Raw genomic sequence first — 230,686 nt, 5'->3', positions numbered from 1 at the left:
TCCATATACGGCCCGTGGCAGGGCGCTTCCACGCGCTGACCGCCCAAAGCAGACAAGAAGGCCTCCACACTGCCCTCGCCGCCGTCGGCCACGGGGATGCTGACCACTTGGGCGTCCGGGATGCAGGAGAGAATCTCCTCCTCCACCAGACGGCAGATTCGGCTGGAGGAGAGGGAGCCCTTAAAGGAATCGGGAACCAGAAGAAAGTGTTTCATGGCGTCTCCTTTCAGGAAGAGTCCTGCCTTGATTGTAGCGGCGGGGGAAAGGGCTGTCAAGCCGGTTGCGGGGCGGGTGCGGGCGGGCACAGAGTGGAGTTATCTATGGGTCTCCATCATGGAAGGCTTCGTCATCCTGGCCGGACGTCCTAATTTTAGGCGGCAAAAAAGCACCCGCGTATGGCGCGGGTGCTTTCCGTTTTATAAAAACTCTCAAGCCAAAAAGCCCTTCAGGATGCAGTCCTCCGCCTCTTCCTCCGTGAGGCCGAGGGTTTCCAGCTTCAAAAGCTGATCGCCGGCGATCTTGCCGATGGCCGCCTCGTGAATCAGCTGGGCCTCGGTGCAGTTGGCGGTGATGGCCGGGATGGAGCGGATTTTGGCGTTCCCCATGATGATGGAGTCACACTGGACGTGGCCGAAGCACTGGGCATTGCCCACCATCCGGGGATAGAAGACCTGGCTGGAGCGGTCCTGGGCTACGGAGCGGGAGATCACCCGGCCCTTGGCGTCCTCACCGTCCAGGACAATCTCCATGTCCGACTCAGCCACCTGGTCGCCGTGGGTCAGCAGCCGTTCGGTGATGACGGCCTCGGCGCCCTTGCCGCAGACGATCTTGGTGTCCCGCTTGGTGGAGTCGATGCCCCGGATCTGGGTGGTGTCCATCCGGATGGAGGCACCCTCCTCCAGGTAGACCACAGTCTGGGGATTCATGATGCGCCCGCCGGCGCCGTCCCCGTCACCGTAGTGCTTCTCCGTATAGTGTACCCTGGAGTTCCTGCCCACATAGAAGGTGTGGATCCCGTCGTGGCGGGAGGTCTCCGCGCCGCAGTTGTGAATCCCGCAGCCGGCCACGATCTCCACATCGCAGTTTTCCCCAATGTAGAAGTCATTGTACACCATCTCCTCAATGCCGGGCTTGGTGATGATGACGGGAATATGGCAGGTCTCGCCCACGGTGCCGGCCTTGATGCGGATATCGATGCCGGGCTTGTCCTCCTTGCCGGTGATCTGGATGTGCTCGGTGCTCTGCCGGCCGTCGCAGCCGGAATCCTTACGGATGTTGAACGCACCCACCGGCTTGCCGATCAGATCCGCGATCTTCTCCAGCAAGCTGCGGTCCACTTGGCTCTCCATCATCAGCGCGCACCTTCTTTCGTCAACACCGGGCAGGACCCGATGGTACTGGTCAAAATCTTGGGCAGGATATCCTGGGCGCTGCCCCTGTGGGAGATGGTACCGTCACCCACCACGATGACCTCGTCTGCCAGGGAGATGATCCGCTCCTGGTGGGAGATGATGACCATGGTGGCGGTTCCGGCGCTGTGAATCTGCTCAAAGGTCTCCGTCAGGCGGGAGAAGCTCCAAAGGTCAATGCCCGCCTCCGGCTCGTCAAAGATCATCAGCTCCGCGCCCCGGGCCAGAATGGTGGCAATTTCAATGCGCTTGACCTCTCCGCCGGAGAGGGACACATCCACCTCACGGTCCAGATAGTCGTTGGCGCACAGGCCCACCTTGGTCAGAAACTGGCAGCAGAGCTCCTTGGGCAGCTTCTCGTTGCCGGAGGCCAGGGTCAGCAGTTTGCGGACTGTCAGCCCCTTGAACCGGGGCGGCTGCTGAAAGCCGTAGCTGATGCCAAGGCGTGCCCGCTCGGTGATGCCTAAGGCTGTGATGTCCTTCCCGTTCCAGAGAATCTGGCCGGAGGTGGGCTGCACCAGGCCCATGATGACTTTGGCCAGGGTGGTCTTCCCACCGCCGTTGGGCCCGGTGAACACCACCAGGCGGTGATCCTCAATGGTCAGGGAGATGTCTTTTAAAATCCCAAGCTCTCCATCCTGATCGTGGACGGAGTAACAGATGTGGTTCAGTTCCAGCATACGCTGACCTCCTTTGTCAGAAACAGGCAAAACCCGCCAGAATCATATTATTCTACCAGATTTGGCTGGGAAATGCAATTGGCTGCGCCGCATTCACAGGGTATCTATACAGTATTCTACCAAAAAATCAAAATTAAACTGGTTGCAGATGCAACAGGAACCAAAATTCACCCTGCTGCATACAATGGCGGGAAAAGGAGGCGGAATCCATGGATCAATATGATTACCGGCAATACGACCGCATCTGGGAACGGGTGGCCCCCACCCTGAATCCCTATCCTGCCGCCCGGACGCAGAACAGCGCCGCCGCGGCGCCCATGACCGTGCAGGAGGAGGAGAACCTGCCCGGGGCCGAGCAAAACCCCTGCTGCATGGGCTCGCAGGCGGCGGAGTCGCTGGAGGTGCTCAAGGGGTTCATCGAGGAGGAGCTGGCGGACCGGCGGTACTACCTTGCCTTTGCGCGTCAGGCGCCCAACGCATCGGCTGGGCGTACGCTGCGGGAGATCGCCGCGGATGAGGCAGGTCACGCCAAACGGCTGTTGGCTGTGTACTACCTGATTACCGGCGAATGCTTCCGGCCTGCGTTCAGCAGCGAGCGGATCAGCATCGGCCCCTGGTGCGCCGCACTGCGGGGACGGTACCATGAGGAGGCCTGCGGAGGCTTCAATTACATACGGGCGGCAGAGGGAACCACCGATCCCTGCCTGAGTAGGCTGCTGACGCAGCTTTCCGAGGATGAGTACCGCCACGCTGACAGGATGCTCGCTCTGTTGGAACGGGCCCTGTAGCACTTTTGACCGAGTCTGTGCCGCTCAGCGGCACAGACTCTGCTCTTTTAGACAAATAAGCGGAACAGAATGTGGGACTTCTTAGAAAAAACGTACATTTACACAGAAGGCCGGCCGTGCTAAAATTACTTTAACACTTAAAAGCGTAACGGCGCAAAGTAAAAAAGAAGTGGGAGTTTGAAGAGAGAAGGAATCAAATCATGAGCCAGATCAAGTTTATGAGTGGGGAAAACATCCCCCTGGAAATGCATAAAGTCCGGATTGTCCAGAAGCTGTGCCTGCCCACTGTGGAGCAGCGCCAGAAAAATATGGAGGCGGCGGGCAACAACACCTTTTTGCTGCAAAATAAAGATGTGTTCATCGACATGCTCACCGACAGCGGTGTCAACGCCATGAGCGACAACCAGCAGGCGGCCATGCTCCAGGCCGACGACGCCTATGCCGGCTCCGCCACCTTTACCCGTCTGGAGGGTAAGCTCCGCGAGCTTTTCGGCATGGACTATTATCTGCCCACCCACCAGGGCCGTGCGGCGGAAAACATTCTGGCGGAGACCTATGTGAAGCCCGGCACCGTGATTCCCATGAACTACCACTTCACCACCACCAAGGCCCACATCACCCGCCTGGGCGGCAGAGTGGAGGAGCTGATCTGCGACGAGGGGCTGGAGTCCTTCAACGACTACCCCTTCAAGGGCAACTTCAATGTGGACAAGCTCCGTGCGCTCATCGAGTCCGAGGGCGTGGAGAAAACCCCATTTGTCCGCCTCGAGGCGGGCACCAACCTCATCGGAGGCCAGCCCTTGTCCCTCCGGAACATCAAGGACGTGTGCGCCGTGTGCCGGGAGTATGGGATCCTCACGGTGCTGGATGCAAGCCTCCTCCAGGACAACCTCTATTTCATCAAGCAGCGGGAGGAAGCCTGCAAAGACATGACCATCCGCCAGATCACCCGGGAGATTGCGGATCAGATGGACATTCTCTATTTTTCCGCCCGGAAGTTGGGCTTTGCCCGGGGTGGCGGCATCTGTATCCGCAGCGAGGCGGAGTGCCTGAAGATGAAAGAGCTGATCCCTGTGTACGAGGGGTTTTTGACTTACGGCGGCATGTCCGTCCGGGAGATGGAGGCCGTCACCGTGGGCCTGGAGGAGACCATGGACGAGGACGTCATCTCCCAGGGCCCCCAGTTCATCCGGTATATGGTGGATGAGCTGCATGCGGCGGGCGTGCCGGTCATCACCCCGGCCGGCGGCCTTGGCTGCCACATCGACGTCAAGCAGTTCCTGCCCCATGTGCCCCAGGAGCAGTACTCCGCCGGAGCCCTGGCGGCGGCGCTGTACATTGCCGGTGGCATCCGCGGCATGGAGCGCGGCACCATGTCCGAGCAGCGGGAGCCGGACGGCTCCGAGCATCTGGCGGCCATGGAGCTGGTGCGGCTGGCGGTCCCCCGCCGTGTATACACCCTCTCCCAGGTGAAGTATGTCATCGACCGTGTGAAGTGGCTGTATGAAAACCGGGAGATCGTAGGCGGGCTGAAGTTCATCGAGGAGCCTGCGGTGCTGCGGTTCTTCTTTGGCCGGCTGGCCCCCGTGTCCGACTGGCAGGAGAAACTGGTGGCAAAATTCCGGGCCGATTTCGGAGAAAGCCTGTAAAATTAAGACCCCCCTGCTGAGGCAACTCATCAGGGGGTATCTTATGTATGGTATGATCCTTTTCATTTGAAGATCAAGCGGTATTCTTTGATTCCCTGCCTCTTCAGCAGGAAACGGAGAAAATTTACAGATCGGAACCTGCTTCGGATATCAGACCTTTTTCATGGAAAGAGGAAGCTGCCCAGATGGGGAGCGGTTTGATCAGAAGGGCAAAAAAGGAAAAGAACTTGCACATTGGGAAAAAAGCGGCTATACTGACAAAAAATCCATTCAAAGGAGAATCCTCTCATCATGAAAGAATGCATTTCAAGGGAAGCGGCCCTTGCGCTGCTGAGAAAGTATAACGCCGAGCCCTTCCACATCCAGCACGCGCTGACGGTGGAGGGCGTGATGCGCTGGTACGCCGGGGACCTGGGCTTCGGCGGGGACGCGGAGTTTTGGGCCACGGTGGGCCTGCTGCACGACGTGGATTTTGAGAAGTGGCCGGAGGAGCACTGCGTGAAGGCACCGGAACTGCTGAAGGAAGCGGGCTGCTCCGAGGAGTTCATCCATGCGGTGTGCAGCCACGGCTACGGCCTTTGCAGCGAGGTCCGGCCGGAGGCGGAGATGGAGAAGGTGCTCTTTGCCTCCGACGAGCTGACCGGGCTCATCGGAGCCGCGGCCCGGATGCGGCCCTCCAAGAGCTGCCAGGACATGGAGCTTGCCAGTTTGAAGAAGAAATTCAAGGACAAGAAATTTGCCGCGGGCTGCTCCCGGGATGTGATCCGCCAGGGGGCGGAGATGCTGGGCTGGGAGCTGGACACGCTGCTGGAAAAGACCCTGGAGGCCATGCGCTCCTGCGAGGAGTCCATCAGCCGGGAAATGGAGTCTTTGGGACTGTAAAAAAGCCGCCGGAACAGGCGGCAAAAAAGCGCGGCGCTATTAAGCGCCGCGCTTTTTCATGTTATTCCATCGAGATGATGTAATAATAGACAGGCTGGCCGCCGGAGAGGACGGAGACCTCCGCCTCGGGGCAGGCCTTCTGGAAGATATCCGCAGCCACGCTGGCGTCCTCCTCGCTGACATCCTCGCCGAAGAAGAGTGAGATAAAGGAGGCATCCCGGCTGGCGGCGTCCTCCGCCAACTTGCCCAATAAGGCAGTGATGTCCTTGTCGGTGCCGAAGAGCTTGCCCTCCTCCAGGGCAAGGTAGTCGCCCTCGCTGATGGCGAAGCCGTCGAAATCAGAGTTCCGGGCGGCATAGGTGATCTGGGCGGTGGTGACCGCGCCGATGGCGCCGGCCATGGCATCGGTGATCTCCTGGGCATCCCCGGCGTCAAAATCCACGTTCATCATGGCGGTGATGCCCTGGGGCACGGTCTTGGTGGGGATGACCACTACCTCTTTGGAGGTGAGGCCGACGCACTGCTGGGCGGCCATGATGATGTTCCCGTTATTGGGCAGGACAAACACGGTCTTGGCGTTGATGCGCTCGATCTCCTTGAGGATGCTCTCCGTGGAGGGGTTCATGGTCTGCCCACCGGAGACCACCCCGTCCGCACCCAGGTCCTTGAAGAGCGCAGCCAGGCCGTCCCCGGCGCACACGGCCAAAAAGCCGAAGTCCTTGGGGGGGTCGGCGGGGGCGGACTGCTTCTCCGCCTCCAGATCATCCACGCTCTGGGTCTTCCGGCCCGCGGCCATGTCTTCGTACTGGGTGCGCATGTTCTCGATTTTGGCCAGTTCCAGCGTGCCGTATTTCTGGGACTCGGTGAGGGCGGCGCCGGGGATGTCGGTGTGGACGTGGACCTTGAAGGCGTCGTCGTCCTCACCGATGACCAGGCTGTCGCCGATGCTGCCCAAATAGGCACGCAGCGGCTCAATGGACTTGCCGGGGATCCTGCGGACGATGAACACCGTGTCGAAGGTGAAGGTGATCTCCTCATCCGAAAGAGCGGCAAAGTCGGCCTTTTCCTGGGGATGGGACTCCTCGTTTATCTCCGGCAGGGGTTCACCGCGCATGGCGGCCAGCATTCCTTCCAGCACGATCAGATAGCCCTTTCCGCCGGCGTCCACAACACCGGCCTTCTTCAGTACCGGGTTCATCTCAATGGTCTGGTCCAGGGTGGCATAGCCCTCGGCGATGGCCTCTTCCAGAACCTTTTCGATGTCCCGGGTCTCGGCGGCCGCCTCGCAGGCCCGCTTTGCGGCCAGGCGGGAAACGGTGAGCACAGTGCCCTCGGCGGGCTTCATCACCGCATTGTAGGCGGAGGCCACGCCCTCCTGCATGGCGTTTGCAAAGGCGGCACTGTCAGCGGTCTCCATGCCCTTGAGGGACTTGGACAATCCCCGGAAGAGGAGGGACAAAATGACGCCGGAGTTGCCCCGGGCGCCCCGCAGCAGCGCGGAGGCGGTGATGGCGGCGGCCTGCTCCAGGCTCTGGGGATCGGACTTCTTCAGCTCCGCCACAGCGGTGTTGATGGTCATGCTCATGTTGGTGCCCGTGTCTCCGTCAGGCACGGGGAAGACGTTTAAGTCGTTGATGGCTTGTTTCTGGTTGGTGATGGCCGCGGCCCCATGCAGCACCATCTGCTTGAAAAGCGCGCCGGTAAGCTGTTCGTTCATGTTTTTAAGCTGCCTCCTCACATGGTCATGGAATCGACGCAGACATCCACTGAGCGCACGGTGACGCCGGTGTTGTGGTTGACTACGTACCGCACCTCGCTCATGATCGAGCGGCATACGGCTGTCAGATTCACGCCGTTTTCCACGATGATGTGGAGTTCAATATCAATGGAGTCGTCCTCGTTATAGGTGACCTTGACGCCCTTGCTCATGGCCTCCCGGCGCAGCAGGTGGACAAGCCCGTCGGTCATGGAACGGAACGCCATGCCCTTTACGCCGAAGCAGTTGGTGGCAGCCACGCCGGCCATGTTGGAAAACACTGCGCTGCTGACAGAAACTTCGCCGCGTTCAGACTGAAATTTTATCATAAAAAGCGTCCTTTCTTTCCGGATAGTCAGGGAGAATTCCTGATGTCCCGGCGCTTTGCAGGGTATGCCTTTGAGCCGGGGCACAGTTTCGGTAGCTTATTATATACGATTTTTCCAGGAAGTACAAGCAAAAAAAGAGTTGACGCTGTTTTTGACATCCAATATTGAAATCTTTCCGGATCTGACTTAAAATAGAACAGTATATGACGCAAGAGCCGCAGGGAACTGGCCGGGTTGGGGAGTGATACGATGAAAAAGGGTCTGCTTTGCGTGTTGGCCTGTTATGTGATCTGGGGCCTGCTTCCCGGTTACTGGAAGCTGATGTCCTCGCTGGACTCCTTTTATATCCTGGCCACCCGGATTCTCTGGAGCCTGATTTTTGTAGGGCTGATCCTGCTCGTCTCCAAGCGGATGGACCGCGTCCGCGCGGCCTTTTGCGACCGCAGGGAGCTTTTGCGCCTCAGCCTGGCCGGGGTGCTGATCTGCATCAACTGGGGCGCGTTCATCTGGGCGGTGAACAGCGGTCATATCCTGGACTCCAGCCTGGCATACTATATGAACCCCATCCTCACCATTTTAATCGGGACCTTTGTGTTTCATGAAAAGCTGACCAGACTCCAGTGGGTGGCGGTGGGGATCACCCTCATGGGGATCGTGGCGGCGGTGGTGCGTTTTGGCCAAATCCCCTGGCTGGCCCTGGTCATAGGCGGGGCATTCGCCCTATACGGCGCGGTGAAAAAGGGCTGCCGCGTGGACGCGGGCACGTCACTCTTCCTGGAGACGCTGGTGCTGGCTCCCGCCTCGCTGGCCTTTGTGCTCTGGTCGGAGTGGAACGGGACCGGCGCCGTGGGGAATGTGGGGCCGGGGGGCTTTGCCCTGCTGGCCTCCACGGGCATTGCCACCAGTGTGCCGCTGCTCTTTTACGCCAAGGGCATCGTGCTGACGCCCTACACCACGGCCGGGATTTTGATGTATGTCAATCCCACGCTGCAATTCATCGTGGGCGCCCTTTTTTTCCACGAGCAATTCACTACCACCTACGCCATTCTCTTCGGCTTCGTCTGGACGGGGCTGGTCTTTTACGTGGCCAGCGACCTGCTGGCCCACCGCGCGCAGCGGAAGAATCAACAGTTGGAGGAACAATAAATGCGAGTGATTACAGGCTCCGCCCGGGGCCGGCGGCTGAAGGAGCTGGAGGGGCAGGACACCCGCCCCACCACCGACCGGGTCAAAGAAGGCATGTTCAGTATTTTGCAGTTTGACCTGGAGGGGCGGCGGGTGCTGGACCTGTTCGCCGGCACGGGCCAGCTGGGCATCGAGGCCCTCTCCCGGGGAGCGGCCTTTGCCGTATTTGTGGATCACCGGTCCGACGCGGTGAAGCTGATCCGGGAAAACCTGAAGGTGACGGATCTGGCGGATCGGGCCAAAGTGGTGTCCGGGGACTCTATGGAATATCTTTCCGGCGTGCGGGAAAAGTTTGACATCATCCTTCTGGACCCGCCTTATGAGGCGGAGCTGCTGGAGCCGGCGCTGGCCCATATTGCACGATTTGACATTCTTTCCCCCCATGGTATAATTGTGGCGGAAAGCCCTGCGGGACGTGCTCTGCCCGCCCTTGCGCCGCCCTATGGGATCTACCGCACCTACCGGTACGGCAAGATCGGACTGACGGTGTATCATAGAGACGGAAACGAGGGGGAGTCCAATGACAACGGCGATCTGTTCGGGCAGCTTTGATCCCATCACCCTGGGACATTTGAATATCATCCAGCGGGCGGCGGGGTGCTTTGACCGGGTCTATGTGTGCGTGGTCCCCAACGCGGAAAAGCGGGGGCAGATGTTCACCCCGGAGCAGAAGCTTGCCCTGGTGCAAAAGGCTGTGGAGGGGCTGCCCAACGTGGAGGCGGAGCTGTGGCCGGGTCTGCTGGCGGAGTTTGCACAAAAGCACGGCGCGAAGGTGATTGTCCGGGGCGTGCGCAATGGGAGCGATTTTGACCAGGAGTATCAGATGGCCCGCATCAACGGCGGGCTGTGCCCGGGGCTGGAGACGGTGCTGCTGCCGGCCGCGGCGGAGTACGAGCACTTCAGCTCCACCATGGCCCGGGAGATGATCCGCTACGGCCAGCCGCTGGAGCGGTACCTGCCGGCGGCCATTGTCCCGGATATCAAACAGTGGATCAACGGGCGGTAAGGCGCGCGGGATCGGATAGACAGAAAGGAATGGAAACGTATGGCAAATGATGTAAATCATCTGATCGACATGCTCTACGGGATGATCGACGAGGCCAAGGGCACCGCCTTTGGCCAGGGCAAATGCAGCATCAACCGGGACGAGGCGCTGGACCTGCTGGATGAAATCCGGGCACAGATGCCTGTGGAACTCAAACGGGCTCAGGAGCTCCTGCGGGCACGGGAGGAGTATGTGGAGTCCGCCAAGCGGGATGTGGAGCGCATGATGCGCCAGGCGGAGCTGGACGCCAAGACCAAGGTGTCCGAGAGCGAGGTCACGGCTGCGGCCCGTGATAAGGCCCGCGCCATTGTGCAGCGGGCGGAGGACCGGACCCGGGAGATGTACCGCGTCACCAACGAGTACACCGAAGACGCCCTGCGCCGCACCGAGGAGGCCATTAACATGGCCCTGGAGGAGATCCGCCAGTCCCGCGCCAATTTCCGCGCCGCCTCCGCCGAAAAGATGCAGCAGCAGCGCCAGCAGCTTCAGGAGCGGGACAAGGAGCAGCGGGACGAGGAGAACAGCTGACGAAATTTGTCGGTGTTTTTTGTACACAATGACGGACGAGGGAATTGCTGGAAATTTTTTCGCTGCGTAAATAAAATCAGTCGTTATGTAAAGCTGGTAAAAAGGAGTCTCACCACAACATCTTGTGGTGAGACTCCTTTTTGTGCACAAGAGTACATACGAACATTTGTTTTATTGATAAAAAAGTTAAGAAATTTTGGTTAAAACAGGAGAAAACATGGGAAATCCATCAAAAATTTTTTCTTGCAATTGGATATCGTTTCGCTTATACTCAAAACATGTGGTGGGGAAAAGTGGTGTCAAGTAGAGAAAAGTGGCGCTGAAACCCCACAGAGGGGAGCGGGCGGCAGACATGACAGGCCAGTATCAGCACAATATCGACGCCAAGGGCCGCCTGTTCATTCCTGCCAAGCTGCGGGAGGAATTGGGGGAGACGTTTTATGTCACCATGGGAACTGACCGGTGCCTCTCCGTCTACTCCGACGCCAGCTGGGCGAAATTCACAGAGAAATTTGAAAGCCTGCCCTACACCAAGACAAAGGCCATGCGGCCGCTATTTGCCAACGCCGCCAAATGCGAGCCCGACGCCCAGGGGCGTATCTTGATTCCCCAGAAGCTGCGCACCTATGCGGACCTGCACAAGGACGTGGTGGTGATCGGCGTTTCCAACCGTGCGGAGATCTGGAACGCAGACGCATGGCATGCGGTGGAGGAAGAGGAGCTGAATCCGGAGAACCTGGCCGCCGTTATGGAGGAGCTGGGATTCTAAGCGGACCGGGACGGACAAGCCGGTCCGGGGCGCTGGGAGGCCGGAGATGGAATACACACATAAGCCCGTGCTGTTGCACGAATGCATAGAGGCGCTTCAAATCCGGCCGGACGGGATTTACCTGGACGGCACGTTGGGCCGGGCGGGCCACTCCCTGGAGATTGCCCGCCGCCTGACCACGGGCCGGCTGATCTGCATCGACCGGGACATGGCCGCCATCGACGCGGCCCGCTTGCGCCTGGCGGAGTACATGGACCGCGTCACTTTGGTACACAGCAATTTTTCCGAGCTGGCCTCGATCCTTGCGGAGCTGAACCTTGCGGGGGTGGACGGCATGCTCTTTGACCTTGGAGTTTCCTCACCCCAGCTGGACGACGCGTCCCGGGGCTTTTCCTACATGCACGACGCACCGCTGGACATGCGTATGGATGAGTCCGCCCCGCTGAGCGCTTGGGAAGTGGTGAACCGGTGGAGCTATGAGGAGCTGCGCCGGATTCTCTATGAATACGGGGAAGAGCGCTACGCGCCAGCCATTGCCCGCGCCATCTGCCGGCGCAGGGAGGACAGGCCCATCGACACCACGTTTGAGCTGGTGGAGGTCATCCGTAGGGCCATGCCGCCCCAGGCGCTGCGGGAAAAGCAGCATCCCGCCAAACGGAGCTTCCAGGCCATCCGCATTGCGGTGAACGACGAGCTGGGAGCGCTTTCGCCCATGCTGGAAGCGGCGGCGGACGGATTGAACCCCGGCGGCCGCCTGGCGGTGATCTCCTTCCACTCCCTGGAGGACCGCATTGTCAAAAAGACGCTGCAGGAGCTGGCCAAAGGCTGTATCTGCCCACCGGAATTTCCGGTGTGCATCTGCGGCCGGAAACCAAAATTGGAACTGATAAGCCGCAAGCCGGTGGTTGCCGGCGAGGCTGAACTGGAGGAAAACCCACGGGCCCGGAGCGCAAAGCTGCGGGTGGCCCAACGGTGCGAAACGTAAACCGATGTTACGGAAGAAAGGATGAGCGGAGTGTCAACAGCAGTGGCCAGAGATTCGCGCTACAGAAACCTTACATACGGAGATCTGGCTTACGATCTGGATCGTGACAGCCGCGAGACCATGCTCCGCCATGCCGGTGAACCCCGCCGGGAGGAAGTGGCCAAAGTCCGTTCCGTGCCCCACGTGCGCGCCCGGGAGCGGCAGAAGGTCTCCGCCGTTGCCGTGGTGGGATTTGCCGCCGTTGCGGCCATGACCATTCTGCTGCTGATGAGCTATGTAAAGCTGACGGTGATCTCAGACGCAGTGGTGGAGCTCCAGGGGCAGTTAGGGGAGCTGGAAACGGAGAATGTGGCCCTGACCGCCCAGTATCAGCAGACCTTTGACCTCTCGGCGGTCAAGGAGGCCGCCATGGCGGCGGGCATGAGCAAGCCCAGCAGCAGCCAGATCTACTACATCGATCTCTCCGGTGAGGACAGCGTGGTGGTGTATCAGAAAACGGAAGGAAGCCTCTTCAGCCGCCTGCTCGCCTCGCTGAACCAGGGGATCTACGCCGTGGTGGAATATTTTGAATGAGGATTGCATCATATAAGAAGGCGGGGAGTAAGAAGGAGGACTTCTTACTCCTTGCTTGGTATTCGCGGCTTTGATAGGAAAACAGTTGGATAAAATGGAGGAACTGTTGTGGCAGATTCATCAAGAAGAAAAAGCGACGCGGCACGTAAAGCAAACCGGGTAATCCGGAGCAGGACACTGCTGCTGATGGGTATCTTCGGCATTGTGACCTTCACCATGCTCTTCGTCCGGCTTTACACGCTTCAGATCGGGCGGCATGAGGAGCTCCAGCAGCTGGCGGTGAAGCAGCAGACCAGAAGCACGGTGGTCACCGCCTCACGGGGCACCATATATGATAAAAACGGCAATGTGCTGGCCATTTCTGCCACCGCTGAAACGGTGTTCGTCTCCCCGGCGGAGATTGCGGAAAGCGAACAGGATACGGCCTATATCGCAAGAGGCCTCTCCCGCATCCTGGATGTGGCGGAGGAGACCATCCTGAAGAAGATGGAGAAGACCTCCTCCCAGTACGAGGTGGTGAAGCTCCGGGCGGATCAGGAGCTGGCCGACCAGGTGCGGCTGTTCGTCAACGGACAGATCGACGACCAGGGCAACGAGGTGCCCAAGGACAATCAGCAGCGGCTCCACGGCGTCTATCTGGTGACGGACTCCAAACGCTATTACCCCTACAGCACCCTGGCCGCCCAGGTCATCGGCTTTGTGGGCACGGATAACACGGGCCTCTACGGCCTGGAGAGCAAGTACGACGATGAGCTCACCGGAACCTCCGGCATGGTTGTCACGGCCAAAAACGCCGCGGGCACCGACGTACTCTATCAGTATGAGCAGTACTATGACGCGGAAAACGGCAACAGTTTGGTGCTGACCCTGGATACCACCGTGCAGTATTTCCTGGAAAAGGGCATTGAGAGCATGGTGGCAAAGTTTGACGCCAAAAACGGCGCCACCGGCATCGTGATGGATGTGAACACGGGCGGAATCCTGGCCATGGCCTCCTTCCCCACCTATGACCTGAATAATCCCAGCAGCGTCTACGACGCGGACCTTCAGGCCACGCTGGAGGGGCTGGAGGGGGATGCCTATCTGGAGGCACTGGGCGCGGCCCAGAAGAAGCAGTGGCGCAACAAGGCCATCAACGACACCTACGAGCCCGGCTCCACCTTCAAGATCCTGACGCTGTCCACTGCGCTGCAGGAGGGCATCGTCAACAAGAACACCACCTTTAACTGCACCGGTTCCATCCGCGTGCAGGGCTGGAATAAACCCATCAACTGCTCCAAAAAGGCGGGCCACGGAACCCAGTCCCTGATGCAGGCCACGGGAAATTCCTGCAACCCCGCTTTCATCACCATGGGCCTCAGGATCGGAAACACCACTTTTTATAAGTACCTAAAATCCTTTGGCCTGATGGAAAAAACAGGCTTGGACAACATCGGCGAAACCACCGGCATCTTTGCCGATGAGAAGTCCTTCAACAGCAACGTGGTCTCCCTGGCCTCCTATGCCTTCGGCCAGACCTTCAACGTCACGCCCATCGCCCTGATCACCGCCCAGGCGGCCTGCGTCAACGGCGGATACCTCCGCACCCCCTATTTTGTGGAGCAGGTGCTGGACAGCGAAGGAAACGTGCTTTATAACCACGACTCCACCCCCGTGCGCCAGGTCATCAGCGAGGAGACCTCCGCCACGGTGTGCGAGATGCTGGAGTACGTGGTGGCCGAGGGGACCGGAAAGAACGGCCAGGTGGCCGGCTACCGCATCGGCGGCAAGACCGGCACCGCCGATAAGACCGGCGACAAGAACAAGGACGTGGTGGTTTCCTTTGTGTGCTTTGCCCCTGCTGACGACCCCCAGGTGATGATGCTCATTACCATGGACAGTCCCAGCCGAACCACCGGCACCTACGTGTCCGGCGGCCAGATGGTGGCGCCAACCTCCAGTTCCATCATGTCCGAAATCCTGCCCTGGCTTGGCATCAATCCGGATTACTCCGCCGAGGAGATGGTGGGCTCCGATACCACGGTGCCCAATGTGGTTGGCTCCACCCTGGATCAGGCCAAGGAAAAACTGGCCGGATTCCACATCAAGACCGTGGGCAATGGGGAGACCGTCACAGACCAGACGCCTGTGGGCGGCGCCATTGTCCCGGGCAACGCCACCGTGATTTTGTACCTGGGGGCGGAGAAGCCCACCGATCAATCCACGGTGCCCAGCGTGGTGGGCAAGACCGCCGAGCAGGCCAACGCGGCCCTTGCCAACGCGGGCCTCATCGTGAAGGTGACGGGCGCCACCTCCAGCAGCTCCGGCAATGTGTTCGCCATCTCCCAATCCGTTGCCGCGGGCACGGAGGTGGAGGCCGGGACCGTGGTCACCGTGCAGCTGGGCGACAACTCCGTTTTGGACTGACCCTCTCAAAAGGCATCTTTTGCATGGTTTTCGGCACCTTATCCGATATGAACGGAAAAATCGTGCGGATATACTAAGCAGGAGCAACCGGCCGAACCACTGTGACTACAAGAGAGGAGTTTGAAGATGAAACTCAAAGAACTGCTGCGGGACATCATCGTGCTTGATACCAACGCGGACGGTGACCTGGAGATTACCGGCGTCAGCTACGATTCCCGGAAGACGCGCCCGGGCGATCTGTTTGTCGCCATGCCCGGCTATTCCATGGACGGCCACGCATTCATCGGGAAAGCGGCGGCGGCGGGAGCGGCCTGCGTGCTGTGCGAGCGGCCGCCTGAGGAGGAAATCCCCTATGTGCAGGTGGCCAATTCCCGCCACGGCCTGGCGCTGGTGGGGGCCAACTGGTTTGGCCGCCCGGCGGAGAAGATGAGCGTGGTGGCGGTCACGGGTACCAATGGGAAAACCACCACCACCTACCTGCTCAAAGCCATTTTGGAGCAGGCCAGGGGGGCCAAGGTGGGCCTGATCGGCACCAACCAGAATATGATCGGCCAGGAGGCGGTCCCCACGGAGCGGACCACGCCGGAGTCCTTTGAGGTGCAAAAGCTCTTCCGAGCCATGCTGGATCAAGGCTGCAGCTATGTGGTGATGGAGACCTCCTCCCACGCGCTGTACGAAGGACGGGTCTATGGAATCCCCTTTTCCGTGGGAATTTTCACCAACCTGACCCAGGATCACCTGGATTTCCATAAGACCATGGAGAACTACTGCGACGCCAAGGCCATCTTGTTCCGCAGCTGCGCCGTGGGCGTCTACAACGCCGACGACCCCTGGTCGAATCGGCTGATGGAGGGCGCCACCTGCAGGGCTTTTTCCTACGCCCGGGACGCGGACGCGGATCTGCGGGCGGAGCACATCGACCTGGGCGCAGACCACATCTCCTTCGATGCGGTGACGGCCGATGAGCGGGTGAAAATAAAAGTTGGCATTCCCGGCGGTTTTATGGTATATAATACGCTGGATGTTTTAGGGGCGGCACTCCAGCTGGGCATCTCGCTGGAGGAGAGCGCCCGGGTCCTTGCCAGGGTGCCCCATGTGAAGGGCCGGGTGGAGGTAGTCCCCACCCCAGGAAAAGACTACACCATCCTCATCGACTACGCCCACAGCCCGGATGGGCTGGAGAATGTGCTCTCCTCCGTCAGGGGCTTTGCCAAGGGCCGCACGGTGGCCGTCTTTGGCTGCGGCGGCGACCGGGACCGGACCAAGCGGCCGAAGATGGGGCGCATCGCGGCCCAGCTGGCGGACTTCGTGGTGGTGACCTCCGACAATCCCCGGACGGAGGACCCCATGGCCATCATCCGGGAGATATTGCCGGGGATGGAGGGGACGCAGACGCCCTATGTGGTGGTGGAAAACCGGATCGAGGCCATCCATTACGCCATGGACCACGCCCGGAAGGACGATGTGATCGTGCTGTGCGGCAAGGGCCACGAGACCTATCAGGTGGTGGGCACGGAAAAGCACCACCTGGATGAGCGGGAGGTTGTGGCGGACCACCTGAAGGAACAACAATAACGAAAGAGGCCGCGGCCGACGCGGCTTGTGTGAGGGAAGAAGAAATGGAAAGTATGATTGCCTGCGTGCTGAGTTTTGTGGTCACCGCGCTGGTGGGGAAGTGGCTGGTGCCTGAGCTGCGCAAGCTGAAGGCCGGCCAGAGCATCCGGACCGACGGGCCCAAATGGCATATGGCCAAGGAGGGGACGCCGACCATGGGCGGGCTGATGTTCATCGCCGGGGTGGGCGTAACCATCCTGGTCTGCTGCTGGAAGCCCATGCTCCAGGGAAATTTTTCCCACCTCTATGTGTTTCTCTTTGCCTTGGTGTACGGCGCCATCGGCTATGTGGACGACTACAGGAAGGTGCGCATGCATCAGAACTTAGGGCTCACTGCGCTGCAGAAGTTCCTGATGCAGCTGGCCGCGGCTGTGGCCTTTTTGTGCCTGATGCGCTTTGAGGGGCTGCTGACACCCAACCTGTATCTCCCCTTTTTCAACACCTACCTGGTGATGAACTGGGTGGTTTACCTGATTTTTGCCGCCTTTGTCATCGTGGGCACTGTGAACGCGGTGAACCTGACCGACGGCATCGACGGCCTGGCGGCCAGCGTCACAGTGCCGGTGGCGCTGTTTTTCGCCATCGCCGCCGCCTGGTGGGGCTATCGGGAGCTTGGGGTGTTCGCCGGTGCGCTGTGCGGTGCCCTGATCGGCTTTTTGATCTACAACTTCCACCCGGCCAAGGTGTTTATGGGCGACACGGGGTCGCTCTTTTTGGGCGGCGCCGTGGCGGCCATGGCCTTTGCCTTCGACATGCCGCTGATCCTGATCCCCGTGGGGATCATCTACATCGCCGAGACGCTCTCGGACATCATCCAGGTGGGGTATTTCAAGCTGACCCACGGCAAGCGCTTTTTCCGCATGGCCCCGCTGCACCACCATCTGGAGCTGTGCGGCTGGAGTGAAAAGAAGCTGGTATTCGTATTCTCCGGGATCACGGTGCTCTTTTGCGCCCTGGCCCTGTGGGGCGTGTCCGGCCGGTTCGCAATGTAAAAAACGGCGATCATCGCAAGGAAAGGAGGGGGCTTTAAGTGGCACAGCAGCGCAGAAGCCGGGAAGAGCTGGCCGCTATGGCGCAGCGGAAAGAACATGCAAAAGAGATGGAACGGCTCAGCCGGGAGGCGGCAAAGGGCCCGGTGGACGTTCCCTTCCTGCTGCTGGTGCTGCTGCTGACCGCTATCGGGCTGATCATGCTGCTCTCCGCCAGCTTTCCCTCCGCCTACTATGAAGAGGGGAATCCTATCAAGTATTTTGTACGCCAGGGCGTCTTCGCGGCCATGGGCATTGCGGGCATGCTCATCGTCTCCCGCATCAACTACCAGCGGTTCCGTGGAGTTGCAAAACTGGCACTGTTCGGCTCCATCTTGCTGTTGATCCTGGTCATCATCCCCGGCGTGGGCGTCACCCGCAACCACGCTACCCGCTGGCTGGGCGTGGGCGCGCTTCAGTTCCAGCCCTCGGAGCTTGCCAAGTTGGGCGTGGTCCTCTATTTCTCCGACAGCATCTCCAAGAAAAAAGACAAGATGCAGACGCTGCGCTACGGCATCGCCCCCTATGTGGTGATTTTGCTTGCCATTGCCGCGCTGATGATGCTGGAGCCCCACCTGTCCGGCACAGTGCTGATCTTGGGCACCGGCGCCGCGCTGATGCTGGTGGGCGGCATCGAGTGGAAATGGGTGGGCGGCGTGCTGGCCGCGGCTGCGGCGGGCGCGTATCTGCTCATCGGCGTGGTGGGCTACGGCTCCTCCCGCATCGCCATGTGGAAGGACCCCTGGCTGGATTCCCTGGGCGACGGGTATCAGATGGTGCAGAGCTACCTTGCCATCGGTTCCGGCGGCCTCTTCGGCGTGGGCCTTGGCAAAAGCCGCCAGAAGTACCTGTACCTGCCGGAGGAGCACAACGACTTCATCTTCTCCGTGGTCTGCGAGGAGCTGGGCCTCATCGGCGCCACCATCATCATGGTGCTCTTCGCGCTGCTGATCCTGCGGGGCTACTGGATTGCCCTCCAGGCCCGGGACCGGTTCGGCAGCCTTCTGGTGGTGGGCGTCACCACGCTTTTGGCCATGCAGACCTTTTTGAACATCGCCGTGGTCTCTGGCCTGGTGCCGGCCACCGGCATCTCCCTGCCGTTTTTCAGCTACGGCGGCACGGCGCTGCTGATCCAGTTGGTGGAGATGGGGATTGTGCTCTCTGTCTCCCGGCAGATGAAGCCATCCAAGGCCGGATAGGGGAGATAAGATATGCGTATTCTATTTACCTGCGGCGGCACGGCGGGCCACGTGAACCCGGCCCTGGCCCTGGCGGGATACTTTCAGAGCAAGCACCCGGGCTGTGAAATCCTCTTTGTGGGAGCGGAGCGGGGACTGGAAAAGGATTTGATCCCCAAAGCCGGCTATCCCTTCCGCACGGTCCACATCTCCAGCTTCCACCGGTCCGTAAAACCGTCGGAACTGAAGCACAACTTGATCTCTGTCTGCAACCTGATCCGCGCCCCCCGCGAGGCCAACGCCATTTTAAAGGAGTTTCAGCCCGACTATGTGGTGGGCACCGGCGGCTATGCCAGCTTCCCCCTGGTGAAAGCGGCTGCACGGCACGGAATCCCCACGGCCGTCCATGAGTCCAATATGGTGCCCGGCCTCACCACAAAGATGCTGGAGCCCTATGCGGACCGGGTGATGGTGGGCTTTGAGGCCTGCCGCCAGCACTACCAGCACCCGGAGAAGGTGGTGGTCACCGGCACGCCGGTCCGCGGCGATTTCTTTGCCCTGAGCCATCTTGAGGCCCGGGAGAAGTTAGGCCTGACCGGGGAGCGCAAGCTGATCGTCTCCTTCTGGGGCTCTTTGGGCGCCGGGGAGATGAACCGCCAGATGGTGGATTTCCTGGCCATTGAGGCATCCCGGGAGCCCTTTTACCACATCCACGGCGCCGGTAAATCCGGCTATCCCCGGATGCAGGAGCTGCTGCGCCAAAGGGGCGTGGACCTAAAGCAGCATCCCGCGCTCCAGCTGAAAGAGTACATCTATGACATGTCTGTGGTGATGCGGGCGGCGGACCTGGTGATCTGCCGCTCCGGCGCCTCCACCATCAGTGAGCTGACGGCTCTTGGCGTGCCGGCCATCATGGTGCCGTCCCCCAACGTGACCAACAACCATCAGGAAAAAAATGCCCGGGTCCTGGAAGAGCACGGCGGCGCCCGTGTGGTGCTGGAGAAGGATTCCAGCGGCCAGGTGCTGTTTCAGGAGGCGGCGGCCATTCTCCACGACGAGCAAAAGAGGCTGTCCATGGCCCGTTCCATGGGGGAACTGGGGATTTTGGACGCCACGGAGCGGATTTATCAGACGATCCTTGCAATTGACCAGTAACCCCTGAGACCGCCTGACGCATACTATGGCTTAGTTTGGTATGCGGAGGGTAAAGGATATGGGAATACTATTGGTGGATGGCGGGCGGACGCTCCAGGGGCAGGTGGAGGTGCAGGGTGCCAAAAACAGCGTCCTGCCCATCCTGGCGGCCACAATCCTGGCCTGCGGCCAGTGCGTGATCGAGCACTGCCCCCGGCTGCGGGACGTGGACGCCTCCATTCAGATCCTCAGGCACTTGGGCTGCTCGGCCCAATGGGAAAGCGGCGCACTGGTGGTGGATACGGCGCGGATGAATGGCTGCTCCATCCCCGACGAGCTGATGCGGGAGATGCGCTCCTCGGTGATTTTCTTAGGGGCCGTTTTGGCCCGCTGTGGACAGGCGGAGCTCTCCTACCCCGGAGGCTGCGAGTTGGGCCCCAGGCCCATCGACCTGCACCTGACGGCCCTGCGGGCCCTGGGGGCGGACATCGAGGACCGGGGCGGAACACTGCGCTGCCGGGCGGAGAAGCTCTGCGGCGCGGAATTGGTACTAAGCCTGCCCAGCGTGGGGGCCACGGAGAACGCCATCCTGGCCGCCTGCGGCGCGGAGGGCACCACGGTGATCTGCAACGCCGCCCGGGAGCCGGAGATCATGGACCTGCAGGAGTTTTTGGTAAAATGCGGCGCCCGCATCCACGGCGCGGGCAGCTCCACCGTTACGGTGGAGGGCGGCCGGAAACTGCACGGCTGCGTGCATCGCTGCATTGCCGACCGGATCGCGGCGGCCACCTTGCTCTCGGCCGTGGCGGCTGCCGGCGGGGAAGCAGTACTTACCGGCGTGGACTACCGCCAGCTCTCCACGGTGACGGCGGCCCTTTCGGAGGCGGGCTGCCGCATCCGCAGTCAAAAGAGCACCATTTCCATTGTGCGGCGGGACCGGCTGCACTGCATCCGGCCGGTGCGCACCGCGCCCTATCCCGGGTTCCCCACGGACGCTCAGGCCGTGCTGATGGCCGCGCTGCTGCGTAGCGAGGGAGCCACGGTATTTGTGGAGAACATTTTTGAAAACCGATACCGCCATGTGGATGAGCTGGCCCGGATGGGGGCAGATATCCGAGTGGAGGGCCGGGTGGCGGTGGTGTGCGGTGTGGAGACCCTCCACGGTGCCGCGCTGCGCTCCACGGACCTGCGGGGCGGAGCGGCGCTGTGTGTGGCGGCCCTCGCGGCCCAGGGGTGCAGCAGGATCGGCGAGCTGCAGCACATAGACAGAGGATACGAAGATATCGCGCGGGACCTCAGGGCGCTGGGCGCCTCGGTCCTGCGGGTGGAAAGCGAGGAACCCCATGGCGAGGAGAACAAACCGGAGGCGCAGGCGAAGAGGGAGATACGGCTTCCTGTATAAACTGCTGTCTGTCTTGGTGATCTGCGCCGCCATTGTGGCGGCACTGACGCTCTTTTTCAAAGTGAATACCATCGTCGTGTCCGGGGAGTCCCACTACACCGAGCAGGCGGTGTTGGACGCCGCCCAGGTTCAGTACGGCGACAACATGTATCTTCTCAATAAGCACACCGTGGCAAACCGCATCATGCAGCAGTGCCCCTATGTGGAGAACGCGCGCATCAACCGCAAGCTGCCGGACACGCTGCTCATTGAAATCACGGAGACCACCGCCGCCGGCGTCATCGTCCAGGATGGCGTCGGATGGCTCATCAGCCCCAAGGGAAAGGTCCTGGAAAAACTGGCGGCCGGTCAGGCCGGGGACTACGCCGTCATCGACGGCTGTACGCTGCTGGCCCCCGCCGTCAGCTCTTTCCTCTCCTTTGGGGAAGAGGAATCCTACAAGCAGGAACAGCTCCTGGCCCTGCTGGGAGCGCTGCGGGAGGCGGAGGCGCTGGATCAGGTGGAGGCGGTGCACCTGGGGGATGCGTCGGTGCTGACCATGGAGTACGGCGGGCGCTTCACGGTGAAGCTGGCCTGGGGCGCCAACTTTACTTATCAAATCCAAAATTTGGAATATGTCATCAGCTGCCTGGAGATCAACGAGACTGGAACGATTGATCTGACGCGGGAGGGCGTGGCGAATTTCATTCCGTAAGGCGAAAATTTATCCCGGAGAAAAGCGTCTGACTATTGACCTTGGGGACAAAGCGTAATACAATATGATAAATACATTATCTTGGGTACGAGTCTGCATAAATTGCACTTCAGATACGAATTGTAGTAGGAGGAAGCAGTATGGCTTTTGGTTTGGAGACCGGTCCCGACACTGTGGTGAACATCAAGGTCATCGGTGTCGGCGGCGGCGGCAACAACGTGGTGAACCGCATGGTCAAATCCGGCACCCGCGGTGTCGATTTTGTTGCAGTCAATACGGACAAGCAGGCGCTGAATGTATCCAGCGCAACCTATAAAATTCAGATTGGTGAGAAACTGACCCACGGTCAGGGCGCCGGTTCCGATCCCGAGGTGGGCCGCAAGAGCGCGGAGGAGAGCCGCAGCCAGATCGCCAAGGCGCTGGAGAACACGGACATGGTCTTCATCACCGCCGGCATGGGCGGCGGAACCGGCACCGGCGGCGCGCCCATCGTGGCGGAGATCGCCCACGAGATGGACATCCTCACCGTTGCCGTGGTGACCAAGCCCTTCGGCTTTGAGGGCCGCCGCCGCATGGTCCAGGCCGAGCAGGGCATCGAGGAGCTCAAGGGAAAGGTGGACTCCCTGGTCATCATCCCAAACGAGCGGCTCAAGCATGCCACAGACCAGAAGATCACCTTCGCCAACGCGTTTGAAATTGCCGATGATGTGCTGCGCCAGGCGGTGCAGTCCATCTCCGACCTGATCCGCGACACGGGCTTCATCAACCTGGACTTTGCGGACGTCACCGCGATTATGAAAGACGCGGGCCTGGCCCACATGGGCGTGGGCCGTGCCGCCGGCAAGGGCAAGGCGGAGGAGGCGGCCAAGATGGCCGTGTCCAGCCCCCTGCTGGAGACCTCTATCGACGGCGCCAAGGGCGTGCTCATCAATGTAACCGGTTCCATGGACATCGGTTTGGAAGAGGTGGAGCAGGCGGCCTCCCTGGTGCAGCAGGCGGTCCATCCCGACGCGCTCACCATCTTCGGCGCCACATTCGACGAGACGCTGGACGACGAAATCCGCGTCACCGTCATCGCCACCGGCTTTGAGGACACTACGCCCGGGATCACCGTTGGCAAGAAAAAGCCGGAGGGTGGTTCCGCGTCTGCCGGCACGGAGCAGCAGCCCAAGGTTCCCACGCCCCTGGATCCGGAGGAGGCGGAGGATGACGACGATCCCTTTGCCGATATTTTTAAAATTTTCAATAAGCGCGACTGATTCCACTTTTTGAGCGAACCCCGCAGATTTTTCTGCGGGGTTTGTTTTTTTGCCCGAAAGTCGGCGGCAGGGAAGTGCGGCCATGGAACAATCCCCGCTTTTTAGAAATGCTATTGGGCTGGATTCCGCAAACAGTAAATGAGGCCGGTCGGAAGACCGGTGTGAAAGGAGTGATCCAATGCATGAACCACAAAAAAATCAAAGAAAGCGGTTGCGGGGCGGCGCGGCGGCTTTTCTCAGCCTGCTGCTGTTTGTATCCCCTCTGGTGGTAACTGCCCAGGCCGCCGACGTTGTGAAAACATTGGTCCCCGTAGGGCACACCATCGGAGTAAAGTTGTTTTCACGAGGTGTACTGGTGGTGGAACTGTCTGACGGCCCCTGTCCCGCCCGATCCTGCGGTCTGAAAACAGGAGACCTGATTACCAAATGCAACGGCACCCAGATCCAGTCCACAGAGCACATGCAGGCCCTGCTCCAGCAAAACCAGGACCAGGAGCTGAAGCTGCAGGTGCAGCGGGGCAACCAGATTCTTCAGATGAAGACCAACGCGGTGCAAAGCGAAGAGGGAAACTGGCTGTTGGGCGCCTGGATCCGGGATTCCATGGCCGGGATCGGCACAATGACCTTCTATGACCCCGAAAGCGGCACCTTCGGCGCCCTGGGACACGGCGTGACCGATATGGACACCGCGCAGCTGATGAGCCTCTCCTCGGGCTCTGTAATGGCCTCCACGGTGAAGGCGGTCAAGCGGGGCGAAATCGGAGAGGCCGGTGAGCTTCGGGGCAACTTTGACCTGACGGAGGATTTGGGCCCCTTGTATGCAAATACCGACTGCGGCGTGTTCGGCACCATTGACGGCTGCACGTTTGCCACCCATGAGGCCATGCCCGCGGCGAAAAACAGCGAGGTCCACACCGGGCAGGCCACGATTTTGGCCAACGTCTCCGGAGACACGGTAGAGGAGTATGAGGTGCAGATCACCAAGATATTTGATAACTCCGGGGATACCCGGAACATGCTGGTTGAGGTGACTGACCCGGCCCTTCTTGCTGTGACCGGCGGCATCGTCCAGGGCATGAGCGGAAGCCCGATCCTGCAAGATGGCAAGATCGTGGGAGCAGTCACCCATGTCCTCTTAAATGACCCCACCCGGGGCTATGGTATATTTATTCAAAATATGATGCAACAGGCATACGGGGAATCCACGGAGGAAGTCTCGTAATTTGCGGTTATTGTAAAAGATAGACACAATATACTGTATTTTGGGTAGTTTTTGCAAAAAACGTCGAAATATCATGGAAATTGTTTACAATTTTAGGTTGAAAATTCTGTCCGATTATGATAATTTATAGACAAGGCCGCATGAAGCTTCATGAATCCGTCGCAAAGCAGAGTCCAATGTCAAATTCAAGGGACTGAAAAATGAATGGAAGAGGACAGGATTAAATAATGGAGAAAAAGGTTGTGTTGGCAGATGCCAGCGAAGAGTACCGTGCATTGATGCAGAGCGCTATTGAAAATTCAGGAGAGTTTTCTGTAGTGGGTTCCACCGGGGACGGTTTGGAAGCACTCAATTTGATAGAGGAAAAGAAGCCGCAACTTGTTTTGGTAGATGTGGTGTTGCCCGGCCTGGATGGGTTCGGGCTGGTGAAGCGGATCAACACCCTTCCCGAGGCGCCGAAGACAATTTTGGTATCCGCGTTTTTCAATGAGCGCACAGTTGCAGAGGCTGCCGAGTTAGGTGTTGCTTATTTCCTGCCAAAGCCCTGTGAAATAGAATCCCTGCTGGACAGAATGCGCGGTGCCTGCGATGAGCAGACTTTGGAGGAGGACACCCACGCCCCGGGTCTGGAGGACAAGGTGACCGCCATCATTCACGAAATCGGCGTTCCTGCGCACATCAAAGGTTATCAGTATCTGCGCGAGGCCATCATGATTGCGGTGGACGATATGGATGTCATCAACGCCGTGACCAAGGTTTTATATCCCGAGGTAGCAAGACGCTACAGCACTACGCCGTCCAGGGTGGAAAGAGCCATCCGCCATGCCATTGAAGTGGCCTGGGACCGAGGCGATTTGGAGACGCTGCAAAAATTCTTCGGATACACTGTCTCCAACACAAAGGGAAAGCCAACCAACAGCGAATTCATTGCCATGATTGCCGACCGCCTTGTGCTGCAGCGCAAGAGCAGAAAGGCTTAATAACGGAGGGCTTTTGCCCTCCGTTTTCTATTGCCTATTGTATACAGCCTTTTTTTGTGGTATTCTTTCCCTGCTGAGTACAGAAAAAAGGAAGGTTCTGCAATATGGTATATACGTATCGGCCCAGCGGTGTGTGCTCACAGCTGATGAAGGTGGAGTTAGAGGACGGGATCATCCGTAATGTGGAGGTTTTGGGCGGCTGCAACGGAAACCTCCAGGGAATCAGCCGTTTGGTCACCGGCATGAGCGCCCGGGAAGCCGTGGATCGGCTCAAAGGAATTCGCTGCGGCTTTAAAACAACCTCCTGCCCGGATCAGTTGAGCAGGGCGCTGGAGGAGGCTTTGGAAAAAGAAGGAAAATAAGGTATAAAAAAGGTCTCACCCTTCCGGGTGGGACCTTTTGCTTGTTCAATGGGTGTGGCTGTTGTGGATGGCTTCCATGTCCTGAGAGGTGATCTCCAAGTGGCTGCGCATCTCCTGCACCGCCTGGGCGGAGTTTTTGGTTTGAAAGCAAAGAAGAATCCGCTCATGAGGCTCCACCGCGTTGACATACACATCCTTGTTGGTGAAGGAGTCGCCCCGGTAGATCCGGAAGCACTCCAGCAGCTGCTTGTTGATGTTGATGAGCAGCTGGTTGCGGGTAAAGCTGATAATTTTGGTGTGGAACAGCTCATCCAGCATGATCAGCCGTACCAGGTCCTTGGATTCATTGGCCTCCAGAAAGGACTGATGGATCTCCTCCAATTCATGGACCTGCCTGAGAGAGGCCCGCTCCACACTCAGACGGACGGACAGGGTCTCAATGGCCATGCGCACTTCCATAAAATCGTAAAACTTGGCGTCCTCCACATCGTACCAGTTGTCCGTATGGGGGGCGGCGTTGTAGTTGGCTACAAAGGCGCCCTTGCCGGGCTTCAAGTCCACATAGCCCAGGGCCTGCAGCACCCGGATGGCCTCCCGCACGCTGGTGCGGCTGACTTTCAGCATGTCACACAGGCTGGTCTCAGTGGGCAGCTTTTCCCCAATGGCATATTCGCCGGATTCGATGATCTCCTTAATACTGTCAACCACCGCATCCGTGATGGAAATTCTATGGATTTCTTTCATGGAAAGCCTCCTTAGCGGGACATCAGACAAGCTGGCATCTGAACTCTTGTATTAAAATAACATAATATACAAAATAAGTAAATGATTTTTAGAATGTTCAGCAAACCAACAAAATCAGAAGGTAAAAAATAGTGGGTTTTGTCAATAAAACGGCGGCACCGTCGAGTCTGACTCGGGAAAAGGGGCCGAAAACCGGCGGAAAGCTCCTCAAAATTGGAGAAAATTTTCAAATGGTATTTACGGGCCGGCAAACATCTGTTATAGTGTATGATATCATACGATTTAAGGGCGGATGAAAAAACGCGGCCTGCCGAGCGGAACCAGAGGCGGAAAGCAAAGTTGTGGAGGCGTCCTATGAAGGAGATTCGCAGAATATCGATCACCGACGAGGTGGTTGGACACATGAAAGAGATGATTACCTCCGGCCAGTGCCAGACAGGGGAGAAGCTGCCTACCGAGGCCAGGCTGTGCGAGATGTTCCAGGTCAGCCGCACCAGCGTACGGGAGGCCATCCGGGTGCTGCAGGCCCTGGGCTATGTGGATTTAAGGCCGGGCAAGGGCGCCTTTGTGGCCCGCAGCGAGGAGCGGCCCCCGGACGTCAAATCCTGGTACGATGTGGAGGACGCCAAGTTTTACGATTTTATGGAAGTGCGCATGGCCATTGAGACCCTGGCGGTGCGGCTGAGCGTGGAGCGGGCCTCCTCCAAGCAGGTCCGGGAGCTGGCCCAGGTGCAGGAGTCCTTTGACGAGGCTGTGAGAAGCCAGGACTTGGTGCGTATGATTATGCTGGATGAACTGTTCCACACCAAGATCATCGGCTTTACCCGCAACCAACTGCTCATCAACATCAACAAGCAGCTTCTGGAGTCCTTCCGGATTTACCGGGGCGACTCCTTCACCAACAAGGATGTCTACGTCAACGCGGTGGAGCCTCATGAGCGGATTCTCTTCTGCTTCCAGACCAAGAATGCCGTTCAGGCGGTAGAGGAGATGCAGAAGCACTTGGAGATCACCTCCAAGGATATGGAGCTCATCCATGAGAAGGGGCAGAAACCAGCGGTCAATCTGTAATTTTGTCCAAAAATTTTTTGCGTTTTTGGAGGATCGAACGGATTTATCGAAAAGGCTCCGGATACAGCCGTTTTTTGGCAGAAAGGTATTGACGGCGGCCGGGATTGGGTGTATAAACGAATCAGACAGTCACACATCATACAATCTGACTGGAATTGTCTGATGACGGTTGGACTTGAAGGAGGAAAAAAACGTGGTTAAAAAATTTGAGGGATGCATCCCTCCGATTGTTACTCCCTTTGACGAGAACGGAGAGATCAACGAGAGCATTCTGCGCCGCGAGATGGAGTACTGCATGAAGGCTGGGTCCCATGGCCTGAGCGTGGGCGGCAGCACCGGCGAGGGCCCCACGCTGCGGGACGAGGAGCTGGAACGGATGCTGAAGATCGGCCGGGAGTATGTCGGTCCGGATCAGACGCTGGTCTGCGGCGTCATGCGGATGTGCACAAGGGACGCCGTGCGCACGGGACTGGTTGCAAAAGCCGCCGGAGCCGACGCCATCATGGTGACCCCCACCGCCTACAATGTCCTGGTCCCCAATGCGGAGGGCATGTTTGACTTCTACAGCACCATTTCCAAAGAGGTGCAGCTGCCCATCATCATCTACAACGTCATCCCTCAGAACACCATTTATCCGGACCTGTTCCACCGCCTGCTCAATGAGACGGATCATGTCATGGGCATCAAGCAGAGCGTGGGCGGCATCGCCGCGCTGTATGCCGATCTGATGGAAGTCGGCACCCAGGGCCGGGTGTACGCCGCCACGGACGATATGATCTACTCCTGCTTCAACTTCGGCGCCGCCGGCGCCATCAGCGCCATCCTGGCCGTATTCCCCAAGGAGTGCGTGGAGATGTGGGAATGCGCGCAGAACGGCGACCACGCCAAGGGCCTGGCCATTCAGGCGTCCCTCTATAAGAAGTGGCAGGTACTGGGCGGAAATCAGTTCCCCATCCGCCTGAAGTATGCCCTGAAGGTGCTGGGCCGCGACTGCGGATACTGCAGAAGCCCCATTACATACCTGCCTGAGGAAGAGAAGAAGGCCATCCGCGAGGCATTTGAAAACTAAGGTCAATATTAAATTTGGAGGATAGATTACATGAACAAGTTTGTAGCAAAGTACGGGCAGATACTGCTGCCGCTGATCACGCCGTATGACGCCAACGAGGACGTGGATTACGGCAAGTACGCTGAGCTGATCGAGTACCTGATCGAGAAGGACCTGTGCGATTCGCTGATCGTGACGGGCACCACGGGTGAGGCCAGCCTCCTGACCTTTGATGAGCGCGTGAAGCTGATGGAAACAGCGGTGAAGGCCGCCGCCGGCCGCAAGCCGGTCATCGCCGGCACGGGCTGCGCCTCCACCAAGGAGACGGTAGCGCTGACCAACAAGGCGGTGGAGCTTGGCATTGAGACCTGCCTGGTGGTGTGCCCGTTCTACAACAAGCCCACCCAGGAGGGGCTCTATAACCACTTCAAGACCCTGGCCGAGAGCACCAAGGCCAACATCATGCTCTACAACATCCCCATCTTTGTGGGCGTGAACCTGGAGGCGGAGACGGTGCGGCGCCTGGCGTCCATCCCCAACATCATCGGCATCAAGGACGAGGCGGGGATCAACCCCACCCAGGTGACGGATTTCTTCCTGGCCACGGCGGACGTGGATCCCGACTTTGCCATCTACAACGGCGACGACGTGATGCTGCTGCCCACCATCGTGCAGGGCGCCATGGGCCTGGTGTCCGGCGGAGCCCACATCTTCGGCCATGAGATCCGCGCGATCTTCAAGGCCTTTGCGGAGGGGGACAACGAGAAGGCCAAGGAGCTGTTCGTGCCCATCTACCGCTTCTGCAAGTCCACTGGCCAGAACGGCCGCATCCTGCCCAACTCCATCCTGCGCCCGGCCATTGAGGCCGTGACCGGCATCAAGCTTGGGCCGGCACGCAGCCCCCTGGCTCCCGCCACCGAGGAGGAGATGAAGGTCACCCTCGGCATCCTCAAGGAGATCGGCAAGCTCAACTAAATTCAATCAAAGTTTCCTCCTTACGGCCGGCGGTTGATACCGCCGGCCGTAAGGTTTTTGCAGTCTTCAAAAAGCATTTTACAGCGCTGGCGGCCTGTAGTATACTTAAGGAAAAAGAGAGGAGTGCAGCAAAGATGGACAAGACCATTCTCATCCGCAATGCCTTGGCAATTGTGACATGCGATGCGGAGGACCATGTATATGGCCATGGGGACCTGCTGGTGCGGGGGCCGCAGATTGTGAAGATCGGCCAGAACATCGAGGAGCCCTCTGACGAGGTCATTGACGCCACGGACTGCTTTGTCTACCCGGGACTCATCAACACCCACCACCATTTTTTCCAAACCTTTGTCCGGAACCTGAGGACCATCGACTATCCCAATATGACGGTGCCCGACTGGATCGACCAAATCTACCGCATTTTCCAGGTCATCGACGATGAGGTGATCTATTACTCCTCCCTGACCGCCATGGCGGACTTGGTGAAGCACGGCTGCACCTGCGCCTTTGACCATCAGTATTGCTACACAAAGGCCACTGGGAAACGGCCTGTGGACCGCCAGATGGAGGCGGCGAAGCTCCTTGGCATCCGCTATCATGCGGGCCGGGGCACTGATACGCTGCCCCGGGACAAGGGCGGCTCCATCCCCGAACGTATGCTGGAGACCACGGACGAGTTCCTGGAGGACTGCGACCGCCTGGCCAAGTTCTACCACGACCCCCGCCCCTTCTCCATGTCCCAGATTGTCATGGCCCCCTGCCAGCCCATCAACTGCTATCAGGAGACTTTTTCCGAGACTGTGGACTTTGCCCGCAAACGGGGGCTCCGGATGCACACCCACCTGGGCGAGGGGGAAAACGAGATCATGGTGGAGCGCTATGGAAAGCGCACGCTGGACTGGTGCCGGGACATCGGGTTCGTGGGCGAGGACGTGTGGCTGGCCCACGCCTGGGAATTGACGGAGGAGGAGTACGCCTATCTGGGCAGGGCCGGAATGGCCATCTCCCACTGCCCCACGCCCGCCGTCCTGGGCGGCTTCCCCATCCTGCCCCTGCAAAAGCTGCAGGAGCTGAATGTCTGTGTCAGCCTGGGCTGCGACGGCAGCGCCACCAACGACGGCTCCAGCCTCCTGGACGCCATGCGCTTGGCCTGGATGATGCAGGCCTTCCACAGCAAGGAGCGCCACGGCTGCATCACCCCTTATGAAATGCTGAAGATCGCCACGGTCAACGGCGCCAGGACACTGGGCCGCAGCGACCTGGGCTCTTTGGAGGCGGGAAAGGCGGCGGACTTGTTCCTGATCGACGCGGGCACGCTGGATCTGGCCGGCACTCTTCACGACCCCAGGAATCTGCTGCCCCGCGCGGGCGTCACCGGATATACCAAGCTGACCATGGTCAACGGCAGGGTGGTTTGGAAAGACGGAGCGCTCACCGGCGTGGACGAGCGGGCGCTGGCACGGGAGGGGGAGGCGGTCTGTACCCGGGTGCTCCGGGAGCCCTGTCCGGCCTTCCACCATTTGAACGGATGAAATCGTGAAAAGAATGACAGAGATATTGCATTTGTAATTTTTCTGTCATTCTTTCTGAAAAGCAGCAATCTGCACGAAAATCCCCCTAAATTTTCTCACAAAAGTGAGTATGATTTGCTTGCTAATCTGTAAATACATTGCTATAATGAATTTGTTCCTGCAAAATAGAAAAAAACAGCGGATTTTGCAAGATGATTTTCAAGCGGAATGCGGCCAACAGAAAAATTTTTATTACAATTTCAAATTGTAGGGGGAACGATTTATGAGCAAGTTTAAGGTATACTATACCAACCATTTGAGCCAAGTGGCAACGGATATTTTTGAGAGCAATGATTTTGAGGTGAAAACCGCCTCTGAGATCAGCGAAGAGGTCTATGTGAAGGAGCTGGAGGAGTTCCAGCCCGACGTGATCATGTGCCGCACGGAGCCTGTCACCAAGGCGATGATGGACACTTGCCGCAACCTCAAGGGCATTGGCAAGCAGGGTGCCGGCCTGGACAACATCGACATGGAGTATGCCACCGAGAAGAAGATCCAGGTGGTGTTCTTCCCCGCGGGCAACGCCAACGCTGTGGCTGAGCACGCCATCATGCTGATGCTGATGACCGCCCGCCGCTTCAACTATGTGGACCGCGAGTTCCACAAGGGCAACTTCTGGGTCCGCATGGGCCTGCAGAACACCTTTGAGATTCAGGGCAAGACCCTGGGCCTGATCGGCTGCGGCCGCATCTCCCGCCTGGTGGCCACCAAGGCCATCGGCATGGGCATGAAGGTCATCGGCTACGATCCTTACATCACCCAGGAGCAGTTGGGCGATCTGGCCATTGAGCTGAAGGACAACGCCGAGGAAATTTACAAAAATGGTGATTTCATCAGCGTGCACCTGCCCCTGATGCCTGCCACCGAGAAGACCATCGGCATGGAGCAGTTCAAGCTGATGAAGCCCCGCGCCATCTTCATCAACGTGGCCCGCGGCGGCCTGATCAAGGAAGAGGAGCTGGTGAAGGCGCTTCAGGACGGCACGCTGTATGCCGCCGGCCTGGACGTCTACGAGCCCGAGCCCCTGTGCGAGTCCAGCATGCCGCTGCTGACCCTGGAGAACGTGGTTCTGACTCCTCACACCGCAGCCACCACCGAGGAGTCCGTCATCAACTGCTGCACCAACGTGGCAAATGACCTGGTGCGCGTCTGCAACGGCGAAAAGCCCACCTGCCCCGCAAACAAGATCTGATTCTCCCATACATAGGGAGCCGGAGGAAACTCCGGCTCCTTTTTTGTTGACTTTACCTGAGGCGGCCGATATAGTGAGAGAAGAAAAAGGAGGCGCATCATATGAAACTTGTGGTACTGGACGGCTATACGGAGAACCCGGGCGATTTGAGCTGGGGAGAGCTGGAGCGGCTGGGCGATCTGACGGTCTATGACCGCACCTCCCTGACGGATGAGGAGGAGGCCATCCGCCGCATCGGCGGTGCGGAGATTGTACTGACCAACAAAACCCCCATCACCAGGCGGGTTTTGGACTGCTGTCCGGGAATCCGGATGATCGGCGTGCTGGCCACGGGCTATAACGTGGTGGACTGCGCCTACGCGGCCCGGAAGGGCATCCCGGTCTCCAACGTGCCCGCCTACGGCACCGCCGCCGTAGGACAGTTCGCCATTGCGCTGCTGTTGGAGATCTGCCACCACATCGGAGCCCACAGCGACTCCGTCCACGCCGGTGGGTGGAGCCGCAGCGCCGACTGGTGCTACTGGGACTACCCGCTCATCGAGTTGGAGGGGAAGACCATGGGCATCATCGGCTTTGGCCGCATCGGCCGCCGCACGGGCCGGATTGCAAAGGCTATGGGCATGGAGGTACTGGCTGCCGGCTCCCGCCCCACGGAGGAGGGGAAGCAAATCGCGGAGTACGTGGAGTTAGAGGAGCTGCTCCGGCGTTCCGACGTGATTTCCCTCCACTGCCCGCTGTTCGCGGAGACTGAGGGGCTCATCAACCGGGAGACCATTGAGAAAATGAAGGACGGTGTGATTTTGCTGAACAACAGCCGCGGCCAGCTGGTGGTGGAGCAGGACCTGGCAGACGCGCTCAATTCCGGAAAGGTGGCGGCTGCCGGGCTGGATGTGGCCTCTACAGAGCCGATCCGTGGGGATAACCCTTTGCTCAGTGCAAAAAACTGCATCATTACGCCCCACATCGCCTGGGCACCGAAGGAGAGCCGCCAGCGGATCATGGACTGCGCGGTGGAGACGGTGAAGGCATATCTTGCGGGCCGGCCCATCCATGTGGTCAACGGTGTGTGATGCGAACCGTTTGATGGTAAGGGAATCGGATGAGGTGGCGGAACAAATGGATGTGAGTGGCGGGGCCGGGCCGTTGGGGACCGCCATCTCTCCCAGAGATCTGAATGGAGCCATTTCGTAGGGGCATGGATTTTTGGCCGGCGCGTTTGCAGACAGATGGCGCCTTACCTGTTCGTGCTCTTCGGCAGCGGCCCTCAGGCGGCGGAGTAAAGAAGGAAGGCAGCCCTGAATGGGGCTGCCTGATTTTGCTTAGATAGCCCCAAACGCCCAACTTCGTTCTTTTCAAACAAAGGGGAAACTGGTATAATAGCCACGAATAGATTGTGATGAAGCGGCAGCCGCGATGGATGCGGCAGTCAGCCGCCGCGTAAAGATGCGAAAGAGGGGGAAGCATTGTGATTCTTGACCAGAGTCTGAGCCAGACTTACCGGCTCACGCTGACCCAGAAGATGCGCCAGTCGCTCCAGATTCTCCAGCTCCCGGCCATTTCACTGCGGGACTTTCTCCAGGAGGCGTCCATGTCCAACCCGGTTTTGGAAGTGGAGGACCCGCCGTTGGGGGAGGAGATGGTGGAGCTGCAAAAAGCCGCCGTGGCACGGGAGGAGCTGCGGGATCTGCCCATTGAGCGCCGGGAGCAGATCATTTGGGAAAACGGGGGCGGCGAGGACCGGAATTTTTCCAATTTTGCCTCTCAGCCGGAATCCTTTTCCGACTATCTCAACAGCCAGCTGGGCCAGATGACCGGGCTGGACAACGCCATGCAGGCCATGTGCCAGTACTTAGTGGGCTGCCTGAACTCCGCCGGATATCTGGACTGCCCCTTGAACGAGTTGGCGGAGGACTTGGGCTGCGACCACTTTGAGCTGGAGCAGGCCCTTTATGTGGTGCAGAGCCTGGATCCACCGGGCGTGGGCGCCAGGAGCCTATCGGAGTGCCTTTTGCTCCAACTGGTACAGGGGGAGCATTTCAACGCGGTGAATATCCATCTGGTGCGGGACGGGCTGCCGCTGCTGGCCAAAAACGACCTGGACGGCCTCTCCAGGCTGTTGGGTGTCAGCAAGGCGGACGTGAAGCGGGCGGCCGCCGACATCCGCAGCCTGAACCCCATTCCCTCCAGCGGGTTTTACACCGGTTCCCGCACCGTCTACACCATTCCCGAGGCCACGGTCCGCCGCGGTGCCCAGGGCGGCATGGTCATTGAGATGAACAGCACGGTGCTGCCCCAGGTCTCTATCAGCCGGGAAAACTGCGCACTCTTGGAGAGCACCGACTCCAAGGAGGCCCATCTCTACCTGAAGGAGAAGCTGGCGGAGGCCAACACGCTGATCTCCAGTTTGGAGGAGCGGCAGAACACCATGTTCCGGCTTTTGGACGTGATTGTCCGGCTGCAGGAGGGATTTTTTACCCGGGATGAGGACCTGCGGCCCATGACCATGGCCCAGGTGGCAGAGACGTTGGGGGTGAACACCTCCACCGTGAGCCGGGCAGTGAAGGACAAGTATATCCAGGTGGGCAGCCGCATCGTCAGCCTCCGCAGCCTCTTCACCACCTCCCTCCAGTCTGAGGAGGGATCGGGGGTCTCCTCCGCCAGCGCCAAGCTGCAGATCAAGAAGCTGATCGCCGCCGAGCCGCCGGAGAAGCCGCTGTCCGACGAGGTGCTCAGCTCTGCCCTGGCCGGCATGAACATCCATCTGTCCCGCCGCACAGTGGCCAAATACCGGGGCGAACTTGGAATCCCCCCGGCCTGCCGGCGAAAGAAATAAATGCCCTGCCCCGCCGCACCAAGTGCGGCGGGGACTTTTTGAATCATCATTTGACAAAGAATTTTGTACCAAGTACAATGAAAGGGAACACTCATATGGAAAGAAGGAGGACGCGTATGGCATATTTGGGAGAAGAAATGCCGAAGCTTGGATTTGGCATGATGCGGCTGCCCATGCTCAGTGACGGCAGCGTGGATTTGGAGCAGACGGCTCAGATGGCAGACCTGATGCTGGAGAACGGATTTACATACTTTGACACCGCTTACGGGTATTTGGACGGACGATCGGAGGAGGCCGTCAAGGCCGTGCTGGTGGACCGCCATCCCCGCGGGAGCTTCCTTTTGGCCACCAAACTTCCGGCCTGGGCCGGGGCAAAGAGTGCGCAGGAGGCCCAGGAGATGTTCTGGACCTCCCTCAGGCGCACGGGGGCCGGATATTTTGACTTCTATCTGCTGCATAACCTGGGCGGCGGCCGCACACACTATTTTGACGACTATGGAATCTGGGAGTTTCTGGCCCAGCGCAAGGCGGAGGGGCTGATCCGCCACCTGGGCTTTTCCTTCCACGACAAGGCCGATGTGCTGGAGGGCCTGTTGGAGCATCACCCGGAGGTGGAGTTTGTCCAGCTTCAGATCAACTACGCCGACTGGGAGAGCGAGAGCGTCCAGTCCCGCAGGTGTTATGAGGTGGCCCGGGCCCACGGAAAGCCTGTGATCATCATGGAGCCTGTGAAGGGCGGCTCCCTGGCGGGACTGCCTGAGGAGGTGACCGGGCCCTTCCGGAGGCTGCACCCCGACTGGTCCACCGCCTCCTGGGGCATCCGCTTTGCCGCCTCGCTGCCCGGGCTTGTCACCGTGCTCTCCGGCATGTCCAACTTGGATCAGGTGCGGGACAACCTCTCGGTCATGAAAGGGTTCACGCCCCTGGGCGATGAAGAGCAGCAGGCGGTGGCGGAGGTCCGAGCCGCGCTGGATCAGATCCCAAGGGTGCCCTGCACGGAGTGCCAGTACTGCGTCAAAGGCTGTCCCCAGGGCGTGGATATTCCAGGCATCTTCAAGGCCATGAACAACTACCTGGTCTATCAGAACCTTACGGGGGCCAGGGGGAATTACTCCTTCGCCACCCGGGAAGGCGTCAGGGCCTCGGACTGCATCGGCTGCGGCCAGTGTGAAGCCGCCTGTCCCCAGCACATCCGCATCATCGATGAGCTGCAGCGCTCCGCCAGGCTGTTTGACAAGTGAGCAAACCTGCGGCTCCCGCCTCAGCGGGAGCCGTTTCCCTGCCTCTATGAAGCGAAAACCGGCCGCATCGCGTTGGCTCAAAATTTGCCGGAAACGTTTACATTGGCCGGATTTTGTGCTATGGTGACCTCAGGAAGCTTCAATCCGCTGCCTCTGCCCTACTCCACAAAATAGGGCAAGGGAGAACAAAAGGAGGAACAGTCAACCCGCTGAGCTTGCGGTGCGGCAGTGTGGAGACCTGCCGTAATGCGGCGCGGCCCAGGGCCGGCCGTGAGTCTGCCGTGCGGAGGCATTGCAGTCAAAGCTGTGAAGATGGCAGAAGTGATTCTCAAACACATCAAAAAGGTCTACCCCAACACGGATTCCGGGAAAAAGAGGAAGGGTGAGCAGAAAAAGAGCGCCCTTGCCGTCACGGAGGAGGGGGTCCTGGCGGTCCAGGACTTCAACCTGGAGGTCAAGGACCGGGAGTTCATCGTGCTGGTGGGCCCTTCCGGCTGCGGAAAGTCCACCACGCTGCGGATGATTGCCGGGCTGGAGGAGATTTCCGGCGGTGAGCTGTGGATCGACGGCAAGCTGATGAACGATGTGGCGCCCAAGGACCGGGACATCGCCATGGTGTTCCAGAACTACGCCCTCTATCCCCACATGACCGTCTATGAGAATATGGCCTTTTCCCTGAAGCTGAAAAAGGCGCCCAGGGAGGAGATCGACCGGAAGGTGCGCCAGGCGGCGGAAATTTTAGACATCACCCAGTACCTGGACCGCAAGCCCAAGGCCCTCTCCGGCGGCCAGCGCCAGCGTGTGGCCATCGGCCGCGCCATTGTCCGGGATCCCAAGGTGTTTTTGATGGATGAGCCGCTGAGCAACCTGGATGCCAAGCTGCGCAACCAGATGCGCTCGGAGATCATCAAGCTGAGAAGCCGCATCGACACCACCTTCATCTATGTGACCCACGACCAGACCGAGGCCATGACGTTGGGCGACCGGATCGTCATCATGAAGGACGGGTTGGTGCAGCAGATCGGCACGCCCCAGGAGGTCTTTGACCACCCGGCCAATGTGTTCGTGGCGGGCTTTATCGGCATGCCCAGGATGAATTTCTATGAGGCGGAGCTGTGCAGGGACGGCAAGTACACAGTGGAGTTAGAAGGCGTCAGCGTGACGCTCAGCGAGGAAAAGCAGCGGCGGCTGGAACAAAACGGCGTGGAGCCTCAGAGCGTCACTCTTGGCGTGCGGCCGGAGCACATCGCCCTTTTGGGCGAGCGCAACGCCATCCACGGTACGGTGGACGTCAGCGAGATGATGGGCAGCGCCGTGCACCTGCACGTCAGCGCCTGCGGCGCCGACACCATCATCATCGTGCCCACCATGGACATGGAGGGAAATCAGCGGGAGACTTTTTCCATCGGTCAGGAAGTGGCCTTTTCCTTTGGCGGAAATGTGGCCCATGTGTTCAGCAGGGAGACCGGAAAGAACCTGGAGTTTTGATGAGCCTTCCCGCAGTTTGAAAGCAGCCCCGGATAGAAAGAATCCGGGGCTGCTTTTTCGCAAATTCTGTATAAGTTTCCTCTTGTTTTCCGCACGGAGATTCGTATAATAAAGTGTCAAACCAATGGAGGAGAACAAAGATGGGGACAACGGGCGCGCCGCTGAACCGGCGCAGAAAAGAAAACGACATCCTGGCCCTCAGTGGGCCGATTTTTGTGGAGCTGCTGCTGCAGCTGCTGGTGGGCAACGTGGATCAGATCATGGTGGGCTGGCACGACCCCAACGGCGTGGGGGCCATCGGCAATGCCAACCAGGTGACAAGCCTTTTGCTGCTGGTCTTCTCCGTGGTGTCCACGGCGTCCATGATCCTGGTGTCCCAGTACATCGGCGCAAGGGACACCAAGCGGGTGGGGGAGACCTACGCGGCCTCCCTGGCCATGAACTTCGTGTTCGGCATTGCGGTAAGCCTGGTTCTGATCGCGGGCTGCGGGCCGATCCTGCGGCTGATGGGCGTCCATGAGGAGATTTTCCACAAGGCCTGCGTCTATATGCAGATCGTGGGGGCGGGCATGGTGTTCCAGTCCCTGTACCTGACCTTTACCGCTTTTTTCCGCTCCAGCCAGCTGATGCGGGATACCATGGCCGTATCCGTTGTGATGAACGGGATCAACATTTTGGGCAACGCCCTGCTCATCGGCGGGCCCTATGGGCTGCCGGCTTTCGGCGTGGCTGGGGCCGCGCTGTCCAGCACCATCTCCCGTTTGATCGGCCTTTTGATCATCGGTGCCCTGTTTGCAAAAAAGTTTGGGTTCGCCCAGGTGCGCAGCAGCCTTTTGCCCTTTCCCTGGATGCAGCTGAAAAAGCTGCTGCGCATCGGCCTGCCCGCCGGCGGCGAGTCGGTCTCCTACAACCTGTCCCAGGTGTGCATCCAGACCATCTGCAACCGTTTCGCGGCCTTTGTGGTGAATACCCGGGTCTATGCCACCATGTTTGCCAACGTGACGTACCTGTGCGCCTGCGCCATGGCACAGGCCTGCCAGGTGGTGGCCGCCCGGCTGATGGGCGCAGGGGACACGGAGGGCACGGAGCGCAGCGTCCGCAGGACACTGGCTCTGTCGGCGGCGGCCTCCGGCGCCGTGTCGATCCTCCTGTACCTCTTCTGTGAACCGGTGTATGGCCTCTTCACCAAGGACCCCCAGGTCATTGCCCTGGCGAAAACCATCATGCTGCTGGAAATCCCGCTGGAGCTGGGCCGTGCTGTGAACATGACCATGTGCCGTGTGCTCCAGGCCTGCGGCGACATCCAATTTCCCATTACGCTGTGCGTGATTTTTGCGTGGCTCTTCGGCGTGGGCGGCGGCTATGTGCTGAGCGTGGCCTGTGGATGGGGCCTATCGGGCCTCTGGGCTGCCATGGCGGCGGACGAGGTGACCAGGGCGGCACTGTTTTTGTGGCGCTGGAAGAAGGGCGTCTGGAAGGAGAAGTGCCTCCTGGGCGGAGAGCGAAGCGAACAGGAGGCGTAAGGCGAACCGGATATAAAAAGAGCCTGCCCCGAAACGGGACAGGCTCTTTTTTCGTACTTTGACCCGGTTGGCTGCGCCGCGGCCGAGGGATTGAAAGCTTCAGCGCCCACGGCCGGTAAATACGCAGGCTGCGTTCGCGCTGTTTTTATTTCTCCTTGACCGCGCATGCACGGACCGGCTGCCTGCGCTGCTTGGGCTTTTTGGGTGCTTTTGCCTTTGCACCGCCCTCCATCAGGGCGCGGTTGGCCTGCAGCAGCTGCTCTGAAACCAGGTCCAACTGCTCGGTCTCGCTGTATTTGTCCACCAGGTTGCTCTCCTGAAGGGAGACCTCGGTCTGGTTGCGGAAAAGCACCTTGAGCATCACAGGCGTCAGGATGGAGCAGCAGATGACCGTGATGATCACAGGCCCCATGAACATGCTGTTCAGCACGCCCATGGAAAGGCCCTTGTTGGCCACAATCAGGGCCACCTCGCCGCGGCAGGCCATGCCGGTTCCGATCTGGACGCACTCCTGGCTGTCGAAATGGCAGATCTTTGCGCCAAGGCCGCAGCCCACCAGCTTGGAGAACACGGCCACCGCAAGGAGCAGCACGGAGAAGAGGAGCATCTTGCCGCTGGCCGCCGGGAGCTGGGCGCTGATGCCGATGCTGGCAAAGAAAATGGGCGTCAGCAGCAGCGACGAGATGGGCTCAAACTTGGATTCAATGAATTTCGCTTTGGAGGTGGAGGCCACTGCCAAACCGGCTCCAAAGGCACCGATGATATCCGCCACACCGAAGTAGACCTCCGCGCAGTAGGACATCACCAGGCACAGGACAAAGGCCATCAGCGGGAAGCGGTGCAGGTCGCGGCCGCTGCTACGCTCCGTCATCCAATCGAAAAAGCGGACGGCCAGCAGCCCAAGGACAAGGGCGAATACGAAGAACAGGGCAATCTTGACCAGTACAAGATAGATGTTGGCACCGTCGCCGGCAAAGCTGGAGACCAGGGTCAGGACGATCAGGCCCAGGACGTCGTCGATCAGGGCAGCGGCCAGGATGGTGTTGCCCACGGCGGTATTCAGCTTGCCCATCTCTTTAAGGGTCTCCACCGTGATGCTGACGGAGGTGGCGGTGAGGATGGTGCCCACAAAGAGGTCGGAAAGGAATCCGCCGATGTCGATGAGCCCCGCCTGGCCGCCGAAGTAGGCGAGGCCGGCGCCCATGACCAGCGGCACCAGCACGCCGCACAATGCCACCAGGAAGCCGGATTTCCCGGCTTTTTTCAGCTCCTTGATGTCGGTGCCGAGGCCGGCGGTGAACATCAGCACAATGACGCCCAACTCACTCATCTCGGAGAGGAACTGGGTCTCCGTCAGCACATTGAGGATCGAGGGCCCTAAAATCAATCCGGCCATCAGCGAACCCACCACCTGGGGCATATGTATTTTCAGGGTGGCCATGCTGAGCAGCTTGGTGCTGAGCAGGATCAATGCAAGATCCATCAAAAACTGATACGAAACCACAACGATATCTCCTTTTCCAATACAAACAAAACGCGCGGAGGACTTCCATCCACCGCAGGAATGGCTGCCATTCGGCAGCTGCCGGAATGCCAGCAGTTTGTATTGTAGCCCCTTTTCTGGGATTTGCAAGATATTTTGCATAAATATTTCGTAAAGAAATAATTTCATGGAAAGGATGAAAGTTTTGCATCAAAAATAGAGAAGCGCCGGAAATCTTGCGATCTCCAGCGCTTCTCTGGATGGCAATGGATTACGGAGTCAAACTTTGTCTCACGCGATCCCCTGTTCGGCGAACTCGGCAATGGCGGAGGCACCGGTGTACTTCCGCGCCTGGGCCCCGTCTGAGACCAGCAGCGTGGGGGCGGAGATAACCTTGTACTTTCGCGCAAGCTCGGGCTGCTCCTCCGCGTCGATGACAGTATAGAGGATGCCGGAACGGGAGAGGGCGTCCTTGGCCAGCTGGCAGTTGGGGCAGGTTTTTGTGGTGAAGAGGAAGGCCCCGGCATGATCAGCGGAAAGCAGTTCCTCCTGCCGCCGGGGGGGCCGGCCCTCCTGCTTCAGGCGGGAGGTGGAGATGTTGTAGAGCTTGCGCTCTTTGAACTCCTCGGCCTTGCCGTCATTCCAGTTCTGGACCGGGCGGTAGTACCCCGTGATGCGGGAATAGACCTCCGCCGGCTCGCCGCATTCCGGGCAGACGAACTGTTCACCGGCCAGGTAGCCGTGGTTCTTGCACACGGAATAAGTGGGGGACAGGGTGTAATAGGGCAGCTTGTAGTTTTCGGCGATCTTGCGCACCAGTGCCGCCGCGGCCTGCCAGGAGGGCAACTTCTCGCCCAAAAAGGCATGGAAGACGGTGCCGCTGGTGTAGAGGGTCTGGAGCTCGTCCTGGATGTCCAGGGCCTCGAACACATCGTCGGTGAAGCCCACAGGCAGATGGGAGGAGTTGGTGTAATAGGGGGTCTTTCCGTGCTCGGAGGCGGTGATGATGTCCGGGTATTTCTCCACATCGTGCTTGGCCAGGCGGTAGGTGGTGGATTCGGCGGGGGTGGCCTCCAGGTTATAGAGGTCGCCGTATTCCTCCTGGTAATCGCTGAGCCGTTCGCGCATGTGGTTCAGGACCTCTTTGGTAAACTGCTGGGCCTGGGCGTGGGTCAGGTCTTCACCCAGCCAGCGGGCGTTGAGGCAGGCCTCGTTCATGCCGATCAGGCCGATGGTGGAGAAGTGGTTGTCAAAGGTGCCCAGGTAATGCTTGGTATAGGGATACAGGCCCTCATCCAGCAGCTTGGTGATGATGGTGCGCTTGACCTTCAGGCTGCGGGCGCTGATGTCCATCATCTTGTCCAGGCGCTGATAGAATTCCTCCGGCGTTTTGGACAAATACGCGATGCGGGGCATGTTGATGGTGACGACTCCCACGGAGCCGGTGGATTCGCCGGAGCCGAAGTAGCCGCCGGACTTTTTGCGCAGCTCCCGCAGGTCCAGCCGCAGCCGGCAGCACATGCTGCGCACGTCGGAGGGCTCCATGTCGGAGTTGATGTAGTTGGAGAAGTAAGGGGTGCCGTACTTGGCGGTCATCTCAAAGAGAAGCTTGTTGTTCTCTGTCTCGCTCCAGTCAAAGTCGCGGGTGATGGAGTAGGTGGGAATGGGATACTGGAAGCCGCGGCCGTTGGCGTCGCCCTCAATCATGATTTCAATGAAGGCCTTGTTCACCATATCCATTTCCTGCTTGCACTCGCCATAGGTGAAACCCATCTCCTTGCCGCCCACAATGGCCGGCAGGTGTTCCAGGTCCTTGGGCACGGTCCAGTCCAGGGTGATGTTGGTGAAGGGTGCCTGAGTGCCCCAGCGGGAGGGCGTGTTGACGCCGTAGACAAAAGACTGGATGCATTGCTTCACCTCTTTCTGGGAGAGGTTGTCCGCCTTGACGAAGGGGGCGAGGTAGGTGTCAAAGCTGGAGAACGCCTGGGCGCCGGCCCACTCGTTCTGCATGATGCCCAGGAAGTTGACCATCTGGTTGCACAATGTGCTCAGGTGACTGGCAGGGGAGGAGGTGATCTTGCCCCGGATGCCGCCCAATCCCTCCTGGATCAGCTGCTTGAGGCTCCATCCGGCGCAATAGCCGGTGAGCATGGAGAGGTCGTGGATGTGGATGTCGCCGCTGCGGTGGGCATTGGAGATCTCATCGTCATAGATCTCGGAGAGCCAGTAGTTGGCGGTGATGGCGCCGCTGTTGGACAGGATCAGTCCGCCCACCGAGTAGGTGACGGTGGAGTTTTCCTTGACCCGCCAGTCGTTGATCTTAACATAGTTGTCCACCACCTCTTTATAGTCCAGGATGGTGCTCTTCATATTGCGGATCTTTTCCCGCTGCTTGCGGTAGAGGATGTAGCACTTGGCCACGTCGGTGTATCCGGCTTTTTGAAGGACGGACTCCACACTGTCCTGAATGTCCTCCACGCTGATCCTGCCGTCTTTGACCTTGGGCTCATAATCGGCGGTCACCCGCAGGGCCAGCATGTCGATGATGTCGGGGTTGTACTGCCTGTTCTGGGCGTCAAAGGCCTTGGTGATGGCGGCGCCGATCTTGGAAAGATCAAAGGATACAATTTTGCCGTCGCGCTTGATAACGTCGTACATGAAATCTCCCACCTGTCTTGAGTAGTATCATATGTTGGAGCCGGCAGCGCACAACTGCCGCCGCTTATTCTTATCATAGCACACTCCCTGAGACAGGTCAATGCGAAAAATACCATATCTTGTTTAAATAATCAAATAGTGGCACAAGATATTGTAGTACAAATGGTATTCGGAAGCCCTGTTCACTTTACATAAAACAAGGGAAATGGGTGGGCCCTTCTAAAACCAATACAAAAAGTATTCGCATTGAAAAAACTATACAAAAACACCCTGCAAGATTTGGTATCCTACAGGGTGGTGGAGCTACAAGATGCTATATCCCCCGGAGCTCCACATGGGCCATCCGTCCGGAGAGCAGGCGGAGGAATCCCTCCATCTCCTGGCGGGAAAAGCCCTCACAGGGGGAGATCAGATCGCCGCTGTCCACAAAGTTCTGGAGAAAGTAGCGTTTGGCGCCGCCGATCCAGTCGGCGATGGCGGAAAAGCTTTCATCATCGTGGAGGCCGCGGACCACGGTGGTGCGGAACTCATAGTCCACGGTCCCGCGGAGCAGCAGGCTTACGCTCTCCTCCACGGCCGAGCAGTCAAAGCCGGGGACGCCGACGGTCTGCCCATACCGCTCCCGGCTGTTCTTGACATCCATGGCCACATAATCCACCAGTCCCTCCCGGATGAGGCGGCCCAGCAGGGCGGGATTGGTGCCGTTGGTATCCAGCTTCACGGCAAAGCCCAGGGCTTGGACGCGGCCCAAAAAGTCACTTAGGTCCGGCTGGAGCAGGGGCTCTCCGCCGCTGACGCAGACTCCGTCCAATACGCCCCGGCGCTTTTTCAAAAAACCAAGGACCTCCTCCGGCGGGAAGTCTTCCCCGCCGGGCTGCAAGACCAGAGAGGCATTGTGGCAGAAGGGGCAGCGCAGATTGCACCCTGGTGTGAACACGGTGGCCGCCACCTTACCGGGGTAATCCAGCAGCGTCACCTTTTGCAGTCCCGAAATTTTCATAACATGCCTCCTGAAATCCGATCTGTCCCGCCCCTTGGAGCGGCGCCGCGCCATGCCAAAGTCCGCCGCGGAGATGAGACAAGTATACGCCCCGCGCCGGGGAAAGGCAACCCTGCGGACGATTCCGGTTCACCGGAGAACGGACGCCTGAACGAGGCGCCAAACCCTGGAGCCCATGGAAAAAAAGCAGAAAAAATAATACACAAAAATCCAGAGGGCCTGCCGCGGATTTTCTGCACGGCAGAGGCTTTCCGGGGCGGATTGTTTACAAAATATGTGTATTTTTCAGGTTCGTTTTATGTTAAAGTGGTAACCTCTTGATGGCTTCAATTAGATGGAAACATGAAATAAAGACGCAAGAAAGGAATCCCTGACATGGAAAACGAAGTGTGCAGTCAAACTGAGGAGGCCCTGTCCGCTCCCGCCGGGCAGGAGGAGAAGAAAAAGCGGCCCGGAGGGCATCCCTTCAAAGGCGGCAAAAGGAAGAAGTGGCTGGTGATTGCCCTGGCGGCGGCGGTGCTGGCGGTGGTGGTGCTGCGCGGATGCGGCGGCAAGCCCGCCGCGGCACAGACTACATACACCGAAGAGCAGGCCGCATACCGTGCCATTTCTCAGATTCTCTCAGGCAGCGGAACGCTGGCCCCGGCCAACTCCTACACAGTGACCACGTTGCTCCAGGGGGAAATCCTGACGGCGGGCTTTGAAGAAGGCGATACTGTGGAGAAGGACACGGTGCTCTATGAGATCGACTCCTCGGATTCCTCCACCAATGTGGAGAAGGCCGAGCTCTCGCTGAACCAGGCCCGGAGAAGCTATGAGTCGGCGCTGGAGAGCAAATATTTGACGGCTAAGACCTCGGGAACGGTGTCCGGCCTCCAGGTTTCCGTAGGAGACCAGGTCAGCGCCGGCCAGACCCTGGCCACCATCAGGGACAGCAGCACACTGTCCCTGAAGGTCCACTTCCCCTCGGACGACGCAGCCAGCTTCTATGTGGGACAGGGGGCTGCCGTGACGTTGGACGGCTCCTTTGAGACCCTCTCCGGTTCCATCAGCGCCATCTCCGGCAGCGACGAGGTGCTCACCGGCAACCGCATTGTCCGCCAGGTGACGATCCAGGTGGCCAACGGCGGCGCCCTGACCAGCACCCAGTCCGCAACGGCATCGGTGAATGGCGTGGGCAGCAGCGACAGCGGCACCCTCCAGTATAAATCGGAGAGCGTGCTCACCGCGCCGGCTTCCGGTGAGGTGGCGGCCATCAACGTGAGCGAGGGCGGCTATGCCTCCAAGGGCCAGACGGTGCTGACCTTAGGCGGCGACACCATTGACAATCAGGTGCAAAGCGCCTCCGAAAACGTGCGCAACGCGGAGATTTCCCTGGAAAACACCCAGGATCAGATGGACGACTACACCATCACCTCACCCATCGCAGGCACCATTGTGGATAAGCAGTACAAGGCCGGCGACAAGGTGGAGTCCGGAAAGACGCTCTGCACCATCTACGACCTGAGCTATCTGGAGATGACGCTGAACATCGACGAACTGGACATTAGCCTTGTGGAAGTGGGGCAGAAGGTACAGATCACCGCCGACGCAGTGGAGGGCAAGAGCTACGAGGGCGTCATCACCAAGGTCTCCGTGGCGGGCACCACCACCGGAGGAACCACCAGCTATCCCGTCACCATCCGCATCGACGAGACCGACGGGCTGCTGCCGGGTATGAACGTGGACGCGGAGATCATCGTGGCGGCGGCCGACAACGCCCTGGCCATCCCCGGCGGCGCCGTGGAGCGGGGCAACAAGGTGCTGATCACCTCCGCCTCCCCCAGCGCGGCCAACGCCCTTGAGGACGCGGCTCCGGAGGGATATGTCTACGTCCAGGTGGAGACGGGCATCAGCGATGATGATTACATTGAGATTCTCAGCGGCCTCCAGGAGGGCGACACGGTGGCCTATATCAAGGCCGAGGCCCAGTACAGCGACATCTACAGCATGATGATGGGCGGGCCGGTCTATACCGAGGGCGAGGCCGGCGGGCCGCCTGACGGGGGAGGACCCGAGGGAGGGCCCCAGGGATGAGCGCGCTGATTGAGTTCCAGGACGTCTGTAAAACCTACCACATGGGTGATACGGACGTCCGGGCGGCTGACCACATCTCCATGCAGATCCGGCGGGGAGAGTTTGTGGCCATTGTGGGCCAGTCCGGTTCCGGCAAGTCGACCTGCATGAATATCATTGGCTGCCTGGACGTGCCCACCTCCGGCACCTATCTGCTGGATGGGCGGAACGTGGGCCAGATGAACAAGAACGAGCTGGCGGAAATCCGCAACAAGCTCCTGGGCTTTATCTTCCAGCAGTACAACCTGCTGCCCAAGCTGAACCTGCTGGAGAATGTGGAAATGCCTCTCATGTACGCCGGCGTGCCCCGCGCCGAGCGGAGGGAGCGGGCGAAGCTGGCGCTGGAGCTGGTGGGGCTGGGGGACAAGGTCAAAAACAAGCCCAATCAGCTCTCCGGCGGCCAGCAGCAGCGTGTCTCCATCGCCAGGGCCCTGGTAGGAGAACCGGCGGTGATTTTAGCCGACGAGCCCACCGGCGCGCTGGACTCCCGGACGGGCCGGGAGGTGCTCTCCCTGCTCCAGCAGCTGCACGACGCGGGCAACACCGTGGTGCTCATCACCCACGACAACTCCATCGCCATTCAGGCCCAGCGGATCATCCGCCTGGAGGACGGGCGGGTGGTATACGACGGCGACGCCCATGCCCCGGAGGCGGTGGTGACGCCGTCTCTTGCCGGAAGGGGGGGTCGCCCATGAAGCTGACGGAATCCTTTACCCTTGCGCTGAAAAACATCGCTTCCAGCAAGATGCGGACCTTTTTGACCATGCTGGGAATCATCATCGGCATCACGGCGGTGATCGTCATAGTGGGATTGGGCAACGGCATGCAGAAGTACATGGAGGACAGCTTTGCGGAGCTTGGCACCAATACGCTTTCCGTGATGGTCAGCGGCCGGGGCAGTTCTTCCCGCAGCGTGTCGGTGGACGACATGTACGAGATCGTGGACGAGAACCCCGAGTACCTGGACCAGCTCTCTCCCAACGTGACCATGTCCGGCACGGTAAAGGTGGGGACCGAGACCTACAGCGCCACCACCGTGTCCGGCGTCAGTGAGGACTATTTCAATATGAAGGGCTATACGGTGGCCCAGGGCCGGGGCATCCAGTATGTGGATGTCTCCGCCCGCAAGCATATCTGCGTGGTGGGAAGCTATGTGGCCGACACCTATTATGGCGGCAGCGCGGTGGGCCAGACCATCAAAGTGGGAGCCAATAAGCTCACCATTGTGGGCGTGCTGGCCCAGCAGGCGGACGAGGCGGACGAGGGCGGCACCGACGATGCGGTGTACGTCCCTTACTCCACGGCCGCCCGGCTTTCCGGCATCGGCACCATCAACAGCTATACCATCACCGTGGTCAATGAGGATCAGTCCGCCGCGGCGAAAAAAGTGGTGGAAAACGCGCTCTTCGACGTCTTCGACGATTCCGACGCTTACGCGGTGATCAGCATGTCGGAGATTTTGGACATGATGAACAGCATGATCGATGTGATGATCACCATCCTCACCGTGATCGCCGCCATCTCCCTGGTGGTGGGCGGCATCGGCATCATGAACATCATGCTGGTGTCTGTCACGGAGCGCACTCGGGAGATCGGCATCCGCAAGGCCCTGGGCGCCAAGGAGCGCTACATCATGCAGCAGTTCGTCATCGAGGCGGCCACCACCAGTTCCCTGGGCGGCGTTGTGGGCATTATTTTGGGGTATGCCATGTCGTCGGTGGCCAGCGTGCTGATCGTACAGCTCACCGGCGAGGCCATGACGGTGGTGCCCACGGTGGATTCCATCCTGGTGGCGGTGGGCGTGTCCATGGCCATCGGCATCGCCTTCGGCTATTTGCCGGCAAAGAAAGCGGCGCGCCTGAATCCCATCGACGCGCTGCACTATGAATGATTTGGGAGGAGAAAGCATGAATAAGAAAATCCTTGCCCTGATTGTGGCGGTGTGCACGGTGTTCACCATGATGAGCGTACCGGCCTCCGCCTTGGACGAGGGCTCCGGCGTGGTGCAGACGGTCCGCGCCATGGGGATCCTGGTGGGCGACACCAGCGGCAACCTGAACCTGGGCCGGAACGTGACCCGGGCGGAGTTCGCAAAGATGATCGTGGCCGCGTCTTCGTATAAGGACAGCATCGGCGACGGCACCGGCAGTTCCCTTTTTAAAGATGTGAAGAGCAGCTACTGGGCCAGCGCCTATATCAAGATCGCTGTGGAGCAGGGCTGGATGGTGGGCTACACCGACGGCACCTTCCGCCCCACCCGGACCATCTCCGTGGAGGAGGCCTGCACCACCGTGCTGCGTGTGCTGGGCTATGGGGCCTCCGACCTGGCCGGCTCCTATCCCACGGCCCAGATGACCAAGGCCTCCGCCCTGGGGCTGCGGGATGACATTTCCCTGAGCCAGGGCGGGATCATGACACGGGGCAACTGCGCCCAGCTCTTCTACAACATGATGACCGCCCAGACCAAGGCGGGACAGGTGTACGGCGTCACCTTAGGATACAGCCTGAACGCCAGCGGCGAGGTGGACTACGCCGCAGTGGTGAACGCAACCATGTCCGGTCCCTATGTGGCTGGGGAAGGCGGAGCCGCCGCGCTGCCCTTCACGGCCTCAGCGGTTTACCGCAACGGAGCCGCCTCCACACTGAACGCCATCACCCAGTACGACGTCTACTACTACAATCAGAACCTGCGCACGGTCTGGGTCTACACCGACCGGGCGGCGGGCACCATCACCGGCATCACCCCCAGCGGTGCCTCGCCCACCACGGTGACGGTGGCCGGCACCGCCTATGCCATCGGCACCTCCACAGCGGCCTATAAGCTCTCCTCCATGGGCAGCTTCGCAGTGGGCGACACGGCCACGCTGCTTTTAGGCATGGACGGCACGGTGGTGGATGTGCTGGACATTGCCCTGAGCAACCAGATTTACTACGGCATGGTCCTGGCCTCCAGCCGGACCACCACCGTCAGCGGCAGCGCAGCGGTGGAAAAGGCAGTCCAGGTGGTCTGTACCGACGGCTCCGTGCGCACCTTCACCGTGGATAAGGATAAGACTTACTCCAAGGGCAACCTGGTTTCCGTCACCGTCACGGAAAACGGGACGGTGATCTCCAACCTGGCCGCCCGCAGCGCCACCGGCACGGTGAACAGCAACGGCACAAAGATCGGCAGCCTGAAGGTCGCCGGGGACGTCCAGATCCTGGATACCACCAGCGACGGCGCCTATGCGGTGATCTCCGCTGCCCGGCTGGCCGGCACCACCCTCCAGAGCGGCGCGGTGCGCTACTACGCCCTCAACGAAAGCGGCGAGATCAGCCACATGCTGCTCAACAACGCCACCGGCGATGTGTGGAACTACTGCTTCCTGGTGGAGCTGACCAAGCAGGACGGCAGCAGCGTATCGCCGCTGACCGGCTACTACGCCTGCATGGAGGACGGCAAGAGCATCACGCTGACCACCACGGGCAAGGTGTACGGCATGGAGGATGAGACCGCCATCGCCTACCGCTACGATGCGGACGGCGCCATTGCGGACATGAAAAAGCTCACCTCCTTCCCCATCACGGAGCTGACCACCCTCTACGCCGTCAGCGACGGCACAAAACGCCAGCTCTCCGATGACGTGCAGGTCTATCTTAAAAACGGCAGTAGCTATTATGCGACCACGCTCTCCGCGGTGGACGGCGCATCCTATCAACTTACCGGCTGGTATGACAGCTTTGGCGCTGCCGCCGGCGGACGGGTTCGGGTGATCATCGCCGAGGCCCGGTAAACGCTTCCAAACAGGGCAGGTTCCTTCGGGGCCTGCCCTGTTTGTGCAACTGTGCCAGATTTTTGTAAAATGTATGTAAAAGACCGGGGAACCGGGCGGCGGTTTTCACAATCCTGCTCCGGCGGTGCAGGTTTTCGTTGCCGGTGATGAAAAAAAGCGTATAATAGAACGTGAAACAGGAAGAATCCAGAACATTGCATGATGGAGGAAGATTATGCATAAAACGAAAATCGTCTGTACGCTGGGCCCCGCCACGGACCGGGAGGATGTCCTCCGGGGGATGATGGAGTCCGGCATGAACGTGGCCCGCTTCAACTTTTCCCACGGCAGCCACGAAGAGCATAAGGCCCGGCTGGAGATGGTGAAAAAGCTGCGTCAGGAGATGGCTTTGCCCGTTGCCGCCATGCTGGACACCAAGGGGCCGGAGATCCGTCTGAAGACCTTTGCCAAAGGTGTGGCGGAGCTTGAGGCAGGGCAGGAGTTTACCCTGACCACCCGGGATGTGGAGGGGGACGAGCACATCTGTGCCGTGACCTACCGTGACCTGCCCGGGGACGTGGCGGCAGGCGGAACCATTCTGCTGGATGACGGCCTGATCCGCCTGACAGTCCAGGAGGTAACGGGCCAGGACATCCTGTGCCGGGTGGAGAACAGCGGGCGCATCAAAAACCGCAAGGGCGTGAACGTGCCTGGAGTCAGGCTGTCCATCCCCTATATGAGCGCCCAGGACCGGGAGGACATCCTCTTCGGAATCGAGGAGGGATTCGACTTTGTGGCGGCAAGCTTTACCCGTTCCGCCGCCGATGTCCTGGAGATCCGCCGCCTGATCGAGAGCAAGGGTTCCACCATGCGGATCATCGCCAAAATTGAGAACCAGGAAGGGGTCAACAACCTCAGCGAAATCCTCTCCGTTGCCGACGGCATCATGGTGGCCCGGGGCGACATGGGCGTGGAGATCGACTTCACAGAAATTCCCATCATCCAAAAGGACATCATCGCCCAGTGCGCATCCTGCGGCAAGCCGGTGATCACCGCCACCCAGATGCTGGACTCCATGATGGAGAATCCCCGCCCCACCCGGGCGGAGATCACCGACGTGGCAAACGCGATCTATGACGGCACCTCCGCCATCATGCTCTCCGGCGAGACGGCTGCGGGCAAATACCCGTTGGAGGCGGTGCGCACCATGGCCGCCATCGCCCAGCGCACGGAGTCGGACATCAACTACGCCAAGCGGATGCGGAACATGGCCGCGGAGAGCCATCTGAGCATTGCCGCCGCCACGGCCCACGCCGCCTGCACCACGGCCATGGACGTGGGCGCCGACGCCATCATCACAGTCAGCAAGAGCGGGGAGACCGCCCGGCTGGTCAGCCGCTTCCGTCCGGGGACGCCCATCATCGCCTGCCTATTGGACGAGCGGGTCCAGCGGCACCTGGCCCTCTCCTGGGGCGTGATGCCGCTGATGATGCCCTATGCCAACAACACCGACGAGCTGATTGACCTGGCGGTGGAGGCTGCCCGGAAGGCCGGCCTGGTCGCCGACGGGGACCTGGTGGTCCTGACGGCCGGACTGCCCGCGGGGGTGCCGGGCACCACGAACATGATCAAGGTGCACCTGGTGGGCGACAGCCTGATGACCGGCGTGGGCATCGGCACCAGCAATGCCCGGGGCCGATTGTGTGTGTGCGCCAGCCCCGAGGAAATCCGCGCCAAGTTCCATCCCGGCGATGTGCTGGTGGTGCCCTACACCACCAATGAGATGCTGGATGTGATGCGCCAGGCCTCCGCCGTCATCAGCGAGGAGTCGGGCATCAACAGCCACGCCGCCACGGTGGGGCTGACGCTGAATAAAGCCGTCATTGTGGGGGCCTTTGGCGCCACCCACACCCTGAAGGACGGCACCATGGTCAGTGTGGACTGCGCCCGGGGCGTGATCCACGGACTGCCGCTTTAAAAAGCACCCGGCCGCAGTTTTGGCGGCCGGGCGTTTTTTTGGATCCGGCGTAGGTTCCGGCAGCGGATGGATCATGGGTTTTAAGCGATTTTCATAAAAAATGAGTAGTATAATTGTTTTTATTTACAAATTTTGCTTCCGTTTTTTTCGACTTTTGACCTTTCCTTTCCAGAAGTTTTGTGCTATATTAACCAACGAAGAGAAGAACGCGGGGTGAGGATGTGGCAGACGGGACACGGGTCAAGCGATCGGAACAGGCCGCCAACTGGCTGTATGAAAAGATTGTCTATGAGCGGGAGTTTGAACCGGGCCGCAAGCTGCCCAATGAGAATGACCTGTCCGCTGAGCTGCATGTCAGCCGGACCACGCTGCGGGAGGCCATCTCCTGCCTGGTGGCCCAGGGGATTTTGGAAATCCGCCGGGGCAAGGGCACTTTTGTGTCTGACAGCCTGCCTCAGGATGCGGTGGACTTCAGCTCCTTCCAGCGGCTGCGCTCCCGGGTCCGGGCCAAAGACCTCTTTGAAATGCGCCTGATTTTCGAGCCCGAGACGGCGGCCCTGGCCTGCCAGCGGGCAACGGATGCGGAGATCGAGCAGATCTGCCGTAAGGCGGAAAAGATGGAGGAGGCCTCGCACTCCCACGGAGATTGGGCCGGTGCGGACCAGGAGTTCCACATGGCCATCGCCAGGGCCTCTCACAATGAATACATGCGCACGCTGTATCCCATCATCAACAACGCAGTCAACGAGATCATGCAGATCACCGCCAGCCAGGAGCAGATGCAGCGTATCGCCCTGTCGGACAACAAGATGATCCTTGCGTTTTTGACGCAGCGGGACGCGGAGGGTGCAAAACTTGCCATGCGCATGCACATGCGCCACCTGTTGGAGACCCTTCAGGCCTGACCGGCCTTGAAAAGGTGGCTCCGTGGTACTGGAAACGTTTCCAATAATGGTTTATCAGGTAGGCGGACATTCCGGCCGCATTTCTATGGTGCCATCGGCCAGCACGCAGATGAGGGCGGGAAAACGGATTAACAAATATGTCTAAATTGTGAAATGTGAAATTGCACAGAATTTAAAAGCGGATTTTAAATGATATTATGAAATGATTTGAAACAACTTGACAGTTTCCGGATGGAGGCATAAGATGGCATCAATAGGACAATGATGTCTGACAACGCGGCGGGAAATGCGTTTTTCCGACAGCGTTTTGATACGGAAAACGGAAAGGGCGGAGCTATGGAGCAAAGCAAAGAAGCGCTGCTGCAGAAGGTGCTGCGGGGGTACTCCGGCTACTTTAATGTGAAAGAGAACATCGTGCTCAATGGGCTGCCGGTGGCGGCGGAGGCAGAGTACCACTCCCGGGACGAGAAGTACGTCTTGGTCAAATCCGCCCAGATCTGGGCGGCGGAGAACAACGAATACGCGTTTTTCGTGCTGCTGGACCATCTGACCGAGGAAACCCTGAAGTCCTACTATGACGCGGTTTTGAAAGAGGGCATGTCCCGGGTGAAGCCCGAGGGCGACCACATGTGCTCCTATGTGACGCTGATCGTGTTTGCCGACCAGGTGGACCCGGAGGCGGCCAGGGCCATGAAGAAGCTGAAGTACACCAAGAACTTCTGCTTTACACTGAAGGGCTGGGCCCAGTTCCGCGGCGCCGCGCTGGAGGTATCCAGTGGAAAATGGTGCGCCAACCACATGGGCCGGGACATTGAAAAGTCCGTCCTGCGTATGATCTGAGCGGTTATAAGACGCATGCAGATGCGTTTTATAAATATGAGCCGGCACGACAAGGAGTGCCGGAAAAGAGAAAGGAAGTATTCGCATGAATGCACTTGTCATCCTGCTGATCGGTGTTGCATGCCTTGTGGTCGGCTACCTGTTTTATGGTCGCTGGCTGGCTAAGACATGGGGCGTCGACGACAGCAAATCCACCCCGGCTCACGAGCTGGAGGACGGCCAGGACTACTGCCCCGCAAAGGCGCCTGTCCTGATGGGCCATCACTTCTCCTCCATCGCCGGCGCCGGCCCCATCAACGGCCCCATCCAGGCCGCTGTGTTCGGCTGGCTCCCCGTGCTGCTTTGGGTCGTCATCGGCGGCATCTTCTTCGGCGCCGTCCATGATTTCGGCGCCCTGTTTGCCTCCATCCGCAACAAGGGCCAGTCCATCGGCGAGGTCATCGACGTCAGCATCGGCACCCGCGCCAAGAAGCTGTTCACCGTGTTCGGCTATCTGGTCCTCGTGCTGGTCGTGGCGGCCTTCGCCTCCATTGTCGCCTCCACCTTCAACGGCTTCAACCCGGAGGGCCAGCAGATCGTGGCCAACGGCCAGACTGCCACCATCTCCCTGCTGTTTATCGTGCTGGCGATCATCTTCGGCTTTTTGGTCTACCGCCGCAACGCACCTCTGGGCATCTCCACCCTCATCGGCATTGTGGGCATCGTCGCCGTTGTGATCATCGGCCTGAAGTGCCCCATCTTTGTGGCCGGAAATGTCTGGATGATCGTCCTTGGCATCTACATCCTCGTTGCCTCTGTCACGCCTGTGTGGATCCTGCTGCAGCCCCGTGACTATCTGAGCTCCTTCCTTCTGTACTTCATGATGATCGTGGCCTTTGTGGGCGTTGTCGGCGCCCATCCCACCATCGACATCCCCATGTTCACCGGCTGGGTGGACACGGTTGCCCCCACCGGGACCTCCCTGGGCTCCATGTTCCCCGCCCTGTTCGTGACCATTGCCTGCGGTGCTGTGTCCGGCTTCCACTCCCTGGTTGCCTCCGGCACCACCGCCAAGCAGCTGAACAAGGAGAGTGACGCGCTGCCCATCGCTTACGGCGGCATGCTGATCGAGTCCGCCCTGGCCATCGTCTCCCTGATTGCTGTGGGCTACATCTGGTCCTCCTACTCCTCCGGCGAGGTCACCACGCCCACCCAGGTGTTCGCCTCCGGCATTTCCAAGATGGTTGCCACCATCCCCGGCCTGGCCGGCGCGGAGACCACCCTGTACTCCCTGCTGGTTCTGGCTGTGTCCGTGTTCTGCCTGACCTCCCTGGACACCGCCACCCGTCTGGCCCGCTACATGTTCCAGGAGTTCTGGCTGGGGAAGGGCGAGACCATCAAGGATGCCAAGGGCTATAAGGCTGTCCTGTGCAACCCCTATGTGGCCACCATCATCACCGTGGTGTTGGGCGTCGGCCTGGGCATGACCGGCTATGCCAAGATCTGGCCCCTGTTCGGCGCCGCCAACCAGCTGCTGGCCGCTCTGGCTCTGCTGGCCGTGTGCTGCTGGCTGGGCAACATCGGCAAGAACAACAAGATGTTCTACATCCCCATGTTCTTCATGCTGATCGTCACGCTGTGCTCCTTGTTCATGACCATCAAGAACAAGGTCGGCCTGATCATGGCCGGCAGCGGCGACGCTGCCGCCTATGCTCAGGGCATCCTGGGCGCGGCCCTGTTCATCCTGGCCATCATCCTGACTGTGGAAGGCGTCAACGCGCTGTCCAAGCAGGGCAAGGCCAAGGCTGCCAAGTAAACTGCTGCGCAAAAGGCGCGGGGACTTTCGTCCCCGCGCTTTTTTTGCTGCGTGCGCCGCACGGGCTATGGCAAAGCCTTGGCAAGAAGGGTGACTTTTTCCACAAAAAAGTGCTGTAAAAATTAAACAAAACCGCAATTGACATCTGACGATGAAAGCAGTATCATGACATCAGACAACGTGAATGGTGATCGTACAAGATGTGCCGATTTCAGAAGAGGAAGTGAACCCAATGGAGCTGGTGAGGACCCTGGCCGGGAAGCGGCGCATTATTATCACAGGACACTATGGCAGCGGGAAGACGGAGTTTGCCGTGAATCTTGCTCTGGCCCTGGCCGGCATAGGCTGTAAGACGGCCCTGGCGGATTTGGACATCGTCAACCCCTACTTTCGGTCCAGGGAGCGGCGGGACATGCTGGAGCGGAGGAACGTCCGGCTGATCGCCACCTCACAGGCCTGTACGGACGCGGATGTGCCTGCGCTGCCGGCGGACATTTTCACTACCTTTGAAGACCCGGACCTGGTGAGCGTGTACGATGTGGGCGGCGACCCGGCGGGGGCCAGGGTCCTGGCCCGGTTTGCACCACAGATCAACGCGCTGGATCACGAGATGCTGTGCGTGGTCAACGCCAACCGCCCCCAGACCGCCACGGCCCAGGCGGCATCTGCATACCTGCGCGCCATCGAGACTGTCAGCGGCGTGGCTGTCACCGCCCTGGTGGACAACACGCACCTGTGCGGGGAGACCGGTGAGCGGGACCTGCAAAAGGGAAGGGAGCTGATCCGGCAGGTGTCGGAGCTGACCGGGCTGCCGGTCCTCTGCCATGCGGTGGAACGGAGGATGGCCGACGGGTCGGCGGATCAGTTTCCCATGGATATCTATATGAAAAAACCCTGGGAGTAAATCAGGCAACAGAAAGGGAGGCTCAACCATGAGTGCGAAAGTGACATTTGACCAGGAGCGCTGCAAGGGCTGCGAGCTGTGCACCTCCGTCTGCCCCAAGCACATTGTGGCCATCGACCAGACGGTGATCAACCGGAAGGGTTACCATCCGGCCACAGTGACGGACATTGCCCAGTGCATCGCCTGCGCCAGCTGCGCCAGGATCTGTCCAGACTCTGTGATTACGGTGGAGAAGGTTTGAAGAGGGAGGGGAGTTTTATGGAAAAAGAGCTTTGGAAGGGAAATGAAGCCATTGCGGAGGCTGCGATCCGCGCCGGCTGCGACTGCTTTTTCGGATATCCCATCACGCCCCAGAGCGAGGTGCCGGAGTACATGTCCTTACATATGCCGGAGCATGGCCGCATTTTTGTGCAGTCAGAGTCCGAGGTGGCGGCCATCAACATGGTCTACGGCGCCGCGGGAGCGGGTATGAGGGCCATGACGTCTTCTTCCTCCCCCGGCATCAGCCTGAAGCAGGAGGGCATCACCTACCTGGCCGGTGCGGAGCTGCCGGCGGTCATCGTCAACTGCATGCGCGGCGGCCCGGGCCTGGGCACCATCCAGCCCGCCCAGGGCGACTATTTCCAGGCAACCCGGGGCGGCGGCAACGGCGACTACCGGACGGTGGTGCTGGCGCCGTCCAATATCCAGGAGGCGGTGGACTTCACGCAGGAGGCCTTTGACATCGCCGACCAGTACTGCAACCCGGTGATGATCCTGGCCGACGGGCTGATCGGCCAGATGATGGAGCCCATTGTCTGGCACGATGTGCCCAGGCGGAAGCTGCCGCCCAAGGATTGGGCCGCCGGTGGAAGACACGGCCGGGCCCACCACAACATCATCAACTCCCTGTTCATCGACCCCAACGAGTGCGACCGGCACAACGACCACCTGCTGGCGAAGTACCGGGAGATGGAGAAAAACGAGGTGCGCTGGGAGGAGAGGGAGTGCGAGGATGCGGAGCTGGTCATCACCGCCTACGGCACCCCGGCCCGCATCACGCTGACTGCGCTGGAGGCGCTCCGGGAGGCGGGCATCAAGGCGGGCCTCTTCCGTCCCATCACGCTGTGGCCCTTCCCGGAAAAGGCACTCCACGACCTGGCGGGACAGGACCATGTGAAGGTAATCCTGGACGTGGAGCTCAGCGCCGGCGGACAGATGCTGGACGACGTCCGCATGGCGGTGGAGGGGCAAAAGCCCGTCCGCTATCTGGGCCGTGCCGGCGGTGCTCTGCCCACGGTGGAGGAGATCGTGGAAACGGCCCGGGCGGCATTGAAGGAGGTCAAGTGAGATGGCGATTGTATATCAGAAGTCCAAGGGGCTGACGGATGCGGAGCTGCACTATTGCCCCGGCTGCAACCACGGCATCATCCACAAGCTCATCGCCGAGGTGATGGAGGAGATGGGACTCATCGACCAGGCCATTGGTGTCTGCCCGGTGGGGTGCTCCGTCTTTGCCTATAATTATTTCAGCTGCGATATGATGGAGGCGGCCCATGGCCGCGCCCCCGCCGTGGCCACCGGCATCAAGCGCACCCACCCCACGGCTCCGGTGTTCACCTACCAGGGAGACGGCGACCTGGCCTCCATCGGCGCGGCGGAGATCGTCCACGCTGCCATGCGGGGCGAAAAGTTTACCACCATCTTTGTCAACAACGCCATCTACGGCATGACCGGCGGCCAGATGGCGCCCACCACCCTCATCGGCCAGAAGGCCACCACCTGCCCCTTGGGCCGGACGGTGGAGCAGGCCGGCAAGCCCATCCGTATGGCGGAGATGCTCTCCACATTGGACGGCTGCGTCTATGCCGAGCGGGTCTGCGTCACGGATATCCCCCACCTGAACAAGGCCAAGAAGGCCATCCGCAAGGCATTTGAAAAGCAGATGGCAGGGGAGGGGTTCACCTTCGTGGAGGTGCTCTCCACCTGCCCCACCAACTGGGGCATGACACCGCTGAAGGCAAAGGAGTGGCTGGAGACCAACATGGCGGCCTATTATCCCCTGGGAGTCGTCAAGGAAACCGGCGCGGAGGTGAAGTGATATGAAAAAGGAAATCATCATTTCCGGGTTCGGCGGCCAGGGCGTCATGTCCATCGGCAAGTCCCTGGTGGAGGCCGGCGTCAGCGAGGGCCTGGAGGTCACCTGGGCTCCCTCCTACGGGCCCGAGATGCGCGGCGGCACGGCCAACTGCTCCGTAGTCCTCTCCGACAAGCCGGTGGGTTCGCCCCTGTTCACCCACCCCACGGAGCTGATTGCCATGAACCTGCCCTCCCTTGAGAAGTTTGAGCCCCTGGTGGTGGAGCACGGCCTGATTTTTGTCAACAGCTCCGTCGTCAGTGAGCGGGTGGCCCGGCAGGATGTAAGGGCCATCTATGTGCCCTGCTCCAAGATCGCCGATGAGGTGGGCAACGGGAAGGTGGCCAACATGGTCATGTTGGGCGCCTACATCGCCGCCACCGGCGCGCTCAGGGAGGAGACCATCAGGCAGATGATCGAGTCCATGTTCACCGGACCAAAGGCAAAGCTGGTGCCGCTGAACATGGAGGCACTGAAGCGGGGCATGGCCTGCGCCCAGTAAACAAGCAGCGGACAGCGGAGGAAGCGTGCTTCTTCCGCTGTTTCATGAAATGAGGAGCGTATGAAAACAGTATTGGAACAGTACCGGGAGAAAAAGCGGACCGCGGAGGAGATCGCCGCGTCCATTCCAGACGGCAGTGTCCTGATCAGCGATGCAGCCCTGGCCCAGCCCATCGGGCTTTTGGAATCAATCGGCGCCAACGCCTCCGCCAACCGATACCGGAACCTGACCCAGCACATCCTGTTGGACAGTTATCCCATGCCCTTCTATACCGGCGGGGGCGGCTACCACGCGGTCAGTTGGTTCTCCAGCGCCGGGGCCAGGAAGGCGGTGAACGAAGGGCTGGCCGACGTCATGCCCTGCTACTACCGGGACATGCCCCGGCTGGTCCGGCAGCAGCCCCGGATCGACGCCTTCTGCGCGGCCGTAGGCCCGATGGACCGCCACGGCTACTTCAGCCTCTGCACCGTGGGCTCTTACTCCGAGGCGGCCCTAAATAAGGCGGAACACATCTATTTAGAGGTCAACGACCAAATGCCGCGGGTGCTCAGCGCGCCCATTGTCCATATCTCTCAGGTGGATGCCTTTTGTGAGGTGTCCCGGCCCATGGTGGAATCCCAGCCGCCGGTGATCGACGAGGTGAGCCGCACCATCGGCGGACTCATCGCCGAGGAGATTCCCAACGGCGCCACGCTGCAGCTTGGCATCGGGGCGGTGCCGGAATCCGTGGGCATGTTCCTCAAGAATAAGCATCACCTGGGCATCCACACGGAGCTCTTTGCCGACAGCCTGGTGGAGCTTTTGGAGTGCGGCGCGGCGGACAACAGCTTAAAGCCCATCCACCGGGGCCGGACGGTGATGACCTTTGCCTTCGGCACCCGGCGGGTCTACGACTATATCGACGACAACCCGGCAGTGGAGGTGCTGGGGGTGGACTATGTCAATGATCCGGCGGTGATCGCCCGGCATCCCAACTTCATCTCCGTCAATGCCGCCCTGGAGGTGGACTTTTTCGGTCAGGTCTGCGCCGAGTCCATCGGCACCCGCCATATCTCCGGCACCGGCGGCCAGGTGGACTACGTCCGGGGCGCCACGGAGTCGGAGGGAGGCAAAAGCTTTATCGCCTTCCCCTCCACAGCCAAAGGCGGGGAGGTGAGCCGCATCAAAGCCACCCTGACCCCCGGCGCCATCGTCACCACCAGCAAAAACGACGTGGACTACATCGTGACGGAGTACGGCGTGGCCAAGCTCCGGGGCAAATCCCTGAGCCAGCGGGCCAGGGCGCTGATCTCCATTGCCCACCCGAGGTTCCGGGAGGAACTGGAGCACCAGGCGAAGGCGGAGCATATCCTCATCTGACTGTCAGCGAAAAGCGCCGGAATGGCGTATTTCGGCGCTTTTCGCAAAAAAACCGAAATGGAATGGGATGAAAAGTTAGATTTATGTAAGAAATACCAATTGACTTTGGTTCTGCAAGAGCGTATAAGTTTTACTATATAAAAAGATACCGCGCGAAAATGCAATGACCAGGAAAGGGAAGGGTTACGTCCCAAAGAGAGCTGCCGTATGGTGGGAGGCAGCGGACACGGGCCCTTCCGAGTCACCTGCGAGCAGTCCGCAGAAAGGGCGCCGGCCCCGTATACGGCACCGGGTTCTCCCGTTACAGAGAAGCGCGACCCCGTAAAACCGGGTGCGCGGACAAGCGGCCGCATCTGCGGCAATGAGAGTGGTACCACGGAAGCCTGAGCTTTCGCCTCTCCTGTTTTCAGGCAGGACTGCGCGGAGGCTTTTTATTTTAAATTTTGCATTCGTGCAATATGGGAGGAAAGAAACATGATGAACATCCGCTTTGAACAGGCCGCCGCGTTGAAACCCAAGCCGGACATCGATACTGTAAAGTTCGGCTCCACCTATTCCGACTACATGTTTGTAATGGACTACAATGTGGACAAGGGCTGGTATGATCCCCGCATTGTCCCCTTCCAGAACATCAGCCTGAACCCCGCCTCCATTGTGCTCAACTATGCGCTGGAGATTTTTGAAGGCCTGAAGGCCTACCGCACCGACGACGGCAGGATCCAGATGTTCCGGGTGGATGAAAACGGCAAGCGTATGCAGAACTCCGCCGCCCGCATGGCACTGCCCGATCTGCCCTATGAGACCTTTGTGGAGGCCGTGGAGGCCCTGGCCAGGGTGGAAAAGGACTGGGTGCCCAGCAAGCCCAACACCTCCCTCTACTTCCGCCCGGTGATGATGGCCACCAACGCAGACCTCTCCCTCCACGGCTGCACCGACTGCATGTTCTACATCTTCTGCTCCCCTGTGGGCAGCTACTACCCCGGCGGGCTCAAGTGCAACTCCATCCTGGTGGAGGACGAGGACGTCCGCGCCGTCCGGGGCGGCACCGGCTTTGCCAAGTGCGGCGGCAATTACGCCTGCGCCCAGCGGGCCGCCAACCGGGCCAATGCCAAGAACTACAACGACGTTTTGTGGCTGGACGGTGTGGAGCGCCGCTATGTGGAAGAAGTGGGCGGCATGAACATCATGTTCAAGGTGGGCAACACCGTGATGACGCCGGCTCTCCTGGGCAGCGTGCTGCCCGGCATCACCCGCAAGTCCATTTTGGAGCTTTTGAAGGAAGACGGCTACACGGTGGAGGAGAAAAAGATCGACATCAACGATGTGGCCAAGCTCCTGGAGGAGGGCAAGGTCGACGAGGTCTGGGGCTGCGGCACCGCTGCCGTCATCTCCCCCGTGGGCAAGCTGTGCATCCACGGCAAGGACTATGTCATCCACAACAACGAGGTGGGCCCCCTGTCCCGTCACCTGTACGACACGCTGACCGGCATCCAGTGGGGCCGCGTGAACGACACCCACGGCTGGGTGTTCCCCATCGACTGATTGATGTTCCAGGAGAGGATGCGTCATAGGCGCATCCTCTTTTCCTTAGAGAAAACATCCGTGAGAAAACCGGGAGACAGGCTTTTTGCGGACTGGATATAATTGAAGGGAAAAATCCGGGAGAGCGGCACAATAGGAGCCAGAATCGGCCGGCCTGTTTTGCACAGGGTTCGGCGCTTCACGAGGCGGCCTCGCGGAGGCCCGGGAGCAGGCCCGGTGAGCGAGCACGGAAATGGGAAAACAATTGGCAATTGATACTTGCGCTTTGCGATTGGATGCGCTATAATCCAAGTAAACGATTAACAGCCCGTTTTGAGGCGTAGTGAAAGGAAAAAGGAACGTATGTTGAGAAAACCGAAGATTTTGGTGGTCGGCAGTTTTGTCATGGACCTGATTGCCTCCACGGAAAAAGCGCCCAATTCGGGCGAAACGGTCATCGGCAAGTCCTTTCGGACCGCTCCCGGCGGAAAAGGCGCCAACCAGGCGGTGCAGTGCGCCCGCCTGGGCGCCCAGGTGACCATGGTGGGCCAGGTGGGAGGAGATTCCTTTGGCCAGGAGATGCTGGACACGGCCCGGGCTGCCGGTGTGGACATCTCCCATGTGCTGGTGGACAAAGAGGTCTCCTCCGGCGTGGGCCACATCCTGCTGGAAGTCACGGAGCACGGCGCCCAGAACCGGATCACGGTGATTCCCGGCGCAAATCACACGCTCAAGGTCGCGGATGTGGCGTGGCTGAAGGACGAGATCGGCCGGTACGACCTGCTGATGATGCAGCTGGAGCTGCCCATGGACGTGACCTGCGCCGTGGCCTCCTATGCCAAGGCCGCCGGCGTGCCGCTGATGCTGAACCCGGCCCCTGCTGCGCCGCTGCCAGAGGAGCTGCTCTCCTGCGTTACATACCTCTCCCCCAACGAGCATGAGGCCGCCGCCATCACCGGCCTGCCCCTCCGCGCCGATGAGACCGGCGTCAACGAAGGGGACATGAAGCAGGTGGCGGCAGCGCTGCGGGAAAAGGGCGTGGAAAACGTCATCATCACCCTGGGAGGCAACGGCTCCGCCGTGGCCGGGGCGGACGGCGTCCACTATACCGCCTGTGTGAAGATGGACCATGTGGCCGATCCCACGGCCGCCGGCGACTCCTTTGTGGCGGCTTTCTGCACCGGCCTCACCGCCGGGCTCAGCCAGGACCAGGCGCTGAATTTTGCCAGCCACACCGCTGCCATCACCGTCTCCCGCATGGGCGCCATGCCCAGCCTGCCCACCCTTGATGAGGTGCGCTCACTGATGCGCCAGCGTGGCTACCAGGGCTTTGACCTGAGCGAGTTAGACGCGCTGAACTAAACCTGCCTCATGGCGATTATCCAATAGAAAGGAACGAATTGCATGCTTAAACAAGAAAGCGCCCAGGCGGTGAACCGCTTCGTGGCCTCCGCCCAAAAGGAGTTTGCCGCGTTTGCCTCCACCCTCAGCGGCGAGACCTATGAAAAGGCGGCCCAGATCATTCTGGCGGCCCAGAAAAACGGAGGCCGCCTCCATATCACCGGAATCGGGAAGCCGGGCCACGTTTCCGCCTACATGGCGTCGCTGTTCTCCTCCACCGGCAACCCCTGCTATTTCCTCCACGGCACCGAAGCCGTACACGGCTCCTGCGGCCAGCTGGCGGCGGGCGATGTGGTCATCGCCATCTCCAACTCCGGCGAGACCGGCGAGCTGAAGGCCACGGTCCTGGCTGTGAAAAACAACGGCTGCAAGGTCATCGGCGTCACGGGCCACATGGATTCCTGGCTGGCCCGGGAGAGCGACGCCTGCCTCTTTGCCGGCGTGAGCGAGGAGGGAGGCCCCCTGAACCGGGCGCCCCGCAACTCCATCCTGGCCGAGACACTGACGCTTCAGGCGCTGAGTGTGGCGCTCCAGGTGGAGCAGGACTGGGACCCTGTCAAATATGTCCGCTGCCATCCCGGCGGGAAGCTGGGCCAGCTGCGGGAAAATGAGAAATAAGGAGGATTGAGAGCATGCTGACCGGTCAATGCATTCACCCCGAACTCATGCGGCTGCTGTCCCTGTGCGGGCACGGCGACAAAATCCTCATCGCCGACGGCAACTATCCGCTGGCCTCCAAGACGGGCAGCGCGGAAAAGGTCTACCTGGGGCTGACGCCCGGCCTTCCCACGGTGACTGACGTGCTGGCGGCGCTGCAGAGCGTGGCCAACTTTGAAAAGGCGGAGGTGATGGACCCCGCCAACGGGACCACCCCCGAGATTTTCGGCGAGTTCCAACAGATGTTGGGCGGCATGGAGCTTCAGAAGTTAGGCCGCTATGAGTTCTACGACGCCTGCTGCGTGGACGGCGTGCGCATGGTGATCTCCACCGGGGAAAAGCGCACCTTCGCCAATCTGCTGCTGACGGTGGGCTGCGCGTAAGCGTCCAACTGCTTTTTACATTGTGTATGAACCGGGCGGCCTGCAAAGTGCAGGCCGCCCGCGCCTATTATGCGAAAAGGGGAATTGCGGGATCCTTCTCCACGGAATGAAAGACAGGAAATTCAATTGATGGGACTGGGGAAAAGCGATTATTGCAGGAACATTGACCGTGGAAGATAAAATGCAGGGCAGCAGAATTTTCTGGCAGAAATAGATTGCAATTTACCGATTTAAAGTGTATAATGTTGCCAATTTGGAAAAGGAGGATTCGCTTATGGCTAATCTGCAACTGTGGGACCAGATAAAGGAATGGAAGAGCACAAAATACAAATGGGTGGATCTGACCCATGAACTGAGTCCTGAGACGCCCCACTGGTTTGGGTTCCAGCCCCTCCAGGCCGAACTTCTCTTCGACTATGCCGAGGGGACGCCGGAGGACAAGGCCGCGCCCATGCGCTGCTTCCAGTACAGCGTGGCCAGCCAGTACGGGACCCATGTGGATGTGCCCCGCCACTTCTGGGGCGACGGCAGGGCCATGAACGAGATCGCGGTTCAGGAGATGGTCTATCCCCTGGTGGTGGTGGACAAGTCCGCCGAATGCGCGGCCAACGCGGACTTTATGCTGACGGTGGAGGATTTGAAGGCGTGGGAGGCGGTCTATGGCCGGATTCCGGAGAACGCCTTTGTGGCCTTCCGCTCCGACTGGTACAAAAAGCCCAATCTGGACAATCCGGATGAAAACGGAGTGCCCCACTACCCCGGCTGGGACAAGGCGGCCATCCAGTGGCTGGTGGAAGAGCGCCACATCGGAGCCATCGGCCATGAGCCGGCGGACACGGACCCCGGCTTTGTCACCACAAGGGAGGACGCCTACCCCTATCCCGGTGAGCAGTACATCCTGGAGGCAAACCGCATCCAGATCGAGGTCATGCGCAATTTGGACCAGCTGACGCCGGTGGGCGGGCTGATTGTCTGCGCATTCCCCAAGCTCAAAGACGGCACCGGTTTCCCGGCCAGATGCTTTGCCATCTGCCCCGCGGATTGATCCATATGCACGGAGCGCGGCAGGAATTTCCTGCCGCGCCTGATTGCCCCTTTACACCCGGCATCCCACGTGCTACCATTTTATCAGCGGACAGTGGTCCGCCGACCTTCCCGGCGATTGGAATTGCCGGGAAGAGAATGAAAAGGAGGATTTTATTATGGCGTTGGAATTTGATGAACAGCTGTCCCGCCTGCAAAAGCCCAACCGGGACGAGATGACCAACAAGGAGTATGAGGTCTTCAACCAGAATGTGGAGGCCATGGAGAAGAACTGGGGCTTCATCAACAACCTCTTCAAGGTGCTGCCCCTCAATGCCTCTCAGTACATCGGCTTTTTGAATTTCAAGGGCTCACTCTTCAACCCCGAGACCTGCTACCTCACCAATGCCGACAAGGAGATGATCGGCGTGGTGGTGTCCTCCATCAACTGCTGCTCCTACTGCCTGACCACCCATGGCGACGCACTGCGTGGCTACACCAAGAACCCCGTTTTGGTGGATAAGCTGAGCTATAACTTCCGCTCCGCCAGGGATATGCTGAGCGAAAAGCAGTATGCTCTTTGTGAATATGCCTGGTATGTGACCAAGCACGCCGATGAGATCGGGGAAGAGCAGATCGAAAAGCTGCGCCAGGCGGGGTTCAACGACCATGAGATTTTGGAGGCCGCGTTTGTGGCCGGCTTCTTCAACTATACCAACCGCTGGGTCAGCACCATCGCCCCGGTGGCCAACCCCGGCCACTTCAGCCACAACCGGAATTTTGAGAAGTAAACCCATGGCGTACGAAAGATTATTTGAAAAGGGCCGCATCGGGCCTCTGGTCCTGAAGAACCGGGCGGTCATGATGCCGATGGGCACTGATTTTGCCGACCGCTTCGGCTGCGCCACCGAGCAGTTGATCCGCTACTATGAGGAACGGGCCAAAGGCGGCATCGGCCTTATCATCAACGAATTCACCGGCGTGGACGATGTGGACTCCATCCCGGACATCCACAACTTCCGCATCGCTCAGGACTATCATATCGCTGAGTGTGAAAAGCTGACCGACGCGGTGCACCAGTACGGCTGCAAGATTTTTGCCCAGCTGCACCACGGCGGCGCCACCTCCAACCCGGCGCTGACCGGGCGGCAGAACATTGCCCCCAGCGACGTGCCCATCGCGCCGGGAAAGCCGGCCCCACGGCCCATGACCGAGGAGGACATCCTCCGGGTGGAGCAGAAGTTCATTGACGCCGCGGTACGCTGCAAGAAAGCGGGCTACGACGGTGTGGAGCTCCATGGCGCCCACTCCTACCTGCTGGCGGAGTTTTTCAGCAAGTACTACAACCGCCGGACAGACCGGTACGGCGGCAGCCTGGAAAACCGCTGCCGCATCATCCGGGAGATCATCGAGGGCATCCGGGCAAAGTTGGGCAGCTATCCCATCTCCGTGCGCATCTGCGGCGACGAGATGACGGATGTGGAGGGATTTTTGACCCTGGAGGACGGGCTGGAGATCGGAAAGTACCTGGAGCAGTGCGGCATCGACTGCATCAACATCTCCAACGGCTCGTCTCTCAACGGAAACGCCAACTGCGATCCCTTCTCCTACACCCCGGGCTGGAAAAAGCATGTGGCCAAGGCGTTTAAGGCAGCACTGCACATTCCGGTCATTGCCACCAACACCATTAAGACCCCGGACTTTGCCGAGTCGCTGCTGGAGGAGGGCGTGTGCGATTTCGTGGGGCTGGGCCGCAGCCAGTTTGCTGACCCGGAGTTCATGAACAAGGCCCGCTCCGGCCGGGCGGATGAGATCCGCAGCTGCATCGGCTGCATGTACTGCCGGGAGCGGCTGCTGGGAAATGGCATGAGCGTCCAGTGCACAGTGAATCCCCGCCTGGGCAGAGAGTACGACCACCGGGGCTTCCGCACCGATGGAGCGGACCGCATCGTGGCCGTGATCGGCGGAGGCCCCGCGGGCATGGAAGCGGCGCTGACCCTGGCCCGCAGGGAGTTCCGGGTGGTGCTCTTTGAGAAGGAGGGGAGCCTGGGCGGAACGCTGAATGTGGCCGACAAGCCTCCTTTTAAGGACAACCTGGAGGGGCTGATCCGCACCATGGAGACCCAACTGCGCCGCGCGGGCGTGGAAATCCGGCTGAACTGCGCGCCCACGGTGGAGCAGGTGAAGGAGCTGGACCCGGTGGGCGTGTTTGTGGCCGCGGGTGCCGACCCCATAGTGCCCAAGCTGCCCGGTGCGGACGGGAAGCGGGTGTTTTTGGCTGAGGATGTGATCTTGGGCAAAGTCACGCCCCGCGGTAAGGTGGCCATCATCGGCACCGGCATGACCGGCCTGGAAACGGCGGAAATCCTCTCCGGCCGGGGAATGGACCTGACGCTGGTGGAGATGATGGACGCGGTGGGCCCCGGGATTTACAACGTGGTGCTCAACGACACCATGAGCCGCATCAAAGACCCCAAGATATTTACGGGACATCGGCTGGAGTCCATTGCTCCCGGCCAGATCACCATGACCCGTCTCAGGGATGGGCAGACGGTGCGCGCGGAGGCGGACACCGTGGTGCTGGCCCTGGGCGTCCGTCCCCGGAGCGCACTTGTGGAGGAATTTGAAAGGGCGTTCCCCAACACGGTGGCGGTGGGAGACGCTGCCCGGGGCGGCCGTATCCGGGACGCTATCCGGACCGGGTTTGACAGTGCCTTTGTGTTCCGGGCGTAAAGGGATAGATGCGCAGGGGATGTTTTTCACCTCCCGCGTCAAGGGAGCCCGCCCTTTGCGGCCTCTGGTATCATAGACAAAAAAAGCGGGGAGCCGGACAGGCTCCCCGCTTTCAGTCATATTCAGCAGCCGGTCAGGGGATTGACGTCGCCCTCAGGCGGGACGATGCAAAGACCCATCAGCTCTCCCTCGCCGGTGTTGCCGAAGTTGTGGCGCACGCCGGAGGGCACGTGGATCCATGTGCCGAACTCCAGGGGAATGCGCTCACCGTCCACCATGAAATACCCCTCGCCTTTGATGCACATGAACCAGTGGCACCAGGCATGGGCGTGTATGCTGCTCTCCGCGCCGCTCTCCAGGGTGAACAGCCGCATGACATAGTCGTCCCAAAACCGGCCGTCCGGCCCGAATACGATCTTTTTTGTGGAATTTTCAATAAAGTGTCCGCCTGTCACCACAGGCAGGTCCCGGATGTTGCCGCCATATTCGCTCATAAATACCCCTCCTCAGTATAGATGAGACCAGTATAATGCAGCGGCCGGGGAAATGCAAGGCGCAGCGCCGGGCGACGCTTTCTTCTTCCTTTTTCCCTTTTGCTGTGATATACTGCGTAGAACCGACATTTTACGAAAGGGGGCGTCGCATGAAAGACCATCCGCTGCCGGGCAACAAATTGGGCAGAGGCATCTACCTGATGGTGCGGCGCTATTATCAGCACGGAGTGGCACGGGATTCCGCCGCGCTGGCCTACTACCTGCTCTTTATGCTCTTCCCGTTTCTGATCTTCATCAGCTCCCTCATCGGCCTGCTTCACCTGGATGTGGCGGCCATCACCACCGGGCTTCAGAACCTGATCCCCAAAGAGGTGGTGGACTTTCTGGAGCTGTACCTCAGCTATGTCTCCCAGACCTCCAGCAGCCGCATGATGTGGTTCGGGCTGGTGTTTTCCATTTACTTTCCCATGCGGGCCACCAATTCCCTGATCTTGTCCGTACGCACGGCCTATCACTTGGGCCCGCCCTCCAAGGTGCTGCTCCACCAGCTGAAGACGCTGATCTACACCGTGTTTTTGATCCTCACCATCGGCCTTTCCCTGGCGCTGGTCACGGTGGGCAACCGGATGCTGGATCTGCTGGTGACCAATTTCCATCTGCCTAAAATATTCGCCTCCTGGTGGGCCAGTCTCCGCTTTCCGGCCCTGGGGCTGATCCTGGCCTTTGCCCTCGGCTCGCTGTACGCCCTGGCCCAGGACCGGCGCCAGCCCCTGAGAAACATCCTGCCGGGCATTTTGTTTTCGCTGGTGATGTGGATGACCCTTTCCATGCTCTTTTCCTTTTATGTGGAGAATTTTGCCAATTATACAGTGATCTACGGCTCCATCGGCGCGGTGATCGTGCTGATGATTTGGCTCTATCTCAGCGCCACCACGCTGGTGATGGGGGCGGAGTTCAACGGGATGCTCATGTCCATGCGCAAGGATTGGCGGCGCGTGGATAAAGAGGAGGAAAAGTGAGGGAAAACTTTTCCAGACTGCCGCTTTACTTGGCGGGGGAATCGCAGTAAAATGGATCAGGACGACATATAATAGGTGCCAGTGCTTATAATATGGAAATCAACTGGTAAGGAGCAAATGGAACATGAACGATAAACTGCAGGAGTATGCAAAGCTGCTGATCCGCGTGGGCCTCAATATTCAAAAGGGGCAGACCCTGGTGATCTCCGCGCCGGTGGAGTGCGCCTACTTTGCCAGAATGTGCGCGGAGAAAGGCTATGAGGCCGGCTGCCGGGAAGTGGTGATGAACTGGAACGACGATACGCTGAGCCGGATGAAGTACCTCCACGCCCAGGAGGAGGTCTTTGACCATGTGCCGCTGTGGCGCCGCCACTTTTTCAACGACTACGCCCTGGAAGGCGCGGCCTACCTTGCCATTTCCGCTACGGACCCGGAGTGCCTCAAGGGGGTGGAGTCCGGCCGCATTGTCCGGGCTCAGCAGGCCAGCGGAAAGGCGCTCCGGGAATTCAACCGGCTCCAGATGTGCAACGGGTTTCCCTGGTGCATTGCATCCATCCCCATCCCCAGCTGGGCCAAGACTGTCTTCCCGGAGGATGGGGAAGAGCAGGCCATGGAAAAGCTGTGGAAGGCCATCTTCTCCGCCGTGCGCATCAGCGGCGACGGGACGTCCGTGGAGAAGTGGGAACAGCACATCGCAACGCTGGCGGAGCGGAAGGAGAAGCTCAACGCCCTGCGCTTCCGGTCGCTGCACTACACCAACTCCCTGGGGACGGACCTGACGGTGGAACTGCCTGAGGGCCATGTATGGGAGGCCGGCGACGACAGAACCCTCTCCGGCCAGGATTTCATCGCCAATATGCCCACCGAGGAGCTTTTTACCTCGCCGCTGCGCACCGGCGTCAACGGCGTGGTCTATTCCGCCCTGCCGCTGGTCCACGACGGAAACATCATCGACAAGTTCCACTTTGTGGTGAAAGAGGGCAAAATCGTGGAGGCCCACGCGGAGCAGGGCGAGGAGACTTTAAAGGCCGCCATCTCCGTGGACGAGGGAGCCTCCTATTTCGGAGAGGTGGCCCTGGTGCCCTACGACAGCCCCATCTCCAATCAGAAGATTCTGTTCTACAACACCCTGTTCGACGAAAACGCCGCCTGCCACATCGCCTTCGGCGAGGCATACCCCTGCCTGGAGGGGGGCCAGCAGATGAGCAAGGAGGAGCTGAAGAAGCGGGGACTCAACGACTCCATCACCCATGTGGACTTCATGGTGGGGACACCGGATTTGTCCATTGTGGGTACTACCCACGACGGGCGGGAGGTCCCTGTGTTTGAAAACGGCAACTTTGCGCAGGGAATCTGAGGTGAGTGCGGTGGAGATTCATGCGAAAGGGAAAAAGACCGACGAGTCGGTCTGGATCGCACAGAACGCCGCCGTCACCGGTGATGTGACCTTCGGTGAGAAGTGTTCCGTCTGGTATGGCGCCTCGGTGCGGGGCGACAACGGCAAAGTGGTGATTGGGGCGCGGACCAACATCCAGGACTGCGCCGTGGTCCACAACCGGACCACCATTGGCAGCGGCTGCACCATCGGACACGGCGCCGTGGTCCACGGCTGCACCGTGGGGGACAACACGCTCATCGGCATGGGCGCCGTGGTACTGGACGGCGCCCGGGTGGGCAGCGACTGCGTGGTGGGGGCCGGCGCCCTGGTGACTGGGCGCACAGTGATCCCGGACGGCTCGCTGGCCATGGGCAGCCCGGCAAAAGTCATCCGTCCCCTGACGGAGCGGGAGATCGGTGAAAACCAGTATTCCGCCGAGGGGTATATTTGCCTGATGGAGGCCCACCGGGCCCAGCAGGAGAACTGAATCAAGAAGGGAGAGGGCGTAGATGCAGGAGTTGGATAAGCTGCGGCTGGAGCTGGACGTCATCGATGAGCAGATCGTCACGCTGTTTGAGCAGCGGATGGCCATATCCACCCGGATGGGCGTGCTGAAGAACGAGGGAGGCATCCAGGTGTGGAATGAGGCCCGGGAGGCCGCCAAGGTGCGCAACCGTGAAAAGATGCTCCGGGACCGCAGCCTCACCGCATATGTGGACAAGCTGTTTGAGACGATTTTGGAGCTCTCCCGCCAGCGGCAGGAAGAGCAGCAGGACAGGTGAGAAGATGACACTGACACTGCCCATGGTCCTCATCGCCGTGGTGGGCGTATTCCTGGCCTCCTTCGTGGACGCCATCGCGGGCGGGGGCGGGATCGTGTCCCTGCCTACATATCTTTTGGCGGGGCTTCCCATGCACATGGCCTTAGGCACCAACAAGGTTTCCGCCTCCCTGGGCAGCATCGCCTCCACCGGGCGTTTTATCAAAAACGGATACGTGACATGGTCCCTGGCGCTGCCCGCGGTGGTGCTGGCCCTGACCGGCTCCGCCCTGGGCACCCGGCTCCAGCTGCTGATCGACGAGAAATACCTTCAGCTCCTGCTGCTGATCGTGCTGCCGGTGGTGGCCTTTGTGGTACTGCGCCAGCGCTCCTTCCCCGAGGAACCGGGGGAGATCTCTCCCAAAAAACAGGCGGCTGTCGTTTTGGCCGCGGCGCTGCTCATCGGCTCCTACGACGGGTTCTACGGGCCTGGCACAGGGACGTTCCTGCTGCTGATCTTTACCCGGTGGGGCAAGATGGATGTGCGCACCGCCGGAGGGAACGTGAAGGTGGTCAACTTGGCTTCAGGCCTGTCCAGCATGGTCACCGCCATGCTCCACGGCCAGGTCTTCTGGCAGCTTGGCCTGATTGCAACGGTAGCCTCCTTCGCGGGCCACTTTGTGGGCGCGGGATTGGCCATTAAAAACGGTTCGCGGATCGTCCGGCCCGTGGTACTGGTGGTTCTGGTGCTGCTGGCGGTAAAGGTGCTTTCCGGACTGCTTTAAAAATGATCTGCCCCATTGGGGCAGATCATTTTTATGCAGTTTGAACATAAAGCTTTGCCTTTTAAAGAGCTGGATTACAGGAAATTACCAAATGACGGTTGCAATTTGTGAGAAAGAGGAGTAAAATATTTCCATAGAGGGCCGCCTGCACTGGCTGGGGGAGAGACCGTCCGGCCTGCCTCAGGCGGCAGAAAATTGTGCAGAGAAAGGTGAGGGAATATGAACCAGAAAAAACGTCTTTCCCTTCCGGCGTGGATCGGCATTGCAATGATTGCCGGCATTCTACTGGGAGGAATCCTCTGGGCCGCCATGGGTGCGGAGGCGGCGGACAGCTTCACCACCAGCTATATCAAGCCCTTCGGTACCATTTTCATCAACCTGCTGAAATTCGTGGTGGTTCCCGTGGTGGTGCTGTCCATCATCGACGGCATCGTCTCCATGAAAGATATTAAGAAGGTGGGAGCCATCGGCTGGAAGACCGTGGTCTACTTCCTGGTGACCACCGCCATTGCCTGCGTCATTGGACTGGTGATTGCAAACATTTTCAAGCCCGCCTTCCCGGTGCTGCAAATGGCCGAGGACCAGGCCTATGAGGCGGCCACCAGCAATCTGATGGACACCATCGTCAACATCTTCCCCAGCAACCTCTGGGAGTCACTGCGCACCGCCTCCATGCTCCAGGTCATCGTCATTGCTTTATTTTTCGGCGCCGGTATCCTGCTGGCCGGCGAGGCTGGAAAGGCCGCGGCGGACATTGTCAGCTCTTTCTACGCGGTGATGATGAAGGTGATGATGTTCATCATCAATGTATCGCCCATCGGCGTGTTCTGCCTGATGACCTGGGTGGTGGCCAGCCAGGGGCCGAAGATCCTCACCAGCCTTGCCATCGTCTTGGGTGCCGCGTATCTCGGCTACATCCTCCACGGACTGCTGGTCTACTCCGCATCGGTGAAGGTCTTTGCGGGCATGAGCCCTCTTCAGTTTTTCAAGGGCATTTTCCCGGCCATGATCTTCGCCTTTTCCTCCACTTCCTCCATCGCCACGCTGCCCATCTCCAAGGAGTGCTGCGATAAGATGGGCTGCGACTCGGAGGTGTCTTCTTTCGTGCTGCCCTTAGGCGCCACCATCAACATGGATGGAACCGCCATCTACCAGTGCGTGGCCGCCATCTTCATCGCCTGCTGCATGGGCATCCATCTGACCATGGGGCAGATGGTGATGATCGTCGTTACCGCGACGCTGGCCTCCATCGGCACGGCGGGAACCTCCGGCGCCGGCATGATCATGCTGGCCATGGTGCTCCAGGCGGTGAACATCGATCCCATTTACATCGGCCTGATTTATGGCATTGACCGGCTCTTCGACATGGGCCGCACCACGCTGAACGTCATCGGAGACGCTTCCTGCGCCATCTGCGTGGATCGTTGGCAGGCCAAGGAAAAGGGGAAAAAGGCCGCCGTTTCCAAGTAAACGTATATAAGAGGCCCCAGAGACGGGGCCTCTTTTTTCTTGTTACGGCGCTATCCCCGACGGGGATGGGAGAAGGGGCCGTCCTCGCCGTATGGCAGGCAGAAGACAGGGATGCCCTCCATGGGCGGGGCCAGGACAAACATCTGATAGAATATGCAGAGCCCCTCGCTGCTTAGATAGAAGTTTTCCCGGTTGAACCCGCGCCGCAGCGCCCGGCGCCAATCCTCCCGGTATACGGACGTCTGAGCGGCCAGCTGCGTTTCAATGCAGCCGGCCGCATGGTCCTGCACCCGCTTGCGGTAGTTGCACCGCGGCGGGAAGCAGTCGGCCAGGGAGACGGGGAGGAATGTGTTCAAGTCCCAGGTGTCGCCCCGCCGCACCCGAAGCGGCCGGGTACCGCAGGACTCGCAGGAGTCGGTGAACAGGCTCAAGACCCCGTCCCCGTTCCAGGTGATGCGGTGTGTGAGGGAAGCGGTGCAGGCGGGCAGGGGCGCGCTGGCGGAGAGCGCGTCCCGATAGGCCTCCGCCGCCTGGGGGAAGAGAAAGCGTTCGCAGTAGCGCAGATAAGAGCGGCCAAACTGTTCATAATAGCGGCAGAGCCTCCGAAAGCCTCTGCCTTCCCCCACCGGCTGGGGAAGGTTCAGTTCCGCCGTCAGCACGGGGATGCCGTCCACGGTCCACTCCCGCTGTGCCGTCCGCTGGGCAATCTCCAGACTCTCCATAAGACCCCACCTTTCTTTTCCCCAATCTATGCCGGGCGGGAAACGGAGGTGAGAAAGAAACGCTTTACTTTTACGCTTCACAATGCTAAAATCAGGTGAACAGTCTCATGAAAGGGGAGGATCCGTATGGTCAGAATCGGAAAAAAGGAAAAGAACGGGGCGCTCTATAAGGCGATCCTGACGCTGAAGACAGAGGAGGAGTGCTATGCGTTCTTCCAGGACCTTTGCACGGTATCTGAGCTGCGTGCCATGGAGCAGCGTTTTGAGGTGGCGGAGCTGCTGAGCCAGGGGATGATCTACAACGATATTTTAGAGCGCACCGGTGCCTCCAGCGCCACCATCAGCCGGGTCAACCGCTCTTTGAGCTATGGCGCCGGCGGCTACGAAATCGCGTTTGAGCGGACAAAGGAACAATGAGCAGCTATGAGTCCCTGGCCCGCTTTTACGACGCGCTGACAACTGACGTGGGGTATGAGCGCCGGGCGGATTACCTGGAGAAGCTGTTCAAAGAGAGCCGCATCCCGGTCCGCACCGTGCTGGACCTGGCCTGTGGGACAGGCACCCTCACGTGTTTGCTTGCCCGGCGGGGTTATGAGATGATCGGGGTGGACGGGTCTGAGGATATGCTGGCCCAAGCCCAGCAGAAGTCCTGGGAACTGGAGGGGGAGCGCCCTCTTTTCCTGCACCAGTCCATGACGGAATTGGACCTGTACGGCACGGTGGAGGCCGCCGTATGCGCCCTGGACAGCATCAATTATCTGACAAGCAGCAGAGACCTGCGCGCTACATTGGAGCGACTGCGGTTGTTTATCGCGCCAGGGGGCATACTGATCTTTGACGTCAACTCCGAGGAGAAGCTCCGCCGGCTGGATGGACAGGTGTTTTTAGACGAGACGGAGGATGTGTACTGCGTGTGGCGCTCGGAATATTCCCGCCGCATTGTGACTTATTGGATGGATCTCTTCAGCCGCCGCGGAGACGGCAGCTGGAGCCGCAGCGCCGAACTGCACCGGGAGCGGGCCTACAGCGTCGAGGAGCTGCGTCAAGCCCTGGAGGCGGCTGGCTTTACCCGCATCCACGTCTACGGCGACCTCCGCAAAAGCCCTCCCCGAGAGGGAGAGCAGCGCATCGTATTTACAGCCATCAGAAAGTAAGGGAAATGGAAACTATGGGCGATCAGTTAATAAGAGCAATTTCAAAGGACGGTTTTGTAAAGGCCTCGGCGGTTTCCACCAGGGAGCTGACCGAACGGGCCCGTCAAATCCACACACTGCTGCCGGTGGCGACCGCGGCCCTGGGCCGCACGCTGGCGGCGGCTTCCATGATGGGCAACGCCCTGAAGGTGGAAGGCGGCAGCGTCACGGTACAGATCAAGGGCGGCGGCCCCCTTGGCACCATCCTGGCCGTTTCCGACGATCTGGGCAATGTCCGCGGCTACGTTCAGGATCCTCACGTTGACCTGCCGCTGCGGCCGGACGGGAAGCTGGACGTGGGGACCGCGGTGGGAATGGGCGGCACCATCACGGTCATCAAGGACCTTCGGATGAAAGACCCCTACGTGGGAAGCGTGGCACTCCTGGGCGGTGAGATCGCCGAGGATGTGGCCCAGTACTTTGTGGAGTCGGAACAGATTCCCACCGCCTGCGGCCTTGGCGTGCTGGTGGAACGGGATCAGAGCGTCCGTGCGGCGGGCGGTTATTTGATCCAGCTGCTGCCCGGGGCGCCTGAGGATGTCATTGCCAAAGTGGAAGGCGGTATTCTGGCCGCCGGGCCTGTCACCGGGCTTTTGGATGGGGAAGGGGATCCCGAATCCATGCTGCGCGCGGTGATGGGAGATTTTGAGATTGAGGTGCTGGAGCGCAGCCCCATCGAGTACCGCTGCTACTGCAGCCGGGACCGGATGGAGCGGGCGCTGATCAGCTTGGGAGCCGATGAATTGAGCGGCATGCTGAAAGAACAGGGCGGCGTGGAGATGACCTGCCAATTCTGCGATCAGGTGCAGCGTTTCAGCGCCGCTGAGCTTCAGACGCTGATCGACAGCATCGGGGCCAGAAAAAAATAATGGAAAAAAACGAAAAAAGTTTGTTTCAAAGGTTGACAGGAGAACGCCCTTTTAGTATAATAACCCTTGCCGCTCGAAAGTGTCGGCAAGGTTCGGGAGCATAGCTCAGCTGGTTAGAGCACCTGCCTTACAAGCAGGGGGTCACTGGTTCGAGTCCAGTTGTTCCCACCACTCAATCTCTTTTGGTTGAGGGTGTATGAGGGAAGCAATTTGGATATCTGACTGGTGGTTGGAGCATTGTCTTCCCGCAATAACGCAGCAAATGGCCAAGTAGTTCAGTTGGTTAGAACGCCAGCCTGTCACGCTGGAGGTCGTGGGTTCGAGCCCCATCTTGGTCGCCATTTGCCTCTGTAGCTCAGTTGGTAGAGCAGAGGACTGAAAATCCTCGTGTCGTTGGTTCGATTCCGACCGGAGGCACCATTTGCGGGCGTAGCTCATCTGGTAGAGCGCCACCTTGCCAAGGTGGAGGTAGCGAGTTCGAGCCTCGTCGCCCGCTCCATCTGGAATAGTCACAAAATTTTGTGACTATTCCAGATGGATTTCGCATACAATATGGCAGTTGAAGAGATGGCGACATAGCCAAGTGGTAAGGCATGGGTCTGCAAAACCCTGATTCCCCAGTTCGAATCTGGGTGTCGCCTCCAAAAAGACACGACAAGTTCGTGTCTTTTTTTACTTCGGCAGAAAAGGAACCTGCAATTGTTTTAGAAATAGGAGGAAGGGGCTTTCCATGCACGGCCTGCCCGTTGCAGGTGGCTGGTTTACAGTCGGGTACAATAGCCTTCCGGGATTCCATTCGACCACTTACTTGCATTTGAAGTAAGGCTGACCTGTACTTGCAAATCGGCTGGTAGCCGCATTGCGGAAAAGCAAAGCGCAGATCGACGGAATTCGACAAAAACCACCAAGTGGATTGGCAGAAACAGGAACTTGTCTCAAAAGGAGATTGTTGTTAAACTGCATAGATAAAAAAGCTCCTTTTTGTCATGTTTTCTGAAATAATGCAGGGAAGTAGACGTTCTGCACAAAATGTTGGATTAGAATCTGAGTGGATTGTATGAAAAGACAACTGCTCTCTTGACAGGTATTGTTTCGATGATATAATGAAACCGTAAAGTGATGGTAAATCCGATTGGCAACTGCGAGGCAATGAGTATGGAGCATCGTGAGACGGTGTATGTGACTGGAGAGTCCAGAACCAATATCGACAATGCAATTACCAAGGTCTACGGCGCCTTTTTTATCGCTTTGGAAGTGGAGCTTGGAAGTGGGGAAATCCTGAATATGGACTGTACCCATACGCTGGATCTGACAGAGAAGTTTCTCAGAAAGATCTGTGTGGGCCGCTCTTTGGAACGGGATTATGACCTGTTGGAAGAGGAGGTTACCCGCCGGTATTACGGTTCCTCCACCCGCGCGGTGATTGCGGCACTGAAGGATGCCAACAAGCGGTACATCATGGTAAAAGAAAAACTGAACTGAATCAATGCTGCTTCATTTTGTGTGATATATTTCCCAATATATCAATGAACATGATGAAACCCAGCAAAGGCCGGGACCCTATCTGCCTGGCCTTTGCTGGGTATTTTGTTTTTTTGGAAGGAATAGGGAGGGTCAAGAATGGAACTGCGGGATGCGGTGACGCAACAGCAGGAAGAGCTGCTCAAAAGCCTACAGGAAAGTGTCCGGATTCGCAGCGTGGAGGAGCATGACGACAGCGGCTTCCCTTACGGGGAAGGTGTGCAGCGAAGCCTGGAACACGCCTTGGCCACGGCGCGGCGGTGCGGCTTTGAAACCAGCGACATGGATCACCAGGTGGGTTGGTGCGAATATGGAAGCGGTGAGGAAATGATCGCCGTCTTAGGCCATCTGGATGTGGTTCCCGAGGGGGACGGCTGGTCGGTGGATCCCTTTGGCGGGGAAATCCGGGACGGAAAAATCTGGGGACGGGGAACGATGGACGACAAGGGCCCGGTCTTTGCCGCCCTCTATGCCATGAAAGCGCTGAAGGAATCCGGACTTCCCCTGCGGCGCCGGATCCGGCTGATGTTCGGCACCAATGAGGAGACGGGCAGCGCCGATATGAAATACTACCTGGGCCACGGCGGCGAGCTGCCGCTGATGGGCTTTACCCCGGATGGCGAGTATCCGGTCATCAACGGGGAAAAGGGCATTGTCAATGTAGCTTTCCGCAAGCAGTACACCCAGAGTGGGCCGGTGCGCCTGATGCGGCTCAGCGGGGGTTCGGCGCCCAATGTGGTGCCCGCGGCGGCTTCGGCAGAGCTGCGCTGTCCCCGTGAGATGGCGGAAGAGCTGCGGCGCACCGCACCGGAAAAGGTTGCCTGCACCCTCACAAAAGAAGGCGTGCGGATCGAAGCGGCGGGCGTGGGCGCCCACGGCAGCACGCCCGAGCAGGGGGAAAACGCCATCGGCCGGCTGATGCAGACGCTCAGAAAGCTCCCGTTGGAAGGCGGTCTGAAGGAGGCGGTGGAATTCCTGGCCGTGAAAGTGGGTATGGAAACCGACGGAGCCTCTTTGGGAATCGCTCTCTACGACGAGGTCTCCGGAGGGCTGACTTTGAACTTAGGCACCATCGAGGGCGGGGAAGAGGAGCTGAACCTCCGGATCAACTACCGCTATCCCGTGACAAAACGGCTGGAGGACTGCGATCCGGTGCTCCGCAGGGCCTTTGAGGAGGCCGGCTTCCAGTTGACGGGTCAAAGCCATAAAAAGAGCCTCTATGTGCCCGAGGACAGTGAGCTCATCCAGGCGCTGCTGAAGGTCTATACCCGGGAAACGGGCCTGGAGGCCAGGCCCAAGAGCATCGGCGGCGGTACATACGCCAAGGCCATCCCCAACATCGTGGCCTTTGGCCCCATCTTCCCCGGTGACGAGGTGCGCGAGCACAAGCCCGACGAGTTCATCGAGGTGGAGAAGCTGATGAAGAACGCGCAGATTATCGCACAGGCACTGTACGAGTTGGCAAAATAAAGGGAAAGAGGAGGAATCGCAATGAAAATTACAGAAATCCGTTTGGGCATGATCTCCGTACCCCTGCGTGTGCCGTTTAAGACGGCACTGCGCTCCGTTTCGAGTGTGGAGGACGTGATCGTGGAGATCCACATCGACACCAGCGCCGTGGGCTACGGCGAGGCGCCCCCCACGGGAGCGATTACCGGCGACACCACCGGCGGAATCATCGGCGCCCTTCAGGACCACATCATCAAAACCCTGGTGGGCCGGGATGTGGACGATTTTGAGGACGTGATGAGGGCTCTCAACAAATGCATCGTGAAAAATACCAGCGCCAAGGCGGCGGCGGACATGGCCTTGTGGGACCTGTACGGCCAGCTGTACCATGTGCCGGTTTACAAGCTTTTGGGCGGCAGCCGCAATAAGATCGTCACCGATATCACCATCAGCGTCAACGATCCTGAGGAGATGGCCAGGGACGCCATCAACGCCATCGAGCGGGGGTATGACTGCCTGAAGATCAAGGTGGGCGTCAGCCCCGAGCTGGACGTGGCCCGGCTGATGGCGGTCCGCAAGGCCATCGGGGACAAAGCATGCATCCGCATCGACGCCAACACTGCCTGGACGCCAAAGCAGGCGGTCAAGCTCCTCAACCAGATGCAGGAGAAGGGCCTGGACATTGAGTTCGTGGAGCAGCCAGTCAAGGCCCACGACTTTGAAGGCCTCAAATATGTGACGGAGCGCTCCTATGTGCCGGTCATGGCCGACGAGAGCGTGTTCTCCCCGGAGGACGCGGTGAAGATCATGCAGATGGGCGCCGCAGACTTGGTGAACATCAAGCTGATGAAGTGCGGCGGACTCTACAACGCGCTGAAGATCGCCTCCGCCGCCGAAGTCTACGGCGTGGAGTGCATGGTCGGATGCATGCTGGAGGCAAAGGTCAGCGTCAACGCGGCCGTACATCTGGCCTGTGCCAAGCAGGTCATCACCAAGATCGACCTGGACGGCCCGGTGCTGTGCAGCGAGGACCCGGTCCAGGGCGGCGCGGTGTTCAACGAAAAGGAGATCACCGTCTCCAGCGAGCCCGGCCTGGGCATCCAGGGCATTGAGGGCATCCGGTATCTGGACTGAGTTTTGTGAACCTGGGCAAGCGCCCATCAATCAACTGAATTCGGGGAAAAGGAGGGAGAGCCAATGGGATGAGAACGCCACCCCAAGGGGATGGCGTTGACACAGGGCGTTTACAGAGAGAATGAAGAGTGGCAGAAAAAACGCCTGCAACAAAAAACATGTGAAAGGGAGAGAAATATGATTACAAGCGGCTTTACTTACATTGCGGTATTGATGTTCCTGGCCGGCGGCCTGCTTGCCCTGGAGAAATACGCTAAATGGAAGGTATTTAATGTAGTTCCTCCTCTGGTTTGGATTTACGTCATCAACATGATCCTCTGCACTGTTGGCATGTTCGACTCCGAGGAGTGCTCCGCAGCCTATGGAGCGCTGAAGAATAACCTGCTGTACGCCATGATTTTCGTCATGCTGCTGCGCTGCGATTTCCGCAAGCTGGCCAAGTTGTCCGGGCGGATGATCTCCATCTTCCTGGGCTGCTCCGTGACCATCGGCATCGGCTTCATCATCGGCTATCCCATCTTTAAGGGCATGTTGGGCGCCGACACCTGGGGCGCCACCGCTGCCCTGTATGCTTCCTGGGTCGGCGGCAGTGCCAACATGGCCGCCATGCAGGACGCCCTGCCCGTGGACCCCGGCGCCTACGGCTGCGCCCTTGCCCTGGATACGGTCTGCTATTCCGTCTGGATCGCGCTGCTGCTGTTAGCTGTCCGCTACTCCAAGAAGTGGGACGGCGCTGTGAAGGCCGACACCTCCAAGCTCCAGGCCGTGGCTGACGCGGCCAACGCTGAGGTCGCCAAGGAAAAGCAGCACGCCAAGGCTGCCGACTGGATTTTCCTGATCGGCCTGTCCCTGCTGGTCTCCGCCGCCTCCCAGTGGATCGGCGCCGCCATGAAGACCGGCCTGACCAACATTGGCCTGGGCATGTTCGACAAGGGCACCTGCACCACCGTGTTCGTCACCGTTTTGGGCCTGATCTGCGCGATGACCCCGCTGGGCAAGCTGCCCGCAGTGGAAGAGCTGTCCAGTGTCTACCTGTACGCTGTCGTCTCCCTGCTGGCCTCCATGGCAACCCTGGCCGACCTGGTCTCCGCTCCCATGTGGATCGTCTACGGCATGTTCATCCTGTTGATCCATGTGGTGCTGATGTTCCTGCTGTCCAAGGTGTTCCATTGGGATCTGTGCATGGTGTCCACCGCGTCTGTTGCAAACATCGGCGGCAGCGCCTCGGCGCCGATCATTGCGGTTGCATATCATGAGTCCTATGCCGGCATCGGCGTCCTGATGGGCGTGTTAGGCGCGGCTGTGGGCAACTTCCTTGGCCTCGGCATGGGTGCAATCCTACATATGCTGGCATAGCTGCCGCAGTTTGAAGCCTATGAGTATCCCTCACCTGCCCAAAACGGGTGGGGGATACTTCTACCCAAATTCGACAAGTAAGGAGCAATTATGAGCATAAACGACAATTTTCGATACCTGCATATCGGCCTTCCGGACGATGTGCTGCGCCGCAAGCTCCACGGCGATTTTGAGGGCGCCATCAGCGCCATCGACCGCCATCTGGAGGCGGAAAATACACCGGAGGCGCTGAAAAAATGCCTGACAGTGCAGCGGGAGATCATCCGCCGCCTGCCCAGCGACTATCCCTATACCAAGGCGGAGGCGCTGTCACTGGTACGGGAGCACATCCCGGAGTTCACCGAAGAGGAGTTTGACGCCCTGGAGGACGCTTGGAAGATCGACTGGATCTATGACCACGGCGTGCCCCGCTATTTCAACCGCTTTTTTGAGACGCTGTGCAAGACGGACGCCGCCTTTGCCAAGCGCGCCAATGTGGTGGTGGCCGGCGCCGACGGACAGGACGGCGGCGAAGGGCGGCTGGACCGGGCAGCCCGGCTGATGCGGGAAAACGGCCGGATGTCGGCCCGTATCCGCTGCCGGGCCAGCGTGCGGATGAAGGACGAATGCTTCCGGAAGGGAGAGCGGGTCCGGGCATACCTTCCGCTGCCCTGTGCGTGTGATTCCCAGAGTGAAATCCAGATCGAGCAGGTCTTTCCGCGGCCCACCCACATCTCCCCGGAGACGGCACCTCAGCGGGTGGTCTTCTGGGAGGAGGTCATGGACGAAAATCACGAATTTTCCGTGGAGTTCTCCTATGTGCAGACTGCCCGGTATGTGGATATCTCCCAGCCGGTCAGCGCGCCGGAGCAGCCGAAGTTTGACACAGAGGAGATTCCGCCTCACGTCATGTTCACCCCCTACATCAAGGAGCTGGTGCGGACGCTGACCGACGGGGTAGAGGAGCCGCTGGAAAAGGCCAGACGCTTCTACGACTTTATTACGCTGAATGTGAAGTACTCCTTTATGAGGGCCTATTTTGGGCTGGAGAACATCCCGGAGATGTGTGCCCGCAACCGCATCGGTGACTGCGGCGTACAGGCGCTGCTGTTCATCACGCTGTGCCGCTGCGCGGGGATTCCCGCCCGCTGGCAGAGCGGATGGAAGGCGGAGCCGGGCTTCTGCGGCGCTCACGACTGGGCCCAGTTTTACGTGGCGCCTTACGGGTGGCTGTATGCCGACCCTTCTTTCGGAGGCGGCGCCGTCCGGGAGGGCAACGAGGAGCGGAGGAAGTACTATTTCGGCCACCTGGACCCCTACCGCATGGTGGCCAATACCCAGTTCGAGGGGGATTTTGACGTGCCGAAGGACCATTGGCGCGCCGACCCCTACGACAACCAACTGGGTGAAATGGAGACCGGGGACCGGGGGCTGCGCTACGACGAGTTCGAGCGCACCAAAGAGGTTCTGGAGTATGTGGAGCTTTAAGTGTCAGGCTCGGCAGTAGCTGACGGAAAACCGGATATTAAAAAATCAAATTAGGGGCCCCTAATTTGTGCTCTATTGGAAATAGAGCACAAAGACCTCTGTAATACCGGTGGATGGAATTGCATGAGTACCTGCAATATTGAGGGAAGCCCTGCGACAGTAGTTATCTTGATGAAAGAGTTGAAATGGAATAATTGAAAAGAAAGGGACGTAATATGAAAAAAAGGACCTGCGCGCTGTTCCTCGCACTGTGCCTTCTGTGTTCCTTCATTGTTCCTGCATCCGCTGAAGAAACCGGGCCGGTTTCAGAGGAAGCGGTTTATCTGGGCGTTGAAAGCTACGGCACTGTTACAAGCGCCGATAAGGCAACGTTCGACCACAACTTCAGCGTAAACGGCGAGACCAAGACGTACAAAGTTGCCAACGACGGCAGCACCTATGCCATCGAGAATACCCTCCAGGAGGGCTACATCTACGACATCACCGTGGAAGACGGTAAAGTCACCGCCGCAACGATGCTGGATAAGGACAGCGCCAACGTGGTGATGGGGACGGTGAATGCCGTGGATGAAAGCTCCATCACGGTGGGCGAAACCGCGCTGACCATGGACGGTTCCACCAAGACCTGGAAGATCACCAGCCAGGCCGGCGGCTCTGAGGTTGCGCCCGATACGGTCGCAGTGGGCGATTCCGTGAAGGTCGTCAAGGACGGCGACGTGGCCAAGAGCATCTACATCACCTTCGTGGCGGAAGACTATACCGCTCCCGTCAGCGGTGAGCCTGGCGTGAAGACGCTGAAGAACTTCCTGGCGACGGCCATGGAGCCCGTGGGCACAGCCCTCTATGTCTACGGCGGCACCTGGGATTGGCAGGATGTGAATTCCTCCAACCAGGCCATGACCATCGGCCTGTCCCAGTCCTGGGTGGATTTCTTCCAGTCCCAGGATGCAAACTACAGCTACAAGAACAATGCCGACCACGCCCACAGCTACTATCCCCATGAAGCCTGGAACCAGTACTACTATGCCGGCATCGACTGCTCCGGCTATGTGGGCTGGGCGGTGTACAATGTGATGAACACCGAGAGCGCCACCGTGTCTGAGAGTGACGGCTATGTCCAGGGTGCCACCGGTATGGCCGGAGCCTTTAAAGACAAAGGCTGGGGCACTATGGATATGGGTAAGGTGCTGCTGAACCCCGATGGGACTGAATGGAAAGACGACGATGGAGATGGCCGGCGCGTCTTTGATGACAGCGAGTTTAAGGTAGGCGACATCTTCTCCATGAACGGGCATGTGTGGATCTGCCTGGGCACCTGTGATGACGGATCCATTGTGTTCCTGCACTCCACCCCCTCCGACAGCAAGGCCGGCAAGAGCGGAGGCGGCGTGCAGATTAGCGCCATCGGACCGAATGAGAACTGCGAGGCATACCAACTGGCCAGCTTCTATATGAAGGCATTCTATCCCAAGTGGAGCGAGCGGTATGACGCAGTGCTCAAGAGTTTTGATGGATATACCAGAGTATACTATAACACAGCCGGCAAGTTCAGCTGGGACCTGGAGAATGTGCTCTCCGACCCCGAGGGCTATGCCGATATGACCCCCGCTGAGATTCTGGAAGACCTCTTCGGCAGTGCTATGCCAACCACAGAGGAAGCGGTTTATCTGGGCGTTGAAAGCTACGGCACTGTTACAAGCGCCGATAAGGCAACGTTCGACCACAACTTCAGTGTAAACGGCGAGACGAAGACGTACAAAGTTGCCAACGACGGCAGCACCTATGCCATCGAGAACACCCTCCAGGAGGGCTACATCTACGACATCACCGTGGAAGACGGTAAAGTCACCGCCGCAACGATGCTGGATCGCGGAAATGACTCTGTGGTGATGGGTACGGTGAATGCCGTGGATGGAAGCTCCATCACGGTGGGCGAAACCGTACTGACCACGAACGGTTCCACCAAGACCTGGAAGATCACCAGCCAGGCCGGCGGCTCTGAGGTTGCGCCCGATACGGTCGCAGTGGGCGATTCCGTAAAGGTCGTCAAGGACGGCGGCGCGGCCAAGAGCATCTACATCACCTTTGTGGCGGAAGACTACACGGCTCCTGTCAGAGGCGTCCCCGGACGGAAGACGCTGAAAAACTTCCTGGCCACGGCTATGGAGCCTGTGGGCACGGCCCTCTATGTCTACGGCGGCACCTGGGATTGGCAGGACGACACGTCTTCCAACCAGGCCATGACCATCGGCCTGCCCCAGTCCTGGGTGGACTTCTTCCAGTCCCAGGATGCAAACTACAGCTACAAGAACAGTGCCGACCACGCCCACAGCTACTATCCCCATGAAGCTTGGAACCAGTACTACTATGCCGGTCCCGACTGCTCCGGCTATGTGGGCTGGGCGGTATACAACCTGATGCATACCGAGAGCAGCGTCAAGGGCGAGAGCGACGGTTATGTGATGAGTTCCACCAAGATGGCGAAAACCTTTGATGAAACCTATCACTATGGCACTTGGGAAAGAAGCACGGCCGATGGATTCAAGGTGGGCGACATCTTCTCCATGAGCGGGCATGTGTGGATCTGCCTGGGCGTTTGTGACGACGGCTCCATCGTATTCCTGCACTCCACCCCTTCCGACAGCAAGGCCGGCGAGAGCGGCGGCGGTGTGCAGATCAGCGCCCTGAACCCCAGCGACACGGGAAAGAACTGCGAGGCCTATGAGCTGGCCAGTTACTACATGACCACCTATTATCCTGAGTGGAGTGAGCGCTATGACGCGATTTTGCGCGATTACAGCAACTACACGGCCATTGCCTCCAGTGCCAGCGCCGGCAAGTTCAGCTGGGACCTGGAGAATGTGCTCTCCGACCCCGAGGGCTATGCCGATATGACCCCCGCTGAGATTCTGGAAGATATCTTCGGCGGTACTGAGTCAACCACAGAGGAAGCGGTTTATCTGGGCGTTAAAGGCTACGGTACTGTTACAAAAACCGATAAGGCAACGTTCGACCACAACTTCAGCGTAAACGGCGAGACCAAGACGTACAAAGTTGCCAACGACGGCAGCACCTATGCCATCGAGAATACCCTCCAGGAGGGCTACATCTACGACATCACCGTGGAAGACGGCAAAGTCACCGCCGCAACGATGCTGGATAAGGACAGCGCCAACGTGGTGATGGGTACGGTGAATACCGTGGATGAAAGCTCCATCACGGTGGGCGAAACCGTACTGACCACGAACGGTTCCACCAAGACCTGGAAGATCACCAGCCAGGCCGGCGGCTCTGAGGTTGCGCCCGATACGGTCGCAGTGGGCGATTCCGTGAAGGTCGTCAAGGACGGCGACGTGGCCAAGAGCATCTACATCACCTTTGTGGCGGAAGACTACACGGCTCCTGTCAGAGGCGTCCCCGGACGGAAGACGCTGAAAAACTTCCTGGCCACGGCTATGGAGCCTGTGGGCACGGCCCTCTATGTCTACGGCGGCACCTGGGATTGGCAGGATGTGAATTCCTCCAACCAGGCCATGACCATCGGTCTGTCCCAGTCCTGGGTGGATTTCTTCCAGGCCCAGGATGCAAACTACAGCTTCAAGAATAGTGCCGATCACGCCCACAGCTACTATCCCCATGAAGCCTGGAACCAGTACTACTATGCCGGCATCGACTGCTCCGGCTATGTGGGCTGGGCGGTGTACAATGTGATGAACACCGAGAGCGCCACCGTGTCTGAGAGCGACGGCTATGTCCAGGGTGCCACCGGTATGGCCGGAGCCTTTAAAGACAAAGGCTGGGGCACTATGGATATGGGTAAGGTGCTGCTGAACCCCGATGGGAGTGAATGGAAAGACGACGATGGAGATGGCCGGCGCGTCTTTGATGACAGCGAGTTTAAGGTAGGCGACATCTTCTCCATGAACGGGCATGTGTGGATCTGCCTGGGCACCTGTGATGACGGCTCCATCGTGTTCCTGCACTCCACCCCCTCCGACAGCAAGGCCGGCGAGAGCGGAGGCGGCGTGCAGATTAGCGCCATCGGACCGAATGAGAACTGCGAGGCATACCAACTGGCCAGCTTCTATATGAAGGCATTCTATCCCAAGTGGAGCGAGCGGTATGACGCAGTGCTCAAGAGTTTTAATGGATATACCAGAGTATACTATAACACAGCCGGCAAGTTCAGCTGGGATCTGACCGGTGCAGGACTGACCGATCCCGAGGGATACGCATCCAAGAAGCCCGCTGAGATTCTCAAAGACCTCTTCGGCGGCAATGCGGTCCGGTTTGAGAGCAACGGCGGCAGCGCGGTGGAGACTCAGAGCGTTACCGGCGGCGCCACTGCCGCCAAGCCCGCCAATCCCACCCGTTCCAATTACCGCTTTGACGGCTGGTATGCGGACTCCACGCTGAAGACTCCCTATGATTTCACCAAGCCTGTGACTGAAAATATCACGCTTTATGCCAAATGGACGTACATTTCCTCCGGAGGCGGTGGCGGTGGATCTACTGCTGCCACCACTTACACCGTCACCGCTTCCGCTGGTAATGGAGGCACCATCAGCCCCAGCGGCAAGGTCAGTGTAAACCGCGGCAATTCCAAGACCTTCACCATCACCGCCAACGAGGGCTATCGCATCGCGGATGTGCTGGTGAACGGCAAGAGTGTGGGCGCTGTGGGCTCCTACACCATCAAGAACATCACCGCCAACCAGACCATTACTGCCTCCTTTGCCAAACAGGACGGCTCCGTGCCCTTCACCGATGTGCCGGAGAACGCCTGGTATCTGGATGGTGTGGAGTATGCCTATGAAAACGGCCTGCTCAAGGGCACCACGGACACCACCTTCAGTCCCAATGCCACGCTGACCCGCGGCATGCTGGTGACGGTCCTCTACCGTATGGCGGGCTCTCCCGCCGTGACGGGTCAGTGCCCCTTCACCGATGTGGCCAAGGGCAGCTACTGCGAGGATGCCGTGACCTGGGCGGTTGCAAACGGTGTAGTCAATGGCTTTACCGCCACCACCTTTGCGCCCAATCAGAACGTGACCCGCGAGCAGATGGCGGCCATTTTGTACCGCTACGCCGATCTGAAGGGCTACGACGTCAGCGCAACTGCTGACCTGTCCGCCTTTACCGATGCCGGTTCCATTGCCGCTTACGCGGTGCCGGCAGTGAAGTGGGCCAACGCCGCGGGACTGGTGCAGGGCACCACCGCGACCACCATCAATCCCAAGGGCAACGCCACCCGTGCGCAGGTCTCTATGATCCTGATGCGCTTTGCGGAAAACGTGGCAAAGTAATCGTCCATCCTTTCTCTTAAAATAGGCAGAGGGCCGCAGGATGTTCCTGCGGCCCTCTGCCGTAAGCAAATTGTAAAGACTCAGCGGCCCAACTCCACAAAGGTGCGGATGGGGGCCTCACCGCGCAGCGCCTCGCCGCACTCCCGGATCAGGCGCTCACGGTCCCGGTTCAGCGTCCCTGCCAGCACCAGGTAGTTGCTGGCATGGTTGGAGCGGAAGACGGCGCCGGGGCAGTCCAGGTGCTCCAACAGCAGTTTGGACTCCCGGATCAGCTCCATGGGGGAGGGAACGCTCAGGCTTCCCTCCTCCACCCACTGGGCCATGGGGGTTCCGGTGTAGATGCGCAGGGTCAGCAGGGCAATGAAGTCCGGGCACATGGCGTTCAGCGCCTTTGCCGTATCCACCGCATGGTCTTCCCAGCCCACCGTGCCGGAAAGCCCGTTGATGGCAGTGACGGACAGCGTAATGCCGGCCGCCTTCAGCTTTTGCCCGGCCTCTACCTGCTGGGCCACAGTGACACCTTTGTTAATCTTTTTCAAAAGGGCCTCATTGCCGGTCTCCAGCCCCAGATAGGCAATGCCCAGGCCTGCCTCATGAAGGGTGCGCAGCTCCTCAGGCGTCTTTTTCAAAACGCTCTTTGGGCTGGCGTATACCGCCACCCGCTGGCACTCCGGGTAGTGCTCCCGAATATAGTGAAGGATGCGCAGCAGATGCTCCGTGGGCAGGATCAGGGCGTCGCCATCAGCCAGAAAAACGCGCTCAATGCGGGGATAGGCATTCCTGGCCCAAGAAAGATCCTCCATCACCTGGTCGATGGGGCAGATGCTGAAGGGTTTGTCTTTATACATGTTGCAAAATGCACATTTGTTGTGGCTGCAGCCCAAGGTCACCTGGACGATCAAGCTGTAGGCCTCGCTGGGGGGACGGTAAACACTGCCGGAATAATGCATGGCGGAACTCCTTTGAACAGAATTTCATTTCACTGGAGGTATTGTATCACATTTCCTTACAAAGACACAAGAAAAAAGATAGTTTGCGTCGATTTTGTGAAATCTTTTGAAAAGGGCTGTACTTTTCAAAACCGGTGTAGTATACTGGCCCCAGACTGGCCGGAGAGGCTAAATTTTATCAAAGCGAGGGAAGCTATGAAGCGTGAGAGCCATCGTATCCTGGGTAACTATCTGATGGAGCAGATGAAGGGTCTGCCTGCCTACCGCTATCAAAAGGCTTTTTTGTTCGGCTGCACCCAACCGGACAGCAATCCGTTTACATATCTGAAGGGCTCCCGGAGAGCCCAAAGGCTTCGGGGACACAATTACCGGAATGCAGAGCGCTGTATGAGCCGTATGGCGCGGCTGCTGGAGGCGCGGGAGCAGTGGAGGATGCTGGACTACTACCGTCTGGGCAAGCTGATCCACTACACCTCCGACGCCTTTACCTATGCGCACAATGAGACCTTCGACAAGAGTATCCATGAACACCGGCTCTATGAGATGCAGCTCCAGCGCATCTTCAAGATCACCCTGGCCCTCTCCCGCCGGGCGGAGAATGAGATGAACCGGGAGGAAGAGAGCGCCATGGAGGCCATTCGCGCGGCTCATGAGCGCTACATGGAGGGAATGCGCAGCCTTCAGACGGATGTGCAGTATATCCTTGGGATGACCCATCAGGTGTTTTCCACCTTGATCCCTGAGGCGGCGTGAGAAAAAGAGAGGACGCGGTATGCATCGGCATACCGCGTCCTTTTTCCATTTCAAGCAGCTTGGGAGCGCAAATGCCGGACCACGGCCGAATCAGGCGTGGCGGTATCGCGGTTCTCCTGTGAAGTAGAGCGCTATTGCCGCTGAGCTTCCGCGTCCGGCGCCGACAGGAGCCGTTCCTTTTGTGCATGGGTCAGCTGCTTGACGGCGGCCTCCCGCCGCAGGGCGGAGGAGCGGTCGGCGCAGCGTTCCCGGTAGACCACGCTCACCGGGCGGCGGCTCCTGGTGTATTTGGCGCCCCGGCCGCTGTTGTGTACGGCAACGCGCCGGTCCACGTCGTTGGTATAGCCGGTGTAAAGTGAGCCGTCGGCACAGCGGAGCATGTAAACCCAGTACTCCACGGCGCTACATGTGGAACCGGCGCCGGGCTTCCTCCCGCAGGGAGGGGACCCGCCGGACAATGCGCAGCGGCACGATCAGCGCGATGCAGGCCACCGCCACCACCAGCGACCAGGTGGGATGCCACAGGCTGTGGAGATAGCGGTCGATGCAGAATTCCAGGCCCAGCACAAAAAGCCCGATGGCGGCAATGGTGAGCGCCATGCTGGAGAGCATGGAGCGGCGATGGCCCTGGAGGAGAAAGCTGAGTAAAAATACGTCGGCGCAGAGGATCCCCAGGATGGGCAGCGCCAGGTGGAAAAACCACTCCTGACCATCGGTGCCAAGGGAGATGAGATAGACATAGACGCCAACCGCCGCCACATCGGCGCTGAGGCGGAAGAAGATGGGCAGGCGCCGGGACAAAAGCGGCAAGACAAACCAGACCCACAGCATGAGCGCGGCGCCGATGACATACAGCGACCAGGGGTGCCCCGGCTTCAAAACGAGGTTTAAAAGGCCGCAGCACAGGCTGACGGAGCCCAGCATGGAGCTGAGCAGCGCCGCCAAGGCCCGCTTGGAAGCGGGAGTGACCTGAGCGGGGGTCGTGGGGAAGTAGGACGGTTCATCCTGCTCCGGATGCCAGGCCGGAGTCTGACAGAGGGGACAGGCCTGGGCGCCGGGATTCATCTCCACACCGCAGTTGACACAATAGGGCATAGATGAACTCCTTTCAACGGTTGCTCTCCACCCGCACATGCAGCCCCTCGCGGACCAGGAAGCGGAAAAAGTCCCGCTCCGTGTCCGTCTCCACCTGGGTGCCGGCGAAGGTAATCTCCATGGTGTTGCCATAGCTGATGGAGGCGCAGTGGCAGCGTGGGACGGTGGCCTGGCCCAGGATGACCTCCATACAGCGGATGTGGGGGGCCATGGAGTCCGGCACCCGGAACGCCCCGGGATTGGTAAAGGTGGCGGAATAGGGCCGCACGCCGATCAGCCGGTAGTTCAGGGCCATGATGGGGTTTTTCAGGAAAACGGGAATGATCTGGAGAAACGGGTTTTGGGTGAAGCGCACATTGGCCGTGAACGCGGAGCGCAGTTCCTGGCGGTTGATGTGCAGCTTCATATAGTGGCGGACCTGGGAGACGATCTCAGGAAACGTATAATCCCCGTATCCGGGGTCGATGAAGGGGCGGATGGTGGTGATGAAGTTCCTTAGCGTCCGGGTGGGGAAGTAGGAGCGCAGGTCGATGGGGATGGCCAGGGCCACCGGCTTTTCCCGATAGGGGTGTTCCCGGCGCTGCTTTTCCAGAAGCACAGAGATCAGCACCGCGGCCAGATACTCCGTCACCGAGGCCCCATACTGCCTGGCCTTTTCCTTCAGCGCGTCCAGGGGGACAAAGCCCATGGTGACATGGAAGGTGTAGAAGGGCTCCGCGGTCCCGGTGGCACCATAGGCCTTGGGGAGCAGGCGCAGCCCGTTGGCCCGGGGCCCGGCATAGCGGGCATAGGCATCCTCCAGCTCCCCGGCGTCGGGGGGCGCATTCAGGTCCAGCACGCCATCGCCGCAGGGAATCCGGTGCCCCAGCTGCCGCAGGTATTCCGCCAGCAGGGTGCGGAAGAACACCAGAGCGCCGGATCCGTCGGACAGGGCATGGAATACCTCGATGGAGATGCGGCTGCGGTAGTAGTAAAAGCGCACCAGCCAGCCGTTGTCCTCCCGGAAGCGGACAGGCTGGCAGGGATCGGACACATCCTCCTTCAAAAAGGGGCCCGGAGCGCTGTTGGGCTCCAGATAGTACCAGAAAAGCCCACGGCGGATGCGCACGGCAAAGGTGGGGAAGCGGGGCATCACGGCGTCGATGGCCCGCTGGAGCGCGTCCGGGTCCACCGGGGCGGTCATCACGGCGGAAAAGCGGTAGATGGCGGAGTATTCCTCCCGCTGGAGGGCTGAGTAGAGGATTCCGGCGCTGTCCAGCCGGTACCATTTTTTTGCCTGTCCCGCCATGGCGCGCTCTCCTCCTTGTATCCGCCGTCCCTGCGGCGCTTACTCACTGTTCGGTTATTTTAGCACAATGCCCATGTGCCTGCAAGAAAAAGCCGCTTCCTTTTTTCACCCATCCATGCTATCATACCCTAAATGGACAAGGGGGGATCTGATTTGGCCCCCAAAAAGATGATCCGTTCCCGGAGTAATCACAATGAACGACAACAAAGGAGGCCCCATGGAGAAAAAGAAATCCTCTCAGGCGGAGCGAAAGCGGCTGGACCCGCTGATGCTGGCCCTCAAGGCCCTGCACAGCGCCGGAGCGCCGGAGACCATGGACCCGGAGGAGCTGGAGCGCCAGCGGCGCAATCAGGAGATTCTGGGACGGCTGGCCGCGCCCATGGTGGGAATGGACTGGGAGGAGTTTTCCCTGGATGGGATGAACGCCGCCTGGACCCGGCTCAAGTGCCCCCACGGTGACCGGCATGTGATCCTCTACTGCCACGGCGGCGGTTACACCAGCGGAAACTTAGGTTATTCGCGGGTGCTGTCGGCAAAGCTGGCCAATGTCACGGGGTACGATGTGCTGAGCTTTGAATACCGCCTGGCACCGGAGCATCCGTATCCGGCGGCGGTGGAGGATGCCCTGCGGGCATGGGACCACCTGATGCTCATGGGCTATGGGGCCAGGGACGTGGTGGTGGCCGGAGACTCCGCGGGGGGCAATCTGGGATTGGTGCTGTGTCACTGGCTGCGGTCCGTTGGACGGCGGACGCCCGGTGCCCTGGTGCTGATGTCGCCCTGGACGGACATGACCATGAGCGGGGAATCCTACCGGGAGCGGGCGGAGATCGATCCGATGCTGACCGTGGAGTATATTGAGGCAGTCTGCACCGCCTACGCCCGGGGAAAGGACCTGCGTTCCCCCTATCTCTCCCCGCTGTTCGGACAGTTTGAGGGATTCCCGCCCACGCTGATCCAGGTGGGCGGCCACGAAATCCTGTATTCCGATTCCCTGCGGCTCCGGGACGCCATGGAGCAGGCCCACGTAAGGTGCCGGCTGGAGGTCTATGAGGACATGTGGCACGTGTTCCAGATGTTCCCCATGAAGCGGGCCGGGGCGGCTATGGAGAGCGTGAGCCGCTTCCTCTTGGAGCGCTGAGTATTTCATATGAAAAAAGCGGAACCGTACGGTTCCGCTTTTTGCTATTCTGAGGGTTCTTCCCCAGTCCCAATCTCTTCGGCCACGCGGCGCATGGTGCGTTTCATAAAGTAGGAGCTGAGGGTCAGGGAGGCCAGTTCGGCAATGAGGAAGGAGAACCAAACCAGCTCCAGCCGTCCCGTCTGGGCCAGCAGCCAGGCAACCGGCAGAAGCACCAAAAGCTGGCGGCACACGGAGTTGATGAGGCTGTGAAAGGGGTTGCCGATGGCTTGGAACACGGAGCCGGCGATGATGCAGAAGCCGGCCACGGGAAAGTGGATGCTGATGATCCGCAGGGCCACCGTGCCGATGGCGTACATTTCATCCGAGGCGCTGAAAAAGGAGAGAAGTGTCCGGGGCATCAGCTGGAAAACGGCGAACCCGGTGGTCATCACGCAGATTGCAGTGATGATGGTGAGCTTGATGGTCTTTTTCACCCGGTCCAGCCGGGCGGCGCCATAGTTGTAGGAGATGATGGGCACCATGCCGTTGTTGAGGCCGAAGACCGGCATAAAGATAAAGCTCTGCAGCTTGAAGTAGGCGCCGAACACGGCTGTGGCGGCCTCCGTAAAGGAGACCAGGATTTTATTCAGGCCGAAAGTCATGATAGAGCCAATGGACTGCATGACGATGGAGGGCAGGCCCACCCGGTAGATTTCCCCCGCGATGCGGCGGTCCCACCGGATTTCCCGGAGGCGGATGTGGATGTCGGGGTTGCACTTGAGGTTCAGGATAATGGCCGCGATGGCCGCCACGATTTGGCCCGCCACCGTTGCTACGGCCGCGCCGGCCACCTCCATCCGAGGTGCGCCGAAAAGGCCAAAAATCAAGATGGGGTCCAGGGCAAGGTTGATCACGGCGCCGATCAGCTGCGTGGTCATGGCCAGGGTGGTGCGGCCGGTGGACTGGAGCAGCCGCTCGAAACAGAACTGGCTGAACAGTCCTATGGACAGCCCCAGGCAGATGGTGGCATAGCTGGTGCCGTACTCCACCACCACCGGATTTTTAATTTGAGCCAGGAAGAAGGGCCGGGAGAGGGTCAGGCCGATAATGGCGAACACCACAAAGCTGCAAAACGCCAGGAAAATGCCCGTGTTGGCGGCCTTGTCCGCCATATCCTGCCGTTTTTCCCCCAGGGAGCGGGACAGCAGGGCATTGATGCCCACGGCGGTGCCGCCGCCCATGGCGATCATCAGGTTTTGCAGGGGAAAGGCCAGGGACACGGCGTTCAGGGCGTCCTGGCTGATCTTGGCCACGAATACGCTGTCCACCACATTGTAGAGGGCTTGTACCAACATGGAGATCATCATGGGGACGGCCATGGAAAAGAGCAGTTTGCCCACCGGCAGAACGCCCATTTTATTTTCAGAGTTTTGCTGCATGAATTCGCCTTTCTTTCTTGTTCCGATTTGCCGTAGGTGGACCGCCGGTCCCGGCATGGTTGAAAAACAGCGGAGCCGCCGAACCGGAAAGGATCGGCGAACTCCAACAGTACCTTATTATATAGAACCTGTATTTTAATGTCAATCCCTGTATGTTTCAGTCCGTTCCCCAGAGATGCGCAGGGGAGACTCCGGAGGTTCCACGAAAACGGGATGACTATGAACGGGTCAGGGCGTTTTATGAGTAACGGATCGAAGGAGGGCGGGGTTCCTCACGCGTGAATAGCGGGCGTGCGTCTATCCAACCTGGGAGTTTTTGAAAGGTTTCGGCCCTGGCTCCCATAGCCACAGGAGGTTCAGTACTGCTGATTTGTATGATTTTATAGGAAATGGAACCTGTATCCGCTATTTTTTGTGAGATGGTGCATTGCATTTTACGTAAAAAACTTGTATGATTTAGCGTGTTAGTGTGGTAGCGGTTAAAAGAGACCGCTGCAAAATGAAAGAGGAGGAATCTAAATGAAGTCAAAGCGGACCTGCCGGTGGATCTACATTCTAATCTGGCTCCTGGCCTTTGCCATGGTGAATTACCCCATTGGGGCGTGGGCCTCCAACAAGCTGACCCCGTTTATCCTGGGGTTTCCCTTCAGTGTGTTCTATTTTTGGGCGGCGTATTCCCTGCTGATCTTGGCGGGCGTGCTGCTGGCCTGGAAAGTGATGCGGGACTGAGGAGGGATTACTATGGAAAATTGGCAGATTATTTTACTGATTGTGGCGCTGTACTGTGCCCTGGTCATCTGTGTGGGCGTGTTTACCCGGACAAAGGGCCAGAATACGCTCCAGGACTATTTTGTGGGCAACCGCTCGTTAGGCGCCTTTGTGGCCTTTTTCACCTATGTGGCCACGTTCCACAGCAGCTTTGCCTTCATCGGGGCGGCCGGGCAGATGTACTCCGGCGGTATTAAGTTCTTTGCCACCTTTACCTCCTGTGTGGTCAGCCCGCTGATGATTTACATCATTGGCCGGCCCACCTGGTATCTGGGGCAGAAGTACAACTACATGACCCAGGGAGAGCTGGTTGGAGACTACTATGAAAGCAAGGCCCTGCGTTATCTGGTGGCGGTTGTGAGCCTGGTTTTCCTGATCCCCTACCTCCAGTCCCAGATCGCGGCGGGCGGCATCATTTTTGAGACCATCACGGAGGGCCGCGTCTCCTATCTGGTGGGCTGCGTGATTCTCTATGCGGTGATCATCAGCTACATCCTGTTGGGCGGATTCAAGGCGGTTGCGTGGACGGACACGATCCAGGGCGTTTTGATGATCGTCATGGTCTGGATTGCGGGCGGCGTCATTTTGATCCGGACCAGCGGCACACTCAGCTGGGGAGGGCTGATGCAGACCATGGCAACCCAGTTCCCGGAGAAGGTCATGGTGCCCATGGAATACTGGCCAACCTATATGACCTCGTTCATCTCCCTGTTCGGCATCTCCATCTATCCTCCGTCCTTCCAGCGGTTCTTTGCGGTCAAGAACCCGAAGACGCTGAAGTGGCTCTCCGTCACCACGCCGATCTACCTCATCTTCTTCTACGTCCCCATTATGATGATCGCATTTTCCGGCGTGGTCTGCATGCCCAACCTGGAGCGGGCGGACCAGGTGGTCCCCATGATGCTCACCCAGTATGCGTCCCCTGTCCTGGTGGGCCTGGTGATGGCCGGCGCGCTGGCCGCCACCATGTCCTCTACCGATTCCCAGCTCCACTCGGCCTCCTCCATCTTCACCATCGACCTCTATAAGGGGATGAAGCCTGAGGTCAGTGACAAGCAGGCGCTGTTTGCGGGCAAGGCCTTCATCGTGGTCATCAGCGCGGCGGCGCTGCTGCTCAGCCAGTTTACAAGCGCCCTGATTACCACCATCGTGACCATTGCCCTGGGTGGCTGCCTCCAGGTCCTGCCCTCCCTCATCGGCGCGCTGTACTGGAAGGGCGCCTCCCGGCAGGGCGCGCTCAGCGGACTGGTTGTGGGCGTAAGCGTAGTGGCGCTCACCCAATATGTCCCGGCCATCCGCACGCCTCTGGGGCTCTCCAGCGGTTTTTGGGGGCTGGTGTGCAACCTGATCGTGTTCTTTGTGGTGAGCAGCTGCACGACGAAGCCCTCGGACGCTTCAATCCGGAAGTTCCACGGCTATTTGGAGGAAGTCAACCGGAAATACGATGAAAAGGAACCTGTCTGATGAACGGCTGCATTGATCTGCACTTCCACATAGGCCCGGAGGCCATCCCAAGAAAATTTGATGCCATCCAGGCCGGGGAAGACCTCAACGCAAGCGGCATGGCCGGCGCGGTGCTGAAGAGCCATTACTTCTCCACCGTGCCCTTTGTCCAGATGGCGCGAAGCCGGGGCCTGGAAACGGTGTGGGGCTCGGTGGTGCTGAACCACTATGTGGGCGGGCTGAATCCCTTTGCACTGCGGGGCTCGCTGGGGATGCGGGCCAATGGGCAGGAGCTGTTGAAAGTCGTGTGGATGCCCACGGTCCACGCGGCCGCTCATCTCGCGATCCGGCGCTCCGACGGCGAGGCCTACGACGTGCCGCCGGAGTGGACGGGAGGGATTGTCTCCGGCACGCCGGTGGAAAAGGTCCCGCCGATCTCCGTGATGGAGCGGGGCGTACAGGAGGCCCTGAGGGAGATTCTGAGGATCATTGCGGACAATGACCTCATCCTGGCCACCGGGCATCTTTCAAAAGAGGAGGTGTTCCACCTGGTTCCCCTGGCTAAGAGCCTGGGTGTCCGGAAGGTCATCCTGACCCATCCGGCCTATGAGACCACCCGGCTGACTGTGGAGGAAATCCGGCAGCTGGTGGCGTTGGGCGGCGTCTATGCGGAGCAGAGCTATGCCCTAATGCCCATCGACCACCTGACGCCGGCGGACGTGGCCGCCTATATCCGGGGCGTCGGCGCGGAGCATACGGTGATGTCCTCCGATCTTGGCCAAAAGAGCCGCATGTCCTCCGGGGAGGGGATGCATCTCTTCTGTGAACTGATGAGCAAAGAGGGCATTGGGGAGGATGCGCTGCGCACCATGGCGGCGGAGAATCCGGCCCGGCTTCTTGGGTTGATTTGAGAATCAGGGGCGCTGCGGCCATCGGCCGCAGCGCCTTTCACGCTGGACGTCAAAAAGGGACGGCCCATGCCGCGCGGTGAATCTCAAATACCACTGGAATTCGCGGCCGGGGCATGATATACTGAAATCTACATGAAAAAAGTAGGAGTTGAGTGCATTGTCACTGTTTTCATCGTTTTTGTTGGGGCTGATCCAGGGAATTGCAGAGTTCCTTCCCATCTCCAGTTCCGGCCACCTGTCCATTGCCCAGAATCTTTTGGGCATCCAGGCAGTGGGCGAGGAACATGTGTTTTTTGACGTGCTGCTGCATCTGGGCACCCTGGCAGCGGTGTTTGTGGCGTATTGGAGTGACATTGTGGATATGGTGCGGGAGTTTTTCTCCGCCATTGGGGATCTGATCCACCACCGCACCACGCCCCACACGCCGCCTGCCCGGCGGATGATTCTGCTGATCGTTGTGGGCACGCTGCCGCTGTTTGCCATTCTGCCCATCAAAGACCTGGTGGAGGGGCTTTATTACAACACGGCGTTCATCGGCTGCGCCCTTCTGGTCACCGGCGTGCTGCTCTTTTTGAGCGACCGAGTGAAGAAGGGACGCAAGACAGAGAAGACCGCCACCATGTTAGACGCCGTCCTGGTGGGCGTTGGCCAGGCCATTGCCACCTGCCCCGGAATTTCCCGCTCCGGAATGACCATCTGCACCGGCACCTTTTTGGGCTTTGACCGGCGGTTTGCCGTCCGCTTTTCCTTCCTGCTTTCCATTCCCGCCGTATTGGGTGCCAATATCCTGGATATGGCGGACGCAGTGCAGGCGGGGATCGACTGGAGCCAGGTTCCGGTCTATCTGGTGGGCATTGCAGCTGCCGCGGTTTCGGGATATCTCTGCATCCGGCTGATCCGCATGATCGCGGACAAGGGCCGGTTCGGATTTTTTGCATATTACTGCTGGGCGGCAGGCGCGATTACCCTGCTGCTGACCATTCTGCACTGATCCATAGGCGCACGCGCCGCTTCAATTATACACAGGGGGGACGATCCAGTGGCAACACCCGCAAAGAAAACCAAATCCAATTCATCCAAAAGGAAAAAGCAGCCGGAAAAGCGCCCCATCCGCCGGGAGGTGGGAGGAGGCGTCTGCCTGCTGCTGTGCCTGTGCGTGCTGGTCAGTTACTTCAACGTGCAGGCCATTGTGCTTGACTGGATGGCAAAGCTGATCCGGGGCCTCTTTGGCTACGGCTATTATCTGGCCGCGCCTGCGCTGGGGCTGGCCGGAGTGGTGCTGCTGAGCCACCGCGGCCGCCCGGTGCGGCTGCGCACCGCCTGCACGCTGCTACTGCCGCTGGCGGCCGGTGCGCTGGGCCACATGTTCTTTTGCCGCACCGCCTATCAGCTCTCCGCCTCCGGGCTTTTGAAGGGGCTGTGGAGTTCCGGCATCGCGCTCAAGAGCGGCGGAGCCGTCTCCGGCATGCTGGCGGTGCTTTCCATCACCGCGTTCAGCAAAATCGTCTCCATTGTTTTATTCCTGGTGGTGCTTGTGCTGCTGCTTCTGGCCGCGTTCCATCTGAGCGTTGGGGCGGTCATTGAAAAGGCCCGCAGCCGTCAGCGCCTCGAATATGAACTGGAGGAGGAACTGCCGCCCCGCCCGGCCGGAGAGGAGCGTCCCAGGCGGATCGGGCGGCCCAGCATCGACATCCCCCTGGATGAAGAGCAGGAGAAAAAGCCCTCATCCTTCTCCGGCTTTTTCCGCCACAAGAGCGATCAGATCAAGACCCCGGACCAGGTGCTGCAAAAGGACGAGGGGCTGTCTCCGGAGCCGCCGATGAAGCAGCCTGCTCCGCCGCTTCCGGAACCGGCGGACCTGGGAGCGGCGGCGGAGCCGGCACCGGAGCCCGCAGCCCCGCCGCCCAAGGCGGAGAGCAAGAAACTGACCTCGGAGGAGGTGGCCGCCGCCACCCAGGAGGTCTCTCAGGAGATTGCCAGCCAGATGGCGGAGGAGAAGAGCGACTACCAATACCCGCCCATCACGCTGCTGCATCAAAACCACGAGGAGAACTTCACGGAGGTGGGCGCCGAGCTGCGCAACAACTCCCGCCGCCTGGCGGAGACGCTCAGCAGCTTCGGCGTGGTGGCAAAGGCCGGGGATGTGGTGCACGGCCCGTCTGTGACCCGGTATGAGTTCGTTTTGGACCAGGGTGTCAAGCTCTCCAAGCTCACCGGCCTGGCCGATGACATTGCCCTGGCCCTGGGGGCCAGCGGCGTCCGCATCGCCCCCATCCCGGACAAGATTTCCGTGGTGGGCATCGAAGTGCCCAACAAGCAGGTGTCCAGCGTGCTCATCCGGGACGTGATCGAGTCGGCGGAGTTTGTGGGACACAAGTCCAACGTGGCCTTTGCGGTGGGCAAGGACATCGGCGGCAACAACATTGTGGGCAACATCGCCAAGCTGCCCCACGTCCTGATCGCCGGCACCACGGGCTCCGGCAAGTCCGTGTGCACTAACTCCCTGATCGTGAGCCTGCTCTATAAGTCCACGCCCGACGAGGTCCGCTTCATCATGGTGGATCCCAAGATGGTGGAGCTGGCACCCTACAACGGCATCCCCCACCTGCTGATCCCGGTGGTGACGGACCCCAAAAAGGCTGCCGGAGCGCTGCAGTGGGCGGTGTTCGAGATGATGAAGCGCTATAAGCTCTTTTCAGAGAATGGCATCAAGGACTTGGCCGGCTACAATGCCCTGGCCAGGAAGAGCGAGGACCTGCACACCCTGCCCACGGTGGTGGTGGTGATCGATGAGCTGGCCGACTTGATGCTGGTGGCGGCCAAGGAGGTGGAGGAATCCATCTGCCGGGTGGCCCAGATGGGCCGCGCCGCCGGAATGCACCTGGTCATCGCCACCCAGCGGCCCTCCGCCGACGTGATCACCGGATTGATGAAGGCCAACATCCCCTCCCGGATCGCCTTTGCCGTGGCGTCCTCCCTGGAGTCCCGGATCATCCTGGACACCCAGGGCGCGGAGAAGCTGGTGGGCCGGGGCGACATGCTCTATGCGCCCCTGGGCGCAGGAAAGCCCCAGCGCATCCAGGGCTGCTTCATCTCCCCGGAGGAGATCGAGCAGGTGGTGGAGTTTGTCAAGCAGAGCGGCGACGCCGACTACGACCAGGACGTGATCCGCAAGATCGAGGAATCCATGCAGGAGCGGGAGAAGGGCGGCAAAGGCTCCGCCTCCGCCCAGGGTTCCGCCGGAGGCGAGGAGGAGGGCGACGAGCTGCTGCCAGCCGCTGTGGACGTGGTGCTGGAAACGGGACAGGCTTCAGTCTCCATGCTCCAGCGCCGGCTGAAGTTAGGTTATTCCCGGGCCGCCCGGCTGGTGGACCAAATGGAGGAGCGGGGAATCGTGGGGCCGTTCGAAGGCTCCAAGCCCCGGCAGCTGCTGATTACCAAGGACCAGTGGCAGGAGATGCAGATGCGTTCCAGCGGCGAACTGCCGGAGTGCGGGGAAGAAGAAGACTAAAAAAACGGGCGTGCCCTTTCCCGGGGCGCGCCCGTTTGGCCTCTCATCCAGCACTTGTCATTTGAGGTGGAATTTAGTCTACATAAAGCCAAATTCAGTTGACAAGGGAAAAGAGTGTGTTACAATGAAAAAGGTGGCAAGCAGAATAGATTAGGAGGTTTTTCCATGAAGTTTTCAAGCAAAATCCTAAAATGCGGACTCTCCCCCATGCGCAAGTTTCACCCCTACGCGGTAGCGGCGGAGAAAAAGGGCCGCAAAATCTATCATCTGAACATCGGCCAGCCTGACATTGAGACGCCCAAGGCGTTTTTTGACGCTGTGAAACACTTTGAACAGCCTGTTCTGGCCTATGCCGCCTCCCCCGGCGTACCGGAGTATATCGACGCGGTGCGGGAGTACTATGGAAAACTGAACATTCCCCTGGAAAATGGTGATATTTTGGCCACCACCGGCGGCAGCGAGGCGCTGGAGATGGTGCTGGCCTGCATTTTGGACGATGGGGATGAGATTCTGATCCCCGAGCCCTTCTATCCCAATTACAATACGTTTGTCAAGGTGACCGGCGCCTCCATCCGGCCCATTCCCACCACGGCGGAAGAGGGATACCATTACGCCGACCGGGAAAAGATCGAGCCCCTCATCAATGAGCACACCCGGGCCATCATGGTGACGAACCCCGGCAACCCCACCGGCGTGGTGCTCAGCCGTGACGAGATGCGCATGATCGTGGACGTGGCCAAGGCCCACAACCTCTTTGTCATCGGCGACGAGGTGTACCGTGAGTTCGTCTACGCCGGCCAGCCCCTGGCCAGTTTGGCGGAGTTTGACGATGCGGCGGAAAATGTGGTGGTGGTGGACTCCGTGTCCAAGCGGTTCTCTGCCTGCGGCGCCCGGATCGGTGTGTTGGTGTCCCGCAACAAGGACCTGATGGCCCAGGCGATGAAGTGGTGCCAGGGGCGCCTTTGCTCCGCCACGCTGGACCAGGTGGGCGCGGCCGCGCTCTACTCTGTGGGCCCGGACTACTTCGCCAAGGTCCGTGAGGAGTACAAGCTGCGCCGGGACACGGTGATGCGCAAGCTGGCGGACATTCCCGGCGTGGTGTGCAAATGCCCGGAGGGTGCCTTCTATATCATGGCCAAACTGCCGGTGGACGATGCAGAGACCTTCCAGACCTGGCTGCTGGAGGAGTTTGAGGACCATGGGGACACGGTGATGTTCGCCCCCGGCGAGGGCTTTTACAGCACGCCGGGCAAGGGCAGGGATGAAATCCGTATCGCCTATGTGCTCAAGCAGGCCGACCTGGAGCGGGCCATGGACCTGCTGGCTCTGGGCATTCAGGCATATAACGCCCGCAAGTAATCAAAGCAGGACGCCGCGGGATTCCCGCGGCGTCCTTTTTCACAAGGAGGATGAAAGATGATTCGGCATATTGTGATGTGGAAATTCCGTCCCGGGACGCAGGCAGAGCAGGCCCAATTCCTGGAGGGGCTGAGGGGCTTGCAGGGAGTGATCCCGCAGCTCAAAAAGAGCGAGGTTGCCGTCAATGTGGGGGAGGGCAACTACGATGCCGTGCTGGTGTCGGAGTTTGAGAGCCTGGAGGACCTGGCGGTCTACAAGAAGGACCCCCGCCATGTGGCGGTTTCCAGCCTCTGCAAGTCCATCCGGGAAGACCGGGTGGCGGTGGACTATGAGATGTGACTGAGAAAAGAACGGCAGCACTGGAATCTTCCGGTGCTGCCGTTCTTTTCTCACGCATCTACTAAAAGAGGGGCTGCCAAAGATGAAGGGAGAGGTCTACGCAGCCCTCCGGCGTAAAGGCCACGCCCTCCGCTTCCAGGAGGGCCCGCTGGGTGCCGGGGCCAAACGTGTCGAACGCCGCGGTGGTGCCGCCGAAGCGGTTCACCACCCGGTGGCAGGGCACACCGGCGCTGGAAGGGCAGGCGCTCATGGCATAGCCCACCAGCCGGGCGCCCCGGGGCCGGCCGATGAGGTGGGCCAGCTGGCCGTAGGTGGCAACCTTCCCCGGCGGAATTTGGCGTACAAGGGCATAGACCTGTTCAAATACACCGCTCATACTTCTTTGATCTCGTAGAGGTCTGTCCGACGGGCAGAGAGGATGGGCAGCTGGCGGCGCACGGAGTCCGCGCGGCTCAAATCCAAATCCACGTACTGGATGCAGGGTTCGCCACCGCAGCGGGTGAGGACCGTGCCCCAGGGGTCCACGGCCATGGAGTTGCCGTAGGCCACATAGGAGGCGGATTCGTTCCGGGCAGGGGAGACGCCCACGGTGAAGCACTGGTTGTCCACGGAGCGCTGACGGAACATCAGCTCCCAATGGGCCGGGCCGGTGGTCATGTTGAAGGCCGCAGGGACAAACAGCACCTTTGCGCCCCGCAGGGCCATCAGCCGGGCCAGTTCCTCGAACCGGAAATCAAAGCAGATACAAAGCCCCATGGTGCCGAACTCCGTCTCAAAGGTGGTGATTTGGCTGCCGGGGCTCAACGTGTCCGACTCCATAAACCGCTGGCCCCCCTCCACGTCGATGTCGAAGAGGTGGACCTTCCGGTGCCTGGCCAGCTGGACTCCATCCCGGCCGTAGACATAAGAGGTGTTGTAGATCCGATCCCCCTCCAACTCCGGCACGGAGCCGCCCACAATATAGAGCCCCAGCTCCCTGGAGAGGGAGGACAGGGCCGCCTGGGCCTCGCCGCCCTCCGCCTCGCCATAGGAGCGGAAGGCGGAAGTTTCATAGGGGCAGCAGAACATCTCCGGCAGTACGGCAATGTCCGCCCCCTGGGCGGAAGCCTCCCGGATTTTTTCACAGGCCAGGGCAATATCGGCTTTTTTATCGCCGCTGCCTCCGGCCAGCTGAATCAACGCAACGCGCATACCATCAACTCCTTTTCTCCATTGTAAATCAGGCAGGGAAAAGATGCAAGATAAGGCTTGACAAAAGAGGTCTATTGTTATAGACTCAGCATAGGTCGATAGTTATAGACCAAGGAGGAGCCTATGGAGAAGCTATGTGACAGTGAATACCGGTTTATGCAGGTGGTGTGGGACAATGCCCCGGTGGGCTCAGGCCGCCTGGTGGAGCTTTGCCGCGAGGAGTTGGGATGGAAGAAGTCCACCACCTACACGACGCTGAAAAAGCTTTGCGAAAAGGGGTTGGTGCGCAATGAAGAGGCCATCGTCACCGTGCTGATCCCCAGGGAGCAGGTGCAGGCCGTGGAATCCGACGCCTTTGTGGAGCGCGCCTTCGGCGGTTCCCTGCCCTCCTTTTTCAGCGCTTTTATGAGCGGAAAGACGCTCAGCGCCCAGGAGGCGGAGGAGCTCAAGCGCCTCATTGACGCCCATAAGGAGGGAGAGATATGAGCATTTTAACTGCCGTGTTCGGTGAGCTCATCCAGATGAGCCTGACGGCGGTGCCGGTGATCCTGATCGTGGCAGCGCTGCGGCTGGCGCTTTGCCGGGCGCCGAAGAGGTACAGTTATGCGCTGTGGCTGGCGGTGGGGTTCCGGCTGGTGTGCCCCGTGGCCCTCACCGGTGTGCTTGGCACCGAGGCCGGCGTGACGGCCCTGCTGCCCCAGGCTCTTCCGGCGACTACGGAGCGGGTGGCCGCCGGTGTGTCCAGGGTGGACTACGGGATAGTCCCGGTGATGACTGGAGGCGCCCAAACCCTGAAAGAAGCGGCTTCTTCCGCTGCCGATGTCCCGGACTGGAGCGCGTGGCTGGCCCTGGTGTGGGCCGCGGGGGTCTGCATGCTGTTGGCGCGCAGCCTGATCGTCTATGTGAGGCTCAAAAGGCGCATGGCCACGGCGGTGCACCTGGAGGGCAATGTTTATGAGAGCGACGTTTTGGCCACGCCATTTGTCATGGGGCTGATCCGGCCCAGAATCTACATCCCCTTCCGCCTGGAGGGAGAGGAGCGGAGCTATGTGCTTGACCACGAGCGCTGCCACATCCGGCGTGCCGACCATCTGGTGCGGCTGATCGCCTACTTGCTGGCGTCCGTGTATTGGATGAACCCATTGGTGTGGGCGTGCTACTATCTGATGAACCGGGACATGGAGATGAGCTGCGACGAATCGGTGCTGGGACGGCTGGGCGTCGGGATCAAAAAGGGGTACAGCATGTCGCTTGTCTCCTTTGCCACGACCCGCCGCATCCCGGCCGCCGGCCTGCTGGCCTTTGGGGAGGGAGACGCCAGGAAGCGGGTCAAGAATGTGCTCCGATGGAAGCGGGAGACGCCAAGAGTGGCATTTTTGGCGATTATAGTATGTATTTTTGCTATTATAGTGTGCCTTGGCAATGGAAGCGCGGGGACGGGCTGGGTTCGCGGCGGAGAAACAGAGACCAACGATGGGTTTGACATGACTAAATTCTCCTACTCTGTGAGCCGGGATGTGCGGTCTATGTTTCTCTATGAGGAGGTCTATGACAATGGACAGCTGATCTCCGGAAGAGTACTTGCAGCAACGGACTTCATCACCGGGCAACGGCCCGATCAAGGGACTTTAGAGATTGGATACGAGATGGAAGGCTGGACGCAGCCGCACTGGCTGCAAAAGGATGGCTCCGCGGTGGCCTCCATGCCCTCCGGCATTCCTGAGCGGGACTATCGCGCTATGCTGTCCAAGGCCCTGAATTTAAGGTCCGGGAGGGTGGAATTGCCGGCGGACGGCAGCTGCACGATTTATCTGATCAGCCTGACGGAGGACGCCACGAAGGGCCTCAGGCCCTTCGGACCAGAGGACCTGGACGCAGGCGGTCCGGAGGGGCTGAAGGACAACGGTGTTGTGGCAGCGCTGCGGCTGATCACCTCCACCAAGCCGATGGACGACGCCCTGGAGCAGCTTGGCGCGTCCGCCTGGGCCTATCGGCTGTTCGACACCGCAACCCCCTATGTGGGGGATGCGCCGGGCTGTGTGGACGTGCTGTTTGCTCTGAGGGTTGGAGATAAATTGGGGAATTTCTCCATTGAGTTGGGGACCGGGGAGCGGCCCTATGGGCTGCAGCTCAATTTCCGGCAGTCACCGGAGGACCCCCAGGTTCTGGACAGAGAAATGAACCGCTATGCGCCGGTGCTGATCGCGTTGATTGGAAACCTGGATCAGGTGAGCTGGACCTATCCGGCGGAGGACGGCTCCCTCCGCCAGGCGGAGTGCACCTATGACGAGGAGGGAGTGCTTGGCCAGGTGCGGGAGGCCACCGGAAGAGCCTATGGCTCCCTGAAGGAGATGGGTACTTCTCCCCAGGGGGTGCAGGACCTGTTGCAGGGCATGGGCCTCAAATAAGGGAAAAAGACGGCGGAATTTCCGCCGTCTTTTTTTACTTGGCTATAAATGCCAAATGAAAAAAAGAGATAGGGAACAATCTTGTGCAAAAAATAGATTGGTGGTATACTATCGTAGTCTTTGCCGCAGAAGAGAATCAAAAAAGGGAGAAAGAGAGATATGGAGTTACAAAAGCGATACGGGCTGCCCACGGCAATCTGCATGGTGGTGGGAATTGTCATTGGCTCCGGCGTATTCTTCAAAGCCGAGGCGGTGCTGAACGCCACGGGAGGGAATATGCCGCTGGGCATTGCCGCATGGCTGATCGTCGGCGCCATCATGATGATCTGTTCCTATGTCTTTGCCACCCTGGCCACCCGCTATGAGCGTGTGAGCGGCCTGGTGGATTATGCGGAGGTCACCATGGGCCAGGGCTATGCTTACGCCATGGGGTGGTTTGCAGCGTCCGTGTACGTCCCGGGGCTGGTGTCCGTTCTGGCCTGGGTCTCCGCCCGGTATCTGTGCGTGCTGCTGGGATGGGACATCACGGGCGGCTCCTGTATGGTCATCGCATGCTTTTTCCTCTGCGCCGATTATGCGGTCAACGCCCTGTCGCCCCGGATAGCGGGCAAATTCCAGGTGACCACCACCGTGGCCAAGATGGTGCCCCTGGTGCTGATGGCGGTGGTGGGAACGGTGATGGGCCTTGCCAACGGACAGCTGCACGAAAACTTTACCGCCGCTGCCTCCTCCGCTGTGGATACGGGCACCGGTCTGATGGCCTCCGTGGTGGCGGTGGCCTTTGCCTATGAGGGCTGGATCCTGGCCACCTCCATCAATGCTGAACTGAAAGACGCTAAGCGCAACCTGCCCCGGGCGCTGGTGATCGGCGCCTGCATCGTGGTGGCCACCTATCTCTTTTACTATATCGGCCTGGGCGGAGCCGTCACCACGGAGGAGCTGATGGCCAGCGGAGAAGCCGCTGCCAAGATGGCCTTCCAGCGCACCTTCGGCCCTGTGGCGGGGACGCTGGTCTTTGTGCTGATCGTGATTTCCTGCCTGGGCACGCTGAACGGCCTGATGCTGGCCTGCTGCCGGGCCAGCTATGCCCTGGGCGCACGGAACTGGGGGCCCCGGCCCGATGTGTTCGAACAAGTGGACCCGGCCACCAACATGCCCGCCAACTCCGCCACCATGGCGCTGCTGTACTCCGCCTTCTGGCTGTTGTTTTTCTACGGCGCCAATTTGGCGGAGCCAAGGTGGTTTGGCGCGTTTGGCTTTGACTCCGCGGAGCTGCCCATTGTCACGCTTTATGCCATGTATATCCCCATTTTTGTCCAGATGATGCGGAAGGAAAAGGAGCTGAACGCCTTCAAGCGCTTCCTCATGCCGGCCCTGGGCGTGCTCAGCTGTTTGTTCATGGTGTACGCGGCCTTTGCCGCCCATGGAGTACGGGTGCTTTACTATCTGCTGATGTTCGCTGTCTTTATGATTGTGGGCTTACTCTTCCGCGGGCGGAGGCAGTGAGAGGATTGGCGAGGCGGGGCGGCGGGCCGGGAAGGCGCCGCCCCTTTTTGCGTCTGTCTTGACTTTACCCGGCCGGCGCCTTAGAATAAGTTGTCACAAAAAGGAGGTGGAGAGATGTCGACCGAACGCAGGATGCTGCTTCAGGGCAGTATTTTGGCTTTTGCGGGAATCCTGACCAAGCTCATTGGCTTTGCCTATCGAATCCCCATGGCAAACCTGCTGGGGAATGTGGGCAACGGCATCTACTCCGTGGCCTTCGGCATCTACAACATCGCCCTGACCCTTTCCTCGCTGAGCATGCCTTTGGCGGTCTCCAAGCTGGTCTCTTCCCGCCTTGCAAAAAACGAGGCAAAAAACGCCCGCAGGGCCTTTTGGGATACGCTGCTCTTTGCCGCCGCCGCAGGCGGCGTGGCGGCGCTGGTGCTGTGGTTCGGCGCGGACGCCCTGGAGGGCGTCTACAAGGAGCCGGGGCTTGCCAAGCCGCTGCGGATTCTTTCACCCACCACCTTTGTGGTGGCCTTCCTGGGCACCTTCCGGGGCTGGTTCCAGGGCCACGGAAACATGGTGCCCACCGCTGTTTCCCAGGTTTTAGAGCAGATCGTCAACGCCGTGGTCAGCGTGCTGGCGGCGTGGCAGCTGACCCGGGTCTTTGCCGCAGACGTCGCGGTGGACGCCTACGGCGCCGCCGGCGGCACCATTGGTACCTTGGCCGGAGCCGCAGTGGGCCTGGCCTTTGTGGTGACGCTGTTTTTCCGGAGCCGGGAGCCGGAAGGGCTCCAGGAGGCCCCGGCGGAGGATCACGCCCTCATCTACCGCGCCCTGATCCTGACGGTGATCCCCGTGGTCTTGAGCCAGACCATTTATCAGATCGGCTATACCTTGGACGACCTCATCTTTGCCAACGTGATGGCGTCGAAAGGGTTTTTGAAGGAGGAGTACCAGGCGCTGCAGGGGGTGTTCAACACCCAGTACAACCAGCTGGTGAACCTGCCGGTGTCCATCGCCAGTGCCATGGCGGCCTCCACCGTGCCCGGCATTGTCAGCGCCTCGGTGCGCCGGGACCGGCGGGAGTCCCACCGGAAGATCACGGCGGTGCTGAAGCTGAACATGGCCGTTGCCATCCCCTCCGCGGTGGGGCTGGCTGTGCTGGCCAGGCCCATCATGGACCTGCTGTTCACCAGCTTGGGGGAAAAGGAGGCCCTGGCGGCCCACCTGCTCCAGGCTGGCTCCTCCGCGGCAGTATTTTATGCCCTTTCCACCATTACCACCGCCATCCTCCAGGCCAGCGACTACATGGGGCTGCCGGTGCGTCACTGCGCCGTCTCGCTGGCGATTCACGCGGCGCTGGTCTATCTGCTGCTGCGCTTTACCAACTGGGGCGTTTACGCGCTGATCGTGGGAAACGTCACCTTTCCCCTGCTGGTGTCGCTCCTTAACTGCCGGGCCCTGAGCCGGGAGCTGCGCTACCGCTTCAAGCCAGGCCGCACCTTTGCCGTGCCCCTTGTGTCGGCGCTGGCCATGGGCGTGGTCACCTGGTGCAGCAGTGCCCTGCTGCACCTGATTGGGTGCCCGAGGGTCCTGACGCTGATAGCGGCCATTGTGCTGTCCGTGGCCGCCTACGGTTATCTCCTGCTGCGGCTGCACTGCTTTGCCGACCGACAGCTGCTGGAGCTGCCCATGGGCGGGAAGCTGCTGAGGCTCTCCAAGCGGCTGGAACGGTAGTAGATCATGAAAGAGATGGCGTACAGTTTTATGGGCGCGAATGCGATTCGCCGTTGCCTCCATTTGATTTTTTAAACCCGGTCCAATCAAAAAGCTCCGTGTTCTTTTGAACACGGAGCTTTTTGATTATTCCCGCACAGGGACGAACGTGCCGCCGTTGTGGGCGCTCTGCGCGATGCAGCTGCAGATCAGGGTGTTGACGGCGCCGTCCCGGAAGGTGGCCAGCCTGGGGTCCCGCAGGCCGGTTTCCACCGCGCAATAGAAGGCGCGGAAGCAGTCGGTGAATGTGTCGGTAAAGCCGCCGCCAAAGGCGCTGGTCCGGCAGGTGAGCCCCTTTGCCTTCTCGCCGGTGACCACCTGATAAGGTGATTCGCTGCACCAGGAGACGGACCGGGAGGCGGAGAGAATTTCCAGGGACAGATCGTTGCTGCGGCCCGGGGAGATTTCGGAGAACACCGCGCTGGCCACGGCCCCGCCGCTCAGGCGGAAGGTGACCACGGCCGTATCCTCGTTGGAGACGGTGACCGCCTCTCCCTCCCCGTCGGGGTAGAGGAGGCCGTCCCGGACCCGGCCCTCAGGCTGGAGGGTCTGGAACACGGCGCTGACAGCCTCCACCTCCAGGCCGGTGAGATAGCGCATCAGGTCGATGAAATGGGAGCCGATCTCCGAGGTGGCCCGGGTGGCCTCCCGGTAGCGCCAGGAGTAGGGGCAGGGGAGGATGTTGAACTCCTGCTGGTAGTGGCCGTGGATCAGGACCGGATCGCCCATCTCCGCCACCAGGCCGCGGACCTGGGTACAGGTGGGATAAAACCGGTTGTTGAAGTCCACCGCTGCCACCACACCCTTGGCCTCAGCCAGGGCTGAGAGCTCTTTGGCGTCCTCATAGCGCAGGGACAGGGGCTTTTCGCACAGCACGTGCTTGCCCGATTCAAGGCACAGCTTCACCAGTTCGTAGTGACGCTCCGGCGGGGCGCAGACGTGGACGCAGTCCACCTTTTTGAGCTGCTCCTCCGTCAGCGTGTCGGTAAAGCATTCGCAGCCGTATTCACCGGCAAACCGCTGGGCGGAGGGAAGGGTGTGGCCCACCACCAGGGAGGCTGAATGGCCCAGGGAACGGATGGACTGCGCGTGGGTGTGGGCGATGCCGCCGGTGCCGATGATGGCTGCTCGCATAAATGCCTCCTTACCGCTTGCCCTTGTCGTAGACCTCGCCTGCTGCCTTGGGCGGGTGGTTCTTCTTGGAGAAGAAGGTCAGCAGGATCAGTGTCAGGATGTAGGGCAGCATCATGAACAGGTCGGAATAGTTGCTGGAGAGGCCCATGCTCAGGCACAGCTGGTATCCGCCGGACTTGGCCAGGCCGAAGAACAGACAGACTGCGGCTGTGGGCAGGATGTTCCAGTTGCCGAAGATCATGGCCGCGATGGCAAGGTAGCCGTAGCCCATATAGATGTTGGGGGAGAAGTTGGCGGAAATGGAGTAGGCGTAGCAGATGCCGCCCACGCCGGAGAGGGCGCCGGAGATCATCACCGCGAGAAAGCGGGTGCGGCCCACGTTGCCGCCTGCGGCGTCAACGGCCTGAGGGTTCTCACCGCAGGCCCTGAGATGCATGCCGAAGCGGGTCTCGTACATCAGGTACCAGGCCAGGATGGCCAGGCCCAGGATAACAAACTCAAAGGGATACATGTTCTGGAACAGGGCGCCAAGGACGGGGATGTCGCTGAGCACGGGGATGGTGAAGCGGTCGGACACGCCAAGGATGAACTTGTTGGAGGACTGTCCGCCGGTGAGGGCCTTGTTCACTGTGCTGGTGAGGAAGGTGGTCAGGGCCACGGCCAGGATGTTGACCACCACGCCGCTGATGACCTGATTGGCCCGGAACTTGATGCACAGCAATGCGTGGATGCAGGCATAGAGCCCGCCGCCAATGAAGGCGGCCAGCATGGCGATGTAGATCACACCCTGGGAGCCGTCGCCGAGGATGGGCATGAGGAGAACGGCGATCAGCGCGCCCACAAAGGCGCCGAAGCCCTGGAAGCCCTCAACGGCCAGGTTGGTGATGCCGCTTTTTTCCGAGTAGATGCCGCCCATGGCCATGACGAACAGGGGAGCGGCAAAGGAGAGGCCGTCAATAAATACTTTATCCATTCCTGCTTGCCTCCTTTCCGGGATACTCCGAATCCCCGCCCGGCGGATTCTCCCCGGGCGCTGCGGATCCGTCGGAAGCGGGGGCCTGCTCCTCCTGAAGCTGGGCGGCCTTGGCGGCAATGGCGGCCTCGTCCACCGCCCGCTCCAGGCGGCGATGGGCCATAAAGCGGAAGTACCCGCCGCAGGCGGAGAAGAGCAGCAAAATTCCGGTGATCATGGAGGCGACTTCCTTGGCCACGCCTAAGGTGGAGCTCATGTAGTTGCTTCCGTTTTGGAAAATGGTGATCAGGATGGCCGCGAAGATGGAGCCGATGGGGCTGGAGTTGCCCAACAGCGCCACGGCGATGGCATCGTAACCCATGCTGGCCAGGGTTTTGGGCACGATGGTGTTGTAATAGCCGCAGTAGTAGGTCACGCCAGCAAGGCCCGCCAGCATGCCGGAGAGCATCAGGGAGATGACGATGCGCCGTCCCACCTTGATACCGGCGTACCGGGCGCATCTGGCGTTGATGCCTACGGCCTTCAGCTCAAAGCCGAACACGGTCTTGTCAAAAATAAACTTGACCAGAAAGGCCGCGGCGATGGCCAGCACGATGCCCAGGGGCACGTTGCACTTGACGCCGCCGATCTGGACGTTCATCCAGGTGAGACGGGAGGCATCGGAGCAGATCCGCATGGAACGGGTCAGCATATCCGCATAGTACCCGTTGATAAAAAAGCCGGTGAGATAGCTGATGATATAGTTCAGCATCACGGTGGAGACCACCTCGTGGATGTTGAACTTGTACTTCAAAAAGCCCACGAACGCGCCCAGCGCGCCGCCGGCCACAATGCCCACCAGGATCACCAGGGGCTTGGCCAGGTAGGCGTCCAGGCCGCTGTAGCCGATGAGAGCGGTGGCCAGGAAGCCAGAGGCCAGCATCTGTCCGGCGATTCCGATGTTGAACAGCCCCGCCTTGAAGCCCACGATGAAGCCCAGGGAGGCCAGCAACATGGGAGCCAGGATGTTCAGGAAGGTGAAGAGGTCGGTCAGCATGCCGCTGCCGCCGCCGTAGCTTAACTTGGGCAGGAAGCCGGAGCCCTGGAGAAAGCTGAGAAAGGCCACCAGGGGATTTTTGCCCATCACCAGAAGGATGACGCTGGCGCAGATCAGGCTCAGGAGAATGCTGAGGATGGGGACGCTGATGGAGGACCATTTTTCGCTGTCCAGGATGGACGCGAGCCGGTTTTTCTTTTTCATGCTTCCTTCACCCCCATCATGTATTTGCCCACGTCGTGAGAGGTCAATGTAGAGGCGTCGGCGATTTTCAGAAGTTGGCCGTTGTAGATGACACCGATGGTGTCGGCAAGCTCCATGATCTCGTCCAACTCCAGGGAGATGAGCAAAATGGCGGTGCCCTTGTCCCGCTCCTCTAAAATCTGACGGTGGATGTTTTCAATGGCGCCGATGTCCAGTCCGCGGGTGGGCTGGACAAAGATGATGAGCTTGGCGTGCTCCTCAATCTCACGGGCGATAATCGCCTTTTGCTGATTGCCGCCGCTCATGGAGCGCAGGGAGGTCTTGCGTCCCTGGCCGCAGCGGATGTCGTAGCGGTCGATCAGTTCGTTGGCGTTCTTCTCAAATTCATTGAACTGTAAAATGCCGTTTTTGGAAAAGGGTGCTTTGTAGTACTTCCGAAGGGCCAGGTTGTCCCCCAGGTTGAAGTCCAGGAACACGCCCACGCCCTGCCGGTCCTCAGGGATGTAGGAGATGCCGGCCTCCGTCCGCTGGCGGATGGAGAGTGCGGTGATGTCCTTGCCTCCAAGGGTGATGGAGCCGCTGTGGGCCTTTGTCAGCCCGGCGATGGCATCGGCCACCTCCACCTGCCCGTTGCCGGAGACGCCTGCAATGGCAAAGACCTCGCCGGCGCGGATCTGGAAGGAAACATCCTTCACCACGTCAAACTTGTTGGCGTTGCGGACAGTGAGGTTTTTGACCTCCAGCACGGTGCCCCGGTAGTCGGCAGGCTTCTTGGCAGGGTTGAAGTCCACTTGGCGGCCCACCATCATGTTGGCCATATCCTGGGAAGAGGTGCTCTTCACGTCCAGCACGTTCACCAATTTGCCGCGGTACAAGATGGCGCAGCGGTCCGCAATCTTTTTGATCTCCTCGATCTTATGGGTGATGAGGATGATGGTTTTGCCGCCCTTGCGCAGTTCGTCGATGATTTTCAGAAGAAATTCGATCTCCTGAGGGGTCAGGACGGCGGTGGGCTCGTCGAAAATCAGGATTTCCGCCTTGCGGTAGAGCATCTTCAGGATTTCCACACGCTGGCGGACGGAGACGGGGATGTCCTCGATCTTGTCGGTGGGGTTGACCTCCAGGCCGAACTTTTTGGACAGTTCCGCAATCTCACGGTTGGCGGTCTTGATGTCCACGCAGGGGAGGACGCCAAACAACTTTTTCATGGGTTCCACACCCAGGACGATGTTCTCGGCCACGGTATAGTTATCCACCAGTTTGAAGTGCTGATGCACCATGCCGATGTTGTGGGCGGTGGCGTCGTTGGAGGAGCGGAATTTGACCTTCTCCCCCTGAATGTAAATCTCCCCGATGTCCGGCTCATACATGCCGAACAGCATGCTCATCAGCGTGGATTTGCCGGCGCCGTTTTCTCCCAAGAGCGCGTAGACCTCGCCGCGCTTGACCTGGATCGTTACGTCGTCGTTGGCGACAATGCCCGGAAAGCGCTTTGTGATGTGGCGCATTTCCACAATGTAATCTTCCATGTTACCTCCCCTTGCTTCTCATATGGGATTTGACGCTGCCCCTTCCGTCAGGTTCGGCGGGAGGGGCAGCATAAGAGGTTTATTCGACGCTCTGCCAGGCCGCCTCCAGAGCAACCTCCATCATCTCGTGGAAGGACTCCTGCCGGTCCTCTGCAGACAGGGCTTCCCCGGTGAAGAGGTGGTCGGAAATGGTCAGAATGCTCAGCGCCTTCTTGTGGCAGCCCACTGCGGTCCAGTAGAGGCCGGCGGTCTCCATCTCCACTGCCAGATGGCCCAGGTCCCGCAGCTGCTGGTTGATCTCCGGGCGGGGATAGTAGAAATGGTCGGAGGTGTAGACCGTGCCCACCACGGCGTTGACGTTCAGCTTCTTGGCCGCTTCCACGCTGTGGGCCAGCATATCATAGCTGGCGGCGGGAGCCAGGTAGCCGGGCATGTTGTAGGCCGCGCCATAGTTGGAGTTGGTGGAAGCCGCCATGGCCACGACCACGTCCCGCAGCTTGACCTGGTCGGACAGGCCGCCGGCGGAGCCGATGCGGATGATGGCGTCCACGTCAAACTGGGTGTAGAGTTCGGTGGCATAGAGACCCATGGAGGGAATGCCCATGCCGCTGCCCATGACGGAAATCTTCTTGCCGCGGTAGGTGCCGGTGTAACCCAGCATGTTGCGCACGGTGTTGAAGCAAACGGGGTTTTCCAGATAGTGCTCCGCCACATGCTTGGCGCGCAGCGGATCGCCGGGCATCAGAACGACCTTGGCAATCTCCGCATCCGTAACGGAGATGCTGGCGGAAATGGAGGATTTTGTCATAGCCTTTCCTTTCTTACGCCTTACTTGAGGCCGGGGAAATCGGTGGGAGTATAGCCGTTGAAGTTGGAGGCGGGAACGATGGTGCCGTCCTTGACCAGCTCATAGCACTCGGCCATCTTCGCAAGGGCGTCGTCGCTCAGCTGCTGGCGGCCCTCTTCGGAGACATAGCTGGAGGAGTCGGTATCGGCGCCCAGGAAGGCGTCCTCGGCGACGAAGGTACCGTCATAGATGGCTTCCAGCTGCTTCTGGACGTTGACGTCCATGACCTTCAGGGTGGAGGTCAGGATGATGTTGCGGTCGCCGGCGGCACCGTCGTCAAACTGATCCACGTCGCAGCCGATGACATACACATCGGAGGCTTCCTTGATGGCGGTGAAGGTACCGTTGGCGGCGGCGCCGGCAGCGGTAAACAGGACGTCGCAGCCTTCATTGATCAGGGCCTCGCCCACCACCTTGCCGGTGGCCTCGTCGGCAAAGTCGCCGATGTAGTTGCCGCCAACGTTGTTGCCGTTGACATCCACGCCGGCGTAGGAGGGCAGCTCCACATACTCGGCGGTGGTGCCGTAGTGGGCGTTGGCGTAATTCACGCCGGACATGAAGCCGAACTGATAGTTGACGTTGGAGGGATACGCCATGGCGTTGACCACGGCCACCTTGTTGCTCTTGGTAGTCAGGGCGGCGGCCAGGCCGGCGAAGAAGCCACCCTCTTGCTCGGAGAAGGTCATGGTGTACACATTGCCCAGGTCAGCGGCATTCAGGGCAGTACCCTGGCTGTCGGTGATGGTGGAGTCCACCACGATGAAGTACTTGTCGGGGTTGGCGGCCGCAATGTCGCCGATGGCGGTGAAGTTGAAGCCGGGCAGGACGAAGACGTCATAGTCGCCGGCCACGCGGTCCACGGTGGGAACCAGCTCGTTGTAATCGCTCTCCTTGATGTCGGTGACCGTGCAGTCGGAGTGCTCGGCGACAAAGGCCTGGATGCCCTCGTAGCAGTTCTGATTGAAGGAACCGTCGTCGATACCGGAGGAGGTGATGATGCAGATCTTCAGGCCAGTGGCCTCGGCGCTGCCACTGCCACTGCCGCTGCCGCTTGCGGAACCGGAGCCGGATGCGCTGCCGCCGTTGCCGCCGCAGGCGCTCAAAGACGCGACGATGGCCACCAGAGACAAGATTGCCAGAAATACCTTGAACTTCTTTTTCATTGGGATACTCCTTTCATAGTCCAATGCTTCTTTATTTTTACAGTCTTTCGACTATAAAACCAAAGGAAATCAATCAAAGAGCTTCTTCAGGCTCTCGGTGAAGGGGGGATAGCAGATGCCCTTTTCCGTGATGATGCCGGTGACCAGGGTGTGGTCGGTGACGTCGAAAGCGGGGTTGTAGCACTTAACTTCCTTGAGGGCCATGGGCTCGACGTAGAACTTCTCTTTGATCTCCTCAGGATCCCGCAGCTCGATCTTGATATCGTCGCCGGTGGGGCAGTTCATGTCGATGGTGGAGGTGGGCCCCAGGGTGTAGAAGGGGATGCCGTAGTGCTTGGCCAGGATGGCCACTCCGGAGGTGCCGATCTTATTGGCAAAGTCGCCGTTGGCGGCGATGCGGTCGCAGCCAACGAAGCAGGCATTGACCCACCCGTTTTTCATGACAATGCTGGCCATGTTGTCGCAGATGAGCGTTACATCCACGCCAGCCTTCTGGAGTTCAAAAGAGGTGAGCCGGGCGCCCTGGAGCAGAGGCCGGGTCTCGTCGGAGAAGACGTGGAAGTTCATGCCCTGCTCCTTGCCTAACAGCATGGGGCCAATGGCGGTGCCGTAGCGGGAGGTGGCCAGGGGGCCGGCGTTGCAGTGGGTCAGGATGCCGTCTCCCTCGTGGAGCAGGGAGAGGCCGTATTCGGAGATCTTGCGGCACATGGCAATGTCTTCTTCGTGGATCTTGACGCACTCGCGGCCCAGCAGTTCCACGATCTCCCCCACGCCGGAGGAGGCGTTGCCGGCCACGACCTTCTCCATGCGGTTCAGTGCCCAGCTCAGGTTCACGGCGGTGGGCCGGGAGGAATTGAGGTACTCCTTCTGCCGGTGGAACTCCGCGGCAAAGGCGTCGTAGGGCTTGTCCGCATACTGCTGGCTCAGCACATACATGGCGTAGCCGGCAAAAATGCCGATGGCCGGAGCGCCCCGGACCCTCAGCTTCAAAATGGCCTCATAGCAGTCCTCCAACTGGTTCAATGTCAGATAGACCATGCGGTTGGGCAGCTGAGTCTGGTCAATGATGACAACGCTCTTTTTGTCATCAGACAGCTTCACATTGTCGATATGGGTAACCTGCTTGATTTCTTCCATGGTATTCCTCCTCTTATACTTGGGTGCCGTAGATGACGCGGACGCCGCTTTGCTCAAAGTTTCGCAGGCAGTCCGCCTGCCGTTGGCTGGCATTGGGCCAGCGGTCCGTGACCAGGGCGTAAATCTGCTCATAGGTGCAGTCCACATAGGGGGCGGAAGCGCCCAACTTGGTGTGGTCCGCCAGCACAAAAAGTTTGTCCGTCCGCTTTAAAAGCTCCCGCTTGGATTCCGATTCCTCGTAGTTCAGCTCCATCATGCCCTTTTCAAAGGAGAGGGCCGTGGCGGAGAAAAAGCACTTGCTGATGTTGATGTGCTGCAGCAGTTCCTGATCCCGCAGGCCGCTCAGGGACAAGGAGGACTTGCGCAGCAGCCCGCCCACCACCATGACGCTGACCGTCTCTGAATCGGAAAACTGGAGCGCCACATTCAAGCCATTTGTCACCACGGTGATGCGCTTTTCGTGGAGCAGGGGGCACATCTGCAAGGCGGAGGTGCTGGCGTCCAGGCCAATGATCTCCCCGTCCTCCACATAGGCCGCGGCCGCCCGGGCAATGGCTTTTTTCTCCTCCTGGCAGACGCGGAACCGCTCCTCCAAAGTGAGATCAGCGGAGGGGGCGGGAGCGTCCGAGGCGCTCCGGACAGAATCGCTGACCACGGCGCCGCCGTAAATCCGGGACACCATCCCCTCGTCCTCCAGCTCCTTCAGGTCCCGGTGAATGGTCATATAGGAGACGTTGAATTTCTGGGACAACTGGTTGATGTCAAGAAAATCATTGCGCTTGAGCATCTCCAATATTTCTTTTTTCCTGGTGTATGGCAGAGGCTTCATAGCGTTTGCTCCGATCACGCTTTGTCCTGTCCGTAGTGGTGTTCCACAAAGTCCTTCATGTACGCGACCTGCGCATCGGAAATGACGTGGGGGGTGCCCACCGCCAGAGACATCTGGTAGATCTGGGCGGTCATCTCCAGCACCGTGCACACCTTGAACGCCTGATCCATATCCTTTCCGACGCAGACGGCGCCGTGGTTGGCGATGAGGCATGCCGTCCCAGCATCCCCCAGGGCAGCGACCACGTTCCGGGCCAGCTCTTCGCTGCCGGGCAGGGCGTACTGCGTGGGGTAGACCGTTCCGCCCAAAGCCTGGGCCGCCTCGTCGATGATGGGCGGAATGGGCTGATGCAGGCAGGCAAAAACCTGGGAGTACAAGGGGTGGGTGTGGATGACGGCGTTGACCTCCGGCCGGGCGTTGAGAATTCCCAGGTGCATCCCCACCTCGATGGTGGGCTTTCTACGGCCCTCCGCCACAGTGCCGTCCAGCCGCATGACCACGATATCCTCATCGGTCAGCGTGTCGTAGGGCATGGCCGAGGGCGTTAAGTACACAAGACCGGTTTCGGGGTCACGGACACTGATGTTGCCCCACGTCTCCACCGTAAGGCCCTTGTGGAGCATCCGTTTTCCGGACTCCACCAAATGTGCTTTGTAGTTCATTTCAATCCTCCAGACAACAAAAAAGCCTGCCGCCAAGCCTCCATTTATAGCATTTCTTCTCTACAAACTTCAAACCTGTCCGGCAAGCCCGCCTATTGACCTTTTCAACAGTTGCATTTTATCACCACTTTCCCGCACTGTCAACATTTCTTATCACATTTTAACAAATACCTGGGATAAGCGACCCTAATATAATAGAGCATTCAACAAAAGTTAACAAAAGAGGGAGCGGAATTTTGCATGATCTGACAGTGAAAATTGGGAAAAGCGGTTGCTAAAGAACGGGAACTGGGCTATGATAAAAAAACCAAACGAATGGAAGGGAGGGGGAAGGAATGCAGAAAGACCGCGGCTTGAACAAAATCATCAAGAAGGCGGAGGGGAAACCGCTGCTGGAGGGGCTGGCGGAGCTGTCCCAATCCGAGTGGAGCAGTCTGCAGCTGGCGCTGGACCACCTCCGTGCGGAACGGCTCACAGCGCCGGATGTGCTCAGGCGATATGAGCAGAGCCGGTTTGTCCGGCCCAGCCCTCTGAACGCCCTGAAGTTTCACCGCCTGGAGGCTGCGCTTTTGGCCCTGGCGGAGAAGCAGGGCTTTGAAAGTGTTCTGCTCTCGCCGGTATCGCCCTTTGGAAGCTGCTCCGTGTTCGGGTGTGTGGATCAGAACAATGTGGTCGGCGCGGGGCGAGGACTGGAGGTACTGGCGGACCCAACCAATGCTCTGGCCCTGGAGCTTGGAGCAAGGATCAAAGGAGGCGCCGGTTCTGAAGAACTCCACCTCTGTACCACCGCACGGGTGGTCAGAGGGCAGAATTTTTCCGGCAAGGGGATGCTGCCGCACTTCGGCATTTTCTGCATGGTCTCGCGGGGCCGGGATTCCGCCGGCGGATATAGCTGCGAAAAGGCGCTGCTGCGCCGCCAGCTCCGGTGCTGTCAGGCACTGTACGGTACGCAGATGTCGCTGACACTGCGCCGCCGGGCAGGCTACAGCGACCCCGACGGATTTTTGGAGGCCATGAAAGCCTTTGTCCAGGAGGAACTGCCGGAACTTCCGGTGCAGATAGAGGAGCAGGAGGAGAACGCCTACTACAAGGGTCTGAACTTCAAGATTTACCGGACCGCCCACGGCGAGACCTTTGAGGTGGGGGACGGGGGCTTTGTGGACTGGATGGAACAGCTTGTGGGAAACCGGAAGGAGCGCTGCCTCATCAGCGGCCTCGGCATGGATCGGATGCTGCTCTTTGACGAGGTGGATACCTTATTATAATATATAGGACACGCAGCCGGCCGGACCGGCGGGAGGGATATCAATGCGGAATACCACACTGGGATATATTGAACGCACGGTTGAGGGGCGCAGACAGTACCTGATGCTGCACCGTGTCAAAAAGAAGAACGATCTCAACCACGACAAGTGGATTGGGATCGGCGGGAAATTTGAGGACAAGGAGAGCCCGGAGGACTGCATGCTCCGGGAGGCCAAGGAGGAGACGGGCCTGACGCTGAAGCGCATGAGATACCGGGGCCTGGTCACCTTTGTCTCCAACCTCTATGAGACGGAGTACATGCACCTGTTTACCGCCGACGACTTCACCGGGGAGCTGATCGAGTGCGATGAGGGAGACTTGGAGTGGATTGACCGGGATCGGCTGATGGCCCTGCCCCAGTGGGAGGGCGATAGGATTTTTCACTCCCTGTTGGAGCAGGAGGTGCCTTTTTTCTCCTTAAAACTCCAGTATGAAGGGGATACATTGGTGCTGGCGGTGCTCAATGGGGAGCGGATCCGATGACGGGCCCGGTTTTGGTGAGTGCCTGCCTACTGGGCAGGTGCTGCCGGTATGATGGGACTGGGAAAGCGCTTCCTGAGCTCATACGCCTGGGGGAGCGCCGCCGCCTGGTGCCGGTCTGCCCGGAGTGTTTGGGCGGCCTGCCCACGCCCCGGCCGCCTGCGGAGCGGCAGGGGGAACGGGTGGTCAACCAGGAGGGGGACGATGTGACGGAGGCCTATTGCCGGGGAGCGGAGCAGGCGCTGCGTATTGCCCGGGAGCAGGGCTGCACAGTGGCGGTGCTCAAGGAGCGCAGCCCGTCCTGCGGCGCCGGGCAGATTTACGACGGAACCTTCCGGCATATCCTGACAGCAGGGGACGGCGTGACGGCGGAGCTTTTGCGCAAAAACGGCATCACGGTGGTGGGGGAATCGCAGATTCACACGCTGCTGTGATCGAAGAGGGAGAGAGGACGATGGAGAAAAGAGATCAGTTTACGGGGAAGTGGGGCTTTATTGTGGCCTGCATCGGCTCCGCGGTGGGGATGGGCAATATCTGGCTGTTTCCCGCCCGGGTGTCCCAATACGGCGGCGCAGCTTTCCTGATCCCCTATTTTATCTGTGTGGTGGTCATCGGCTACACCGGGGTCATCGGGGAGATGGCCTTTGGCCGGGCCATGGAGGCGGGGCCCCTTGTGGCCTTTGGAAAAGCCACGGAGCGCTCCGGAAGGGGCAGGCGCCTGGGAGAGGCGCTGGCGCTGATTCCGGTGCTGGGCAGTTTGGCGCTTGCCATCGGTTATTCCGTTGTGGTGGGGTGGATTTTGAAATACGCCGCCGGGGCCATCACCGGCTCTGCCCTGGTGCCCGCGTCTGTGGGAGGGTTCGAAGCTGCCTTCGGCGCGACGGCCTCCGCGTTTGGCAGTGTGGGCTGGCAACTGGCGGGCCTTGGTGTGGTGTTTGCCATCATGGTGTTTGGCATTTCCTCCGGGATTGAGCGGGCCAACCGGATCATGATGCCCCTCTTTTTCCTCCTGTTCATCGGTGTGGCGGTCTATGTGGCCACCTTGGGCGGTGCCGGCGCCGGCTACCGCTACCTCTTTGTACCGGAGTCCTGGGGCGCCCTGCTCAACCCCAAGACCTGGCTCTATGCATTGGGACAGGCATTTTTCTCCCTGTCGCTGGCCGGCTCCGGCACGCTGGTCTACGGCTCTTACTTGAAAAAGGACGCGGACATCCCCTTCTGCGCCAGGAATGTGGCGCTGTTCGACACACTGGCCGCGCTGATCGCCGCGCTGGCCATCATCCCCGCCATGACCATCGCCGGCGTGGACGCCACGCAAAGCGGACCGGGACTGATGTTCATCTATCTGCCGGGCGTTTTTAAGCAGATGCCCGGCGGTAGGATCGTGATGATTGTCTTCTTCGTAGCCGTGCTGTTTGCAGGGCTGAGTTCGCTCATCAACCTCTTTGAGTCCCCCATCGAAGCGCTGCAAACCCGGTTTGGCTTCTCCCGGCGCAAGGCGGTTGCGGCCGTGGGCGCGGTGGGCGCCGTGGTGGGCGTGTGTGTGGAGGGCATTGTGTCCGGCTGGATGGACGTGTGTTCCATTTACCTCTGCCCCATTGGGGCGCTGTTAGCGGGCGTCCTGTTTTTCTGGGTGTGCGGAAAGAACTTTGTCCGCTCCCAGATCGACCAGGGGGCGGCCCGGCCTTTGGGAAAGGCATTTGAGCCCATGAGCAAGTACGGGTTTTGCGGCCTTACGCTCCTGGTTCTGGTGTTAGGCAGCGTATTTGGCGGAATCGGATAAAAGGAAGGAGCGGCGCAGTAAGCGCCGCTCCTTTTGTCCTCCTCTTTTGATGACCGCAGTCAGGCGGGAAAAGGCCTGGGATTTGGCAGCCAATTGAACCCATGAAGTGAAATTGCTGTTTTACATGAGCCGTAAAAAAGGCTGTGCTTTTCAGGCACAGCCTTTTTTGCCTTTAGTTGTTGGCCGTGGCAGGTTCAGAGGCCTTTTTGGGAGCTCCTCTGCCATGAACAGAGCGGATGACCATCAGCGCCAAAACCATCAGCACTACGGAGATGGGCAGCACCACCAGGGCATTGGGGATTAGGCCGGCAATGAGGTAGCTGACAAAGCTGACCGCTGCCACAGTGACGGCATAGGGCAGCTGAGTGGACACGTGGCTCACATGATCGCACTGGGCACCGGCGGAGGCCATGATGGTGGTGTCGGAGATAGGGGAGCAGTGGTCGCCGCAGACAGCGCCGGCCATGCAGGCGGACACGCACACGATGGACAGGGGATTGCCGCTGTCCAGGGGGAACACGAACAGCACGATGGGAATCAGGATGCCGAAGGTGCCCCAGGAGGTGCCGGTGGCAAAGGCCAGCAGGCAGCCGATGACGAACACGATGGCGGGCAGGAACATCATGAAGTTCTCCGCAGAGGCCTTGACCACGGCGGCCACGAATTCACGGGCGCCCAGGGAATCGGTCATGGCCTTCAGGCTCCAGGCGAAGGTCAGGATCATGATGGCGGGCACCATGGCCTTGAAACCCTCGGGGATGCTGGACATGATCTCCTTGAAGCTCATGGAGCGGCGGATGAGGTAGAACGCCATGGTGAAGACCAGGCCGAAGAAGGAACCCAGCATAAGGCCCACCGACGCATCGGAACCGGAGAAGGCGTCCACAAAGCTTGCGCCGGAGAAAAAGCCGCCGGAGTAGATCATGCCCACGATGCAGCAGGCCACCAGCACCAGGATGGGCAGCACCAGGTCGATGACCCGGCCCTTGTTTTCAGGTACATCGTCATCCATGCCGGCATAGGGGTTGGCGCCGGAGAAGAGGTCGCCTGCCAGCGCGTTGGACTCGTTGGCCGCCATGGGGCCGTAATCCATTTTGAATCCCACCAGGCAGACCATGGTCACGATGGTCAAAAGCGCATAGAAGTTAAAGGGGATGGCGCGGATGAAGAGGGCCAGGCCGGAGCCGTCGTCCACAAAGCCGGAGACGGCGGCGGCCCAGGAGGAGATGGGCGCGATGATGCAGATGGGCGCGGCGGTGGAGTCGATGAGATAGGCCAGCTTTGCACGGGAGACATTGTGCTTGTCAGTGACCGGGCGCATCACAGAGCCCACGGTCAGGCAGTTGAAGTAGTCGTCGATGAAAATAAGGCAGCCCAAGACAATGGTGGCCAGCTGGGCGCCCGCCCGGCTCTTGATGTTCTTTGCCGCCCAGCGGCCGAACGCGGCGCTGCCGCCGGCCTTGTTCATCAGACACACCATGGCACCCAAAACCACCAGGAAGATGAGGATGCCCACGTTGTAGCCGTCGGAGAGCACGGAGACGATTCCGTCCTGGAACACATGGAGCACGGTGCCCTCAAAGCTGAAGTTGGAGTAGAGCATGCCGCCCACCAAAATGCCGATGAACAACGAGGAGTAGACCTCCTTGGTGATCAGCGCCAGGCCGATTGCGATGACCGGGGGGACCAGGGCCCAGGCGGACTCATAGTAGTTGCTGGAAGCGGCCACCTGGCCTGCGCCGCCGCAGGTGGCGCAGACATTGGACCCGCCGCAGCTTTCGCAGGCAGCGTCGGTGCCATAGCAGCTCATGCAGATGCCGTAGCCCTGGCAGTCAGGGCAGTCCACCATCTTTTGAGAGGCGTCGGCCGCCAGGGCGGATACGGTGACCAGCAGCACCAGTGCTGCGGCCAGGATGATGCGGGATACGATTCTTCTTCGGTTTGTGCTGTGCATGAAAAAACCCTCCTGTAAAAAAATTTGAAGCCATGATTTCTATCATGACTTCATACAGGTGGGCGCAATGGTGCCAATAGTCGTATGCGATCATGATAGCACTCCATCGCCCGTTACCGGCGCGATGACAGTCCGCAGGATGTTCTCCCACGGCCCGGAATCCCCCCGCCAGGCAGCTGTCAGGGGAAACCTCGGCGGCAGCCCCTTTCCGTTCCCGATGCCTGTCGTTTAATGGAACGTACTCCTGGATGCCGCGCCTCTATCACAAGTCTTCAATTGTGCTTTATTATACGGAAAGAATGGAGCTTGTCAACCGCTTGTCAATAAAAATGCAATTTTTCTTGCACAGATGACAAAGGAGCGCCAAAATTTGGCGCTCCTTTTTGTGATATTCACAAGCGATCAATACCGTCCCAGGTCGGCGGAGGCGTCAGAGTTGGCGGTTTTGCCGAACTGATAGTCGTTGCCGGGCAGCACTGCGTTGAGCGCAATGCCCACCAGGGCGGCGGTGGCGATGCCGGAGAGCTTGATGGTGATGGAGCCCAGGGCGAACACGATGGCCTCGTCGCTGCCGGTGCCGTATTTGATTCCCACGGCCAGCACCAGGATCAGGGCGGCGATGATGACGTTGCGGCTCTTGGTGAAGTCCACTTGGTTTTCCACCACATTCCGCACACCCACGGCGGAGATCATGCCGTAGAGGATCAGGGACACGCCGCCCAGGGTGGCCTGGGGCATGGCTTCGATGACGGCGGCAAACTTGGGGCTGAAGGAGAGGATAATGGCAAACACGGCGGCCAGGCGGATGACACGGGGATCGTAGACCCGGGTCAGGTTCAAAACGCCGGTGTTTTCACCGTAGGTGGTGTTGGCCGGGGCGCCGAACAAAGACGCGGCGATGGTGGCCAGGCCGTCGCCCAACAGGGAGCGGTGCAGGCCGGGATCCTCGATGAAGTTGTCGCCCACAGTGGAGGAGATGGCGGACATGTCGCCGATGTGCTCCATGATGGTGGCAATGGAGATGGGGACAATGGTGATGGCCGCGGTGATCAGCAGTGAGACGTCGGGGTTCTGGAAAATGGAGAACACCGTATTGCTCCACTGGAAGGGCAGGCCGAACCAGGCCGCCTCCTGAACGGCGGTGAAGTCCACATTGTTGGTGACGGCCGCCACCCCATAGGAGGCGATGATGCCCAACAGGATGGGGATGATCTTCACCATGCCTCTGCCCCAGATGTTGCAGACGATGACCACCACAATGGCCACCAGCGCGATGCCCCAGTTCTGGGCACAGCAGGAGAGCGCCCAGCCGGACAGGCACAGTCCGATGGCGATGATAATGGGACCTGTGACAATGGGGGGGAAGAAGCGCATGACCTTATTGGCGCCAAAGGCCTTGAACAGGGCGGAGATCACCAGGTACAAGAGGCCCGCACAGGCCACGCCGAAGCAGGCGTAGGGCAGAAGCTCCGGCTCACCGCCCGGGGCGATGGTGGTATAGGCCGCCAGGAAGGCAAAGGAGGAGCCTAAGAAGGCGGGCACCTTACGCTTGGTCAGAAGGTGGAACAGCAGTGTGCCCAAGCCGGCAAAGAGCAGCGTGGCGGAGACACTGAGGCCGGTGATGGCCGGCACCAGCACAGTGGCGCCGAACATGGCGAACATATGCTGGAGGCCCAACACCAGCATTTTGGGAGTGCCCAGGGTACGGGCGTCAAGGACAGGTTTCATCTCGGTTTCTTTCATGACGTTTCTCCTCTCACAATTTGGGGCCCGGATAAAATTTTCCCACATCCGGGCAAAAAAAATACCGGCAGAAAGCCGGTCAAAAAGGGAACAGGAGAAAAGGAACAGACTGTTTCACACACTTCAACATCGCAGTTCCCTCCTCCATTTGATTGAAAATTATTATACGGAAGGGGAGAAAAAAATGCAAGCCCTTTCTTCGATAAGATGTGACGGAAATTTCCCCAAAAGCTTGTCGAATCTGACAAAGAAAGAGAGAAGGCGAAAGCCTTCTCTCCTGGCTTAACATGTGGGGTCCAGTGGCTGCACACTGTAGCGCAGCAGGGCTGGGGAGTGGGGGTACTGGCGTCCAAACTGCCTGACGATGCGCTCCATGACCCTGCAGCTGTTTTCATAGTTGGCCCGGGGCAGCAGGATGATAAACTGGGAGACGCTGCACCGGGACGCGACGTCACCCCTCCGCAGGCTCAGCCGGACCAATTCGCACAGATTCTCCATGCAGCGGTCCAAACTGCGCTTAGCAAGCTTGGAGCCCTTCATGCTTGTGACGCTCAAAAGGGCGATGTGGGCGGCGTCGCCGCTGCGGGCCACGCTGCGGGCCTCTGCCCGGTAGATGGCCTTGAAAAAGTCATAGTCGCACACCAGGGCGCCGGGAGCAGACGAGGGCTCCTTCAACTGATCCCGCACGGCACTGATGTCCACCTCGTGCTCATTGGTGGAACGGATGGCCTCGCGGTACAGCGCCTTGATTTCATCGGAGGGCATGACGCCGAACCGGTCGAACAGCATGTCGCTCATGCTCTCAAATACGGTGGCCGCCGCCTGCTGGTTGCCCATGTCCAGCAGCTGGCGCATAAGATGGTAGTAAAGGAACTCGTCGCAGGCTTCGATCTCAATGGCCTTGCGGCATACGGCTGCGGCTTCGTCCAGCCTGCCCAGTTCCTCCAGCAGAGGAATCACCTCGTGGACGGTCTGGGTATACAGGTTGTGGAAGTATGTATTGACCGGCACCACCCAGGGTTCGGTGGCCAGCTTGGGAAGGAAATCACCACTGTAGATCTCCAGCGCCTGAAGATAGGAGACAAGGCGCTGCTCCGGCTCCTTCTGGGCCTTGCCCGCCTTGCAGAAGGACTCGAACTGGTCCACATCATAGGTAAACGTCAGGTCGGGATTCCACGCGTAGTCACCCTGGCGGCGGACGATCAGCTCGTGGCCCACGCTGCCTCCCAACTGATTGAGCATGGTACGCACCCGATGGAACATGGTTTTCAGGGCGTTGGCCGGATTGGAACTGCTCTCCTCCTCTCCCCACAGAAGATCGATCAGCTCCTCCTGCGAAATGCTGCGGTGCCGGAAATAGATCATATAGGCCAGCAGCAGCCACACCTTCCGGGAGCGGTTGTCGCTGTCATTGATCGCATCTGCACCGTTGCTGATGGAGAACTCCCCTAACATGCAAACACGCAAATCATCCATATAAACACACCTGCCTTTCAAGTTGGGGGAGACCGCCCCAGCTTTTCAAGTATCCATACTAAGTTATATTATCATAAAAAAATCAGCCGTGCAATGAAAACTCGGCTGAGTTACATGGAAAAAGCACAGATGAAAAAATTTCCCAAAATGTACTTCCATTTTAAACTGGATGTGCTATAATACTTCATAAGGTATGGATTACTGTGGAAAGGAAGCAGGCAGGATGAACAGAAACCGCTTGGCCGCCCTGTTGACGGCGGCGATGCTATTTTGTACCGGCTGTGCAAGCAGCGAGGTTCCCGACGGCAGCGACGTGCCCATGGGCGCCGCCGTCACAAAGGCATTTTCACAGTCCGTGGAAGTAAAAGACGCCGATCCCACTGCGGAGCTGGCCGTGTTGGCCACCGATCCCGCGGTGATCAACGGCTTGATGCCCGTTGCCTCCGGCACCCAGGTCAAGGAGAACGCCAGTGCGGTGATCGACTACTCCAACACCGCCGACGGCTATGTGATGGTCAAGTACACCGCCTCCACATCCAAGAAACTGAAGGCCCAGGTCAAAGGGCCCAGCGGTGTCACGTACACCTATAACCTGACCGCCGGAGCGGACTATGCCACCTTCCCCCTTTCCGACGGCAATGGAAGCTATCAGGTCAGCATCTTTGAGAATATCTCCGGCACCAGCTACTCCACGGTGCTCTCCGTCTCTTTCACCGCATCTCTGAAGGATGAATTTGCGCCGTTCCTGCTGCCCAACCAGTATGTAAACTACACGCCTGAGAGCAAGACTGTGGCGAAGGCGGCGGAGCTGACCTCCGGTGTGTCGGATACGCTGAAAAAAGTGCAGAAGGTCTACGAGTTTGTGGTGGACAACATTTCCTACGACTACGAGAAAGCGGCGTCTGTGAAGAGCGGATACCTGCCTGTGCTGGACACGGTGCTGGCGCAGAAGAAGGGGATTTGCTTTGACTACGCGGCGCTGATGACAGCCATGCTCCGCAGCCAGGATGTCCCCACCAAACTTGTGGTGGGCTACAGCGGGGATATCTACCATGCATGGATCAACGTCTACTCCCCGGAGTCCGGCTGGGTGGAGAATGTGGTCTATTTCGACGGCACCACCTGGAAACTGATGGACCCCACCTTTGCCTCCACCGGGAACCAGAGCAAGGAAATCATGAAATACATTGGCGACGGCAAGAACTACAGCGCCAAATATATTTATTGAGAGCCGTTCGGAAAGTCTTTACTTATAAGTGGATATTATGTAAAATGGACTTGCCTGTGCAAGTCCATTTTTTATCGAATCATGGAGAATGATATGAAAAAGAGATATTTGTCGTCAGGATACCTGTCCGCCTTCTGCCTGGAGCTCTCCGTCATGCTCCACGCCGGCATCGGCGTGGGGGACGGCCTGCATTTGCTGGCGGAGGACGGGGATCAGGAGTCGGAGCTGCTCAGGGAGCTGGCCGGGGCGGTGGACGGAGGGGAGCCCCTCTCCGCGGCCATGGCCGCCACGCAGGCGTTTCCCGACTATGCGGTGTATCTGGCCGGGGCTGGGGAACAAACCGGCCGGCAGGAGGAAGCCTTCCGGGCCCTTGCCGCCTACTATGACACGATAGAGCGGATGGGAAACCGCATCCGCGGCGCCCTGACCTATCCGGCGATTTTGCTGCTGATGATGCTGGCGGTGATCGTGGTGCTGCTGGCAAAGGTACTGCCGGTCTTTGAGTCGGTATTTGCCCGGCTGGGCGGACAAATGACCGGCCTTGCCGGCGGGCTGCTGGCCCTGGGCGGTGTGCTGAACCGCATGCTGCCGGTGCTTTGTGTGGTACTGGCCTTGGTGCTGGCCCTGGTCGCGGCCTTTTCCGTGAGCCTGCCCTTCCGGAACTGGGCGGGACGGTTTTGGCAGCGCCGCCGGGGAGACCGGGGCATTGCCGGAAAGGTGGGAGCGGCCCAGTTTGCCGCGGCGCTGTCCATGGGGATGGCCAGCGGCCTGCCGGTGGAGGAAGCGCTGGCCATGGCCACCTCGCTCCACAGCGAGAACGCCGCCATGGAGCGGCGTTACAATGACTGCCGTTCCCGTCTGGACGAGGGGGCGGGCCTTGCGGAGGCGCTGCGCCAGAGCGGCCTGCTGCCTCCTGCTTTTTGCCGGATGCTGTCCCTTGGTATCCGCAGCGGCAGCGGCGACACGGTGATGGCAGAGATTTCGCGGCGGCTTCAGACGGACGCGGAGCGCAGCGTGGAGGAGACAGTGAGCCGGGTGGAGCCGGGCATTGTGATCGTCTCTTCCCTTTTGGTGGGCGGCATTTTGCTGTCCGTGATGCTGCCTCTGGTGCGGATCATGTCCGCCATCGGGTGAGCGTATGAAAAAGGGAAGAACGCGATGGACTGCCTGGCTTCTCCTGCCGGTGACCGCCGCCTTGGCTCTGACGCTTTTGATGGGGGCCCTGGCCCATGTGGATGCGTCCCAGAGCGAGGAGGGGCGCAAACAGCTGGAGGAGAGCATACGCCGGGCGGCCGTCAGCAGCTACGCCTCAGAGGGGGTTTACCCCGCCACGCTGGAGGAGCTGGAACAAGGCTACGGCATCCAGGTGGATGAGACGCGCTACGCAGTGTTTTATGAGATTTTTGCCGACAACATCATGCCGGAGATCACAGTCCTTGCACGCTGAGGAGGGGAAAGATGAAGCGACATTCCATCGGGGGCATATTCGTCCTGCTGACTTTCGGCGTGCTGTCTTCAGCAATCCTGCTGGTGCTCCTGCTTGGCGCGGACAGCTACCGCCAGCTGAGCGAGCGGGGCGGTGCGAGCTATGAAAAGCGGATATGCGTCCAATATATTGCATCAAAGGTGCGGCACAATGATGTTCCGGGCGGCGTTTTTGTGGATGGCTTCTCCTCGGATGAGGAGGGCATCCCCACGCTGTACCTGGCCCGCGAGGTGGAGGGGGAGCCCTACTACACCCGGATTTACTACTATGATGGATCGGTGCGGGAGCTGTTTGCTTCGGCGCTGGAGGAGTTTTCGCCGGAGGACGGCAACGAGGTCATGGCCGCGGGCGCTCTGAATTTTTGGGAGGGCGACGGGGAGCTGACGGTGGAGGCCACGGACACAAAGGGCGAGGTCACTGCATTGACGCTGGCGCTTCGAAGCGGGGAGGCGGACGCATGAACCAGAACCGATCGGCACTTGTGCTGATGGAGCAGGTGGTGATGATCCTTGTGTTCGCCATTGCCGCGGCCCTGTGCGTGCAGGCGTTTGCCCTCTCCAACCAAAAGTCCCGGGAGAGCGCTGCCCTGGATCAGGCGGTCCTCCTGGCCCAGAATGCCGCGGAGCTGATGAAGCACGCGGGGGAGGACCCGGCCCATGCCATGGAGGCTGCCCGGGAGGGCATGGGGGGCCAGATTTCCCAGGGAATGTGGTATGTGCTCTACGATGGCGGCTGGAACGCGGTTTCCGAGGGGGCGTCCTACCGGCTGGAGGTATTCCCGGGGGCGCTGGGCGGCCTGGAACCCCAGGAGGGGCTGGTGCAGGCCTTGGTCCGGGTATCCCATGAGGATGGCCAGGAAATTTTCTCCCTGCCCATCGCATGGCAGGAGGTGAGCGGCCGTGGATGAGAACCGTTCCAGCCCGCCCGCTGTGGGCGGAAGCTCACTTTTGGTGATGTTCGCGGTGCTCTGCCTGGTGATATTCGCGCTGCTGAGCCTCTCCACCATGACGGCGGACGTCTCGCTGTCCCAGCGCAGCGCACAGGCGGTGGCGGAGTACTATGCGGCGGACTGGGAGGCGGAGCGCATTTTGGCGCTGCTGCGCCAGGGCCAGGTGTTGGAGTCGGTGGAGGAGTCGGCGGCGGAGGACGGCACCGTTTCCTACCGCTATGCCGTGGAAATCTCCGGCTCTCAGGAACTGCGTGTCCAGGTGGACTTCGATAAAGATCGGATACATTATGATATAGCACAATGGCAGCAGGTCTCCACCGGCGATTGGCAGCCGGAGGAGGAGCTTCCGGTTTATACAGGCTGAAAAAGGAGCGGAGACATGTCTGATTTGATCGATTATCTGCGCCGGGCCGTGGAGGACGGGGCATCCGATATCTTCATTGTGGCCGGCGGCATGGTGAGTTATAAGCGGGACGGGCGGATCCTGCCCATCAGTGACACCAAAGTGTTTCCCCCGGAAACGGAGCGGCTGATCGGGGAGATCTACCGCATGGCTGGCCGGGAGCAGGACCGCTACCTAAAGACCGGGGACGACGACTTTTCCTTTGCCCAGCCCGGCCTGGCCCGCTTCCGGGTCAGCACTTACCGCCAGCGCGGCTCCATGGCCGCGGTGATCCGTGTGGTGTCCTTTGAGATTCCGGACCACAGGGCCCTGGGCATCCCCGACTCCGTGATGGAGGTGGCGGACGTGAGCCACGGCATGGTGGTGATTTCCGGCACGGCGGGCAGCGGGAAATCCACCACCCAGGCCTGCCTCATCGACCGGATCAACCGAACCCGCAGCGCCCACGTCATTACCCTGGAGGACCCCATCGAGTTCCTCTATCGGGATGAAAAGAGCATCATCAGCCAGCGGGAGATCGCCATTGACACGGCGGATTACCTCTCCGCGCTGCGCTCCTGCCTGCGCCAGGCGCCGGACGTGATCCTGCTGGGAGAGATGCGGGACTATGAGACCATCCGCACCGCCATGACCGCCGCAGAGACAGGGCATCTGGTCATCACTACTCTGCATACCCAGGGGGCGGTGAGCACCATCGACCGGATCATCGACATTTTCCCGCCGGCCCAGCAGGCCCAGGTCCGCACGCAGCTTTCCATGGTGCTGCACTCGGTGATCTCCCAGCAGCTGCTCCCGGGGAGTAAGGGCGGCCGGGTACCGGCCATGGAGGTCATGCGGGTCAACGGCGCCATCCGCAACATGATCCGTGACAGCAAGAACTACCAGATCGACAACGTGATACAGACTTCCTCCGCGGAGGGGATGATCTCCATGGATCAGGCGATCTGGAAGCTCTGCCAGGAGGGGGCCATCGGCGCAGAGACGGCGGCGGACTACGCCGTGAACCCGGAGCAGATGCGCCGCCGGCTGGCTCAGGGGAACTGAATAGAAAAAGCGGAGTCCCAATCCGGCTTTGCGTTTCCAGCAAAATAATCATGCAAAAGCACCCAATTCTGGGTGCTTTTGCCCTTTTGTATCAACATAAGGACGAGCAATCAAGCTTCCAAAAGGTGGTATATGACATGGGAGGAAACCTTGCAAAATACTAAGAAATACTGTATAATTAGAAAAAATTGACAGGAAAGAAAACCGAGCGGGTGTCGCTCGGTCCTTTGGTATGTACCAAAGGACAATACGCTCTGAATAGATACAACATAAAAGGAGACAAACCTATGGAAAAGTCAAGGAGATACTTATCAATTTTGCTGGCTGCAATCATTTGCATCGGCCTTTTTCCCGTGACAGGCCAGGCCTATGACATTGGAGTGCCAGGGCTTCCATCTATTGGTGTCGATGGTGAAGAGCTGGCAGCGGGCATCTACTATTTCTATCAAAACAAAACGTTGGTGACCGAAGGGGCAGACAATTCGAACTATCATATTTATTACGATGAGGAAGCCTCTAAGCTGACCCTGAACAATGTGACCATTGATGGGCATGTCCTCGTCCCCGGGGGGACTACGATCGAAATCATCGGCACGGTCTCCATTGATGGAGGCACTGGGATTCAATCTACTTCCGACGGTGACGTCACCGTGACCGGAGAGGATTCCGCAATCCTTACCGTCACTACCCAAACTGAGGGTATCCTGATTCCTGACGAATTTTCTGGAACGATCGAATTATCGGGCGGCATCACTGTGACGATGAATTGCGGTGCTTATGCAATCAACAATTGCAAAGAGAAAGATGGCGGCGTAAAGGTTGGGGGATCCGTTAACCTGACATCCACCGGTTCCCAGCCGGCGATTGGCACGGACGCCGGGGACATTATGATTTGTGACCAGGCACAAATCGCGGCAAATAGCCAGATTAGCACATCTAAGGGGAATATTTACATTCAGGACAATGCTGTTGTAACTGTTGACACAGCGGGAATCGCGATTTCCGCCGGCTATGGGGATAAGATTGAGATCACAGATGCTGCGCGGGTCACGGCAAAGGGCAGCACAGGCATCAATGCATTTTCCGGAAGCCTGTTGGTGGATAAGAAGGCCACATTGTGTGCAACTGCTACTGGAAAGGACACTGCCGCGATAAGCATAGGTCTGCCGGGCGACACGATCCCGCAAACGGTCCAGATCAATGGGACTGTGGATGCGACGGGTTTTGTGGGGATCGGGGTAAATAATAAAGACAGCGGGATTGTCATAGACGGTGGGACTGCTGCCATCAACTCCAAGCTCGCCGGCCTTTATCTTAGAGATCAGACTGGCACCGCCTCAATCACCAATGGGGCAGATGTTTCAATTACATCTGAGCAGTTTGGGGTTTTCATGGCTGAAGGCGCTGCGAGTCCAGAAATTGAAAACAGCACGATAACAATATCCTCAGGGGAAAAGGCGTTCCTGAGAACTGTTCCCACATTTGGCTATGATGTGTGCCAAAGAAACTGGGCCGGTGACAGCGAGGATACTGCAACTGCTGTAGCGACAAAAGACCTGACGAATGGATTTGCTGCAAGCAAATACCTCAAGGTCATGCCCGCTGCACATACCGGCGGGACAGCGACCCACACGGACCGTGCAATTTGTGAAAACTGCGGGCAAGCTTATGGCGAATTGGCCCATGAGTTCAGCAGCGCCTGGACATCGGATGCAAGCGGGCATTGGCACGCATGCACTTGCGGAGCAAAAGCGGATGCAGCTGCCCATACCCCTGGCGCCGCAGCGACAGGAACTACCCCGCAGACCTGTACGGTATGTGGATATGTCATAGCTCCGGCAACTGGCGGGCACCAGGGCGGAGGCTCCGGTGGAGGGGGCAATCATGTTGTCATATCCTTTGACACAAACGGCGGCGATGACATCAAGAACATAAATAAGAATTTTGGCTCAAGCCTCGATTTAAGTGACTACACCCCTATGCGGGATGGATACATTTTCCAGGGGTGGTATTTGGATCAGGAGATGACTAAACCGGCTGATGATGTGAAGCTGACGAACGATACCAAGATTTATGCCAAGTGGGAATGGGATAACCCCTTTGGCGATATCAGCAAGGAGGAGTGGTTCTACAGCACTGTGGAGTTCGTTTACACGAGCGACCTGATGAAGGGGACTGATATTGGCCAGTTCAGCCCCAACAGCTCGACAACTCGTGGGCAGATAGCGGCCATCCTCTGGAGGCTGGCGGGCAGCCCCGATGCGTCCGGAGGCGATTTTGCGGATGTGGCGAGCGAAACATATTATGCCGAGGCCGTCCGCTGGGCAGACAGTGAGGGGATTGTGAACGGCTATGGAAATGACCTTTTCGGCCCGGACGACCCCATCACCCGTGAGCAGTTCGCCGTAATGCTTTACAACTACGCCGGGAAACCGGCTGCCCCCAATGAGGACTTGGCCTTCAGGGACTGGGAGCAGGGCAGCGACTACGCGCAGGACGCCCTGCGCTGGGCTGTGAGCGAGGGTATTATCTCCGGCAAGCCTGGCAACATCCTTGATCCCCGGGGACAAGCCACCCGTGCCCAGGTGGCAGTTATGCTTCAGCGGTTCCTTGAAAAGTAACGGGCCGGGCACCATCTGCTGTAAATTGAAAAAAGACTCGGATAGAGCGGGCGGACAGAACTGTTTGCCCGCTCTATCCATAGTTTGGCTGCAGTTCCATCAGAGGAGGCTGATGGCTCTGGTTATGCGGAAAAGATCGGAGAATGTACCCATTTTTGTAACGGTGATCAGATAGAATAGGCAAAACAACCGGCAGAGCGGGCTGCCCCATAAGCCCCTCAGCCCGGTAACGGAAAAACTTGTTTCTGGAAAGAGAAAATGTAAAAATAATTTCAAAATGTATCCAGATGTGTAACCGACGGCGTGTAGACTGGGTACACAAGAGCAGAAAGGAGGCGGCATATGCACAGGGTACTGGCAAACGAATACCATACTACTGTCGTATGCATCGACTCTTATCAGGACAGGATCCTGCGGGGGCGGCTGTATAACCTGATGCTGGATGGGTCGGTTCCCTTCCATGGGTTCATTGAATTCCTCATGGCCATGGAGACGATCCTGGATCAGATGAACTTCCCACAGCCATTTACCGCAGAGCGCTCCTTCCGGCCAGTGGACAAAACGCTCCCCCAGGTGCGGACGGAAAATATGGAGCAGCGGGGCCAGGCGGCTACCTTCTCCATCAAAGTGATTTTCCGTCAAAACGCCAGCTGGCAGGGAACCGTTGCATGGCTGGAGGAAGGGCGGGAAGAGAGCTTTCGCAGCGTATTGGAGCTCAGTATGCTGCTCAACAGCGCCCTGACTGATGCGGGACAAAGCGATGAATACGAACTGAGAAAGACATCCCCACCTGTTTGACCTGGCATGGACAGCACGCAGGTCATTGAGAAAAATGTGTCAGCAACAGAAATATCTGAAACGGCAAACCGCCCGAAAGAGCGGGACGCAAAGTTTGGAGGCTAAAGCCCGCCATCCGGGGGCCATGCCTGTCCGGCCGCCACATATTTCGATCTCAATAAGAAATGAAGGGAGAACGAAATTATGGCAACAACAAGGAAGCGGCTTTTGTCGCTGGTGATGGCAGTGATTATGGCGTTCAGCCTGCTGCCCATCAGTGTGCTGGCCGCAAATGAGAGCGATGTCAAAAAACAGACTACGGAGCAGATCGTCAACAAGGGAGGAACCTCCTATTACATGGCGAACGGCTCCGACGGCAGCGCATCCAACTACGATGTGTCCGTCACCAAGGAATTGACGGCCACCGGAGTGGAAAATGAGTTCAACGTGAAGGTGAACGTCACCTATAAGAACGCAACCACCACCACCCAGAGCGCCGACGCGGCGACCACGCTGATCATCGATACCTCCGGCTCGATGGACTACTGCGCCGAGTGCGGACAAAACAGCATGGAAGAGCACACAGAGTGGCACCAATACTGCCCCGACGGCAGCGGTAAGGAGTATGTCCGGGGAGAGTGGGTTTCTACCAGCAAATACAATGGTTATTATGCCTGTGCCAACTGCGGCAAAAGAGAACGCAATCACAATTCGGAGTTAGTTACCACCTATGAATGCAGCGACTGCGGCAGCACCCAGTCCCGGATCATGGCGGCCCAGGCGGCGGCCTGCGCCTTCCTGGACAGCTATGCCTCCGGCGCACAGGCGGGCACCCACCGCTATGTGTCTCTGGTGACCTTTGCACAGAGTGCAAATTCCCGGGATCTGGACACGCAGACCAGCGGCAAACAGTATTGGGTGGACGTTACCGACGCCACCGCACTGCAGCGGGCCAAGGACGTGATCAACGGCCTGAGCGCCAGTGGCGGCACCAACACCAGCGGCGGCGTGATGCTGGCCAACAACCTGTTCACCCAGAAAAGCGTGAACAGCCAGGTCGCGGGCATTGACAACAAGTTTGCCGTGCTGCTGACCGACGGCCAGCCTACTTACCGCAGAGACGCCAGCAGCAATGATGTGGATTCAATTTCTAAAGACGGCGGAAATGGCTCTGAAACAAGCAGCTCCAACAGCCGGGCGGTAGAGAATACCTGCAAAACTCTGGTGAACTCCACCGGCGTGGACCTGTTCGCCATCTCTTATGGTTTGAGCGGCAACATTGTCAATGGCAGCGGCACGACCAAGACCATCACCAGCTGGCTGCAGGACGACTGTTATGTGGGGAAGCGTCCGGCCGACGATCCCACAAACCCCAATCGGAGCGACGTGTTCATGGCCGGCAATTCGGCGGCTCTGAACAGCGCCTTTTCCTCCATTCTCAACAGTATCGAGCAAAGCGGTTCCACCGGTGAGGCGGCGGGCGATATCGTCTCCGGCGGAGCCGTGGAAACCAAGGATAAGTGCATCGGCTTTGTCCAGTTCACCAGCGCCAACGGCGCCACGCAGGCCGATGGTGAGATTGTCTGGAACCTGGCCGGAGCCGCCAAGGATACCACCGGCGTGCCCGAGGGCTACACCTCCTACACCATGACCTACAAGGTGCGCCTGGACAACACCCAGGACGGCTTTGTGGAGGGAGAGGAGTACTCCGCCGGCGCGGCCTCCTTCACCTATCAGGACGCCAGTACCGGTAACGAGTACACCAAGACTTCCCCCGCCCCCATCGTGAAGGGCTATTTGGGCAGCCTGGTCTTCAACAAGGTGTCTCATCACACCGTGAACGGCAAGCAGCTGCTTCTGCCTGGTGCAAAGTTCACCCTGACCAGCACCAGCACCAATCCGTCCATCGTCCGTGAAGCCACCTCCTCCGCGGAGGAGGGCCACAAGGGCGAGGTGCTGTTCGATGAGACCATCCCCTCCGGCTATACCTATACCATGAAAGAGTTCCCGGCTCCCGAGGGTTATGTGGCCAACGACAGTGAGTGGGCCGTGACCGTCAACTACGGCGAGGTCACCATCACCTCGGTGAAGGGCGACGCCCTGAGCGATGGCGGCAGCGTGGTCAACAAGCTGGCGCAGACCTACAAGGACCTCACCCTCACCAAGAGCTGGTATATGCCCGCCAATCCCCAGGGCGGCGAGTCTACCACGGCCATCTACGTCAACGTGTATCAGGACGGCGGCAGCGAGGCGTTTGCCACGCTGTACCTGAACGGTTCCACGGCTACGGTAAATAACTGCGCCGACAGCAATGTCCGCGTCGCGGCCACCCAGAACACCACGACCAAATACTGGGAGTACACCCTCACCGTACCCGACAACAATCCGGAAAACGGCGGCAGCCATACCTACACCATCTCTGAACCTACGCTGACCGGCTTTGATCAGAGCGGCAGCGGTTTGGCCCTGATCAACACCGCCACCGGCAAGACCTCGATCTATGTGGAGAAGGAGTGGATCCTGCCCGAGGGCGTGGAGCTCACCCTGCCCCGCACGGTCCAGGTGGAAGTGCTGCGCAACGGCGAGAGCTTCGGCGACGGCGGCCACACCTACCTGGATGTGGACAGCAGCAAGGCCACAGGAAACACGGCTGCCTCCCTTGAGCTGGATCTCTATGATAGCAACGGCGAATACTATACCTATACCGTAAGCGAAGTCACTGCCTCCACCTATCAGCTGGTGTCCATCACCGGTGAAGGCAGCCAGGCCGAGCCTTTCGTGATTACCAACACCGTGGCCAATGAGACAGTGCCCGTAACGGTCAGCAAGACCTGGCAGGATGCAGGCGACGGCTCCAAGCGGCCCGCGTCCATCAACGTCCAGCTGCTCCAGGACGGCGCAGCCTATGGCAGCGCTGTGGAGCTGCGGGGCGAGAGCTGGAGCCACGAGTTCGGCAATTTGCCCAAGTACAGCTTCCTGGATCAGAACGGCAAAGAGACCACGGACCTGAGCAAGGTCGTCTCCGTGAAGGCCCACACTTATACGGTGCAGGAGCTGGGCAATTTTGACGGCTACACCTCCTCCGCCGAGGGCCTGACCCTCACCAACACCCGTCAGGAAACCGGTTCCATCACCGTCACCAAGTACTGGGAAGACGGCATTACCGGCGGCCACACCGGCTCGGTTGTGGTGCGGCTGAACGACGGCACCGTGTATGAAGACAAGACCCTGAACGAGGGCAACGACTGGACCGCCTCCTGGGAGAATGTGCCTCTGTTCGACGCCACCGGCAACAAGATTACCTACACGGTTTCCGAGGTCAGCGGACCTGAAAACTACGTCCCCGTCATCTCCTATGGCGACAATGACGAGACCTCCGCGGTGTTTGTGAACGGCGCGGCCTCCGTGGCCATCACCAATACCCCTGATGGCAGCGGGGAGACCACCTCCGTCACCGTGAACAAGACCTGGAACCACCCCTCCGGCTACACCGCTCCCGGCGCCACCTTTACCCTCTATCAGGAAAAGGAGGACGGCAGCGAAAAGACAGCCTATGTCTATCCCGCGGACGCCGGATGCACTAACCCCGCGGAGAACGTGACCAATACGTACACCTTCACCAACCTGCCCAAGTACTATTTTGAGCAGGATGAGGAAACCGGCGAGTCCATTGCGGTTCCCTATCGCTACACCGTGGTGGAGTCCTCCGTCACCAACGCCAATGGCGATGCTTACACCAGCAGCGTCACCACCGAAACCGGCGCGGACGGCAATGTGATTTACAACTTTGTCAACACCATCACCGGCAGCGTCTCCGTCCAGGTCAGCAAGGAGTGGATCGACCTGCTGGCAGGCAGCGACAGCAGCCGCAAAGCCCAGGCTGAACTCCAGCTGGAGCGCAGCACCGACAACGTCAACTGGGAGGCCATGACCGGCAAGACGGTGTCCACCAATGTGGATAAGACCTTTACGCCCTGGTCCGGCCTGGAAAAGTACGATGCAAGCGGCCGGCTGTACAGCTACAGAGTGACTGAGAAGGCCATCATGGGCTATGAGACTCCCGTGATCTCCGACGATCTGGACAGCTCCGCCAACTTTGAGTTCAAAGTGACCAACAAGCTGGCCCAGAGCACTACCGGCGCCTTCACCGTCACCAAGAACTGGGTGGACGGCAGCGCCGCCAACGCGGATCGTCCGGCCATCACCCTGAAACTGAAGCAGGGCACCAGCGTGTATGGCACCGTCACCGTGGCGGGCAACGGCACTGTCACTTTGGCCGACGGCAGCAAGCTGGCCGCCGATCAGGTGAGCGCCAATGTGAACACCACCAACAACAGCTGGACCGTCTACTTCAACGGACTGCCCCTCTACAACATCGGAGCTTCCTCCGTCACGGCCTATGTGTATTCCATCGAAGAGGCCAGTGTGGAGGGCTACCAGAGCTCGACCGTCAACCATGAAAACAGCAATTCCGCCCTCATCACCAACACCCTGACCCAGGGCGTGAAGGATGCGACTGTCACCAAGCTCTGGGTGGATCCCACCAACGAACATCCCGACGTGACCTTCTCTCTGAACGCCAGGCTGGCAAGCGGCGCTCCCGTGACCACCGTCGACGGGGCGGCCCTGCCCACCACCATCGTCCTGACGCAGGATGAGGAAAAGGCCAATGCGGATGACAGCGACAACATCTACCTGGCTGTGGGTGCCGGCACCAACGAGTGGAGCTACACCATTTCCGGCCTGCCCAAGTACAACGACAACCGCAGCGAGATCTTCTACACCTTTGATGAGCCCACCGCGCCCGAAGGGTATACCAAGAAGGCCCTGGAGGTGGAGGGCAAGGTTGTCCCCAACGCCTTCGTCAACACCATTGAGCAGGCCACGGTTTCCGTTGCCGGCACCAAGGCCTGGGACCGCACCGTTGAAGGCGACTACTACGTTCCCGGCACGGTTGAGGGCATCTATGTGGCCCTGTACCGCGACAACAACCAGCTGGTTCCCGAGAGTGAGCTGGCCGAGGGCGTCACCAACCCCCTGTATGTGACCAAGGGCGACGGCGACACCGATGCGCTGTGGAGCTTCTCCTTCGGTAATCTGAACAAGTATGCTGTGGACGGCGACGGCCACGAGTACTCCTACAGCGTCAGCGAGGTCTACTACGAGACCGTTGAGGGCCAGCAGGTCCTGCGCAAGGTGGAGAACAACGGCTCCATCGTCTTCGGAAACGACACCTATGACGTCACCTATGGCGAGAACAACAGCATCAGCAATACCTACAATCAGCCTCAGAAGTACTGGTACCGCGTGGACACCAGCTACACCACCGTCCAGTCCGGCACTACCATCTTCTCCTACAGCTCCGCCGGCACGGTGCAGGAGTTTGCGGGCCCCGGCACGCTGAGTGTCGATCCTGCGGACTATGCAGCGCTGAAGGGCATTCCCTTCGAGTATGTCTCTGACAACACCCGCGCCTTCATCGACGTGAAGGATGGGGAGGACACTCCGCTGGAGTTCACCGGTGATGTGTCCGTCACTGTGGATCAGATCAACCAGGTGTACGTGATCCATCTGGAGTATGTCCGTACCCTCTATAAGCTGACCACCAATTACCAGTATCTCACTCCCCAGACCATCAACGGCGAGGTCACCAGCGAGGTTTATCCCTCTACCACCGATCCTGTTCAGCAGACCGGCGAGACCACTGATGTCGAAAAGTATGTGGATCCCGGCAAGTACACCGCGACCCAGGCCTTTACCACCGAACGCAAGAGCGCTCCCGCGGGCTATGAGATCGTGAAGGTCACCCTGCGCAACGGAACCGGCGAGGTCCAGACCGTGGAAGTGAAGGACGGAAGCATCACCTTCCCCGACAGAGGAAACTTCAACAGCGCAGATGTGACCGTGACCTACTACTACGAAAAGATCACCGCGGAGCATCAGACCATCGGCGACCAGGTCACCTTCACCAAGAAGGGCGACGGCGGCGAGATTGTTAGCAGCAGCAACAACAATCAGATCACCACCAACGCGGTGTTCGGTCTGTTCAGTGACGCCAGCTGCGCCAAGGAGTCCTTCATCAAGGAGCTTTCCATCGGCACGGACGGCAAGCTGACCATTACGGCCGGCAAGGGCCAGACCACCGACCTGGGCGCGGGCACCTATTACCTGAAGGAGACTGCGGCGCCCACCGGATATGTGATCGGTGCGGAAACGGTCTATAAAATCGTCGTTGCATCCAATGACACCTCCCACTGGTCCGGCAACGTCTGGTATCCTGAGACCACCTGGACCATCACCGTGGACGGCAAGACCGTCAGCAATACCGATGTGGTCAACAACATGCTGAAGGATACCTACAGTGTGGAGTACTACTTTGAGACCGGCGTCAACAGCAATGCCTATACCCAGAAGAGCGAATACCCCAACAAGACCGATTTGGTCATCACCTATTTCGATACCATCTCTTCCTCCGCCTACGAGCTGGGCAAGGATGGCATGGGCCTGGTGCCTGAGGGCTACAGCCTGAATGCGGCCAAGACCGGCTCCAAGACGCTGACCTATGCAATGGTCACCGGCAATCCGGCCCAGAATGTCATCAAGCTGTACTACGATCTGGATATGACCCAGAGAGAGGACCTCTCCGTCACCAAGAGCTGGATCGGCCAGGCAAAGACCGCCACCGTGGGCCTCTTTGAGACCGTGGACGGCGTGGAGACCCTTTCCACCCGTTCCGATGCGGTGAAGACCATCACCAGCAACGCCACCTGGTCCAACCTGGATGAGTACACCGACGGCGGCAAGGCCATCACCTACGCGGCCTACGAGGTCGTGGACAACGGCAACGGCACCTACACCAAGCTGACAAGCGGAGACACCGTCACCATCGACGGCGTCAAGTACCTGGTGAGCTATGCGGACAACAGCATCACCAACCGTGAGCTGCGGAGCGTGACGGTTACCAAGGCCTGGAGCGGCACGTCTGACGCTGAGAAGGCTGAGGTCAGCCTGAAACTCTACGCCGGCCAGACCCAGGTCAAGGCCAACGCGCTGAACGTGGCCGTGGGTGACGAAAACGGCATCATCACCCTGAATACCGACAAGGGCTACAGCGTGACCTATTCCGACCTGTATGCCACCGATGAGCAGGGCAACCGCCTGGCCTACTCCGTCCAGGAGCTGGATGCTTCCGGCAATGCAGTGGCGGCAGGCAAGCGCATCACGCTGAACGGTGTGAACTTCACCGTCGGCTACAGCGGAACCACCGTAACCAACACCAAAGAACTGGGTTCCATTTTCGTCACCAAGTCCTTTGAGGGAATCGACGCCCTGGGCGGCGACTTCCTGATCACAGTGAAAAACGGCACCGGCGACAGCGCCGAGACCGTGGCCCTGCTTAGTGTGGACGGCAGAACTGTGAACGGCCAGCAGACCATGAAGCCCAGCAGCGGCGACGGCAAGACCACCGCTTACAGCTGGCAGATCACGGGCCTGCCCACCGCCAACACCTACTATGCGGCGGAGTCCGGCGAGGAGGTCGCCAACTACACCCTGCAGGCTGACACGGTCAGAAGCGGCAGCACCACGGTGGATGCAAACAAGGCAATTGCCCTGAAGAATGTCTACCTGCGCGACAACGGCAAGATCACCGTGGGCAAGACCTCCAACCATAACGGCACCTACAGCATCGGCGTTTACTCCTATGACGCAGAGACCGGGTACACCCTGGAGGGTACCGCCGCCAGCCTGACGGTCGGTGCTGAGAACCAGAAGCCCACCGCGGACTTTACAAATCTGCCCACCGGTACCTACTACGTGAAGGAATTCAATGCAGGCAAGGCGCATTACAGCCTGGAGACCACCTACACCGTGAACGGTAAGGCTGCCACGGCCAATGCAGCCGGCTATGTGGAAGTGAAGCTGGAGAAGGATGCCCAGATCGAAGTGATCTGCGACAACCAGTACACCTACGTCCCCAGCCCCACCACCCTCTCCATCGACAAGGTCTGGAACGACGGCGAGAACCGCGACGGCAACCGTCCCGACAGCATTACCGTCAGCATCACCGATAAGAACGGGAACAATGTGGTGAAGGAACTGATCGTCACCAAGGACGCCGAGGGCAAGTACACCGCCAGCCACACGTTCGACGCCAACGGTTACACCGCTCCTTACACTGTGACAGAGCTGGGCTACACCAGAGGCGAGACCTACACCGCAGCTTCTGCGGAGGGCTTTGAGTACACCATCGCCTATCTGAGCGGCGAGGGCGACGCGGCCAAGACCGACGGCACTGTGGTGAACGGCAAGATCACCATCACCAACAGCTATGAGCCTGAGACCCTGGCGATCCCCGTGGTCAAGAGCTGGAGCGGCGATTACGCAAGCCGGAACATCAAGAGTGTCACCCTGGAGCTGTATGCCAACGGCGAACCCACCGGACTGGTGGTTGAGCTGACCGGCGACAACGCGGTGGAAGGGGTCAAGGGCAAGTGGTTCGGCCTCTTTGAGTCCAACTACGACGCCGAGACCGAGACCGGCTACACCATTTACCGCAACAGCGAAGGCAAGGCCATCACCTATAGCGTGAAGGAGATCAAGCTGGGCGACCACACCATGACCGGCAGCAGCTGGGGCTACTGGACGGTTACCACCGGCACCTCCACTGCCTCCACGGCTCTGCCCGAAGGGTGGAATCCGGATCTGGAGCTGGCGGAAGACGCACTGGTCCTGACGGTGAACAACCGCTATCACGTGCCTTCCGATCCCTACGATCCTGAGGATCCTCCCAAGGATCCCGAGGAGCCCCCTGTTGAGATCCCCGACGAGCCCACTCCCGGCGGCGACAAGCCTGTGATTCCCGATGAGCCCGGCGACGAGCCCACTGAGATCGAGGATGAGCCCACTCCCACCGGCCCGGCGCCCAAGACTGGCGACGTCTCCGGTATCTGGGTGGCACTGGCCTCCATCTCCGCCTGCGGCATCGCGGCGCTGAGCATCTTTGGCAAGCGCAAGAAGGAAGAGGAGCAGTAAGAGCCCTCTGTCCGAAGCAAACAATAGCGAAAGGGGCCTGGACGCAAGTCCAGGCCCCTTTTTTCAAAGGCAGCGGGAAATTGCGGCTTTACAAACCAAAGGGGAGCAGATAAAATAAACAAGACGGAATGAAATCGCAACTGCGCAATGCAGAACGGTTTTCCGCAGGAATAGCGCCTGCGGTCGTACGGAAAGAGGGGAAGCGCTTGAATCGGAACATACGGGTTGTGCTGATCGTCCTGCTCAGCCTCGTCTTTGTGGGCAGCGGAGCCATGATCCTCCGTCAGTTGACTGCCTATCAGGAGGGGGAGGAGCTCTACAACGAGGCGGCCGAGATTGTGGAGCTGCCGGACTTCTCCCTGCTGGAGCAGGAGGAGGTCCTGCCGGCCCAGCCCTCCGGCCCGGAGGGCCCGGCATCGGAGAAGCCCCAGGCCGTCTATGTGGACCCCTATGCGGACCTTTTGAAAAACATGGATTTTTCCGCGCTTCAGGAGATCAACAGCGATGTGCGGGGCTGGATTGTGATTCCCGGCACCGTCATCTCCTATCCGCTGCTCCAGGGATCGGACAACGATTACTACCTGAATCACACCTACAAAAAAACGCTCAGCGTGGTGGGCGCCATTTTCCTGGACAGCCGCTGCAGCGCTGAATTGACGGATTTCAACACCATCATCTACGGCCACAGGATGAACAACGGTTCCATGTTCGCGGGGCTGAAGCACTACAAGAAGCAAAACTATTGGCAAAACCATTCCAAGGTCTACGTGACCACGGATGAGGGGACTTTTACATACCGGATTTTCTCCGCTTACGAAGGCAGCGCCAGCGGCGAGAGCTATCGGCTGTCCTTTTCCAGCGACGAGAAAAAGCAGGAGTTTTTGGATACGGTCTGTGCCTCCTCCGTCATTGAAACCGGCATCACGCCGACGGTCAATGACTATGTGCTGACCCTCTCCACCTGCACGGGGAACGGCCATGCCAACCGCTGGATTGTCCATGCCATGCGGGAAGGACCCAAGGAGGAGACGCCTCAGAACGCCGCCGAGCAGCCCGACATCGAGGGCGCCGCGGCGCAGGAGCCTGAGTCTGGCAGTCCGGAAGCTGTCCCGGCGCCCGATGCAAATCAGCCGGAACCCGGTGCAAATCAGGATGTTCCTGCCTCCACGGATGGGCCCCTGCCGGAGGGGGCTTCCTCTGCGGCGGGCGGCCCGCCGGAAGAAGGGAGCGGGGAAGTCGGAGAACAGGACGGGACGCCTGCTCCCGACGGCTCAAGTCCGGGTCCAGGCGGCGGGGCCGCAGAGTAAGAATAGGGAGCCGTCTGAAGCATTCGGACGGCTCCCTATTTTGGTTTTGGAAAGCGTTTACAACCCGGGGGGAACGTGGTAGACTAAGGCGTGAACTGCAAGGAGGGGCGAAGTATGAGCAAAAAACAGGTGCTTGCGCTATTGAAAGAACATCAGGGGGCCTACGTCTCCGGAGAGGGGATCAGCGAGCAGTTGGGCATCACCCGCACCGCCATTTGGAAGGCGGTGGACGCCCTGCGCAGGGATGGCTATACGGTGGAGGCGAAGACGGGCCTGGGCTACCGGCTGACTGAAACGCCGGACGCCTTAACGGAGGCGGAGATCCGGAGCTTTCTTGGCACCACCCAGGTGGTTGGCCGTCATCTGCTCTGCTTGCAGGAGGTGGACTCCACCAATACCTATGCAAAGCGCATTGCACTGGAGGGCGCGGCGGACGGCACCGTGGTGGTGTCGGACTGCCAGACCGGCGGCCGGGGCCGCATGGGGCGCAGCTTCCAGTCCCCGGCGGGAAAGGGCGTCTTCCTGAGCGTGCTGCTGCGGCCGGATATGGCTCCGGCCAGCTTGATCTCGGTCACGGCATTGACGGCTGTGGCCATCTGCGACGCGGTAGAGGACGCCTGCGGCGTCAGGCCGCAGATCAAGTGGACCAACGACCTGGTGCTGGGCGGGAAAAAGCTCTGCGGCATCCTGACGGAGATGTCCCTTGAAGGGGAGAGCGGGCAGCTGCAGTACCTGGTCATCGGCGCGGGGGTGAACGTGGGCCAGGAGGCTGATGACTTTGACAGCGGCGTTAGAGAGATCGCCACATCGCTGAAGATTGCCCTGGGCCGTGAAATCTCCCGGCCGCATCTGGCCGCCGCCATGATCCGATCGCTGGACCAGCTCTATAACGCGCTGCGCAGCGGCCGCCAGGAGGAGTACTTGAAGACCTACCGGCGGGACTGCGTGACACTGGGAAAGACGGTGCAGCTGATCGACGCGGCCGGGAACCGGGAGCAGGTGGCTGCGCTGGATGTGGATGAGCAGTTTGGCCTTGTGGTCCGCTGCGGTGACGGGTCGATGCGGGTGGTGCGCTCCGGTGAGGTATCGGTGCGCGGCATGTACGGATATGTGGAATAATTGAGGTGAACTGATTGAAGGAACTTTGGGACTTGTTTCTCACCTTTGCCAAGGTGGGGGGGATGACCTTTGGCGGCGGGGCGGCCATGCTGCCCATTCTCCAGCGTGAGGTCGTGGATAATCGGCATTGGGCCACAGAGGAGGAGCTGGTGGATTATTACGCCATCGGCCAGTGTACGCCGGGCATCATCGCGGTCAATACGGCCACGTTCGTGGGGCAAAAGCGCCGGGGCGTTGTCGGAGGCATTGCGGCCAGCCTGGGGATGGTGTTCCCCTCGCTGGTCATCATCTCCGTCCTGGCGGGTGTGATCACCAACTTCTCCCACCTGCAATGGGTGCAGAGCGCGTTTGCAGGCATTCGGGTCTGCGTGTGCGTGCTGATTTTCAACGCCACGTTGAAGCTTCTGAAAAAGTCGGTGGTGGACAAGCGGACCTTTGTGATCTTTCTGCTGGTGCTGGTGGGCGGCGTATGCCTAAATGTGTCGCCGGCGCTCTTTGTGGTGCTGGCCGCTGCCGCCGGCATTGTCCTGAAAGGATTGGAGGCGCGGAAGGCATGATCTACCTCCAGCTTTTTTGGGAATTTTTCAAAACCGGGCTCTTTGCCGTGGGCGGAGGCATGGCCACGCTGCCCTTTCTCAGCGATATTGCGGAGTCCACCGGCTGGTATACCCAGGCCCAGCTGATGGATATGCTGGCAGTCTCTGAATCCACACCGGGGCCCATTGGGATCAACATGGCCACCTATGTGGGATTTACGGTGGCTGGAATCCCAGGCGCGCTGATCGCCACGCTGGGCGAGATCACGCCCTGCGTGGGTGTCATCCTGATCGTGGCGATGGTGCTGAAAAACTTCCGGCACAACCGCTATGTGGAGTCGGCGTTCTACGGCCTGCGCCCTGCTTCCAGCGGCCTGATTGCCGCGGCCGGCATCGGAGTGGTGACCGAGGTGCTGATCCACCCAGCGATGCTGACGGCCGGCAATCTGTCTGCCGCCTTTGACTGGCCGGGAATCGTATTGGCCGCCGTGCTTTTGGTGCTGACCAATTGGGTCAAGCCCACGCAAAAGCTGCATCCCATTGTGTTCATCGCCGCCTCTGCGGTGATCGGCGTGGCCCTGGGGTTTGGCGGATGAGGGACGACGCCATCCGGGAGATCACAGAGGATAAGAAGCGGTATCTCCCCCTTTTGCTGCTGGCCGATGAGCAGGAGAGCATGATAGACCGGTATCTGGATCGGGGCCGCATGTTTGTTCTGGAGGAGGACGGTGTGAAAGCGGTCTGTGTGGTAACGGACGAGGGGGACGGGATACTGGAGATCAAGAACCTTGCCGTGGAGCCGCCCCTACAGGGCAGAGGGTACGGACGGCGGCTGATCGAGTATACGGCGCAGCAATTTGGAGGGGCATTTTCCATCCTTCAGGTGGGCACGGGGGACAGTCCGCTCACCGTTCCCTTTTACGAAGCCTGCGGCTTTGCCCGATCCCATCTGGTCAGGAATTTCTTCACCGATCACTACGACCGCCCGATCTTTGAGGGCGGGAAACAGTTGACCGATATGGTGTACCTCAGACGCGAACTGCATTCCGGTGCATGTGATGGCCGTCGCTAAATCTGAAGAGAGCCGCCCCGGGCGGCCCTCTTTTTTACAATGCGGGAACGTGCGTGCAATGAATGTTCGGAACCTTCTGTATAAGCGTGTACCTGTACCCGTTGGGGAGTGTTCCCGGAGCCGGTTGCGCCGGTTGCACAAACATGTCTTTGAGGGAACTCCTTTCTTTTAATTTCGTCTATGGTATGAGAGGCTGAGCAAAAGCAAGAAAAACCGGGAAAAGCAGAAATTCCGGTTGACGCGCCATAGAAAAGCAGATATTATGTAAATGTGATGAACGCGGGGAAAAGAGGAGGAAATTCCCATGAGTATGCAGAAGTGCCCCAAATGCGGAGAGCTTTTTTCCGATACCTACCGGACCTGCCCTTTCTGCGAAGAGGAGGAGGCCATCGCCGAAGGGCGCCACATCAAGCGGCGCAGCGGCGGCCGCCGGATGGCGCAGAAGGACCCAAGCCCAGTGGGACCGGTTTTGATTATTATTTTGATCTTAGTGGCCTGTGTGCTGGTGTATTTCTTCTTTGGGGATTCCATCCGGGAAAAGATGGGCTTTGGCAGTTCCTCCACACCGGAGAGCTCACAGGTAGATGACGTGACGCCGCAGCCCCCGGACATCCCGGAACCGGACGGCAGCGGAGCCGGTTCCAGCAGCTCCGGCAGTTCCAGCGGCACTGTGACGATGCCGGAAGGCGGCGGTTCCAGCAGCGCGGCGGGGGGAGGGGGACAGACCCCCATGCCCTCCGGTACGGCGATCACCCTTTCTTCGGAGGACTTCAGCTTCAACGCCGGAGAGTCGGTTAAACTGACCGCCACAGGCGGCACCGGAAAGTATACCTGGAGCAGCGATGACGACGGCATTGCCTCGGTCAATGCCAGCGGCATTGTTACCGCCATCTCGGCCGGAAACTGTACCATCACCGTCACCGACGGAACCTCCACGGCCACCTGTGTTGCCCGTGTGCGCAAGACGCCTTCCTCCGGCGGCACCACCGCGCCTGCCCAGTCCCTCTCCCTGAGTTCCACGGATTTTACTACCAGCGTGGGGGAGAAGGTCACGCTGAAGGTCAACGGCACCAGCGACGCCGTGTCCTGGGCCAGCAAGAACTCTGGGATTGCCACGGTCTCCGGAGGAGTGGTGACGGCCGTTTCCAGCGGCACCACTACAGTTACGGCCACTGTGGGCGGGCAGACTTTGGAGTGCATTGTCCGCGTCAAATAGGCATAGAACAAGAGCGGGACGCTTCAGCGTCCCGCTCTCTATATTTGCAGCGCCGAGGAATCGTCCCGGCGGGCGATATACCGGCAAAACTCCCTCAGAAGGGGGTCCTTGTCCGAGACCGGGCCGCTCTGCTCATCCACAGACCACTCCATGACAATGCCCCGGTTCATGGCCACGGCGGCCTGGAGGATGTGCTCATTGGACATGGCCGGGTTGATCTGATTCCGGGCCCGGGCCTCCTCCAGCAGCGACTCCAGGATGCGGAAGTAATTGCGGTTGTGGATGCCCAAAATGTCCATTTCCCGGATGGTGTAGGCGTTGTAGGCCCGGGAAAAGTCCTTTCCCGGTGCAGCCATGATCTGGTTGACATCCACCAGGAAGCGGTAGATTTTCTCCATGGGGTCCAGCTGGCTGTACGCCGGGTCTTTCATCCGGCTCTCGTGGTACTTGAAGTAGTCGTCCTCCATGGTCTGAAGGTATTCCCCCAACAGATTGTCCTTATTTTTAAAATACGTATAAAAGCTGCCGTGCGCCACGCCGCTCTCCCGTACGATGTCCTTGACGGACACATTGGAGTAGCCGTGCTGGCGGAAGAGGGACATGGCGGCTGAGACGATCCGCTGCCGGGTGGCGGCGGATTTTTCATATGTTTTACCCATCTGGTTCCTCCTCAGCGGGATCTCAAAAAGCGGATCATCTCATCGATGGAAGGGATGTATTCCTCCACGCAGACATGGCCGGAACTGGAGCACCATTCAATGGTGACGGAGCGGAACAGGTAGACAATTAAATCAATCACAAACTCCTTACTCAGGTCTTTGCGAATGGACCCATCTGAAACCGCCTGGTCAATCAGCTCCGACAGTACGATGAAAAAGTGACGGCTGCGGTCCGCCAGTTGATTGGAGTTGCAGGACAGGTAGGCGTAATACACCCGCAGCAGGTCCTTATACCTGGAATGATTGGTCAGCAGTTGAAGGGAAAAGTGCATATACTGCCGGACTTTCTCCATGCTGTCGGGAAAAGGGGAGGTGCAGAGCACATCTTGATAGTATTGCTGGTAGTGGCTGTCGGTGGCGCTCAGATACTCTGCCAGCAATGCTTCCTTGTTGTCGAAATACTCGTAAAAGCAGCCCACGGAAATCTCCGCTTTCTCTGCAATATCCCCGATGGTGGTCTGATAGAAGCCCCGCTCATTGATGAGCTCAATTGCAACGTCGAAAATCCGCTTTCGGGTTGCCAGGGCCTGTGTTTCTCGCCGTGTGATGGTGATTCACTCCTGTCGCCGCCCGTTTTCCCGTCAGAGCCTGCCTTAATCTGGGACAGAGCGGAAGTAGTTTCGTTCCTATCATAAAGCACAGGTGGGGGTTTGTCCAGTTTGTGGAAGGAAATTTATTACGCAACAAAGAGAAAAATCAAACTTGCAATGTTCGAATTTCGTCAAAGCCTGACAAAATCAACCAAGAAATTTTGCATTTTATACAAAAAACAATGGAATCTTACGGTTGCTATTGACTAATTTTGAAAGGGGTGGTAGTTTAATATTAAAAAATGACATGATTCAGTGAATTGAGTCATACAGGAGTGAGCGAATATGCTGGTATTCAAAAATGCGGTGGTCGTCAATGGAGATGGAAAAACGCTTCAGACGGGCGCCAATGTGCTGGTGGAGAATGACCGGATTGTGGATGTGACCCATTCCGTGGAAGGGCTGAACGAAAAGAACGCCCGAATTATAGACTGTACCGGCAAGGCGGTGCTGCCGGGGCTCATCAACCACCACACTCACAGTGTGGTCATGGGCCCGTTTCTCTCCAGTGGTGCGGCGGCACGCACAAGGGAACAGGTTCTCACCCAGCTGGACCGTGACCTTTTGAACGGCCACACCACGGTGATGGGGGTGGACGGATTTGTTACCATGGATGAGGTCAAGGCCACCCAGGAGCTGCACCCAGTGCGGATCAAGACGGCCGCCGTGCAACTGCCCAAGAGCTTTCTTGCCGCCAACTGTGCCGACGGCGCCGGACTGGATGCGTCCCACCGCGCCATGACCCTTGAGAAGATGTTGGCCGACGGGGCCATCGCCATCGGCGAGGTGGGCTCCGGACAGACCACGGGCGGAGGCGACTATGTCTACATTCCCCGGATGGTAAAAGAGCGCAAGGGCGTCACCATTACTGCGGATCAGTCCTATGCCATGTTTTTGTCGGTGCTGGGCACCTGGGCGGACCGGACTTACTACCGGAGGGACCGGGTGTTGGAGGCGCTGAAGGAGTGTGGGCTGGAGCAGGTATTAACGCCGGAAGAGTGCCGGGATATTGTGTATGAGACTACCTTCCGGGTGTATGACAAGGCTCTGAATGCCTATGAGGAGGCGGTGGAGGCCGGGATTCGCTATGATGTGCCGGTGATTCTCCACCACACGCCTTCCACCACGCTGGAGGTTCAGCGGTTGGCCAGGCGCGGGCTGCGCCGCTTCATCCCATCCCACTCCAACTGCCTCTTTACCGTGGACGAAGCCTTGGACGCCGGGCGGAAGCTCCGAGCGGAATACGGCGTGTGGATTGACGGTGCGGTATTCGATTCCTTTTCCCGCCGGCTGGTGGGCCCCCACCCCGATGTGCTGACCACCATGTTCCGGGAGGGGCTGATCGACCTCCTCTCCACCGACTTTTCCGGCGGACAGTCCGACTCCATGCTGAAGGGTATTGAGTACATCGCGGCGCAGGGGGCGGCCACGCTGCCGGCCGCAGTGGCTGCCGCCACCTCCAACGTGGCAATGGCCATCCCCGGGATTGCTCCGGGGCTGGGAATGGTGAAAAAAGGCTATACTGCGGACCTGTTGGTGGTGGACTACCCTGAAGTTTCACAGTTGAGGCAGGTCTATATTGGCGGCAGGCTGGTGGCGGAGAATGGAGAAACCCGGTATGAAAGGTGAGAAGATGGAAAACAACGAGCTGCTGTACCTGTCTGAAGAGGATACTATTCGGGCGGGCCTTTTAGACATCCGGTTTTGTGTGGACAACGCCGAGGAGGTATTCCGTACTGTTACCCGGGGAGAGTATCTGATGGGTGGGCCAAGCGAAAATGAGCATGGAATCCGCATCTGCTTTCCCAAAGAAAAACGGTTCCCCGGAATGCCGGTGGCCGCGCCGGGCTACAGCTTTATGGCGATGCCGGCCTATGTGGGCGGCCCCTTTGGAGCGGTGGGTGAAAAGTGGTACGGCGCATCTCTTCAAAACCTGAAAAAGAATCTGCCCAGGGCCTACCACATGGTGATGCTCAACGACCTGGAGACGGGGCGGCCTCTGGCACTCTTGACGGCTCCCCTGCTCAGCGCGGCCCGGAGCGGAGCAGCGCCCGGGGTGGCCATGCGCTACCTCTGCCATGACGGATGCAAAAAGGCGGCGCTGGTGGGCGCGGGGCTGATGAATCGGTTTGTGATCCTGGCACTCTTTTCCGAGTGTCCCGGGATTGAGTCGGTTCAGGTCTATGACATCGACGGGGAAAAGTGCAAGGCCTACTGCCGGGAGATGTCGGAGTTCACCGGCCGTGAGGTGTCGGCGGCGGGCTCCATGGAGGAGGCACTGCGGGATGCGGACATCGTCCACACCGGCCAGTCCAACAGCTTTGTGCTGAAAAAGGCGTGGCTGAAGGAGGGCGCGGTGCTGCTGATCTCCTCCGATGTGGAGATTGAGCAGGACATCCTCTGTGATGCGCAGCTTGTGTTCGATCACAAGGCGGCCCACGACATTTGGATTCAAAACGACCCCCAGATGGGCCTTCCCACCTTTGACGCGCTGCGGCTGATGGAAGCGGGCGCAATCCCGGCGGACCGTGTCTGCGACCTGGGGGATGTGATCGAAGGCAGGAGGCTCCCAGAGGGCGTTGGCCATCGCATCTTCTATTGGATGGGAATGCCTGTTTCCGACATTGCCCTGGCCGCAGCACTCTATCAAAATGCGCTGGATAAGAAAATAGGCACCAAGTTGCGCCTTTGGGACAAGCCCCTGTGGAAATGACGTACCTGACTTCTTGCAAAGAAGCTAATTTTAATTTAGGAGGAGATCGTAATGAAAAAAGGCTTATCACTTGCCCTGGCACTGACTCTGGTACTTACCCTATTGGGATCCTGCGGAACTTCCGGGTCCGGGAGTGCATCCGGTGATTCCGGCTCTTCCCAAGGCAGCGGCGGCGCCGCAAGTAAGGTGACGCTGAAATTAGGCACCAAGATGTCCGAGGATTCCTTTGAGGGAAAGTGCTACCAGTACTTTGCCGATCTGGTCAACGAGCGGACCGGGGGAGAAGTGGAAGTTGTAGTGTATCCCTCCGAGCAGTTGGGCGATGCCCAGACCCAGGTCTCCAATCTGCAGCTGGGCACTCAGGAGCTCTACGGTGAGGGCGGAAACTATTTCACCGGCTACAGCAATATGTTTGAAATTACCAATATTCCCTTCCTGTTCAGCAGCAACGAGCAGTTCATTGATTTGGTACAGGGAGATTTTGGTAAAGAGCAGCAGAAAGTTATGGAAGAGAATGGCTTCCACATTGTCAACACCAACCGGGACTGGCTGCGGGGCCCCTATCGTGTGGTCTGTTCCGTCAAGCCCCTCCAGACTCTGGAGGATTTCAAAGGCCTGCGCTTCCGCACCCATGAGAGCGACATGTATATGAAGTGCTGGAGCACCTTGGGCACCAACCCCATCGTCATCAACTGGGGCGAGGCGTATCTGGCTATTCAGCAGGGCACGGCCGAGGCAGTTGCCTCCCCTGTGTCCCAGATCGAGGACATGGGCTTTTATGAAGTGGCGCCCTATATCACCGAAATCGATGAGTATCCCCAGGAAATCCTGATTGTGGCGAACCTGGACGTGTGGAACAAGTTAACGGAAGAGCAGCAGATTCTCACCGACGCAGCCAATGAGACCGCCGCCTACTCCAACGGACTGCTCCAGGAAGAAGTGGACGCATCGATTGCCCGAATGGAAGAGGCGGGCGCCACCTTCTACAAGTTAGACACCAAGCCCTGCACCGAGGCGCTGATGGACGTGTATCAGGACATGGTCAGCGCTGGCACGCTGCCTGAGGGTATTCTGGAGCAGCTGGGCTATTAAAACCTTGTATACAAGACGGCGCGGCAGCGGATTGCCGCCGCGCCGTCTGCCGTTTCGCCGTAAGGCTCGGAAATTTTATGCCAGGGGGAGTATTCATGCTGAAAAAAGTGGACCGGATCTGGTTGGGGTTTCTCAAGGCTCTCTGCCACGCTGAATTGGGTATTTCACTGCTGTGCCTGGTTGGTATTGTTGGTCTAAACAGCTTTGAAATTTTCAGAAGGCAGCTGTTTGGCATCTCCATCATCTGGGTGCAGGAGGTCACGATCTTCCTGATGGTGTGGTTTACATTTATGGGATTTTGCTACGTCTCATACTCGAAAAAGGACATCTATATTACATTCCTCCGGGAAAAGCTCCCCCCGACCGGTCAATTTGTGGTTCGGCTGATCGTCATTGCCGGCATCCTGATATACCTGGTGCCTTTCACCGAATACACCTGGAAACTGATTTTCTCCCAATTAGGAAGCTTCTCCTCTGTTGCACGGTACCCCCTGTGGTGGAAATCGGCGGCGGCTCTGGTAGGCGGTGTGTCACTGATCCTGGTCTTTGTGGATGAATTGAAGGATCTGTTTCTTAACGTGGCTGAACACCTGAAAAGAAAGGAGAAGGCGTAATGTCGGGACTTTGCCTGTTTGTTGTCTTTATGGCCATGCTGCTGCTTGGAGCGCCCATCTCTTTCTCTCTGGGCCTGGGCACCATGGCGGCATGCACGGTGGGCGGTTACTCCCTCTCCTCGCTGCCCCTTTTAATCACCAACGGCGCCAGCAGCTACACGCTGGTGGCCATCCCCTATTTTGTCCTCTTGGGGAACCTGATGAACACGGCTGGCATCACAGACCGCATCTTTGACTGGGCGGAGGCCGCGGTGGGCCACATCAAGGGCGGTCTGGCCCATGCCAATGTATTGGCCAGCGTGGTATTCGCCGGCGTATCCGGAACTTCCACCGCCGACGCGGCGGGGCTGGGCATGGTGGAGATCAACGCCATGACCAAAAAGGGATACCCTGTGGACTTCACCACAGCCATCACCATGGCTTCGGCGGTCCTGGGCCCCATCATCCCGCCCAGCGTCACGCTGCTCATCTACGCCACGCTATCCTCCACCTCGGTTGCAAAGCTGTTTATGGCCGGTATGGTACCCGGGCTTTTGGTGGCGCTGATCCTCTGCGTTACAAGCTACATCCTCTATGTTACAGGCAAAGTTAAGATGCCTGCTCCGGTCAGGTTTTCACTGCAGCGGTTCGTCAAGGCCACCAAGCGGGGCGTTTTTGCCCTGCTGTGCCCCCTGATCCTGCTCTACTTTATGTCCAGCGGAATCGTCACCCCCACAGAGGCCGGCATCATCGGCGTGGTTTACTCTCTGGCCATTGGCCTGTGCTACCGGAGCCTCAGCTGGAAGGTGCTGTTGGACGCGCTGAAAATGACGGTGGAAAGCTGCACACTGATCATGTTCCTCATCGGCATGGGCTCCACCACCAGCTGGTTCCTGACCGCCGAACGAATCCCGTCCCTGATTACGGATATTCTCTTGGGCTTGACAGAAAACAAGTACCTGATCTTGTTGCTGATCAATGTAATTTTACTGGTTCTTGGTATGTTTATGGACGGCACCTCCATCCAGTTGATTATGGTGCCCATCCTGCTGCCCATCATCGATCTTCTGGGGGTCAGCCGGATCACCTTCGGCGTGATGGTGACCATCAACATCCTCATTGGGACCATCACACCGCCCTTTGGAGTCAGCCTGTTTATCATGACCAATATTGCAAAAATCCCCTTTGAACGGGTTGTGAAAAGCTCAGTCCCATTCTACATCCCGTTGATTCTTGCGCTTCTGGCCATTACCTATATCCCCGCCTTTACCCTGTGGCTGCCCAATCTGCTGTATTAGCAAGCGAGTATAAAGTGCACCAAGGGCCGGTGCGGCATTTGCCGCACCGGCCCTTGGCTTCTTGAGTTTATCATGTAATCAAAGCCATGGAGTTTTCCGCAAAAACGGCCTGTCAATCTCCCTGGAAGGATACAGCCTATCTCTTGCGCAATGAAAGGAAGGATGCTATACTAAAACTGTATCACTATCATTGTCTTGCGCAAGGAGAGAGGAAATGACCACCCGGGATTTTCAGAAAAAGAGCACCTTTCAGATTTTCTTATCGTATTTTAAGCCACACAGGAAGCTGTTTTTCCTGGATATGTTCTGCGCCCTGATGATTGCCCTGACCGACCTGGCCTTCCCCTATGTGTCCCGCATGGCCATGTACGACCTGCTGCCGGGCAAGGAGTACAAGACCTTCTTTACGGTGATGGTCATTGTGTTCCTGGCGTTTACACTGCGGGCGGTGTTCAGCTATGTTGTCTGTTACTGGGGCCATACCTTCGGCATCTTAGTGGAGGCGGATATCCGGGAGGATTTGTTCCGGCATATGCAGGAGCTCTCCTTCGGCTATTTTGACCGCAACCGGACGGGGCAGCTGATGAGCCGGCTCACAGGAGACCTCTTTGAGATTACGGAGCTGGCTCACCACGGGCCGGAGGACCTGTTCATCTCCCTTGTCACCATCGTGGGCGCACTGGTGGTCCTCTTTACCATCGAGTGGCGGCTGGCGTTGGTGGTGGCCATCCTGATCCCCGTCTTTCTTGTGGTGGTCTGGCAGCGGCGGCGGGGCATGTCCTCCGCCTCCCGCGCGGTCAAGCAGAAGACCGCGGTCATCAACGCGGACATCGAGTCCGGGCTCTCCGGCATGCGTACCGCCAAGGCCTTTGCCAATGAGGACGCGGAGCTGGAGAAGTTCGAACGCTCCAACGAATCCTTCAAGTCCTCCAAGAAGCAGTTTCACAAGGAGATGGGCCTTTTCAACGCGGTGATGGAGTTCTTCCTCTGCATCCTCTCCGCCGCGGTGATTGCAGTGGGCGGCTGGCTCATTATGAAGGATCAGATGAATTACGTGGACCTCATCACCTTCAGCCTGTATATCACCACCTTCATTACGCCCATCCGCAAGCTTTCCAGCTTTGCGGAGATGTTCGCCAACGGCTTTGCCGGATTGCAGCGCTTCGCGGACCTGATGCGCACGGAGCCGGATCTCCGGGACGCGCCGGACGCAAGGGACCTGGGCCGTGTGGCGGGCCGTGTGGACGTGGAGCATGTGAGCTTTGCCTACCGGGAGGGCGTGGCAGTGCTCCACGATGTGGATCTCCATGTAAAGGCCGGCGAGACCATCGCCGTGGTGGGGCCCTCCGGTGGGGGAAAGAGCACCCTCTGCCAGCTGATCCCCCGCTTTTACGACGTGACCTCCGGTGCCATCCGCATCGACGGGCAGGATGTGCGGGAGGTAACCCAGGAGTCGCTGCACCGCAACATCGGCGTGGTGCAGCAGGATGTATTCCTCTTTGCGGACAGCGTATTTGAGAACATCCGCTACGGCCGTCCCGACGCCACGGAGGAAGAGGTGATTTCCGCGGCCAAGCAGGCGGAAATCTACGACGATATCATGGAGATGCCCGACGGCTTTGACAGCTATGTGGGGGAGCGGGGGACCATGCTCTCCGGCGGCCAGAAGCAGCGCATCTCCATTGCCCGTATCTTTTTGAAGAATCCGCCGGTGCTGATTTTGGATGAGGCCACCTCGGCCCTGGACAGCGTCACCGAGGCAAAGATTCAGGAGACCTTTGACCAACTGGCCAAGGGCCGCACCACCTTCATCATCGCCCACCGCCTCTCCACGGTTCGGAACGCGGACCGCATCCTGGTGATTCGGGACGGCGAGATCGAGGAGCAGGGGAGCCACGAGGAGCTGATGGGCAGGGACGGCGCCTATGCCGCGCTGTACCGCACGCAGAATTTGAGCAATGGATAAGAAGATGATTTTGGACCGGATGGCAAGAAGCGGCGAGGAGCGGCTCTTGCTGGCCCGGGTTTTGGACAAGATGGAACAGGCCGAGCGGAGAAACGTGCCGGCCCATACTGCCTTTTTGAGCCCCCAGGAGCAGTCCGCCGTGCAGGAGGTACTGAAGCTTGCCGGGGGGAGAGGCGTGTTCTCCGGTGGATACGAGGGCGCGGAGCGGAAGGTGCTGGCCTGCCTCCCGGACTGGATGGAGCAGTATGGCGGCGATGACCTGCGGTTTCTCCGCTGTTCGTTCCGCAAAGAGGACAAGCTGACCCACCGGGACTTTTTGGGAAGCCTTATGGGGATGGGTGTGGCACGGGAAACCGTGGGGGATATCCTGGTAGAGGAGGGCTCCTGTGACCTGGTGGTATTGGACACGGTGGCGGACTTCCTGATCCAGAGCTGGGCCAGCGCGGGTAGGACGGCGCTGCGGGTGCGGGAGATCGCAGCCGCGGAGCTGATTGTGCCCCAGGTCAAGGTTCAGGAGATCCGGGACACGGTGATGACGCTGCGGCTGGACGCTGTGGCGGCCTCGGGGTTTTCCATGAGCCGCGGCAAGGCCGCGGAACTGATCGCCTCCGGGCGAGTGCAGCTGAACTGGCAGGAGTGCACCAAGGGCGACCGGACGGTGAAGGCCGGGGATGTGATCACAGCCCGGGGATTTGGCAAATTTGAGATCGCAGAGGTGGGGGGCATGAGCCGCAAAGGGCGCACGGCCATCCTGCTGAGGCGATATGTGTGAGGGATTGGATGGAACAGAAGAAAATAGACCGCATCAACGAACTCAGCCGTAAGGCACGGACGCCGGAGGGGCTGACCCCGGCCGAGATGGAGGAGCGGCAGCTCCTGCGAGAGGAGTATGTCCGCGCCGTGGTGGGAAATTTGGATGCGCAGCTCTCCCACACGGTGATTGTGGATGAGAAGACCGGCGCTCGGCGGAAGCTGCGGAAGAGGGACGGGGAATGAGCGGGAATCAATACAACTATGGAAGCGGCGGAACCGGGAAAAAGGACGGCGACTGGCTCTCCTGGGCGCTGATTGTCTTTTTGTTCGCAACAGGCATTTGGCCCATTGCGCTGATCGTGCTGTTCCTGAAGCTTTCCGACAACGATTCCGGCAAGAAGAGGAGGCAGCAGTCACCGCCGCCTCTGGCCACTGAGGCGTCATCGCCCCGGGCCGCAGTGGCGCCGCCCCGGGCCCGGCAGGAGGGCGCCAGAAGGACGCAGTCCGCGGCCCGGAAGGTGACCCGGACCCCGGCCATGAAGTCCTCCAATGCCCGGTGGATGAAGGTCGTGGGCGTGATCGCAGCTGCCATCGGCATCTTTGCCGCTGCCGAAACGCTGGATACCATCTTCTGGCTGGGGGTGGACCGCTATGAGCTGTGGGAGCTATTGCAGAATCTGGCGTGGCTTCTGGCCGGCGGCGGGCTGTTCTTTGCCGGCCGGACCATGGACCGCCGGGCCGCCCGGTACCAGAAATATTTGGCGGTGATCGGAGAGTTCGAGGCCATGTCCATCGAGGACATCTCCAAAAAGTTGGGCATCGGCCGGAAGACCGTGGAAAAGGACCTGGCCCGGATGATCGACAAGGGCGTGTTCGGCACCAGCGCCTACCTGGATGTGGCGCTGGGGTATTTCTTCCGCAGCGGCCAGGCGGACGCGGAACTGCGCAGAAGCCAGCAGGCCGCAAAAGAAGAAAAAGGTCCGCCCCCCAAGGAGGCGGAGGAGGGATATTCTGGTATCCTGCGCAACATCCGCCGGGCCAACGACCAGATCGCGGACCCGGTGCTGACGGCAAAGATCGACCATCTGGAGTCGATCACAGCCCGGATTTTCCGGGCCGTGGAGGAGGACCCCAAAAAGAAAGACCGGATTTCCACCTTCCTCAACTACTACCTGCCCACTACCCAAAAGCTTCTGGACTCCTACGCGGAGTTTGAATCCGCGGGCATTGAGGGCGAGAACCTGCGCCAGGCGAAGCAGCGGATCGAGGACACCATGGACTCCATCATCAAGGGCTTTGAGCGCCAGTTGGATGAGCTGTATGCGGCGGATTACATGGATGTGGACAGCGATATCCGGGTGATGGAGACCATGCTGAACCGGGACGGCGCCAGCGTGGAGCGTGACTTTGGACTGGGGAAGAAGGACGTGGACCTGGGCGGTACCGCCGCGCAAAGCAAGGAATCCGATTGAACCAAAAGGCAGCAAAAAAGGAAGTGGTGGAGTTTCCCGCTGTCCCACATGGACAGCTTCCTCTCCAAAATGGCGGCAAAAAGTGCCTATTTCGTAATCGGGTTGTTTGAAACACACATTACAATAAGAAAGAGACTCTCTTACTTAAGAGAGTCTCTTTCTTCGCCTTTTTGTTGTTACTCCGAAAATCAGCTGTTTCTTTCACCGGTCAATATCCATTTCTCAGGATAGCCGAACTCAATGGCGATCAGCTTGGCAAGCGATGGCGAAATGTTTTTGCCCGTGGGGCTGCCTTTTCTGCTGTTGCCGGTGAGGATATAGACATAATTGCGGGAGATGCCGAGCCTGCGGGCGAACTCGCTCTTGGAGATGCCCTGCTCCCGAATAATTTGATTTAATCTATCCGCAAGCGTCATATCGGTTTTATCCCTTCTTGCTTCATGAGTGCGGCGTACAGCAGCAGTTCTTTGCGGGAGGATACGCCCAGCTTGTCATAAATATTTTTGTTGTGGAACTTCAATGCATTGGGGGAGAAGTCCAGAATCACAACAATTTCCTTTGCGGTCTTCCCCGCCAGATACAAATCAAAGACCTCTCGCTCCTTTGGCGTCAGCTTAACGAGGTTTTGGCGGAACAGCTGGTATGCGTCCGGGTCAACCTCTTTGCGCTTGCGGTCCACCACGCGGGATAGCTCCAGCTGTGCGCTGTCGGCAATGGCCGCGGCATCCTGTTTCTCTTGTTCCAACGCCTCCCGCTGTGCCTCATGCGCCTGATCCTTTTCTGCAAGGAAATCAAAAAGGTCGGAAATCTCCAGATACTCGCTGCCTCCCTGAACGTAGGTGTTGCTGCGGATGGAGTCCAGTGCGTGGTTCACCGGCTGCAAATAGCGTTGGCTGATGACCACGGAGATCCCCAGGCTCAACAGCAGCAGGAAAAGGATGATGATAATGAGATACAGGGAATTGCCCCGAACTGCCGCATCCAGCAGGAAGTCCGGCATGGCAACCGCCACCGCCCATGTTTCCTCTGCGTAAGGGGAGCCGGAGGGGTACAGCCGCAGGCAGGCCATTCCTCCGCTGTAAACGCCGTCTTTTCCCGCCAGCTGCGTCAGCCCGTTTTTGACGTCGGTGCAGGTGAGATCCTCCGCAATGCGGTTGCTGGTCAAATAGTAGTTGCCGGCGATCATACCCTTGGCGGCACATAGGAGGTTTCCGTCCGCGGGTGCGGCGATGGTAAAGACATTCTCATAGGTGCTGTCGCTGGGACAGTACAGCTGCTTGAACATTCGGTCACTGACCTCGATGCCGCATACGCCGAACACTGTCCCGTCCCGGCTGCGCAGGGGTACGCACAGCAGAAATCCCGCCTCGCTGTTATCCTTGAGCGTGACACGATCCGTCCAGTAATAGAGTCGGGACAGGGACAAATCTTTGTTTTGCCGGGCGGTATCCATGACGTCGCGGAAGAAATCCTCCTCCGAAATGTCAAACTCCATGCTCCATTGGCCCAGCAATTCCACCCCATGGTCCCGCGCCGCCTGCGCCGGTCCCCGCAGATAATGGTTTTTGACGCCCACAGACTGCGTGGAGGTAGGCTGCGTCTTTTTCAGAAAGATGCCCGCTCGGGAGTTTTCCGCATTCTCCGCGTCCGGGCGCACGGTGGCATCTAAGAGAAGGAACACGCCGCCGCAGGAGCGGCTGTTCATGCTTGCCAGCAGCGTCTGCATCTGGCCGGAGAGCAGCGGCTCAATCAGGTCGGGGTTGGCGGGCAGCTCTTCCGCGGTAATCCCGTACCCGACAAAGAAACTGTCACAGGAAGCTGCCAGCGTTTCCGCCATGCTGATCCCGTCAACCGAGAGCCGCCCGGAATCGTCATAGACTGCGCCTGAGATATGAGTCAGCTCATTGTCGAAATAGGTGCGCAGGGCTTTCTCATCCTTTCCGTTGATGCCAAACAGCATCAGCAGCAGAGCGAAGGCGAAAATCAGAAAGGCCGCAAGGCTGATAAAAAAGAGGATCAGCCGGTGCTGCAGGATCGTGCCCTTGTGGTGCCGTTCGCTTTTCCACAGGGTAAATGCCTGTTTCAGCATTTGCATGGCTGCTCCTCCCTCCTTTGCCGAATGTCGAGTGCTTTTTATTTCCGTATCAGAGTCAGGGCATCCTGCACAGATAATGCCTCCGCTCCCAGCTGGCGCTGCTCGGTCAGCAGCGCCTTAAAATCCTCTTCATACGACTTGCTTATTGCGTCAAAGGTGCTGAAGCTGGGTGCGGTAAACAAGTCATAATTTTCGTACATGGACAGCACCGCCGTCAGCATTTTCCGGATGCGGGCATCATCCAGGGACTCCATATGTCCTGCCATGTCCTGCTCAAATGCCTGCTTTGTCACCGGCAGGTAGCCGGTGCTGGAGATGAACAGCATATTCTGCTCCGAGGCTGTCAGCCATTTGAGAAATACCGACGCAGCGCATTCCGTCTTTTCGTCGGACTTTGCCACCATCAATCCGCCGCCCCGCTGAAGGGCGGTCGTCTGCCCGCCTTCAAACACCGGATACGGCAGGATGCTGTACTCCACGTCCTCTACCGTTCCGTCCGAATAAGTGATGGTATCGCCGTAGAACAGGATGCCGGCAGATGAGCCGGTGGAGCAGACCAAGTCCCCAGTCTTGGACAAGTCGGAGGAATAACCGTCGTAAACGGCGAAGCCGCCCTCAACTGAAGGACAATAGATCGTTTCAAAAATATGGGCATAAGCGTCGCTGTTCAGCGAGAGCATGCCGGCATCGTCAAAAAGACTCTCGCCCAGCTGTACCATGCCAACTTCCGCCACATTGAACCAGGAGTCGGCGGAATAGAACTGCTTACCGCCGGACCAGCCGTAGTAGAGCCGGGACAGCTCCGCAAGCCCTTCAAATGTGGACAGCTGTTCCACTTTTGCGCCCGTCTCGGCGGCGAAACGGTCAAACAGCGTCTGGTTCAGATAGAGAATCTCTGTGGATTTCGCCAGTGGGAATACATACAGCCCTCCGTCCGAGAGCCGTCCCTCTTCCACGAAGGCGTCCACATAGGCGGAGAGTTCTTCGGCGGTAAAGTAGTTGTCCAGATTCACCAGCATCCCCTTCTCCTGAAACAGCACCGCGATCTTGGGGTATCCGGTGAAGATGTCCGGCATCTCCGGCGCACCGGGATCGCCATTGGCAATCATATTCAGGCTCTCGTTGAGTTCAGAGCTGGACGAGATGGCCGTCACGTTGATGACGATGCCCTGTTCCTTGCCAACGGTGGAGTTGAACTTGTCGATGAGGTAGTCCATGGACTCCTGCATATCCCCGCCGTAATTGTGCCACATGGTGACTGTGACCGGGTTCTTCGGATCAAGTTTTTGCGTACTGCCGCACCCAGTGAGGCAGAGAATCAGCAGCAAGGATGCAAGAAATTGTTTCATATGGGTTTTCCTCCTTTGGTGGTTGTCCTGCCCAAATTTTGAGGCCAAGGCCGAAAAAATCAGGCTTTTTCAAAAAATATTTTCGGTTTCCCTACCCTTTTTGGCATTTGGGGTAGGGACAAATTGTGGAAAATCCGTAAGATGAAGGGTAATCAGGGCGCGCCTAAAAGAAAACCTGCCAAAGGTCAGCCAAAGTAGCAAAGGGGAAACGCGAAAGGGCCTCACATCTACTTGAACTGTGGAACGGAGGTTTCCCAATCCCTTTCCCAATATAATACGGGATGTTGACAGAATCAACATAAAATTCCTTTTGACAGCGATCTGGAATACGAGCAAAGGAGGTGTACAATTGGAGAAGTCTGAACACAAGACAGCCCGGTACAAAGTCATCTCGGATACGGGGGGAAACCGCTATCGCTTTTTCTGTGAGCAATCTGGCATGGCGATGGCCACCACGGAGATCATGCATGCCGATACAACCGAGGAAGAACTGCTCCTTGCATGGGAAGCCGAGGGCAGACGGTATTTCAACCGCTGTGGGAAATGTGGCAAGTGGGTATCCGACGCGATGTTCAACCCGGAAGCGGCGGAATGTGTAATTTGCACGCCCTGGGAGGAATCTCCCGTCTACTGCCCGCGCTGCGGTGTCCAAACTCAGGCTTCCGATGGCTTTTGCCGAGAATGCGGAGCAAAACTCCGACGAGAAAGGAGCGGCAAATGAACTGCGGTGATGTATTTAAGTTGGATTACCTGACCTATTATGGGTTCGGCCCGGAGGTCATGAAACGGCTCAAGGTCTGTCCACGGTGCGGAGTAGGAGCGAGCGCGGCGCAGCATTTCTGCAAGGAGTGCGGCGCAGAGCTGCCGACTGACACATTGTACGACGCCTATCGGCTGAGCCACCGGATATGCCCCGCCTGCGACGCGGTGGCCGCACAGGGCTCGGAGTATTGCCCATGCTGCGGTATGCGGCTGGAGCAGGCCAGGTGACAGGAACTAACACACACTCATAACGAAACAAAAGTGGGAGGAAAATAGCATGGCATTTTTTGATAAGCTGAACGATTTGGCGAAAAACATCGGGGATAAAACCAACGACGCCATTGAAACCACGAAGCTCAACTCCAAGATCAGCACCGAGCGGTCCGCTGCAGGTGAGGATCTGAAGAAGATCGGCGAGTTCTACTACGCGAAATATGCCGAAACCGGCGAGGCGGCACCCGAGATTTTGGAGTTCTGCCATTCGGCAAAGGCGCATTATGACGCCATGGCGGAGGCCCAGGTGGAGATTGACCGCATCAAAGCGGAAAACGAAGCAGAAAAAGCTGCCCCCGCCGTACCTGTCCACACCGCATCCGGTATTGCGTGCGCGGCCTGTGGAAAGGTCAATTCTCCCGGCACCAAGTTCTGCTGTGAGTGCGGCGGCAAGCTGGAAGCGCCGGCAGCGCCTCAGACGAAAACCTGCCCGGAGTGCGGAGCTGCGGTTGCCGGGGGGCTGAGATTCTGCGGTGAATGCGGTGCGAGGCTGGAGGGATGAACAGGATGGAGAAACCCGGCCTGCACTTTGAAATCTGCATTCAATCCTGTGAATATCATACTTGGCAGGGTATCCTGCACTGCGGCGGCGAACACTACCTGTTTCCCAGCGAGCTGGCACTACTTATTAAAATAGATCAGCTTCTTAAACAAAACGGCATTTATCCGGATTGAAAGAAAGATTTTTGACTAAAAACAGGTCTATCAGGGTGCTATACCCTTTTTCATGGAAAAGCTGGCGTTGGACGGTTGCCCGTCTTACTCTCCGCAGCCCTGTTTGCCATTTTCATGGGGATCAGCTGGCTGTCCGGGGATGGCGGGGGCATCGCCATTGTGATCTGGCTGGGCGGCCCGTTGTGATTCGTTTCACATCATGCACTGCGAGGGGTATCTGGTCAAAGCGGGCTATGTTGCGGTCATTGCGGAAGCAGTCGCCATCGGCAAAATCCCGGCCGGGCAGATGGATTGTGGAAAAGGATGGCGACGGCGTTTCGTCAACATCTACTTTGCTGTGGATAGACCGGAGCGGTCAGCGCGGAACCAAAAAATGGGCAGCGCTTAGTCAGGAATGCGGGCCCGGCGATGCAATCTGCGTCAGCTGTAGGGCGGAGCTTGCACCCGGTATGGGTTCGCTTCTGCGGCGCAAAACAAAAATAAGGAGGGACTGAAATGGGACTGCTGGATTATTCCATCCGTCGGGGCATCAGCCGCGCGGTGGGTACGGTTGTAGAAGATAAGATTCTGGAAATGGTGGCTCCAAAGGCAAAGGAAAACATTGCAAAAAACCAGACGGAGCTGGCCGCTGCCGCGGCTGGGCTTGCCAATGCAGCCAATCAGGCGACCATGCAGCTGGCGCAGAATGTGAAAATCTGCCCCCGGTGCGGCGAAAGGACGACTGCCGACAAACGGTTTTGCCCGTCCTGCGGAGCCGCGCTGCCTGAAAATACAGCCTATGAGCAGATGCGGGAGCGGCATGCTTTCTGTGCTTACTGCGGTACAGTGCTGCCGGACGGTGTGAAGTTCTGCCCCGGCTGCGGAGCGCCAACGGCTCCCGCCAAACGCATCTGTGCCGGTTGTGGAAAGGAAAACGCACCGGGTATCCGGTTCTGCGGAGCATGCGGCACTAAAATGGAGTAACATTCCAGGCGGACTGCGTTGGTTTATGTGATCCCAACAATACGAGAGGAGAATGAACAACATCATGAAATGATATCTGACAATTCTGCTTCACTTGTCATGTGCCTCGGTATGATCCCCATGGCCGCCGCGGCGGCCAACAATAGGGTGACACTGTCATACGCAATCCGGGATTTTAACGCAGACGCTCCGCGGCCTTTCTAATCAAAAGGAGGAACAATCTATGAAGAAATTGTTTGCACTTTTGCTGCCCATTTTGCTGGTGCTGTCCCTCGCCGCTTGCGGCGGCAAGGCGGATCACGCCCCATCCAGCAGCGATAAGCCCGACGCATCGCAGCAAACCGCTTCCGATCCTACAACCACAAATGATCCCGGGGCTTCCGCGCAAGAACACTCCGACGCAGAAAGCGCATGGCTGCAAACAAAGACAGGCAAGTTTTACAGTCAATTCACCAATGGGATGTACATGGAATATGAAATGGAGTATGATGGCGCCGTAACGACCGTGATTACCGCTACCAGCGGCGACAAGACCTATTCAGAAACAAAAATGGATGGTCAGAGCACAGGTGCAAGCATTATGGAAGGCGAATATATGTATGCCATTGACCACGCCGGCAAAACAGTTGTCAAGATGCCCTTGCCGGCCGGTGGTCAGGAATTGGTGAATACAATGATCGAGGAGGGGGATGCCGATCCCGCAAGCGTGGTGAACGGCAAGCGCGAAATCGATGGCAAGACCTATGATACCGAAGAATGGAGTGTGGACGGTGCAAAATCCATTCTTTGCTTTGACGGCGATCATTTGGCTTATATGATCGGTGAGTTTGAGGGAAAAGAAACTGTCATTCAGATTGTCAAAACCAGCGATAAGATAGACAGCAGCCTGTTTGATATCCCGGCAGATTATCAAGTAATCTCCTACTAACGAAGAGCGGCAAAGAAAAAGCTATTCGCCTTGTGCTTATGATAGTTCTCCCGCTGGCTGCTTGCGGGACGCAGCCGCTGTGTGGGTGCATTGGAAGCAGAAGCAGCCAAAGCAAGGCAAAGAGAACTGCCCGATTGAGTAAATCACTCAATCGGGCAGTTTGCCGTATCGGTCATCATTTAGAAATTGTCCTTATTGGTGTTTTCCGTTGCCGATTCCTTTTTACTTCTGGCCTGACGCTTTTTTCAGCCAGTCCTTCCCGTCCGTAAACCGGGCCACAACAAAGGAGACCACATAGTCCCCGGCGGAGTTGATCATGGTGGCGGGGGGGTCCACCAGGTTACCGATGGTGATGGCGATGGGATAGGCCAGCTCCAATTGATTGGGGAAGAAGATGGAGCACATGATGAACTCCCCGATATATCCGCCTCCGGGAATGCCGGACATGCCCACGGAGGAGAGGACGGCCACCAGGATCACCTTCACAAAGGTGTCCACACCGTCAAAGGGCTGGCCGAACACACCGAACAAAAAGGCGATCTTCAGCACGCAGGAGAAGCAGGAGCCGTCCATATGCATGGTGGCGCCAAGCGGGACCACAATCTCGGAGACATCTTTGGGAATGCCCGTGTCCTCCGCCACCTCCATATTGGTGGGAATGGTGGCCACGGAGGAGCAGGTTCCAAGGGAGGTGACCGCCGGGCGCAGGATGTGGCGCAGCATGGTTTTGACTCCTTCCCGGCCGCCGCCGAACCAGGCAAACAGCGGGAACGCGGTGAAGATGTAGAGAAAGCACAGAGGGTAGTACACAGCCAGGGCCCGGCCGTAGTCCGCGGCAATGCTGGCGCCGTAGGTGGCCGTCAGGTCCGCAAAAAAGCCGAAAAAGGCAATGGGGGCGTAATAGGTCACCAGTTTGACCACCTTCATCATGCAGCCGCTCAGATCCTCCAGCCACTTTGCGGTGAGGCTTTCGCTGCCGCCGTTGAGGTTGACGCCAAAGCCGAAGAGCATGGAGAACAGGATCAGGGGCAGCATGGCCTTGCGGCTGATGAGGGAGACGAAATCCTCAGCGGTGAAAAAGCTGACCACCAGTTCCGCCATGGTCTTCTGCTCATCCACCGTGCCCGCGGGGATATCCTGCCAGGGCACCAGGACCGGGGGGACAAGCTTCATCAGGACCACCATGATGGCGGCAGCCACAGCGCCGGTGATCACAAAGGCGGCAATGGTGGTTCCCATGATTTTTCCCGCCCGCTTCCGGCTCTTCATGTTGGCCACGGAGCTGGCGATGGAGGAGAACACCATGGGCACCACGATGCAGAACATCAGGTTGATGAACACGGACCCCAAGGGCTTGAGGACCGTGGCCCCGGCGCGGAGAACAGTCCCGCTGTCGTCCTTGATGCAGGGCCAGATGGCGCCGGCGATGCAGCCGCCCACGATTCCGCCCAGCATGCAGATCAGCAGAGCATAGTTGCGAGCGAAAGACTTACTTTTCATGGATTGCTCCTTTCCGTCATTCCCCGGCGTTCAGGGACAGTTCCTCGTCGGTGACCTCGCCTTTGCACACGATGTTGGTGGGGCCGGTCAGATACAGGTCTGCGATTTGGGAGTGGATGCGCTCCGCGTCGATGACCAGTTCTCCACCGGCCATATGGACCTTGACCCCATGGCCGCTGACCTTTCCCTGAAGCGTCAGCACCGCCACCACAGAGCCGGTCCCGGTGCCGCAGGCATAGGTGAAATCCTCCACACCCCGCTCAAAGGTGCGCTCATAGAGGGTGTCCTCGCCGGTGATTTCATAGAAGTTGACGTTTGCGCCCTTGGGGAAGCCGCTGTGCCAGCGGATGGCACGGCCCAGCTCCCGCAGTTCCTCGTGATCCGCCTGGCGCAGATTGGCATAGGGCACCACCGCGTGGGGGATGCCGGGGTTGCCTAACTCCACATAGGCGCACTCGTAGCGTACGCCGTCCACCTCCACGGAGCAGTCCAGGCGGATGGTGGTGGGATCGTTGAGCCGGATGCGGTAGAGCCGCGGACTGATGCGCATTCCGGTGACCAGGCCGGCGGTGGTCTCGATCCGCTGCGTCTCCCCGGTCAGCCCGGTCTCAAAGCCGTAGCGGCAGATGCAGCGCGCACCGTTGCCGCACATTTCCCCCATGCTGCCGTCAGAGTTGAAAAAGCGCATCTTGAAGTCCCCGCCCTTTGTGGGGGCATCCACCACCATCAACCCGTCGGCGCCGATGGACAGGTGCCGCTCACACAGCACTTTTGCAATCCGGGGCAGCTGCTCCAGTGGAAGATGCTCCTCCAGGTTATTTAAAATCAGAAAGTCATTGCCCGCTCCGTTCATTTTCCAGAATTTCATGATAAGCCCTCCGATCCAGTACTGTGACCATTATACTAATTACGATTTGCAAATTACATCCCATATCGTGCGAATTACATTGCAAAAAGTGCGAATCAAGGAAGGGCAAACTTTGCATTGTGAACGGGATATGGTATCCTGTTGAAAAACAGGAAGCGGAGGGGTTCAGTGACAAAGAAAAACACACGGAATACAAAGGGGCGGATCATATCGGCGGCCTGGAAGCTTTTTTACGAGCAGGGGTATGAGAACACCACCGTGGAGGACATAGTGTTTGATTCACAGACCTCCAAGGGCTCCTTTTACCACTATTTTAATGGCAAAGATGCCTTACTTGGCACCCTGGCCAATGTGTTTGATGAAAAGTACGAGGAGCTGTTGGAGACGCTGGACCCGGAGAGCGACGCGGTGGGGAAGCTGATCTACCTGAACCGGGAACTGTTCGCCATGATTGAAAGCGGGGTGTCACTGGAGCTGCTGACCCGGCTTCTGTCCACCCAGCTGCTGGCCAAAGGGGAAAAACACCTTTTGGACCGCAGCCGGTTTTACTTCCGCCTGCTCCGGCAGATTGCGTCCGAAGGACAGAAAAAGGGCGAGCTGCGCAGGGACCTCCCGGTGAATGAGATTGTCAAGACCTATGCCATGTGGGAGAGGGCGCTGCTGTATGACTGGTGCCTCAGTGAGGGGGAGTACTCCCTGACGGACTATTCCGGACGCATGACGCCCCGCTTTTTGGAGAGCCTCCGTCCGGTACATCTAAATACTCCCTGAGATGGTTTCAGCGCTGCGTATGGAGTTTCGTCCAGTTGAAAAGAATTGAAATTCCTGAAAGAGAAGAAGATGATACAGGACACAGAATAGAATTCATTCTATACTGTGTTCTGTATTTCGTTCTATGGAAATGTATGGTATGATACAAGGCATTGAACAAAAAGGAGAGAGAAACGTGTTGAATTCAGCGAATATCTGTATGATCATCACCATTGTGGCCTACCTGGCGATTGTGGTGGCCATCGGCATATCCTGTTCCAAAAAGAACAAGACCACCGATGACTTTTACCTTGGCGGCCGCAAATTGGGCCCTTTTGTCACGGCCATGAGCGCTGAGGCATCCGATATGAGCAGCTACCTGCTGATGGGGCTGCCGGGCCTGGCCTATATCTCCGGCATCGCCGATGTGGGCTGGACGGCCATCGGCCTCGCGGTGGGCACCTATGTGAACTGGTTAATTGTAGCCCGCCGCATCCGGCTCTATACCCACCATGTAAACGCCATCACCATTCCGGAGTTCTTCTCCAAGCGCTTTGGCGACAGCAGGCATGTGCTGACGGCCATCGCCGCGGTGGTGATCCTGATCTTTTTCGTACCCTACACCGCCTCCGGCTTTGCTGCCTGCGGAAAGCTGTTTAGCAGCTTGTTCGGCATGGACTACACCGCCGCCATGGTGGTCAGTGCCATCGTCATTGTGGTCTATACCACCCTGGGCGGCTTCTTGGCCGCCTCCACCACGGACTTCATCCAGAGCATTATTATGACCATCGCCCTGATCATCATGATCTTTTTCGGAATCTCTGTGGCAGGCGGGGTGGATGCGGTGATGGAAAATGCCCAGGCACTGCCCGGTTACCTGTCCATGACCCTGACCCATGACATGGCCTCGGGAACGGCAAACCCCTATGGGCCCATTACCATCTTGTCCACCCTGGCATGGGGCCTGGGCTATTTCGGCATGCCCCATATCCTGCTCCGCTTCATGGCCATTGAAGATGAGAATAAGCTGAAGCTCAGCCGCCGCGTGGCCTCTTTGTGGGTAGTCATTGCCATGGCCATCGCCGTGGCGATTGGCGTCATCGGATACGCCGCCTCCCAGGCCGGTGCCATCGAGGTGCTGGAGGGCTCCGCGTCCGAGACGGTGATCGTAAAGCTGGCGGGCCTCCTGTCCACCCACGGCGTCCTGGCGGCACTGACGGCCGGCCTGGTGATCGCCGGCATCCTGGCCTGCACCATGTCCACCTCCGACTCCCAGCTGCTGGCCGCAGCCTCCAGTGTTTCCCAGAACCTGATGGCTGAGTGCTTTCACGTGAAGATGGATGAAAAGAAGAAGGTTGTGGCGGCCCGCCTGACAGTGGTCGTGATAGCCGTCATCGGTATTTTCCTGGCCAGGGATCCGGACAGTTCTGTCTTTGGCATCGTATCCTTTGCCTGGGCCGGCTTCGGCGCCGCCTTTGGCCCGGTGATGCTTTTCTCCCTGTTCTGGAAGCGTACCAATCAATGGGGCGCGCTGGCCGGCATGCTCTCCGGCGGCGTGATGATCTTCCTTTGGAAATATGCCGTGCGGCCACTGGGCGGCGTGTGGAACATCTATGAGCTGCTTCCTGCGTTTTTGGTGAGTTGTCTGTGCATCGTGATCTTCAGCCTTGTGACCAAGGCGCCGGAGCGCGAGATTACAGATTGCTTTGAGGAAGTGGCCAAACTGGTTAAGCGGAAATAAGGCAGTACATTATATATTGAAAGGAAGGGGGCAATTTCAGCCCCCTTCCTTTGGCAATGTGGTAAAGCGGAGGCAAGATATAAGGTAGAGAGATGGGAGGGATAAAAAAATAAGAAAAAGGGGAGAAAGGGTATTGACAAGCGGGAAGAGATTTGGTATTCTAAGCAAGCTGTTTCCAAGCCCGCTGTAAAAACGGACTCGAAAAAAATCTGAAAAAGATTGAAAAAAGAGGTTGACAAGGCAGCGGGGGATTGGTATAATAGCAATGTTCCGCCGGTGAGGCGTGCACCTTGTAAATTAAACAACGTAACGAAAAGAAAGCACCAGACGGTAAGCGTACTTGTGAGAAATCACAGTGCGCACCGATAAAGGCCTTGCAAGTAGGGGTTTAGTCAATTACCCAAACGCAGGGCAAAACAAGAAGCTATGGAAATAGCTCTGTAAGTCAAGATTAGCTCAGGCCACGGCCTGTGTTGATACGAATTTATAGAGAGTTTGATCCTGGCTCAGGACGAACGCTGGCGGCGTGCTTAACACATGCAAGTCGAACGGAGCACCCCTGAAGGAGTTTTCGGACAACTGAAGGGAATGCTTAGTGGCGGACTGGTGAGTAACGCGTGAGGAACCTGCCTTTCAGAGGGGGACAACAGTTGGAAACGACTGCTAATACCGCATGATGCATATTGACCGCATGGTCGGTATGTCAAAGATTTATCGCTGAAAGATGGCCTCGCGTCTGATTAGCTTGTTGGTGAGGTAACGGCCCACCAAGGCGACGATCAGTAGCCGGACTGAGAGGTTGACCGGCCACATTGGGACTGAGATACGGCCCAGACTCCTACGGGAGGCAGCAGTGGGGAATATTGGGCAATGGACGCAAGTCTGACCCAGCAACGCCGCGTGAAGGAAGAAGGCTTTCGGGTTGTAAACTTCTTTGACAGGGGAAGAGTAGAAGACGGTACCCTGAAAACAAGCCACGGCTAACTACGTGCCAGCAGCCGCGGTAATACGTAGGTGGCAAGCGTTGTCCGGATTTACTGGGTGTAAAGGGCGTGTAGCCGGGAAGGCAAGTCAGATGTGAAATCTGGAGGCTCAACCTCCAAACTGCATTTGAAACTGTCTTTCTTGAGTATCGGAGAGGTAATCGGAATTCCTTGTGTAGCGGTGAAATGCGTAGATATAAGGAGGAACACCAGTGGCGAAGGCGGATTACTGGACGACAACTGACGGTGAGGCGCGAAAGCGTGGGGAGCAAACAGGATTAGATACCCTGGTAGTCCACGCTGTAAACGATCAATACTAGGTGTGCGGGGACTGACCCCCTGCGTGCCGGAGTTAACACAATAAGTATTGCACCTGGGGAGTACGATCGCAAGGTTGAAACTCAAAGGAATTGACGGGGGCCCGCACAAGCGGTGGATTATGTGGTTTAATTCGAAGCAACGCGAAGAACCTTACCAGGGCTTGACATCCTACTAATGAAGCAGAGATGCATTAAGTGCCCTTCGGGGAAAGTAGAGACAGGTGGTGCATGGTTGTCGTCAGCTCGTGTCGTGAGATGTTGGGTTAAGTCCCGCAACGAGCGCAACCCCTATTGTTAGTTGCTACGCAAGAGCACTCTAGCGAGACTGCCGTTGACAAAACGGAGGAAGGTGGGGACGACGTCAAATCATCATGCCCCTTATGTCCTGGGCCACACACGTAATACAATGGCGGTAAACAGAGGGATGCAAAGCCGTGAGGTGGAGCGAACCCCTAAAAGCCGTCCCAGTTCGGATTGCAGGCTGCAACCCGCCTGCATGAAGTCGGAATCGCTAGTAATCGCGGATCAGCATGCCGCGGTGAATACGTTCCCGGGCCTTGTACACACCGCCCGTCACACCATGAGAGTCGGGAACACCCGAAGCCCGTAGCCTAACAGCAATGAGGGCGCGGTCGAAGGTGGGTTCGATAATTGGGGTGAAGTCGTAACAAGGTAGCCGTATCGGAAGGTGCGGCTGGATCACCTCCTTTCTAAGGAGACATTGCCAGGATCGAGGTTCTGGCATAACATCCTAAGGTCAGCCGGAAGGTGCGGAGGAAGTAGTTACGTTGTTTAATTTAGAGGGTGCAGCCCTCGGTGGTTATGGGCCCGTAGCTCAGCTGGCTAGAGCGTACGACTGATAATCGTAAGGTCGGTGGTTCGAGCCCACTCGGGCCCACCACAAAAAAGCAGCCGTCCCCGAGAGGGGATGGGGAATATACAGCCGGGGATATAGCTCAGCTGGGAGAGCGCCTGCCTTGCAAGCAGGAGGTCGCCGGTTCGATCCCGACTATCTCCACCATTTGAGATCAGATTGAAGCATTTAAGGGATTAAATGTTTCAATCTGGCTTCAAAAGAAGCCGGGGAATGCACCTTGAAAACTGAACAATGTATGATGAAAGACATGTAAGGCAACAGAAGAGGTCTTCTGGACAAAAGTTCGGAAGGTAATTTAATTGTGGAACAACATCTGAAAAGATGAGGGTAACAATTACAATTTCAAAAAGATTCTGAGGAAGCCTGCATAATTCAACTAAGAGAACCAATTGAAAGATTGTTCGAAATAGGTCAAGCTAAAAAGAGCGCAAGGGGAATGCCTTGGCATCAGGAGCCGACGAAGGACGTGACAAGCTGCGATAAGCTGCGGGGAGGAGCAAATATCCATTGATCCGCAGATTTCCGAATGGGGCAACCCGGCAGAGCAATACTCTGTCAGCGTGCGTTGAACAAAATAGGCGTACGCGGGGAACCGCCTGAACTGAAACATCTAAGTAGGGCGAGGAAAAGACATCAACAGAGATTCCGTAAGTAGTGGCGAGCGAACGCGGAAGAGGCCAAACCAGGGGATTTATTCCCTGGGGTTGTGGACTCACATAACGGCGCAATAGTTTAGGAGAACGGCATGGGAAGGCCGGCCACAGCGGGTGAGAGCCCCGTATCCGAAAGATGAGTTGCGTCAGTGAGGATCCAGAGTACCGCCGGACACGTGAAACCCGGTGGGAAACAGGGGGGACCACCCTCCAAGCCTAAATACTACCTGATGACCGATAGAGGAGCAGTACCGTGAGGGAAAGGTGAAAAGGACCCCGGAAGGGGAGTGAAAGAGAACCTGAAACCTTGTGCTTACAAGCAGTCAAAGCACGTTAAAGTGTGATGACGTACTTTTTGTAGAACGGTCCGGCGAGTTATAGTAACGAGCAAGCTTAAGGCATTCAGTGCCGGAGGCGCAGCGAGAGCGAGTCTGAATAGGGCGTGTGAAGTTCGTTGCCATAGACCCGAAACCGGGTGACCTATCCATGAGCAGGTTGAAGTGGGGGTAAAACCCCATGGAGGACCGAACCGACCCCCGTTGCAATGGTGGCGGATGACTTGTGGATAGCGGAGAAATTCCAATCGAACTCGGAGATAGCTGGTTCTCCCCGAAATAGCTTTAGGGTTAGCGTTATGTTAGATTACCGGAGGTAAAGCACTGAATGGTCGAGGGGTCGATAAGATTACCAACGCCTATCAAACTCTGAATGCCGGATAATTGATGCATAGCAGTCAGACAGTGTGAGATAAGTTTCATTGTCAAAAGGGAAACAGCCCAGACCCACAGCTAAGGTCCCTAATGTATGCTAAGTGGAAAACGATGTGGAGCTGCAAAAACAACCAGGATGTTGGCTTAGAAGCAGCCACTCATTAAAAGAGTGCGTAATAGCTCACTGGTCGAGTGGTTCTGCGCGGAAAATATAACGGGGCTAAGCATACAACCGAAGCTTGGGATGCGCGCAAGCGCGTGGTAGGGGAGCGTTGTGTACGGGGTGAAGTCTGAGCGGAAGCACAGGTGGACTGTACACAAGTGAGAATGCCGGAATGAGTAGCGAGAATTATGTGGGAATCATAATGGCCGAAAATCTAAGGTTTCTTGGGGAAGGTTCGTCCGCCCAAGGTAAGCCGGGGGCTAAGGCGAGGCCGAAAGGCGTAGTCGATGCACATACGGTAGAAATTCCGTAGCCACCGAACCTTAAGCATGAGGGACACTTTGAGATAGCAGAACCCGGGCGTTGGTTGCCCCGGGCGAAAGGGACCGAAATTAGAGTAGGGAAGTCTGCGATGCTTGAAGGCGAGAAAAGCTCATGTGTATGCTAAGGTGCCCGTACCGCAAACCGACACAGGTAGATGAGGAGAGAATCCTAAGGCCAACGGGAGAAGGGTTGTTAAGGAACTCGGCAAGTTGACCCCGTAACTTCGGAAGAAGGGGAGCCCCGAAAGGGGCCGCAGTGAATAGGCCCAAGCAACTGTTTACCAAAAACACAGGTCTATGCTAAATCGAAAGATGACGTATATGGGCTGACGCCTGCCCGGTGCCGGAAGGTTAAGAGGAGATGTCAGCCGCAAGGCGAAGCATTGAATCGAAGCCCCGGTAAACGGCGGCCGTAACTATAACGGTCCTAAGGTAGCGAAATTCCTTGTCAGGTAAGTTCTGACCCGCACGAAAGGCGTAATGATTTGGGCACTGTCTCAACAGCCCGCCCGGCGAAATTGTAGTACTGGTGAAGATGCCAGTTACCCGCAACTAGACGGAAAGACCCCATGGAGCTTTACTGCAGCTTAATACTGGAAATCGGTAATTCATGTACAGGATAGGTGGGAGACTTGGAAGCTGGACCGTCAGGTTCAGTGGAGTCGCCGGTGGGATACCACTCTTGGATTGCTGATTTTCTAACCTGCGGCCCTGAATCGGGTCGGGGGACACTGTTAGGCGGGCAGTTTGACTGGGGCGGTCGCCTCCAAAAGAGTAACGGAGGCGCTCAAAGGTTCGTTCAGCACGGACGGAAATCGTGCAGTGAGTGTAAACGCATAAACGAGCCTAACTGCGAGACCGACGGGTCGAGCAGTAACGAAAGTTGGAGTTAGTGATCCGGTGGTATGTGAGTGGAAATGCCATCGCTCAACGGATAAAAGCTACCCTGGGGATAACAGGCTGATCTCCCCCAAGCGTCCACAGCGACGGGGAGGTTTGGCACCTCGATGTCGGCTCGTCGCATCCTGGGGCTGAATTCGGTCCCAAGGGTTTGGCTGTTCGCCAATTAAAGCGGCACGCGAGCTGGGTTCAGAACGTCGTGAGACAGTTCGGTCCCTATCTGTTGCGGGCGTAAGAGATTTGAAGGGAGCTGTCCTTAGTACGAGAGGACCGGGATGGACGTACCTCTGGTGCACCAGTTGTCCTGCCAAGGGCATAGCTGGGTAGCTATGTACGGACGAGATAAACGCTGAAGGCATCTAAGCGTGAAACTCCCCCTAAGATGAGATCTCTCACTCTGAAAAGAGGTAAGGGCCCAGGAAGACTACCTGGTTGATAGGCCGGAAGTGGAAGTGCGGCAACGCATGCAGCTGACCGGTACTAATCGCCCGAGGGCTTGACCTACAATGAAAATGCAGGCGGCCTGAAGTGGAAGGAAACATACATTGTTCGGTTTTGAGGGTGCATGGAGCGGCCATGAACCCCGTAAATCCAAGCAAAACCCAACGGAATGGGTTTGCGATGACGACGCGGCCCGTTGGTCAAGTGGTTAAGACAGCGGCCTCTCACGCCGTTAACATCGGTTCGAATCCGGTACGGGTCACCAATTCGATGTGTATGCGCCTTTAGCTCAGTTGGTAGAGCAACTGACTCTTAATCAGTGGGTCCCGGGTTCGAGTCCCTGAAGGCGCACCAAAGATCAGCCGTTGAGGGTTGAGAATGGGAAGTGAGCGGGAGCTTGCTTCCGGTTCTAAGTCCTCAAAAAGGGCTTGACAAGAGGCAGGAAAAACTTTATAATTTGTTTGTTTTCCGGAGTGCTCCGGATGACAGTTGGTGCTGATTAGAGCGAGGGTCCACCCGTTCCCATTCCGAACACGGCAGTTAAGCTCGTTTCTGCTCACAATACTTGGCTGGAGACGGCCCGGGAAGATAGGTAGCGCCAACACGATAAGGCCGGACAGGGAAACCTGTCCGGCCTGCTTCTTTTCCCCTCGCGTTCCTTTGTGGATTGGGTTTGCCGCTCCCCGAGCCTGACACGCCTGCGCGTTATCATCCTTTCTTGATCCTGTCCCCCTTGTGCTTTCAGCGGGGGCATGCTATAATGAGATCAATATAGAGTACCTTGGATTTACAATTAGGAGGATAAAGTATGTTGGATTCAAAAACCACTGGGATCGTGGCGTATTTGACCTGGATTGGTTTGATTATTGCACTGGTGGCCGGTGATCGGGAGGGTGCTAAGTTCCACCTGAATCAGGCGCTGGTGATTTGGCTCTTTGGCCTGCTGTCCGCTATCCCTTGCCTGGGCTGGCTGTGGGGCATCTTTATTTTGGCCTGTGCCATTATGGGATTGATTTATGCCATCAACGATGAGGAAAAAGAAGTCCCCTTGCTTGGCAGCATCCGCCTGCTGAAATAAGAAGCCCCAAGAGAAAAACCATGCCGGTATTTTATACCCGGCATGGTTTTTCTCTTGAATTCTCTCAGCTGCAGCGGCCGCCGTCCACCACAAAGCTTTCGCCGGTGGCGTAGACGCTCATGTCGGTGGCCAGGAACAGGAAGGTGTAGGCGATCTGCTCGGCGGTGGCGATCCGGCGCAGCGGGCGATAGCTGCCGCAGGACTCCAGGAACTTCTCCATGGCCTCTTTCTCTTCGGGGGTCTTGGGATCGGCGGTGGTGATCTTGCCGGTCTGGATGCCCTCACTGATGAGCATGGGGGTGATGATGTCGCCGGGGCAGACGCAGTTGACGCGGATGTTGTACTTGCCAAAGTCCACGGCCATGCCGCGGGTCAGGGCCGCCACGCCGCCCTTATAGGCGTTGTAGGGGGCGGAGTCGGGCACGCCCTTGATGGCCGCACCGGAGGCGGTGTTGACGATCACGCCGCCGCCCTGCTCGATCATGATGGGTACTGTGTGCTTGGAGAACAGGAATACGCCTTTCAGGCCGATATCCAGGCAGCGGTCCCACTCCTCTTCCGTGGTGTCCAGCACAGTCTTGCGCACGATGATACCGGCGTTGTTCACCAGAATATCAATCCGGCCAAACGCGGCCTTGACCGCTTCCACGGTGGCCTTGGCGTCCGCTTCACTGGACACATTGCACTTAAAGAACTTGGCGGAATCGCCGATCTTGTCTGCCTCCTCCTGGCACTTGTCGCTGATGTCCACCATCGCCACCTTGGCACCGTACTTGACATACAGCTGGGAAACCGCCAGGCCGATGTCGGAGCCGGCTCCGGTGATGATGGCCACCTTGCCTTCCAAAGACAGATACTTATCCTGAATTCCCATTTGTCTATTTGGGATTTACACTCGTGAAGTCTGTTGGCTGCAGATCCGCTGATAGGCCCGCCAAGTGACTGCTAACTCTTCCGGTTTAGCAATGCTGTCCACCTCCAAGCGGGAGATGGGGGTGTTGTGGGGGGAAGATTTAAGCAGTTCAGGGCTGTGGTAGGCTTCTTTAGAGATGTGGCTTAGCGTATTCACATACTCGTCGATATCCGCTTTGGAGTAAGACTCTGTTGGCTCCGGCGTATAGGGCTCGGCCACAATCATGGGGTGGTGGCTGGCAAAAGAACGTTGATATCCAAAATCCAACATTCGGTTGTTGATATCTGTCACATCGACGCCAGTCTCCTGATAGAGCGTCTCAAAGCTGTATCGGACCTGCTCCAGACGGTTCAAGCCGCTTTCCCCCCAAGGAATGGAAATGCCCCGGACAGTGTCAAGCACACGCTTCATCATATAATTGTTGTTGAGAATAGCGGTTTCCCCCACAGTTTTCAGGCCTTCTGCCCCCAGAGACATAACCCAGCTGTAAGCCCGGATTACAGCGGTCAAAGACCCCTGAAATTGGCGGACTTTCCCAATGGAATGCGTGCCGCTGTCGTCCAGATAATATTTGCTGCCATCAAAGCGAACACGAGGGCGGGGTAGAAACTGTTCCAGCTCAGCACTGACACATTGGGCTGCACAGCCGGGACCCATGCAGCCATGTGGGGAGGAAAAAGCCTTGTGCAGATTGAATTGGCACATATCTGCACCCCATTCTTTGGCACGGACCAGGCCGAACAGGCCGTTATAATCCGCCATGTCGCAAATGCACAGGCCGCCTGCTTCGTGGACAATTCGAATGAACTCCTTGATGTAGGGATTAAAGACGCCGGTGTCCTCCGGGTTGGTGATGAAGATGCCGGCTGTCTTTTCACTGACTGCTGCTTTCAAATCTTCCACACTGGGATAGCCGTTTTCGCCGGGATAGAGGCTGATGACCCGAAATCCTTTGGTGGCCGGAGCTGCGGAGTTCAACGGGTGGGAGAGGATGGTGGTGATAATCTCAGTGCGCTGCTCCGCCTCGCCACGCTCTTCAAAATACTTCTTCAATACCGCAGCATTGGAGTAAATCCCCATTCCGCCGCCCCCAGGCTGGAAGGACACGGCGTCCAGGCCGGAAATCTCCTTCATGATCTGCTCAAAATCATAGATGAGTTTGAGAATGCCCTGTACAGTTTCCTTGTCCTGATAGGGATGCAGTTCGGTGAACTTTTCGCTCCGGACAAACTGCTCATTGATTTTTGGACTGTACTTCATCGTACATGTGCCAAGACCAATGTCAGCAGTCAGGTCCTGACCGACGGTCTCTTGGGACAGACGCAGAAAATGACGCAGCACTTGGGGTTGTGAGATTTCAGGAAGTGCGGGTTTATCTTTACGTCTCAAAGACTCAGGTACAAGCATATCCTTGCCTGCGGCTGATTTGACGTCCGCTTCCACATCTGGCAGCAGGATACCGCGGCTACCGGGGGTGTTAAGAGCAAAGACAATGGGCTCATCCCACTGGGCCTCATGATAGTTACGCAGATGTTCCATGTGCATTCCTCCCTCTAACGGTGTACAGCAAGTATATGACTGAGGACCTCGAAGAGCTGGTCAATCTCTTTTTGGGTAGTCTTCTCGGTGACACAGACCAGCATGGACTGGCCCAGTTCCGGCAGCTGGCGGCTCAGGTCATAGCCGCCGAAGATACGCTCATCAAGAAGGGCTTTGTTGATCTCCCCCACCGTTTTGCCAGTGGCGTCAAAGTTCAACACAAACTCCTGAAAGCTGCAGCTGGCGGCAAAGGGCAGGGTCACGCCGGGAAGCTCCCGCAGCTTACATTTTGCATAGCGGCTTTTATAGAGAATGCTTTCCCCCAACTCCCGCATGCCCTCCGGCCCCATGACACTGAGGTAGACCGCGGCGGTAATGGCCCACAAGCCCACACAGGTGCCTAAAAATTCCACGCCGTTTTCGCGCCGGTTGTAGCTGGTGCGCTGAGGCAGGGCCCTGTTATAGCCGAATTGCCCTTTGGCGTTGCGGAAAATCATGTAAAGATGGTGGGGATAGTTCAGGATATACTGTTCCTCCTGGCGGGTGGCCAGATATCCGCCCAAGCCGGACCCATAGCTCATATGGATGCCCAAGGGCTGGATGTCGCCGCAGGCGATGTCGGCGCCGTAGTCCGCCGGAGGCGCAATGACGCCAAGGGAGGAAGGGTCGGCATAGACCACGAACTGGGCGCCGCAGGCATGGGCCAGCGCCCCAATTTCATCTGCCCGCTCCTCCAGGTGCCCCAAGAAGCTGGGATTTTGCAGCACGATGCAGGCGGACTCCGCCCCAGTCAGAGTCTTAAGCATTTGCAGGTCCACCTGTCCGGTAGAGTCAATAGGTATGGTAACCAGTTCCATACTGTCACAGTAACAGCGGATCTGGCTGAGCAGAGAGGGGCTGAAGGATGCAGGCACCAGGACTTGGGTCCTGCCGTTGATCCGGTGGGACATCATGATGGCCGTGCACAGGGCATGACCGCCGTCATAGGTGGGAAAGCTGACCACATCCATGTTCAGAAGTTCGCCCATCAGGCTGTTGAACTCAAAAAAAGCTTGGCATTTGCCGTGGTCCACATAGGTGTCCCCGCTGTAAGCGGTAAGAAATTCTGAGCGGCTGTTGATCTCATCACAGATCGCCGGCACATAGTGGTTATAACAGCCGGCGCCCAAGAAGCTGATATTCTCATCGCAGGTGCTGTTTTTGGAAAGAATGGAGTTCACATGGCGCTTTAACTCACTTTCTGACAGCAGTGGTTGTGGGAGGCACAGCGGCTCATGAGTGCGGGCTTCATCGGGAATGAAGCTGTATAGTTCCTTGATGGAGGACTTTCCAAGGTAATCCAGCATTTCGCGGCGGATTTTCGCATTACTGTTGGGAATGTATGGATAAGACATAATACACACCTCACAATCAGATCAGACGGTTGGGCAGCCAGGTGATCAGGCCGGGGAAGACCCAGCAGATGACCAGAGCTATGATCATCAGGCCGATGAACGGGATCACGGACCGGTAGATGTCTTTCAGACTGATTCCTTCGGGAACAATGGACTTGAGGAAAAACAGGTTGAACCCATAGGGTGGCGTCAGATAGGCCATCTGGAGGTTCAGCATAAAGAGCATGCAGAACCACAGCGGATCGATACCCAGCGATTCGATGATGGGGATGTAGATGGGGGCGGTGATGGTGATGACGGCATAGTCGTCCATGATGGCGCCCAGCACAAAGTTCAGCAGCATCATGCAGATCAGCACTGCTGTGGCGCCGCCGGGCAAAGCGGCGGCCGCATTCTTGAGCAATGTGCTGACACCCATGAAGTTGAAGGCGGTGCTCAGGATTTGGGCGCCGGTCAGAATCCATAAAATCATACCCATCAGCCGAAGCGTTCTGCGCAAAGCGTCCTTGAAGTTGCGGATGTTCAGCTTGCGCTTGAGTATGGCGATGAGGATGGACATGCCCGCTCCGATGCCGGCCGCCTCCGTGGTGGTGGCCATGCCGGTATAGATGGAGCCAAGGACGAAGACGATCAGAAGCGCCGGCGCGATGACCGCCTTGGAGGCTTTCAGCTTTTCCCGGAAGGAGACCCGCTCTTCCTTGGGTATAGCGGGGCACAGGCTGGGGGTAATGGCACAGCGGATACCGATGTAAATGCAGTAGAGGATGGCACAGAGAATACCAGGGATTACGCCGGCAAAGAACAGCCGTCCCACGGAGACAGTCTTGGTGTATTGGGACAGGATGACCATGGGGATGCTGGGGGGGATGATGATGCCAAGGACACCTCCGGCTGCAATAACGCCCATGGCGATGTGTTTGTCGTAGCCACGATTCATCATGGAGGGCAGGGCGATAAGTCCCATGGTGACAGTGGCCGCGCCGCTTCCGCCGCACATGGCCGCAAAGATGGCGCAGATCACTACGGTACCCATGGCCAGGCCACCCCGTACGCCGCCCAGCCATTTGTAGAAGCAGTCGTACATTTCATCTGCAATCCCGGACTTCTCCAGAATGTTGGCCATGAGCAGAAACATAGGGATAGCCACATAGTTGTCGCCGCAGAAGGTGGACCAGACACTGTTGGCGATGGTCAGATAACCGGAGGGCCCCCAGAAGATTAAAATGGTAAGGATTCCTACGCCGCCAAGGGCAAAGGGAATGGGCATTCCGCTGGTCATAAAGATCAGCATCATGACCAAAACGGCCAGTAAAACAAACAAAGATCCATCCATGCTCATTGGCCCTCCTTCCGGTTGGCGGGATATGGTTCGTTATAGCGCAGGACATAAAGGTTTTTAAAGAGGACGGACAGCCCCTGCAGCATAAGCAGTACGCATCCGGCAGCGACAATGGTCTTGCTCCAATAGTAGGGGACACGGAGTACGGTGGAGCTGACCATGTGCTTTTCCCAAGCCGTCTGGGCGGACACAATGCACTGCCAAGTGGTCATGGAGATGAACAGGGCAAAAATCAAAAAAGTGATGATATCCAACAGCGCCTTGGTGCGCAGGCTGAACTTTTCATACAGTAGGTCCACCCGGACAAAGGAATCACTGAGATAGGCATATGCGCCGCCAAAGGCGCCGATCAAAATCACGCACTGCTCACAGATATCAGCAACCCAGATGGTGGGGCTGTTGAAAATATACCGGGCCACCACCTCGAACATCAGAGAGAAAACCATGATGCAGAGGATCCATTTCGTGCACTCTCCAGCAATCTGGCTGATGGAGTCGATGACTTTCACTGCTTTTTTCATACGAAAATCCTTTCTCTACGGAAACGGATAGGGGCATAGGTGTGGCTATGCCCCTATCCGCATCATAGATTCACTTGTTGTTGGCCCAGTCCAGGATGAGCTGGAAGCCGTCGGAGATATCCGGATACTTTGCCTGCATGTCCTCAAGGACCTGATTGCCCTTGGAGATGAACCCAGTCTTGGCCTCATCGGTGAGTTCTACAAACTCCACGCCATATTTAGCTGCATCGTCGTAAACGGTCTCCTCCGCCTTTTCAGAGGCGGCGTACAAATCCCAGAAAAACTCCTGCAGCGCAGTATAGAGGTTTTGCTGGATATCCTCAGGAAGCGCCTCCCAAGCGTCGATGTTGAAAATAAAGTCTTGGGGGGAGCCAGCCATGACGCAGGGGATACAGTACTTGACCACCTCGCAGAACCCCATGGTGACCAGTTCGGGCAGACTGTACTGTGTGCCTTCGATGGTACCCAGCTTCAAAGCCATATAGATATCGCTGCCCGACATGGTAACAGTGGAGGCGCCGCAGGCTACATAAAAGTCGTTGTTGGAGGAGGTAGCACGAACAATATGCCCCGTCAGGTCATCCACAGTTTCCACCTTGAAGGTGGTGAACAGGCTTTGACTGCCGCAGGGTGCGTAGCCACCGTAGATCAGGCCGGCCTTGTAGTACTCCTCCCGCAAAAAGTCATTGAGCCCCGCTTCGTAAAAGCAGTCATAGGTCTCCTCCTTAGTGTTGAAGAAGAAAGGAGGGACGGTTTCGCAGTAGGCGGCGGAGACAAACTGACAGTTGTAATTGGGGGAAGAGATAGCGCCTTGGATGGTGCCGTTGGCCACGGAGGCAGGAATGTCTGCCGCAGAGCACAGCGTATCAGGCTCATAGAGTTCAACAACCACGCGGCCCTCGGTGACCTTTTCGATCAGAGCCTTAAGCATGGGCATCTGCACATCCCAGCACTGGTCGCCAGGGCCGTAAGCCGCTTCGATCTTCCACACCACGGGGGTAATTTCCTCGCTGGAAAAACCGGAGGACGCAGAGCCATCGGAGGATGTCCCACTGCCATTGCCGCCGCAGGCGGCCAGGGAACATACCATGGAAAGTGCCAGGGCTAAGGTCAAAAACTTCTTCATGTCTAACGCTCCTTTTTTATAATTTGAATCCTGTTTGGGAATGCTCTTTTTTGATCCACACCATATGGCTACAATCTGGAGATGCAAAACAGTTCCGCGTGCCTCATTGCTTCTGCATGGGGAGTTTTTCCCCCAGCAGCCTCCAGCACCATCCGGAACAAGTCTTCTCCTGCAGCGAGAATGGTATTGCTGCCGTCAATGATACCGCCGGCATTGTAGTCAATATTTTCCCGCATCTTTTCATAGGTCCGGCTGTTGCCTGTGACTTTGATCACCGGGACAAAGGGAAAACCAGTAGGAGTTCCCCGACCGGAGGTAAATACGATTACTTGGGCACCGCCGCCCACCATCCCAGTGACTACTTCGCCGTCATGGCCAGGAGAGTCCATCAAATAAAGTCCTCGGCCACCAGGAGTTTCACAGTACTCCACAACACCGCAGATGGGGCGGCTACCGGATTTATAGATGTTGCCAAGGGCCTTTTCTGCCACGGTGGAGACGCCACCGTCAAAGTTGCCGGTTGAAATCAGGGCACTGCGGTTTTGATACTTGGGATCTGTGCCGGCAACGCGGAGTTTGTCTTCCATGCGCCGAATGGTGTCTAAGATATCTTCCGCTACTTTGGAGTTCGCTGCCCGGGCGGCCAGGATGTCCTCGGCCCCCAAAAGCTCCGTCACCTCGGAAAAAAGGACCGTTCCACCGTGGTCAACTACCAGGTCACTCATGGCCCCCACCGCCGGATTGGCGGAAATGCCGGAGGTAGCGTCGGTGCCACCGCACTTTACACCCACGCTCAGTTCGCTGATATCAATGGGCTGGCGTTGAATAGTTGATGCCTCCTCCACCATCCGATGGGCCAGCCGGACACCTTTTTCCACGGCACGAAGGGTATCGCCCTCCTCTTGAATGATCACCTGAGCCACTGGTTTCCGACTCTTTTGCAACCCTTCCACAAATTCTTTGACCGTGAATCGCTCACAGCCCAAACCCACTACGATGACTCCAGCCAGATTGGGATGATTGCCCATGGCAATCAGCGTCTGGGCGGTGCGCTCCAGATCGGCGCCCACCTGGCTGCACCCCACGGGATGGGTCAGGCACACTGTGCCCGCCACCTGCTGGGAGATCATTTCGGCCACCCGGTTGGCACAGAAAACGGAAGGAATAATTCCGATGTAGTTGCGTACACCAGCTTGGCCGTCCAGCCTGCGATATCCATAAAATTCCATGACTTTCTCACCTCCCCCGTTCGCTTTCAATATTGTGTCTGTGTACCCATGTGCCCTTTGAAATGGGGGCGGTGGCGTAGCCGATTTTGTGTCCGTACTTCAAAACAGTGGCGCCTGACTGTAGGTCCGCCAAGGAGATTTTGTGGCCAAAAGCGATAGACTCTTTTGCAGTGCATTCCAAGTTGCCGCAAAAGCAGAGGTCACCGGGACCTGCGTCCTCTAAAAGGACACCCACATTGTCCCTTGGGTCCATAATGAGCATTTTTTTTCTTGACATAGTTCCACTCCCTGTGATTTGGTTTGATAAGCCTATAAAAAGCGGCATGCCTATATTGAGGCATGCCGCTTTTACGCTATGCTGCCCATCCAATTGACTATTTCACGGAAGCAGAACAATGACACTCCCGCAGTATTATAGATGCTCCACCGGTGGGATATCTGCGGGGGCATCATAAAAAGCTGAACAAGTCAGCAGAACAAGTCATTTGGATAAGCGCCTGCTATTGGTTAATAAGGCCGTTAAAATCGAACTGCACTGGATTGTTTTTTAGGTGGATATACACGTCCGCCAGATGGGCCTCCATCAGCCGTTTGGCTTTGATACCGTCTCGTTCCTGAAGAGCCTGATTGATTTTACGGTGGAAGCGGAGGGTTTTCTGCCTGTCCGCCACGGGCATTCTGGAAAGTCTTTCCTGCATTTGACTGTGAATCATTGTACTCATGGTCTGCATCAACTTCAGACAAAGCTGGCTGTGGGCGCAAACCACGATCTGCATGTGGAAAGCATAGTCGATCTTTTCAAAGGAAATGTAATCAGACTCGAGATTGGCTTCCATATCCGATACCAGGGAGGATAGTCGTTCCAAATCTTCCTTGGTGGCTGCAACAGCCGCAGTGGCTACCATCTCCACCTGAATGGCCCGGCGCAACTGAAAGATTTCAATGTTGGTGGTCTTGTCAAACATCAGGATGTAGATGAGGGACAGATAACAATTGGAGTCATCGGGCCGGTTGACACTAATGCCTTTGCGGGGGCTGACCGAGACAATGCCCAGAAATTCTAACACTCGAAGTGCCTCACGCAAAGTGGGGCGGCTTACATTTAGCGTGGCCATCAAATCTTTTTCCGTATAAAGGTAATCTCCATATTTCAATTCGCCCGAGGCCACCAAATTCACAATTTTTCCGACAATGAGTAAATAAGCTTTTGGGCTTTTTACGGGACTGATTATCCCGCCAAAGTTATCCATATCAAGTCCTCCTCTTTCTAAAACAAATCCAGGGATTACGAAAATTTACCATCTTCGGTAATTGTATAACATTTGTATAGAAAGAGCAAGAAATTATATATCTCAACATAATAAGTTCAATAAGATCAATGAGTTAACTAAATAATAAAAAGTGAGAAGCAAAATGTCAAGAGTATTTCAAAAAAATACGATAAATTGGATGAATAAACAAAATTAAGAGCCTTTTCTTGGGTAATTGGACCTAAAGCAGTGGAATTCCTCTTTGCAGGCGGGATTGCCAGCAAGGTAGAAGTGTACTATAATAAATCAATCCTCCTTCAGAAAAGAGGAAGCGTTGTGAAAACAAAGGATGATGTGGTCTATTGGACGGTTTGGTGTTCCCTGATCGTGCTGGGAATACTGTTTTTAATCTGGCTTTTTCCGCTGGGGCAGCCTACGGTGCCGGAGTGCTGGTTTTACCGGTCCTGGCATGTGTACTGCCCCGGCTGCGGGGGGACGCGGGCGGTGGCCGCTCTGCTTCGGGGGCAGTTGCTCCAGTCGCTGTATTATCACCCGGCGGTGCTTTTTACAGTGGGGTCGGTGACTGCCTATCAGTGCAGCCAGACAATTTGGCGCCTGCGGGACAGGCGTGGCTGGGTGCTGCGCTACAGCGACCGGTGGCTGCTGGTGCTTCTGATGCTGCTGGTGCTCAACTGCACGGTGCGCAATGTGCTGTGGTTTGGTTTCCGTATCCCTCTTTAAAAAATGAATGTAATGGGAAAAGACTGCGGCAGATGCCGCAGTCTTTTCTGCTCTTGTGAGAAATTCACAAATGCAGCTTCAAAATCTTGTTTTCAATTCTAAGGCTCAAATCAGTTTGTCCACATAATACGGACAAAATTTAAAATAATGTATTGCCATTCGGGGAAAAGCGTAGTAAACTGAGCATAGAAGGTCAAAGGGAGTAATTGAAGGGGGAACGCGCATATGCAAAACTGGATGGACGCCATTGTAAAGCCCACTGCCGCCCCGGGGTTGGAACTGCGGAAAGTTCCAGTGCCGGAGCCGGGACCGGGCGAGGTGCTGATCCGCGTACACAAGACAGCCATCTGTGGAACAGACGTGCACATCTACGATTGGAACGAGTGGTCCGCCCAGCATGTAAAGCCGCCCATGGTGATTGGCCATGAATACGTGGGGGAAATTGCGGAGTTGGGCGCAGGCGTTACAGGGCTGCGGGTTGGCCAGCGGGTCAGCGGAGAGGGCCATATCACCTGCGGACACTGCCGCAACTGCCACAACGGCAACATCCAGTGGTGCAAGAACACCAGCAGCGTAGGCGTGGACCGGGACGGAGCATTTGCGGAATATGTCTGCATCCCCCAGTCCAATGTGATCCTCATTGACGAAAACCTGCCGGAGGATGTGGTGTCCTTTTTCGACGCTGTGGGCAACGCCACCCATACGGCGCTGATGTTCGACCTGGTGGGTGAGGATGTGCTCATCACCGGCGCCGGCCCCATCGGCGTCATTGCCGTGGGCATCTGCAAATACGCCGGCGCGCGACGGGTGGTGATCACCGACGTCAATGAATACCGCCTGGACCTGGCCCGGAAGATGGGTGCGGACGCGGCGGTGAACATCGCCAGAGAGGATATCCACGAGGTGATGCAGAAGCAGGGGCTGACCGAGGGCTTTGACGTGGGACTGGAGATGTCCGGCAACGGCGGCGCCTTTGCCCAGATGGTGGGCGTGATGCGCAACGGCGGAAAGATTTCCCTCCTGGGGCTGGGCAACGGGCCCATCTCGGTGGACATGAACGACATCATTGGCAAGGGGCTGACGCTCCAGGGCATCTACGGCCGGAAGATGGATAACTGGCACAAGATGTCCTATATGGTACAGGGTGGGTTGGACCTGACCCCGGTGATCACCCACCGCTTCCACTATACGGATTTTGAACAGGGCTTTGAAGCCATGCACAGCGGAAAGTCCGGCAAGGTTGTACTCAACTGGATGTGAGAAAAGGAGGAAGACTATGAAAACCGCATTGGAAGACTACCGCGCCGCGCTGGAGGAGATTCGGGCCTCCGGCACCTACAAGGAAGAGCGGATCATCACCACACCACAGCGCTCCCGGATCGACACCACCGCCGCAAAGCAGGTGGTGAATATGTGCGCCAACAACTACCTGGGCCTCAGCGACCATCCTGAGCTGATTGCCGCAGCAAAGGCCAGCTACGACCAGTGGGGCTTTGGCCTCTCCTCCGTCCGCTTCATCTGCGGCACCCAGCAGATCCACAAGGATCTGGAGCGCGCCATCGCCGGATTTGTGGGGACAGAGGACGCCATTTTATATTCCTCCTGCTTTGACGCCAACGGAGGCCTTTTTGAGACGCTGTTGGGGGAGAAGGACGCGGTGATCTCCGACGAGCTGAACCACGCCAGCATCATCGATGGCGTCCGGCTGTGCAAGGCCCACCGCTACCGCTATCGGAACAACGACATGCAGGACCTGCGCGCAAAGCTCGAGGAGGCCCGTGCTGCTGGCTGTGAAAAGATTCTGATTGCCACTGACGGTGTATTCTCCATGGACGGCTATATCGCCAACCTGAAGGGCATCTGCGACCTGGCGGATGAGTATGACGCCATGACAATGGTGGACGACAGCCATGCCGTGGGCTTTATGGGCCCCCATGGTCGGGGCACCTGCGAGTACTGCGGCGTCATGGGCCGGGTGGATATCATCACCGGTACCTTTGGCAAGGCCATGGGCGGCGCCTCCGGCGGCTACACCGCCTCTCACCGGGAGATTGTGGACCTGCTGCGCCAGCGCTCCCGGCCTTACCTCTTCTCCAATTCCCTGGCCCCGGCCATCTGCGCCGCCACGCTGCGCACCATTGAGCTGCTGGAGGAATCCACCGCGCTGCGGGATAAGGTCCATGAAAACGCCGACTATTTCCGTCGTGAGATGGAGCGGTGCGGTTTTGACCTGCTGCCCGGGGAGCACCCCATTGTGCCGGTGATGCTCTACGACGCAAAGACCGCCCAGGAGTTTGCCGCCCGGATGCTGGATAAGGGCGTCTATGTGGTTGGCTTCTGTTATCCCGTGGTGCCCAAGGGGCGGGACCGCATCCGCACCCAGATTTCCGCGGGCCACACAAAAGAGGATCTGGACTTTGCCGTTCAGTGCTTCCGGGAAGTCAAGGAAGAAATGGGACTCTAAATGAAAAAGGAGGAAGGCACGCCTTCCTCCCTTTTTCATTCAGGCCTTCGGACCTTTGGCCATGGCCTCCTTCACCATGCGGTGGTAGAGGGCACAGTCGGAGCCGTAGCTCACATAGGTGTTGACAGAGCGGTCGTTTTCGTTGCGGTGCTCCACAATGAGCATGCCGTCGGCAAAGCCGCCGCTGATGTCGATGTTGCATCGCTGGCGCCGCAGGTCCGTGATCACGGCTGGGTTCAAAAGATAGGCGATGGCCAGGGGGTCATGCACCGGCTCCAGCGTGCCGTCGCTCCAGCCCAGATGCCGGCTGGCCTCGGCCCGTATGCGGATCAGGTCGGCGGCAAAGGCGCCGGAGGCAGTGCCCAGGGCCTCCAACTCGCCGGCCTCGGCAAGGGTGAACGGGGAGGCCATGGTGGCGTTGAGGGTGATGCAGGTGACCTTTACGCCGGAATCCAGGACGATTTTGGCAGCCTCCGGGTCGTGGAAGAAGTTGGCCTCCGCCACTGGCGTCACGTTGCCCATGTCCACGGCGCCGCCCATGAACACCACCTCGGCCACATGGTCCCGGATGCGGGGCTCCATACGGAAGGCCAGACCTAAATTGGTGGGCGGCCCCACGGCAACCAGCGTCACCGGTTCCTGAGCGGCCATCAGGGTCTCCACCAGGAAGGAGACGGCGTGCTTGCCCTGCACATGGCCCCTGGCGGGCGGCAGGGGCATGGCGGCGGGGTGGATGGTGTACTCCACGCCGTCCTCAATGATGCTCACATCGTTGGGGATGTGCCGGGCGGGCAGCAGGTGGCGGACCATGGGCTCCGGGCAGCCCTGGTAGACCGGGACGTCGGAGCCCAACAGCTCCAGCACCTGAAGGGTATTTTGCGCGCAGGCCTCCACCGGCCGGTTGCCCCAGCAGACGGTGACGCCCAAGAGGTCAAAGGCGCCGCTGAGCACCGCCAGCATGATGGCGATGGCATCGTCGCTGCCGGTGTCCACATCCAAGATCAGTTTTCTCATGGAAAAACGCTCCCTTTCTTTTGTTGCATCCAGTATACATGATTTTACAGCGCTGGGAAAGGGAAAAGTCAGGCAAATTTCTTTGCCTGACTTTTTTATCATCCGGCCTGATTGCCGGTATAGAGCTGATAGTAGCGGCCCTTCTGCTCCAGCAGCTCCTCGTGGGTTCCCCGCTCAATGATGCGGCCCTGTTCCAGAACCATGATGCAGTCGGAGTTACGGACGGTGGAGAGCCGGTGCGCGATGACAAAGGTGGTCCGGCCGTACATCAATCCGTCCATACCCTCCTGAACCAGCTTCTCCGTGCGGGTGTCGATGGAGGAGGTGGCCTCATCCAAAATCAGCACCGGAGGATCGGCCACCGCCGCCCGGGCAATGGCGATCAGCTGGCGCTGGCCCTGGGAGAGGTTGGCGCCGTCGCCGGTGAGCATGGTGTTGTAGCCGTCGCTCAGGCGGGTGATGAAGCCGTGGGCATTGGCCAGCTGGGCCGCGGCCACGCACTCTTCATCGCTGGCATCCAGTCGCCCGTAACGGATGTTCTCCATCACCGTGCCGGTGAAGAGGTGGGTGTCCTGAAGGACGATGCCCAGAGAGGTGCGCAGATCCGCCTTTTTGATCTTGTTGATGTTGATGCCGTCATAGCGGATCTTGCCGTCCTGTATGTCGTAAAACCGGTTGATGAGGTTGGTGATGGTGGTCTTGCCCGCGCCGGTGGAGCCCACGAAGGCAATCTTCTGGCCGGGGTTGCCGTAGAGCCTGATGTCGTGGAGGACCAGCTTATTTTCGTCGTAGCCGAAGTCCACATCGTCGAAGACGATGCTGCCCTGCACCTCCGTGTAGGTAACGGTGCCGTCGGCCAGGTGGGGGTGCTTCCAGGCCCAGATGCCGGTGCGCTCGTCGCTTTCCTCCAGGGAGCCGTCCGCGTTGCGCTTCACGCGGACCAAGGTGACATAGCCGCTGTCCTCCTCGCCCGGTTCATCCAGCAGGGCGAACACGCGCTGGGCACCGGCCAGGGCCATGACCACGCTGTTGGCCTGCTGGCTGATCTGGGCCACAGGCTGGGTAAAGCTCTTGTTCAGCGTCAAAAAGGAGACCAGCGTGCCCAATGTGAGGCCGGTATAGCCGGTCACCGCCAGCAGCGCGCCCAACACGGCGCAAAGCGCATAGCTGCAGTTGCCTAACTGGGCGGCAGCGGGCATCATGACGTTGGCGAACTTGTTGGCGCTGTCGGCGCTCTTTCGGAGATTCTCGTTCAGCTCCAGGAAGCGGTCCAGGCTCTCCTGCTCATGGCAGAAGACCTTCACCACCTTCTGGCCCTCCATCATCTCCTCCACATAGCCGTTGACTGCACCTAAGTTTTTCTGCTGCTCCACAAAATACTTGGAGGACTTGGAGGCCAGCTTCTTACTGACAAACAGGATCAGTGCGATCATCAGGCAGGTAAGGATGGTCAGGGGAATGTCCAGGAGCACCATGCTGATGAAGACGCTGACAATGGTCACCGCGCTGGACACCAGCTGGGGCAGGCTCTGGGAGATCACCTGGCGCAGCGTGTCAATGTCGTTGGTATACACGGACATGATGTCTCCGTGGGCGTTGCGGTCAAAGTAGGAGATCGGCAGGCTCTCCATATGGGTGAAGACCTGGGTGCGCAGGGTCCGCATGGTGCCCTGGGACACATTGATCATGATGCGGTTGTAGCTCCAGGAGCAGAGAATACCCAAGCCGTAGATCACGGCCAGACGGCTCAGGGCCGTGAGAAGCCCGGAGAAGTCCCGGCTGCCGCTGGCCACCATGGGCGTGATATAGTCGTCGATGAGGCTCTGGAGGAACAGCGCGCCCTGAACGGTGGCCAAAGTGCTGCCGATGATGCAGACCAGGACCACCAGGCAGTGCAGCCAGTAGTTTTTGAACACGATCCCCGTCAGGCGTTTTAAAATTTTTCCGGGATTGTCCACATGGGGACGGGGACCGCGCATCCGCCCGCCGGGGCCCCGCATGGTTCTTTGCTGTGCCATCAGTCCTCACCTCCGATTTTATCAAAGTCGCCGCCCTGGGTCTGGCTCTCGTAGACCTCGCGGTAGATGGAATTGTTTTGCAGCAGCTCCTCGTGGGTGCCGAAGCCGCTCACGCGCCCGTCGTCCAACACCAGGATGCGGTCGGCGTCCTGGACGCTGGAGATGCGCTGGGCGATGATCAGCTTGGTGGTGCCGGGAATCTCCTCCCGGAAGGCCTGGCGGATTTTGGAATCCGTGGCAGTATCCACCGCAGAGGTGGAATCGTCCAAGATCAGGACTTTGGGCTTTTTCAGCAGCGCCCGGGCAATGCACAGCCGCTGCTTCTGTCCGCCGGACACGTTGGTGCCGCCCTGCTCGATGTGGGTTTCATACTTGTCGGGCATCTTCTGGATGAATTCATCGGCGCATGCCAAGCGGCAGGCCCGTTCACACTCCTCCTCTGTGGCGTCCTTGTCGCCCCAGCGCAGGTTCTCCAAAATGGTGCCGGAGAAAAGCACGTTCTTCTGCAGCACCACGGATACCTGGTTGCGCAAGGCATCCAGGTCATAGCTGCGCACGTCCCTGCCGCCCACCTTGACGCTGCCCTCGGTCACGTCGTAGAGCCGGGAGATCAGGTTTACCAGGCTGGATTTGGCGCTGCCGGTCCCGCCGATGATGCCGATGGTCTCCCCGGAGCGGATGTGGAGGTCGATGTCCTGGAGCACCGGGGCGCCGCTGCCCTTTTGGTAAGCAAAGGAGACATGGTCGAAGTCCACGCTGCCGTTGGGAATCTCTGTCTCAGCCTGCGGGGGATTGTGGAGGTCGCTGGATTCGTTCAGCACCTCCGAGATCCGCTGGGCGCTGGCGGCGGACATGGTGATCATGACAAAGACCATGGAGAGCATCATCAGGCCCATCAGGATATTCATCACATAGGAGAAGAGCTGGGTCAGCTGGCCGGTGGTCAGGCTGCCGCCCACGATCATCTGCGCGCCCAGCCAGCTCAGGCCGAGGTTGCAGCCGTAGACAGCCAGCATCATGGACGGGAAGGTAAAGGAGATGCGGCTCTCCGTCTTGACAAAGAGGCGGTAGAGGTTGTCGGCGGCGGTGCGGAATTTCTCGTTTTCATAGGCCTCCCGGACAAAGCTCTTCACCACCCGGATGGCGGAGACATTTTCCTGCACGCTGGCGTTCAGGTCGTCGTATTTGCGGAACACCTGACGGAACATTTTGCTGGCCGGCACCATGATGGCCAGCAGCACAATGACCAGAAACACCATGGCCACCAGGAATACGGAGCTCAGGCTGGGACTGATGGAAATGGCCATCACCAGGGCGCAGAGCATGGTCACCGGAGCCCGCACGCACATGCGCAGGATCATCTGGAAGGCATTTTGCAGATTGGTGACGTCCGTGGTCAGGCGGGTGATGAGCCCCGCGGTGCTGTATTTATCAATATTGGAAAAGCTGAAGGTCTGGATGTTGCGGTACATGTCCGCGCGCAGGTTGCATGCAAAGCCGGTGGACGCCCTGGCGGCAAAGCGGCCGGCCAGAACGCCGAACAGCAGCGCCATGGCCGCGGCCAAAATCATGAACAGGCCGAACTGGTACACGTGCCCCACGTTGCCGGCCTCGATGCCATCGTCGATGATCGAGGCCATCAGCAGCGGGATCAGCGTCTCCATCACAGACTCCAGCACAGTGAACAGCGGCGCCAGGATCGAGTCCTTCCTGTATTGCCCGACCCGTGCGCTTAAGGTTTTCAGCATGAAAAATCCTCCTATTTTGAGTTGCGTTTCAGTGGAGGGAAACTCACTCCACGTTCTTTTGTACCTTTCGGAGCAGCCGCAGCAGCTCCGTCACTTCTTCCTCGGTGAGGCCGGTCCGGAGCAGCTGCTCAAACTGCTCCATCCCCTGGGTGATCTGGTGGAACAGGCGCACTGATTTCTCGGTCGGCACAATTTTCTTCAGCCGCGCGTCCCTGGCCACTCCGGTCCGGGTGATCAGCCCATTGTCCTCCATCAGCGTGAGCATCTTGGAGGCGGTGGAGCGGCTGATGGAGAAAACGGCCTCAATGTTGTACTGGAACACATCATGGTCTTTGTGTATGCACAGATACCCGATGACCTGCCCCTGCATCTGTGTAACCTCCCGGTTCAATGCCATTTGGATCATAGCCTCCGCCCTGCGGTTGATCTTGTTGGTCAGCACACGCAGCTGGTGTGAAATGGACTCCTGCCGGAACGGGGCATTGGTATCCGGGCAAAACATGCAATCCCTCCTTTCAATTGTTTGCTTGCAAATTGTTCGATGTCAAACATTATAGCGCGGGGAAAAGGAATGTCAAGGAGAGACCTGTGAATTTTTTGAAAATAAGAAATAGAGGAATCCCGGTGAAAGGATTTCCCCGCTTTGGTCGTATTACAGATGAAAGCGACATGGCCATGGCGCTGATGCGGCGGGACGCCGCAAGCAAAGGAGTGAACCGTGATGGATCAGAACACCCGGGCGGAGTATTTGGTGAATACGTACGCGGACACCATTCTCCGGCTGAGTTACAGTTATTTGAAAAACACAGAGGATGCAAAGGACGTGTGCCAGAACGTATTGGTGAAACTCATGTCAGAGGAGCGGGACTTTGCAAGCAGGGAGCATGAGAAGGCCTGGATTCTGCGCACGACGGCAAACGCCTGCAAGGACGTGCTGAAAAGCCCGTGGCGCAAAAGGGTCTGTGACCTGGAAGCCTGCGCGGAGGTGGCGGCTCCGGAGCAGCCGGACGGCGCAGTGCTTGCGGCGGTGAATGAGCTTCCGCCCCACTACAGGGCCGTGATCTACCTTTATTACTATGAGGGATACCAGGCCGGGGAGATCGGGGAGCTTCTGGGTATCCCCACCGCCACGGTCCACACCCGTCTGGCCCGGGGCAGGGCAAAATTGAGAGATTTATTTGGAGGAGCAGCATATGGAGAATCTGTTTGAATACCGCAGGGAGCTGGACTCCCTCCGCTTCAGCGATGAGGAAAAGGCCCGGCTGATCGGTGAACTGGCGGCGGCCCAGCCCAAGGCCCACCGCCGCCCGGTGAAGCGGATGGTCCTGGTGGCCGCCGCCCTGACAGCCGTCCTGGTGGTGGGCGCCGGAGCCACAGGCGTGCTGAAAGACGCCGTGGAGGTCTTTTCCCCGCTGTTGGGCGGTTCCGTAGCCCAGACGGAGGTCATCGACAAAATCGGCCGGCCCATCGGCGCCGGCGACACGGACAAGGGCGTGACCATCACCGCCGACGCCATCATCGGCGACCAGTACAACGCCTGCATTGTCTACACCATCAGCCGGGACGACGGCACGCCTCTTCTGCCGGAGGACATCGGCTCCCACCAGCTGTTGGTGGGCGGCACCGGCGGCACGGACCTCAATGTCCGGGGCGGCACCCATGGCTCCGCCTGGTTCGTGGATGAGGTCCCCGGTGACGATACCATCCAGTACGTGGAGACCATCAGCGCCGACAGCCCCCTGACCCACACCACCGCAAAGGCGGAGTTTGACGGGCTGTACTGGCTCGATGAGGATCAGGGGAAGCGGGTGCCCATCGTGGAAGGGCATTGGAAGTTCCGCTTTGACGTGGACTATGAGGACGCATCCGTGTCCCTGGGCGGCGGAAAGACCTTTGAGCAGGACGGCATGACCTTTGCCATCAAGGATGTCCTGGTCTCTCCTGTGGCAGTCCGGGTGGAATATGAGGTGGACAGCGAGGTAAATTGGAGCAACGCGCCCAGCGGACGGGTCAGCGACGCGGACCAACGCGCCCAACAGCGTTACTTTGAGAATGTGGAGGTCCTGCTGACCAAGTCCGACGGCACGGTCATGGATCTCTCCTCTTCCGGCGGCAGTATCCGGCCTGAAAATGGGAAGACCCATTGCGTCAAGGGCGAGGTGCTGGAACAAGTGATCCCCATTGAGGAAATGGAGAGCCTGAGCGTGGGCGGAATTGTATTCCCCATCCAGAACAACGGCTGACCGGTCAAACAGGTTTTTAACAAAAAAGAGGTGAAACGTTGGTGTTCACCTCTTTTTTTGTTTGTTTACCTAACAAAAAATTAGATTTCTATTATAAGTAAAAGTGATATATAACTATCTTCCTATCCGCATGGGGCGGACATTGGTGAACTTTGCCAGTTCCTACAAAAAGCAAAAATTTGACAAAAAATCAGTGTACAAACGCGAAAATACCCCCTATAATCCCACTTGTGCCGCAAGTGCTTTTTGGGAACCCCCAGAGGGATTTGCGCGGCCAGGCCCTGCAACAGCGGGGCCAGTTGCGGTTCCTTTCCGCTTTGCGGAATGAAATAAACGGAAGCTTCTCCCGGGAGAACGGGGGGCTCTGAGAGGAACAAAATTGAAGGAGGAAGATATCAAATGAAAAAAGTAGTGTCTCTGATCCTGACCCTGATGATGGTGCTCTCCCTGGCAGCGTGCGGCGGCAACGGCGGCGGCAGTGCCTCCGGCTCCGGTAGCGGCAGTGCCTCCGGTTCCGCAGGCAGCGGAGAATACGATGCCAAGGTGGCGCTGTGCCTGGTGGGTCCCGCCAATGACGGCGCATGGAGCAGCTATGCATACAACGCGGTGATGGCTGCCAAGGAGCTCTACAACATTGATGTGAAATATACGGAAAACGTGAAGCCCACCGATATGGAGGCCGTCTTCACCGACTACGCCGCCCAGGGCTTTGACCTGATCATTGGCCACAGCTTCTCCTTCGGCGACGCGGCACTGGCCGTGGCCGAGCGCTATCCCGACGTATCCTTTGCCATCATTGACGGCACGGTGGAAGCGGACAACGTGGCCTCCTACAACCTGAAGACCCAGGAATCCGGCTACATCCAGGGCGTGCTGGCCGCCGCCATGAGCGAGAGCGGCAAGATCGGCGCCGTGGCCGGCGTGGAGGGCCCCGCCATCATCAAGGTCGTGGAGGCCTACAAGGTGGGCGCCAAGGCCCAGAACCCCGACATCGAGGTGATGACCGCCTACACCGGTTCCTTTGACGACGCAGCCAAGTCCAAGGAGGCTGCCCAGGCCATGATCGACAAGGGTGCCGACATCATCATGGGCGGTGCCAACCAGAGCAACGCCGGCATGATCAAGGCCTGCGAAGAGGCGGACATCTACTGCATGGGCGAGCTGGACCAGCAGAACCTGGCTCCTCAGAACGTGCTGCTGTGCAACCTGTCCGACATTGAGAATTTGGTGTCCGTGGCTGTGAAGGAAGTGGTGGAAGGCACCTTCTCCGGCGGCATCCATGAGTACGGCTACGCCGACAACGTGCTGAGCCTCACCGATTACGGCGAGCTGGACAGTGAGGTTCCCCAGGAGGTCAAGGACCTGGTCGCCGAGACCATGGAAAAAATCAAAAGCGGCGAGATCGAAGTGCCCCGCATCGAGCAGATCACCAACGACTGATTCCTGAATTGAAAAGGCAACATGCAGGCCTCTTTGCCCCGCGGATCGCAGCGGAGAGGCCTGCATGTTGGCGCGCCTGCGCCAAGCGGAAAAGAAGGGCTGTAAAAGTATGGAATTGCTGAAGATGAAGGGCATCACCAAGGAGTTTCCCGGTGTGATCGCCAATGCGGACGTGGATTTGACCGTGGAGGAAGGGCAGATCCACGCCTTGTTAGGAGAAAACGGCGCGGGTAAGACCACGCTGATGAACATCCTGTTCGGGCTGTACCAGGCGGACCGGGGGGAGATTTTCTGGAAAGGGGAGCCGGTGCGGTTCCGCACGCCGGGGGAGGCCATCCTACACGGAATCGGCATGGTGCACCAGCACTTCATGCTGGTGCAGAACATGACGGTGCTGCAGAACATCGTCCTGGGCCTCAAGCCGGAGGGGTACCCCTTCCTGGATACAAAGAAGATCGCGGCTCAGCTCAGCGAGGTATCCCAGCGCTATGGACTGATCGTGGATGTGAACAAGAAGATCGAACAGCTGTCCGTGGGCGAGCAGCAGCGGGTGGAGATTCTCAAGGCCCTCTACCGGAACGCCAAGCTCCTGGTGCTGGACGAGCCCACCGCCGTGCTGACCCCGCAGGAGGCCCGGGAGCTGTTCGCCATTTTGCGCTCATTGAAGGCGGACGGCCACAGCATCATCCTGATCTCCCACCACCTGGCGGAGATTATGGAGGTCAGCGACCGAATCACGGTGCTGCGGGACGGGCGGAACGTGGCCACGGTGGAGACCGGCGCGTGCACCGAGTCCCAGCTTTCCCAGATGATGATCGGCCGTGAGCTCCACACGGACACGGTGGAGCGGACGGCTATGGAGCCGGGGGAGGCCACGCTGAACATCCGCGGCCTGACCCTCTCCGGCAGCCGGGGCACGCCTCTTTTGGACGGCATTGACCTGGAGGTGCGCCGGGGAGAGATCGTAGGCGTGGCCGGTGTGGACGGCAACGGCCAGGGCTACCTGGCGGAGGCCATCTGCGGCATCCGCCGTCAGAGCGGCGGCTCCATCCTCTACCAGGGAAAGGACATCACAAGGGCCGGCATCCGGGAGCGCTTCCGCATGGGCATCTCCTATATTCCCGACGACCGCCACCGGGATGGCCTGGTGCTGGACGCCGACGTAAAGGACAATTTGCTGCTGCGCAGCTATTATGCGGCGCCAAACGCAAAGCACGGCATCTTCCAGCGCCGCCAGATTGAATCCTCCACCGCCGCCGCCATGGAGAAGTACGACGTCCGCGCCCCGGGCCTCTCCGCCCGGGTGGGCAACCTCTCCGGCGGCAACCAGCAGAAGATCATCCTGGCCCGGGAGATCGGCGTGGAGCCGCAGCTGCTCATCGCCATGCAGCCCACCCGGGGACTGGACATCGGCGCCTCGGAGTATGTCCATGAGCAGCTGATCGCCTGCCGCAACAGCGGCAAAAGCGTGCTGCTGATCTCCACGGACCTGGAGGAGATCATGAAGATGTCTGACCGCATTGCCGTGATTTTTTCCGGCAAAATCATGGGCGTTCTGGAAAACACGCCGGATCTGAGCGTGGAGACCATCGGCCTTTTGATGGGCGGACACAAGCTGGAGGAGGTGCACGCGTGAAAAAGAAACTGCTGCGTTTGGGGATGCAGACGGCGGCGGTGCTGGTGGTTGCAGTGCTGCTGATCCTGGTCGCCGGGGCGGACCCTGTGGAGGCCGGCTACTATTTTATCTACGGCATCTTTGGAAGCCTCAACGGCTTCGCAGAGATTATGGTCAAGGCCACGCCGCTGATTTTTGTGGGACTGGGCGTGTCCGTGGCGTTCAGCACAGGCTTTTTCAACATCGGCGGCGAGGGCCAGCTCTATATGGGCGCCTTGGTCTCCGCCATCATCGCTCTGTGGCTGCCCGCCCCCGGGGTGGTGCGGGTGATCTTGTCCATCGTCGCCTCTTTTGTGGCCGGCGGCATCTGGGCCTTCATCCCCGCCTTTCTTAAAAACCGCATGGGCATCTCCGAGACGGTAAACACCATCATGTTCAACTACATTGCCACCATGATTTTGGGCATCGCCATCCGGGGCTTCCTTCAGGACCCCTCGGACAACCTGCCCCAGAGCGCCCGCATCGGCGTGGAGGCATCCCTGCCCGCCCTGCTGCCGCCCACCCGGCTGCACCTGGGTTTTGTCATCGCCGTTGCATGCGCGCTGCTGCTCTGGTTCATCATGCGGCGCACCACGCTGGGCTTTGAGCTGCGCATCAGCGGCAGCAACCGGCGCAGCGCCTTCTGCACCGGCATCCCCGTTCAAAGGAGCCTGCTGCTGGCCGCGGTCATCAGCGGCGGATTGGCCGGCATGGCTGGCATGAGCGAGCTTTTGGGCGTGCAGCGCCGCCTCCTTGAAAACCTCTCCGGCGGAAACGGCTACACCGCCATTTTGGTTGCTCTGCTGGCCCGGAACCACCCGCTGGCGGTGGTGGCCGTGTCCATCGGATTTGCCGCGCTGCAGGTGGGCGCCAACACCATGCAGCGCCAGATGGGCATCCCGGCGTCCATCGTCTCCATCCTCACGGGCTTCATCGTGGTGATGATCCTCAGCAAGGAGTTTGTCAAGATCTACCGGGAACACAAGCGGCAGAAAGTGAGTGTGGAACAGGCATGAGTGAATTTTTGACCATTGGTTTTCTGACCACCTTCCTCTCCGCCGCCGTCCGCACCGCCATGCCGCTGATGTGCGCGGCCATTGGCGAGGATGTGTCGGAAAAGGCGGGCCTCATCAACGTGGGCATCGAGGCCGTTATGATCGGCGGCGCGTTTTTCGGTTTTGCCGGCGCCTATCTCACCGACAGCCTGCTGATCGGCTTCCTTTGCGGCATGCTGGGCGGGCTCGTGTTCAGCATGCTCCACGCATTCCTCTCCATTTACATGCGCCAGGACCAGAACGTGGCGGGCGTGGCGCTGAACCTGCTGGCCACCGGCATCACCAGCTATCTTTTCATGCTGCTGGTCAACGCCTACGGCATTCCCCAGATCCACACCCTCTCCAGCATCCCCATTCCAGGGCTGTGCAAGATCCCGCTCATCGGCGAGGCATTGTTCAACAAGGACATCGTCACCTACATTGTGTTTCTCCTGATCATCGCCATGATCGTTTTCTTCCGGCGCACCGTGTGGGGCATGTCCCTTTGCTCCATCGGCGAAAACCCCCGGGCGGCGGATACGGTGGGGCTTCCCGTCTACCGCATCCAGTACGCCGCCGCGGCCTTCAACGGCATCATGGGCGGCCTGGGCGGCGCCTATCTTCTGTTAGGCCAGTTAGGCGTGTTCTATGAGAACATCACCGCCGGGCGGGGCTACATCGCCCTGGCCGTGGTGGTATTCGGTAAGCGCAACCCTCTGGGCATCTTCCTTGCGTCCCTCTTTTTCGGTGCGGCGGACGCGCTGCAGTTCCGCATGCAGGCCCTTGGCATCACGCTGCCCACCCAGCTTTTCACCGGCCTGCCCTATCTCCTGACCGCCCTTTCGCTGCTCCTCGTGGCAAAGCGCAACTCCGATCCCGCGGCCCTTGGCAAGCCCTATATCCGTACCTCCCGATAACTGAGATGGAAAGGAAGCTTCAGATGAACAACAATTTGTTTGCCCTCAAGGGCGCCATCATCCACACCCCCGATCCCAAGCGCTTCACCATTGTCGACGACGGCTACCTGGTCTGTCAGAACGGACTGGTGCAGGGCGTTTACGAAAAGCTGCCCGAGGAGTTCCAGGGGATCCCGGTGCGGGACTACACCGGCAAGCTGATCATCCCCGGCATGGCGGACATGCACATCCACGCGCCCCAGTACGGGTTCCGGGGCCTGGGCATGGATTTGGATTTGGACAGCGTGTGGAACACTTGGTTTGAGACCTACTCCCTGCCGGAGGAGAGCCATTACGCCGATCTGGGCTATGCCGACATGGCCTATGAAAAGTTTGTGGGCGACCTGCTGAAGACCACCACCACCCGGCTGTGCATTTTCGGCACCATCCACCGTCCCGCCACGGAGCTGCTGATGGACAAGCTGGCGGAGAAGGGCTTTGCTGCCTATGTGGGCAAGCTGAACATGGACCGCAACTCCATCGAGGGCCTCCAGGAGACCACGGAGGAGAGCCTGTCCGAGACCCGGAAGTGGCTGGAGGAAACGGTGAACCGCCACCCCTATGTCAAGCCCATGGTCACGCCCCGCTACACGCCCTCCTGTACCGACGCGTGCATGGAAGGGCTGCAAAAACTGGTGGAAGAGTTCAACGTGCCTGTTCAGTCCCATCTGTCCGAGGGGCTGGATGAGATCGAGTGGGTGAAGGAACTCAAGCCGGAGATTGAATTCTATGGACAGGCCTACGATATGTACGGCATGCTGGGCGGCGGTGTGCCCACCGTGATGGCCCACTGCGTCTACCCCACGGACGCGGAGTTTGAGATGATGAGCCAGCGGAAGAACCTGTGGGTGGCACACTGCCCCCAGTCCAACCTCCACTCCAGCGGCTCCGGCGCGCCCATCCGCCGCTATCTGGAGGCCGGCGTCCATGTGGGCATCGGCTGCGACATGGCCGGCGCCAATACGCTGAACCTGTTCCGTGCCATCGCCGACGCCACCACCGCCTCCAAGGTCTACTGGGCCGCCAATGAGCGGAGGGGCGATCCCTTTGCCCAGAAGACCTATCTCTCCTTGTCTGAGGCGTTCTACATCGCCACCAAGGGCGGCGCCTCTTTCTGGGGCAAGGCTGGCAGCTTTGAAGAGGGGAGCCTCTTCGACGCGGTGGTCATCGACGATTCCTCCCTGGCGGACTTTAACCAGCGTTCCGTCCGCCAGCGCCTGGAGCGGGTGATCCAGCAGTCCGACGACCGCCATGTGGCCGCCAAGTTCATCAACGGCCGCCAGGTGCTGTAAGCAAACCAATCAATCAAAAAGGCCTGGCCGGAGCATTGCTCCGGCCAGGCCTTTTTGATTACTGCATCGCGGAGAGGTCGTAGGGCGTGGTCTGATAGACAAAATAGTTGAGCCAGTTGGAGTAAAACAGGTTGGCGCAGGAGCGCCAGTTCACCACCGGCGTACGGGCGGTATCATCCTGGGGAAAGTAGTGCCGGGGCAGCTGGATGGGCACTCCGGCGGCCACGTCCCGCAGATACTCCCGCTTCAGCGTGTCTCGGTCGTATTCCGAGTGGCCCATGACGAAAATCTGCCGGCCCTGGTCGGTCTTGACAGCATAGATTCCCGCCTCCGGGGAGGAGGCCAGGACCTTGAGCTCGGGGACCTGCTCCACGTCCTCCCGGAGCACCGTGGTGTTGCGGGAGTGGGGGACCCAAAACTGGTCGTCAAATCCCCGGAAGAGGATGAAGTTGGGGTCCTCCACCGTGTGTAGGAACACGCCGAACAGTTTTTGCGGCAGCGGGATCTTGGGTATGCCGTAGTGGTAGTAGAGCCCCGCCTGGGCGCCCCAGCAGATGTGGAGCGTGGAGTGGACGTGGGTCTTGCTCCACTCCATGATGGTGCAGAGCTCCGGCCAGTAATCCACCTCTTCAAAGGCCAGGTTCTCCACTGGCGCGCCGGTGATGATCAGGCCGTCGAAATTGCGGTGCTTCACCTCGTCAAAGGACTTATAAAAGGCCAGCATATGCTGCTCCGAGGTGTTTTTGGACACATGGCCGGATGGGGCGATCAGCTCCAGCTGGATTTGAAGGGGTGTGTTGCCCAGCACACGGGCCAGCTGGGTCTCCGTGTCCACCTTGGTGGGCATCAGGTTCAAAAGCAGAATTTCCAGCGGGCGGATGTCCTGGGTCATGGCCCGGGTCTCCGTCATGACGAAGATGTTTTCGCCGGTCAGTGTGGCTGTGGCAGGCAGCTGGTTGGGAATCCGGATGGGCATGGCTCTTCTCCTTTTACCGCACGGCGTCCAGGGCCTGGGCGATGTCGGCGATCAGGTCCCGGGCACTTTCCAGGCCGCAGGACATGCGCACCAGCCCGGCGGGAATGCCCGCCTGAAGGAGCTGCTCGTCGGTCATCTGGCGGTGGGTGGAGGTGGCGGGATTCAGGCAGCAGGTGCGTGCGTCGGCCACATGGGTTTCAATGGCGGCCAGCTTCAGCTCCTTCATGAAGGCGGCAGCAGCCTCGCGGCCTCCGCGGAGCTCAAAGGACACCACGCCGCAGGAGCCGTTGGGCAGATACTTCCGGGCGATGTCGTAGTACTTGTCGCCGGGAAGGCCGCAGTAGCTGACGGAGGCTACCTTGGGATGGCCGGCCAAAAACTCCGCCACTGCCTGGCCGTTTTCACAGTGACGGGCCATGCGCACGTGGAGGCTCTCAAGGCCCAGGTTGAGATAAAATGCGTTCTGGGGGGACTGGGTGGAGCCAAAGTCCCGCATCAGCTGGGCGGTGCACTTGGTGATGAAGGCGCCCTCCCTGCCGAACTTCTCCGCATAGGTGATGCCGTGGTAGCTCTCGTCGGGCGTGCACAGCCCGGGGAACTTCTCCGCGTGGGCCATCCAGTCGAAGGCGCCGCTGTCCACAATGGCGCCGCCCACCGCCGCGCCGTGGCCATCCATATACTTGGTGGTGGAGTGGGTGACGATGTCCGCGCCCCACTCAAAGGGCCGGCAGTTGACGGGAGTGGCAAAGGTGTTGTCCACGATCAGCGGTACGCCGTGGGCGTGGGCGGCGGCGGCAAACCGCTCGATATCCAGCACCGTCAGGGCCGGATTGGCAATGGTCTCGCCGAACACACACTTGGTGTTGGGCCGGAAGGCCTTCTCCAGCTCCTCCTCTGAGGCGTCGGGGGAGACAAAGGTCACGTCGACGCCCATTTTTGCCATGGTGACGGAGATCAGGTTGAAGGTGCCGCCATAGATGCTGGAGGAGGAGACGATGTGGTCGCCGCAGGAGGCGATGTTAAACAGGGCGAAGAAGTTGGCCGCCTGGCCGGAGGAGGTCAGCATGGCCGCGGTCCCACCCTCCAATTCCGCGATCTTGGCCGCAACAAAGTCGTTGGTGGGGTTTTGGAGCCGGGTGTAGAAATAGCCGCTGGCCTCCAGGTCAAAGAGCTTGCCCATGTCCTCGGAGGTGGCGTATTTGAAGGTGGTGCTCTGTACAATGGGGATCTGCCGGGGTTCACCGTTTCCGGGGGTGTAGCCCCCCTGGACGCATTTGGTTTCCAGATGATAGCTCATATGATTTGCTCCTTTCGCTGATTCAGCCGGCTTGCGGCAAATAAAAAAAGCTCCCGTCTCAAAGAAAGCTTTGAGACGGGAGCGTTCTCTGCACCCGCGGTACCACTCAAATTGCGGCCCATAGTCCGCCACCTTCAGGATCCAACAATCCCTTTGCACTGACGTAGCATACACGGAGAGGCCCTTACTGCTTTCGCGCTCGAACCCTCGGCTCAGAAGTCATAGGACATTGGCATGCTCCCCGCCGGACTCGCACCACCCGCCGGCTCTCTGAAGGCTTACATGCCGTCCCTCTTCCTCATTGCCTTTGTAAATTTGCTTCATTATACAAGGCGCCCTCCCGGAAGTCAAGGAGAAAATTTTGACGCAATCCACAGAAAACATACAGAAAACTATGAATGGTATACAAAAAACCTGCATACCAGCCGGAAAAACCACATCCAAGTTCCCCTGTCGGTGCCCCTTGGAGAGAGTAAAACAGGGAAAAGGTTGTGCAAATTGCCATAAATCGGGGCAAGTCTGCCGTCAACTTTGAGGGGTACGAATAAAAATACGAATATACACAGAAATTACCGTATTTTTATTGACTTTTTGCGAATAAGTAGTATGATTATTCATAAGAATTGGAATGGACGGGAAGTTCCCGCACATAGGTCAAAGGGGCGATCAGGATGGCAAAGGTATTTATTGACGGCAGGGCCGGCACCACCGGCCTTCGGATTTACGAGCGGCTGGAGAGCCGTGAGGACATTGAGCTGCTGACATTGTCAGAGGAGGAGCGAAAGGACGTCTCCTGCCGTGCCAGGATGCTCAACAGCTGCGACGTGGCTTTTTTGTGCCTGCCGGACGCGGCCTCTGTGGAAGCGGTGGGGCTGATTGAGCATGAGGGCGTGGTGGTGTTGGACACCTCCACCGCCCACCGTACGGCACCGGGCTGGGCCTACGGCTTCCCGGAGTTGGGCGGCTCCTTTGCCCGGGGTGTGGAGAAGGGGCGGCGGATCGCGGTTCCCGGCTGCCATGCCAGCGGTTTCATCGCCCTGGTGCAGCCATTGGTGGAAGCGGGGCTGATCCCGGCCTCTTCCCATCTGAGCTGCCACTCCATCACCGGCTATAGTGGAGGCGGCAAAAAGATGATCGCCCAGTATGAGGCGGATGGGCGGGATGCGCTGTTGGACGCGCCCCGCCAGTATGGGCTGACGCAGCAGCATAAGCATCTGAAAGAGATGCAGGCAGTGACGGGGCTGGACACTGCCCCCATCTTCTGCCCCATTGTGTCGGATTTTTACAGTGGAATGGTGGTGACGGTGCCCCTCTTTGCCCAGGACCTGGCGGCGGGGAAAACGGCGGCGGATGTGAAGGCCTGTTACCAGGCGAACTACACGGGGCCGGTGGTTCGCTACTGTCCGGCGGCGGACGAGGAGGGATTCCTCTCGGCGGGGGCCCTGACGGGCAAGGACTCCATGCAGATCACCGTCTGCGGAAACGACGAGCGTATGACGCTCATTGCCCGGTACGACAATTTGGGAAAAGGCGCTTCCGGCGCCGCGGTGGAATGCCTCAACCTGGTGTTGGGAGTAGACCCCACCTGCGGCCTGGAGCTTTGAGAAAGGAAGAGGACTATGGAACTCATCAGCGGAGGCATCTGCGCGGCCAAGGGCTTTACGGCCAACGGCGTACACTGCGGCATCCGGAAGAATCGGGCCAAGCGGGACCTGACATTGATCTACAGCGAGGTGGCGGCCAGCGCTGCGGCGGTCTACACCACCAACCTGGTCAAGGGGGCGCCCCTCTATGTGACGAAAAAGCACATCGCCGACGGCAAGGCCCAGGCCCTGATCTGCAACAGCGGCAATGCCAACACCTGCAACGCCGACGGCATTGAAGTGGCGGAGCAGATGAGCGTGCTGACGGCCCAGGCGCTGCACATCAAGCCGGAGGATGTGATCGTGGCCTCCACCGGCGTCATCGGCCAGCCTCTGGACATCACGCCCATCGCCGGCGGCATCCCCGGATTGGTGGAGGGGCTGGGCGACCACAGCGACTTGGCGGCAGAGGGCATTATGACCACCGATACCAAGCGCAAGGAGCTTGCAGTGAGCTTTCTTGCCGGGGGCAAGACCTGTAAGATCGGCGGCATCGCCAAGGGCTCCGGTATGATCCACCCCAATATGGCCACCATGCTGGTCTTCCTCACCACCGACTGCGCCATCAGCCCGGCCATGCTGCAAAAGGCGCTGTCCACTGATATCCAGAGCACCTTCAACATGGTCAGCGTGGACGGGGATACCTCCACCAACGACATGGTGACGGTGATGGCCAACGGCCTGGCCGGGAATCAGGAGATCACCTCCGAGGGCCCGGATTTTAACGCCTTCATGGAGGCGCTGAACACCCTGACCGTGTATTTGTGCCGCTGCATTGCCGCCGACGGCGAGGGGGCCACCAAGCTGCTGGAGTGCAAGGTCTCCGGCGCCAAGAGCGAATCTGTCGCCAAGGTGGTGGCCAAGGGGGTGATCTGCTCCTCCCTGACCAAGGCCGCCATGTTCGGCGCCGACGCCAACTGGGGCCGCGTCCTCTGCGCCATCGGCTACAGCGGTGCGGATGTGGACGTTGCAAAGGTGGAGGTCAGCTTCTCCTCACCCAAGGGCGAGGTCCTGGTGTGCAAAGACGGGGCTGGAGTGGACTTCTCCGAGGAAACCGCCAAGGAGATTCTGTTGGAGAGTGAGATCGACATCCTCATTGACCTCCACGACGGCGAGAGCACCGCCACGGCCTGGGGCTGCGACCTCACCTACGACTATGTGAAGATCAACGGCGATTATCGCACCTGATCCGGGAGGGAAACGACATGTCAGTCAATCTTACCAATTCCCAGCGGGCGGAGGTCCTGACCCAGGCCCTGCCCTATATTCAGAAGTACTACAATAAAGTGGTGGTCATCAAATACGGCGGAAACGCCATGGTCAATGAAATCCTGAAGCAGCAGGTGATGGAGGACATTGTCCTGTTGTCCCTCATCGGCGTCAAGGTGGTGCTGGTCCACGGCGGCGGCCCGGAGATCACGGATATGCTCCAGCGGGTGGGCAAGGAGAGCCGCTTTGTGGACGGATTGCGGGTCACGGACAAAGAGACGGCGGAGATCGTCCAGATGGTGCTGGCGGGCAAGATCAACAAGAGCCTGGTCAACTACCTGGAGGCCAAGGGCGGCGTGGCCATCGGCCTCTCCGGCATCGACGGGCACCTGATTGAGGCCCAAATGAAGGATGACCGCCTGGGCTATGTGGGGAAAATCACCGCAGTGAACATCAACCCCATCACGGACCTTCTGGAGAAGGGGTACATCCCCGTGGTATCCACCGTGGGCTGCGATATGGAAGGCAATGTCTACAACATCAATGCGGACACCGCCGCAGCCTACATCGCGGGGGCCATGGGGGCGGAGCGGCTGATCACCATGACGGACATCGCGGGAATTCTGGCGGACAAGGACGACCCGGATTCCCTGATCCCCTGCATCGACATCAATGACGCGGTGGAGCTCTTCCGCAGCGGCGTGATCTCCGGAGGAATGATCCCCAAGGTGGAGTGCTGCATCGAGGCCATCAACCACGGGGTGAAAAAAGTGATTATCCTGGACGGGCGGGTGCCCCATGCGATCCTGATTGAAATGCTGACCGACGAAGGCGCCGGAACTATGGTTGTGGAGGACAAGAACAATGAACGTCAAAGAGCTTGACCAGACCTATGTGGCAAATACCTATCACCGCTTCCCGCTCCAGATCGTCAGGGGCAAGGGCTCGGTGGTGGAGGATGAGAACGGCAAGCAGTACATCGACCTGGGCACCGGCATCGGCGTCAACAACTTCGGCATCGGCGACGAGGCGTGGAAGCAGGCGGTCATCGACCAGATGAACAAATTCCAGCATACCTCCAACCTCTACTATACGGAGCCCTGCGTCACCCTGGCCCGGATGCTCTGCGAGCGGACGGGGATGAAGAAGGTGTTCTTCTCCAACTCCGGCGCGGAGGCCAATGAGTGCGCCATCAAGGCCGCCCGGAAATACGCCGCCGACCACAAGGGGCCGGAGTACCATACCATCGTCACCCTGACCAGCAGCTTCCACGGCAGGACCATCACCACCTTGGCCGCCACAGGCCAGGATGAGCTCCACCAGCAGTTTCAGCCTCTCACCCCGGGCTTTGTGTACGCCAAAACCAACGACCTAAAGGACCTGGAGCAGAAGGTGGCGGAAAACAAGGTGGCCGGCATCCTTTTTGAGTGTGTCCAGGGCGAGGGCGGCGTCAATGCATTGGACGCGGAGTTTATTGCCGGCATCGCTGACCTCTGCGCCAAAGAGGACCTCCTCATGATGGTGGATGAGGTGCAGTTGGGCAACGGCCGCAGCGGACAGCTTTACGGCTACATGAACTTCGGCCTGAAGCCGGACATCGTGTCCACGGCCAAGGGACTCTGCGGTGGCCTGCCCCTGGGCGCCACGCTGTTGGGGGAGAAGCTGCAGGACACCCTCACCGCCGGCACCCACGGCTCCACCTTCGGCGGCAACCCCATCTGCTGCGCCGGTGCCATCTCCACCATCAGCCGCATTGACGAAAAGCTCCTTGCCGAGGTGCGGGAGAAGTCCGCCTACATCAAAGAGACGCTGACAGGGAAGAAGGGCATCCTGGGCGTCAGCGGCATGGGGCTGATGCTGGGCGTGGCCACGGAAAAGAGCGCGGCCGAAGTGATTGCCGCCTGTATGGAAAAGGGCGTTCTGGTGCTCAATGCCCATGGCAAGGTTCGGCTGCTGCCGGCGCTGACCATTCCCATGGAGCAGCTGAAGCAGGCCATCGACATTTTGGTGGAGGTCTGCGGCGCATAACAATCGAAAAATGCCCGCCTGTTCAGAAGGCGGGCATTTTCTTAGACGGCCAAAAAGAGGCCCGGTTCTACGGAACCGGGCCTCTTTTTTTGATGTTCAGAGCGTGCCGTCGTGCATGTCGTAGGACAAGAAGGAGTTGAACTCCTTGAAGGCGTCCTCCAGACAGTGGAGGTGCTGGGTGGTCTCCTCCTTGCGTCGCTTGGCGGAAGCTGTAATGATTGCGTCGATCAGCGCCGCGCAGGCCACGTAGGAACCCTGGTAGCTGAAGGACTTGGTCTCACAAATGAAGGCGATGTCCGCCAGCCCATAGGCCGGGCTGGTGGTGGAATCGGTGATGGCGGCGCAGGGCACCTTCCGGGTGGAGAGGTACTGCAGGGCCTTGACGGTGTTGGTGGAGTAGCGGGAGAAGGTGACGGCGATGAACAAATCGTCCGGGGTGACCTGGCACAGCTGGTCCACAAAGTGGCCGTTGTTGGGGAAGGTAAATACCTTGCGGTTTTGCACCCGCAGGCTGGAGGCCAGGTATTCCGCCTGCATGGAGGCGGTCCGCAGGCCCAGGACATAAATCTGATTCGCCTTGTCCAGGGCATCCAAAAAGCGGTCAAAATTCTCGTGGTTGATGGGGTTGCTGAGCGTGGTCTCCAGATTGCCCACGTCACAGGCCAGCACCTGCTCCAGCGTGTTGTTGCCGGTCATGGTGTCCAACTGCTGTTCCAGCTTGTTGTACATGGTGACCTCCGATTGGACGTGGTCGGCCAGCATCTTCTTAAAGCTGGAATAGCCGTCAAATCCCTGCTGGATGCAGAACTTGATGATGGTGGTATCGCTGACCCCGATGGCCCGCGCCAGGCTGGTGACGGACATAAAGGGGATGTCCATATAGTGGGTCAGAACGTATTCCGCCACAGCCCGCTGGGCCTGGGGAAGGTCCTGGCTGGACTGTTGGATCTGTTTCAATAGCTTTTGCACGGACATCCCTCCCAAAAGGGTAAGAGAACCTCTTACTCCCTTAAAAAGTTTTATTTCTGTTGGTCATTTTAGACCTTTTTCAACGCAATGGCAAGAAAAAATAAAATAATCCTTGCGAATAAAATGGAAAAAAATAACTTAATTTGGCAGATAAACAAGAAAACTTATCTTATTCTCTGTTTTTACCAAAGAAACGCATAGAAAATCTACAATCGGAATAAAAATAATATTGAAAATTATATTGAAAAATATAATTATTTCGATATAATAGAAATAACAATAATTTTCTTCTAAATGAAGTGTACAAGAACGATAAATATTGTGGAAGAGCTTCGGACCCAGATGATTTCAAATTGAAAATAGAAGGAGCGCGTTTCATGAGTACAGCAGTAGCAGTGATCGGAGCTGGAAACGGCGGAACCGCCATAGCGGCCCACATTGCCAGCCAGGGTGGGCAGGTGCGCCTGTGTGATTTGTTCCCTGAGTTTTTGGAGGGGATTCAGAAAAGCGGGGGCATTGAGCTCAATTGTGAGGGAATGACCCGGAAGGTGACTCCGGCGTTGGTCACCTCAGACGTAAAGGCGGCCCTCAGCGGCGCGAAGCTTGTGATGGTGGTCACCCCGGCCTTCACCCATAAGATGATCGCCAAGGCCTGCGCCGACTCTCTGGAGGACGGCCAGATCGTGGTGCTGAACCCGGGCAGGACCGCGGGGGCGCTGGAGTTTTTGGAGACCGTCCGAGCCTGTGGCTGCAAGAAGGACATCATCGTCTCCGAGACCCAGACACTGATCTACTCCTGCCGGAAGACCGGGCCGGCCTCGGTACATATTTACGGCGTAAAGACCTCAGTGGATATCAGTTCCTTCCCGGGCAACCGCATTCAGGAGGTTCTGGATGTGTTGGCGCCCTTCTATCCCCAGTTCACCCCGGCCCAGAGCGTATTGGGCACCAGCCTGGCCAACATTGGCAGCATGTTCCATCCCACGCCCGTGCTGCTGAACATTGGACGGATTGAAAACGATCCCCGGGGCTACCGCTATTATTGGGACGGCATCACCCCTTCCGTGGCTGGCCTGATCGAACAATTGGACGCCGAGCGCGTGGCGGTGGGCAGGGCCTACGGCGTTGAGCTTCTCTCCGCCAAGGAGTGGCTGGTGCGCAGTTACGACACCCACGGAGACACGCTGTATGAGCGGATTCAGAATAACGACGCCTACGGCGACATCATGGCTCCCAAGACCATCCAGGCCCGCTACATGACGGAGGATGTGCCCAACGGACTGGTTCCCATCGCGGCGCTGGGCCACGCGGCCGGGGTGGAGACGCCCAACATCGACGCGGTGATCACCCTGGCCTGCAGCATCTACGGCAAGGACTTCCGTACGGAGGGCCGTTCTCTCAAGAACCTGGGCCTGGAGGGGCTGAGCAGGGATGAGATCATCGAGTACTTCAAAACCGGCGTAAAATAAAAATTTTTATATGAGGTGGTAAAAATGAAACACGATATCCTGTTCATGAACGACGCAGTCGTCAACTCCCTGGTGGCCAATGACATGGGCCTTGTGATGGAGGACGTGGAAAAGTGCCTGTCCATCTTTGACAAGGGCGATGTGATCAACCCCACCAAGTGCGTGATGCGCTGGGGCAAGACGCCGGAGGACGAGAATGTCTACGGCCGCATCAACGCCATGCCCGGTTATGTGGGCGGCGACGTCAATATGGCCGGCATCAAGTGGATCGGCAGCGGCCCCCAGAACTATAAGAAGGGCCTGCCCCGCGCCAGCGTCACCGTCATCCTCAACGATCCCGACACCAAGCTGCCCCTGGCCGTCTCCGACGCCACCACCGTGAGCGCCAAGCGCACCGGCGCGGCCGGCGGCCTGGCCATCAAGTATCTGGCCCGCAAGGACGTGAAGACCGTCCTGATCTGCGGCGCCGGCGCCCAGGGCCGCACTCAGCTGGAGGCCGCCCTGCTGGTGCGCCCCGGCATCGAGCAGGTTTACATCTACGACCTGTTCCTGGACCGCGCCCAGGCCTTTGCCGATGAGATGTCCGCTAAGTTCGGCGTCAAGGTGACTGCCACCGAGACCGTGGAGCCCGCCGCCCGGGAGGCCGATGTCATCATCACCGTCACATTGGCCAACGAGCCCTTTGTGGAGGCCGAATGGCTGAAGAAGGGCTGCCTGATGGTTCAGATGGCCGACTACGAGGTGACCTATGACTGCGTGCGCAAGGCCAGCAAGATCGTCTGCGACACTTGGGACGGCATCAAGCACCGCATGATCAGCCCCATCGCCCTGATGTACAGCCAGGGCCTTCTGAAGGACGAGGACATCTATTCTGAATTGGGCGGCATCATCAACGGCAAAAAGCCCGGCCGCGAGAACGACGACGAGATCATCTACTTCAACGCCGTGGGCATGGGCATCGAGGACCTGTGCGTGGTTGCCCACGCCTATAAGCTGGCCGTGGAGCAGAACAAGGGCGTCCAGGTCAACTACTGGGAGAAATAAGAGGGCGCCATCCTTTTATACTTACAAGCAAGGCATTCATAACGGCAGAAACCGGGGCGAAACCGCCCCGGTTTCTGCCGTATCTGTGGGTCTAAGAGGAGAAAAGTACGCCTGTGCACGAAAAGTACTAAAATTACGTGCCTTGGCCGGTGGAATTTCATCCATCCTGATTGAGACTTCTGTTGAATTTTACACTTTGCTGTGCTAAAATATTTGCATTGGGAAACGGGAAAGGTTCCAAACTGGATGGGGGAATGGATATGAAAACAGTGGTCATTGCGGGGCTGGGCCTGATCGGAGGCTCTATGGCGAAGGCGTTTAAGGCCCACGCCAGCTGGCGGGTCCTGGGGTGGAACCGCACCCGGGCCGTGGCGGAGCAGGCGCTGGCCGAGGGGGCGATTGACGGCATTGCCGATGAGAGCGACATTGCAGCGTGCGATCTGCTGATCCCTGTGCTCTATCCACGGAGCACCATTGCGTTTTTGCGCAGCAGCATCCCCCTGATGAAACAGGACGCCGTGATCGTGGACCTGGTGGGTGTCAAGACGGCGGTGATCGACGCGGTGGAACCCCTGGCCCTGGAGTACGGCTTGCGTTACACAGGCGGCCACCCCATGGCCGGCCTGGCAAAGGGCGGGTTTCAGCGGTCATTTGCCGATTTGTACAAAGGCGCCAACATGATCCTGGTCCCCACGGCGGCCACGGCAGAGGGCGACTTGGAGGAGTTGGGCGCCCTGTTCCAAAGCCTTGGGTTTGGGCGGATCAAGGTCTGCGACAAAAAGACCCACGACCGGATGATTGCCCACACCTCTCAACTGGCCCACGTGGTGTCCAACGCCTATGTGAAAAGCCCGGTATCCGCCCATTACGTGGGATATACCGGCGGCAGCTATAAGGATATGACCCGGATCGCCTGCCTCAACGAGATGATTTGGAAGGAACTGTTCCTCTATAACCGTGAGGCGCTGCTTTTGGAGACCGACGCGCTCATCGCCAACATCACCGAGGTGCGGGATGCATTGCAGGACCGGGACGAACAGAGGCTGGAAGAACTGCTGCGGCAGGGCCGTCTCTGCAAGGAGGAGATCGACCGGCTGAACAGCGAGGAGCCGTCGGAGTAATTGAAAAAGCCATCCGTCTCCTGGAAACGGATGGTTTTTTTGTGCTGCACAAAAGGTCGATGACCATTGAAGACTGGAAAAAAGTGTGATATAATAAGTCAATTTAGATTCAGAAAAACCAGATGGCTGGTTACTATGCTTCAAGCCCCCTTAGAGGCAAAAGAGGCAAAAAGGAGAAGTTACTTATGAGACGGTACATGCGTATGGCTGCTGCTGCGCTGGCAGTATTGATGCTTGGAGGCTGCGGCAATGAGACACAGCAGCTGCTGGACCCGAAAAACCCTGTTACAATCAGTGTGTGGACTTACTACAACGGTGACCAGCTGGCCTCGTTCAACGCGCTGGTGGATGAATTCAACGAAACCGAAGGCAAAGAGCAGGGCATCTACGTGGAGGGCTTCAGCCAGGGCAGCGTCAACGACCTGGAGACGAACGTAATGGCTGCGGCCCAAGGCAAGGTGGGAGCCGGCGAGGTGCCCAACATTTTTGCCGCTTATGCCGATACAGCCTATGCGCTGGACCAGATGGGACAGGCGGCGGACCTGAGCACCTACCTCAGTGAGGAGGAGCAGGCGAAGTATGTGAACAGCTATCTGGAGGAAGGCCGTTTTTCCAAGGACGGGGGATTGAAAATTTTCCCCACCGCCAAGTCCACGGAAATCTTCATGCTCAATGAAACGGATTGGGCGGAGTTTGCAAATGCCACCGGCGCCAGCTACAGCGACCTGGCCACGGTGGAGGGGCTGGTTGCCACGGCCCAGGCGTATTATGAATGGACGGATGCCCAGACCCCGGAGAGCAACGATGGGAAGGCATTTTTCGGAAGGGACGCCATGGCAAACTACTTCCTCATCGGCGCCATGCAGTTGGGCTGTGAGCTCTTTTCGGTGGAGGACGGCAAGATGACGCTGCACTTTGACGAAGAGGTGCTGCATAAGCTTTGGGACAACTTCTATGTGCCCTATGTGAAGGGGTACTTTGCCTCCTCCGGACGGTTCCGCAGCGACGATATCAAGACCGGAAACATCGTATCCTTTGTGGGCTCCTGCTCTGGCGCCACCTTCTTCCCCAACCAGGTGATCATCAGCGACACCGAGAGCTACCCCATCGAAATGACGGTTTTGCCCTGCCCCTCTTTTACGGGCGGCGAATCTTACGCGGTCCAGCAGGGCGCCGGCATGGTGGTGACCACCGCTTCCGAGGCAGAGGTCTATGCTTCCGTACAGTTTCTCAAATGGTTTACCAGCGACGAGCGGAATATCCAGTTCTCCGTCAATTCCGGGTATCTGCCGGTGACGAAAAGTGCCAATGACATGGAGGCCATTATGGGCAGCGGCGTCCAGGTGGATGATGTGATGGAGCAGATCCTCACCGTGGCGGTGGATACGGTCAACAATAATACGCTCTATACACCCCGGGCGTTTTCCGACGGCACCACGGCCCGCAGTATCCTGGAGTACTCCATGAGCGACCTGGCCGCGGCCGACCGTCAGACGGTGGAGGAACGGCTGAAGGCTGGCCAGAGCCTGGAGGAAGCCTGCGCTGAATTCACCTCTGAGGAGTATTTTAAGACCTGGTATAAGGATACGTTGACTCAGCTCGAGGCCCTGGAAGGGTAATTCCCACAATCCATCAGGAAGGAGGCGGGGCCCGATGAAGAAAAGCCGGTCGGTCTTTCGCACCATTTTGATTCCACTCATCCTGATCCTTCTGTTGGAGACCTGCCTGCTGTTAGGCGGCATCCGGGCCAGCGGGATGGTGGAGAAGCTGGACCAGAACGCCAGGGATATTTTGAGTAAACAGGCGGAAAACAGGCGGGGATATCTGGAGGGGTCCATGGTGGGCACTTGGTCGGACCTTTCCATGCTTGCCGCCGACATCAATAAAACCACCCAGCAGATGCTGAGCAGGGGTGAGCTGTCACTGGATGAGATAGACAGCAAGTCAGATGAGTGTGCACAGTTGGTGCTGAACATCAGCGATGAGCTGATCTCCACGCTCTACAGCAAAAAGGTATCTGGCATCTTTGTGGTGTTCAACACCCAAGACCTGGATGCGGGGGAAAAATCCCCCCGGACCGGATTCTATATCCGGGATCTGGACCCGGCGTCCACGCCGTCCTACCGCAACGCCGACCTCCTGCTGGAACGGGCGCCCATTGACGTGGTGAAGGGGCTGAATATCTCCACGGACAACGCCTGGCAGCCCCTGTTCAATTTTGAAGACGAGTATCCCGGCTTTCTCTATGACCCATTTCAGGCGGCCTATCAAGCCCAGGAGCTCTCCGACGCGCGGGATTATGGGTATTGGAACCCGGAGCCCTACATCCTTCCCGGGGACGACCGCTGGGCGGTATCATATTCCGTTCCCCTGATATTGGAGGATGGAACGATATACGGCGTGTTGGGCGTGGAGCTGCTGACCGACTACCTCAAATCCCTGCTACCTTCCGCCGAGCTCTTTGACGACAAGCAGGGCTCCTATCTCTTGGCAGTGGAGCGGGAGGAGGGCAAGTACACCACAGTCCTGAGCACCGGCCCGATCCTTCCCCAAAATGGGACGGGAGAGGAGTTTGTTTTGGAACAGGATGGTGATGAGGGCCTCTATTTTAACATGGAGGGGGAACGCTACTTTGCGGCCATGCAGCCGCTGGGCCTCTATAACACCAACACGCCTTTTGCCGCTCAGCACTGGGTCCTGTTCGGCGCTGTCCGGGAGGGCCGCCTTTACAGCTTCTCCGGCCAGGTATTGGAAGTTCTGACGATGGTGGTGCTTTTGTGCCTGGCGGCCGGCCTTATCGGCAGCGTTTTGGTGAGCCGGAGGCTCTCCGCCCCCATCCGGAAGCTCTCTGAAGAAGTGGCCCTGGCCCAGCGGGACCGGGGCGGCCTTCCCCAGCTCTCCCATACCGGAATCACAGAGATCGACCGGTTTTCCGGCGCCATCACAGACCTGAGCCGGGAGGTGTTGGATGCCTCCACCAAATTCTTGCGGATTATGGAGATGGCCAGCGTGGAGATGGGCGGTTTTGAGCTGCGCCAAAATCAGGACCTGGTCTATGTAACGGACAATTTCTTCCCGCTGATGGGACTGGATGGGATACAGGTGCCGGAGTTGACCGCCCAGCGGTTTTTGGAGCTGATGAAGGAGCGGAATCAGACGCTGGAGCATCATACTTCGCCGGATGGGAGCGAACTCTACTGCATCCCCGTGCCCCGGGGCGGGGTGCGCTACCTGCGTTATGAGATGACCCAGGAGGGGGAACGGCACGTAGGGCTGGTGGAGGATGTCACGGCCAGCACCCTGGAGCGGCTGCGCATCGAGCACGAGCGGGATTACGACCTGCTGACCGGGCTTTATAACCGGCCGGCCTTCCTGCGCACGGCGACGGAGTTGTTTGCGCATCCGGAAACCCTGAAACACGCCGCCATGATCATGCTGGACCTGGATAATCTGAAGACCACCAACGACCGCTTCGGGCACGACTGGGGGGATCAGTATATCCGCAGGGCCGGCCAGTGCTTCGCCGCCAACGCCCCGGCCGGCACGCTCTGTGCCAGGGTGTCCGGGGACGAGTTCTTCCTTCTGTACCACGGATATGAGAGCCGTGAGGAGATCCGTGAGGCGATCCATCGCCTGCGTGAGGCGATCTGCAGCACCACTTTGACGCTTCCCAGCGGCGAGGTGCTCCACATCAGCGCGTCCGGCGGCGTGGCGTGGTATCCTGAAGACAGCACCAACATGAACGAGCTGACCAAATTTGCCGACTTTGCCATGTATCAGGTCAAGCAGTCCCGCAAGGGGGAACTGGCGGATTTCGACTTGGGTGTATACAGCAGGGAGGAGTTCCTGCTACAAAACAAGCGGGAGTTCCATCAGTTCCTGGAGCAGGAGCTGGTCGCCTATTTCTTCCAGCCCATTGTCAGTGCCAAGACGGGCAGGGCAGTGGCCTACGAGGCGCTGATGCGGGTGGATCTGCCCACGCTGCGCTCCCCTGAGGCGGTGCTCCGGATCGCCAGGGAGGAGGGGAAGCTCTCTGAGATTGAGCGTATGACCTGGTATAAGGCATCCGAAGCATTCAGTAAGCTGCAGGAGAACCGCCTGGTGACCAATGACTCGCTGCTGTTCCTAAACTCCATTGCCAACCAGTGCATGAGCCAGAAGGATTGGGAGGCGTACAAGAAGAAATTCATGCTGCTCCAGCCCAGGGTGGTGGTGGAGATCACCGAGTCGGAGCATCTGGATCAGGAGTCCACTCAGGAAAAGCGGAAGATGTTGGGGATTTCCGGCATGTTTGCCCTGGATGATTACGGAAGCGGCTACAACAGCGAAAAGAACCTGCTGGAGCTGACGCCCCAGTTCATCAAGGTCGACATCTCCATCATCCGGGACATTGACTCAGACCGGAACAAGCAGCAGATTGTGGCCAACATCGTGGCCTATGCCCATGAGCGGGAAATGTACATCATTGCGGAGGGGCTGGAGACTGCGGCGGAGGTGGAGAAGGTGCTGGACCTGGATGTGGACCTGCTCCAGGGCTATTACCTGGCCCGCCCGGCGGCAGTGCCGCCTCAGATTTCGCAGGCGGCGTTAGAGTTGCTGCGATCCCACAGCGGACAGGAGAGAAAATGACAAGAGGAGGCGCGATTTGCGCCTCCTCTTTGTTGCATGGCTACTGTAAGGCCCGCAGGAGGGCGATGCAGCCCTCCTCGATGTCTTCATAAGTGACGTCAAAATTTCCCGTGTACCAGGGGTCGGCAATGTCCCGTGGCCGCTGTGAAAAGTCCAGCAGCCTCCGGACCTTTCCCTTGGGGTCTCCGCCGGTGATGCGGAGGATATTGCGGATGTTGGCGGAGTCCATGCCTAAGATCCAGTCATAGAGCCGATAGTCTTGGACTGTGAGCTGTACGGCCCGGTGATCGCAGAGCGGCACGCCCATCTCTTTCAGCTTTTGACGGGTGCCGGGGTGGATGGGGTTGCCGATCTCCTCGGTGCTGGTGGCGGCGGAGGAGATGGCAAAGTCGCCGGAGCGGTCCCGGACCATATCCTTCAGCAGACATTCCGCCATAGGGGATCGGCAGATGTTGCCGTGGCAAACGAATAAGATTTTTGTCATTCTCCGTAACCCTCTGTAAGCCTTCAAACGCTTGTATTTTCAGGCGTTATTCTCATTCTTTTTTGCCCGCTTCTTTGTAAATCTTTAGAAGTCTCCGTACCTAAACGGGCAAAATGTGTAAATAGTGTGTAAATCAATGTGTATGGTCTATCCAGAAAACGTGTCAAGTTTAATGATTCACGGCGATTCTATCAAACGCCTGTTTTGCCGCTTCAAAACTCATGTGGGTGTAGGTGTTCATCGTCGTGTTTGCGTCGGCATGTCCCATCAGGTACTGCAACTCTTTGACCGGCATACCTGCCTGTGCCATTTCAGTACAAAAAGTATGTCGAAGCACATGAGGCGTTACAACAAGTTTATCCGTATGACTTTTGTTGTAATTGTCCACTATCCGCTTCATTGCGTGTTCCATATGTCCCGCCACTTTGGGCTTTCCGTCCTTGTCCAAAAAGAGAAAACCTGTGTGTCCGCCGACAATGACTTCCACTTTGGGTGACTTTCTGCTGCGGATTACATTATGAAACGCCCGCTGTACTTCTGCGCTCATAGGTATCTGCCTAAAACCGCTCTCCGTCTTTGGGTTTTCAATGTAATATTCGCAGTTCCGTGTACGTGTTAATTGTCGTTCAATACGGACAACGCCTTTTTGGAAATCAACATCGGACTTTGTCAATCCATATAGTTCACTGATACGCATACCCGTTCCAAGCAGGATTACAATTTCATCATAATAACGCCTGCGGCACTTATCGCTCTGCACATATTCAAGTAGTTTGCTCTGTTCGTCCTTTGTGAGTGCTTTTCTCGGAACGGTGTCATTTTGAATCACATCAACAACTCGGAACAAGAACGGATTGCGCCGCACAACATCATCCTCGACAGCCATTTCAAACGCCGGTTTCAATACACCTCTAACCGAAGTTAGCGTACTGTAGCTGTATCCATCATCGTGCAATTTAATGAACCACTGCTTTGCATCAGAGGGCTTGACGGTTTTTATCTTTCGATAGCCAAAGTCCTCTCGTTTGACAAGGTTGAAAACAAAATTATATCCAACCTTTGTATTATAACGTACGCCTTGCTTTTGACTGATGTATCGTTCTATCAGTTCAAGCACGGTAGTTTCCCCTGCACAGTAATCGATACCATCTGTTATGTCTTTCTGGATAGCTATTTCTTTTTCCCGTAGCTCCTCCAAGGTCGGAGCGTACACATAGTGCGTCTTTCCTCGGATGTCTTTATAACGGAATTGGTATGTAAGATTAGGGCGCTGGCTTTCGCCTGTTCTCAAAATGCGCCCCTTTTTATCTTTGCGCTTTTCGGACATTCGTTCCTCCTTTTCAACGAAAAGCACTTGATATGGTATAGCGATTATAGCACATATCAAATGCTCTTGCACAGTTCATTTTTCAAATGGAATAGGCTTTTTCCAAGTAGGCATCAAACATCTTCCGTTTGATTAGCCGCTTATTCCCAACCCAGAGGACGAATGTGCAATTATCATCATTGCTGATTTCCCGTATTTTGTTTACTCCTATGTTGAAATATGCCGCTGCTTCTTCAAGCGTCAAATTTGCTTTTTCCCAAATGGGAACAGTGCTGTTCATTAAAACCTCCTGTTATGCACTGTTGCCCTCCTGCCTTTGGCGAGGATATGACCACACAAGGTGGTTGATAATTCAAGGTAACTTTTATTTATTGCGCTGACCTTTGGCGCAGCGTCTATGCACCGATAATCGGTGGTATTTTCACATTTGATTTCAAAATTGCCAAAAACGCCTTAACTATCAGGTCTTTTCTGGATAAAATCTTGTTTTTTTACGCCTGCAATCCCTTGTGCCACAATGAGCAGAGCATCCAAAAAGAAAATGTTGACACGCTCTGTGCATATATTTTTGTTGGCATCCAAAACACATAAACGCCATTTTCAAAATGGTAATTCGTCATCTCTTATTCTATGCTCATTTGGATGCTCTTCTTGCCATTCTCGCATATCTGCTTCATCCTCGTCAAAGATTAGTTCCTCCGCTGTGTCTCGCTGTCTCGTCTCGGTAATACTATTACCATGAGAACAATCAATAGCACCATCTTGACTATTAAAAGAAACACATTCACTATCACCAGCAGCAATAGCAGTCCGCCGCAATTCTTCTAATTGTCTCCAGTATTTTCGCTTGATTCGCTCAACACTGCTCCTATGAATGCCAGTTGTCATTGATACTTCACGCACAGAAGCATGGGGAGATACTTTCCAAGCGTCAATAACCGCTTGTTCCCGCTCGGTTACTTCTTCTTTGCCAAAGCGACATTTGCGGCGGCTTACGCTATTGTCAATCTCTCTGGAAAGAATTTTCCACATCGCATCTAAGCCCGAATTTTCAAATTCTGGTTCTACTCCATACATCGAGTAGTATGCAATCGCCTTAAACAACTTATAGGCATTGCTGCTTGTATCTGCTTCCGTTTCGTATGCTTCGATTGCTTCCAGCCATGTTCCAAAGAACGAGAAACACACAGTCGCATCAAAAGCTTTTTTCCGTTCTACATCATTTCTTGTATTTTCCAATGAATTGTTCACTTCCTTATTTTGTTTCTAATTTTTCAAACAGTCGGTCTATGCACTCTCCGCATATTCTGACCTTTGCCCTTTCGCCATCATGGACGCTGCCATAGCCAGCTTGCAGCGTCACGAAAGACGCATAACAAGGCGATTCCTGTTTGCAGACAGGGCATATAAAATCCGCATTTGGACGGGTGTATTCTGCGATATGCCGCTGTCCGGTCTGAAGCCGCTTCAAGAGTTCTGACATTTCCTCACCCCCAATCTTTTTTTGCTCTTGCAGAGAACCATATTCTGTTGTCAAGGTGCATCCAAAAAGAAAAAGCCGTGCTTGCCCGTGTGGGAGTTTCCCCACTTGGCAAGTCACGGCTTACTTTTGTCTTACTGACGTTGGCGTGATTTTTAATTCTGGATATATCGTACCATACGGAATTGTGTGAATCAAGGTGAGTATATAGACAGAATGAAAAATTTTTCTCTCAGTTACACTGACCGACTACATATGTTTTTCTTCTGGACAGGCGGCAGAAATACCAAAACCGCCCCCCGCCTGTGCCTGTTCCCGCTCCATGCGTTCTCTGATTGCTTGCAGGATATACGCCTGCACAGACTGTCCGACACTTGCAGCGGCGGCGCGTATTGCCGCACCTTCTTCTTTCGTCGGGCGCACCATTATATTATCCTGCTTACGATTATAATTCGTGCTTGCCCGCTTCTGCGCTTCTGTTGACATAGTATCACCCCCGTTTCATTATACCTATTATAGAAATATCAGTAAACTGATATATTGCACAAGAATGTCAGTTAACTTTTATGCACTCTGCCATCTTTACAAATTATCAGTTAACTGATATATTGTAATCACACAAGGGAACACCGGGCAGGTCAAGGCGGACGAAAGTAAGCGCAAGCCGAAACCAAGAACGCAAGACAAAAGCAGAAATGGATAAGAGAGATTGAGATTGCCAACGGGCATAGATGTTTAATGCCACCTGCTGCCTGTCCAAAGCCCTAAAAGAATGAAAGGAAGATACAAAATGTCAGTAACAGAATTGGAAACCCGTATTGTCAAAATGCAGGAGTGGGAGCAGCTTGCACAGGACGCAGCCGCAGAAGCCGAAGCTATCCGCGACACCATCAAAGCGGAAATGCTGGCGCGTGATACCGAGGAATTGACCGCAGGACGTTTTATCGTCCGTTGGCGCTCTGTATTGACTTCACGCTTCAATAGCAGCGAGTTCAAAAAGGCTATGCCCGATGTTTACGCTGCATTTACGCGACAGAGCCAAAGCCGCCGCTTTTCCGTCAGCGCATAAAGAAAGACCACTTGTCCGAACGCCGACCAAAGCAAGCGGACAAGCAGCCTAACACCAACCCTTGCGGGGTGGTAGTGTGATTATAACACGCCGCCCCGCTCCAAATCAAGAAGAACAGGAGCGTTTATAATGGCAAAGTTTGATATTTACGAAGCCGTAACCGAAAGAATCATCCAACAGCTACAGCAAGGCGTTATTCCTTGGCAAAAGCCTTGGACAGGTACACAGCACGGCGCTATCAGCGGAACAACCGGAAAACCGTACAGTCTGTTGAATCAAATGCTGTTAGGCAAACCCGGCGAATACTACACCTACAGTCAAGTATTGTCACGCGGCGGCGCTGTCCGCAAGGGCGAGAAATCACAAATCGTTGTGTTTTGGAAACAGGTCAAAGTGTCCGATATGCAGGACGATGAAACGCAATCGCCCGTTGACCGTCTGATTCCTATGCTGCGTTACTATAACGTGTTCCATATCGACCAATGCGACGGTCTAACCCCGCGATTCAATCAGCCCGCAGAACCGACGCCAATACCCGCCGCCGATGAAATCATCGACCACTACAGCCAACGGGAGCATATCATAATCCACCATCAGTTGGGCGATGAAGCCTATTACAGCCCATCAAGAGACTGTATCGTTCTGCCGCTCGTTGAGCAGTTTCGGAGTATGGGCGAGTTCTATTCTACCGCTTTTCACGAAATCACACACAGCACCGGACACCGCACACGTCTAAACCGCCTAAAAGCAACCGCACACTTTGGAAACGCAGAGTACAGCAAGGAAGAATTGACCGCTGAAATCGGCGCTGCCGCGCTTCTCAACTATGCGGGAATTGAAACCAAAGGAACATTCCGCAATAATGCCGCTTATATTCAAAGCTGGCTAACTGTCTTGAAAAATGATAAACGGATGGTCGTTGCCGCCAGCGGTGCAGCCGCAAAAGCTGTTGATTATATTTTGGGCTAAATATCGTACATAGAAAGGAAACCATATCATGGGAAAAGCTATCGCCTGTATTCTTATCGCCGTTCTTGCCTGTGCCTGTCCGCTGCTTGCACTGCTGCTTCTGCTTGCGTTTGGGCTGTTCAATCTCTGAGTTTGGGAGCGGGGAGAAATCCCCGCTTTTCCCACACTGTTCCTATAACATCAGAAAAACGAACCGCAAAGTCAAGCATTTTCAAGCGTTTTCTGTTGGTAAGCGAAAAAGTTCGTTTTTTCTTCTTCAAGACTTCGTTTTAGGGGGGTACTTACATGAACAAAAGAACAATCGCACTGAGCGCAGAACAATACAAAGAAATCATTCAAACCATGAAGCAAGGCTTTTCCGGTTGCCGACCAAATGAGCGCATCGCTGCGGCGCTCATGCTTGAAGCAAACTTAGGCTTGCGTATTTCTGATATCGTCCGACTGCGGCTCTCTGATATCGTAAAAGATGGTGAACGCTATCGGCTCTCTATCATTGAACAGAAAACAGGTAAAGCCCGCGTATTTACCGTTCCGCTTGCCTTGTACCAGTTTATACGGCTTTACTGCATGGACAACAACATTTCCGCAGACGCACAGATATTCCCGCTCACTACACGGCAAATCCAAAAGCATCTGCAAATCGTCTGTGACTACCTCGGCTATACCGGAATCAGCACACATTCATTCCGAAAGTTCTACGCAACAGAAATCTACACAAAGAACGGCTACAATATCGTTCTTGTTCAAAAGCTGCTACAACATAGCAGCGCCGCAGTCACACAAGCATATATCGGAATCCAGCAAAGGGAATTAGAGCAAGCCATAGAAAATCACTTGTGTCTGGACGTATGAAAAACGGGCAGGAAAAATCCTGCCCGTTTTCTCTGCCAGATAGCAGAAAGGAATTGTGGGGGGCGAACACCAATGCCCCCGTATATAAACAAGGACACCACTCCTTGCCTATATCATAGTTCCCAATGCAAGCCTCCCGCACCATATTTTCCGATTGACGGAACAACAAACCGAT

The 230,686-nt window shown here is 58.4% G+C and carries 199 protein-coding genes, 9 tRNA genes, 3 rRNA genes and 2 riboswitches (2 of these 213 only partly in view); of the genes, 152 read left to right on the top strand and 59 right to left on the bottom strand.

The window, feature by feature from the left end; all coding sequences use genetic code 11:
- The 3 genes from H8790_RS09300 to H8790_RS09290 all read right to left on the bottom strand — a co-directional run.
- On the bottom strand, positions 1-215 hold the beginning of the coding sequence (locus tag H8790_RS09300) for a glycerate kinase family protein (protein ID WP_187332255.1). Its footprint begins 934 nt before the window's first position; the window shows 215 of its 1,149 coding nt (coding positions 1-215); its start codon is at positions 213-215; its stop codon lies beyond the left edge, outside the window.
- Positions 216-428: 213 nt separating this feature from the next.
- On the bottom strand, positions 429-1,352 hold the full coding sequence (locus H8790_RS09295; protein ID WP_207724183.1) for a SufB/SufD family protein: 924 nt from the start codon (positions 1,350-1,352) through the stop codon (positions 429-431).
- Positions 1,352-2,089, bottom strand: a complete 738-nt coding sequence (locus tag H8790_RS09290; RefSeq protein ID WP_187332254.1) for an ABC transporter ATP-binding protein — start codon at positions 2,087-2,089, stop codon at positions 1,352-1,354. Before H8790_RS09290 ends, H8790_RS09295 begins: the two co-directional genes overlap by 1 nt.
- Positions 2,090-2,298: 209 nt before the next feature.
- On the opposite strand from H8790_RS09290, the gene H8790_RS09285 reads away from it, so the two are divergent.
- From H8790_RS09285 to H8790_RS09275, 3 genes are all read left to right on the top strand, one after another.
- The gene (locus H8790_RS09285) at positions 2,299-2,877 is read left to right on the top strand and encodes a ferritin family protein (RefSeq protein ID WP_187332253.1); all 579 of its coding nucleotides are present in this window, start codon (positions 2,299-2,301) and stop codon (positions 2,875-2,877) included.
- A gap of 200 nt (positions 2,878-3,077) precedes the next feature.
- Positions 3,078-4,526: a tryptophanase gene (locus H8790_RS09280; RefSeq protein ID WP_187332252.1), complete on the top strand. Its 1,449-nt coding sequence runs from the start codon at positions 3,078-3,080 to the stop codon at positions 4,524-4,526.
- Positions 4,527-4,817: 291 nt separating this feature from the next.
- Positions 4,818-5,408, top strand: a complete 591-nt coding sequence (locus H8790_RS09275) for a hydrolase (protein ID WP_187332251.1) — start codon at positions 4,818-4,820, stop codon at positions 5,406-5,408.
- Between the two features lie 61 nt (positions 5,409-5,469).
- Here H8790_RS09275 and H8790_RS09270 read toward each other — a convergent pair whose 3' ends face one another.
- Together H8790_RS09270 and H8790_RS09265 are read right to left on the bottom strand one after the other, a co-directional pair.
- On the bottom strand, positions 5,470-7,125 hold the full coding sequence (locus tag H8790_RS09270) for a DAK2 domain-containing protein (RefSeq protein ID WP_187332250.1): 1,656 nt from the start codon (positions 7,123-7,125) through the stop codon (positions 5,470-5,472).
- A 17-nt stretch (positions 7,126-7,142) separates the two neighbouring features.
- Entirely contained in the window at positions 7,143-7,493 is a 351-nt protein-coding gene (locus H8790_RS09265; protein WP_243208475.1) for an Asp23/Gls24 family envelope stress response protein, read from the bottom strand.
- Positions 7,494-7,742: 249 nt separating this feature from the next.
- Between H8790_RS09265 and rarD the strand changes: the two genes are divergently transcribed.
- From rarD to H8790_RS09175, 18 genes are all read left to right on the top strand, one after another.
- Positions 7,743-8,639 carry an EamA family transporter RarD gene (rarD, locus tag H8790_RS09260; RefSeq protein ID WP_187332249.1) on the top strand — a complete coding sequence of 299 codons (897 nt, stop codon included), beginning with the start codon at positions 7,743-7,745 and terminating at the stop codon, positions 8,637-8,639.
- Positions 8,640-9,230, top strand: a complete 591-nt coding sequence (rsmD, locus tag H8790_RS09255) for a 16S rRNA (guanine(966)-N(2))-methyltransferase RsmD (protein ID WP_187332248.1) — start codon at positions 8,640-8,642, stop codon at positions 9,228-9,230.
- Positions 9,199-9,684: a pantetheine-phosphate adenylyltransferase gene (coaD, locus tag H8790_RS09250; RefSeq protein ID WP_187332247.1), complete on the top strand. Its 486-nt coding sequence runs from the start codon at positions 9,199-9,201 to the stop codon at positions 9,682-9,684. The genes rsmD and coaD overlap by 32 nt, the downstream gene beginning before the upstream one ends.
- 39 nt (positions 9,685-9,723) lie before the next feature.
- A complete protein-coding gene (locus tag H8790_RS09245; RefSeq protein WP_187332246.1) occupies positions 9,724-10,251 on the top strand; it encodes a hypothetical protein in 528 nt (175 codons plus the stop codon).
- Positions 10,252-10,564: 313 nt separating this feature from the next.
- Positions 10,565-11,020 carry a division/cell wall cluster transcriptional repressor MraZ gene (mraZ, locus tag H8790_RS09240; protein WP_318646854.1) on the top strand — a complete coding sequence of 152 codons (456 nt, stop codon included), beginning with the start codon at positions 10,565-10,567 and terminating at the stop codon, positions 11,018-11,020.
- A 46-nt stretch (positions 11,021-11,066) separates the two neighbouring features.
- Complete coding sequence (gene rsmH, locus H8790_RS09235; protein WP_187332244.1) at positions 11,067-12,005, top strand: 16S rRNA (cytosine(1402)-N(4))-methyltransferase RsmH; 939 nt, start codon at positions 11,067-11,069, stop codon at positions 12,003-12,005.
- Positions 12,006-12,035: 30 nt separating this feature from the next.
- Complete coding sequence (locus tag H8790_RS09230; RefSeq protein WP_243208474.1) at positions 12,036-12,578, top strand: hypothetical protein; 543 nt, start codon at positions 12,036-12,038, stop codon at positions 12,576-12,578.
- 108 nt (positions 12,579-12,686) lie between these two features.
- A complete protein-coding gene (locus H8790_RS09225) occupies positions 12,687-14,984 on the top strand; it encodes a penicillin-binding transpeptidase domain-containing protein (RefSeq protein WP_243208473.1) in 2,298 nt (765 codons plus the stop codon).
- Positions 14,985-15,110: 126 nt separating this feature from the next.
- Positions 15,111-16,559, top strand: a complete 1,449-nt coding sequence (locus H8790_RS09220; protein ID WP_187332242.1) for a UDP-N-acetylmuramoyl-L-alanyl-D-glutamate--2,6-diaminopimelate ligase — start codon at positions 15,111-15,113, stop codon at positions 16,557-16,559.
- A gap of 53 nt (positions 16,560-16,612) precedes the next feature.
- Positions 16,613-17,590, top strand: coding sequence for a phospho-N-acetylmuramoyl-pentapeptide-transferase (gene mraY, locus H8790_RS09215; RefSeq protein ID WP_187334278.1), 978 nt, complete (start codon positions 16,613-16,615; stop codon positions 17,588-17,590).
- 107 nt (positions 17,591-17,697) lie between these two features.
- Positions 17,698-18,825 (top strand): putative lipid II flippase FtsW, encoded by a 1,128-nt coding sequence (gene ftsW, locus H8790_RS09210; RefSeq protein ID WP_187334277.1) that lies wholly within the window; start codon positions 17,698-17,700, stop codon positions 18,823-18,825.
- 12 nt (positions 18,826-18,837) lie between these two features.
- On the top strand, positions 18,838-19,959 hold the full coding sequence (gene murG / locus H8790_RS09205) for an undecaprenyldiphospho-muramoylpentapeptide beta-N-acetylglucosaminyltransferase (protein ID WP_187332241.1): 1,122 nt from the start codon (positions 18,838-18,840) through the stop codon (positions 19,957-19,959).
- A 58-nt stretch (positions 19,960-20,017) separates the two neighbouring features.
- Complete coding sequence (murA, locus tag H8790_RS09200) at positions 20,018-21,340, top strand: UDP-N-acetylglucosamine 1-carboxyvinyltransferase (RefSeq protein ID WP_187332240.1); 1,323 nt, start codon at positions 20,018-20,020, stop codon at positions 21,338-21,340.
- Positions 21,282-22,034 carry a cell division protein FtsQ/DivIB gene (locus tag H8790_RS09195; RefSeq protein ID WP_187332239.1) on the top strand — a complete coding sequence of 251 codons (753 nt, stop codon included), beginning with the start codon at positions 21,282-21,284 and terminating at the stop codon, positions 22,032-22,034. The genes murA and H8790_RS09195 overlap by 59 nt, the downstream gene beginning before the upstream one ends.
- Positions 22,035-22,174: 140 nt before the next feature.
- Complete coding sequence (gene ftsZ / locus H8790_RS09190; protein WP_187332238.1) at positions 22,175-23,293, top strand: cell division protein FtsZ; 1,119 nt, start codon at positions 22,175-22,177, stop codon at positions 23,291-23,293.
- Between the two features lie 178 nt (positions 23,294-23,471).
- Positions 23,472-24,515 (top strand): SpoIVB peptidase, encoded by a 1,044-nt coding sequence (gene spoIVB / locus H8790_RS09185; protein WP_187332237.1) that lies wholly within the window; start codon positions 23,472-23,474, stop codon positions 24,513-24,515.
- Between the two features lie 227 nt (positions 24,516-24,742).
- Positions 24,743-25,495: a sporulation transcription factor Spo0A gene (gene spo0A, locus H8790_RS09180; protein WP_187332236.1), complete on the top strand. Its 753-nt coding sequence runs from the start codon at positions 24,743-24,745 to the stop codon at positions 25,493-25,495.
- 104 nt (positions 25,496-25,599) lie between these two features.
- Complete coding sequence (locus tag H8790_RS09175) at positions 25,600-25,857, top strand: TIGR03905 family TSCPD domain-containing protein (RefSeq protein ID WP_187332235.1); 258 nt, start codon at positions 25,600-25,602, stop codon at positions 25,855-25,857.
- A 45-nt stretch (positions 25,858-25,902) separates the two neighbouring features.
- Here H8790_RS09175 and H8790_RS09170 read toward each other — a convergent pair whose 3' ends face one another.
- Positions 25,903-26,601 (bottom strand): FadR/GntR family transcriptional regulator, encoded by a 699-nt coding sequence (locus H8790_RS09170; protein WP_187332234.1) that lies wholly within the window; start codon positions 26,599-26,601, stop codon positions 25,903-25,905.
- A gap of 354 nt (positions 26,602-26,955) precedes the next feature.
- Here H8790_RS09170 and H8790_RS09165 point away from each other — a divergent pair, with 354 nt between their 5' ends.
- The 10 genes from H8790_RS09165 to H8790_RS09120 all read left to right on the top strand — a co-directional run bounded on the left by H8790_RS09165 (position 26,956) and on the right by H8790_RS09120 (position 39,543).
- Positions 26,956-27,672, top strand: coding sequence for a FadR/GntR family transcriptional regulator (locus H8790_RS09165; RefSeq protein WP_187332233.1), 717 nt, complete (start codon positions 26,956-26,958; stop codon positions 27,670-27,672).
- A 193-nt stretch (positions 27,673-27,865) separates the two neighbouring features.
- Positions 27,866-28,741 carry a dihydrodipicolinate synthase family protein gene (locus H8790_RS09160; protein ID WP_187332232.1) on the top strand — a complete coding sequence of 292 codons (876 nt, stop codon included), beginning with the start codon at positions 27,866-27,868 and terminating at the stop codon, positions 28,739-28,741.
- Positions 28,742-28,771: 30 nt separating this feature from the next.
- Positions 28,772-29,695, top strand: a complete 924-nt coding sequence (gene dapA, locus H8790_RS09155) for a 4-hydroxy-tetrahydrodipicolinate synthase (protein ID WP_187332231.1) — start codon at positions 28,772-28,774, stop codon at positions 29,693-29,695.
- Positions 29,696-29,829: 134 nt separating this feature from the next.
- On the top strand, positions 29,830-31,227 hold the full coding sequence (locus H8790_RS09150; protein ID WP_187332230.1) for an amidohydrolase: 1,398 nt from the start codon (positions 29,830-29,832) through the stop codon (positions 31,225-31,227).
- Positions 31,228-31,489: 262 nt separating this feature from the next.
- On the top strand, positions 31,490-32,458 hold the full coding sequence (locus H8790_RS09145; RefSeq protein WP_187332229.1) for a hydroxyacid dehydrogenase: 969 nt from the start codon (positions 31,490-31,492) through the stop codon (positions 32,456-32,458).
- Between the two features lie 101 nt (positions 32,459-32,559).
- Positions 32,560-33,528, top strand: a complete 969-nt coding sequence (locus tag H8790_RS09140; protein ID WP_187332228.1) for a D-2-hydroxyacid dehydrogenase — start codon at positions 32,560-32,562, stop codon at positions 33,526-33,528.
- A 395-nt stretch (positions 33,529-33,923) separates the two neighbouring features.
- Positions 33,924-35,291 (top strand): RNA polymerase factor sigma-54, encoded by a 1,368-nt coding sequence (gene rpoN, locus H8790_RS09135; protein ID WP_187332227.1) that lies wholly within the window; start codon positions 33,924-33,926, stop codon positions 35,289-35,291.
- 116 nt (positions 35,292-35,407) lie between these two features.
- Positions 35,408-36,532, top strand: a complete 1,125-nt coding sequence (locus tag H8790_RS09130) for an aldo/keto reductase (RefSeq protein WP_187332226.1) — start codon at positions 35,408-35,410, stop codon at positions 36,530-36,532.
- Between the two features lie 312 nt (positions 36,533-36,844).
- A complete protein-coding gene (locus H8790_RS09125; protein ID WP_187334276.1) occupies positions 36,845-38,020 on the top strand; it encodes an ABC transporter ATP-binding protein in 1,176 nt (391 codons plus the stop codon).
- A gap of 140 nt (positions 38,021-38,160) precedes the next feature.
- Entirely contained in the window at positions 38,161-39,543 is a 1,383-nt protein-coding gene (locus tag H8790_RS09120; protein WP_187332225.1) for an MATE family efflux transporter, read from the top strand.
- A 145-nt stretch (positions 39,544-39,688) separates the two neighbouring features.
- Here the strand turns inward: H8790_RS09120 and H8790_RS09115 are convergent, their stop codons facing one another.
- The 3 genes from H8790_RS09115 to H8790_RS09105 all read right to left on the bottom strand — a co-directional run bounded on the left by H8790_RS09115 (position 39,689) and on the right by H8790_RS09105 (position 44,684).
- The gene (locus H8790_RS09115; protein ID WP_187332224.1) at positions 39,689-41,047 is read right to left on the bottom strand and encodes a cation:proton antiporter; all 1,359 of its coding nucleotides are present in this window, start codon (positions 41,045-41,047) and stop codon (positions 39,689-39,691) included.
- Between the two features lie 270 nt (positions 41,048-41,317).
- The gene (locus tag H8790_RS09110) at positions 41,318-43,684 is read right to left on the bottom strand and encodes a ribonucleoside triphosphate reductase (RefSeq protein WP_187332223.1); all 2,367 of its coding nucleotides are present in this window, start codon (positions 43,682-43,684) and stop codon (positions 41,318-41,320) included.
- 313 nt (positions 43,685-43,997) lie between these two features.
- A complete protein-coding gene (locus H8790_RS09105; protein ID WP_187332222.1) occupies positions 43,998-44,684 on the bottom strand; it encodes an anaerobic ribonucleoside-triphosphate reductase activating protein in 687 nt (228 codons plus the stop codon).
- A gap of 375 nt (positions 44,685-45,059) precedes the next feature.
- On the opposite strand from H8790_RS09105, the gene H8790_RS09100 reads away from it, so the two are divergent.
- The 21 genes from H8790_RS09100 to H8790_RS09000 all read left to right on the top strand — a co-directional run bounded on the left by H8790_RS09100 (position 45,060) and on the right by H8790_RS09000 (position 68,668).
- Positions 45,060-46,760, top strand: a complete 1,701-nt coding sequence (locus tag H8790_RS09100) for an efflux RND transporter periplasmic adaptor subunit (protein WP_187332221.1) — start codon at positions 45,060-45,062, stop codon at positions 46,758-46,760.
- Entirely contained in the window at positions 46,757-47,494 is a 738-nt protein-coding gene (locus H8790_RS09095; RefSeq protein WP_187332220.1) for an ABC transporter ATP-binding protein, read from the top strand. The genes H8790_RS09100 and H8790_RS09095 overlap by 4 nt, the downstream gene beginning before the upstream one ends.
- The gene (locus H8790_RS09090) at positions 47,491-48,690 is read left to right on the top strand and encodes an ABC transporter permease (RefSeq protein ID WP_187332219.1); all 1,200 of its coding nucleotides are present in this window, start codon (positions 47,491-47,493) and stop codon (positions 48,688-48,690) included. The genes H8790_RS09095 and H8790_RS09090 overlap by 4 nt, the downstream gene beginning before the upstream one ends.
- A gap of 16 nt (positions 48,691-48,706) precedes the next feature.
- Positions 48,707-50,572: an S-layer homology domain-containing protein gene (locus H8790_RS09085; protein WP_187332218.1), complete on the top strand. Its 1,866-nt coding sequence runs from the start codon at positions 48,707-48,709 to the stop codon at positions 50,570-50,572.
- A gap of 214 nt (positions 50,573-50,786) precedes the next feature.
- On the top strand, positions 50,787-52,529 hold the full coding sequence (pyk, locus tag H8790_RS09080; protein WP_187332217.1) for a pyruvate kinase: 1,743 nt from the start codon (positions 50,787-50,789) through the stop codon (positions 52,527-52,529).
- 221 nt (positions 52,530-52,750) lie between these two features.
- On the top strand, positions 52,751-53,434 hold the full coding sequence (locus H8790_RS09075; RefSeq protein WP_187332216.1) for a FadR/GntR family transcriptional regulator: 684 nt from the start codon (positions 52,751-52,753) through the stop codon (positions 53,432-53,434).
- Between the two features lie 336 nt (positions 53,435-53,770).
- Positions 53,771-54,274 (top strand): hypothetical protein, encoded by a 504-nt coding sequence (locus H8790_RS09070; protein WP_187332215.1) that lies wholly within the window; start codon positions 53,771-53,773, stop codon positions 54,272-54,274.
- An 85-nt stretch (positions 54,275-54,359) separates the two neighbouring features.
- The gene (locus H8790_RS09065; RefSeq protein ID WP_187332214.1) at positions 54,360-56,069 is read left to right on the top strand and encodes a carbon starvation CstA family protein; all 1,710 of its coding nucleotides are present in this window, start codon (positions 54,360-54,362) and stop codon (positions 56,067-56,069) included.
- A 232-nt stretch (positions 56,070-56,301) separates the two neighbouring features.
- Entirely contained in the window at positions 56,302-56,973 is a 672-nt protein-coding gene (locus H8790_RS09060) for a hypothetical protein (RefSeq protein ID WP_187332213.1), read from the top strand.
- 28 nt (positions 56,974-57,001) lie between these two features.
- A complete protein-coding gene (locus H8790_RS09055; protein WP_187332212.1) occupies positions 57,002-57,214 on the top strand; it encodes a 4Fe-4S dicluster domain-containing protein in 213 nt (70 codons plus the stop codon).
- Positions 57,215-57,231: 17 nt separating this feature from the next.
- The gene (locus H8790_RS09050) at positions 57,232-58,302 is read left to right on the top strand and encodes a 3-methyl-2-oxobutanoate dehydrogenase subunit VorB (protein ID WP_187332211.1); all 1,071 of its coding nucleotides are present in this window, start codon (positions 57,232-57,234) and stop codon (positions 58,300-58,302) included.
- A gap of 1 nt (position 58,303) precedes the next feature.
- Positions 58,304-59,053, top strand: coding sequence for a thiamine pyrophosphate-dependent enzyme (locus H8790_RS09045; protein WP_187332210.1), 750 nt, complete (start codon positions 58,304-58,306; stop codon positions 59,051-59,053).
- 1 nt (position 59,054) lies between these two features.
- A complete protein-coding gene (locus H8790_RS09040) occupies positions 59,055-59,591 on the top strand; it encodes a 2-oxoacid:acceptor oxidoreductase family protein (protein ID WP_187332209.1) in 537 nt (178 codons plus the stop codon).
- A gap of 60 nt (positions 59,592-59,651) precedes the next feature.
- Positions 59,652-60,950 carry an acetyl-CoA hydrolase/transferase family protein gene (locus tag H8790_RS09035; RefSeq protein ID WP_187332208.1) on the top strand — a complete coding sequence of 433 codons (1,299 nt, stop codon included), beginning with the start codon at positions 59,652-59,654 and terminating at the stop codon, positions 60,948-60,950.
- 474 nt (positions 60,951-61,424) lie between these two features.
- The gene (locus tag H8790_RS09030) at positions 61,425-62,492 is read left to right on the top strand and encodes a branched-chain amino acid aminotransferase (protein ID WP_207724182.1); all 1,068 of its coding nucleotides are present in this window, start codon (positions 61,425-61,427) and stop codon (positions 62,490-62,492) included.
- Positions 62,493-62,834: 342 nt separating this feature from the next.
- Positions 62,835-63,833, top strand: coding sequence for a ribokinase (rbsK, locus tag H8790_RS09025; RefSeq protein WP_187332207.1), 999 nt, complete (start codon positions 62,835-62,837; stop codon positions 63,831-63,833).
- A gap of 42 nt (positions 63,834-63,875) precedes the next feature.
- Entirely contained in the window at positions 63,876-64,490 is a 615-nt protein-coding gene (locus tag H8790_RS09020) for an SIS domain-containing protein (protein WP_187332206.1), read from the top strand.
- A 14-nt stretch (positions 64,491-64,504) separates the two neighbouring features.
- A complete protein-coding gene (locus tag H8790_RS09015) occupies positions 64,505-64,912 on the top strand; it encodes an RbsD/FucU domain-containing protein (protein WP_187332205.1) in 408 nt (135 codons plus the stop codon).
- 274 nt (positions 64,913-65,186) lie between these two features.
- On the top strand, positions 65,187-65,957 hold the full coding sequence (locus H8790_RS09010) for a cyclase family protein (protein ID WP_187332204.1): 771 nt from the start codon (positions 65,187-65,189) through the stop codon (positions 65,955-65,957).
- Positions 65,958-66,114: 157 nt separating this feature from the next.
- Entirely contained in the window at positions 66,115-66,726 is a 612-nt protein-coding gene (locus H8790_RS09005; RefSeq protein ID WP_187332203.1) for a peroxidase-related enzyme, read from the top strand.
- 4 nt (positions 66,727-66,730) lie between these two features.
- Positions 66,731-68,668 (top strand): NAD(P)/FAD-dependent oxidoreductase, encoded by a 1,938-nt coding sequence (locus H8790_RS09000; RefSeq protein ID WP_187332202.1) that lies wholly within the window; start codon positions 66,731-66,733, stop codon positions 68,666-68,668.
- Positions 68,669-68,790: 122 nt separating this feature from the next.
- On the opposite strand, the gene H8790_RS08995 is transcribed toward H8790_RS09000, so the two are convergent.
- Positions 68,791-69,162 carry a cupin domain-containing protein gene (locus tag H8790_RS08995; RefSeq protein ID WP_187332201.1) on the bottom strand — a complete coding sequence of 124 codons (372 nt, stop codon included), beginning with the start codon at positions 69,160-69,162 and terminating at the stop codon, positions 68,791-68,793.
- A gap of 149 nt (positions 69,163-69,311) precedes the next feature.
- On the opposite strand from H8790_RS08995, the gene H8790_RS08990 reads away from it, so the two are divergent.
- The 6 genes from H8790_RS08990 (at position 69,312) to H8790_RS08965 (ending at position 74,574) form a co-directional block, all read left to right on the top strand.
- Positions 69,312-70,181 (top strand): YihY/virulence factor BrkB family protein, encoded by an 870-nt coding sequence (locus tag H8790_RS08990; protein WP_187332200.1) that lies wholly within the window; start codon positions 69,312-69,314, stop codon positions 70,179-70,181.
- Between the two features lie 124 nt (positions 70,182-70,305).
- The gene (locus H8790_RS08985; RefSeq protein ID WP_187332199.1) at positions 70,306-71,538 is read left to right on the top strand and encodes an aminopeptidase; all 1,233 of its coding nucleotides are present in this window, start codon (positions 70,306-70,308) and stop codon (positions 71,536-71,538) included.
- Positions 71,507-72,046: a gamma carbonic anhydrase family protein gene (locus tag H8790_RS08980; RefSeq protein ID WP_404821681.1), complete on the top strand. Its 540-nt coding sequence runs from the start codon at positions 71,507-71,509 to the stop codon at positions 72,044-72,046. Before H8790_RS08985 ends, H8790_RS08980 begins: the two co-directional genes overlap by 32 nt.
- Before the next feature lie 22 nt (positions 72,047-72,068).
- Positions 72,069-72,341 (top strand): chorismate mutase, encoded by a 273-nt coding sequence (locus tag H8790_RS08975; protein ID WP_187332197.1) that lies wholly within the window; start codon positions 72,069-72,071, stop codon positions 72,339-72,341.
- A 4-nt stretch (positions 72,342-72,345) separates the two neighbouring features.
- Positions 72,346-73,104 carry a sulfite exporter TauE/SafE family protein gene (locus tag H8790_RS08970; RefSeq protein ID WP_187332196.1) on the top strand — a complete coding sequence of 253 codons (759 nt, stop codon included), beginning with the start codon at positions 72,346-72,348 and terminating at the stop codon, positions 73,102-73,104.
- Between the two features lie 219 nt (positions 73,105-73,323).
- Positions 73,324-74,574, top strand: coding sequence for a dicarboxylate/amino acid:cation symporter (locus H8790_RS08965; RefSeq protein ID WP_187332195.1), 1,251 nt, complete (start codon positions 73,324-73,326; stop codon positions 74,572-74,574).
- A gap of 50 nt (positions 74,575-74,624) precedes the next feature.
- Here H8790_RS08965 and H8790_RS08960 read toward each other — a convergent pair whose 3' ends face one another.
- Positions 74,625-75,296, bottom strand: coding sequence for an RsiV family protein (locus H8790_RS08960; protein ID WP_187332194.1), 672 nt, complete (start codon positions 75,294-75,296; stop codon positions 74,625-74,627).
- A gap of 126 nt (positions 75,297-75,422) precedes the next feature.
- Between H8790_RS08960 and H8790_RS08955 the strand changes: the two genes are divergently transcribed.
- The 14 genes from H8790_RS08955 to H8790_RS08890 all read left to right on the top strand — a co-directional run bounded on the left by H8790_RS08955 (position 75,423) and on the right by H8790_RS08890 (position 89,591).
- Positions 75,423-75,713, top strand: coding sequence for a YerC/YecD family TrpR-related protein (locus tag H8790_RS08955; RefSeq protein WP_187332193.1), 291 nt, complete (start codon positions 75,423-75,425; stop codon positions 75,711-75,713).
- Positions 75,710-76,450: a class I SAM-dependent DNA methyltransferase gene (locus H8790_RS08950; RefSeq protein WP_187332192.1), complete on the top strand. Its 741-nt coding sequence runs from the start codon at positions 75,710-75,712 to the stop codon at positions 76,448-76,450. The genes H8790_RS08955 and H8790_RS08950 overlap by 4 nt, the downstream gene beginning before the upstream one ends.
- Positions 76,451-76,464: 14 nt before the next feature.
- Positions 76,465-77,358: an Hsp33 family molecular chaperone HslO gene (gene hslO / locus H8790_RS08945; protein WP_187332191.1), complete on the top strand. Its 894-nt coding sequence runs from the start codon at positions 76,465-76,467 to the stop codon at positions 77,356-77,358.
- A 94-nt stretch (positions 77,359-77,452) separates the two neighbouring features.
- Positions 77,453-77,529 (top strand) — tRNA-Val (locus H8790_RS08940).
- Positions 77,530-77,622: 93 nt separating this feature from the next.
- Positions 77,623-77,699, top strand: a tRNA-Asp gene (locus H8790_RS08935).
- A gap of 3 nt (positions 77,700-77,702) precedes the next feature.
- A tRNA-Phe gene (locus tag H8790_RS08930) sits at positions 77,703-77,778 on the top strand.
- 3 nt (positions 77,779-77,781) lie between these two features.
- A tRNA-Gly gene (locus H8790_RS08925) sits at positions 77,782-77,857 on the top strand.
- Positions 77,858-77,927: 70 nt separating this feature from the next.
- Positions 77,928-78,002: transfer RNA gene (locus tag H8790_RS08920), tRNA-Cys, on the top strand.
- 511 nt (positions 78,003-78,513) lie between these two features.
- The gene (locus tag H8790_RS08915; protein WP_187332190.1) at positions 78,514-78,840 is read left to right on the top strand and encodes a DUF3870 domain-containing protein; all 327 of its coding nucleotides are present in this window, start codon (positions 78,514-78,516) and stop codon (positions 78,838-78,840) included.
- A gap of 138 nt (positions 78,841-78,978) precedes the next feature.
- Positions 78,979-80,349, top strand: a complete 1,371-nt coding sequence (gene pepV, locus H8790_RS08910) for a dipeptidase PepV (RefSeq protein ID WP_187332189.1) — start codon at positions 78,979-78,981, stop codon at positions 80,347-80,349.
- A 21-nt stretch (positions 80,350-80,370) separates the two neighbouring features.
- Positions 80,371-81,462: a dipeptide epimerase gene (locus tag H8790_RS08905; RefSeq protein WP_187332188.1), complete on the top strand. Its 1,092-nt coding sequence runs from the start codon at positions 80,371-80,373 to the stop codon at positions 81,460-81,462.
- Between the two features lie 177 nt (positions 81,463-81,639).
- Positions 81,640-82,818: a DUF819 family protein gene (locus tag H8790_RS08900; RefSeq protein ID WP_187332187.1), complete on the top strand. Its 1,179-nt coding sequence runs from the start codon at positions 81,640-81,642 to the stop codon at positions 82,816-82,818.
- A gap of 90 nt (positions 82,819-82,908) precedes the next feature.
- On the top strand, positions 82,909-84,285 hold the full coding sequence (locus H8790_RS08895) for a transglutaminase-like domain-containing protein (RefSeq protein ID WP_187332186.1): 1,377 nt from the start codon (positions 82,909-82,911) through the stop codon (positions 84,283-84,285).
- A gap of 215 nt (positions 84,286-84,500) precedes the next feature.
- Positions 84,501-89,591 (top strand): S-layer homology domain-containing protein, encoded by a 5,091-nt coding sequence (locus H8790_RS08890; RefSeq protein WP_187332185.1) that lies wholly within the window; start codon positions 84,501-84,503, stop codon positions 89,589-89,591.
- 80 nt (positions 89,592-89,671) lie between these two features.
- Here H8790_RS08890 and H8790_RS08885 read toward each other — a convergent pair whose 3' ends face one another.
- A complete protein-coding gene (locus tag H8790_RS08885) occupies positions 89,672-90,541 on the bottom strand; it encodes a radical SAM protein (RefSeq protein ID WP_187332184.1) in 870 nt (289 codons plus the stop codon).
- Between the two features lie 195 nt (positions 90,542-90,736).
- Between H8790_RS08885 and H8790_RS08880 the strand changes: the two genes are divergently transcribed.
- The gene (locus H8790_RS08880) at positions 90,737-91,294 is read left to right on the top strand and encodes a zinc dependent phospholipase C family protein (protein WP_187332183.1); all 558 of its coding nucleotides are present in this window, start codon (positions 90,737-90,739) and stop codon (positions 91,292-91,294) included.
- 131 nt (positions 91,295-91,425) lie between these two features.
- On the opposite strand, the gene H8790_RS08875 is transcribed toward H8790_RS08880, so the two are convergent.
- Genes H8790_RS08875 through H8790_RS08865 form a run of 3 tightly spaced genes read right to left on the bottom strand, consistent with a single transcriptional unit; the run spans position 91,426 to position 93,677 of the window.
- Entirely contained in the window at positions 91,426-91,692 is a 267-nt protein-coding gene (locus tag H8790_RS08875; RefSeq protein ID WP_243208471.1) for a GIY-YIG nuclease family protein, read from the bottom strand.
- Between the two features lie 4 nt (positions 91,693-91,696).
- Positions 91,697-92,389, bottom strand: a complete 693-nt coding sequence (locus tag H8790_RS08870; RefSeq protein ID WP_187332182.1) for a DUF6320 domain-containing protein — start codon at positions 92,387-92,389, stop codon at positions 91,697-91,699.
- 13 nt (positions 92,390-92,402) lie between these two features.
- Positions 92,403-93,677, bottom strand: coding sequence for a condensation domain-containing protein (locus H8790_RS08865; RefSeq protein WP_187332181.1), 1,275 nt, complete (start codon positions 93,675-93,677; stop codon positions 92,403-92,405).
- A 217-nt stretch (positions 93,678-93,894) separates the two neighbouring features.
- Between H8790_RS08865 and H8790_RS08860 the strand changes: the two genes are divergently transcribed.
- Positions 93,895-94,818 carry an alpha/beta hydrolase gene (locus tag H8790_RS08860; protein ID WP_243208470.1) on the top strand — a complete coding sequence of 308 codons (924 nt, stop codon included), beginning with the start codon at positions 93,895-93,897 and terminating at the stop codon, positions 94,816-94,818.
- Positions 94,819-94,862: 44 nt separating this feature from the next.
- On the opposite strand, the gene H8790_RS08855 is transcribed toward H8790_RS08860, so the two are convergent.
- A complete protein-coding gene (locus tag H8790_RS08855) occupies positions 94,863-96,239 on the bottom strand; it encodes an MATE family efflux transporter (RefSeq protein ID WP_187332179.1) in 1,377 nt (458 codons plus the stop codon).
- Positions 96,240-96,758: 519 nt separating this feature from the next.
- On the opposite strand from H8790_RS08855, the gene H8790_RS08850 reads away from it, so the two are divergent.
- The 7 genes from H8790_RS08850 to H8790_RS08820 all read left to right on the top strand — a co-directional run bounded on the left by H8790_RS08850 (position 96,759) and on the right by H8790_RS08820 (position 104,570).
- Positions 96,759-96,968 carry a hypothetical protein gene (locus tag H8790_RS08850; RefSeq protein WP_187332178.1) on the top strand — a complete coding sequence of 70 codons (210 nt, stop codon included), beginning with the start codon at positions 96,759-96,761 and terminating at the stop codon, positions 96,966-96,968.
- A gap of 12 nt (positions 96,969-96,980) precedes the next feature.
- Positions 96,981-98,471 (top strand): sodium:solute symporter family protein, encoded by a 1,491-nt coding sequence (locus tag H8790_RS08845; protein WP_187332177.1) that lies wholly within the window; start codon positions 96,981-96,983, stop codon positions 98,469-98,471.
- Complete coding sequence (locus H8790_RS08840; protein ID WP_187332176.1) at positions 98,471-99,361, top strand: DUF6282 family protein; 891 nt, start codon at positions 98,471-98,473, stop codon at positions 99,359-99,361. Before H8790_RS08845 ends, H8790_RS08840 begins: the two co-directional genes overlap by 1 nt.
- Before the next feature lie 157 nt (positions 99,362-99,518).
- Positions 99,519-100,352, top strand: coding sequence for an undecaprenyl-diphosphate phosphatase (locus H8790_RS08835; protein ID WP_187332175.1), 834 nt, complete (start codon positions 99,519-99,521; stop codon positions 100,350-100,352).
- Positions 100,353-100,400: 48 nt separating this feature from the next.
- Positions 100,401-102,872 (top strand): DNA translocase FtsK, encoded by a 2,472-nt coding sequence (locus H8790_RS08830; RefSeq protein WP_243208469.1) that lies wholly within the window; start codon positions 100,401-100,403, stop codon positions 102,870-102,872.
- Between the two features lie 165 nt (positions 102,873-103,037).
- Positions 103,038-104,231 carry a pyridoxal phosphate-dependent aminotransferase gene (locus H8790_RS08825; RefSeq protein WP_187332174.1) on the top strand — a complete coding sequence of 398 codons (1,194 nt, stop codon included), beginning with the start codon at positions 103,038-103,040 and terminating at the stop codon, positions 104,229-104,231.
- A gap of 57 nt (positions 104,232-104,288) precedes the next feature.
- Positions 104,289-104,570: a Dabb family protein gene (locus H8790_RS08820; protein WP_187332173.1), complete on the top strand. Its 282-nt coding sequence runs from the start codon at positions 104,289-104,291 to the stop codon at positions 104,568-104,570.
- 61 nt (positions 104,571-104,631) lie between these two features.
- Here the strand turns inward: H8790_RS08820 and H8790_RS08815 are convergent, their stop codons facing one another.
- Positions 104,632-104,946 carry an MGMT family protein gene (locus H8790_RS08815; RefSeq protein ID WP_187332172.1) on the bottom strand — a complete coding sequence of 105 codons (315 nt, stop codon included), beginning with the start codon at positions 104,944-104,946 and terminating at the stop codon, positions 104,632-104,634.
- Complete coding sequence (locus H8790_RS08810; protein WP_187332171.1) at positions 104,943-105,761, bottom strand: carbon-nitrogen hydrolase family protein; 819 nt, start codon at positions 105,759-105,761, stop codon at positions 104,943-104,945. Before H8790_RS08810 ends, H8790_RS08815 begins: the two co-directional genes overlap by 4 nt.
- A gap of 123 nt (positions 105,762-105,884) precedes the next feature.
- Here H8790_RS08810 and H8790_RS08805 point away from each other — a divergent pair, with 123 nt between their 5' ends.
- From H8790_RS08805 to H8790_RS08790, 4 genes are all read left to right on the top strand, one after another.
- Positions 105,885-106,247, top strand: a complete 363-nt coding sequence (locus H8790_RS08805; protein WP_187332170.1) for a BlaI/MecI/CopY family transcriptional regulator — start codon at positions 105,885-105,887, stop codon at positions 106,245-106,247.
- Positions 106,244-108,169, top strand: a complete 1,926-nt coding sequence (locus tag H8790_RS08800) for a M56 family metallopeptidase (protein WP_187332169.1) — start codon at positions 106,244-106,246, stop codon at positions 108,167-108,169. Before H8790_RS08805 ends, H8790_RS08800 begins: the two co-directional genes overlap by 4 nt.
- 159 nt (positions 108,170-108,328) lie before the next feature.
- Positions 108,329-109,675 (top strand): APC family permease, encoded by a 1,347-nt coding sequence (locus H8790_RS08795; protein WP_187332168.1) that lies wholly within the window; start codon positions 108,329-108,331, stop codon positions 109,673-109,675.
- Between the two features lie 114 nt (positions 109,676-109,789).
- Complete coding sequence (locus H8790_RS08790; RefSeq protein ID WP_187332167.1) at positions 109,790-111,397, top strand: putative polysaccharide biosynthesis protein; 1,608 nt, start codon at positions 109,790-109,792, stop codon at positions 111,395-111,397.
- 126 nt (positions 111,398-111,523) lie between these two features.
- On the opposite strand, the gene H8790_RS08785 is transcribed toward H8790_RS08790, so the two are convergent.
- From H8790_RS08785 to H8790_RS08745, 9 genes are all read right to left on the bottom strand, one after another.
- Positions 111,524-112,570: a Gfo/Idh/MocA family protein gene (locus H8790_RS08785; RefSeq protein WP_187332166.1), complete on the bottom strand. Its 1,047-nt coding sequence runs from the start codon at positions 112,568-112,570 to the stop codon at positions 111,524-111,526.
- Between the two features lie 10 nt (positions 112,571-112,580).
- Positions 112,581-113,543 carry an ABC transporter permease gene (locus tag H8790_RS08780; RefSeq protein ID WP_187332165.1) on the bottom strand — a complete coding sequence of 321 codons (963 nt, stop codon included), beginning with the start codon at positions 113,541-113,543 and terminating at the stop codon, positions 112,581-112,583.
- A complete protein-coding gene (locus tag H8790_RS08775) occupies positions 113,536-114,783 on the bottom strand; it encodes an ABC transporter permease (protein WP_187332164.1) in 1,248 nt (415 codons plus the stop codon). Before H8790_RS08775 ends, H8790_RS08780 begins: the two co-directional genes overlap by 8 nt.
- Positions 114,780-116,312 carry an ABC transporter ATP-binding protein gene (locus H8790_RS08770; RefSeq protein WP_187332163.1) on the bottom strand — a complete coding sequence of 511 codons (1,533 nt, stop codon included), beginning with the start codon at positions 116,310-116,312 and terminating at the stop codon, positions 114,780-114,782. Before H8790_RS08770 ends, H8790_RS08775 begins: the two co-directional genes overlap by 4 nt.
- Positions 116,313-116,391: 79 nt before the next feature.
- Complete coding sequence (gene deoD, locus H8790_RS08765) at positions 116,392-117,120, bottom strand: purine-nucleoside phosphorylase (RefSeq protein ID WP_187332162.1); 729 nt, start codon at positions 117,118-117,120, stop codon at positions 116,392-116,394.
- Between the two features lie 20 nt (positions 117,121-117,140).
- On the bottom strand, positions 117,141-118,322 hold the full coding sequence (locus tag H8790_RS08760) for a BMP family lipoprotein (RefSeq protein ID WP_187332161.1): 1,182 nt from the start codon (positions 118,320-118,322) through the stop codon (positions 117,141-117,143).
- 69 nt (positions 118,323-118,391) lie between these two features.
- Positions 118,392-119,459 (bottom strand): S-methyl-5-thioribose-1-phosphate isomerase, encoded by a 1,068-nt coding sequence (gene mtnA / locus H8790_RS08755; RefSeq protein ID WP_187332160.1) that lies wholly within the window; start codon positions 119,457-119,459, stop codon positions 118,392-118,394.
- A gap of 13 nt (positions 119,460-119,472) precedes the next feature.
- Positions 119,473-120,288 carry a DeoR/GlpR family DNA-binding transcription regulator gene (locus tag H8790_RS08750; protein WP_187332159.1) on the bottom strand — a complete coding sequence of 272 codons (816 nt, stop codon included), beginning with the start codon at positions 120,286-120,288 and terminating at the stop codon, positions 119,473-119,475.
- 14 nt (positions 120,289-120,302) lie between these two features.
- Positions 120,303-120,950 carry a class II aldolase/adducin family protein gene (locus H8790_RS08745; RefSeq protein ID WP_187332158.1) on the bottom strand — a complete coding sequence of 216 codons (648 nt, stop codon included), beginning with the start codon at positions 120,948-120,950 and terminating at the stop codon, positions 120,303-120,305.
- Between the two features lie 335 nt (positions 120,951-121,285).
- Between H8790_RS08745 and H8790_RS08740 the strand changes: the two genes are divergently transcribed.
- From H8790_RS08740 to H8790_RS08725, 4 genes are read left to right on the top strand one after another with little or no spacing between them, the layout of a single operon-like run.
- The gene (locus H8790_RS08740; RefSeq protein WP_187332157.1) at positions 121,286-122,215 is read left to right on the top strand and encodes a hypothetical protein; all 930 of its coding nucleotides are present in this window, start codon (positions 121,286-121,288) and stop codon (positions 122,213-122,215) included.
- Positions 122,216-122,258: 43 nt separating this feature from the next.
- Complete coding sequence (locus tag H8790_RS08735) at positions 122,259-122,738, top strand: NUDIX hydrolase (RefSeq protein WP_187332156.1); 480 nt, start codon at positions 122,259-122,261, stop codon at positions 122,736-122,738.
- Positions 122,735-123,169, top strand: coding sequence for a DUF523 domain-containing protein (locus H8790_RS08730; RefSeq protein WP_187332155.1), 435 nt, complete (start codon positions 122,735-122,737; stop codon positions 123,167-123,169). The genes H8790_RS08735 and H8790_RS08730 overlap by 4 nt, the downstream gene beginning before the upstream one ends.
- A gap of 20 nt (positions 123,170-123,189) precedes the next feature.
- Positions 123,190-124,518, top strand: coding sequence for a sodium-dependent transporter (locus tag H8790_RS08725; protein ID WP_187332154.1), 1,329 nt, complete (start codon positions 123,190-123,192; stop codon positions 124,516-124,518).
- 172 nt (positions 124,519-124,690) lie between these two features.
- On the opposite strand, the gene H8790_RS08720 is transcribed toward H8790_RS08725, so the two are convergent.
- The 3 genes from H8790_RS08720 to H8790_RS08710 all read right to left on the bottom strand — a co-directional run bounded on the left by H8790_RS08720 (position 124,691) and on the right by H8790_RS08710 (position 129,691).
- Positions 124,691-126,472 carry a Na+/H+ antiporter NhaC family protein gene (locus H8790_RS08720; RefSeq protein WP_243208468.1) on the bottom strand — a complete coding sequence of 594 codons (1,782 nt, stop codon included), beginning with the start codon at positions 126,470-126,472 and terminating at the stop codon, positions 124,691-124,693.
- Positions 126,473-126,560: 88 nt separating this feature from the next.
- Positions 126,561-126,742, bottom strand: a riboswitch (Lysine riboswitch).
- A 132-nt stretch (positions 126,743-126,874) separates the two neighbouring features.
- Complete coding sequence (locus H8790_RS08715) at positions 126,875-128,215, bottom strand: uracil-xanthine permease family protein (RefSeq protein ID WP_187332153.1); 1,341 nt, start codon at positions 128,213-128,215, stop codon at positions 126,875-126,877.
- 282 nt (positions 128,216-128,497) lie between these two features.
- Positions 128,498-129,691, bottom strand: a complete 1,194-nt coding sequence (locus H8790_RS08710; RefSeq protein ID WP_187332152.1) for a BTAD domain-containing putative transcriptional regulator — start codon at positions 129,689-129,691, stop codon at positions 128,498-128,500.
- 223 nt (positions 129,692-129,914) lie between these two features.
- Here H8790_RS08710 and H8790_RS08705 point away from each other — a divergent pair, with 223 nt between their 5' ends.
- From H8790_RS08705 to H8790_RS14040, 16 genes are all read left to right on the top strand, one after another.
- Entirely contained in the window at positions 129,915-130,919 is a 1,005-nt protein-coding gene (locus tag H8790_RS08705; protein ID WP_187332151.1) for a transglutaminase-like domain-containing protein, read from the top strand.
- Between the two features lie 93 nt (positions 130,920-131,012).
- Positions 131,013-132,053 carry a type II secretion system F family protein gene (locus tag H8790_RS08700; RefSeq protein WP_187332150.1) on the top strand — a complete coding sequence of 347 codons (1,041 nt, stop codon included), beginning with the start codon at positions 131,013-131,015 and terminating at the stop codon, positions 132,051-132,053.
- 4 nt (positions 132,054-132,057) lie between these two features.
- Positions 132,058-132,366, top strand: a complete 309-nt coding sequence (locus H8790_RS08695) for a hypothetical protein (protein WP_187332149.1) — start codon at positions 132,058-132,060, stop codon at positions 132,364-132,366.
- Positions 132,367-132,377: 11 nt separating this feature from the next.
- Positions 132,378-132,866: a DUF4860 domain-containing protein gene (locus H8790_RS08690; protein ID WP_187332148.1), complete on the top strand. Its 489-nt coding sequence runs from the start codon at positions 132,378-132,380 to the stop codon at positions 132,864-132,866.
- The gene (locus H8790_RS08685) at positions 132,863-133,312 is read left to right on the top strand and encodes a type IV pilus modification PilV family protein (RefSeq protein ID WP_187332147.1); all 450 of its coding nucleotides are present in this window, start codon (positions 132,863-132,865) and stop codon (positions 133,310-133,312) included. Before H8790_RS08690 ends, H8790_RS08685 begins: the two co-directional genes overlap by 4 nt.
- Complete coding sequence (locus H8790_RS13995) at positions 133,305-133,718, top strand: hypothetical protein (protein WP_187332146.1); 414 nt, start codon at positions 133,305-133,307, stop codon at positions 133,716-133,718. The genes H8790_RS08685 and H8790_RS13995 overlap by 8 nt, the downstream gene beginning before the upstream one ends.
- Positions 133,719-133,733: 15 nt before the next feature.
- The gene (locus tag H8790_RS08675) at positions 133,734-134,801 is read left to right on the top strand and encodes a type IV pilus twitching motility protein PilT (protein WP_187332145.1); all 1,068 of its coding nucleotides are present in this window, start codon (positions 133,734-133,736) and stop codon (positions 134,799-134,801) included.
- Between the two features lie 287 nt (positions 134,802-135,088).
- Entirely contained in the window at positions 135,089-137,422 is a 2,334-nt protein-coding gene (locus tag H8790_RS08670) for an S-layer homology domain-containing protein (RefSeq protein WP_187332144.1), read from the top strand.
- A 342-nt stretch (positions 137,423-137,764) separates the two neighbouring features.
- Positions 137,765-138,220: a hypothetical protein gene (locus H8790_RS08665; protein ID WP_187332143.1), complete on the top strand. Its 456-nt coding sequence runs from the start codon at positions 137,765-137,767 to the stop codon at positions 138,218-138,220.
- A gap of 52 nt (positions 138,221-138,272) precedes the next feature.
- Positions 138,273-138,364, top strand: a riboswitch (cyclic di-GMP riboswitch).
- Positions 138,365-138,403: 39 nt separating this feature from the next.
- Entirely contained in the window at positions 138,404-147,232 is an 8,829-nt protein-coding gene (locus H8790_RS08660) for a Cna B-type domain-containing protein (protein ID WP_187332142.1), read from the top strand.
- Positions 147,233-147,438: 206 nt separating this feature from the next.
- A complete protein-coding gene (srtB, locus tag H8790_RS08655; RefSeq protein WP_187332141.1) occupies positions 147,439-148,539 on the top strand; it encodes a class B sortase in 1,101 nt (366 codons plus the stop codon).
- A 114-nt stretch (positions 148,540-148,653) separates the two neighbouring features.
- Positions 148,654-149,658, top strand: coding sequence for a biotin--[acetyl-CoA-carboxylase] ligase (locus H8790_RS08650; protein WP_187332140.1), 1,005 nt, complete (start codon positions 148,654-148,656; stop codon positions 149,656-149,658).
- Positions 149,659-149,672: 14 nt separating this feature from the next.
- Positions 149,673-150,215, top strand: coding sequence for a chromate transporter (locus H8790_RS08645; RefSeq protein ID WP_187332139.1), 543 nt, complete (start codon positions 149,673-149,675; stop codon positions 150,213-150,215).
- The gene (locus H8790_RS08640; RefSeq protein WP_187332138.1) at positions 150,212-150,790 is read left to right on the top strand and encodes a chromate transporter; all 579 of its coding nucleotides are present in this window, start codon (positions 150,212-150,214) and stop codon (positions 150,788-150,790) included. Before H8790_RS08645 ends, H8790_RS08640 begins: the two co-directional genes overlap by 4 nt.
- Entirely contained in the window at positions 150,787-151,266 is a 480-nt protein-coding gene (locus H8790_RS08635; RefSeq protein ID WP_187332137.1) for a GNAT family N-acetyltransferase, read from the top strand. The genes H8790_RS08640 and H8790_RS08635 overlap by 4 nt, the downstream gene beginning before the upstream one ends.
- 304 nt (positions 151,267-151,570) lie before the next feature.
- Positions 151,571-152,482: an Ig-like domain-containing protein gene (locus H8790_RS14040; protein ID WP_187332136.1), complete on the top strand. Its 912-nt coding sequence runs from the start codon at positions 151,571-151,573 to the stop codon at positions 152,480-152,482.
- Positions 152,483-152,520: 38 nt separating this feature from the next.
- Here the strand turns inward: H8790_RS14040 and H8790_RS08625 are convergent, their stop codons facing one another.
- Positions 152,521-153,141, bottom strand: a complete 621-nt coding sequence (locus tag H8790_RS08625) for a TetR/AcrR family transcriptional regulator (protein WP_187332135.1) — start codon at positions 153,139-153,141, stop codon at positions 152,521-152,523.
- Between the two features lie 11 nt (positions 153,142-153,152).
- Complete coding sequence (locus H8790_RS08620; RefSeq protein WP_256404980.1) at positions 153,153-153,707, bottom strand: TetR/AcrR family transcriptional regulator; 555 nt, start codon at positions 153,705-153,707, stop codon at positions 153,153-153,155.
- Positions 153,708-154,076: 369 nt separating this feature from the next.
- On the opposite strand from H8790_RS08620, the gene H8790_RS08615 reads away from it, so the two are divergent.
- The 9 genes from H8790_RS08615 to H8790_RS08575 all read left to right on the top strand — a co-directional run bounded on the left by H8790_RS08615 (position 154,077) and on the right by H8790_RS08575 (position 163,678).
- A complete protein-coding gene (locus tag H8790_RS08615; RefSeq protein WP_187332134.1) occupies positions 154,077-155,420 on the top strand; it encodes an amidohydrolase family protein in 1,344 nt (447 codons plus the stop codon).
- Positions 155,410-156,504: a Rossmann-fold NAD(P)-binding domain-containing protein gene (locus H8790_RS08610; RefSeq protein ID WP_187332133.1), complete on the top strand. Its 1,095-nt coding sequence runs from the start codon at positions 155,410-155,412 to the stop codon at positions 156,502-156,504. Before H8790_RS08615 ends, H8790_RS08610 begins: the two co-directional genes overlap by 11 nt.
- Before the next feature lie 51 nt (positions 156,505-156,555).
- Positions 156,556-157,596, top strand: coding sequence for a TRAP transporter substrate-binding protein (locus H8790_RS08605; RefSeq protein ID WP_187332132.1), 1,041 nt, complete (start codon positions 156,556-156,558; stop codon positions 157,594-157,596).
- Positions 157,597-157,691: 95 nt separating this feature from the next.
- Positions 157,692-158,210 carry a TRAP transporter small permease gene (locus tag H8790_RS08600; RefSeq protein ID WP_187332131.1) on the top strand — a complete coding sequence of 173 codons (519 nt, stop codon included), beginning with the start codon at positions 157,692-157,694 and terminating at the stop codon, positions 158,208-158,210.
- The gene (locus H8790_RS08595; RefSeq protein WP_187332130.1) at positions 158,210-159,487 is read left to right on the top strand and encodes a TRAP transporter large permease; all 1,278 of its coding nucleotides are present in this window, start codon (positions 158,210-158,212) and stop codon (positions 159,485-159,487) included. The genes H8790_RS08600 and H8790_RS08595 overlap by 1 nt, the downstream gene beginning before the upstream one ends.
- A gap of 214 nt (positions 159,488-159,701) precedes the next feature.
- Positions 159,702-161,453: an ABC transporter ATP-binding protein gene (locus H8790_RS08590; protein WP_187332129.1), complete on the top strand. Its 1,752-nt coding sequence runs from the start codon at positions 159,702-159,704 to the stop codon at positions 161,451-161,453.
- Positions 161,446-162,225, top strand: coding sequence for a YlmH family RNA-binding protein (locus H8790_RS08585; protein ID WP_187332128.1), 780 nt, complete (start codon positions 161,446-161,448; stop codon positions 162,223-162,225). The genes H8790_RS08590 and H8790_RS08585 overlap by 8 nt, the downstream gene beginning before the upstream one ends.
- Positions 162,226-162,233: 8 nt before the next feature.
- A complete protein-coding gene (locus H8790_RS08580; protein ID WP_187332127.1) occupies positions 162,234-162,449 on the top strand; it encodes a DUF896 domain-containing protein in 216 nt (71 codons plus the stop codon).
- Positions 162,446-163,678: a 5-bromo-4-chloroindolyl phosphate hydrolysis family protein gene (locus H8790_RS08575; protein WP_187332126.1), complete on the top strand. Its 1,233-nt coding sequence runs from the start codon at positions 162,446-162,448 to the stop codon at positions 163,676-163,678. Before H8790_RS08580 ends, H8790_RS08575 begins: the two co-directional genes overlap by 4 nt.
- A 188-nt stretch (positions 163,679-163,866) precedes the next feature.
- Here the strand turns inward: H8790_RS08575 and H8790_RS08570 are convergent, their stop codons facing one another.
- Genes H8790_RS08570 through H8790_RS08560 form a run of 3 tightly spaced genes read right to left on the bottom strand, consistent with a single transcriptional unit; the run spans position 163,867 to position 167,122 of the window.
- Positions 163,867-164,094, bottom strand: coding sequence for a helix-turn-helix domain-containing protein (locus tag H8790_RS08570; protein WP_187332125.1), 228 nt, complete (start codon positions 164,092-164,094; stop codon positions 163,867-163,869).
- Positions 164,091-165,773 carry a helix-turn-helix domain-containing protein gene (locus tag H8790_RS08565; protein WP_187332124.1) on the bottom strand — a complete coding sequence of 561 codons (1,683 nt, stop codon included), beginning with the start codon at positions 165,771-165,773 and terminating at the stop codon, positions 164,091-164,093. The genes H8790_RS08570 and H8790_RS08565 overlap by 4 nt, the downstream gene beginning before the upstream one ends.
- 38 nt (positions 165,774-165,811) lie before the next feature.
- Positions 165,812-167,122 (bottom strand): ABC transporter substrate-binding protein, encoded by a 1,311-nt coding sequence (locus H8790_RS08560; protein WP_187332123.1) that lies wholly within the window; start codon positions 167,120-167,122, stop codon positions 165,812-165,814.
- Positions 167,123-167,471: 349 nt separating this feature from the next.
- Between H8790_RS08560 and H8790_RS08555 the strand changes: the two genes are divergently transcribed.
- The 6 genes from H8790_RS08555 to H8790_RS08530 all read left to right on the top strand — a co-directional run bounded on the left by H8790_RS08555 (position 167,472) and on the right by H8790_RS08530 (position 170,723).
- Positions 167,472-167,843: a zinc-ribbon domain-containing protein gene (locus H8790_RS08555; protein WP_187332122.1), complete on the top strand. Its 372-nt coding sequence runs from the start codon at positions 167,472-167,474 to the stop codon at positions 167,841-167,843.
- Positions 167,840-168,112 carry a double zinc ribbon domain-containing protein gene (locus tag H8790_RS08550; RefSeq protein ID WP_187332121.1) on the top strand — a complete coding sequence of 91 codons (273 nt, stop codon included), beginning with the start codon at positions 167,840-167,842 and terminating at the stop codon, positions 168,110-168,112. The genes H8790_RS08555 and H8790_RS08550 overlap by 4 nt, the downstream gene beginning before the upstream one ends.
- Before the next feature lie 49 nt (positions 168,113-168,161).
- Positions 168,162-168,659 (top strand): zinc ribbon domain-containing protein, encoded by a 498-nt coding sequence (locus H8790_RS08545; RefSeq protein ID WP_187332120.1) that lies wholly within the window; start codon positions 168,162-168,164, stop codon positions 168,657-168,659.
- Positions 168,660-168,664: 5 nt separating this feature from the next.
- Positions 168,665-168,832 carry a hypothetical protein gene (locus H8790_RS08540; protein WP_187332119.1) on the top strand — a complete coding sequence of 56 codons (168 nt, stop codon included), beginning with the start codon at positions 168,665-168,667 and terminating at the stop codon, positions 168,830-168,832.
- Between the two features lie 495 nt (positions 168,833-169,327).
- A complete protein-coding gene (locus H8790_RS08535; protein ID WP_187332118.1) occupies positions 169,328-169,795 on the top strand; it encodes a zinc ribbon domain-containing protein in 468 nt (155 codons plus the stop codon).
- A 223-nt stretch (positions 169,796-170,018) separates the two neighbouring features.
- Entirely contained in the window at positions 170,019-170,723 is a 705-nt protein-coding gene (locus H8790_RS08530) for a hypothetical protein (protein ID WP_187332117.1), read from the top strand.
- Positions 170,724-170,945: 222 nt separating this feature from the next.
- Here H8790_RS08530 and H8790_RS08525 read toward each other — a convergent pair whose 3' ends face one another.
- Both H8790_RS08525 and dapF read right to left on the bottom strand, forming a co-directional pair.
- A complete protein-coding gene (locus H8790_RS08525; protein ID WP_187332116.1) occupies positions 170,946-172,223 on the bottom strand; it encodes a dicarboxylate/amino acid:cation symporter in 1,278 nt (425 codons plus the stop codon).
- A gap of 16 nt (positions 172,224-172,239) precedes the next feature.
- A complete protein-coding gene (gene dapF, locus H8790_RS08520) occupies positions 172,240-173,091 on the bottom strand; it encodes a diaminopimelate epimerase (protein WP_187332115.1) in 852 nt (283 codons plus the stop codon).
- 168 nt (positions 173,092-173,259) lie between these two features.
- Between dapF and H8790_RS08515 the strand changes: the two genes are divergently transcribed.
- The 10 genes from H8790_RS08515 to H8790_RS08470 all read left to right on the top strand — a co-directional run bounded on the left by H8790_RS08515 (position 173,260) and on the right by H8790_RS08470 (position 182,030).
- A complete protein-coding gene (locus tag H8790_RS08515) occupies positions 173,260-173,862 on the top strand; it encodes a TetR/AcrR family transcriptional regulator (protein WP_187332114.1) in 603 nt (200 codons plus the stop codon).
- 178 nt (positions 173,863-174,040) lie between these two features.
- A complete protein-coding gene (locus H8790_RS08510; protein WP_404821680.1) occupies positions 174,041-175,582 on the top strand; it encodes a sodium/proline symporter in 1,542 nt (513 codons plus the stop codon).
- Positions 175,583-176,065: 483 nt separating this feature from the next.
- Positions 176,066-177,595, top strand: a 16S ribosomal RNA gene (locus tag H8790_RS08505).
- 114 nt (positions 177,596-177,709) lie between these two features.
- A tRNA-Ile gene (locus H8790_RS08500) sits at positions 177,710-177,786 on the top strand.
- A 44-nt stretch (positions 177,787-177,830) separates the two neighbouring features.
- Positions 177,831-177,906: transfer RNA gene (locus tag H8790_RS08495), tRNA-Ala, on the top strand.
- A 265-nt stretch (positions 177,907-178,171) separates the two neighbouring features.
- Positions 178,172-181,015: ribosomal RNA gene (locus H8790_RS08490) — 23S ribosomal RNA — on the top strand.
- 127 nt (positions 181,016-181,142) lie between these two features.
- Positions 181,143-181,217, top strand: a tRNA-Glu gene (locus H8790_RS08485).
- A gap of 13 nt (positions 181,218-181,230) precedes the next feature.
- A tRNA-Lys gene (locus H8790_RS08480) sits at positions 181,231-181,306 on the top strand.
- 134 nt (positions 181,307-181,440) lie between these two features.
- Positions 181,441-181,556, top strand: a 5S ribosomal RNA gene (gene rrf, locus H8790_RS08475).
- Together the 16S, 23S and 5S rRNA genes with 4 tRNA genes alongside form the textbook arrangement of a ribosomal RNA operon.
- A 204-nt stretch (positions 181,557-181,760) precedes the next feature.
- Positions 181,761-182,030 carry a hypothetical protein gene (locus tag H8790_RS08470; RefSeq protein ID WP_187332112.1) on the top strand — a complete coding sequence of 90 codons (270 nt, stop codon included), beginning with the start codon at positions 181,761-181,763 and terminating at the stop codon, positions 182,028-182,030.
- A gap of 64 nt (positions 182,031-182,094) precedes the next feature.
- Here H8790_RS08470 and H8790_RS08465 read toward each other — a convergent pair whose 3' ends face one another.
- From H8790_RS08465 to H8790_RS08425, 9 genes are all read right to left on the bottom strand, one after another.
- Complete coding sequence (locus H8790_RS08465) at positions 182,095-182,877, bottom strand: SDR family NAD(P)-dependent oxidoreductase (protein ID WP_243208466.1); 783 nt, start codon at positions 182,875-182,877, stop codon at positions 182,095-182,097.
- A gap of 42 nt (positions 182,878-182,919) precedes the next feature.
- The gene (gene gcvPB / locus H8790_RS08460) at positions 182,920-184,482 is read right to left on the bottom strand and encodes an aminomethyl-transferring glycine dehydrogenase subunit GcvPB (protein ID WP_243208465.1); all 1,563 of its coding nucleotides are present in this window, start codon (positions 184,480-184,482) and stop codon (positions 182,920-182,922) included.
- Positions 184,483-184,496: 14 nt separating this feature from the next.
- The gene (gene gcvPA, locus H8790_RS08455; RefSeq protein WP_187332109.1) at positions 184,497-185,876 is read right to left on the bottom strand and encodes an aminomethyl-transferring glycine dehydrogenase subunit GcvPA; all 1,380 of its coding nucleotides are present in this window, start codon (positions 185,874-185,876) and stop codon (positions 184,497-184,499) included.
- Between the two features lie 16 nt (positions 185,877-185,892).
- On the bottom strand, positions 185,893-187,209 hold the full coding sequence (locus H8790_RS08450) for a TRAP transporter large permease (RefSeq protein WP_187332108.1): 1,317 nt from the start codon (positions 187,207-187,209) through the stop codon (positions 185,893-185,895).
- A 2-nt stretch (positions 187,210-187,211) separates the two neighbouring features.
- Positions 187,212-187,736 (bottom strand): TRAP transporter small permease subunit, encoded by a 525-nt coding sequence (locus tag H8790_RS08445; RefSeq protein WP_187332107.1) that lies wholly within the window; start codon positions 187,734-187,736, stop codon positions 187,212-187,214.
- 70 nt (positions 187,737-187,806) lie between these two features.
- A complete protein-coding gene (locus H8790_RS08440; protein WP_187332106.1) occupies positions 187,807-188,862 on the bottom strand; it encodes a TRAP transporter substrate-binding protein in 1,056 nt (351 codons plus the stop codon).
- A gap of 68 nt (positions 188,863-188,930) precedes the next feature.
- Positions 188,931-190,091 (bottom strand): UxaA family hydrolase, encoded by a 1,161-nt coding sequence (locus tag H8790_RS08435; protein WP_187332105.1) that lies wholly within the window; start codon positions 190,089-190,091, stop codon positions 188,931-188,933.
- A gap of 7 nt (positions 190,092-190,098) precedes the next feature.
- Positions 190,099-190,344: a UxaA family hydrolase gene (locus tag H8790_RS14085; RefSeq protein WP_404821719.1), complete on the bottom strand. Its 246-nt coding sequence runs from the start codon at positions 190,342-190,344 to the stop codon at positions 190,099-190,101.
- 247 nt (positions 190,345-190,591) lie between these two features.
- Complete coding sequence (locus H8790_RS08425) at positions 190,592-191,341, bottom strand: FadR/GntR family transcriptional regulator (protein WP_187332103.1); 750 nt, start codon at positions 191,339-191,341, stop codon at positions 190,592-190,594.
- A gap of 336 nt (positions 191,342-191,677) precedes the next feature.
- Between H8790_RS08425 and H8790_RS08420 the strand changes: the two genes are divergently transcribed.
- The 3 genes from H8790_RS08420 (at position 191,678) to H8790_RS08410 (ending at position 194,546) form a co-directional block, all read left to right on the top strand.
- The gene (locus tag H8790_RS08420; protein ID WP_243208464.1) at positions 191,678-192,082 is read left to right on the top strand and encodes a DUF2752 domain-containing protein; all 405 of its coding nucleotides are present in this window, start codon (positions 191,678-191,680) and stop codon (positions 192,080-192,082) included.
- Between the two features lie 225 nt (positions 192,083-192,307).
- Positions 192,308-193,342, top strand: coding sequence for an L-threonine 3-dehydrogenase (gene tdh, locus H8790_RS08415; RefSeq protein WP_243208463.1), 1,035 nt, complete (start codon positions 192,308-192,310; stop codon positions 193,340-193,342).
- 16 nt (positions 193,343-193,358) lie between these two features.
- The gene (locus tag H8790_RS08410) at positions 193,359-194,546 is read left to right on the top strand and encodes a glycine C-acetyltransferase (protein WP_187332102.1); all 1,188 of its coding nucleotides are present in this window, start codon (positions 193,359-193,361) and stop codon (positions 194,544-194,546) included.
- Positions 194,547-194,585: 39 nt separating this feature from the next.
- Here the strand turns inward: H8790_RS08410 and H8790_RS08405 are convergent, their stop codons facing one another.
- The 4 genes from H8790_RS08405 to H8790_RS08390 all read right to left on the bottom strand — a co-directional run bounded on the left by H8790_RS08405 (position 194,586) and on the right by H8790_RS08390 (position 199,828).
- Positions 194,586-195,560 (bottom strand): nucleoside hydrolase, encoded by a 975-nt coding sequence (locus H8790_RS08405; protein WP_187332101.1) that lies wholly within the window; start codon positions 195,558-195,560, stop codon positions 194,586-194,588.
- A gap of 98 nt (positions 195,561-195,658) precedes the next feature.
- On the bottom strand, positions 195,659-197,578 hold the full coding sequence (locus tag H8790_RS08400; RefSeq protein ID WP_187332100.1) for an ABC transporter ATP-binding protein: 1,920 nt from the start codon (positions 197,576-197,578) through the stop codon (positions 195,659-195,661).
- Positions 197,578-199,326, bottom strand: coding sequence for an ABC transporter ATP-binding protein (locus H8790_RS08395; protein WP_187332099.1), 1,749 nt, complete (start codon positions 199,324-199,326; stop codon positions 197,578-197,580). The genes H8790_RS08400 and H8790_RS08395 overlap by 1 nt, the downstream gene beginning before the upstream one ends.
- Positions 199,327-199,369: 43 nt before the next feature.
- Positions 199,370-199,828: a MarR family winged helix-turn-helix transcriptional regulator gene (locus H8790_RS08390; RefSeq protein WP_187332098.1), complete on the bottom strand. Its 459-nt coding sequence runs from the start codon at positions 199,826-199,828 to the stop codon at positions 199,370-199,372.
- Between the two features lie 219 nt (positions 199,829-200,047).
- Between H8790_RS08390 and H8790_RS08385 the strand changes: the two genes are divergently transcribed.
- From H8790_RS08385 to H8790_RS08355, 7 genes are all read left to right on the top strand, one after another.
- Positions 200,048-200,536, top strand: a complete 489-nt coding sequence (locus H8790_RS08385) for an RNA polymerase sigma factor (RefSeq protein WP_187332097.1) — start codon at positions 200,048-200,050, stop codon at positions 200,534-200,536.
- The gene (locus tag H8790_RS08380; protein ID WP_187332096.1) at positions 200,520-201,569 is read left to right on the top strand and encodes a DUF4179 domain-containing protein; all 1,050 of its coding nucleotides are present in this window, start codon (positions 200,520-200,522) and stop codon (positions 201,567-201,569) included. The genes H8790_RS08385 and H8790_RS08380 overlap by 17 nt, the downstream gene beginning before the upstream one ends.
- A gap of 399 nt (positions 201,570-201,968) precedes the next feature.
- Positions 201,969-203,009, top strand: a complete 1,041-nt coding sequence (locus H8790_RS08375; protein ID WP_187332095.1) for a BMP family protein — start codon at positions 201,969-201,971, stop codon at positions 203,007-203,009.
- A 109-nt stretch (positions 203,010-203,118) separates the two neighbouring features.
- Positions 203,119-204,645 carry an ABC transporter ATP-binding protein gene (locus H8790_RS08370; RefSeq protein WP_187332094.1) on the top strand — a complete coding sequence of 509 codons (1,527 nt, stop codon included), beginning with the start codon at positions 203,119-203,121 and terminating at the stop codon, positions 204,643-204,645.
- Positions 204,642-205,679: an ABC transporter permease gene (locus tag H8790_RS08365; RefSeq protein ID WP_243208462.1), complete on the top strand. Its 1,038-nt coding sequence runs from the start codon at positions 204,642-204,644 to the stop codon at positions 205,677-205,679. Before H8790_RS08370 ends, H8790_RS08365 begins: the two co-directional genes overlap by 4 nt.
- On the top strand, positions 205,676-206,614 hold the full coding sequence (locus tag H8790_RS08360; protein ID WP_187332093.1) for an ABC transporter permease: 939 nt from the start codon (positions 205,676-205,678) through the stop codon (positions 206,612-206,614). Before H8790_RS08365 ends, H8790_RS08360 begins: the two co-directional genes overlap by 4 nt.
- A 23-nt stretch (positions 206,615-206,637) precedes the next feature.
- A complete protein-coding gene (locus H8790_RS08355; protein ID WP_187332092.1) occupies positions 206,638-207,945 on the top strand; it encodes an amidohydrolase family protein in 1,308 nt (435 codons plus the stop codon).
- 58 nt (positions 207,946-208,003) lie between these two features.
- Here H8790_RS08355 and metA read toward each other — a convergent pair whose 3' ends face one another.
- On the bottom strand, positions 208,004-208,921 hold the full coding sequence (metA, locus tag H8790_RS08350) for a homoserine O-acetyltransferase MetA (protein WP_187332091.1): 918 nt from the start codon (positions 208,919-208,921) through the stop codon (positions 208,004-208,006).
- Positions 208,922-208,934: 13 nt separating this feature from the next.
- Entirely contained in the window at positions 208,935-210,218 is a 1,284-nt protein-coding gene (locus tag H8790_RS08345; protein ID WP_187332090.1) for an O-acetylhomoserine aminocarboxypropyltransferase/cysteine synthase family protein, read from the bottom strand.
- 671 nt (positions 210,219-210,889) lie between these two features.
- Between H8790_RS08345 and argC the strand changes: the two genes are divergently transcribed.
- Genes argC through H8790_RS08325 form a run of 4 tightly spaced genes read left to right on the top strand, consistent with a single transcriptional unit; the run spans position 210,890 to position 215,098 of the window.
- The gene (gene argC, locus H8790_RS08340) at positions 210,890-211,822 is read left to right on the top strand and encodes an N-acetyl-gamma-glutamyl-phosphate reductase (protein ID WP_187332089.1); all 933 of its coding nucleotides are present in this window, start codon (positions 210,890-210,892) and stop codon (positions 211,820-211,822) included.
- Positions 211,823-211,837: 15 nt separating this feature from the next.
- Positions 211,838-213,049 (top strand): bifunctional glutamate N-acetyltransferase/amino-acid acetyltransferase ArgJ, encoded by a 1,212-nt coding sequence (argJ, locus tag H8790_RS08335; protein WP_187332088.1) that lies wholly within the window; start codon positions 211,838-211,840, stop codon positions 213,047-213,049.
- A 17-nt stretch (positions 213,050-213,066) separates the two neighbouring features.
- The gene (gene argB, locus H8790_RS08330; protein ID WP_187332087.1) at positions 213,067-213,954 is read left to right on the top strand and encodes an acetylglutamate kinase; all 888 of its coding nucleotides are present in this window, start codon (positions 213,067-213,069) and stop codon (positions 213,952-213,954) included.
- Positions 213,935-215,098 carry an acetylornithine/succinylornithine family transaminase gene (locus H8790_RS08325; protein ID WP_187332086.1) on the top strand — a complete coding sequence of 388 codons (1,164 nt, stop codon included), beginning with the start codon at positions 213,935-213,937 and terminating at the stop codon, positions 215,096-215,098. The genes argB and H8790_RS08325 overlap by 20 nt, the downstream gene beginning before the upstream one ends.
- 96 nt (positions 215,099-215,194) lie before the next feature.
- Here H8790_RS08325 and H8790_RS08320 read toward each other — a convergent pair whose 3' ends face one another.
- Positions 215,195-216,067 (bottom strand): MurR/RpiR family transcriptional regulator, encoded by an 873-nt coding sequence (locus H8790_RS08320; RefSeq protein WP_187332085.1) that lies wholly within the window; start codon positions 216,065-216,067, stop codon positions 215,195-215,197.
- Between the two features lie 377 nt (positions 216,068-216,444).
- Here H8790_RS08320 and H8790_RS08315 point away from each other — a divergent pair, with 377 nt between their 5' ends.
- The 5 genes from H8790_RS08315 to H8790_RS08295 all read left to right on the top strand — a co-directional run bounded on the left by H8790_RS08315 (position 216,445) and on the right by H8790_RS08295 (position 224,330).
- The gene (locus H8790_RS08315; RefSeq protein ID WP_187332084.1) at positions 216,445-217,536 is read left to right on the top strand and encodes an NAD/NADP-dependent octopine/nopaline dehydrogenase family protein; all 1,092 of its coding nucleotides are present in this window, start codon (positions 216,445-216,447) and stop codon (positions 217,534-217,536) included.
- A 24-nt stretch (positions 217,537-217,560) separates the two neighbouring features.
- On the top strand, positions 217,561-218,580 hold the full coding sequence (locus H8790_RS08310; protein ID WP_187332083.1) for an ornithine cyclodeaminase family protein: 1,020 nt from the start codon (positions 217,561-217,563) through the stop codon (positions 218,578-218,580).
- Positions 218,581-218,840: 260 nt separating this feature from the next.
- Positions 218,841-219,701: a prephenate dehydrogenase gene (locus tag H8790_RS08305; RefSeq protein WP_187332082.1), complete on the top strand. Its 861-nt coding sequence runs from the start codon at positions 218,841-218,843 to the stop codon at positions 219,699-219,701.
- A gap of 185 nt (positions 219,702-219,886) precedes the next feature.
- Complete coding sequence (locus H8790_RS08300) at positions 219,887-221,320, top strand: extracellular solute-binding protein (RefSeq protein WP_187332081.1); 1,434 nt, start codon at positions 219,887-219,889, stop codon at positions 221,318-221,320.
- Between the two features lie 34 nt (positions 221,321-221,354).
- On the top strand, positions 221,355-224,330 hold the full coding sequence (locus H8790_RS08295; RefSeq protein WP_187332080.1) for an EAL domain-containing protein: 2,976 nt from the start codon (positions 221,355-221,357) through the stop codon (positions 224,328-224,330).
- Between the two features lie 40 nt (positions 224,331-224,370).
- Here H8790_RS08295 and H8790_RS08290 read toward each other — a convergent pair whose 3' ends face one another.
- The 5 genes from H8790_RS08290 to H8790_RS08270 form a co-directional block, all read right to left on the bottom strand.
- Positions 224,371-224,814 carry a low molecular weight protein-tyrosine-phosphatase gene (locus tag H8790_RS08290; RefSeq protein WP_187332079.1) on the bottom strand — a complete coding sequence of 148 codons (444 nt, stop codon included), beginning with the start codon at positions 224,812-224,814 and terminating at the stop codon, positions 224,371-224,373.
- A gap of 169 nt (positions 224,815-224,983) precedes the next feature.
- Positions 224,984-226,141: a site-specific integrase gene (locus H8790_RS08285; protein WP_187332078.1), complete on the bottom strand. Its 1,158-nt coding sequence runs from the start codon at positions 226,139-226,141 to the stop codon at positions 224,984-224,986.
- An 82-nt stretch (positions 226,142-226,223) separates the two neighbouring features.
- Positions 226,224-226,421 (bottom strand): excisionase, encoded by a 198-nt coding sequence (locus tag H8790_RS08280; protein WP_187332077.1) that lies wholly within the window; start codon positions 226,419-226,421, stop codon positions 226,224-226,226.
- Positions 226,422-226,741: 320 nt separating this feature from the next.
- On the bottom strand, positions 226,742-227,380 hold the full coding sequence (locus H8790_RS08275) for a hypothetical protein (protein ID WP_187332076.1): 639 nt from the start codon (positions 227,378-227,380) through the stop codon (positions 226,742-226,744).
- Positions 227,381-227,870: 490 nt separating this feature from the next.
- Positions 227,871-228,107, bottom strand: a complete 237-nt coding sequence (locus H8790_RS08270) for a hypothetical protein (protein WP_187332075.1) — start codon at positions 228,105-228,107, stop codon at positions 227,871-227,873.
- 304 nt (positions 228,108-228,411) lie between these two features.
- Between H8790_RS08270 and H8790_RS08265 the strand changes: the two genes are divergently transcribed.
- The 3 genes from H8790_RS08265 (at position 228,412) to H8790_RS08255 (ending at position 230,511) form a co-directional block, all read left to right on the top strand.
- Positions 228,412-228,690 (top strand): hypothetical protein, encoded by a 279-nt coding sequence (locus tag H8790_RS08265; protein ID WP_187332074.1) that lies wholly within the window; start codon positions 228,412-228,414, stop codon positions 228,688-228,690.
- Between the two features lie 129 nt (positions 228,691-228,819).
- Positions 228,820-229,659, top strand: coding sequence for an ArdC family protein (locus H8790_RS08260; RefSeq protein ID WP_187332073.1), 840 nt, complete (start codon positions 228,820-228,822; stop codon positions 229,657-229,659).
- A 285-nt stretch (positions 229,660-229,944) separates the two neighbouring features.
- Positions 229,945-230,511 carry a tyrosine-type recombinase/integrase gene (locus H8790_RS08255; RefSeq protein WP_187332072.1) on the top strand — a complete coding sequence of 189 codons (567 nt, stop codon included), beginning with the start codon at positions 229,945-229,947 and terminating at the stop codon, positions 230,509-230,511.
- A 113-nt stretch (positions 230,512-230,624) separates the two neighbouring features.
- On the opposite strand, the gene H8790_RS08250 is transcribed toward H8790_RS08255, so the two are convergent.
- Positions 230,625-230,686: the final stretch of a hypothetical protein gene (locus tag H8790_RS08250; protein WP_187332071.1), read on the bottom strand. The gene runs 526 nt beyond the window's last position; the window shows 62 of its 588 coding nt (coding positions 527-588); the start codon falls outside the window, past its right edge; its stop codon occupies positions 230,625-230,627.

Origin of the sequence: Oscillibacter hominis, assembly GCF_014334055.1 — a bacterium.
Lineage (GTDB): Bacteria > Bacillota > Clostridia > Oscillospirales > Oscillospiraceae > Oscillibacter > Oscillibacter hominis.
The sequence above is the reverse complement of the archived record's forward strand: the minus strand, read 5'-3'. Positions and strand labels throughout refer to the sequence as shown.

What these genes read in the sequence shown, in the direction of transcription:
- H8790_RS09295 (WP_207724183.1), bottom strand. Translation starts at nt 1,352, where the DNA reads ATGATGGAGAGCCAAGTGGACCGCAGCTTGCTGGAGAAGATCGCGGAT.
- H8790_RS09290 (WP_187332254.1), bottom strand. Translation starts at nt 2,089, where the DNA reads ATGCTGGAACTGAACCACATCTGTTACTCCGTCCACGATCAGGATGGA.
- H8790_RS09285 (WP_187332253.1), top strand. Translation starts at nt 2,299, where the DNA reads ATGGATCAATATGATTACCGGCAATACGACCGCATCTGGGAACGGGTG.
- H8790_RS09280 (WP_187332252.1), top strand. Translation starts at nt 3,078, where the DNA reads ATGAGCCAGATCAAGTTTATGAGTGGGGAAAACATCCCCCTGGAAATG.
- H8790_RS09275 (WP_187332251.1), top strand. Translation starts at nt 4,818, where the DNA reads ATGAAAGAATGCATTTCAAGGGAAGCGGCCCTTGCGCTGCTGAGAAAG.
- H8790_RS09270 (WP_187332250.1), bottom strand. Translation starts at nt 7,125, where the DNA reads ATGAACGAACAGCTTACCGGCGCGCTTTTCAAGCAGATGGTGCTGCAT.
- H8790_RS09265 (WP_243208475.1), bottom strand. Translation starts at nt 7,493, where the DNA reads ATGATAAAATTTCAGTCTGAACGCGGCGAAGTTTCTGTCAGCAGCGCA.
- rarD (WP_187332249.1), top strand. Translation starts at nt 7,743, where the DNA reads ATGAAAAAGGGTCTGCTTTGCGTGTTGGCCTGTTATGTGATCTGGGGC.
- rsmD (WP_187332248.1), top strand. Translation starts at nt 8,640, where the DNA reads ATGCGAGTGATTACAGGCTCCGCCCGGGGCCGGCGGCTGAAGGAGCTG.
- coaD (WP_187332247.1), top strand. Translation starts at nt 9,199, where the DNA reads ATGACAACGGCGATCTGTTCGGGCAGCTTTGATCCCATCACCCTGGGA.
- H8790_RS09245 (WP_187332246.1), top strand. Translation starts at nt 9,724, where the DNA reads ATGGCAAATGATGTAAATCATCTGATCGACATGCTCTACGGGATGATC.
- rsmH (WP_187332244.1), top strand. Translation starts at nt 11,067, where the DNA reads ATGGAATACACACATAAGCCCGTGCTGTTGCACGAATGCATAGAGGCG.
- H8790_RS09220 (WP_187332242.1), top strand. Translation starts at nt 15,111, where the DNA reads ATGAAACTCAAAGAACTGCTGCGGGACATCATCGTGCTTGATACCAAC.
- mraY (WP_187334278.1), top strand. Translation starts at nt 16,613, where the DNA reads ATGATTGCCTGCGTGCTGAGTTTTGTGGTCACCGCGCTGGTGGGGAAG.
- ftsW (WP_187334277.1), top strand. Translation starts at nt 17,698, where the DNA reads ATGGAACGGCTCAGCCGGGAGGCGGCAAAGGGCCCGGTGGACGTTCCC.
- murG (WP_187332241.1), top strand. Translation starts at nt 18,838, where the DNA reads ATGCGTATTCTATTTACCTGCGGCGGCACGGCGGGCCACGTGAACCCG.
- murA (WP_187332240.1), top strand. Translation starts at nt 20,018, where the DNA reads ATGGGAATACTATTGGTGGATGGCGGGCGGACGCTCCAGGGGCAGGTG.
- H8790_RS09195 (WP_187332239.1), top strand. Translation starts at nt 21,282, where the DNA reads ATGGCGAGGAGAACAAACCGGAGGCGCAGGCGAAGAGGGAGATACGGC.
- ftsZ (WP_187332238.1), top strand. Translation starts at nt 22,175, where the DNA reads ATGGCTTTTGGTTTGGAGACCGGTCCCGACACTGTGGTGAACATCAAG.
- spoIVB (WP_187332237.1), top strand. Translation starts at nt 23,472, where the DNA reads ATGCATGAACCACAAAAAAATCAAAGAAAGCGGTTGCGGGGCGGCGCG.
- spo0A (WP_187332236.1), top strand. Translation starts at nt 24,743, where the DNA reads ATGGAGAAAAAGGTTGTGTTGGCAGATGCCAGCGAAGAGTACCGTGCA.
- H8790_RS09175 (WP_187332235.1), top strand. Translation starts at nt 25,600, where the DNA reads ATGGTATATACGTATCGGCCCAGCGGTGTGTGCTCACAGCTGATGAAG.
- H8790_RS09170 (WP_187332234.1), bottom strand. Translation starts at nt 26,601, where the DNA reads ATGAAAGAAATCCATAGAATTTCCATCACGGATGCGGTGGTTGACAGT.
- H8790_RS09165 (WP_187332233.1), top strand. Translation starts at nt 26,956, where the DNA reads ATGAAGGAGATTCGCAGAATATCGATCACCGACGAGGTGGTTGGACAC.
- dapA (WP_187332231.1), top strand. Translation starts at nt 28,772, where the DNA reads ATGAACAAGTTTGTAGCAAAGTACGGGCAGATACTGCTGCCGCTGATC.
- H8790_RS09150 (WP_187332230.1), top strand. Translation starts at nt 29,830, where the DNA reads ATGGACAAGACCATTCTCATCCGCAATGCCTTGGCAATTGTGACATGC.
- H8790_RS09145 (WP_187332229.1), top strand. Translation starts at nt 31,490, where the DNA reads ATGAGCAAGTTTAAGGTATACTATACCAACCATTTGAGCCAAGTGGCA.
- H8790_RS09140 (WP_187332228.1), top strand. Translation starts at nt 32,560, where the DNA reads ATGAAACTTGTGGTACTGGACGGCTATACGGAGAACCCGGGCGATTTG.
- H8790_RS09130 (WP_187332226.1), top strand. Translation starts at nt 35,408, where the DNA reads ATGGCATATTTGGGAGAAGAAATGCCGAAGCTTGGATTTGGCATGATG.
- H8790_RS09125 (WP_187334276.1), top strand. Translation starts at nt 36,845, where the DNA reads ATGGCAGAAGTGATTCTCAAACACATCAAAAAGGTCTACCCCAACACG.
- H8790_RS09120 (WP_187332225.1), top strand. Translation starts at nt 38,161, where the DNA reads ATGGGGACAACGGGCGCGCCGCTGAACCGGCGCAGAAAAGAAAACGAC.
- H8790_RS09110 (WP_187332223.1), bottom strand. Translation starts at nt 43,684, where the DNA reads ATGTACGACGTTATCAAGCGCGACGGCAAAATTGTATCCTTTGATCTT.
- H8790_RS09105 (WP_187332222.1), bottom strand. Translation starts at nt 44,684, where the DNA reads ATGAAAATTTCGGGACTGCAAAAGGTGACGCTGCTGGATTACCCCGGT.
- H8790_RS09100 (WP_187332221.1), top strand. Translation starts at nt 45,060, where the DNA reads ATGGAAAACGAAGTGTGCAGTCAAACTGAGGAGGCCCTGTCCGCTCCC.
- H8790_RS09095 (WP_187332220.1), top strand. Translation starts at nt 46,757, where the DNA reads ATGAGCGCGCTGATTGAGTTCCAGGACGTCTGTAAAACCTACCACATG.
- H8790_RS09090 (WP_187332219.1), top strand. Translation starts at nt 47,491, where the DNA reads ATGAAGCTGACGGAATCCTTTACCCTTGCGCTGAAAAACATCGCTTCC.
- H8790_RS09085 (WP_187332218.1), top strand. Translation starts at nt 48,707, where the DNA reads ATGAATAAGAAAATCCTTGCCCTGATTGTGGCGGTGTGCACGGTGTTC.
- pyk (WP_187332217.1), top strand. Translation starts at nt 50,787, where the DNA reads ATGCATAAAACGAAAATCGTCTGTACGCTGGGCCCCGCCACGGACCGG.
- H8790_RS09070 (WP_187332215.1), top strand. Translation starts at nt 53,771, where the DNA reads ATGGAGCAAAGCAAAGAAGCGCTGCTGCAGAAGGTGCTGCGGGGGTAC.
- H8790_RS09065 (WP_187332214.1), top strand. Translation starts at nt 54,360, where the DNA reads ATGAATGCACTTGTCATCCTGCTGATCGGTGTTGCATGCCTTGTGGTC.
- H8790_RS09060 (WP_187332213.1), top strand. Translation starts at nt 56,302, where the DNA reads ATGGAGCTGGTGAGGACCCTGGCCGGGAAGCGGCGCATTATTATCACA.
- H8790_RS09055 (WP_187332212.1), top strand. Translation starts at nt 57,002, where the DNA reads ATGAGTGCGAAAGTGACATTTGACCAGGAGCGCTGCAAGGGCTGCGAG.
- H8790_RS09050 (WP_187332211.1), top strand. Translation starts at nt 57,232, where the DNA reads ATGGAAAAAGAGCTTTGGAAGGGAAATGAAGCCATTGCGGAGGCTGCG.
- H8790_RS09045 (WP_187332210.1), top strand. Translation starts at nt 58,304, where the DNA reads ATGGCGATTGTATATCAGAAGTCCAAGGGGCTGACGGATGCGGAGCTG.
- H8790_RS09040 (WP_187332209.1), top strand. Translation starts at nt 59,055, where the DNA reads ATGAAAAAGGAAATCATCATTTCCGGGTTCGGCGGCCAGGGCGTCATG.
- H8790_RS09035 (WP_187332208.1), top strand. Translation starts at nt 59,652, where the DNA reads ATGAAAACAGTATTGGAACAGTACCGGGAGAAAAAGCGGACCGCGGAG.
- H8790_RS09030 (WP_207724182.1), top strand. Translation starts at nt 61,425, where the DNA reads ATGATGAACATCCGCTTTGAACAGGCCGCCGCGTTGAAACCCAAGCCG.
- rbsK (WP_187332207.1), top strand. Translation starts at nt 62,835, where the DNA reads ATGTTGAGAAAACCGAAGATTTTGGTGGTCGGCAGTTTTGTCATGGAC.
- H8790_RS09020 (WP_187332206.1), top strand. Translation starts at nt 63,876, where the DNA reads ATGCTTAAACAAGAAAGCGCCCAGGCGGTGAACCGCTTCGTGGCCTCC.
- H8790_RS09015 (WP_187332205.1), top strand. Translation starts at nt 64,505, where the DNA reads ATGCTGACCGGTCAATGCATTCACCCCGAACTCATGCGGCTGCTGTCC.
- H8790_RS09010 (WP_187332204.1), top strand. Translation starts at nt 65,187, where the DNA reads ATGGCTAATCTGCAACTGTGGGACCAGATAAAGGAATGGAAGAGCACA.
- H8790_RS09005 (WP_187332203.1), top strand. Translation starts at nt 66,115, where the DNA reads ATGGCGTTGGAATTTGATGAACAGCTGTCCCGCCTGCAAAAGCCCAAC.
- H8790_RS09000 (WP_187332202.1), top strand. Translation starts at nt 66,731, where the DNA reads ATGGCGTACGAAAGATTATTTGAAAAGGGCCGCATCGGGCCTCTGGTC.
- H8790_RS08995 (WP_187332201.1), bottom strand. Translation starts at nt 69,162, where the DNA reads ATGAGCGAATATGGCGGCAACATCCGGGACCTGCCTGTGGTGACAGGC.
- H8790_RS08990 (WP_187332200.1), top strand. Translation starts at nt 69,312, where the DNA reads ATGAAAGACCATCCGCTGCCGGGCAACAAATTGGGCAGAGGCATCTAC.
- H8790_RS08985 (WP_187332199.1), top strand. Translation starts at nt 70,306, where the DNA reads ATGAACGATAAACTGCAGGAGTATGCAAAGCTGCTGATCCGCGTGGGC.
- H8790_RS08975 (WP_187332197.1), top strand. Translation starts at nt 72,069, where the DNA reads ATGCAGGAGTTGGATAAGCTGCGGCTGGAGCTGGACGTCATCGATGAG.
- H8790_RS08970 (WP_187332196.1), top strand. Translation starts at nt 72,346, where the DNA reads ATGACACTGACACTGCCCATGGTCCTCATCGCCGTGGTGGGCGTATTC.
- H8790_RS08965 (WP_187332195.1), top strand. Translation starts at nt 73,324, where the DNA reads ATGAACCAGAAAAAACGTCTTTCCCTTCCGGCGTGGATCGGCATTGCA.
- H8790_RS08960 (WP_187332194.1), bottom strand. Translation starts at nt 75,296, where the DNA reads ATGGAGAGTCTGGAGATTGCCCAGCGGACGGCACAGCGGGAGTGGACC.
- H8790_RS08955 (WP_187332193.1), top strand. Translation starts at nt 75,423, where the DNA reads ATGGTCAGAATCGGAAAAAAGGAAAAGAACGGGGCGCTCTATAAGGCG.
- H8790_RS08950 (WP_187332192.1), top strand. Translation starts at nt 75,710, where the DNA reads ATGAGCAGCTATGAGTCCCTGGCCCGCTTTTACGACGCGCTGACAACT.
- hslO (WP_187332191.1), top strand. Translation starts at nt 76,465, where the DNA reads ATGGGCGATCAGTTAATAAGAGCAATTTCAAAGGACGGTTTTGTAAAG.
- H8790_RS08915 (WP_187332190.1), top strand. Translation starts at nt 78,514, where the DNA reads ATGGAGCATCGTGAGACGGTGTATGTGACTGGAGAGTCCAGAACCAAT.
- pepV (WP_187332189.1), top strand. Translation starts at nt 78,979, where the DNA reads ATGGAACTGCGGGATGCGGTGACGCAACAGCAGGAAGAGCTGCTCAAA.
- H8790_RS08905 (WP_187332188.1), top strand. Translation starts at nt 80,371, where the DNA reads ATGAAAATTACAGAAATCCGTTTGGGCATGATCTCCGTACCCCTGCGT.
- H8790_RS08900 (WP_187332187.1), top strand. Translation starts at nt 81,640, where the DNA reads ATGATTACAAGCGGCTTTACTTACATTGCGGTATTGATGTTCCTGGCC.
- H8790_RS08895 (WP_187332186.1), top strand. Translation starts at nt 82,909, where the DNA reads ATGAGCATAAACGACAATTTTCGATACCTGCATATCGGCCTTCCGGAC.
- H8790_RS08890 (WP_187332185.1), top strand. Translation starts at nt 84,501, where the DNA reads ATGAAAAAAAGGACCTGCGCGCTGTTCCTCGCACTGTGCCTTCTGTGT.
- H8790_RS08885 (WP_187332184.1), bottom strand. Translation starts at nt 90,541, where the DNA reads ATGCATTATTCCGGCAGTGTTTACCGTCCCCCCAGCGAGGCCTACAGC.
- H8790_RS08880 (WP_187332183.1), top strand. Translation starts at nt 90,737, where the DNA reads ATGAAGCGTGAGAGCCATCGTATCCTGGGTAACTATCTGATGGAGCAG.
- H8790_RS08870 (WP_187332182.1), bottom strand. Translation starts at nt 92,389, where the DNA reads ATGCCCTATTGTGTCAACTGCGGTGTGGAGATGAATCCCGGCGCCCAG.
- H8790_RS08865 (WP_187332181.1), bottom strand. Translation starts at nt 93,677, where the DNA reads ATGGCGGGACAGGCAAAAAAATGGTACCGGCTGGACAGCGCCGGAATC.
- H8790_RS08860 (WP_243208470.1), top strand. Translation starts at nt 93,895, where the DNA reads ATGGAGAAAAAGAAATCCTCTCAGGCGGAGCGAAAGCGGCTGGACCCG.
- H8790_RS08855 (WP_187332179.1), bottom strand. Translation starts at nt 96,239, where the DNA reads ATGCAGCAAAACTCTGAAAATAAAATGGGCGTTCTGCCGGTGGGCAAA.
- H8790_RS08850 (WP_187332178.1), top strand. Translation starts at nt 96,759, where the DNA reads ATGAAGTCAAAGCGGACCTGCCGGTGGATCTACATTCTAATCTGGCTC.
- H8790_RS08845 (WP_187332177.1), top strand. Translation starts at nt 96,981, where the DNA reads ATGGAAAATTGGCAGATTATTTTACTGATTGTGGCGCTGTACTGTGCC.
- H8790_RS08840 (WP_187332176.1), top strand. Translation starts at nt 98,471, where the DNA reads ATGAACGGCTGCATTGATCTGCACTTCCACATAGGCCCGGAGGCCATC.
- H8790_RS08825 (WP_187332174.1), top strand. Translation starts at nt 103,038, where the DNA reads ATGAAGTTTTCAAGCAAAATCCTAAAATGCGGACTCTCCCCCATGCGC.
- H8790_RS08820 (WP_187332173.1), top strand. Translation starts at nt 104,289, where the DNA reads ATGATTCGGCATATTGTGATGTGGAAATTCCGTCCCGGGACGCAGGCA.
- H8790_RS08815 (WP_187332172.1), bottom strand. Translation starts at nt 104,946, where the DNA reads ATGAGCGGTGTATTTGAACAGGTCTATGCCCTTGTACGCCAAATTCCG.
- H8790_RS08810 (WP_187332171.1), bottom strand. Translation starts at nt 105,761, where the DNA reads ATGCGCGTTGCGTTGATTCAGCTGGCCGGAGGCAGCGGCGATAAAAAA.
- H8790_RS08805 (WP_187332170.1), top strand. Translation starts at nt 105,885, where the DNA reads ATGGAGAAGCTATGTGACAGTGAATACCGGTTTATGCAGGTGGTGTGG.
- H8790_RS08800 (WP_187332169.1), top strand. Translation starts at nt 106,244, where the DNA reads ATGAGCATTTTAACTGCCGTGTTCGGTGAGCTCATCCAGATGAGCCTG.
- H8790_RS08795 (WP_187332168.1), top strand. Translation starts at nt 108,329, where the DNA reads ATGGAGTTACAAAAGCGATACGGGCTGCCCACGGCAATCTGCATGGTG.
- H8790_RS08790 (WP_187332167.1), top strand. Translation starts at nt 109,790, where the DNA reads ATGTCGACCGAACGCAGGATGCTGCTTCAGGGCAGTATTTTGGCTTTT.
- H8790_RS08785 (WP_187332166.1), bottom strand. Translation starts at nt 112,570, where the DNA reads ATGCGAGCAGCCATCATCGGCACCGGCGGCATCGCCCACACCCACGCG.
- H8790_RS08780 (WP_187332165.1), bottom strand. Translation starts at nt 113,543, where the DNA reads ATGGATAAAGTATTTATTGACGGCCTCTCCTTTGCCGCTCCCCTGTTC.
- H8790_RS08775 (WP_187332164.1), bottom strand. Translation starts at nt 114,783, where the DNA reads ATGAAAAAGAAAAACCGGCTCGCGTCCATCCTGGACAGCGAAAAATGG.
- H8790_RS08770 (WP_187332163.1), bottom strand. Translation starts at nt 116,312, where the DNA reads ATGGAAGATTACATTGTGGAAATGCGCCACATCACAAAGCGCTTTCCG.
- deoD (WP_187332162.1), bottom strand. Translation starts at nt 117,120, where the DNA reads ATGACAAAATCCTCCATTTCCGCCAGCATCTCCGTTACGGATGCGGAG.
- H8790_RS08760 (WP_187332161.1), bottom strand. Translation starts at nt 118,322, where the DNA reads ATGAAAAAGAAGTTCAAGGTATTTCTGGCAATCTTGTCTCTGGTGGCC.
- mtnA (WP_187332160.1), bottom strand. Translation starts at nt 119,459, where the DNA reads ATGGAAGAAATCAAGCAGGTTACCCATATCGACAATGTGAAGCTGTCT.
- H8790_RS08750 (WP_187332159.1), bottom strand. Translation starts at nt 120,288, where the DNA reads ATGAAGCCTCTGCCATACACCAGGAAAAAAGAAATATTGGAGATGCTC.
- H8790_RS08745 (WP_187332158.1), bottom strand. Translation starts at nt 120,950, where the DNA reads ATGAACTACAAAGCACATTTGGTGGAGTCCGGAAAACGGATGCTCCAC.
- H8790_RS08740 (WP_187332157.1), top strand. Translation starts at nt 121,286, where the DNA reads ATGCAGAAAGACCGCGGCTTGAACAAAATCATCAAGAAGGCGGAGGGG.
- H8790_RS08735 (WP_187332156.1), top strand. Translation starts at nt 122,259, where the DNA reads ATGCGGAATACCACACTGGGATATATTGAACGCACGGTTGAGGGGCGC.
- H8790_RS08730 (WP_187332155.1), top strand. Translation starts at nt 122,735, where the DNA reads ATGACGGGCCCGGTTTTGGTGAGTGCCTGCCTACTGGGCAGGTGCTGC.
- H8790_RS08725 (WP_187332154.1), top strand. Translation starts at nt 123,190, where the DNA reads ATGGAGAAAAGAGATCAGTTTACGGGGAAGTGGGGCTTTATTGTGGCC.
- H8790_RS08720 (WP_243208468.1), bottom strand. Translation starts at nt 126,472, where the DNA reads ATGCACAGCACAAACCGAAGAAGAATCGTATCCCGCATCATCCTGGCC.
- H8790_RS08715 (WP_187332153.1), bottom strand. Translation starts at nt 128,215, where the DNA reads ATGAAAGAAACCGAGATGAAACCTGTCCTTGACGCCCGTACCCTGGGC.
- H8790_RS08710 (WP_187332152.1), bottom strand. Translation starts at nt 129,691, where the DNA reads ATGGATGATTTGCGTGTTTGCATGTTAGGGGAGTTCTCCATCAGCAAC.
- H8790_RS08705 (WP_187332151.1), top strand. Translation starts at nt 129,915, where the DNA reads ATGAACAGAAACCGCTTGGCCGCCCTGTTGACGGCGGCGATGCTATTT.
- H8790_RS08700 (WP_187332150.1), top strand. Translation starts at nt 131,013, where the DNA reads ATGAAAAAGAGATATTTGTCGTCAGGATACCTGTCCGCCTTCTGCCTG.
- H8790_RS08695 (WP_187332149.1), top strand. Translation starts at nt 132,058, where the DNA reads ATGAAAAAGGGAAGAACGCGATGGACTGCCTGGCTTCTCCTGCCGGTG.
- H8790_RS08690 (WP_187332148.1), top strand. Translation starts at nt 132,378, where the DNA reads ATGAAGCGACATTCCATCGGGGGCATATTCGTCCTGCTGACTTTCGGC.
- H8790_RS08685 (WP_187332147.1), top strand. Translation starts at nt 132,863, where the DNA reads ATGAACCAGAACCGATCGGCACTTGTGCTGATGGAGCAGGTGGTGATG.
- H8790_RS08675 (WP_187332145.1), top strand. Translation starts at nt 133,734, where the DNA reads ATGTCTGATTTGATCGATTATCTGCGCCGGGCCGTGGAGGACGGGGCA.
- H8790_RS08670 (WP_187332144.1), top strand. Translation starts at nt 135,089, where the DNA reads ATGGAAAAGTCAAGGAGATACTTATCAATTTTGCTGGCTGCAATCATT.
- H8790_RS08665 (WP_187332143.1), top strand. Translation starts at nt 137,765, where the DNA reads ATGCACAGGGTACTGGCAAACGAATACCATACTACTGTCGTATGCATC.
- H8790_RS08660 (WP_187332142.1), top strand. Translation starts at nt 138,404, where the DNA reads ATGGCAACAACAAGGAAGCGGCTTTTGTCGCTGGTGATGGCAGTGATT.
- H8790_RS08650 (WP_187332140.1), top strand. Translation starts at nt 148,654, where the DNA reads ATGAGCAAAAAACAGGTGCTTGCGCTATTGAAAGAACATCAGGGGGCC.
- H8790_RS08640 (WP_187332138.1), top strand. Translation starts at nt 150,212, where the DNA reads ATGATCTACCTCCAGCTTTTTTGGGAATTTTTCAAAACCGGGCTCTTT.
- H8790_RS08635 (WP_187332137.1), top strand. Translation starts at nt 150,787, where the DNA reads ATGAGGGACGACGCCATCCGGGAGATCACAGAGGATAAGAAGCGGTAT.
- H8790_RS14040 (WP_187332136.1), top strand. Translation starts at nt 151,571, where the DNA reads ATGAGTATGCAGAAGTGCCCCAAATGCGGAGAGCTTTTTTCCGATACC.
- H8790_RS08625 (WP_187332135.1), bottom strand. Translation starts at nt 153,141, where the DNA reads ATGGGTAAAACATATGAAAAATCCGCCGCCACCCGGCAGCGGATCGTC.
- H8790_RS08615 (WP_187332134.1), top strand. Translation starts at nt 154,077, where the DNA reads ATGCTGGTATTCAAAAATGCGGTGGTCGTCAATGGAGATGGAAAAACG.
- H8790_RS08610 (WP_187332133.1), top strand. Translation starts at nt 155,410, where the DNA reads ATGAAAGGTGAGAAGATGGAAAACAACGAGCTGCTGTACCTGTCTGAA.
- H8790_RS08605 (WP_187332132.1), top strand. Translation starts at nt 156,556, where the DNA reads ATGAAAAAAGGCTTATCACTTGCCCTGGCACTGACTCTGGTACTTACC.
- H8790_RS08600 (WP_187332131.1), top strand. Translation starts at nt 157,692, where the DNA reads ATGCTGAAAAAAGTGGACCGGATCTGGTTGGGGTTTCTCAAGGCTCTC.
- H8790_RS08595 (WP_187332130.1), top strand. Translation starts at nt 158,210, where the DNA reads ATGTCGGGACTTTGCCTGTTTGTTGTCTTTATGGCCATGCTGCTGCTT.
- H8790_RS08590 (WP_187332129.1), top strand. Translation starts at nt 159,702, where the DNA reads ATGACCACCCGGGATTTTCAGAAAAAGAGCACCTTTCAGATTTTCTTA.
- H8790_RS08585 (WP_187332128.1), top strand. Translation starts at nt 161,446, where the DNA reads ATGGATAAGAAGATGATTTTGGACCGGATGGCAAGAAGCGGCGAGGAG.
- H8790_RS08580 (WP_187332127.1), top strand. Translation starts at nt 162,234, where the DNA reads ATGGAACAGAAGAAAATAGACCGCATCAACGAACTCAGCCGTAAGGCA.
- H8790_RS08575 (WP_187332126.1), top strand. Translation starts at nt 162,446, where the DNA reads ATGAGCGGGAATCAATACAACTATGGAAGCGGCGGAACCGGGAAAAAG.
- H8790_RS08570 (WP_187332125.1), bottom strand. Translation starts at nt 164,094, where the DNA reads ATGACGCTTGCGGATAGATTAAATCAAATTATTCGGGAGCAGGGCATC.
- H8790_RS08565 (WP_187332124.1), bottom strand. Translation starts at nt 165,773, where the DNA reads ATGCAAATGCTGAAACAGGCATTTACCCTGTGGAAAAGCGAACGGCAC.
- H8790_RS08560 (WP_187332123.1), bottom strand. Translation starts at nt 167,122, where the DNA reads ATGAAACAATTTCTTGCATCCTTGCTGCTGATTCTCTGCCTCACTGGG.
- H8790_RS08550 (WP_187332121.1), top strand. Translation starts at nt 167,840, where the DNA reads ATGAACTGCGGTGATGTATTTAAGTTGGATTACCTGACCTATTATGGG.
- H8790_RS08545 (WP_187332120.1), top strand. Translation starts at nt 168,162, where the DNA reads ATGGCATTTTTTGATAAGCTGAACGATTTGGCGAAAAACATCGGGGAT.
- H8790_RS08540 (WP_187332119.1), top strand. Translation starts at nt 168,665, where the DNA reads ATGGAGAAACCCGGCCTGCACTTTGAAATCTGCATTCAATCCTGTGAA.
- H8790_RS08535 (WP_187332118.1), top strand. Translation starts at nt 169,328, where the DNA reads ATGGGACTGCTGGATTATTCCATCCGTCGGGGCATCAGCCGCGCGGTG.
- H8790_RS08530 (WP_187332117.1), top strand. Translation starts at nt 170,019, where the DNA reads ATGAAGAAATTGTTTGCACTTTTGCTGCCCATTTTGCTGGTGCTGTCC.
- H8790_RS08525 (WP_187332116.1), bottom strand. Translation starts at nt 172,223, where the DNA reads ATGAAAAGTAAGTCTTTCGCTCGCAACTATGCTCTGCTGATCTGCATG.
- dapF (WP_187332115.1), bottom strand. Translation starts at nt 173,091, where the DNA reads ATGAAATTCTGGAAAATGAACGGAGCGGGCAATGACTTTCTGATTTTA.
- H8790_RS08470 (WP_187332112.1), top strand. Translation starts at nt 181,761, where the DNA reads ATGTTGGATTCAAAAACCACTGGGATCGTGGCGTATTTGACCTGGATT.
- gcvPB (WP_243208465.1), bottom strand. Translation starts at nt 184,482, where the DNA reads ATGGAACATCTGCGTAACTATCATGAGGCCCAGTGGGATGAGCCCATT.
- gcvPA (WP_187332109.1), bottom strand. Translation starts at nt 185,876, where the DNA reads ATGTCTTATCCATACATTCCCAACAGTAATGCGAAAATCCGCCGCGAA.
- H8790_RS08450 (WP_187332108.1), bottom strand. Translation starts at nt 187,209, where the DNA reads ATGGATGGATCTTTGTTTGTTTTACTGGCCGTTTTGGTCATGATGCTG.
- H8790_RS08445 (WP_187332107.1), bottom strand. Translation starts at nt 187,736, where the DNA reads ATGAAAAAAGCAGTGAAAGTCATCGACTCCATCAGCCAGATTGCTGGA.
- H8790_RS08440 (WP_187332106.1), bottom strand. Translation starts at nt 188,862, where the DNA reads ATGAAGAAGTTTTTGACCTTAGCCCTGGCACTTTCCATGGTATGTTCC.
- H8790_RS08435 (WP_187332105.1), bottom strand. Translation starts at nt 190,091, where the DNA reads ATGGAATTTTATGGATATCGCAGGCTGGACGGCCAAGCTGGTGTACGC.
- H8790_RS14085 (WP_404821719.1), bottom strand. Translation starts at nt 190,344, where the DNA reads ATGGACCCAAGGGACAATGTGGGTGTCCTTTTAGAGGACGCAGGTCCC.
- H8790_RS08425 (WP_187332103.1), bottom strand. Translation starts at nt 191,341, where the DNA reads ATGGATAACTTTGGCGGGATAATCAGTCCCGTAAAAAGCCCAAAAGCT.
- tdh (WP_243208463.1), top strand. Translation starts at nt 192,308, where the DNA reads ATGCAAAACTGGATGGACGCCATTGTAAAGCCCACTGCCGCCCCGGGG.
- H8790_RS08410 (WP_187332102.1), top strand. Translation starts at nt 193,359, where the DNA reads ATGAAAACCGCATTGGAAGACTACCGCGCCGCGCTGGAGGAGATTCGG.
- H8790_RS08405 (WP_187332101.1), bottom strand. Translation starts at nt 195,560, where the DNA reads ATGAGAAAACTGATCTTGGATGTGGACACCGGCAGCGACGATGCCATC.
- H8790_RS08400 (WP_187332100.1), bottom strand. Translation starts at nt 197,578, where the DNA reads ATGGCACAGCAAAGAACCATGCGGGGCCCCGGCGGGCGGATGCGCGGT.
- H8790_RS08395 (WP_187332099.1), bottom strand. Translation starts at nt 199,326, where the DNA reads ATGCTGAAAACCTTAAGCGCACGGGTCGGGCAATACAGGAAGGACTCG.
- H8790_RS08390 (WP_187332098.1), bottom strand. Translation starts at nt 199,828, where the DNA reads ATGTTTTGCCCGGATACCAATGCCCCGTTCCGGCAGGAGTCCATTTCA.
- H8790_RS08385 (WP_187332097.1), top strand. Translation starts at nt 200,048, where the DNA reads ATGGATCAGAACACCCGGGCGGAGTATTTGGTGAATACGTACGCGGAC.
- H8790_RS08380 (WP_187332096.1), top strand. Translation starts at nt 200,520, where the DNA reads ATGGAGAATCTGTTTGAATACCGCAGGGAGCTGGACTCCCTCCGCTTC.
- H8790_RS08375 (WP_187332095.1), top strand. Translation starts at nt 201,969, where the DNA reads ATGAAAAAAGTAGTGTCTCTGATCCTGACCCTGATGATGGTGCTCTCC.
- H8790_RS08370 (WP_187332094.1), top strand. Translation starts at nt 203,119, where the DNA reads ATGGAATTGCTGAAGATGAAGGGCATCACCAAGGAGTTTCCCGGTGTG.
- H8790_RS08360 (WP_187332093.1), top strand. Translation starts at nt 205,676, where the DNA reads ATGAGTGAATTTTTGACCATTGGTTTTCTGACCACCTTCCTCTCCGCC.
- H8790_RS08355 (WP_187332092.1), top strand. Translation starts at nt 206,638, where the DNA reads ATGAACAACAATTTGTTTGCCCTCAAGGGCGCCATCATCCACACCCCC.
- metA (WP_187332091.1), bottom strand. Translation starts at nt 208,921, where the DNA reads ATGCCCATCCGGATTCCCAACCAGCTGCCTGCCACAGCCACACTGACC.
- H8790_RS08345 (WP_187332090.1), bottom strand. Translation starts at nt 210,218, where the DNA reads ATGAGCTATCATCTGGAAACCAAATGCGTCCAGGGGGGCTACACCCCC.
- argC (WP_187332089.1), top strand. Translation starts at nt 210,890, where the DNA reads ATGGCAAAGGTATTTATTGACGGCAGGGCCGGCACCACCGGCCTTCGG.
- argJ (WP_187332088.1), top strand. Translation starts at nt 211,838, where the DNA reads ATGGAACTCATCAGCGGAGGCATCTGCGCGGCCAAGGGCTTTACGGCC.
- argB (WP_187332087.1), top strand. Translation starts at nt 213,067, where the DNA reads ATGTCAGTCAATCTTACCAATTCCCAGCGGGCGGAGGTCCTGACCCAG.
- H8790_RS08325 (WP_187332086.1), top strand. Translation starts at nt 213,935, where the DNA reads ATGAACGTCAAAGAGCTTGACCAGACCTATGTGGCAAATACCTATCAC.
- H8790_RS08315 (WP_187332084.1), top strand. Translation starts at nt 216,445, where the DNA reads ATGAGTACAGCAGTAGCAGTGATCGGAGCTGGAAACGGCGGAACCGCC.
- H8790_RS08310 (WP_187332083.1), top strand. Translation starts at nt 217,561, where the DNA reads ATGAAACACGATATCCTGTTCATGAACGACGCAGTCGTCAACTCCCTG.
- H8790_RS08305 (WP_187332082.1), top strand. Translation starts at nt 218,841, where the DNA reads ATGAAAACAGTGGTCATTGCGGGGCTGGGCCTGATCGGAGGCTCTATG.
- H8790_RS08300 (WP_187332081.1), top strand. Translation starts at nt 219,887, where the DNA reads ATGAGACGGTACATGCGTATGGCTGCTGCTGCGCTGGCAGTATTGATG.
- H8790_RS08295 (WP_187332080.1), top strand. Translation starts at nt 221,355, where the DNA reads ATGAAGAAAAGCCGGTCGGTCTTTCGCACCATTTTGATTCCACTCATC.
- H8790_RS08290 (WP_187332079.1), bottom strand. Translation starts at nt 224,814, where the DNA reads ATGACAAAAATCTTATTCGTTTGCCACGGCAACATCTGCCGATCCCCT.
- H8790_RS08285 (WP_187332078.1), bottom strand. Translation starts at nt 226,141, where the DNA reads ATGTCCGAAAAGCGCAAAGATAAAAAGGGGCGCATTTTGAGAACAGGC.
- H8790_RS08280 (WP_187332077.1), bottom strand. Translation starts at nt 226,421, where the DNA reads ATGAACAGCACTGTTCCCATTTGGGAAAAAGCAAATTTGACGCTTGAA.
- H8790_RS08270 (WP_187332075.1), bottom strand. Translation starts at nt 228,107, where the DNA reads ATGTCAACAGAAGCGCAGAAGCGGGCAAGCACGAATTATAATCGTAAG.
- H8790_RS08265 (WP_187332074.1), top strand. Translation starts at nt 228,412, where the DNA reads ATGTCAGTAACAGAATTGGAAACCCGTATTGTCAAAATGCAGGAGTGG.
- H8790_RS08260 (WP_187332073.1), top strand. Translation starts at nt 228,820, where the DNA reads ATGGCAAAGTTTGATATTTACGAAGCCGTAACCGAAAGAATCATCCAA.
- H8790_RS08255 (WP_187332072.1), top strand. Translation starts at nt 229,945, where the DNA reads ATGAACAAAAGAACAATCGCACTGAGCGCAGAACAATACAAAGAAATC.